Source organism: Streptomyces lacaronensis (genome assembly GCF_047337785.1).
GTDB lineage: Bacteria > Actinomycetota > Actinomycetes > Streptomycetales > Streptomycetaceae > Streptomyces > Streptomyces lycopersici.
In genome coordinates, this window is record NZ_JBLHDK010000003.1 from 6,934,876 (window position 1) to 7,165,561 (window position 230,686).

The following is a 230,686-nucleotide window of genomic DNA, read 5'->3' on the forward strand; positions in this document are numbered from 1 at the left end:
GAGGACGGCGGTGACGGTGTCCTTGCGGCCGTCGGCGGCCGGGCTCACCGGCAGCCGGGTGCCGTCCGCCGTGACCCGTATCTCGTGCGGGTCCACCGGCTCGCTGAATGTGAGGGTGACGCGGGCGGGTGACTGGTGGAGTGAGGCCCCGTCCCGGGGTGTGGAGTCGCGCAACTCGGTGTGGGCGGCGGCGGCCGGGGCGCAGAGCAGGACGGCGAGGAGCGCGAGCAGCACCGCCGGGAGGCCGCGCCGGGCGGTCATGACGTCCCCGGCGAGGACGAGGACGATGTGGCCGAGGGCGCGGGCACACGGCACCCGCCCAGGGGATCGGCCGGCTGATCGGCGGGTTTCTCAGCTGATTTCTCAGCCGGTTTCCCGGCCGATGGACCGGACGGTGCCGCTGGCGATGTCGCCGGTGCCTCGGCACCCTGGCCGGAGAGCAGGTCGAGCACGCCGAACACGGGCGCGCTGACGTGCTTCAGCAGGGGTTCGAAGAGATGCACCGATCCGTCGTTGCACGGTTCGTCGTCCCCCTGCCGGCCGTCGTCCGGAGCGGAGGGAGACGGTGAGGGGGTGGAACCCGGCGGTTCCGTGTGGCCGTTCCCGGCGTGGTGGTCCGTTCCGCCACCGTTCCCCGGGTTCCCGCCGCCGTCGTCCACCGGCAGCGTGACGGCCGGCGGCAGGGCGACGGGATCGCCGCCGCCGGGGTCCGGGGCCACGGGCGCGGCGGGCGGTTCGGCGGGGGGTGTCGGGGAGTCTTCGGGCGGGCCGGGGCTGGGTGGTGCGCTGGTGGCGGGCGGGGCGGGTGGGGTGACGGTCGCTTGGGCGTCGGCGGGGGTGCCGCCGATGCCCGAGGCGTAGCCCAGGACGACCACGACGGCGCCGACGAGCGCACCCGCCACGATCTCGTCACGATGATCCCCGGGCCAGACCGCCCTGGTGAAGAAGGGCATGGAGCCCCCTCCTGGCATGGTCCGTTCAATGGCGAGCCATCAGTGGACAGGAGCGGGGATTCGCCGCGACTACGCGTCAGTTAATCGCTGATTGCCGACCTCTCTTCCGGGAGGACCCCGGCTGTGAGATGGGGTCATAGGCAGCGACACCTCGCATCGTGCCGCGTGGAGGAATACCGGACCGCGTGGAGGGCCTGTGAATGCGAACGGCCGTACGCGTCCGGCCCCGTCCCCGAGCGGCGGAAACCGCGAGGAGAGCGAGGCCGGTAAGAGGGGAGGGGAAGGCGGACTACGGGGAAGGCGGACTACGGAGAAGGCGGACTACGCCATCGGGCGCCCGAGCGCCCGGTACGTCCACCCGGCGTCCCGCCAGACGTCGGGGTCCAGCGCGTTGCGCCCGTCGAGGATGCGGCGCTCGGCGACGACCGCGCCGAGGCTCACCGGGTCCAGCTCGCGGAACTCGCGCCATTCGGTGAGGTGCAGCACCGCATGGGCGCCCTCCGCCGCCGCGGCCGCGGTCGGGGCGTAGGCGAGGGTCGGGAAGAGGGCCCGGGCGTTCTCCATGCCCTTGGGGTCGAAGACCGTCACCTGGGCGCCCTGGAGCTGTATCTGCCCGGCCACGTTGAGCGCGGGGGAGTCCCGGACGTCGTCGGAGTCCGGCTTGAAGGCCGCGCCCAGCACCGCGACCCGCTTGCCCAGGAAGGCGCCGCCGACGGCCTCGCGGGCCAGCTCGACCATATGGCCGCGGCGCCGCATGTTGATCGAGTCGACCTCGCGGAGGAAGGTCAGCGCCTGGTCGGCGCCGAGCTCACCGGCGCGCGCCATGAAGGCCCGGATGTCCTTCGGCAGACAGCCGCCGCCGAAGCCGATCCCGGCCCGCAGGAACTTCTTGCCGATGCGCTCGTCGTAGCCGATGGCCTCGGCGAGCTTGACCACATCGCCGCCCGCGGCCTCGCAGACCTCGGCCATCGCGTTGATGAAGGAGATCTTGGTCGCCAGGAAGGAGTTGGCCGCGACCTTCACCAGCTCGGCGGTCGGGAAGTCGGTCACCACGAAGGGCGAGCCCTCGCCGATGGGCGTCTGGTACACCTCGCGCAGCAGCTTCTCGGCCCGGTCGCCCGCGACGCCGACCACGATCCGGTCCGGGTGCAGGGTGTCCTGGACGGCGAACCCCTCGCGCAGGAACTCCGGGTTCCAGGCGAGCTCCGCGTCCGCCCCCACCGGGGCCAGCTCGGCCAGCCGGGCCGCGAGCAGGTCGGCGCTGCCGACCGGCACCGTGGACTTGCCCACGACCAGCGCGGGGCGGCGCAGATGCGGGGCCAGCGACTCCACCGCGGAGTTCACATAGCTCATGTCACAGGCGTACTCGCCGTGCTTCTGCGGGGTGTTCACACAGATGAAGTGGATGTCGCCGAACTCCCCGGCCTCCTCGTAGGAGGTGGTGAAGCGCAGTCGCCCGCTGGACCCCTCGATCCCCACGGTGTGGCGCCGCAGCAGCTCCTCGAGCCCGGGTTCGTACATCGGCACCCGGCCCTGGGTGAGCATCGCGATCTTCTCGGGCACGACGTCGAGGCCCAGCACCTCGAAGCCCAGCTCCGCCATGGCCGCTGCGTGGGTGGCGCCGAGGTAGCCGGTGCCGATCACGGTGATCTTGAGGGCCATGCCATGCTCCAGAACGGTCGATCGCAGATGCGGTGCCTGAGCATAGTCGGGACCGGGGGACGGGCTCAGCCGACTCTGTCAGGTAACTCACGTATACCTACCGAGGGGTCGCCCCTAGAATTCAGTTACTTAACGGTAGTTAGCGCGCTATGGGGAGTGAGAGGCTTGACGTCCTCGGTGAATGACTTCGACCTGTACCGGCCGTCCGAAGAGCACGACATGCTCCGGGACGCCGTCCGCTCTCTCGCCGAGGCGAAGATAGCCCCTTATGCCGCCGAGGTCGACGAGGAGGCCCGCTTCCCCCAGGAGGCGCTGGACGCCCTGGTCGCGAACGATCTCCACGCGGTGCACGTCCCCGAGTCCTACGGCGGCTCGGGCGCGGACGCGCTGGCCACCGTGATCGTCATCGAGGAGGTCTCCCGGGTCTGCGCCTCCTCCTCCCTGATCCCCGCGGTCAACAAGCTGGGCTCGCTGCCGGTCATCCTCTCCGGCTCCGAGGAGCTGAAGAAGAAGTACCTGGCCCCGCTCGCCAAGGGCGACGCGATGTTCTCGTACTGTCTCTCCGAGCCGGACGCGGGCTCGGACGCGGCCGGGATGAAGACCAAGGCGGTCCGCGACGGCGACTTCTACGTGCTCAACGGCGTCAAGCGCTGGATCACCAACGCCGGGGTCTCCGAGTACTACACGGTGATGGCCGTCACCGACCCCGAGAAGCGCTCCAAGGGCATCTCGGCCTTCGTCGTCGAGAAGTCCGACCCGGGCGTCTCCTTCGGCGCCCCGGAGAAGAAGCTCGGCATCAAGGGCTCCCCGACCCGCGAGGTCTACCTCGACAACGTCCGCATCCCCGCCGACCGCATGATCGGCGCCGAGGGCACCGGCTTCGCCACCGCCATGAAGACCCTCGACCACACCCGGATCACCATCGCCGCCCAGGCCCTCGGCATCGCCCAGGGCGCGCTCGACTACGCCAAGGGGTACGTCCAGGAGCGCAAGCAGTTCGGCAAGCCGATCGGCGACTTCCAGGGCGTCCAGTTCATGCTCGCCGACATGGCGATGAAGCTGGAGGCCGCCCGGCAGCTCACCTACGCGGCGGCGGCCCGGTCCGAGCGGGTGTCCCTCGGCGGCGGCAAGGAGGACCTGACGTTCTTCGGCGCCGCGGCCAAGTGCTATGCCTCCGACGCCGCGATGGAGATCACCACGGACGCCGTCCAGCTGCTCGGCGGCTACGGCTACACCCGTGACTACCCGCTCGAGCGGATGATGCGTGACGCCAAGATCACGCAGATCTACGAGGGCACGAATCAGGTCCAGCGCATCGTGATGGCGCGCAACCTTCCGTAGTCCTCGAAAGACCAAAGACCGCTGCCGGGCCCGTCGGGCCCGGCAGCGGTCTTCTGTGGTGGTCCGGATCAGTTGTTGGAGACGGTGACCTTGTCGTCGTTCTTCAGCTCGCTCATCAGCTGCTTGACCTTGGCCATGTCCCACTGCACCGCGCTGCCCTTGGAGGTGGCCAGGCCGGGGTTGGAGATCGGCATGTTCATCTGCTTGCCGTCGCCGCCGGAGACGCTCTTCATCGCGAAGAACATGTCCTTCACGTCCCACAGGCTCATGTCCTTGTCGACGACCAGGTTGTCCAGGCCGGCGCCCATCGTCGGGTAGAGCTTGAACGGGTTCATGATCGTGCTCGGCGAGGCCGCCTTGTTGGCCAGCGCGGACAGGAACTTCTGCTGGTTCTTGGTGCGGTCCAGGTCGCCGCCCGCGAGGCCGTAGCGCTGCCGGACGAAGGCGAGCGCCTGCTGGCCGTTCAGCGTCTGCTCGCCCTTCTTCAGGTCATTGCCGGACTTCTTGTCCTTCATGTCCTGCGGGATGTCGATCTCGACACCGCCGACCCCGTCCACCAGATTGGCGAAGCCGTCGAAGCCGATCTCCGCGTAGTGGTCGATCTTCAGGCCGGTGTTGTACTCGATCGTGCGGACGAGCAGCCCGGGGCCCTCGGAGGAGTACGACGCGTTCAGCTTGTTCTGGCTCTGCGGGATCCGCCGGCCGCTCTCCGAGCCGGTGAAGGCCGGGATGGTGACCCACGAGTCACGCGGGAGGCTGACCATGGTGTTCCCGTTCTCACCGACATGGAGAAGGATCATGGAGTCGGTGCGGCGGCCGTCGGCCGAGCCGGTGTGCAGCTTCTTCTTGTCCTCGTCGGACATGCCCTCGCGGCTGTCCGAACCGACGATCAGGTAGTTGGTGCCCTTGCCGCCGCCCGGCCGGTCCTCGACCTTGCTCAGGTCCACCTCGTTGCGGAGCTTGGAGTCGGCCCAGATGTAGGTGCCGATGCCGACGGCGAGCAGCAGGACGATCAGGGTGACCAGGCCGATGGTTATCCGGCGCTTCCAGTTCTTCGGCCTCACCGGGCGCGGGCCGGGGCCGCCGGGGCCACCGGGGCCGTGGTCGCCGCCGCCCGGTCCGCCGTTGCCGCGGCCGTAGACCTGACCGGTGTTGTAACCGTCGTCGTAGTCGTCATAGCCCTGGGACGCCTGCTGCCGCGGAACGGTGCCGCGGGGCGAGAGGCCGGGCGGCAGCGGTGGCTCGTCGTACGGCGGTGGACCGCCCGCACCGGGCGCGCCGCGCCTCACCTGTGGCATCGCCCGAGCCCCTTCCGGCTCGGCGCTGCCGCTACCACGTCCGTACCGGCCGCTACCGTCGCCGGACCATCCCTGGGGCCATTCGCTCATGCGATGCAGTGTGCCTGGTCGGGGGGGTCGCATTACAGGGCGGGTGCCGGATCGCGGCAGGGCTGTTGCAGACCTGATAAGAATCTGGTCCGCATAAGGTGGACGACATGACCAAACAGGCCCAGGGTGCGGAACCGGAGCTTCCGGGAAAGCCCACCTCCGCCTCTCGTACCACGCTGTCACACATCATGACCGGCAGTGACACCAATCTCCTCGGCACCGTCCACGGCGGCGTGATCATGAAACTGGTGGACGACGCCGCCGGAGCGGTCGCCGGCCGTCACTCGGAGGGGCCCGCGGTCACCGCGTCGATGGACGAGATGGCCTTCCTCGAACCGGTCAGAGTCGGCGACCTCGTCCATGTGAAGGCCCAGGTCAACTGGACCGGCCGGTCCTCCATGGAGATCGGGGTGCGGGTGCTCGCCGAGCGGTGGAACGAGTCCACGCCCGCCACCCAGGTCGGCAGCGCCTATCTGGTCTTCGCCGCCGTCGACGCCGACGGCAAGCCCCGGCCCGTGCCCCCGGTCATCCCGGAGAGCGAGCGGGACAAGCGGCGTTACCAGGAGGCCGAGATCCGCCGGACCCACCGGCTGGCCCGCCGCCGCGCGATCAAGGAACTCCGCGCCCGGCGCACCGCCGGGCGCGCCGACGACGCCACCGAGGGCGCCGACCGGCCGTGACCCCCGGAGGTCGGCGCCGACCGGCCGTGACCCCCGGGGTCAGAGGGAGCGGATGGCGCCGCCCTCGGGGCAGACGACCTCGTCGCCGGTGACGGCCCCGAACCCGGCGGTGTCGGTCTTCGGCGCCTCGAGCCGCACCGGTCGTACGCCCTTGTAGTCCGCGCCGATCGTGATCTGCATCACCGCGCCCTGCCCGACCACCGGCTTCAGCCGGGCCCCGGGCAGCGCGGCCGCAAGGGAGCGCGCCGAGCGGTCCCAGACGGGGTCGTACGCGATCACCGTGCGCCGGACGTCGGGGGTCGCGGCGTCGGCCGGGGAGCCGGTGGTGGCGAAGCCGGTGGCGTGCAGCGCGCGGTCCGCGCGGCGGGCGAGCCCCGCCGTGTTGGTGCCGTTGAGCACATGCACCCGGATCCGGGCCGGGTCCACGTCGACCGGGGTGGCCCGGACACGCTTCGGGCGGTGGGTGACGAGCGGCCGGTCCTCGCGGAGGGTGGTGAAGAGCCGCTCGGCCTTGGCCTGGTTCCAGCGGAGCGTGGAGCCGGCCCCCTTCACCGGCACACCGGGCAGCACCACCGGGACCGAGGCGAACTCCGAGGACCCGGGGGTGACCCCGCTCATGGCCCGCCCCAGGGCGACCATGTCCTCCGCGCTGAAGCCGTGGTCGGCGCGGACCGAGCCCAGCAGCGCCCCGGCCACCCGGTTGAACCGCACGGGGTTGAGCAGGATGCCCCCGGCGGTGGTCTGGTGGACCACGGCCGCCATGAAGCGCTGCTGCCGCTGGATCCGGCCCAGGTCGGAGGTGCCGTCCACATGCCGGGAGCGGACGTACTGCAGCGCCTGGCCGCCGTTCAGCACATGGGTGCCGGCGGGCAGGTCAAGACCGGTGTGGTCGTCCTTGAGCGGTCGCGCGGTGCAGATCTTCACCCCGCCGAGCACATCGACCGTCTTCATGAAGCTGGTGAAGTCCACCTCGAGGTAGTGGTCGACATGGACGCCGGTCAGATGCTCCACGGTGCGCACGGTCAGCCTCGGCCCGCCCTCGGCGTACGCGGCGTTGAGCTTCCGCGGATGGCTCGGATGGCGCTTGCCGGTGGCGTCGGTGTACGCGGGGATCCTGGCGTACGAGTCGCGGGGCAGGCTGACCGCGCTGACCCGGCGGTGGTCGCCCGACAGATGCATCAGCATGATCGTGTCCGTGCAGCGGCACGGGGCTCCGCCCAGCCGGTACAGCGCCTTCTCCCGAGGCGTGATCTTCTCCCGTCCGTCCGTGCCGACCACGAGGAAGTTGACGCCCCCGCCGGTGCTCTTCGGCCGGTTGTCCAGGCCGCCGAAGGCATCCACCCGGTGGATCCCGGAATCGAGCTCCCTGACCAGCAGATGCCCGATGCCGCTGACCGCCAGCACCAGACAGGCGCCGCCCGTGGCCAGCCGCAGCCCCCAGCGGGGGCGGCGGGCGCGGGGGCGCGACGGGCGCGGCGATCGGGCCGGTGCACTCACTTGAGGGGACCTCCGTGAACTTCGGCGGGCTGGGCGGAACCGCCTCACCGTAGGCCCATACGACGATCGCCTTGACGGCCCCACGCCGCCCGTACGGGGCGCTGCCACCCGGGCGGCGCGTTCCGGCGTCCCCCATTCGCGGTAACGTGGCCCGGAAACCGCAGTCCTTTGGGGCCCCCGCCCCCAGTCTCCTGGGGCCCGGCCCCCGAACCCCGAGGTGCCATGCCCCCGCATCAGCTCCCGGCCGTCTCCGTGATCATGCCGGTGCTCAATGAGGAACGCCATCTGCGCAATGCCGTACGGCACATCCTGGAGCAGGAGTACGACGGTGAGATGGAGGTGGTGATCGCGCTCGGCCCGTCCACGGACCGCACCGACGAGATCGCCGCCGAACTGGTGGCGGAGGACCCCCGGGTGCATACGGTCCCCAACCCCACGGGCCGCACCCCCGCCGCCCTGAACGCGGCGATCAAGGCGTCCCGCCATCCGGTGGTGGTCCGGGTCGACGGCCACGGCATGCTCTCGCCCGACTACATCGCGACCGCCGTACGGCTCCTGGAGGAGACCGGCGCGCAGAACGTCGGCGGGCTCATGCACGCCGAGGGCGAGAACGACTGGGAGAAGGCCGTCGCCGCCGCCATGACCTCCAAGATCGGGGTGGGCAACGCGGCCTTCCACACCGGCGGTGAGGCGGCCCCCGCCGAGACCGTCTATCTGGGCGTCTTCCGGCGCGAGGCGCTCGAGCAGCAGGGCGGGTACAACGAGGAGTTCATCCGAGCCCAGGACTGGGAGCTGAACTTCCGGATCCGCGAGGCCGGCGGGCTGATCTGGTTCTCGCCCGAGCTGAAGGTCTCCTACCGGCCGCGGCCGAGCGTGCGGGCCCTGGCCAAGCAGTACAAGGACTACGGCCGCTGGCGCCATGTCGTGGCCCGCTTCCACCAGGGCTCGATCAATCTGCGGTATCTCGCCCCGCCGACCGCCGTCGTCGCCATCGCGGCGGGCATCGTGCTGGGCGCGATCGTCACCCCGTGGGGTTTCGTGATCCCCGGCGGCTATCTGGCCGCGATCGTCGCGGGCTCGCTCCCGGCGGGCAAGGGGCTTCCGGTGACGGCCCGGCTGCGGATTCCGGTGGCGCTCGCGACCATGCACATGTCGTGGGGCTGGGGCTTTCTGACCAGCCCGCGGGCGCTCGCCAAGAAGGTCATCGCCAGCCGCCGCCCGGCGGTCATGGCCCAGTAGCCGCGCCCGTAGGCCACGTAGGCCACGTAGGCCACGTAGGCCGCGTACGCCGAAGGGGCCGGACCCGCGTCGGGTCCGGCCCCTTCGCATGCCGTGACGGACGTCAGAAGGTGTAGCCCGGGTTGATCTTCATACAGCCCTTCTCCTCGCCGTTGAGCGCGTCCGCGCTCTTGGGCGTCTTGTCGACGTCGTCCGCCGCCGCCTTCGGATAGGCGGTGCCCTCGCGCCAGTCGTTGCCGACCACCAGGGTGATCTCCCGCACCGACGTCGACGACTTCACCGCGGACTTCGGCAGCTTCAGCGACTTGGCCACGGCCAGGGCGTCGCCCTGCCGGGGCTCGTCCGGGTAGAGGACGGTGGTGTCGGCCTGCGAGATGAGCACCGTATTCGCGGTGGCCTTGGCGTAGCCCAGCCGTGCCAGCTCGGAGGTGATGACCGCGGCCCGGCCGGAGACCGGCCCCAGGACGGTGCTGGCGGTGCCGTTCTGCACCACCACCGGGATCTGCTCCTTGGGCGCGGTGGGCGCCGGGGTCGCGTCGGGCTTCTTCTTGTCCTTGCCGTCCAGGCTTATGTCGTTGCGCAGCAGCGAGAAGGTCTGCTCGGCGTCGCCCGGCTTGGGCAGTACGTACCCCCCGCCGCCGCCGTACTCCCAGGGCATGGTGATCATGGTGGTGCGCTTGGTCGGCACCCGCTTGAGGTCATTGCCCAGGTCGTACAGCTTCTTGACGGTGCCGAGGCCGTGGTCGACGGTCAGCGCGTCGGTGGCGGCCTCCGCGAGGTCCATCAGCTTGCCCGGGTCGCTGAGCTTGGTGCCCGACTTCAGCTGGCGGATCATCGACGTCATATACATGTGCTGGGCCTTGGCCCGGCCGATGTCGCTGTTGTCCTCGAAGCCGTAGCGGGTGCGCAGCCACTGGAGGGCCTGGACGCCCTTGACGTTGTGGGTGCCCTTGGTCAGCTTCAGCCCGGAGCCATGGCCCTTGCTGTCATGGGAGTAGACGTTGTTGTCCACGCACACCGGGACGCCGCCGATGGCGTCCGCCATGGAGACCACCCCGGAGAAGTCGATCATCATGAAGTGATCGATGTAGACGCCGGTGAGCTCCTTCCAGGTGGCGACCGTGCAGCCCGGACCGCCGTGCTGGAGCGACTGGTTGATGGCCCCCTCGGTCTTCGGGTACACCGTGCCGTCGTGCGGATCGGTGCACCGGGGGATGGTCACCCGGGTGTCGCGCGGGATGCTGACCACCGACATGTTGCCGCGGTCGGCCGAGACGTGCACCAGCATCTGCACATCGCCCAGCGGCTTGCGGTCCGCGTCCTGCTTGGCGCCGCCCAGCTTGACGTTCTCCGCGGTGTTCCGGCTGTCGGAGCCGATGAGCAGGATGTTGAGGGGGGTCTGTCCGTCGGCGTTGGGCTCGGGCTTGCCGATCTTGCTGTCGCCGAGGTCCAGATCCTCCTTCTTCAGATTGCCGTTCAGGTGTTCGTAGTAGAAGTATCCGGCGCCGGCCGCGCCGAGCACCAGCACGGCCAGCGTCAGGGCGGTCCAGCGCAGGATCCGCACCCCGCGGCTCCGCTTCGGCCGCCCCTGACCGCCTCGTCGGCGCCCCGCGCCGTGCGACGCGGGGTCCTCCCCTTCCGGCGGGCTGTCGTCCTCACCGTGCTCACGTGGTTCGGGAACGGTGGCCCGCCGCCCTCTCTCCCCCCGCACACTGCTCTGCCGCATCGGGCCCTCCCCGCAGTCTCTCGGTCGTCCGGCCCGATGGACGAGGGTGGATCCGCTGGCCGGCGACGGTCACTTGGCGCAGACGTCCTTGTCGTCGGCCTCGACCCTCTGAATGTCCTTCGGCGCCTTCGACGGGGCGGAGATCGGTGTGCCGGCGCCCTTGAAGTCCGCGCCCAGCGTCAGAGTCATCTCCGCCATCGGCTCGGCGTCCTTCGTGCCTTCCTTCATGGCGGAGGCGGGCAGCCCCATGCTGTCGGCAAGCCGACGCGCCTGGTCGGCCTGGTTGGGAGCGTACTCCAGCGTCGTCTTCTTCAGTTCTGACGGAGCGTTTCCGCCGTTGCTGGTACGGGACATCCCCTCGGTGTTCTGCATCCAGTCGACGGTCTCCTGGGCGGCGCCGAACTGCCCGCTGCCGTTGAGCACCTTGACCCGGACGTCGGCGGGATCGGCCTTCGGCCCCTTGAGCCGCGCCGCCTGCTCGTCCTTGGCCGCCTTCTCCTTCTTCTTGACCTCGGTCAGCGAGACATCCTGCCGGACCATGGAGAACAGCGGCTCGGCCTTGGTCTTGTCGAGCAGCACGGTCGCGCCGTCGGTGTTGTCGACGACCGGAACCGTCGCGAAGGTGACGTTCTTGAGATCGACCTTGCTCAGGTTCTTCCCCAGCGAGGCCAGTTTGGAGACGGTGCCGATCCCGGTGTCCACGGTGAGCGCCTTGGTGGCGGTCTGGGCCAGGTCCCACATCTTGCCCGGGCTGGAGAGCGTCCCGCTGGACTTCATCTTGCGCATCAGCGAGCTCAGGAACTGCTGCTGGAGCTTGATCCGGTCCAGGTCGCCGCCGAAGCCGACGGCGTGCCGGGTCCGGACGAACGCCAGGGCCTGCTCGCCCTTGACCGTGTGCCGCCCCTTCTTCAGGTTCAGGTGCGACTTGGGGTCGTTGATGTCCTTGCCGAGGCAGATGTCCACCCCGCCGACCGCCGTGGACATGCTCTTGACCGCGTTGAAGTCGGCCATCATGAAGTGGTCGACCTCCAGCCCGGTGATCTTCTCCACCGTCTGCCAGGTGCAGCCGGGGTCGCGGCCCTCCTGCCCCAGACTGGTGTTGAACCGCACCTCGTCCTCGCCCGGGATCTTCTTCCTCCGGCCGTCTTCCTTCACGGTGCAGTCCGGGATGTCGGTGATCATGTCGCGCGGGAAGCTCAGCACCGTCGCGTTCGACCGGTCCGCGGAGACGTGGAACAGCAGGGTGGTGTCGGCGTGGCCGACGCTACCCGCGTCGCCGTAACCCTCGTTCCCCTTGCCGTCCCGGCGGTCGGTGCCGATCAGCAGGATGTTCATCGGGCCGTCGGAGACCGCGGCGTTGTTCTCGCCGACGTCCACCTTGCTGATGTTGTTGTTCAGGTGCTGATAGACGAAGTACGCCGCGGCCGAACCGCCCACCAGCAGAAAGGCCAGGGTGCCGCTGCCCCAGTAGAGCGCCTTCTTCGTCTTCGACTTCTTCGGCTTCGGCTTGCGACGGCTGACCGGGCCCGTCGGCTTCTCCTTCTCCGCCTCCCGTTTGGCCGCGCGGCGGCGCCCTCTGGGCTCGGAGCCGGTGGTGCCGTCATCGCTCGATGATCTGGAGACCCGTCGCAGCTCCGTGGTGTCGTCCGCCGATGTCTCGGCGGGATTCAGCCGCAGCTCGTAGTTGCCCGTATTCGGGTCGAACACCCACTGATCGGCTGGGTCGAAGTCACCCGCCCCGCCAGGGCCTTGCGCGTCCACGGTCGCCTGTGTCCTCCGTCGGTGCCACGCGGCGCCTCCCCCTCAAGGCGCTCCATCTGTCTTCATGCAGTGCGCGGCCACCTCGTAGAGCGCACCGGATCGCTCACACTATCCGTCCAGATCAGCGTCAAGCGACGCCGGTGACAAATTCCACTTCCCTACAACTGGGCAATCTGCCCAATCCTTATCTGATCCTTCACGAATCACGGGCTGCCCTTATGGTCCTTTTACTCGCAGATGCCGCGCGCCGCGGTCGTCCCCTGGTACCCGGTGAGGTCGGCGGCCTTCGGTCCGCCGCCCGTCGAGGCCGTGACGGCGTGGGACACCGGCACCGGCCGATCCAGCCGCAACTGCCGGAACAACCGGTCGGCATCGGGTTGGACGAGCTCATCGCGGTTCTTGTTGTACGTGTAGGGCTGCCGCGGAATCGTGAGGAAGCGGATCTTGTCCCGGGGGATGTCCCGCACCCCGCGCACCAGAGCGTACAGATCTTTGAGCGAATCCAGGCCCGGATCCGTGGTCAGCGAGGACGTCGCGGCATTGAGCACCGGATACAGCTTCGCGGGATTGAGCAGCACACCATTGCTCTGCACTTTCTTCACAAGCGAGCTCATGAACTCCTGTTGCCGCCCGATGCGCTCCGTGTCGCTGCCGTCGCCGATGCTGTACCGGGCGCGCACATAGCCCAGGGCCTGCTCGCCGTGGAGGACCTGACGGCCCGCGGGCAGCTTCAGATGCGCCTCGGCGTCGTCCACGGGCTCCTTCAGACACATCTCCACCCCGCCGACCGCGTTCACCAGCCGCTTGAAGCCACTGAAGTCCACGATCATGTGGTGGTCGACGCGGATCCCGGTCAGCTTCTCGACGGTGCGGATCGAACAGGCCGCGCCACCGGATTCGAATGCCCAGTTGAACTGGGCGAACCGGGCCTGGGTGCGCTTTCCGTCCGGCCCCTCGCAGGCCGGGATGTCCACCATCAGGTCGCGCGGGATGGAGACGGCGGTGGCGCTCTTCCCACCGGCCTGGAGATGCAGCAGGATCGTGGTGTCCGAGCGCTGGGTGCCGGTGTCCTTGCCGTACTTGCCGTTGCCCTTGCCGCCCCGGTTGTCGGAGCCGATCAGCAGGATGTTCTGCGCGTCCCGCACCACCGACACCGGCCGCTCGGCCTCGTACTTCTTCAGCTCGTTCGCGGTCCGGGTATCGGTGCGGATATTGCCGTCGAGGCGCTCGTAGAACCACCACCCCGCCCCGGCGGCCGACAGCACCAGCAAGGCCACGCCCAGTGCGAGGACGCGCGGCCAGCGGCGCCTGCGTCTCGGTGCGGGCTCAGAGCTGTCGGTCGTCACGTCCGCGTCCTCCCACCCGTCTTCCGCCTGGGGGCGGAGCGGCATCGCATGCCGGGATACCGATTAACGGAACAGACATGCGAAGCCCGTACATGGTTGTACGTATCCGTAGATCATCGCGCGGGGTGGGCGACGCGGCCCGTGGACCCGGCTCTCGGTCCGCCGGACGGGTCAGGGGAGGGGGTGGCCGGGATTTTGGGACGGGCGTGGGTGTGGGTGTTGGGTGTGGGGTGTGGCCTCAGGGTGCGGTGGCGGCGTGGGGTCAGGGTGTGGCCTCAGGGTGTGGTGGCGGTGACGCGCTCGCTCTCCTTGCGTCCGGCCAGCGCCTTCTCGTCCAGCCGGTCCAGATGGCGGCAGAGCACCACCGAACCGCCACTGGCCAGCGGTGCGTACAGCCCGTACGACAGCCCCTCCCAGGTGTCGTACGACAGCCCCGACAGGATCCGCGAACCGGGCCCGAGCCCCCGCCCGGCGGCGTCGGCGGCCGCCCGCTCCACCACCTCGGCGCTCGTCAGCTCCACACCGCCGACGGCCAGCGCGGGCGTATACGGGTCCACGGGGGAGTACGGGGCGAAGCGGTCGCCCTGGCTGGGCACCTCCACGGCGTAGTCCGCGAACCCCTCCGGCAGCTGGGGGAAGCGGCCGCCCAGCGGCTGAAGCGACAGCGCCACCCGCTCCCCGGAGCACTCCCGTGCCTCCTTGAGGCTGTCCGGCCCGCTGACGACGAGGTCGGCGGAGGCCGGGTCGCCCCCGATGTCCACGAGGACCCCGACCGAGGAACAGGCCAGCAGCCACACGGCGGTCTGCCAGTGGGCGGGGAGCAGTAGTGCGCATCTGTCGCCGGGCGCCGCGGCGAGATCGTCCTGGAGGAGATTGGCGGTCTTCGCCACCCAATTGGCGAAGGTGGCCACGGAGAGTTCGACGCGTTCGCCCGTGGCGTCGTCGTAGAAGGTCACGAGCGGGCGGGAGGGATCCGCGTCGAGCGCGGATCCCAGCAGGTCGGCGGGGGTGCGATCGGTGGCGTTCACCCGCGCAAGCCTACGCGCCGAAGTTGCGGCGCGGATGGGGTCGGTGGGGGTCGGGTCGCCGGACCGTCCGCGACGTGTGCGCTCTTCCGAATGGACAGGTTTGTCCCTTTATGTAGACGATTTCAATCATGCGTGCATACCTGGCATCCTCGATCGGCGTCGCGTGCACCGCTGCCCTCGCCCTTCCCCTCGCCCTGCACCCCGGCCCCGCCCATGCCCGTGCCGAGCGGACCGTCGTCGCCGGCTCCACGCAGTCGCTGCCGCTGCGCCCGCCGCACTCGCTCGTGGGCGGCGGGCCGGACCGGGGTGTGGCCGACGGGCGGGGAGACGCCGCGGTCGAGCGGGGCGTCACCGCGTCGGGCGTGCGGCCGTTCTCGCTCGTCGGCATCGTCTGGGACCGGCCCGCCGCTGAGCTCCGCGGCCGGGCGCAGGTGCGCACCCGTGCGGTCGGCGGCGCGTGGTCGCCATGGCGCGAGCTGCTGCCGTACGGGGACGAGGCCCCCGACCCGGATTCGCCCGAACTCCGCGGCGCACGGGCCCACGGCGGCACCGCGCCGCTGTGGGTCGGCGCCTCGGACGCCGTCCAGGCGCGGGTGCGGCCGGCACGGGCGGTGACGGCGGAGGCGGATGCGGGGTCGACTCCGGCGGATGCGGATGCGGATGCGGATGCGGATGCGGAGGCGGGCGCGCGGGCGGGGGACGCGGGGTCTGCGACGGCGGATGCGGGGGTGGCGGACCTGCCGTCCGGGCTGCGGCTGGAGCTGATCGAGCCGGGTGAGCCCACGGCGTCGCCGGGGCCGGGCCGGGCCGCGCTCCGCGCGCTTCCGGGGCATCCGGTGCCGACGGCGGGGGGTGGGGTGTCGGCGAGTGCGAGGCCGGGTGTGAGGCCGGGCGTGAGGCCGGGTGTGAGGCCGACGGTGGTGGGTTCGCCGGGAAGGCCGTCCTGGGGGGCCTCAGGGTCGTCGGGACCGTCCGCGAAACCGTCCTCGCCCCCCACGTCGTCCGCGAAGCCGGCTCCCAGACCCTCCGTATCCGTAACCATTACGCCGCCGCCCAGCGCGCTCGACGCCGGCACCGGCACCGGCACCGGCACCGGCACCGGCGCCGACACCGGTGCCGACATCGACACCGGCGCCGAGGCGGCCAACGCGGGCGCCGCCCGCTACCGCGCGCCGCGGCCCGGCATCGTCACGCGCGCGGGCTGGGGTGCCGACGAGAAGATCCGCGAAACGGGCCATGTCTACAGCAAGACCGTGAAGGTCGCCTTCATCCACCACACCGTGACGGGCAACAACTACAGCTGCTCACAGGCGCCCTCCGTTTTGCGTAGTATCTACCGTTACCACGTGAAGAGCCTGGGATGGCGGGACTACGGCTACAACTTCACCATCGACAAGTGCGGAAAAATCTACGAAGGCCGCTCCGGCGGTGTGACCAAAGCCGTACGCGGGGCGCACACGCTGGGCTTCAACACCAACAGCATGGGCATCGCCGTCCTCGGCACTTTCACCTCCAAGAAGCCCTCGGCCAAGGCCGTGAAGGCCGTCGCCAAGCTCACCGCGTGGAAACTGGGTCTCTTCAAGCGGAATCCGCGCGGTACGACGCATCTGGTGTCGGGCGGCGGCAACAAGTACAAGAAGGGCGCCACCGTGAAGCTCCATGTGATCGCGGGTCACCGCGACGGCTTTGCCACCGAGTGCCCTGGCAAGCGTCTCTACAAGAAGCTCGGTTCGGTGCGGAAGACGGCCGCCCGCCTCCAGGGGCGCTGATCAGGCGCGGTCCGGGGATCTGCATACACTGGCCGCCGACCGGCGAGCCCCAGCAGGAAGCAGAGACGTACGTGACCAATGCGCCAGCAACGCCATCGCCAGAGGCGATCCTCCTGGTCGGCGGCAAGGGAACCCGGTTGCGCCCGATGACGGTGCACACCCCCAAGCCGATGGTCCCGGCGGCCGGCGTTCCGTTTCTGACCCACCAACTCGCCCGCGCCCGCGCCGCCGGGGTCGAGCACATCGTGCTCGCCACGTCCTATCTGGCGGAGGTCTTCGAGCCGTACTTCGGTGACGGCTCCGCGCTCGGCCTGCGTCTGGAGTACGTGACGGAGGAGGAACCGCTCGGCACCGGCGGCGCCATCCGCAACGTCGCCTCCCGGCTGCGCTCGGGCCCCGACGACCCGGTGCTCATCTTCAACGGCGACATCCTCACCGGCCTCGACATCCGCGCCCTCGTCGACAACCACCGCACGACGGGCGCCGATGTCTCCCTGCACCTCACCCGGGTCCCGGACCCACGCGCGTACGGGCTCGTGCCCACGGACGAACGGGGCAGGGTCACCGCCTTCCTGGAGAAGCCGCAGACCCCCGAGGAGATCGTCACCGACCAGATCAACGCGGGCGCGTATGTCTTCAACCGCTCGGTCATCGACACGATCCCCGCCGACCGCCCTGTCTCCGTGGAACGCGAGACCTTCCCCGGTCTGCTCGCGGAGGGCGCCCACCTCCAGGGCATGGTCGACTCCACCTACTGGCTCGACCTGGGCACCCCCCAGGCGTTCGTCCGCGGCTCCGCGGACCTGGTGCTGGGCCGGGCCCCCTCCCCGGCCGTGCCGGGCCGCTGCGGCGACCGCCTCGTCCTGGACAGCGCCTCGGTCGCGGTCGACGCCAAACTGACCGGCGGCACGGTCATCGGCCGCCAGGCCCGGGTGGGCGCGGGCGCGCGCATCGACGGCAGCACGGTGCTGGAGGGCGCCATCGTGGAGGAGGGCGCCCAGGTCCACGACTCCCTCGTCGGCGCCGGCGCCCGAATCGGCGCCCGCACGGTCCTCCAGGGAGCGGTGGTCGGCGACGGCGCCCTCGTCGGCCCCGACAACGAACTACGAGACGGCGTGCGGGTGTGGTGCGGAGCCGACATCCCGGCCGGCGCGGTCCGCTTCTCATCCGACCAGTAACGCCCTGACGGCCAGGGGATGTCCGACGGATCGTGACGCCTGCGGCGGGCTGCTCCCCTCCCCGCCCCTTCCCGCAACTGGGGCCCAGCCCCAGACCCCGGGCCGCCATGCGGCGGAGCCGCATATCGATGCCGCGGGGGGAGGGGAGGGGGAAATATCCGCCGTAAACCCGGTAGCCGCCCCCACCCACCGGGCCACCACCTCAACCGCCTACGACGGAAACCCGGCCCCCGGCAAGACCCCAGCCCGCCCGACGGGAACCTGGCCCCCGACGGGACCCCACCTCTCCGGTCCGGCGTTTGAGGAGCCGCCGAACCCGGGGCGGGAGCCGGGCAACCAGCCTCTCCGGCGCTTGGAAGTGGAAACTCAGCCCCTCCGGCGCTTGAGGAGCGGGGTCCGGTGCGGGGCCCCGCACCCCAGCCCCTCCGGCGTTTGAGGAGCGGGGTCGGGGGCGGAGCCCCGACGGGGGCCGAGGGGGCGGAGCCCCATCGTTTCGGGAAGGGGCGGGGTGGGGGCTCACCGCCGAAGGCGCCCACGGCCCCGCACCCGGCGACGGCGCCCGCGACGGAGCCGGCACCCGGCGACCGCGCCCGCACCCGGCGACCGCGCCCGCACCCGCGACAGCAACCGCGCCCAAGAGCCCGCCGCCCTACATCCCCCGAAAGTCCCGCACCGCCAAGCGAGGCGCCCGCCGAGGCGGCGTCCGCCCGGACAACAAAATCAGCCGCGCCGCCCGATACCGCTGCCCCGCATAAGGCGCCAAAAGCTCCAGCATCGCCTCGTCATCCACCCCCCGCACCCCGGCAAGCGCATACCCGACAATCCCGGGCAAATGCAGATCGCCAACCGTAACCGCATCCGGCATCCCATTACTGCGCTGCAACGTCTCCGCCGCCGTCCAAGGCCCGATACCCGGAATCAACCGCAGCCGGGCCGAGGCAGCGGCAAGGTCCATGGACGCGGCCTCCTCCAGCCGCCGAGCAACCCGCACCGCCCGCAGAATCGTCGAGGAGCGCTTGACGTCCACACCCGCCCGATGCCACTCCCACGACGGGATCAGCGCCCAGCCCCGCGGATCGGGCATGACCCGCATCCGCATCCCCTCCGCCGGGCCGGGCGCGGGCTCGCCATGGCGCTGGAGCAGCAGCCGCCAGGCCCGGTACGCCTCGACGCCGGTGACCTTCTGCTCCAGGATCGAGGGGATCAGGGATTCCAGGACCAGCCCGGTCCGGATGAGCCGGAGGCCGGGGTGACGCCGATGCGTCTCGTGGACGAGTCGATGGCGGGGCACGAACGCCGACGGGTCGTCGTCCGCCCCGAGCAGGGCGGGCAGCCCGTCCAGCAGCCACTCCGCTCCCGGCCCCCAGGCCCGCCCCTCGATCTCCGCGCCCTTGCGCGCGATCCGTAGGGTCCCGGGCCCGGCCGGAGTCCGGCTCGCCCGCCAGAAGGCACCGTCCGCGCCGACCTGGAACGCGGGATCCCCGGGTCCTCGCTGCAGCACACCGAGGTTACGCGCGAGGTCACAGGGGCCCGGGGGACTCCAGACACGTCTCACACACACGCGGCCACCCTACGACCCACCGCCGCCCCACCGGTTCGGCACCCACCACACCACCGACCGCGCACCCCGCCCTACGGTGCCCAGCCACCCCCGGCCAACCCCAAGGCGCACCCCAGCAACCACCCCTGCACCCGCGCTCCCACTCCGCACAACGCGCGCCCCCACCCCCCGCGCGCGCGACCCCACCGCGCAACCGGCCCGCACAACCCCGACCCCAGAGACCCCAACCCAGAGACCCCAACCCGAGAGAGCCCGACCCCACAGAACCAACCCCAGAGAACCGACCCAGACCAACAAACCCCACAGAACCCGACCCCAGACCACCCAACCCCATACACCCCCAACCGCACACACCCACCCCCGCCTACCGCACCACCACGAACCCCTCCACCCCCCGCTCCGGCCGCGCCACCGGCGGCACCGCCGCCTGGCCGACCGCGACCGTGCCCATCGGGTCCCAGTCGTCCGGCAGGCCCAGAACCTCGCGAACCACCGGGCGGCAGAACATCGTGGACGACACCCACGCCGAGCCCAGCCCCTCACCCGCCAGCGCGACCAGCAGGTTCTGCACCCCGGCCCCGGCCGCGACCACGAACATCTCGCGCTCCGCCGTGTTACGCCGAGTATCGGGATACGTGTGGGCGCCGTCGGCGACCAGGCACGGGACCACCAGGTACGGAGCCTTGCGCAGCACATCCCCGCGCCGCACCCGCTTGGCGATGCTCTCCTCCGAGAAGGCGTCCCCGCGCAGATCGGCGATCCAGGCGTCCCGCATCGCGTCCAGCAGCCGCGTCCGCGACTCCTCCGACTCCAGCAGGACGAACCGCCACGGCGTCGTATGGTGCGGCGCAGGCGCTGTGACGGCCGCGGCGACCGCGCGCCGCACCGCCGCGCCGTCCACCGGCTCATCGGTGAACTCCCGCACCGTACGGCGCAGCGTCACCGCCTCCCGTACGGCCTCGGAGGTGCCCAGCCGGAACATGTCGTCCGCGGCGCCGCGCACCAACGCCCGCGCGCCCCCGTCCTCGTCAACATCAACCCCCCGCCGATCGGACCCCTCGGCCCCGTCCGACCCCTCGAACTCCACCACCTGCGGAAGCCCCCGCAATACGGCCACCGGCAGCCCCTCGGCCTTGCCCTTGACCAGGTCACCCGCGGCGGCCAGCTCGTCAGCGGTGGCGACGATGGTCGCGCTCAGCGCGTTCCCGTACGCGTCGACTCCGCCGCGCAGATCGTCCAGGACCCGCACCCCGGCCGCGCCGATGGCGACATCGGTGACCCCGGTCCGCCACGGCCGTCCGAACGTGTCGGTGACGATGACGCCGACCTCCACGCCGAGCACCTCCCGCAGCCCGGCCCGGATCGCCCGCGCCGAGGCGTCGGGGTCCTCGGGGAGCAACAGGACGGTTCCGGAAGGGGTGTTGGAGGCATCGACCCCGGCGGCGGCCATGACCAGACCGTGGCGGGTCTCGACGATCCGCGTACGGCCGCGCCGCGCCACGACCCGTACCGTCTCGGCGTCTATGGCCGCCTCGCGGTCGGCCGCCTCGATGACGCGCCCCTCCGCCTTGCTGACGATCTTGGAGGTGACCAGCAGCACATCGCCGTGCGCGAGCCCCGGCAGACCGTCCGAGGTCGCGGCGTCGGCGATCAGCTTGGCGAGGTTGTCACCGGGCCGCACCTCGGGCATCCCGGGCAGGGCCCACACCTGGTACGACGCATGTTCCGTCATGCCCGCACCTCTTCCGCCAGCGCCAGCGCCTCGGCCGCCATCGCCGCCGTGGCCTTGAGGTCCGCCATCATCAGCGGGATCGCCCGGCAGCGGATCCCGGCGGCCTCGACCTCCTCGACCGCGCCCGCGTCGACGGTGTCGACGAGCCAGCCGTCCAGCAGCCCGGAGCCATAGTGCTTGGCGACCGCGGCGGCGGTGGACTCCACGCCGACGGCGGCGAGCACCTTGTCGGCCATGCCGCGCACGGGCGCGTCGCCCACGATGGGGGACAGGCCCACGACCGGGACCCCGGCGTCGGCGATGGCCTCGCGCACACCGGGCACGGCGAGGATCGTGCCGACGCTGACCACCGGGTTGGACGGCGGGAAGAGGACGACATCGGCGTCGGCGATGGCCTCCAGAACGCCGGGCGCCGGTTTTGCCTGGTCGGCGCCGACGGGCACGACGGCGTGGGCGGGCACGGAGGCGCGCAGCCGCACCCAGTACTCCTGGAAGTGGACGGCCTTACGGCCTTCACCATCAGGGTCGTCGATCAGGACATGGGTCTCGACGCGGTCGTCCGTCATGGGCAGCAGCCGCACCCCCGGCTGCCACCGGGCGCACAGCGCCTCGGTGACGGCGCTCAGTGGATACCCAGCGCCCATCATCTGCGTACGGACTATGTGCGTGGCGAAGTCGCGGTCGCCGAGGCCGAACCACTCGGGCCCCACCCCGTACGCCGCCAGCTCCTCCTTGACGGTGAAGGTCTCGTCGGCCCGGCCCCAGCCCTGCTCCTCGTGGATGCCACCGCCGAGGGTGTACATCACGGTGTCGAGGTCGGGGCAGACCTTGAGGCCGAAGAGGTGGATGTCGTCGCCGGTGTTCCCGATGACGGTGATATCGGCGTCCGGAGCCGCCGACATCAGACCGCGAAGGAAACGGGCGCCGCCGATACCGCCTGCCAGAACCACAATGCGCATGGAGCACAGTCTTGCAGCAGCCCCGGACATCGGGGGCGTTCGGGGCGGCTCAGCCGCCGAGGGCGCCCAGCGCGTCCGCCCCGGCCCCGGCGGGCAACTCGGCGCTCTGGGTGGGGTGCAGCGGCATCTCGGTCAGCCCGGGGGAGTAGATGTGCAGACTGACGGCGGGTTCGAGGGCGTCGTTGACCACGTCGTGCACATAACCGGGCGCGAAGACGCGCTGTGCGCCGGCGCGCAGCGTATGCCGCGCGCCGCGCGTCCCCACCCGCTCGGTGAGCTCGCCCTGGAGCACGGTCAGCACCCCGGAGGAGCGGCCGTGGTCATGGGCCCCGCTGCCCTGTCCGGGTACCCAGCTGAGCAGCCACACCTCATAGCCGGGGCCGGTGCGCAGCCGGTGGTACCAGCGGCTGGTGGCGTCGTACTGGACGAGGGGCGCCCAGCCGTCGCGGTCGGCCGCGATGGTGCGGGCCAGGCCCGCGAAGGCGGAGACGGTGGAGGGGTGCGCGGGTACGGGCGGCAGCAGATGCGGGATGGCGAGCGGGTCACCGGCGATCTGGACGTCGCTGTTCATGCGGTGGGTTCCTCGGACGGGAAGGGCGCGGAGTGAGCGCCGTAAGGACGCGGTGGGGCGGAGGGGCGCGGTAAGGGCGCGAGGTGCGATCTGGACGCGGTGTGCGGTCTCAGTACGAGACGCCGCGTGCGGAACGCGGAGAAAGCTGGAGCTCAGGAGGCATCAACAGCTCGAACAGCGACAGCGAGCCCGCACAGCGCAGCGGAACCCGTGGTCACGGGTCGGCAGGGGCGCGTGGGTCACTGACATGCGACCAAGGAGACCCGGATCGCCGCGCCGCTGTCAACTTCATCTCACGTTTCAGGTCAAGGTTCACCTCATCCGGTCGCTGTGGAGGCAGAAAGGTTTGTGCGCGCGTTGTATTGGTGACACGGCGCATCAACGCGCATCACTCCCGTACCGCCCCGCCCATCCCGCCCACTCCGCACCATCTCCCGCGCGATGCAACGGGACCGGCGCCGATGGCGTCCTCCTCAGTGAGTGAGAGGAGGGGCCTCAGGCGACGGATGGGGAAGGTGTCGCGTTTAGGCTGATTTGAACACTTTCCGCGCAGCCTTGGTTCCGCAGAGTGAATAAGAGGCCCAATAGCAGATCTCGGCTTGACTGGCCCGGATCGGCACACTTGTAATTTCACTCGTGTCGTTCTGCCGCTTCACCAACGGCATCAGGCACGGGGACGCAAAGACAGACGAGGGGCGCACATGACCGAGTTGTTCCAGCAACTGCTGGTCGAAGAGGCGGACGAGGAGCTCGGTTGGCAGGAGCGCGCACTGTGCGCCCAGACCGATCCCGAGTCGTTCTTCCCGGAAAAGGGCGGATCCACCCGTGAGGCGAAGAAGGTCTGCCTCGCCTGCGAGGTTCGTTCCGAGTGCCTCGAGTACGCCCTCGCCAACGACGAGCGCTTCGGCATCTGGGGCGGTCTGTCCGAGCGCGAGCGCCGCCGCCTGAAGAAGGCCGCCGTCTGACCCACGGCGTCTGGGATCCGCCAGATCCGCCGGGCCCGTCGCCAGATCCGCCGGGCCCGTCGCCAGGTCCGCCGGGGCCCGCCGTCAGGCCCGCCGGGCTCGCCGAAAGATCCGCCGGGGCCCGTCGGACCTGGCAGAACCGCATGACCCGCGCTGACATATATCCGCACAGTTCACGGCGGAGTGAGCCACCGCGACCGGTCCGCCCCCGAGCCCATGGCGACGGGAGGCGGACCGGTCGCATACACAGCCGTTAGTGTGGGGCCCCGTCCGAGACGCTCCAACGCCCCCATGGGGCGCGCGCGTCCACCGCAGTCCAGCGAACCGGGGCCCGTACCTCGATGTCCGTGCACAGCCACCCGGCGGCCCAATATCCGGCCGCCACCGCCGCGTTTGCGCCCGCTCAAGAACCGGTTCAGACACCGGCCTATCCGCGTCATGTCGTCACCGCCGTGCTGGTCGCCCACGACGGCGCCCGCTGGCTGCCCGACGCGCTGTCCGGTCTGCTCGGCCAGGAGCGCCCGGTCCAGAGCGTCATCGCGGCCGACACCGGCAGCGCCGACGACTCCGCCCGGCTGCTCACCGAGACCCTCGGCGAGGAGCGGGTGCTGCACATGGCGCGCCGCAGCGGCTTCGGCACGGCCGTCGCCGAAGCGGTCCGTACGGCCCCGGTGCTGGGTCCCGAGGAGCTCACCTACCTCAAGCGCCCCAGCGGCTGGGACCCCGTCAACCGCACCTGGCGCGACGACGCGTACGACATGCCGGAGCTGCCGCACGGCGAGCCCGTCCAGTGGCTGTGGCTGCTGCACGACGACTGCGCCCCCGAGCCCGACGCCCTGGCCGAGCTGCTGCGGGTGGTCGACGCCGAGTTCACCGCCAACCGCGAGCCCGCGATCGTCGGACCCAAGCTGCGCGGCTGGTACGACCGCCGGCAGCTGCTCGAAGTCGGCGTCAGCATCGCCCGCAGCGGCCGCCGCTGGACCGGCCTGGAGCGGCGCGAGCAGGACCAGGGCCAGCACGACCAGGTGCGCCCGGTGCTGTCGGTGTCCAGCGCGGGCATGCTGGTGCGCCGCGATGTGTGGGAGCAGCTGAGCGGTTTCGACCCCTGGCTGCCCCTGATGCGCGACGACGTCGACCTGTGCTGGCGCGCCCAGGCGGCCGGGCACCAGGTGCTGGTGGCCCCGGACGCCGTACTGCGGCACGCGGAGGCGTCCGCGCGCGAGCGGCGGCCCATCGACTGCGTGGGGCGCTCGGTGGCCCACCCGTCACCCGACCACCACCCCCCACGGAGACGCTTCGCGTCGCGCCGTTCGTCGCCGCATCGCGTGGACAAGGCGGGCGCCGTCTACACCCTGCTGGTCAACACCAGGGGCGCGCTGCTGCCCTATGTGATGCTGCGGCTCCTGTTCGGCACGCTGCTGCGCACCCTGGCCTATCTCGTGGGCAAGGTGCCGGGGCAGGCCCTGGACGAGGTCGCCGGTCTCTTCGGCGTGCTGCTGCGGCCGGGGCGGATCCTCGCCGCACGTAAGCGCAGAGGCCGCCCCGCGACGGAGCCGAGCGAGCTGCGGCCGCTCTTCCCGCCGCCCGGCGCGACCGTAAGGGCGACGGTTGAGCAAGTCGCCAGCAATATTGGTGGCCGTTCCGAGCCCGAGCTGTCCTCCGGGGGGCGGCATGGCGCGGTCGAGTCCGGGCCCGGCGGCGACGACGCCGACTTCCTGGAGATCGAGCAGTTCGCCCGGCTCAAGCGGATCGCGCGCAAGCCCGGCCCGATGCTCTTCCTCGTGCTGCTGGTGGTCTCGCTGGTCGCCTGCCGGGATCTGCTCGGCGCCGGCGCGCTCGCGGGCGGGGCCCTGCTGCCCGCGCCCGCCCATGTCTCCGAGCTGTGGTCGAGCTATGTGGACGGCTGGCATCCGGTCGGCACCGGCGGCACGCAGTCCGCGCCGCCGTATCTGGCCGCCCTCGCCTCGCTGGCCACGGTGTTCCTGGGCTCCACGGGCTTCACGCTGACCCTGTTGCTGGTGTGTTCGGTGCCGCTGGCCGGGTTCATCGCCTACTTCGCCTCCCGGCCGCTGGTCGAGTCCCGGCTGCTGCGCGCCTGGGGAAGCGTCGCGTACGCCTTCCTCCCGGCCGCGACCGGGGCGCTCGCGGGCGGGCGGCTGGGCACCGCCGTGCTCGCCGTACTGCTGCCGCTGATGGCCCGGGCGGCAGCCGCCGCGACCGGCTTCACCGGCAACGGGACACGGCTGCCGAGCTGGCGGGCGACGTGGGCGTACGCGCTGCTGCTGACGTTCACCATGGCCTTCACCCCGGTCGTCTGGCCGATGGCGCTCCTCCTGGGCGCCGGTGTGCTCGTGCTGCGCCACCGACAGGGCGGCACCGAGCAGCTCATGGGGTACGGGCTGCGGTTCCTGAGCCTCGTCGTCACCCCGCTCGTCGTGCTCGCCCCCTGGTCGCTGGACCTCGTCACCGACCCGGCCCGCTTCCTCGAGGAGGCCGGGCTGGACCGCGGCGCCGGGTCCGCGTCCGCCCTGGACCTGCTCGCGCTCAGCCCCGGCGGTCCCAACGGCGGCGGCACGCTGCTGCTGCTCGGCTTCGTCCTGGCCGCGCTCGCCGCCCTGATGCGCGGGGAGCGGCAGACCGTGGTGCGCACCGCGTGGGCCGTGGCGCTCACCGGCTTCCTCTTCGCGGCGCTCACGAACGGCTCCGGCTGGGCCGGGCCCGCGACCCTCGTCTACGGCCTGGCGCTGCTGACCGCCGCCGTGGTCGGCGCCGAGGACGCGCGGGAGCGGGTGGCGGCGCAGAGCTTCGGCTGGCGCCAGCCGGTGGCACTACTGATCGCGGTCGCCACGGTCGCCGCGCCGCTGTACGCCGCCGTCACCTGGATGACGGGCGGCGCGGACGGCCCGGTGGGACGGCGCGACCCCTCGCAGGTCCCGGCGTTCGTGGCGGCCGAGAGCGCCACCGAGGACCAGGCCCGCACCCTGGTGCTCGGCGGCGACAGCAGCGCCGCCCACGCCGACTACGCCCTGGTGCGCGGCTCCGGCGCCCGGCTCGGCGACGGCGAACTCGCGGCGGCGGGCGGCTCCGACACCCGGCTCGACGGTGTGGTGGCCAATCTGATCGCGGGCTCCGGCGCCGACCAGACCCGTCAGCTCGGCGGCTACGCGGTGCGCTATGTGTACGTCCAGAAGGGCACGCCGCCCGAGATGGAGCGGGTGCTGAACGCGACCCCGGGCCTCACCCAGCTCAGCCGGCAGCACGGCGGAGTGCTGTGGCGGGTCGACCAGCGGGTCTCGCGGGTCTCCATCGTCCCGGCCGAGTCCTCGGGCCGCCCGGCGGGCGGGACGGCGGCCAAACCGGTGCACGTGGCCTCCGGCCCCGTCGAGGCGCACACCACGGTGCCGGACGGCACGGCCGGGCGGGTGCTGCGGATCGCCGACCGGTCCGCGCCCGACTGGCAGGCCAAGCTCGACGGCAAGCCGCTGAAGCCGACGACGGTCGACGGCTGGGCGCAGGGCTTCGAACTCCCGTCGAGCGGCGGCCGGTTGGACCTCACCTACGACACGCCCATCACGCACACCGCATGGGTGTGGGCGCAGGGGCTGCTCGCGGTCGTGCTGCTGGTGCTCGCGCTGCCGGGCCGCCGCCGGAACGTCGACGACGACATGCCGGACGCGGAGGGCGCGGCCGCCGCCGTCACCGCCGAGGACCTGGCGGGCGACGGCCGCCGGGCGCGGCGGCTGCGGGCCGCCGCGGAGGCGCAGGCCGCGCAGGACGGGGGCGCCAAGGGGCGGCCGGAGACGGACCCGGCCGCCGCGGACGCCATGCCCGGGCAGCCGGGCGAGATCCCCTCGCAGCCGGGTGAGCCGCCCATGCCGGGGCAGCCGCCGATGCCGGGCGAGCCGCCGCTGCGGCCGACCGCCGAGCCGGCCGCCATGGGTGACCCCTACGGCGACAACGCGATGGCGAACGACCCTTACGGCGACCAGACGGCCGCCGGTGACCCGTACGCGGCGGTGCCGCACCAGCAGCAGTACGGGCAGCAGTGGGACGCGCAGACGTACGCCGACGCCGGATACGGCCAGTACCCGGCCGGTCAGTACCAGGGCGAGCAGTACGCGGGGGAGCAGTACCAGGGGGAGGGCTACGCGTCCCAGTACTCCACCGGCCAGTACCCGGCCGGCGACTACCAGGGCGGCTATCAGGACACCGGCTATCCGGCCGGCTACCAGGAGGGCCAGTACCCGGCGGACCCGTACGCGGGCGGCCAGTACGCCGAACCTTACGGCTACGACCAGCAGCAGCCCTATGCCGACGGCGGCTACCCCCCGCAGGGCGACACGACGTACGGCGACGCCGACCCCGAGGACCGCCGCGACGGGAGCGATCAGCAGCGATGAACCGCACCACCCTGTCCCTGATCGGCGCCGCCACGGCGCTGGCCGCCGTCACCGGCGTCGCGGCCCTCACGGGGGGCTCCTCCGACGACGCGGACGCCTCCGCGAAGGCCGCCACCCGGCTGCCCGTTCAGCGCTCGACGCTGCTGTGCCCGACGCCCTCCTCCTCGGACGTGAGCGACACCACCTACACCGCGTACACGCCCAAGCGGGACGGCGCGGACGCCAAGGACGGTGCCGCCGAACTGCTGCCCGCCCAGAACCCCGCTGACGACACGACGGATCCCGGCGGCGACGACGGCGGTAAGGACGACGGCAAGAACGGTAAGGACGGCAAGGACGGCGGGAAGGGCGGCCAGGCGGCCCCGGGCGGCGACAAGCCCGTGCTGCCCCTGAAGGAGCCCGGCAAGCCCGTCACCACCGAGGAGAGCAGCGCGGGCGCGCCCGCGCTCATCGGCACCGCCGACGGCCGCTTCGCGCCCGGCTGGACCGTCCAGCAGACCACCACGATCGACGCGGGCAGCGGGCGCGGCCTCCTGGGCACCGCGTGCACCGCGCCCGACACGGACTTCTGGCTCCCCGGCGTCAGCACCGACCGGAACCGCCAGGACTTCGTCCATCTCACGAACCCGGACGACGCCGCGGCCGAGGTGGACCTGAAGCTCTACGGATCCAGCGGCCGGCTGAAGCCCTCCACCGACGAGGCGATCACGGTCCCGCCCCGCTCCACGGTCCCGGTCCTGCTCTCGACCCTCACCGACCAGCGGACGGCCGGCGCCACGCTCCATGTGACGGCCCGCACCGGCCGGATCGGGGCGGCCGTGCAGGCCGTGGACCAGAAGGCCGGCGGCGACTGGCTCCCCGCCTCCGCCGTGCCCTCGACGAGCGTCGCGATCCCCGGCATCCCCAAGGACGTCACCTCGGCCCGCCTGATCGTCTTCGCGCCCGGGTCCGACGACGCGGACCTCAAGGTGCGGCTGGCCGGGCCGAACAACGCGATCACCCCGGCCGGACATGAGTCGCTGCACGTCAAGAGCGGGATGACGGCCACGATCGACCTCGGCGACGTGACCAAGGGCGAGCCCGGCTCGCTGCTGCTCACCCCCGAGAGCGGCGAGGGCCCGGCCACGCCGGTCGTGGCCGCGCTCCAGGTGACCCGAGGCAGGGGGAGCGACCAGGAGACGGCGTTCATCCCCGCGACCGCCGCGATCGAGCGCAGCGCCACCGCGGCCGACAACCGCACCAAGGGCTCCACGCTCTCCCTGGTGGCGCCGCGCGCGTCCGCCAAGGTGCGCGTCACCGCCTCGGCGGGCGCCGGGGGCGGCAGCCCGGTGAGCAAGACCTACGAGGTCAAGGGCGGCACCACCAAGGCCCTGGAGCCACCGCGCCCGACCTCGGGCAAGGGCCCGTACGCGGTGACGGTCGAACGGCTCTCCGGCGGCCCGGTGCACGCCTCGCGGATGCTGGCACTGCCGGAGGGCGGGGTGCCGATGTTCACGATCCAGTCGCTGCCGGACGACCGGGGCACGGTCGCGGTGCCCGAGGCAGGCCAGGACCTGTCCTTGCTCAACGACGACTAGAGCGGGGCTGGAGCCTCGTCTCTGCCGCGTGGCTGGGGCTCCGCCCCTGGGCCCCGGGGTCTGGGGGCGGAGCCCCAGTTGCGGGAAGGGGCGGGTAGGGGAAAGCGGCCCGCCGCAGGCGTCACGAGCCGCCGGACGCCTCCTGGTCCTGCCCGTACGGCGGGGCCGCCGCTCCCGCCCGTACCGGGGCCTACTCCTGCCCGTACCGCGGGTCCACGGACTCCGGCGCCAGCCCCAGCAGCTCCGCCACCTGCTCGACCACGACCTCGTGCACCAGCAGCGCCCGCTCGTCCCGGTTCTTCGCCCGGATCTCGACCGGGCGGCGGTAGATCACGATCCGGTCCGGCGCGTCCCCGCGGGCCGCGATGAAGCGCCCGAGCGGTACGGACTCGCCGTCCCAGCCGTCCGCCCCGCCGTGCCCGGCCGGGCCACCGCCCGACCCCGGGCCGCCGAGCCCCGACGTGGGCACCTCGAGCACCGTGAAGTCGACCCCGGACAGCTGTGGCCAGCGTCTCTCCAGCCGCTCCGCCGAGTCCTGCACAAGATCGACGAAGGACTCCGCGCGGCTGACCGAGAGCGGCACCTGGGGAGGCGCGATGGGGCCGCGCATACCTCGTCCGTGGCGATCGCGACGACGAGGACGCGGCTCGGACTGGTGCGGGTGTACGGGCCTGGTCATCACTCCGAGGGTAGCCGTCGCCGACCCGCCCTCATGCGCTTACCGGACAGCCGTGCCGGATGTCGCCAAATGAGCATTCCAGCCACGCTTGGGTCCAAAAACGGACGTCTCTTGAATCGCTTCCCTGGCCCAGGATGATCTCTCTCGGTTCGAGTGCTGACCGGATTCGTTGTCGGCGGTTCTGGCCGCGTCGGAGGTCCACGCTGGTCAGCCAGCAAGTTCACGTTTCGGGTGCACGGTGCGAACCAGGACGACACGGCGGAGTGAGCTGGTGGAGAGTCGTCGCGGCCCGCTCAAGAGTGCGGTACCGTCCAACGTCGTGAGCCCTGTACGTCGCTGTTCGCGCACCGCCTGCGGCCGCCCCGCCGTCGCGACGCTGACGTACGTCTACGCGGATTCGACCGCCGTTCTCGGGCCGCTCGCCACCTACGCCGAGCCCCACTGCTACGACCTGTGCTCGGAGCACTCCGAACGGCTGACCGCCCCGCGCGGCTGGGAGGTCGTCCGGCTGGCCGTCGACAGCGGTCCGCCCCGGCCCAGCGGTGACGATCTGGAGGCACTGGCCAACGCGGTCCGCGAGGCCGCCCGCCCGCATGAGCGCGCGGCGGGGGCGGCGGCCGGTTCCGGGGGCTCCGGGGGCGGTCATGGCGGCCGGGAGGGCGATCCGCGTGAGGTCGCGCGCCGCGGCCATCTGCGGGTCCTGCGGTCACCCGAACCCTGATCGGCCTTCGCTCCCACGGTCTCCCGCGATCTTCCTCAGCCGTTCCCGCGATTTCTCGCGACCTTTGCCGCGATCTTCCGCAACCTTCCGCGTTCCGCGGCGTTCCCTGGGATCACTTGCTGACGGAGCATTGACTGTGACTTGGCGCGGACACGACCATGCCTGCACCCCAGGGTCCTCCGTTTCCGCATCACGGATGTGACCTTCCAGGGATGGCCCATGCCGGGAGGCCTGTGTGTTCGTGCAGCAGTTGGACCCCGTCGCCGATTCACTCTCCCTGTCCGCCCTCGTCGCCGCCCTTCCGCTCGTCACCGTCCTCGTCCTGCTCGGCGGGGTGCGGATGCGCGCCCACTACGCGGGCCCCATAGGGCTCGTCGTCGCCGTCCTCGTCGCCTGCCTCCCGTACGGGATGCCCGTCGGCCAGACCGTCTCCAGCGCCGCCCAAGGGGCGCTCTTCGGCCTCTTCCCCATCCTGTGGATCGTCGTCAACGCCCTGTGGGTGTACCGGATGACCGTCCGCACCGACCATTTCGACGTGCTGCGCCGCTCCTTCGGCCGGCTCTCGGACGACCCCCGCGTCCAGGCGCTCGTCATCGCCTTCTGCTTCGGCGCGCTCCTGGAGGCGCTCGCCGGGTTCGGCGCACCCGTGGCGATCTGCTCGGTCATGCTCGTGGCGCTCGGCTTCGACCCGGTGCGCGCCGCCGTCGTCGCGCTCGTCGCCAACACCGCGCCGGTCGCCTTCGGCGCCATGGCCACCCCGGTGGTGACGCTCGCTCAGGTCACCGGGCTGCCGCTGGACTCCGTGGCCTCCGTCGTGGGCCGGCAGACCCCGCTGCTCGCCCTCGTCGTCCCGCTGCTGTTGGTCGTGCTCGTCGACGGGCGGCGCGGGCTGCGCGAGACCTGGGTGCCCGCGCTCGCCTGTGGGGTCGCCTTCGCCATCGCCCAGTTCACCGTCTCCAACTACCTGTCCGTCCAGCTCGCCGACATCGCGGCGGCGCTGGTCGGCGCGGCCGTGCTGATGGCCGTGCCCGCCGCCCGGCGCCCGGCCGAGGAGCCGGTGCGCGCCGCCGTGCTCACGGGCGTACGCAGCGACGACCTGGACCGTGAGGACCCGCGCCGAGAGGTGGTGCGCGCCTACGCCCCGTACGCCCTCATCGTCGCGATCTTCTCCATCGCCCAGATCGGCCCGGTCAAGGATCTCCTGGCCAAGGCCACCCGCGCCTTCGACTGGCCCTTCCTGGACGTCGCCGACCCCGATGGAAAGGCGGTGGGCGCCAATGTCTTCTCGATGCCGCTGATCGCCACTGGCGGCACCCTGGTGCTGGTGGCCGGGGTGGCCACCGCCGCCGTGCTGAAGGTGACCGCGGGCGACGCCCTGCGGGAGTGGGCGGCCACGGTGCGCGAACTACGTCATGCGATCCTTACGGTCACTTCGGTGCTCGCGCTCGCCTATGTCATGAATCTCTCCGGGCAGGCCGCCACCATCGGTCACTTCGTCGCGGCCGCCGGGGCCGGGCTGGCCTTCCTCTCCCCGGTGCTCGGCTGGTTCGGGGTCGCCGTCTCCGGCTCGGACACTTCCGCGAACGCCCTCTTCGGCGCTCTCCAGGTGACCGCCGCCCGTGAGTCAGGGCTCTCGCCGGATCTGCTGGCCGCCGCCAACAGCTCGGGCGGGGTGCTCGGCAAGATGATCTCCCCGCAGAACCTCACCATCGCGTGCGCGGCGGTCGGGCTGAAGGGGCGCGAGGGCGACCTGCTCCGTAAGGTGCTGCCGTGGAGCCTCGCGCTGCTGCTGGTGATGTGTTTGATCGTCGTCGCGCAGTCGTCGTTCCTGCTGGGCTGGATGCTGCCGTGACCCGGGCCGGGGACGGCCCGCGGCAGGCCGCGCAAGTTGGCCGACAGCACGCCGCGCGACGGGGCTCACAGTTCCGGCCCAGGTCCTGCGGGTAGGTTTTGAGGTCCGCAGGGACGTACTCCGCAGGGACGTACGCGGAGACGTCCGTAGAGACATCTCCACCAGGACCTCCAGAAGGGGTTGGCTGTGCCCGACTTGTCGCAGATCGTGAAGGCGTACGACGTGCGCGGTGTGGTCCCGGACCAGTGGGACGAGTCGCTCGCCGAACTCTTCGGCGCCGCCTTCGCCCGGGTGACCGACGCGGACGCGATCGTCGTCGGCCATGACATGCGCCCCTCCTCGCCCGGTCTGGCGCGGGCCTTCGCGCGCGGCGCCGCCTCGCTCGGGGTGGATGTGACCGAGATCGGACTGTGCTCGACCGATCAGCTCTACTTCGCGAGCGGATATCTCAATCTGCCCGGCGCGATGTTCACCGCCAGCCACAACCCCGCGCGGTACAACGGCATCAAGATGTGCCGCGTGGGCGCCGCCCCCATCGGCCAGGACAGCGGCCTCGCCGAGATCCGCGCCCTGGTGGAGGGTTGGGCGGAGGGCGGCGCGCCCGAGCCCGCCGCCGAGGCCGGCACCATCGCCCAGCGGGACGTCCTCGACGACTACGCCGCCCATCTGCGCTCGCTGGTGGACCTGACCGCCATCCGGCCGCTGAAGGTCGTCGTGGACGCGGGCAACGGCATGGGCGGCCACACCGTCCCGACCGTCTTCGAGGGCCTCCCGCTCGAGCTCGACGCCCTCTACTTCGAGCTGGACGGCACCTTCCCCAACCACGAGGCCAACCCGCTCGACCCGAAGAACATCGTCGACCTTCAGGCCCGGGTCCGGGAGACCGGCGCCGACATCGGGCTCGCCTTCGACGGCGACGCCGACCGCTGCTTCGTCGTGGACGGGCGCGGCGAGCCGGTGTCCCCCTCCGCCATCACCGCCCTGGTCGCCTCCCGCGAGCTGGCCAAGCACCCGGGCGGGACGGTCATCCACAACTGCATCACCTCCTGGTCGGTCCCCGAGGTCGTCAAGGAGAACGGCGGCACCCCCGTCCGCACCCGCGTGGGCCACTCCTTCATCAAGGCCGAGATGGCCCGCTCCGGCGCGATCTTCGGCGGCGAGCACTCCGCGCACTACTACTTCCGCGACTTCTGGAACGCCGACACCGGCATGCTGGCCGCCCTGCACGTCCTGGCCGCACTCGGCGGCCAGAAGGGCCCGCTGTCGGACCTGGTCGCCCAGTACGACCGGTACGCGGCCTCCGGCGAGATCAACAGCACCGTCGACGACCAGGCCGGGCGCATGGAGGCCGTCAAGGCGGCGTACGAGCGCCGCGAGGGCGCCGAACTCGACGAACTCGACGGCCTTACGGTCACCACCCCCAACTGGTGGTTCAACCTCCGCCCCTCCAACACCGAGCCGCTCCTCCGCCTGAACGTCGAGGCCCGAGACCAGGAGACGGCGGCCGAGGTCCGCGACGAGGTCCTCGCCATCGTCCGCGCCTAGGGAGTGCCCGACGGATCGTGACGCCTGTGGCGGGCCGTTCCCCTCCCCGCCCCTTCCCCCGGGGCTCCGCCCCAGACCCCGGCGTCCTGACCGGTGGGCTGATCGCGCCGGTGGGCTGATCGCGGCCGACGGCCGGCTCGTCGGCCCCCCCGTTATCTTCTTCGCGGTCCTGCAAGGGGACCGCTGGCCTCCGGGCCCGGCATGACTGTTCCCCCCTGTCGAAGGGATGACCTGGGGGGTGGTGTCACCGGACCCGAGGGGTGCCGTTGGAGACGCTGATGAGAGGTCCGACTACCGCCCGGCCTGGCGCAACGCCAGGCCGCTTGCGGGCGGCAGGTCTGCATAACGTGGATGCGCGCGTACGGCCCCGAAGCCCTGGCCAGCACCGCACGAACCCCGCTTTGGGAGGATGGGTTGGACGACATCGACGACGTGGGCGTCTTCCTCGGCCTGGACGTCGGCAAGAGCGCCCACCACGGGCACGGCCTCACCCCGGCCGGCAAGAAGGTCTTCGACAAGCAGCTGCCCAACAGCGAGCCCAAGCTGCGGGCCGTCTTCGACAAGCTGGCCGCGAAGTTCGGCACCGTGCTGGTGATCGTGGACCAGCCCGCCTCGATCGGAGCCCTGCCCCTGACGGTCGCCCGGGACACCGGCTGCCAGGTCGCCTACCTGCCGGGCCTGTCCATGCGGCGAATCGCCGACCTCTACCCGGGAGAGGCAAAGACCGACGCCAAGGACGCCGCGGTGATCGCGGACGCAGCCCGCACCATGCCGCACACCCTGCGCTCGCTTCAGGTGACCGACGAGATCACCGCCGAACTGACCGTGCTGGTCGGCTTCGACCAGGACCTGGCAGCCGAGGCCACCCGCACCTCCAACCGGATACGCGGCCTGCTCACCCAGTTCCACCCCAGCCTGGAGCGCGTCCTCGGACCCCGCCTGGACCACCATGCTGTGACCTGGCTGCTGGAACGCTACGGATCCCCGTCCGCCCTGCGAAAGGCCGGTCGACGCAGACTGATCGAGGTGATCCGGCCCAAGGCCCCACGCATGGCCCAGCGCCTGATCGACGAAGTCTTCGACGCACTCGACGAGCAGACCGTCACCGTCCCCGGCACGGGCACCCTCGACGTCGTGATCCCCTCGCTGGCCCGCTCGCTCGCCGCCGTTCACGAACAGCGGCAAGCTCTGGAAGCGCAGATTGCGGCCCTCCTGGAGGAGCACCCTCTTTCCCAGGTCCTGACCTCGATGCCGGGGGTCGCGGTCAGGACCGCCGCCACCTTGCTGGTCACCGTCGGCGACGGCACCAGCTTCCCCACCGCCGCCCACCTGGCCTCCTACGCCGGCCTCGCCCCGACAACGAAGTCGTCGGGCACCTCGATCCACGGCGAACACGCGCCCAGAGGCGGCAACCGACAGCTCAAACGGGCCATGTTCCTGTCCGCGTTCGCCGCCCTGCACGATCCCGCCTCCCGTTCCTACTACGACCGGTGCCGGGCCCGAGGAAAGACCCACACACAAGCCCTCCTCCGCCTGGCCCGCCACCGCATCAGCGTGCTGTTCGCCATGCTCCGCGACGGCACCTTCTACGAACCCAGAACCCCCCGCCTCGCTTGACGAAAGACATAGAGGCACCCCCCCCGGGGGTCGGCGGCGGGCGAAGCCCGGGGTTCCCCCGTACCCCGGCTGGGCGACCGGGATGTGCGGCCTCCGCGGCCGGTCCGCGTCCTACGGGGCCCGCAGAAGGTCCGCGGCGCCCCTGCGGAGGTTACGGCCGTCAGCGCGCGGCCCGCGCAGCCGTGCGCGCCCTTGCGGAGGCTCACGGCTCCTGCGGCTGTCCGCGCGGCCCCCGGGGCCGTCGGCGCCCTTACAGAAGCCTCCGCGCCCTTACAGAAGCCTCCGCGTCCTTACGGAGGCCCGCGCGCGGGACCCACACCACATCACCACTACCGGAGCCCCGGGGGCGTCCCCGGGGCTCCGGCGTACACAGGCCGGCCGTCCGTGGGCTCCGGCGTGCACAGGCCGCCCCGTCCGCGGGCTCCGGCGTACACCGGCCGCGCCCCGGCCCCGCCCGGCGGTACGCTGACCTCGCCGGACCGATGTCCGGCTGGACGCATACCCGAAGGGACGACCCCATGCCGCTCGAAGCCGGTCTTCTGGAGATTCTCGCCTGCCCGGCGTGCCACGCCCCGCTGCGCGAGGAGCAGTCCCCGGAGACCCTCGAGCTGGTGTGCACGGGCGAGGGGTGCGGTCTCGCGTACCCCGTGCGGGACGGCATCCCCGTGCTGCTCGTCGACGAGGCGCGCCGCCCGGCCTGACCCGGTGGCCCGCCGGGGCCCCTGCCCCGCGCGGTCCCACGCGTAAGCCCCGCGCGGTCCCACGCGTACCGCCCGCCACGGCGATCGGAGGCCGAAGCACGATGCTCGACGAATCCCTCCTCGACGCCCCCGAGGCCCTCGCCCGCGCGGATACCCGCGGGCTGCTGCGCGGAGCCGCCGAGGCCGGCGCCCGCGTCCGTACCGCCGCCCGGCACGCCACCGAGGCCGGGATAGGCGACCTCAAGCCGGACGGGCGCCCGCGCGCCGTCATGGTCGCGGGCCCGGGGGCGGCCGGAAGCTGCACCGCCGACCTCCTCGGCGCGCTCAGCGGGGGCAACTGCCCGGTCAGCCTGATCGCGCCCACCGGCGTGGCCCCCGCGCCGGGCGCGCTGCGCTGGACGCTGCCCGGCTGGGCGGGCCCGCTGGACCTCCTGGTCGTCGCGACCCCGGACGGCACGGAACCGGGCCTTCCGCGTCTGGTCGAGCAGGCTTACCGCCGCGGCTGCGCCATCGTGTCCGTCGCCCCGGGCCAGTCCCCGCTGGCCGACGCGGTCGCCCAGGCCCGCGGCCTGATGGTGCCGCTGGCCACGGCTCCGAACGGATCGGCCCCGTATGCCACAGGTGGGTACGCCGCCGGCGGGTACGGCACCGACCCGTACCGCGGGGGCCCGCACGCGCCCGGTACGCCCGGCACCGAGGACACCGCTCTCGCCGAGGGCGCCCTGGGCGACGCCCCCGCCCCGTACGGGGCGCCTTCCGCCCCGCAGCCGGTCGAGCCGCCCGGCACCGCCCCCGACGAGATGACCGGTCCCGCGCTGCCCGGCACGCTGTGGGCCCTGCTCACCCCGCTGCTCCTGCTGGTCGACCGGATCGGCCTGGTGTCCGCGCCGCCCACCGCGCTGCACCAGGTGGCCGACCGGCTCGACCAGGTCGCCGAGCGCTGCGGCCCGGCCATCGCCACCTACACCAATCCCGCCAAGACGCTCGCGGCCGAGCTCGCCGGGGCGCTTCCGCTGCTGTGGACCGAGGGCCCGGTGGCGGCCGCGACCGCACGGCGCTTCTCGGGGCTGGTCGCGGCGCTCGCCGGGCGCCCCGCGCTCGTCGCCGAGCTCCCCGGGGCGCTCGCGGCGCATGGCACGCTGCTGACCGGGGCGTTCGCGGGCGGGGCCGACCCGGACGACTTCTTCCGCGACCGGGTGGAGGAGCCCGAGGCGCTCCGCGCCCGGATCGTGCTGCTCCACGAGGAGCCGGTGGGCCCCATCTCGGCCGTGCCGACCGCCCGGGAACTCGCGCTGGCGCACGAGACCGCGTTCAGCGAGCTGGAACCGGCTGAGGGAACCCTCCTGGAGAGCGCCGCGGAACTTCTCGCCATCACGGATTTCGCCGCCGTTTACCTCGCGCTCGCTTCGCCGGATAGAACTTGAGGCCGTCATGGACCTTGAGCGCGACCGTACGACCGTTACGACCGTAAGGCCGTGCTCAAGGCCGTAAGGCACGCACCACCTGCCCCACGTCCCTCACTGCACAGTCAGGAACCGCACCGCATGGACCGCCTCGTCAACACCGTGCGCCCCTACGCCTGGGGCTCCACCACCGCCATCCCTGAGCTGCTGGGCGTCCGGCCGACCGGGGAGCCGCAGGCCGAGATGTGGATGGGGGCGCACCCCGGGGCGCCGTCCCGGGTCGACCGGGGCGCGGGCTCCGTCGCGCTCTCCGAGGTGATCGCCGCGGACCCCGAGGGCGAGCTCGGCGCGGACGCCGTAAGGCTCTTCGGGCCCCGACTGCCGTTCCTGCTGAAGGTGCTGGCCGCCGCCTCGCCGCTGTCGCTCCAGGTCCACCCGGACCTCGCGCAGGCCAAGGAGGGCTTCGCGGACGAGGAGGAGCGCGGCGTCCCGGCCGACGCCCCGCACCGCAACTACAAGGACGCCAACCACAAGCCCGAGCTGATATGCGCGCTCACGCCGTTCAACGGGCTGTGCGGCTTCCGCGACCCGGACGAGGCGGCCGAGCTGCTGGCCGCCCTCGAGGTCGACTCGCTCAAGCCGTACGTCGACATCCTGCACGCCCACCCGGAGTCGCACGCCCTGCGCGAGGTGCTGACCGCAGTCCTTACGGCCGACCCGGAGGCGATGGCGGAGACCGTAAGGCAGACCACTGCCGCCGCCGAGCGGCTCGGCGCGCAGGACGGGCCGTACGCCCCGGCGTACGCGGCGTACGCCTCCATCGCCCGGCACTACCCGGGCGACCCCGGCGCGATCGCCGCGATGCTGCTCAACTTCGTGACCCTCCAGCCGGGCGAGGCCCTCTACCTCGGCGCCGGCGTGCCGCACGCCTATCTCGACGGCCTGGGCGTCGAGATCATGGCCAACTCCGACAATGTGCTGCGCTGCGGGCTGACGCCCAAGCACGTGGACGTCCCCGAGCTGCTGCGCGTCGTCCGCTTCGAGAGCGCCGCCCCCGCCGTGCTGCGCCCCGAGGCGGACTCGTCCGGCGAGGAGCTCTACACCACCCCGATCGACGAGTTCCGGCTCTCCCGCCACGTCCTCGCCGACGGCGCCGCGCCCCGCCCGCTGCCGGCGACCGGCCCGCAGATCCTGCTCTGCGCCTCGGGTGAGGTCTCCCTGCGCGGCGGGGACGGCGAACTCCCGCTGAAGCGCGGGGAGTCGGCCTTCGTACCGGCCGGCGAGGAAGCCGCCCTGAGCGGCGATGGGACTGTGTTCAGGGCCACAGTGACCGCCTGAGGTACGGCCCGCTCGAGGGGCTGGAACAATGGCCCGCCGTGAGGCGGTAAAGCACTGGCAAAGCCGCCATGAGCTGCCATGTAAGCGGAAGGGAAATTCGGCACATATGAGTGCATCAGGCGGAACCAAGGCGATTGTTGCCGCGCTGGGCGCGAACCTGGCTATCGCCGCAGCCAAGTTCGTGGCGTTCGCCTTCAGCGGCTCGTCGTCGATGCTCGCCGAAGGCGTGCACTCGATCGCCGACTCGGGCAACCAGGGGCTGCTGCTCCTCGGCGGGAAGAAGGCCAAGCGCGAGGCCACCCCCGAGCACCCCTTCGGCTACGGCCGCGAGCGCTATATCTACGGCTTCCTCGTCTCCATCGTGCTGTTCACCATCGGTGGTGTCTTCGCGCTGTACGAGGGCTACGAGAAGATCCAGCACCCCCATGAGCTGGAGCACTGGTACTGGCCGGTCGGGGTGCTCGTCTTCGCGATCATCGCCGAGGGCTTCTCCTTCCGTACGGCCATAAAGGAGTCCAACGAGATCCGCGGCAAGCTGAGCTGGTCCCAGTTCGTCCGCCGCGCCAAGGCCCCCGAGCTCCCCGTCGTCCTCCTGGAGGACTTCGGCGCCCTCGTCGGCCTGGTCCTCGCCCTCGGCGGCGTCGGCCTCACCCTGCTGACCGGCGACGGCGTCTGGGACGGCATCGGCACCCTCTGCATCGGCATCCTGCTGGTGCTGATCGCCCTGGTGCTCGCGGCCGAGACCAAGTCGCTGCTGCTGGGCGAGGCGGCCGACGCCACGGAGGTCGCCAAGATCCGCGAAGCCGTCGTGGACGGCGAGACCGTCACCAGCGTGATCCACATGCGCACCCTCCACCTCGGCCCCGAGGAACTCCTGGTCGCCGCCAAGGTCGCGGTCCAGCACGACGACACGGCCGCGGAGGTCGCCCGCGCGATCGACGCCGCGGAGGCCCGTATCCGGGAAGCGGTCCCGATCGCCCGAGTCATCTACCTGGAACCCGACATCCTCCGAACCTCGACATCGGCCTGAGCGAATCCGGCAGAACCACCCCGCCGTCGGCCCTTCGAACCCGAGACCACGGGTTCGAAGGGCCAACACGTATCACCGAGTCTGTGGGCATCTGTTCCGCGGGGCGGAACGGGTGGGCACACCCCGGCCCAGGGCGGAACCGCGAGGCCGGGGCCCTGGGGCTCCGGGGCAGAGCCCCTGAGCCGGTGCCTGGGGGCGGAGCACTCGGCTGGGGGTCCGGGCGGAGCCCCCGGTGGGGGCCCGGGGGCTCCGCCCCCGGTTTCGGGAAGGGGAGAGGTGGAGGAGAGGCCCACCCCCAACCCTCGCCCTACCCGATCTCCCCAAGCACCCCCAAAATCCCCTCCACGTCCGCCGCCCCCAACAACCGCTCCCGAAACTCCTCAGCCATCAACTTCCGCGACAGCAACGCCAGAATCCGCAGATGCTCATCCCCCGCATCCGCCTCCGGCACCGCGATCATGAACACCAGCCGAGCCTTCGTCCCATCCGGCGCACCCCACTCGATCCCCTCAGGGGAACGCGCGAAGCCGACGACCGGAGCGGTCACCGCGTCCGTCTTGGCATGCGGAATCGCGATCTCCTCGCCGAGCCCGGTCGTGCCCTGGTCCTCCCGGGCAAACGCGGCCCGCACCAGCTCTTCCGCATCCGCGACCTTGCCGGTCGCGCCCAGCAGTTCAGCCATCTCACGGATCGCGGCGTCCTTGCCGTCGGCCGCCAACCGCTCCTTCACGGTCCGCTCGGTGAGATACCCGGACAGCACCTGACCCGCAGGAACGGCCTCGGCCTCGCCGACCTCGGCGGCCGCCCCTTGGGAAGCGACCGCCTTACGGGCACCCGCGGCACCACTCGCCTCCCCGGTACGGTCCCCGCCGCCCACCCCGGCAAGGACGGGCTCAGCCGCGACTGACGACGCCCCGGAGGAACCACCCGCGGTGGCACCCGCGGCACCCACACCAACCGCGGCACCGCCCGAATCAACAGCGCTCCCACCCACCGACATCAGCCCAATCGTCACCAATGCCGTCACCGCCGTCCCCACCACCACCGCGACAAAGAACATCGGCACCCCACCAACCGCACCGAGCACCGCCACAATCGGCCCCCCATGCGGCACGTTGTCCTCAACCGACGCCACCCCGGCTATCGCCCCGGCGACCGCGCCACCCACCATGTTCGCCGGAATGACCCGCGCGGGACGCGCCGCCGCGAACGGAATCGCGCCCTCCGTGATGCCGAAGAAGCCCATGAAGAGCGCCGCGAGCCCGGTCTCCCGCTCCTGGTCGTCGAACATCCGGCGGCGCAGCAGCGTGGCCAGCCCCTGGCCCAGCGGCGGCACCGGGATGGCCGCCGCACACGCCCCCATGACCTCGGGGTTCTTGGACACCAGCCCGGCACCGAAAAGGAACGCCGTCTTATTGACCGGACCACCCATATCGAACGCGATCATCAGCCCGAGAATGATGCCGAGCACCGCCGCACTCGTGCCGGTCAGCCCGCCGAGCCAGTCAGTGAGCTGCTCGAAGACCCAGGAGATCGGCTCGCCGAGGACATAGATGAAGAAGAGGCCGAGCGCCGAGGTCGCCACGATCGGGATCACAATGATTGGCATGATCGGCTGGACGAACTTCGGAACCTTGACCCGCTTGATCCACAGCACCAGATAACCGGCCAGGAAGCCGGTGACGATCGCCCCGATGAAGCCGGCGCCCGCCTCACTGTCGTACAGCTCGCCGTGCGCCGCGATCCAGCCGCCCACCATGCCGGGCACCAACGCGGGCCGGTCCGCGATGGCGTAGGCGATATAGCCGGACAGGGCCGGGATCATCAGCTCGAAGCCGATGCTCCCGATGTCGTTGACCGTCTTCCAGAAGGAGTCGTCGGGGATGACGATGCCCTTGGACGTCGTATCACCGCCCAGGGCCAGCGAGACCGCGATCAGCAGACCGCCGACCACCACGAACGGGATCATGTACGAGACACCGTTCATGAGCGCCTTATAGGTGACGCTGCGCCCCTTACTGCCGCCACCACCCCCGGAAGCCGCCGCCCCCGAGGCACCGCGCCCGGCACCGGAGCCGTCGCCCTCGTACACCGGCGCGTCCAGCACCTGCTCGATCAGCCGCTGCGGCCGGTGAATGCCATCGGCGACCCCGACGACAAGCACTCTCTTACCGACGAAACGACTGCGGTCGACGTCCTTGTCGGCGGCGATGATGATGCCGTCGGCCTGGCTGACATCGTTGTCAGACAGTACGTTCTCGGCCCCGATCGAGCCTTGGGTCTCCACCTTCATGCTGTGGCCGAGCGACTCCGCCGCCTGGGCCAGCTTCTCAGCGGCCATATAGGTATGGGCGATGCCCGTGGGGCACGCGGTCACCGCGAGCAATTTGAGCCCCGGTCCGCTGGCCCCCGCACCGTCGGGGGGATCGGCTGGACTGGTCACGTGGTTCTCCTTAACGCGTCGAGCGGGCGCGGGAAGCTGCCAGCGTCCCCGCGCTCGCGGCATCGTGCAATACATCCGGCCGGGATCAAAGCGACGGGCTGAACCCCCGACTCCGGACACGACGCGGCCGTCGGCCCCCGAACGAGGCGACCATCGACGCTCGAAGCAACGCATCCCCCGGTCCCCGAACAGCGCGGCCGTCGACCCCGAAGCAGCACACCCCTCGTCCCCGAACAGCGCGGCCGACGCGCCCCCAGGCAGCGCACCGTTCGCCCCTGGTCATAGCCGTACGGCCGAAGATGACCGATGGGGGCTGGGGTTCGCTCCGCCGATCGGTGTAGATTCGTGACCGAGCCAGACGTCGCTGCTGATGGCGGTCGGGCGGCCCGCACCCCGGGTCGGCCGAGGGAGAGAGGGCCTCCGACGGACTGCGCACTGTGAGGTACAAGGGGACAGGTGTGCCCGCTGTCGCGGGGGCCCTGCCCGACGCCTCGCATGCCCAGCCGAACCACTCTCGCTCGCACACGATCGAGGAGGAGCAGCACTCATGACGACAGCCGTCTCCGGTCAGGACTTCAAGGTCGCGGACCTCTCACTGGCTGCCTTCGGCCGTAAGGAGATCACCCTCGCCGAGCATGAGATGCCCGGCCTGATGGCGATCCGTAAGGAGTACGCCGAGCAGCAGCCGCTGGCCGGTGCCCGTATCACCGGCTCCCTGCACATGACGGTGCAGACCGCCGTGCTGATCGAGACCCTGGTCGCCCTCGGCGCCCAGGTCCGTTGGGCCTCCTGCAACATCTTCTCCACCCAGGACCACGCCGCGGCCGCGGTCGCCGTCGGCTCCGAGGGCACCCCGGAGAACCCGCAGGGCATCCCGGTCTTCGCCTGGAAGGGCGAGACCCTGGAGGAGTACTGGTGGTGCACGGAGCAGGCGCTGACCTGGCCCGGCACCCCCACCGGTGGGCCCAACATGATCCTGGACGACGGTGGCGACGCCACCCTCCTCGTCCACAAGGGCGTCGAGTACGAGAAGGCCGGCGCCGCCCCTGACGTCGCCACCGCCGAGAACGACGAGCACCGCGTCATCCTCGAGCTGCTGAACCGCACCATCGCGGAGAGCCCACAGAAGTGGACGCAGCTGGCCTCCGAGATCCGCGGGGTCACCGAGGAGACGACCACCGGCGTTCACCGCCTCTACGAGATGCAGCGGGACGGCACGCTGCTCTTCCCGGCGATCAACGTGAACGACGCGGTCACCAAGTCCAAGTTCGACAACAAGTACGGCTGCCGCCACTCCCTGGTCGACGGCATCAACCGCGCCACCGACGTACTGATCGGCGGCAAGGTCGCGGTCATCTGCGGCTACGGTGACGTCGGTAAGGGCTGCGCCGAGTCGCTGCGCGGCCAGGGCGCCCGGGTGATCATCACCGAGATCGACCCGATCTGCGCGCTCCAGGCCGCGATGGACGGCTACCAGGTCGCCACCCTGGAAGACGTGGTGGAGACCGCCGACATCTTCATCACCACGACCGGCAACAAGGACATCATCCTGGCCTCCGACATGGCCAAGATGAAGCATCAGGCGATCGTCGGGAACATCGGCCACTTCGACAACGAGATCGACATGGCCGGGCTGGCCGCCCTCCCGGGCATCGTGAAGGACGAGGTCAAGCCGCAGGTCCACACCTGGACCTTCCCCGACGGCAAGAAGATCATCGTGCTCTCCGAGGGCCGTCTGCTGAACCTCGGCAACGCGACCGGTCACCCGTCGTTCGTGATGTCCAACTCCTTCGCGAACCAGACCATCGCCCAGATCGAGCTCTACACCAAGCCGGAGTCGTACCCGACCGACGTCTATGTGCTCCCCAAGCACCTGGACGAAAAGGTCGCCCGCCTCCACCTGGACGCGCTCGGTGCCAAGCTGACCACGCTCCGGCCCGAGCAGGCCTCCTACATCGGCGTCCCGGTGGAGGGCCCGTACAAGTCCGACCACTACCGCTACTGATCGCACCGGCGCCGCCGACCAGACCGTCGGCGGCCGCTGACCCGGCCCCCGCCTCGGCGGGGGCCCCAGGGCCCGTCCGCGCCATCCGGCCGGGCGGGCCCGACGCTCGTCAAGGACCTCACCATGCCCCGCGGCCGCTACTCCCTCCACGACCCGCACGATCACGCCCCCCTGGGCGAGGAGCACTTCCAATGCGCTCCCGGCCCCAGCGGATGGCGCTATGTCGCACAGCGGACGTCACCCTCCGGCGATCACACCGGATCCGTGGACCTCACCCTCGACGAGCTCGGCCGCCCGCTCAGGGTGGAGCTGCACGCGTCCAGCTGGCAGGTCAGGGGCGCCGCTCTGGACGGGGTCACCTGGGTCCGGACGGACCCCACCGGGGAGCACGCGACCGAGGGCAATGTCCGCGCCCACTCCTTCACCGGCGCCTCCCCGGCCTTCCTGGTCGCCGTCTCCCGACTGCTGCGCCTGGAACCGGGCGCCGGGGCAGTCCGCGTACGCCTCGTGGCCTTCACCGATCCGGTCCTGGCGCCCCTCACTCTGGATCAGTCCTGGGCGCTTCTCGACAGAACCGGCCACGCCACCGACACCGGGCCACTCGTTGTGGACGAGTACCAGGTCAGCGAGGTGGACACCGGAGAGGTCCGGACGGTCCACATCGCCGGCGACGTGGTGCTCGCCGCCCCCGGCATTGAGCTGGAGCACCTGGAGAGCCCACCGTCGTCCTTCGCGGCCTGACGGCCACACCCCCTCTGACCTGCGACGTTGAGAAACTTCCGGGAATCTATTGACCCAGGTGGCACCGGAGCGTAGGTTGGAAGGTCGCGGCGAACGGAGTGCACAGGCGCTCCGGCCGGATCGCACAAAGAAATCTTGCCCGGAGTCCTTGACTAAGGTAGCCCGGGGAGGTAGGTTTAAACGGTTGTGGTGAGCAGCGTCTGCTTACCCCTAAAGCGCATCTGAACCGCTCCGTAGGCGGATGGAAATCCAAACGGAGCACCTTTTGACACCCGCAGGCGTCACGCGAAGCCGATTAGGTTCGGCGGATGATCGTCTGCTAAAGTCGAAAACACGCCGAAAGGCAAGGCCCTCCAACGGCCACCGGAAACGGAATTCGGATCGGAAACGACCGGAAATCGGATCTGGTAGGGTTGGAAACACCGAAGGGAAGCGCCCGGAGAAGCCGGTGAAATGGTTTCGAAGGAAGCGTCCGTTCCTTGAGAACTCAACAGCGTGCTAAAAGTCAACGCCAGATATGTTGATACCCCGTCCATTTTGGACGAGGTTCCTTTGAAGAAAAAACACAGCGAGGACGCTGTGAACCATCGGACTATTCCTTCGGTGGTTCCGCTCTCGTGATGTGTTGCCGGGATAGCCCGGAAGCATTCACGGAGAGTTTGATCCTGGCTCAGGACGAACGCTGGCGGCGTGCTTAACACATGCAAGTCGAACGATGAACCGGTTTCGGCCGGGGATTAGTGGCGAACGGGTGAGTAACACGTGGGCAATCTGCCCTGCACTCTGGGACAAGCCCTGGAAACGGGGTCTAATACCGGATATGACTGCCGGCCGCATGGTCTGGTGGTGGAAAGCTCCGGCGGTGCAGGATGAGCCCGCGGCCTATCAGCTTGTTGGTGGGGTGATGGCCTACCAAGGCGACGACGGGTAGCCGGCCTGAGAGGGCGACCGGCCACACTGGGACTGAGACACGGCCCAGACTCCTACGGGAGGCAGCAGTGGGGAATATTGCACAATGGGCGCAAGCCTGATGCAGCGACGCCGCGTGAGGGATGACGGCCTTCGGGTTGTAAACCTCTTTCAGCAGGGAAGAAGCGCAAGTGACGGTACCTGCAGAAGAAGCGCCGGCTAACTACGTGCCAGCAGCCGCGGTAATACGTAGGGCGCAAGCGTTGTCCGGAATTATTGGGCGTAAAGAGCTCGTAGGCGGCTTGTCGCGTCGGATGTGAAAGCCCGGGGCTTAACCCCGGGTCTGCATTCGATACGGGCAGGCTAGAGTTCGGTAGGGGAGATCGGAATTCCTGGTGTAGCGGTGAAATGCGCAGATATCAGGAGGAACACCGGTGGCGAAGGCGGATCTCTGGGCCGATACTGACGCTGAGGAGCGAAAGCGTGGGGAGCGAACAGGATTAGATACCCTGGTAGTCCACGCCGTAAACGTTGGGAACTAGGTGTGGGCGACATTCCACGTTGTCCGTGCCGCAGCTAACGCATTAAGTTCCCCGCCTGGGGAGTACGGCCGCAAGGCTAAAACTCAAAGGAATTGACGGGGGCCCGCACAAGCGGCGGAGCATGTGGCTTAATTCGACGCAACGCGAAGAACCTTACCAAGGCTTGACATACGCCGGAAAACCCTGGAGACAGGGTCCCCCTTGTGGTCGGTGTACAGGTGGTGCATGGCTGTCGTCAGCTCGTGTCGTGAGATGTTGGGTTAAGTCCCGCAACGAGCGCAACCCTTGTTCTGTGTTGCCAGCATGCCTTTCGGGGTGATGGGGACTCACAGGAGACTGCCGGGGTCAACTCGGAGGAAGGTGGGGACGACGTCAAGTCATCATGCCCCTTATGTCTTGGGCTGCACACGTGCTACAATGGCCGGTACAATGAGCTGCGAAGCCGTGAGGTGGAGCGAATCTCAAAAAGCCGGTCTCAGTTCGGATTGGGGTCTGCAACTCGACCCCATGAAGTCGGAGTCGCTAGTAATCGCAGATCAGCATTGCTGCGGTGAATACGTTCCCGGGCCTTGTACACACCGCCCGTCACGTCACGAAAGTCGGTAACACCCGAAGCCGGTGGCCCAACCCTTGTGGAGGGAGCCGTCGAAGGTGGGACTGGCGATTGGGACGAAGTCGTAACAAGGTAGCCGTACCGGAAGGTGCGGCTGGATCACCTCCTTTCTAAGGAGCGCATAGCCGACTGTAGGCAAGTGTCCTGCACGGTTGCTCATGGGTGGAACGTTGACTATTCGGCACACTTGGCCTGCTCTGGTCGCTAGTACTGCTTCGGCGTGGAACGTGATAGGGCGGGGTGAGGGTGTCGGGCACGCTGTTGGGTGTCTGAAGGTACGGGCAGGAATGCTTGTGTCTTCGGCCGGTCCCGGTGTACCGCGCTTTCGGGTGTGGGTGACGGGGTACGGGTCGTTGTTTGAGAACTGCACAGTGGACGCGAGCATCTGTGGCCAAGTTTTTAAGGGCGCACGGTGGATGCCTTGGCACCAGGAACCGATGAAGGACGTGGGAGGCCGCGATAGGCCCCGGGGAGCTGTCAACCGAGCTTTGATCCGGGGGTGTCCGAATGGGGAAACCCGGCAGTCGTCATGGGCTGTCACCCATACCTGAACACATAGGGTATGTGGAGGGAACGCGGGGAAGTGAAACATCTCAGTACCCGCAGGAAGAGAAAACAACCGTGATTCCGGGAGTAGTGGCGAGCGAAACTGGATGAGGCTAAACCGTATGTGTGTGATACCCGGCAGGGGTTGCGCGTACGGGGTTGTGGGTTCGTACTTCAGTCGTCTGCCGGCGGCTGGGTGAGTCAGAAATTGTTGATGTAGGCGAAGGGCATGCGAAAGGCCCGGCGTAGAGGGTAAGACCCCCGTAGCTGAAATGTCAGCAACTTGCTTGTGCGATACCCAAGTAGCACGGGGCCCGAGAAATCCCGTGTGAATCTGGCGGGACCACCCGCTAAGCCTAAATATTCCCTGGTGACCGATAGCGGATAGTACCGTGAGGGAATGGTGAAAAGTACCGCGGGAGCGGAGTGAAATAGTACCTGAAACCGTGTGCCTACAAGCCGTGGGAGCGTCGCCGTGTTCTTTGGAGCACGGTCGTGACTGCGTGCCTTTTGAAGAATGAGCCTGCGAGTTTGCGGTGTGTTGCGAGGTTAACCCGTGTGGGGAAGCCGTAGCGAAAGCGAGTCCGAATAGGGCGGTTTAGTAGCGCGCTCAAGACCCGAAGCGGAGTGATCTAGCCATGGGCAGGTTGAAGCGGAGGTAAGACTTCGTGGAGGACCGAACCCACCAGGGTTGAAAACCTGGGGGATGACCTGTGGTTAGGGGTGAAAGGCCAATCAAACTCCGTGATAGCTGGTTCTCCCCGAAATGCATTTAGGTGCAGCGTCGTGTGTTTCTTGCCGGAGGTAGAGCACTGGATAGGCGATGGGCCCTACCGGGTTACTGACCTTAGCCAAACTCCGAATGCCGGTAAGTGAGAGCGCGGCAGTGAGACTGTGGGGGATAAGCTCCATGGTCGAGAGGGAAACAGCCCAGAGCATCGACTAAGGCCCCTAAGCGTACGCTAAGTGGGAAAGGATGTGGAGTCGCAGAGACAACCAGGAGGTTGGCTTAGAAGCAGCCATCCTTGAAAGAGTGCGTAATAGCTCACTGGTCAAGTGATTCCGCGCCGACAATGTAGCGGGGCTCAAGCGTACCGCCGAAGTCGTGTCATTGCAGCATGTGGTCCAACGGCCGCTGTGATGGGTAGGGGAGCGTCGTGTGCCGGGTGAAGCAGCCGTGTAAGCGAGTTGTGGATGGTTCACGAGTGAGAATGCAGGCATGAGTAGCGATACACACGTGGGAAACGTGTGCGCCGATTGACTAAGGGTTCCTGGGTCAAGCTGATCTGCCCAGGGTAAGTCGGGACCTAAGGCGAGGCCGACAGGCGTAGTCGATGGACAACCGGTTGATATTCCGGTACCCGCTTTGAAGCGTCAACGCTGAATCAGGCGATGCTAAGTCCGTGAAGCCGTCCTGGATCCTTCGGGTGAAGGGGAGTGGTGGAGCCGACGAACCAGACTTGTAGTAGGTGAGTGATGGGGTGACGCAGGAAGGTAGTCCAGCCCGGGCGGTGGTTGTCCCGGGGTAAGGGTGTAGGACGCAAGGTAGGTAAATCCGCCTTGCATGTGTCTGAGACCTGATGCCGAGCCGATTGTGGTGAAGTGGATGATCCTATGCTGTCGAGAAAAGCCTCTAGCGAGTTTCATGGCGGCCCGTACCCTAAACCGACTCAGGTGGTCAGGTAGAGAATACCGAGGCGTTCGGGTGAACTATGGTTAAGGAACTCGGCAAAATGCCCCCGTAACTTCGGGAGAAGGGGGGCCATTGCTGGTGATGGGACTTTGCTCCTTGAGCTGGTGGTGGCCGCAGAGACCAGCGAGAAGCGACTGTTTACTAAAAACACAGGTCCGTGCGAAGCCGTAAGGCGATGTATACGGACTGACGCCTGCCCGGTGCTGGAACGTTAAGGGGACCGGTTAGTGGGGTTTTGGCTCCGCGAAGCTGAGAACTTAAGCGCCAGTAAACGGCGGTGGTAACTATAACCATCCTAAGGTAGCGAAATTCCTTGTCGGGTAAGTTCCGACCTGCACGAATGGCGTAACGACTTCTCGACTGTCTCAACCATAGGCCCGGTGAAATTGCATTACGAGTAAAGATGCTCGTTTCGCGCAGCAGGACGGAAAGACCCCGGGACCTTTACTATAGCTTGATATTGGTGTTCGGTTCGGCTTGTGTAGGATAGGTGGGAGACTGTGAAGCATTGACGCCAGTTAGTGTGGAGTCGTTGTTGAAATACCACTCTGGTCGTGCTGGATGTCTAACCTGGGTCCGTGATCCGGATCAGGGACAGTGTCTGGTGGGTAGTTTAACTGGGGCGGTTGCCTCCTAAAGGGTAACGGAGGCGCCCAAAGGTTCCCTCAGCCTGGTTGGCAATCAGGTGTTGAGTGTAAGTGCACAAGGGAGCTTGACTGTGAGACCGACGGGTCGAGCAGGGACGAAAGTCGGGACTAGTGATCCGGCGGTGGCTTGTGGAAGCGCCGTCGCTCAACGGATAAAAGGTACCCCGGGGATAACAGGCTGATCTTCCCCAAGAGTCCATATCGACGGGATGGTTTGGCACCTCGATGTCGGCTCGTCGCATCCTGGGGCTGGAGTCGGTCCCAAGGGTTGGGCTGTTCGCCCATTAAAGCGGTACGCGAGCTGGGTTTAGAACGTCGTGAGACAGTTCGGTCCCTATCCGCTGTGCGCGTAGGAGTCTTGAGAAGGGCTGTCCCTAGTACGAGAGGACCGGGACGGACGAACCTCTGGTGTGCCAGTTGTTCTGCCAAGGGCATGGCTGGTTGGCTACGTTCGGGAGGGATAACCGCTGAAAGCATCTAAGCGGGAAGCCTGCTTCGAGATGAGGGCTCCCACCCACTTGATGGGTTAAGGCTCCCAGTAGACGACTGGGTTGATAGGCCAGATATGGAAGCCGGGTGACCGGTGGAGTTGACTGGTACTAATAGGCCGAGGGCTTGTCCTCAGGTGCTCGCGTCCACTGTGTTGGTTCTGAAGCAACGAACCGTCCGACCCCCATATGCGTATGGATGTATATGGGTCCGGTTTAGTGTTTCATAGTGTTTCGGTGGTCATTGCGTTAGGGAAACGCCCGGTTACATTCCGAACCCGGAAGCTAAGCCTTTCAGCGCCGATGGTACTGCAGGGGGGACCCTGTGGGAGAGTAGGACGCCGCCGAACAATTTTTAGCCTCGGTCCCGAGCACTCTGTGCTTGGGACCGAGGCATTTTTGCGTTCCCACTCGATCGGATGTTCCACCGGATCGAGTGAAAAGGCATCAACGCTCTGGCGCTGCGTGGCCGACGTCACGCAGAGTAGTCAGTGAGAGCCAGTCAGACAGCCCTCTGACGGCAAGTCAAGGCGCCCAAGAAGCAGCGACCGTATGCGCCGAGCGGGCGGAGGGGGAGGTGATGGCCTGTGAGTATGACGGGCTGTGCGGTGAGGGGGCGTAGGGTGACGCCCCGTTCGTTCCCGCCTGTTGTGGTGCCGTCAGTTCCAGGACGTGGAGCCGACGGTCGGCTGGTCCTCGCCATGACCCTCCGCCGAGCCTCCCGGCATCCCCGCGGCGCGGGCGAGCTCGAGATCGAGGGCCTCGTGCCGGATGCGCTGGTCCATGTAGAGGAGGGCCGTCACGCCCGCGCTGATCGGGAAGGTGATGGTCGAGCTGATCACTCCGCCGACGCCGACCACGATCAGGAAGGTCCAGCCGACAGAGACGGATTCGCCGGACAGCCAGTCCATGGCGTTGTCCCCGCCGATCACCATGGCGGCCAGACTGGTGGGGATCTCGACGATGGCCCCGACGATGAAGACCAGGACGACGGCCAGCAGTTGGATGCCGAAGACGCGCCCCCACGAGCCGCGCACCAGCTTGAAGGAGCGTCGCAGGGCCTTGATGATCCCCTGCTTCTCCAGCATCAGCGCGGGAGCGGCAAGGCTGAAGCGGACCCACAGCCAGGCGGCGACGCATGCCGCGGCGAGCCCGCCCAGAGAGGCCAGCGCGGCGCCCTCGCTCGGCACGCCCGCGACGGCCAGCAGCAGACCCGGCGTCATACCGGCGGCGATGATGGCCGCGGCGATGGTGGGGATCAGCAGGAGCAGCCCGCACAGCTGAAGGAGGTGCGGCCGGGCACCGGCCCATGCCTCCCCGGCGGACACGTTCCGGCCCAGCACAGCCCGTGCGGCGACCACCGTCAGCAGGGCGGTGGTGACGATCGTTCCGAGGACGCCGAGCAGGAGGGTGACTCCACTGTCCCCGAGGGTGTTGCCGACGGCGCGCAGCGCCTGGCCGACGGTGGCGTCCGGATCGTCGAGGACGTTGCTCTCGTTCCCTCGGCCGTCGTTGAACCAGAGTCCCGTGGCGGCCGTGATCAGGCCTTGGGTGACGATCGAGACGATCAGCGAGATTGCGAGGACCGTTCGCCAGTGGGCGCGCATGATGGCCACCGCACCGTCCAGGATCTCGCTGACGCCCAGCGGCCGCAGCGGAATGACACCGGGGCGGGGAGCGGGCGGCTGTCGCCGGCCGGTGCCCCATCCGCCACCCGGCGCGGGAGCTGGCGGCGCCGGTGGTGGCGTGCGGCCTCCCGATGCGGCCCAGCGGCCGGGCGGCGGCTGGCGGCGGGCCCACTGTTCGCCCCATGCTCGCTGCTCCGGGGCGGGCTGGTCGGCGGGCTCGCCCTGCTGCTGAGCGCCGTGGTCCGGTTCGTCGGAAGGGGACGATCCGGGCGGGGCCCAGCCCGGAGAGTCATTCATCGTCGCTCCGTAGGTTGTTCGTTGACCGGCCGCGGCGTCCGCGGCGGGCGGATGTCAGCCATCGTGCCACGGTGCGTTCCACCCCGTACCGGCCAGTGGGGGCGGCCCGACACTTCAATAGTCGGTGGCGCACAAGGCAAACTGGGCGGATGGCTGATCAGCATCCGGTGTCCCCGGAAGGCTCCATACCTCCCATCGCGTTGGCGCTGCGTTGGGAGGAGCCCCCGGAGGGGCCCGTACTGGTACTTCTCGACCAGACCCGGCTGCCCGCCGAAGAGGTCGATCTGGTGTGCACCGATGTGCCGGCGCTGGTGGAGGCGATCCGCTCCCTCGCCGTGCGCGGCGCCCCGCTGCTCGGCCTTGCCGGGGCATACGGGATCGCGCTCGCCGCGGCCCGCGGCTTCGATGTGGACGAGGCCGCCGAATCACTCGCCCATGCCCGTCCCACGGCCGTCAACCTCGCCTATGGCGTCCGCCGTGCCGTCGCCGCGTATCACGCTGCGCTCAGGGATGACGCGGACGACGTGCAGGCTGCCGCGGCGGTTCTTGCCGAGGCCCGTGTTCTGCACCGGGAGGACGCCGAGGCCAGCGAGCGCATGGCGGCCCGTGGTCAGGCGCTCCTCGAAGAGCTGCTGCCTGCCGGAGGTCATCGGATCCTCACCCACTGCAACACCGGCGCCCTGGTCTCCGGAGGCGAGGGGACCGCCCTCGCCGTGGTCAAGGCGGTGCACCGGGCGGGGCAGCTGCGGCGGCTCTGGGTGGACGAGACCCGGCCCCTGCTCCAGGGGGCGCGGTTGACCGCGTACGAGGCGGCACGTGCGGGTATGGCGTACACGCTGCTCGCCGACAACGCGGCAGGCTCGCTCTTCGCGGCCGGTGAGGTGGACGCGGTGCTGATCGGTGCGGACCGGATCGCCGCGGACGGCTCGGTGGCCAACAAGGTGGGCAGCTATCCGCTCGCGGTGCTGGCCCGCTACCACCACGTGCCGTTCGTGGTGGTAGCTCCGACCACCACGGTTGACCCGGCCACTCCCGACGGAGCCGCGATCGAGGTCGAACAGCGTCCTGGACATGAGGTGACAGATATCACAATTCCATATGTCCCCATCGCCGGGCAGGAGGCGGGCACCGGAGTGCCGGTCGCTCCGCTGGGCACACAGGCCCACAATCCGGCCTTCGACGTCACACCACCGGAGTTGGTGACGGCGATCGTCACCGAGGACGGCGTGGTTTCCCCGGTCACCGCGGACGGTATCGCCGAGCTGTGGGCCAGGTCACGATCGGGTAATGGGATGATGTCGATATGAAGGGACGCGTCCTTGTCGTCGACGACGACACCGCACTGGCAGAGATGCTCGGCATCGTGCTGCGCGGCGAAGGCTTTGAACCGTCGTTCGTGTCGGACGGCGACAAGGCTCTTGCCGCCTTCCGCGAGACCAAGCCCGATCTTGTGCTGCTCGATCTGATGCTGCCCGGACGGGATGGCATCGAGGTCTGCCGGCTGATCCGGGCCGAGTCCGGGGTGCCGATCGTCATGCTCACGGCCAAGAGCGACACGGTTGATGTGGTGGTCGGGCTCGAGTCCGGGGCGGATGACTACATCGTCAAGCCGTTCAAGCCGAAGGAACTGGTGGCCCGGATCCGGGCGCGGCTGAGGCGTTCCGAGGAACCGGCGCCGGAGCAGCTGGCCATCGGCGATCTGGTGATCGACGTGGCGGGGCACTCGGTGAAGCGGGACGGCCAGTCGATAGCGCTGACGCCGCTGGAGTTCGATCTTCTGGTGGCGCTGGCCCGTAAGCCGTGGCAGGTGTTCACCCGTGAGGTGCTGCTTGAGCAGGTGTGGGGCTATCGGCATGCCGCCGACACCCGGCTGGTGAATGTGCATGTGCAGCGACTGCGGTCGAAGGTCGAGAAGGACCCGGAGCGGCCGGAGATCGTGGTGACCGTGCGCGGTGTCGGCTACAAGGCCGGGCCCAGCTGAGATGACCGGTGGTACGGCGCCGCAGCCCGGTGGACCGGGCGGCGGGGCTCCGGAGGGTGCCCGGATTGGGCGGCCCGACCCGGCGGGTGAGATACCGCTGCTGCGCAGGCTGTGGAGCGGCGGGCATCTGCTGCCCGACGGGGCGTCCGGAGGGCCGGCCCACCCGGTGATCCGGCTGTTCGGCCGGTGGGTGCGCCGTCCGCTGCTGCCCGCTGCCCGGCTGTGGCGGCGGAACATCCAGCTGCGCGTGGTGGCCACCACGCTGCTGATGTCGCTCGGTGTGGTGCTGCTGCTGGGCCTGGTGGTCATCGGCCAGGTGCGCAACGGTCTGCTGGACGCCAAGCGCCATGCGGCGCAGGGCCAGGCCGTCGGCGGCTTCGAGGTGGCCGAGCAGATGGCCGACCGCAAGAGTGACAACCGTGGCCAGGACGGGGCCGGGGCCGGTGCCCAGGACTCCGGTGCCTGGCTGAACGCGCTGGTGGAGCAGCTCGCCAGCGGCGGTAAGGGCGCCTATTCGGTGGTGGCGCTCAGCTCCGACTCCGGCGAGACGCCCTATGTGGCCAGCCGGGGGCCGCGGGCCTCGGGCGATGTCCAGCCGGACAGTGTGCCCGCCGATCTGCGCCGTCGCGTGGACGAGGGCCGCACCGCGCCGTATGAGCGCTACGGGAAGATCGTGCACGCGGGCTCCGGGGACTCCGAGCCCGCGCTGATCATCGGCAAGCGTCTGGACGACAACAACGGCGACGCCTACCAGCTGTACTACCTCTTCCCGTTCACCCAGGAGGAGAAGTCCCTGAGCCTGGTCAAGGGCACCCTGGCCACGGCCGGGGTGTTCGTGGTGGTGCTGCTCGGGGCCATCGCCTGGGTGGTGGTCCGGCAGGTCGTGACGCCTGTGAGGATGGCGGCGGGGATCTCCGAGCGGCTGGCGGCCGGGCTGCTGCAGGAGCGGATGAAGGTCACCGGGGAGGACGACATCGCCCGCCTGGGCGAGTCGTTCAACAAGATGGCGCAGAACCTCCAGCTCAAGATCCAGCAGCTGGAGGAGCTCTCCCGGATGCAGCGCCGCTTCGTCTCCGATGTCTCCCATGAGCTGCGCACCCCGCTGACGACCGTAAGGATGGCGGCGGACGTCATCTACGAGGCGCGTGAGGACTTCGATCCGATCACCGCGCGCTCGGCCGAGCTGCTGTGGGGCCAGGTCGACCGCTTCGAGTCGCTGCTCAGCGATCTGCTGGAGATCAGCCGGTTCGACGCGGGCGCGGCCGCGCTGGAGGCCGAGCCGATCGATCTGCGCGATGTGGTGCACCGGGTGGTGGACGGGGCCGAGCCGCTCGCCGAGGCCAAGGGCACCCGGATCCTGGTGCTGGGCGCCGAGGCGCCGGTGATCGCCGAGGCGGACCCCCGACGCGTCGAGCGGGTGCTGCGCAATCTGGTGGTCAACGCCGTGGAGCACGGTGAGGGCCGCGATGTGGTCGTACGGCTCGCGACGGCGGGCGGCGCGGTGGCCGTCGCGGTGCGGGACTACGGCGTCGGGCTCAAGCCCGGCGAGGCGACGCGGGTGTTCAACCGCTTCTGGCGGGCCGATCCGGCCCGTGCGCGCACCACCGGCGGCACCGGTCTGGGCCTGTCGATCGCGGTGGAGGACGCGCGGCTGCACGGCGGCTGGCTCCAGGCGTGGGGCGAGCCCGGCGGCGGTTCGCAGTTCCGGCTGACGCTGCCGCGCACCGCGGGCGATGTGCTGCGCGGCTCGCCGATCCCCCTGGAGCCCGAGGACTCCCGGCGCAACCGCCGTCCGAGTGATGCCGCGACCCCTCAGCCCGCGGCGGAGCGGCTTGCGGTGGTGCCCGCGCAGCCGCGGTCCGCGCTGCCCGCCGACGCCGTGGCGCCGTCCGCCGATCCGACGGCCCTGCCGGGCAATGGGGCCCGGGTGGTGCGTGGCACCACGGAGACGCCGTCCGACGGGCCGCGGGGCGGCCAGGAGCCGTCCGCCCGGCCGACGCCATCGAACGAAGGGGAGGGCCGCCCCCGTGGGCGCTGACCGTGCCGACCGTCGCCGTTTCCGCCGCCGTGGGCGCCGCCCGGACGGGCGTGGCCTGAGCGCGCCCGTGCTGCTGGCCTGTGGCGCCCTGCTGCTGTCCGGCTGCGCCTCGATGCCCGACAGCGGCGATGTGCGGCGGGTGGACTCCTCACCGCGCTCCGACGTCGACTCCCAGGTGCGGGTGTACGGGGTGAGCCCGGGCAAGGGCGAGCAGCCCGCGGAGCTGGTCTCCGGCTTCCTGGAGGCCACGACGAGCGACGAGGAGAACTTCGGCACGGCGAAGGAGTACCTGACCAAGAGCGCGGTCAAGCGGTGGCAGCCGTTCGCGGCCACCACTGTGCTGGACCAGGCGCCTGACGTGCGGGTGGAGACGGACCCGGGCGACCGGGACGGCAACGGTAAGACGGTCGTGCTGTCGGGCAAGCGGATCGCCGTCGTGGACGAGACCCACGCCTACAAGCCCGATGAGCAGCCGTACGAGGAGCGCATCCATCTCACGCTGAGCGGTTCGGAGTGGCGGATCGACGGGCCGCCGCGGGGGCTGATCCTCGGCGAGTCCGACTTCCAGCGCATCTACCGCTCGGTCAACAAGTACTACTTCGCCGATCTCGGTCCGGACGCCGAGGATTCGAAGGCCGGGGACAGCGTGCTGGTGGCCGATCCGGTCTATGTGCGGCGCCGTATCGACCCGGTGACCGCGACCGTCAAGGCGCTGCTGGACGGTCCCACGGGGTGGCTGGAGCCTGTGGTGAGCAGCTCCTTCCCGCGTGGTGCGGGGCTCGGCCGCCGGGACGAGCGGCTGTCGCTGGACGACTCGAACGCACTGAAGATCCGGCTGAACGAGCGGGCCGCACAGATCAGCGCGGCGCGCTGCGCCCGGATGGCGGCACAGACGCTGTTCACGGTCCAGGACCTGGGCGAGGGATCGTCCGAGGTCAGCGGGGTGCGGCTGGAGCGGCAGAATGGCTCGGAGCTATGTGCCCTCTCCAGTGACGCGGCGCGGGCCTACGCCCCGGACGGGGTCGAGGGCCATCCGCGGCACCAGTATTTCGTGGACTCCGAACACCGGATGGTCCGGCTGTCCGACGACGAGGACCGGCCACAGCCGGTGCCGGGGCCGTTCGGCGCCGATGACGCGGGTCTGGGCTCGGTGGCGGTCTCCCGCGACGAGCGGGACGCGGCGGGGGTCACCGCCGACGGCTCGGCTCTGTATGTGACCGAGCTCGTGTCGGACGCCAAACGCGGCAAGGTGCGGGTGCGCAGCCGGGGCGGCAGTGTGGAGTACGGTCTGACGGCGCCGAGCTGGGACGGGTTGGGCGGTCTGTGGGTGGCCGACCGGGACCCGCGGCAGCCGAGGCTGCTGCGGCTGCGGGGCGGCACCGGGCCGGCGGACGAGGTGCGGCTGCCGAAGCTGGACGGTGGCCGGATCACGGCGCTGCGGGTGTCCGCGGACGGTTCCAGGATCGCGATGCTGGTCAAGCGGTCGGGCCACACCACGTTGCGGCTCGGCCGGATCGAGCGGCGGGGCACCGCGGACGCCCCGAAGCTGTCGGTGGGGGCGCTGCGGGCCGTCGCGCCGAAGCTGGAGGACGTGGACACCTTCTCCTGGGCGGGTGACAGCCGGCTGGTGGTCGCGGGACGGGAGTCGGACGGGGTGCAGCAGCTGCAATACGTGGAGACGGACGGCTCCCCGTCGAACGTCCCGGAGGTGCCGGGGCCGAACGGGGTGCAGTCGATCGGGGCCTCGGAGGACCAGACCCGGCCGCTGATCGCCGAGACCAGGGAGAACGGCATCGTGCGGCTGCTGCCGAACACCGACTGGAAGACCGTGGACCAGGACGGCTCGGCTCCGGTCTACCCCGGCTAGGTCTGCTCGGCCAGGTCCAGGTCTGCCCTGGTTGGGTCCGCCCCGGCTCCTAGGCCAGGACACCGATCGGGGGTGGCCGGTTGTCCACATGTGCGCGGTTGTCCACAAGGGGTGGCGCGGTGGCCTGACCACCGGGACAGTGGTGTTCATGCGGGGCTGGTGGCAGGAGATCTCTGATCTGGTGCTGCCGGCCGACTGCGCCGGATGCGGTCGGCCGGGAGGCACGCTGTGTGGCCGTTGTCGTGGAGCGCTGCGCGGGTCCGGGGCGCGCCGGGTGGAGCCGAGCCCGATGCCGCCGGGGCTGCCGGTGGTCCATGCGGCGGTGGATTACGTGGACGAGGCGCGGGCGGTGCTGCTCGCGCACAAGGAGCGGGGAGCGCTCCGGCTGGCGCGGCCGCTGGGCGAGGCGCTGGCGAGAGCCGTGCGAGCGGCCTGCCCCGGCGGCGGGCCCGGTGCGGGGCCCCGAGGGCGGGCGGCCGTGGGATCGGGCGCGGTATGCGGAGCGAGACCGGGTACTGGATCCGGGATGAGACCAGGGGCCGGATCGGGTATGGGACCGGGTGCCGGAGCGAGCATGAGACAGGAGGCCGGACCGGGTACGAGACCCGGTGCCGGACCGGGGCTGAGACCTCGCGGAGCGCCGCTGCTGCTGGTGCCGGTGCCGTCGGCCCGGCGCATGGTGGGCGCCCGGGGACATGACCCGGCCCGGCGGATCGCGCTCGCCGCGGCGAGCACGCTGCGTGCCGAAGGGCGCCCGGCGAGGGTCCCGGCTGTGCTGTGCCAGCGGCGCCGGGTGACCGACCAGTCGGGGCTGGACGCGCGGCAGCGGCGGGCGAATGTGGCCGGTGCGCTGGGGGCGGTCCCCGGCGGCGGACGGCTGCTGGCGGCGGGCCCGGTAGTGGTGGTGGACGATCTGATGACCACGGGAGCCTCGCTCGCGGAGGCGGCACGGGCGGTGACGGCGGCCGGAGGGCTGGTCATCGGCGCCGCCGTGGTCGCAGCACCCCTGACGGCCACCAACCGGAACTGATTACGAAGCCGCATCGTTGCAGGTGATAAGCGTGGCAAAGCACCTGATCGGAGGTACGGGCCGGTAGGGGGTGCCGACTTCCGACCGGTCGAGCTATGTTCGGTTGTGAGGAATGGCGGGTGCTATGACTCACTCATCCGGTTGGCGCGTTTTGCCTGCAATCTGGTGAGTCTTGGAACAAACGGGATTGAGATCCTCCCCGTGGGAAGGAGGAGCTGAAAGCGCCAAGCCGGTGGCTCCGGAAGACGCCGGAGCCAAGTGCACAAGGGATGACGCTCCGATACTGACCGGAGCTACCCGGGAACGGAGTTCTGCGTGGACATCGTCGTCAAGGGCCGTAAAACTGAGGTGCCCGAGCGGTTCCGGAAGCACGTGGCCGAGAAGCTGAAGCTGGATAAGATCCAGAAGCTCGACGGCAAGGTGATCAGCCTCGACGTCGAGGTGTCCAAGGAGCACAACCCGCGGCAGTCCGACCGCGCCGACCGAGTGGAGATCACGCTTCGCTCGCGCGGCCCGGTGATCCGGGCGGAGGCCGCCGCGGCCGATCCGTACGCAGCGCTGGACCTGGCGGCCAGCAAGCTGGAGGCACGGATGCGGAAGCAGCACGACAAGCGCCATACGCGCCGTGGCAATGGTCGCATTCCGGCCAGCGACGTGGCCATCACCGTGCCCAACGCGGCGCGCATCAACGGGCATGGGGATATCGCCCCCCAGCGCACGACGGAGACCGTCCCCACCACCCGGATGGGCCCCCTGGAAGTCCAGGGCGAGGGCCCTCTGGTGGTCCGGGAGAAGACGCACGCCGCGGCTCCCATGTCGCTCGACCAGGCTCTCTACGAGATGGAGCTGGTCGGGCACGACTTCTATCTGTTCGTCGACTCCGACACCAATCGGCCCAGCGTCGTCTACCGGCGGCATGGCTATGACTACGGGGTGATCCATCTTCAGCCGGAAGCGTTCGTCGGAGAGGCAGCCGGCGGCGCCGGCGGCGCACTCGGTGGCTGACCGAGAAATTCAGCCGAATCCAGCCTGACACGTAAGTGGTGCCCCGGAGCGCCTGCGCGCCCCCCGGGGCACCTCCGTGCGACCACGGCGGGACCATTCCACCGTCCGGGCATGAAATCATGGCCGGGCGGCCAACCGGTGTACCGAAAGCACCGGTTGACGCCAGACCGAGTGCACCCAGGGTGCGGACCGCAAGGGCCATGGCCTTCAGGGGGAGGAACGATGGCGGACAGCTTCGGGCCCGTGTCCGACGCCGGTGAAGACCATGGCGTCGGTCCGGACGGGGGCGAGCCGCGCGGCGAACCGCGCAAGGAGCCGATTCGGGTCCTCGTCGTGGACGACCACGCGCTCTTCCGGCGTGGATTGGAGATCGTCCTGGCCCAGGAGGAGGACATCCAGGTCGTCGGCGAGGCGGGGGACGGGGCCGAGGCCGTGGACAAGGCGGCGGATCTGCTGCCGGACATCGTCCTGATGGATGTGCGAATGCCCAAGCGCGGGGGGATCGAGGCCTGCACCGCCATCAAGGAGGTGGCACCCAGCGCCAAGATCATCATGCTGACGATCAGTGATGAAGAAGCCGATCTCTACGACGCGATCAAGGCAGGGGCCACGGGCTATCTGCTGAAGGAGATCTCGACCGACGAGGTCTCGACCGCCATCCGGGCGGTGGCGGACGGCCAGTCGCAGATCAGCCCGTCGATGGCGGCCAAGCTGCTGACCGAGTTCAAGTCGATGATCCAGCGCACCGACGAGCGGCGGCTGGTGCCCGCGCCCCGGCTCACCGACCGGGAGCTCGAGGTGCTCAAGCTGGTGGCGACCGGAATGAACAACCGGGATATCGCCAAGGAGCTGTTCATCAGCGAGAACACCGTGAAGAACCACGTGCGCAACATTCTGGAGAAATTGCAGCTGCACTCCAGGATGGAGGCCGTGGTGTACGCGATGCGGGAGAAGATCCTCGAGATCAGGTGAGGGTTCGCCTCGCCCGGAGCCAGGACCCCGGACCTCGGAGCCGGGGCCCCGGACCTCGGGGCCGAAGCCCCGGGTGAGCCGAGGTCGGTTCAGGCGACCGCCGCCGAAACCGCCGCCGTGAGCGGTGCGGCCAGCTCCGGGCGGTCCACGCGCTCGACCCGTACGGCGTCACAGCCCACCCATTCGGCCGCCTCCCGCAGCGCCTGCGCCATGGGGGCCACGGCCTTCGGCGACTCCAGGGACACCTGCCGCGCCACCAGGGTCTTCCCCTCCCGGGCCGGATCGACCCGGCCCAGCAGCCGCCCGCCCGACAGCAGCGGCATGGCGAAGTAGCCGTACACCCGCTTGGGCCTCGGCACATACGCCTCCAGCCGATGGCTGAAGCCGAAGATCCGCTCGGTGCGCGCCCGGTCCCATATCAGCGAGTCGAAGGGCGACAGCAGAGTGGTGCGGTGACGGCCGCGCGGCGGGGTGGCCAGCGCCTCGGGGTCCGCCCAGGCCGGTTTGTCCCAGCCCTCGACCGCCACCGGCACCAGCCCCGAGTCCGCGATCACCGCCGCCACCTGCTCGCCCTTGAGCCGGTGGTAGTCGGCGATGTCCGCCCGCGTGCCCACGCCCAGGGACTGCCCGGCCAGCCGGACCAGCCGGCGCAGACACTCCAGGTCGTCCAGGTCGTCATGGAGCAGGGCGTCCGGCACGGCGCGCTCCGCCAGGTCGTACACCCGCTTCCAGCCGCGCCGCTCGACGCACACCACCTCGCCGAACATCAGCGCCCGCTCGACCGCGATCTTCGCGGCCGACCAGTCCCACCACGGCCCGCCGTTCTTGGCCCCGCCCAGCTTCGTCGCGGTCAGCGGGCCCTCCGCGCGCAACTGCTTCACCACCGTCTCGTACACCCCGTCCGGCAGCTCGTGGTGCCAGTGCGGACGGAGGCGGTAGGCGCGGCGCCGGAAGGCGAAGTGCGGCCACTCCTCGATGGGCAGTACGCAGGCGGCATGCGACCAGTACTCGAAGGCGTGGGTGCCGGTCCAGTACGCCGACTCGACCGTCTTACGGCCGACCGCGCCCAGCCGTGCGTATGGAATCAGCTCATGGGAGCGGGCCAGCACCGAGATCGTGTCCAGCTGCACCGCGCCCAGGTGGCGCAGCACGCCCCGCACCCCGCCACGCCGGTCGGGGGCGCCGAGCAGCCCCTGGGCGCGCAGCGCGATCCGGCGCGCCTCGTCGGCGGAGAGGATGGCCTCGGGCGTGCGGTCCACGGCGGATCCGGTGGCGGCGTTCGTCATGCGCGCCACCGTAGTAGCACCCACTGACAACGCCGCCGGCACCGCCCGCGCCCGCCGGATGCCCCACGCCCGGGCCCCCGGATGCGCCACGCCCGAGCCCCTCGGACCACCGACGCCGCCCTCGGACCACCGACGCCGCCCTCGGACCACCGACGCCGCCCTCAGGCCGCCGACGCCGCCCTCAGGCGACCGACGGCGCCGTGGATGCCCGGCGAGCGGATGCCCGGCCGGACGCCTCCTGCTCCTCCTGGGGCGCGTTGGCCGCCACGGACGCCTTGGCGGGCAGATACGGCGTCGTCGACGGCAGCCCCCAGTCGGAGGGCAGCAACGCGCCCCGCCAGGCGTCCCGCCGGGTCCCCTGGTGGACGATCCGGGCGCGGTCCGTCCCCTCCATCCGGAAACCCACCCCGAGGGCGACCGCCCGCGAACCCTCGTTCCCGGCCTCGCTGCACCACTCCAGGCGCTCCACCCCGAGCCGGGTGAACGCCCACTCGATCACGGCCCGCGCCGCCTCGCCCGTATAGCCGTGCCGCCGCTGCTCGCGCGCCGTCCAGTAGCCGAGCTCGGCCTGGTGCTCGGGGGAGCGCAGATGGGCCAGCCGCACCAGGCCCATGGCACCGACGAGGGCGCCGTCACTCTTGGTGACCACCGCGAAGTCGTAGGTCACGTCGTCACGCCAGTTCTCGGGGCAGATCCGGCCGGTGAAGTCCTCCGCGTGCGCGCGTTCGTAAGGGGACGGCACGCTGGTCCATCGCTGGATGTCCGGGTCCTGGCAGGCGGCGAAGACCGCGTCCGTGTCGGAGGGGCGGAAGGGGCGCAGGACCAGGCGCTCGGTGGTGAGGGTGACAGGCTCCATGCGACCCGAGTCTGCGCCGCCGCCGTCACTCACCGCGAGCGGTTTCGGTGAATTGGAGGGCACCTGGGGGGCCTCTCGGGCGTTGACACGGTGAGGTGACATCCGGTCCTCGTGGTGACGGACCTCCCGGCGTGCCGGGGTCTGTCTTACGATGGCCGTTGCGGCGGGGCCTGCGCCCCTTGACAATGCCGCGCCAGCGCACCCCGACCGTGCCAGGCCCGACCGGCAAGGAGCCAGCCTACGTGTCCGTCCTCAACAAGCTCATGCGTGCAGGCGAAGGAAAGATCCTGCGCAAGCTGCACCGCATCGCGGACCAGGTCAATTCCATCGAAGAGGACTTCCTGTCCCTCTCCGACGCCGAGCTGCGCGCCCTCACCGACGAGTACAAGCAGCGGTACGAAGACGGTGAGTCCCTCGACGACCTGATGCCCGAAGCGTTCGCCACGGTGCGCGAGGCGGCCAAGCGGGTGCTCGGACAGCGTCACTACGACGTCCAGCTGATGGGCGGCGCGGCGCTGCATCTCGGGTATGTCGCCGAGATGAAGACCGGTGAGGGCAAGACCCTGGTCGGCACCCTCCCGGCGTATCTGAACGCGCTGTCGGGCAAGGGCGTCCACCTCATCACCGTCAACGACTACCTGGCGGAGCGCGACTCCGAGTGGATGGGCCGGGTGCACCGGTTCCTCGGCCTGGAGGTCGGCTGCATCCTCGCCAACATGACCCCGGCGCAGCGCCGCGAGCAGTACGCGTGCGACATCACCTACGGCACCAACAACGAGTTCGGCTTCGACTATCTGCGCGACAACATGGCGTGGTCGAAGGACGAGCTGGTCCAGCGCGGCCACAACTACGCGATCGTCGACGAGGTCGACTCGATCCTGGTGGACGAGGCCCGTACGCCGCTGATCATCTCCGGCCCGGCCGACCAGGCCACCAAGTGGTACGCCGACTTCGCCAAGCTGGTCACCCGGCTCACCCGGGGCCAGGCCGCCGAGCCGCAGAAGGGCCAGGAGGAGACCGGGGACTACGAGGTCGACGAGAAGAAGCGGACCGTCGGCATCCATGAGTCCGGGGTCACCAAGGTCGAGGACTGGCTGGGGATCGACAACCTCTACGAGTCGGTCAACACCCCGCTGGTCGGCTACCTCAACAACGCGATCAAGGCCAAGGAGCTCTTCAAGAACGACAAGGACTACGTCGTCATGGACGGCGAAGTCATGATCGTCGACGAGCACACCGGCCGTATCCTCGCGGGCCGCCGCTACAACGAGGGCATGCACCAGGCCATCGAGGCGAAGGAAGGGGTGGAGATCAAGGACGAGAACCAGACGCTCGCCACGATCACCCTCCAGAACTTCTTCCGCCTCTACGACAAGCTCTCCGGCATGACCGGTACGGCGATGACCGAGGCCGCCGAGTTCCACCAGATCTACAAGCTCGGCGTGGTCCCGATCCCGACCCACCGCCCCCTCGCCCGGCTCGACCAGTCCGACCTGATCTACCGCACCGAGGTCGCGAAGTTCGACGCGGTGGTCGAGGACATCGTCGAGAAGCACACCAAGGGCCAGCCGGTCCTGGTCGGCACGACCTCCGTGGAGAAGTCCGAGTACCTCTCCCAGCAGCTCGCCAAGCGCGGGGTGCCGCATGAGGTGCTCAACGCCAAGCAGCACGACCGGGAGGCGACGATCGTCGCCCAGGCCGGCCGTAAGGGCGCCGTGACCGTCGCGACCAACATGGCGGGCCGCGGTACCGACATCAAGCTCGGCGGCAACCCCGACGACCTCGCCGAGGCCGAGCTGCGCCAGCGCGGTCTGGATCCGGTGGAGCACTCCGAGGAGTGGGCCGCCGCGCTGCCCGCCGCCCTGGAGAAGGCGGAGGCCGCGGTCAAGGCCGAGTTCGAGGAGGTCAAGGAGCTCGGCGGGCTGTATGTGCTGGGCACCGAGCGCCATGAGTCGCGCCGGATCGACAACCAGCTGCGCGGCCGCTCCGGCCGTCAGGGCGACCCCGGCGAGTCCCGCTTCTACCTCTCCCTCGGCGACGATCTGATGCGGCTGTTCAAGGCGCAGATGGTCGAGCGCGTCATGGCGATGGCGAACGTCCCGGACGACGTCCCGATCGAGAACAAGATGGTCACGCGGGCCATCGCCTCCGCCCAGTCGCAGGTCGAGCAGCAGAACTTCGAGACCCGTAAGAACGTCCTGAAGTACGACGAGGTCCTCAACCGCCAGCGCGAGGTCATCTACGGCGAGCGCCGCCGTGTCCTGGAGGGCGAGAACCTTCAGGACCAGGTCGGCCACTTCATGAACGACACCATCGAGGCCTATGTGCGGGCGGAGACGGTCGAGGGCTTCGCCGAGGAGTGGGACCTGGACCGGCTGTGGAACGCCTTCAAGCAGCTCTACCCGGTCAGCGTGACCATCGAGGAGCTGGAGGAGGAGGCCGGCGACCGCGCCGGGATCACCGCCGAGTTCATCGAGGAGTCCATCAAGGACGACATCCACCAGCAGTACGAGGCGCGCGAGGAGCAGCTGGGCTCCGAGATCATGCGTGAGCTGGAGCGCCGGGTCGTGCTCTCCGTCCTGGACCGCAAGTGGCGCGAACACCTCTACGAGATGGACTACCTCCAGGAGGGCATCGGGCTGCGCGCGATGGCCCAGAAGGACCCGCTGGTCGAGTACCAGCGTGAGGGCTTCGACATGTTCCAGGCCATGATGGAGGGCATCAAGGAGGAGTCCGTCGGCTATCTGTTCAACCTGGAGGTCCAGGTCGAGCAGCAGGTCGAGGAGGTCCCGGTCGAGGCGTCGGAGGAGCAGGTCGCCCTCGAGAAGGACGTACAGGACGCGGTGCCGGCGGGCGCGCCGTCCGCGGGCTCCTCGGCCCGCCCCGAGATCCGCGCCAAGGGCCTGGAGGCCCCGCAGCGGCCGGACCGGCTGCACTTCTCCGCCCCGACGGTGGACGGAGAGGGCGGCGTCGTCGAGGGCGACTTCCCCAACGGTGAGACGCCCCCGGCGCCGCGGTCGGAGGCCGACGGGTTGACGCGTGCGGAGCGGCGCAAAGCGCAGAAGGGCCGCCGCCGTAAGAAGTAAGTAATCGGGCTGGAGTGAACGGGCCGGGGTGCCGCGCGAGAGCGCGGCACCCCGGCCCGTCGCGTTGCGCCCTGCCGGGCGGGTTGCGCGGAGCGGATCGGCCCTCGGTGTCGGCCCCCGGAGTCCCGGGCCCCATGGGGGTCCGGCGGACCGTGCGGCGGAGCCGCGTATCGATGCCTTCCCCTCCCCGTAACCAGGGGCTCCGCCTGGACCCCGGAGTGCAGGAGGGGCGGAGCCCCGCCGTGCGGCGGGGCCGCATATCGATGCCGCGGGAAGGGGGGAGTGGGGAGCTCCGCCCAGGCCCCGGGGGTCCGGGGGCGAAGCCCCTGGTAGCGGGAAGGGGCGGGGAGGGGGAAGGCCCGCCGGTCACCACACCCCATAGGCGCCCCTGGGCGTCGCGGCCCCGGCCGGGGAGCGACCCGCCGCAGGCGTCGAGATCCGTCGGACGGGCCCTACGCGAGTGGCCCGAGGTCGATCGCGGCGCAGCGCCAGCGGGCGTCGGCGCCGAGCTCGAGCCGGAAGGCGAGCGCTGTGAGCCGGTCTCCGGAGGCGATCCGGGCGAACGCCTCATCACCCCATGCCGGGGCTGGTACTCGCCACAGCGCCGCACCAGGGGCGCTGTGGCCCGCTCTCCGGCGGGGCGCAGCGGCGCGCGCGGGGCGAGCTCGATCAGCTGGTCGTAGGCGGCCGGGAGGGCGTGCCCGAGGAGGGTGTGGACGGGGCGCTGGCCGCTGAGGGTGAGCACCAGCCGGTTGGCGAACCAGTAGCGCGGCAGCCGATCCCGCTCCCGCCACGCCGCGGCGGCCGCGGCGGACCGCGACACGGCCGCGGCGCGGGAAGCGATGGGCGCGCGGTGCGCGGCCGGGGTACGGGAAGCGGTGGGCGCGCGGTGCGCGGTCGGGGTGGGCGGTGTGGTGATGCCCGAGGCGGCCGCCTGGGGCGGTGCGGTCGGGGCCGGTGGGGTGGCGCTGCGTGGTGCCGTCGTCGCGGGCGGTGCGGCCGTCGTGCGTGCTGTCGCGCTGCGCCGTGCAGCCGTCGTGCGGGCCGCCTGGGGCGGCGCGGCCGGGGCAGGTGGTGTGGTGATGCCCGGGGCGGCCGTCGTGTGTGGTGCGGTTGGGGCCGGTGGGGTGGCGCTGCGTGGTGCCGTCGTCGCGGGCGGTGCGGCCGTCGTGCGTGCTGTCGCGCTGCGCCGTGCAGCCGTCGTGCGGGCCGCCTGGGGCGGTGCGGTCGCGGGCGGCGCGGCCGTTGTGCCGGGTGCCGCCGATGCGGGGGCGCCGCGGGGGCGGCGGGGGTCCTTGCGGCCCGGTGGGCCGCTCCGGCCGCGTCGCCGTGCGGCCTCCCCAGCCCCGGCACCCGCCGCCGTGTTCCGATCCGTCGCGCGGACGCCCTCGCCCATCCCTCTCGCCCCGTTCTCTCCGGCCCGGTCGTATACCGGGCGGTAGCTTTCGTCGGAGAGTCTTCTACCGGCGGGTTTTCGGGGTCCGCAACGCGCCTGGCCCGCGGCCGCGGTCGGCGTCGCGGTTCACCTATTCGGGGCATACGGCGGATCGTCGGTCCCGGTCATCGGCTCGAGCGCGGCGCGATCCCGTCTTCGTACGGCCCCGTCGGCACCTGTCCCCCGAAAGGGGACCACCGGCCCTTCGGGGAAGGCTCGGGCGCGGGGAGGGGCGAATCGTATGCTGGGGGGCCTATTGGTCTCTGATGAAAGCGGCAGCCATGCGCGTCTACGTCCCCCTGACCCTCTCCGGTCTCGCCGAGGCGTACAAGGAGGGCCAACTGGGGCCGACGCCGCTGATCGCCTACGCGGTCACCCCGGCGCTGCGCGAGTGGTATGTGTCCGACGACATCGAGGAGCTGGAGTACGCGGCGCTGAGCCGGGCCGCGCAGGCGTCACTGCGGTTGCTCGCCGTCGACCCCCGGGCGGCCCGCCGCCGGGTCGTGGTGGCCGTGGACGTGCCCGACGGGCAGGCGGTCGCCGATCCGGACCGGGGGCTGGACCAGTCCGCGCTGGGTGAGGTGCGGATCAAGGCCGCCATACCGCTCGCGAAGGCCGCCGCCGTGCACCTGGACGCCGAGGATGCCGAGCGGGACATCGCCGCGGCCGCCGACGCGTTGGGCGCGGCGGACCTCGGTGACGACGACGCGCAGTTCACCGTGGACGGCGCCGAGGACCACGAACTGCTCTGGTACGCCACCCAGGAGATCCCCAATCTGATCGGGTGATGCCCGCTGTCGGACCCTCCGGGTACGGTCGTGGGATGGGGAAGAACCACGTGACGCACCTCGTCTGGGACTGGAACGGCACGCTGCTCCACGACATCGACGCCGTGATCTCGGCGACGAACGCCTCGTTCCAGGAGATCGGGCTGCCGCCGATCACTCTCGAGCGCTATCGCGACCTGTACTGCGTCCCGGTGCCCCGCTTCTACGAGCGGCTGATGGGGCGGCTGCCCTCCGACGAGGAGTGGGCGGTCATGGACGAGGCGTTCCACCGGCACTACTGGGCGCTGGCCGAGTCCGCCGGGCTGGCGATCGGCGCCCGGCAGCTGCTCACCGAGTGGCAGGAGGCGGGTCTCACCCAGTCATTGTGTTCACTGGCCCCGCATGAGTATCTGCTCCCCCTGGTGCGGACGCATGGCATCGAGCGCCATTTCGTCCGGGTGGACGGCCGCACCGGGCAGAGCAACACCGGCAAGGCCGAGCAGATGGTGCGCCATATCGCCGCGCTCGAAGGGATGCCGCCGCAGCGGATGGTGGTGATCGGGGACGCCCTGGACGACGCGGTGGCGGCGCGGCACGTGGGGGCGCGGGCCGTTCTCTACACGGGCGGTTCGCACAGCCGGGCCAGCCTGGGGGCGGCGGGGGTGCCGGTCGTGGACACGCTCGAGGAGGCCGTACGGGAGGCCGAGCGCATTGCCGACGAGTGAGACGAGGGAGCCGGGTGAGCCATGTGAACCAGGTGAGCCGGGTGAGATGAGTGCGATGAGCGAGCTGCGTGAGATGGCGAGCCCGGTGAGCTTGGTGAGACGAGTGAGCCCGGTGAGACGCATGCCCCCGGGGCCGCACCGCCCTCACACCACCGGCGCCTTCGACCGCAGCGCCGCCAGGAACTCCCGCATCCACGCCGGATGGTCCGGCCACGCCCGCGACGAGATCAGCGTGCCGTCGACCACGACCTCCGCGTCCTGGTAGTCCGCCCCCGCCGCCTGCATGTCCGGCTCCAGCGCCGGATACGCGGTGACCCGCCGTCCGCTCAGGCCGCCCACGGCCGCCGTCAGCAGCGGGCCGTGGCAGATCTGCGCCACCGGCTTGTCCGCGTCGAAGAACGCCTTGCAGATCTTGCGCAGCTCGGGGTCGTTCCGCAGATACTCCGGGGCCCGGCCGCCCGGGATCACCAGGGCGGTGTACTGCCCGGGGTCCACCTCGGAAAAGGCCAGGTCGGCGGGGATCGTATAGCCCGGCTTCTCGGTGTAGGTGTCGAAGCCCTCCTCGAAGTCATGGACCACCAGGCGCAGCGTCTTGCGGCTCGGGGCCGCGATATGGACCTCGTACCCCTCCTCGCGCAGCCGCTGGTACGGGTAGAGCACCTCCAGCGATTCGGCCGCGTCGCCGGTCACCAGCAGGATCTTCGCAGCCATGCCACGCACCTCCAGGTCCACGCCTACCACCGTGCTTACCACCGTCCAGATCACGGTGCATCCGCGCCCGCGCTTTGCCAAGGGTGCGTGAGCGGCGCATCATCGGCCCGTGCGCGCCTCCCGGTCGCTGTCCATTTCGTCAAACTTCAGGGCCCGGTTTTGTACACGAACGGCTCATGACGACCCCCTGGGGTGGAGCGATAGCCTTACTGCGTGATCAGCGCGATAGTCCGTGAGGGCAACGAGGCCCTCGCTCCGCGCCCGGCGCCCCACCAGGCCCGGGCCCGAGCCGCCGCTGACCCGTGGCGCGTGGGGCCTTGGTCACTTACGGCCGAGTACACCCTGGCCATTTCCCGATCCGGCATACCGTCGTCCACGACCGGATTTTTCGCGTCGCGGCGTCATGCCACCGCCATCGATGTCACGCAACGGCGCGCGACAGGAGCCAGAGGACATGCAGACCAAGCTGGACGAAGCCAAGGCCGAGCTGCTCGAACGGGCCGCCCGGGTCGCTGAGAACAGCCCTGCCGGGGGGCAACCGGTGCAGGGCCCAGGACCGGAGACCCTGACCGCATACCTCCAGCACTACTACCTGCACACACCTCCAGAGGACCTCGCCGACCGCGACCCGGTCGATGTCTTCGGGGCGGCGCTCTCCCACTACCGGCTCGCCGAGGTGCGTCCGCAGGGCACGGCGAACGTCCGGGTGCACACCCCGACCGTCGAGGAGCACGGCTGGACCTGCAGCCACTCCGTGGTCGAGGTGGTCACCGACGACATGCCGTTCCTGGTCGACTCGGTCACCAACGAGCTCACCCGCCAGGGGCGCGGCATCCATGTCGTGATCCACCCGCAGGTGATCGTGCGCCGTGACATCACCGGCAAGCTGATCGAGCTGCTCGACGTCTCCCCGGACGGCCCGTCCCGGAAGAGCCGGAAGAAGCTCCCGCATGACGCGGTCGTGGAGTCCTGGATCCATGTCGAGACCGATCGCGAGACCGACCGCGGCGATCTGAAGCAGATCACCGCCGATCTGGTGCGCGTCCTGTCCGATGTCCGCGAGGCCGTCGAGGACTGGGAGAAGATGCGCGACTCCGCGCTGCGCATCGCCGAGGGCCTGCCGGACGAGCCGAAGGCCGCCGAGGTCCGCGAGGAGGAGGTGGAGGAGGCCCGTGAGCTGCTGCGCTGGCTCGCGGACGACCACTTCACCTTCATCGGCTTCCGCGAGTACGAGCTGACGCAGGTCCCCACCGAGGCCGGTGGCGAGGAGGACGCGCTGACCGCGGTGCCCGGCACCGGCCTCGGCATCCTGCGTTCCGACCCGCAGCACAAGGACACCGACGAGAGCGCCCACGCGGGCCCCGGCACCCCGGTGTCCCAGGCCTTCAACCGGCTGCCGGCCGACGCCCGTGCCAAGGCGCGCGAGCGCAAGCTGCTGGTGCTGACCAAGGCGAACAGCCGCGCCACCGTCCACCGCCCCTCGTACCTCGACTACATCGGCGTGAAGAAGTTCGACGCCGAGGGCAATGTGATCGGCGAGCGCCGCTTCCTGGGGCTGTTCTCGTCCGCCGCGTACACCGAGTCGGTGCGCCGGGTGCCGGTGATCCGCCGCAAGGTCGACGAGGTGCTCGCGGGCGCGGGCTTCGCGGCCAACAGCCACGACGGCCGGGACCTGATGCAGATCCTGGAGACCTACCCGCGCGACGAGCTGTTCCAGACCCCGGTCGACCAGCTCCGCTCGATCGCCACCAGCGTGCTCTACCTCCAGGAGCGCCGCCGGCTGCGGATGTTCCTGCGCCAGGACGAGTACGGGCGCTACTACTCCGCGCTGGTCTACCTTCCGCGCGATCGTTTCACCACCGATGTGCGGCTGCGGCTGACCGACATCCTGCTGGAGGAGCTGAGCGGCCGTCCGCCGGTCGACTTCACCGCCCTGCACACCGAATCGGTGCTCTCGCGGCTGCACTTCGTGGTCCGTGTCCAGCCGGGCACCGAGCTGCCCGACCTCACCGACTCCGATGTGGAGCGGATCGAGAGCCGGCTGATCGAGGCCGCCCGCTCCTGGGCCGACGGCTTCACCGACGCGCTGGTCTCCGAGGTCGGCGAGGAGCGCGCCGCCGAGCTGCTCCGCCGCTACCAGAACGCCTTCCCCGAGGGCTACAAGGCGGACCACACCCCGCGCGGCGCCGTCGCCGACCTCCAGCACCTGGAGCGGCTGAAGGACTGCGGACAGGACTTCGCGCTCAGCCTCTACGAGCCGGTGGGCGCGGCCCACGCCGAGCGCCGCTTCAAGATCTACCGGGCCGGGGCCCAGATCTCGCTGTCCGCGGTGCTCCCGGTGCTCAACACCCTCGGGGTCGAGGTGGTGGACGAGCGCCCGTACGAGCTGCGCTGCTCGGACAAGACCACCGCCTGGATCTACGACTTCGGGCTGCGGCTGCCGCTGCGTGAGGGCGAGGCCCTCGCCGACGACGCCCGTGAGCGCTTCCAGAACGCGTTCGCCGCGGTGTGGACCGGCCAGGCCGAGAGCGACGACTTCAACCAGCTGGTGCTGGGCGCGGGTCTTGACTGGCGGCAGGCGATGGTGCTGCGGGCCTACGCCAAGTACCTGCGGCAGGCCGGTTCCACCTTCAGCCAGTCGTACATGGAGGACACCCTCCGCAACAATGTGCACACCACCCGGCTGCTGGTCTCGCTCTTCGAGGCCCGGATGTCGCCGGAGCGGCAGCGGGCGGGGCTGGAGCTGACCGACGCGCTGCTGGAGGAGCTGGACGCGGCGCTGGACCAGGTGGCCTCGCTGGACGAGGACCGCATCCTGCGCTCCTTCCTCACTCTGATCAAGGCGACGCTGCGGACCAATCACTTCCAGCGGAACGCCCACGACAAGCCCCACGACTACCTGTCGATCAAGCTGGACCCGCAGGCCGTGCCGGATCTGCCCGCGCCCCGCCCGGCGTACGAGATCTGGGTCTACTCGCCGCGGGTCGAGGGTGTGCACCTGCGGTTCGGCAAGGTCGCGCGCGGCGGTCTGCGCTGGTCCGACCGGCGTGAGGACTTCCGCACCGAGATCCTCGGCCTGGTCAAGGCGCAGATGGTGAAGAACACGGTCATCGTGCCGGTGGGTGCCAAGGGCGGCTTCGTCGGCAAGCGGCTGCCGGACCCGTCCGTGGACCGCGACGCCTGGATGGCCGAGGGCATCGCCTGCTACAAGACCTTCATCTCCGGTCTGCTCGACATCACCGACAACCTGGTCGCCGGGCAGGTCGAGCCGCCGAAGGACGTGGTCCGCCACGACGGGGACGACACCTATCTCGTCGTCGCCGCCGACAAGGGCACCGCGACCTTCTCCGACATCGCCAACGACGTGGCGCAGGCGTACGGCTTCTGGCTCGGGGACGCCTTCGCCTCCGGCGGCTCCGCCGGATACGACCACAAGGGCATGGGCATCACCGCCCGTGGTGCCTGGGAGTCGGTCAAGCGCCACTTCCGCGAGCTGGGCCATGACACCCAGTCCCAGGACTTCACGGTCGTGGGCGTCGGCGACATGTCCGGTGACGTGTTCGGCAACGGGATGCTGCTGAGCGAGCACATCCGGCTGGTCGCCGCCTTCGACCACCGGCACATCTTCCTGGACCCCAACCCGGACGCGGCGACCTCCTACGCCGAGCGCCGCCGCCTGTTCGAGCTGCCGCGCTCCTCGTGGGAGGACTACAACGCCGAGCTGCTGTCGGCGGGCGGCGGGATCCACCCCCGTACGGCCAAGGCCATCCCGATCACCCCGCAGGTGCGGGCCGCGCTCGGGATCGAGAAGCGGATCGCCAAGATGACCCCGGCCGATCTGATGAAGACGATCCTCAAGGCCCCGGTGGACCTGCTGTGGAACGGCGGCATCGGCACCTACGTCAAGGCGTCCACCGAATCGAACGGCGATGTCGGCGACAAGGCCAATGACGCGATCCGGGTGGACGGCCAGGATCTGCGGGTCAAGGTCGTCGGCGAGGGCGGCAACCTGGGCCTGACCCAGCTCGGCCGGATCGAGTTCGCCTCCAACGGCGGCCGGATCAACACCGACGCGATCGACAACAGCGCCGGTGTGGACACCTCCGACCACGAGGTGAACATCAAGATCCTGCTCAACGCCCTGGTCACCGAGGGCGACCTCACCCTCAAGCAGCGCAACAAGCTGCTCGCCGAGATGACCGACGAGGTCGGCGCGCTGGTGCTGCGCAACAACTACGCGCAGAACGTGGCGCTGGCCAACTCCATCGCCCAGGCCCACAGCCTGCTCCACGCCCACCAGCGGCTGATGCGCCGCCTGGGCCGCGAGGGACGGCTGGACCGGGCGCTGGAGTTCCTGCCCACCGACCGCCAGATCCGTGAGCGGCTCTCCGCCGGGCGCGGTCTGACCCAGCCCGAGCTGGCCGTGCTGCTGGCCTACGTCAAGATCACGGTGGCCGATGAGCTGATCACCACCGGGCTGCCCGACGACCCGTACCTCCAGCGGCTGCTGCACGCATACTTCCCGCAGGCGCTGCGGCAGCGGTTCCCCGAGCACATCGACGGCCACGCCCTGCGGCGCGAGATCATCACCACGGTGCTGGTCAACGACACCGTCAACACCGCCGGTACGACCTTCCTGCACCGGATGCGGGAGGAGACCGGGGCCTCCACCGAGGAGGTCGTGCGGGCCCAGACCGCGGCCCGCGCGATCTTCGAGCTGAACCAGGTGTGGGACGAGGCCGAGGCGCTGGACACGGTCGTCGACGCCGACATCCAGACCAGGATGCGGCTGCACTCGCGCCGGCTGGTCGAGCGCGGCACCCGCTGGCTGCTGAACAACCGGCCGCAGCCGCTCGAGCTGGCCGAGACGATCGACTTCTTCGGCGAGCGGGTCGGCGCGGTCCGGGCGCAGCTGCCCAAGCTGCTGCGCGGCTCCGACATTGAGTGGTACCAGCGGATCTACGACGATCTGACCGGGGCGCACGTCCCGGAGGATCTGGCCACCAGGGTGGCGGGCTTCTCCTCGGCCTTCCCGACACTGGACATCGTGGCCATCGCGGACCGCACCGGCAAGGACCCGCTGGCGGTCGCCGAGGTCTACTACGACCTGGCCGACCGGCTGCGGATCAGCCAGCTGATGGAACGGATCATCGAGCTGCCGCGCGCGGACCGGTGGCAGTCCATGGCCCGGGTCTCCATCCGCGAGGATCTGTACGCGGCCCAGGCCGCCCTGACCGCCGATGTGCTGTCGGTGGGCAACGGCGGTTCCACGCCCGAGCAGCGCTTCAAGGCGTGGGAGGAGAAGAACGCCGCGATCCTCCAGCGGGCCCGCACCACGCTCGATGAGATTCAGTCGTCGGAGACCTTCGACCTGGCCAATCTGTCGGTCGCGATGCGGACGATGCGGACGCTGCTGCGCACCCACAGCTGACGCGCGGTCGGCATACGGCTGACGCGGTCGGCACACCCCACGGCGCCTCCGGTGGACTTCAGGTCCGCCGGGGGCGTTTGTCACCCGCTTGGGCGCCCCTCCAACGACCGAGCGGGCATACCGGGACGAACCCACCTAGCGTGGGTGGTCAGTGAGTGCTTCGCGCCTCGAACCGCCACCGCGTCCCGAGGAGCCTTATGCCCCGCTTCACCATCGTCATCGCCGCCTATCGCGTCCAGGGTTATCTGAGCGCCTGCCTGGACTCCGTGCTGACGCAGTCGTATCCCGACCTCGAGGTGGTCGCCGTGGACGACCGCTCACCGGACCACTGCGGCGCGATCATCGACGCGTACGCGGCGCGCGACAGCCGGGTCGTGCCCGTGCACCAGCGGATCAACTCCGGTCCTGGCCGGGCCCGTAACGCCGGGGTGGAGCGGGCGAGCGGGGACTATCTGCTCTTCCTGGACGGAGATGACACCCTCGCCCCGGGCACCCTCCAGGGCCTCGCCGACCGGCTCGCCCTCACCCACGACCCGGAGATCCTCTACTTCAACCATGTGCGCACCTACTGGTCGGAGCGCAGGGCGCCCAGCCTCTTCGGGGAACTGCTGGCCTCGGCGGGCACCGATGTCTTCTCCGCCGTCGAACGCCCGGAATTCCTTCGGTTGTTCGCGATGTCGTCCAATCGCGTCTACCACCGGGATTTCTACATCCGCCACGGCTTCGCGTTCAGCGAGGGCATCTACGAGGACGCCCTGCTCTCGTACAAGACGATGCTCACCGCGCGCCGAATAGCCTGTGTGGACCTGGTGGGCCTGGAATACCGGCAGCGGCGGGTCGGGGCCAGTACGGGAAGCCCCGGCGAGAAGCACTTCGTCATCTTCCAGCAGTACGCCCGGCTCTTCGACTTCCTCGACGACCGGCCGCATCTGGAGCCGCTGCGCCCGCTGCTCTTCGAGCGGGCCGTATCGCATTTCCTGTTCTGTCTGGACCGGACGTCCCGGGTGGCTACGGCGGACCGGCCGCGCTTCTTCGCGCGGGCCGCCGAGTGGTACCGCGCCCATCTCCCGGCCGGGTTCACCCCGCCGGTCGAGGGCCGTTGGCGGTTCGAGGCGCTGGCGTCCGGCTCCTTCCTCCGCTACCGCGAGCACGAACTGGCCGTACGGGCGGCCGCCGGGGCCCGCAAGCTGCGCCGGACCGTCCGGCCGCCGCTGGCGGCGCGCGCCAAGCAGGGCCTGTACCGGCTGCACCGGCAGCGGCCCGTTGACCCCCATCTGGCCGTCTACTCCGCGTACTGGGGCCGTGGGGTGCTCTGCAATCCGGGGGCGATCTACGAGAAGGCGCGGGAGCTGGCGCCGGAGATCCACGGGGTGTGGGCGGTCAAGAAGTCGGAGATCGAGAACCTTCCGGAAGGCGTCGACTACGTCGTCACCGGCACCCGCGACTTCTACCGCACGGTGGCCCGCGCGAAATACCTCATCAACAATGTCAACTTCCCCAATGAGGTGGTGAAGCGGCCGGGCACGGTGCATTTGCAGACCTTCCACGGCACCCCACTCAAATGCATGGGCCTGGACCAGCAGCGCTATCCCGCCGCCGCGGGCGGGATGAGCTTCGGCAATCTGCTCAAGCGCATCGACCGCTGGGACTTCGCCCTCTCCTCCAATCCGCACTCCAGCCAGATCTGGGAGCGGGTCTACCCCGCGGGGTACCGGCTGCTGGAGTACGGATATCCGCGCAATGACGTCTTCTTCACCGCGACCGAGGAGGACATCCGGCGGATCCGTGAGGAGTTGGGAATCCCGGCCGGGAACACCGCCCTCCTCTACGCGCCCACCCTCCGCGACTACCAGAAGGGGTTCACCCCCCGGCTGGACCTGGAGCGGCTCAGCCGCGAACTCGGCCCGGAGACCACGCTGTTGGTGCGGGCCCACTACTCCTACCGGCCGGATGACGAGCTGGCCCGGCTCCAGGAGGCCGGGCCGGTGATCGACGTCTCGCGCCACCGGTCGGTGGAGGAGCTGTGCCTGGCGGCCGACGCGCTGATCACCGACTACTCGTCGATGATGTTCGACTACGCCCTGCTGGACCGGCCCGTCGTGATCTACGCCGACGACTGGGACATCTACCGCTCCTCCCGCGGTGTCTACTTCGACCTGCTGTCGGGATCCCCCGGCGAGACCCCGGGAGCCGTCGCCCGCAGCGAGCGGGAGCTGGTCGAGGTCTTCCGTGAGGGCCGCTGGTGCGACGGGGACGCGACCGCGCTGCGGACCGCCTTCCGGGCCCGCTTCTGCCGGTTCGACGACGGCCACGCGGCCGAGCGGGTGGTACGGGCCCTGATGCTGGGCCAGGACATCGCGCTCCCGCTCGCCCCCACGCCACAGCCACGGCCCCTGGCGGACAGCGCCCCGGCCGGGCCCCGCGGCGGCCTCCTCACCGCCGAGTGACCGATCCGCCGCGCGGTCCGGCGGTCCGCCGTGTGTCCCGGGTCCGCCGTGTGTCCCTGACCGGCCATGTGGCCCCGGTCCGCCGTGTGACCCCGACCCCGACCCGTCGAGAGCCCGGAGTCAGGAGGCCGTCATGCCCGCTCTGTCCCGACCTCGTGTCAGTGTGATCATCCCCGCCTACAACGCCCTGCCGGAGCTGACCCGGGCCGTCACCTCCGCGATGGACCAGACCCTGGGGCAGGACCGGGTCGAGATCATCGCGGTGGACGACGGTTCGACCGACGGCACCGGCGAGGAGCTGGAGCGGCTCGCCCGCACCTGCCCCGCGCTCCACGTCATCCACCAGGAGAACTCCGGCTGCGCGGGCGTCCCCCGCAACACCGGACTGGACCACGCCCGGGGCGACTTCGTCTTCTTCCTCGACTCCGACGACTATCTGGGCCCGGACGCGCTGCGCCGCATGCTCGCCATGGCCGACGCCCACGGCACCGACATCGTCCTCGGCAAGATCGCCTCGGTGGGCGGACGGGCCGTGCCCCGGGCCGTCTTCCAGCGCAATCAGCCCCGTACGGACGTCTTCTCCTCCCACGCCTATCTGACCCTGGGCCCGTGGAAGCTGTTCCGCCGCTCCCTCATCGAGCGGCTGCGCTTGCGCTTCCCGCCCTACCGAAACTGCGAGGACAAGCCGTTCACCGCGGCCGCCTACCTCAACGCCTCCGGTATCTCCGTGGTCGCCGACTACGACTGCTACTACGTCCGCTACCGCGAGAACCGCACCAACCTCACCCTCACCGCCTCCGACCTCGCCCACCGCATGGACGGCACCCGGCTGTGCTTCGAGACCGTGGCCCGCTATCTGGAGCCGGGCCCGCGCCGGGACCAGATCATGCGCCGCCATGTGGAGTGGGAGCTGTGCGGTCCGCTGCGCGCCCTGCTGCCCCGCGAGAGCGAAAAGGACGCGCGGGAGCGGTTCTTCCCCGAGTTCCGGCACTGGGCGAGCACCTGGGTGACCGACGCCCTCTTTCCAAGGCTCGACGCCCCCGACCGGCTGCTGATCCATCTGCTGCGCGCCGACCGCTTCGACGATGTGCTGACCGTGGCCCGGAACGCCGGGGCGGACGAGCGGCGCGGCCATCTCGTCGACAAGGGCCGGGTCTACTGGCTGCACCCCTTCTTCCGCGACCACGCCGCCGCCGTCCCCGACATCTGCTTCGACGTGACCGACCGGCTGCCGGTCCGGCACCACCTGGAGGCGGCGAGCTGGCACGGCGGGGTGCTGCGGCTGGCCGGGCACGCGTATGTCGAGGACGTGGACTCCCTCGACCCGGCCACCGAGATCGTGCTGCGCAAGTACCGGGCCGACCGCCCCGAGGTCCGGCTGCCCACCACACCGTGCCCGGCCGCCCATCCGCTGCCGGGCGAGGGGCGGCGGTACGGGATGGCGGGCTTCACCGCCGAGATCGACCCGGCCACCGCGGACGGCGGCGCCCCGCTGGAGCGGGGGCTGTGGAACATCTACCTGGACGTCCGCGCCCAGGGCGTCAGCCGCACGGTGCGGTTCGGCAACCGCCGCGAGGGCGGTGAGGTCACCCATCCCACCCGGCGCCGCGTCACCACCTCCCAGGGTCCGGTGACGGTGGTGCCGTACTTCACCCCGTACGGCAATCTCTCGCTCGACGTCGGCGAGGTGGCCCATCCCCTCGACCCGCCCTGCCAGGTGCTCCGGACCATCTGGCGCACCCGCGACACGCTGCTGGTCGGCGGACGGCTGACCGAGGAGGCGGTGCGGGACGGCGGGGCGCTGCGGCTGCGCGCCGAGACGGGGACGGGCGCGGTGCACGAGGTGCCGGTCCGCACCGAGCAGGGCGGCTCCGCGACCGTCTTCACCGCCCGGCTGCCGATCGGCCGTCTGGGCGCGGGCTGCTGGACGCTGACGCTGATCATGGAAGGGGCCGGGGAGGACGGGCCGCGCCGCACCGCGATCGTGCCGTACTTCGGCCGGCTGGCCGCCACCCGCTGGCTCCGCTTCGGCTGCCGTCCGTACTACGCCAAGCCGGTGGCCCTGGGCCCGGCGCGGGCCCTGGGGCTGGAGGTGGCTCCGATCAAGGTCGTCACGGGGGTGCGGCGGCGGCTGGGAGGGTGAGCGTGGCCAGGTCCGGCTGGGCGGGTGGGGGAACAGCCTGCCGCGGGCAGGCGTCGGTCAGTTCAGCCCCAGCCGGTTGCGTACGGCGGCGAGCAGCCGGACCGGGGCCACCCGCAGCTCCAGGGTCACCTCGCCGCGCCCCATGAGCGGCTTGGCGTAGTACGGCCGGCCGCGCCGCACCCAGCGGGCGCCGGGCAGCCGGGCGGGCGGCGGCACGGGCGCGGCGGGCGCGGCGCGCCCGGGGCCCTGGGCGTCGCCGGGGCCGACGACGGCCAGCGTCACCGTCCACCGGCCGCGGCCCAGGTCCCGCACCGGCAGCCGGGCGGTGAAGGCCCCCGCCGGATGCCCGGCGGCGAATCGCACCGGATGGTCGTGGACCCGTCCGTCGGTGTGCTCGGCGCGCAGCCGCAGCACCCGCCCGCGCGCCGGGGTGCCGGGCGGCAGCAGCCGTCCGGCGACGACGAGGGTGCCCTTGTCCGACGGGTGCCACACGGCCTCCGTCACCTCGCAGGGCGCCCCGCGCGGGGCCGGGCCGATGTCGAGGGAGAGATTGCGGTACGGGCTGGTGAAGTACGGCGTGACCCGGGCGCGCAGCCCGGGCCCGGCGGCCACCACCCGGCGCGCGGTGCCGATGTCGAGCAGGTCGTCATGGCGGTTGCCGAACCGTACGGTGCGGCTGATGCCCTGGGCGCGGACGTCGAGGAAGACGTCCCAGACGCCGGGGCGCAGCGGTGTGCCGCCGTCGGCGGTGGCGATGTCCACGTCCGCCTCGAACCGCGCGGGGTCGTCCTCCGCGGCGTCCACCGGGATCCGCACCTCGTCCCGCGCCTCGCGGCGGCGCAGCACCAGCTCGGCGCGGTCCTCCTCGGGGTCGGCCGCCAGCCCGTCGATCGCCGCCCGGCCGCGCACCCGCAGGGTGCTGCGGCCGTGCCAGCCGGCGCCCGCGAGGTGGTGCCGGACCGGTAGTCGGTCGGTCACGTCGAAGCAGGCGTCGGGGACTTCGGCGTCGGGGTCGCGGAAGAAGGGGTGCAGCCAGTAGACGCTGCCCTTCTCGACCAGATGGCCGCACCGGGCGTCCCGCTCGGCGTTGCGCACGACGGACAGCAGATCCTCGAAGCGGCCGGTGCGCAGCAGATGGACCATCAGCCGCTCGGGCGCGGTGAGGGTGGGGAAGAGCGTGTCGGAGCAGTGGGCCAGCGCCCAGCGGCGCAGCTCGGGCAGGAACCGCTCGCGGACCTCGGTCTCGTCCTCGCGCGGCAGCGCGCGCAGGGCCGGACACAGCTCGCGCCGGATGTGGTGGCGCATCACCGCGTCGCGGCGGGCGCCGGTCCGGGTGTGCCGGGCGGCGGTCTCGAACAGCGGCCGCATGGCCTCGACGCGCTCGGCGAGACCGGGGGCGGCGCGGCCCGGGTCCGGGCCCAGGTGGTAGCAGTCGTAGTCGGCGACGACGGAGATCCCGGAGGCGTTGAGATAGGCGGCCGCGGTGAAGGGCTTGCCCTCGCCGTGGCGGACGTGGGCGGGGAAGCGCAGCCGCAGCCGCTCGATCAGGGAGCGGCGGAACAGCTTGCACGGCTCCAGGCTGGCGTAGGCGTGGGAGCTGTGGACGTCGGTGCGCAGCTGGTTGTGGCGGAAGACCGCCTTGGGAACGCCGCGCCCGTCCGGGGAGACCATCTTGCCCAGGACCACGTCGGTGCCGTTCTGGTCGGCCATCGCGACCATACGGCGCAACGCGTCGGGCGCCAGCCGGGCGTCGGCGTCCAGGAAGAAGACGAAGTCGCCGGTGGCGCGCGCCAGTCCGGTGTTGCGGAGGCCGCCGGCGCCACCGCGGCAGGGGCGGGGGTCGCGGACCACATGGAGCGAGGGGCAGTCGGCGGCGAGCCGGTCCAGCTCCTCCGCGGTGCCGTCGGCCGATCCGTCGTCGACGGCGATGATGTCGAGGCGGCTGAGCCCGAGGGTCTGCTCCATGGCGGAGGTGACGGCCCGGGTGATTCCGGGCATGGCGTCACGGGCGGGGACGATCACGCTGACACGGGGAGGTGGGCCGGGGCGGTGGTTGCGCGGCATGCTGGCTCCGGAAGGTGTGCGGGGGGCTCAGGAGGCGTGGGAGTGGGGGGCTCCTGGGACGGGGCCTGGGGACAGGGCCGGGGATGGAAGCTCATGGTGAGGGCCTGGGGTGAGGTCCGGGTGTGGGAAGTGCTGCTGCCGGGTGACGTGGATGTGGGGTGTCGTGGCACCGCATGCGGTACGTGTGGGGCGTCGTGTTACCGGGTGCCGTACGTATGGGAGGTCGTGTTACCGCGTGCCGTACATGGGGGATGCCGTGCTACCGGGTGATGGACCAGCGTCCGGCGCCGGGCGGCGAGGCCGTGTGGAGGTCGCGCAGCCGGACGACCGCCTCTCCCTTCTCGGCGAGCGCGTCGACGGCGTCGGTGAAGCGCTGGATGGACGGTGGTGTGGCGGGGCCGAGGAGAAACTCCCTCACCTCGCGGCGGGCGGTGCGCAGCTCGTCGAGGGAGGGGTCGAAGAGCGGGCGCAGGAGGTTCTGCATTCCTGATGCCCCCGGACCGAGCGGATAGGCCGCCCTGGCCATGACGTTCTGCCGCCGGAACTCCTCCTCGTCGAGACCCGCCGGGACGGTGAGGGCGTACGGCTTGAGGGTGGCGAGGAAGTCGCCGACCACGTCGGAGGGGTCACCGATCAGCAGATCCGCCTGGTCGAAGCAGGAGTGGAGGGTGGGGGCGTCCCCCTCGATCACCTGGTGGAGCCAGGGTGGTGAGGCCGCCCAGTGGGCCTGGTGCCACTCCCGGCGCAGCCCCTCGGCCTCGGTGAGCAGGGCCGGATCGGGTGCGGCACGATCTCTGGTGAGCATGGCCTCGTCGGCGTCCGCCCGGCGCAGACGGGCGTCGAGCGCGGCCATGCGCTTGGTCAACTCGGCGCGGTGGCGGGCGGCTTCGGCGCGGAGGGCTTCGGTGTGCGGGGTGTCGGTGTGCGGGGCGTCGGTATCCGGGGGCTGGGCGTCGTCGGGCTCTTCGCCGAAGGCGTCCGGGGCCACGGCGTCCCCGCCGAGGGCTTCGGCGGCGAGGGCGTCCGCGCTGACGGCGTCGGCGGTGAAGGCGCCCTTGCCGAGGGCGTTCGCCGCGAGGGCCTCCGTGGCGCGCCGCTCGTTCGCTGCCTGGATCAGGGCGACGATACGGCGGTGGGCGGCGTGGTCCTCGGGGGAGCGGTGGCCGGCGGGCGGATGCGGCCGGTAGAGCAACCGGACCGGGCGTTCGGTCTCCAGCAGGGCCCGTACGATCGGCTCACCCGCCGCCAGGTCACGGGTGGGCGCGTACAGCACGGTGGGCAGGGGCGTGGCCGTGGGCGTCGGCGCGGGGGCATGACCGGCTCCCGCGACGTGCAGGCCGTCGAGCTGGGGGCGGCCGATCTCCACGATGTCGGCCTCCTCGACACCGACCGCGGCCCGCACATAGCGGCGGCGCCCCGCCTCGGCCGCGACCCACACCTGGTCGTAGACCTTGCTGTACGGATCGACGGCGGCGGTCTCGTCGCCGTCGCCGGGGGCCAGGAAGACGTGCTGCATGGTGGGGATCCGCAGGAGGTGGATGTTCCGGCCGGTGTTGGCGGGGTAGAGCGCGACCCGCACCCCGCTCAGGTCCAGCTGCGACAGATGGGCGGCGCTCGGCACGCACAGCACCGGCAGCGGGGTCGGCTCCAGGGCCTCCAGCAGTTCCCGTTCGCGCAGGATGACCAGGGACGGGGTGTGCAGCGCGGCCACGGGCCCCAGCCATCGGGTGACCTGGTCGGCGCGGTCGCGCGGGCCGGAGAAGTAGAGCACCGTGCGGGGGCGGTGACGGATCAGCCAGGCGTCCACCTCGGCCAGCACCTCGGCGGCGCCGGGCAGCCGTCGGGTGGCCCGGACCAGGTACGGAACGAGCGCCACCACCGTGATCAGGGAGGAACCGGCGGCGAGGGTGAGCGCCGCCACCACCCAGCGGGCGTCGCCGGTCGTCAGCGACGCGGTGAGCCCGAGCAGGGCGGACAGCTCGTAGACCAGGATCCGCTGACCGGGCCATTCGGTGAGTCTGCGGGGCGGCCGGTCGCTGATGTCCAGTCGGCGCAGATCGATGTTGCGGGCCGCGACCGCGAGGGCGCGGCGCCGCCGGATGAGGGTGGTGAGCGCGGCGTGCAGGGCCTGACCGGCGAGCAGACACAGCACCAGCGTCATGGCCGCGGCCAGTCCGATGGGCCCGGTGACATGGAGTCGGCCGAGCAGCAGGAGCAGCAGCACGCAGCGGAACTCGAAGCGTGACGTGGCACCCATGTGGAGCCGCCCCAGACGGGTCATCAGCCCCGGCGCGGTGCGGTGCAGCAGCAGCTCGCAGCCGCACCCGGCCAGCCCGGCGGCCGCGAAGACCCCTCCGGCGCCGGTGAGCGCCGCCACCGCCATGGCCACCAGACACCCGGTCAGCGCGGCGAAGGCCACGAGACCGCGGGGGCTTTCGATACCGAGGCGGTTCATGACGCGTGCCCTTCGCGGCGGATGAGTCGTCCTGATTGCACACTGTAGGCGAATAGTCGTATTTATGCCTTTCGTTGTCGTGAGTGAGAGTGAGGCTGGGCGTGAGGAAGCGCGGGATCTCCCAGCAGACGGCGATCGTGCTCCCGACGGCCGTCGTGCTCGGGCTGGGGCTGTGGGGTCTGGACCGGGGCACGATGTGGCGCGATGAGTCCGTGACGTACCAGATGGCCCGGCGGACCCTCCCTCAGATCCGCGACGCGCTCGGCACCGTGGACGCCGTCCACGGGCTCTACTACCTGCTGATGCACCCGGTCCTGGCCCTGTGGCCCGCCGAGGTGGCCATGCGTCTGCCCTCGGTGCTCGCCGCCATGGCCGCCACCGCCCTCGTCGCCGCCCTGGGCTGCCGCCTCGCCCGCCCCCGGGTGGGCCTGTGGGCCGGTCTGCTCTACGCGACCACGCCCGTGGTCACCCACTACGCCCAGGAGGGCCGCTCCTACGCCCTGGTCGCGGCGAGCGCGGCGGGGGCGACGTACCTGCTGGTGGGCGCGGCGTGGCCGGCGCCGGGGACGAGCAGAGCGGGCAGCCGGACGGGCGGTAGGGCTGTCGGCCGAACGGGCGAACGGGCGGGCCGTCCCGCGCGCGGTCCGGCTCGCGCGCCCGGTCCCGCGCCAGGTGTGCCCCCAACGCCCGCCCCCGGGGCGGCGTCGGCCACACGGGTCCGTTCGGCCGTACCGGTCCGCGGCGACGTTCCCCGCCTCGCGCCGGGGCCGGGTCCGGGCGGGCCCGAGGCGCGGGGCCATACGGCGGGGTGGCGCTGGGCGGCGTACGGGGGAGTGGTGGCCGCGACCGGGCTGCTGCACGTGTTCGCGGTGCTCATGCTCGCCGCGCACGCGTTGACCCTGCTCGTCTCGCGCGCCCCGCGCCGGGTGTGGTGGGGCTGGGGGAGCGCGGCGGCCGGGGCGGTGGGGGCGGTGGTGCCGCTGGCGTTGGTGGCCCGGCGGCAGAGCGCGCAGATCGCCTGGATACGCCATCCGACGCCGGGTCGGCTGTGGGCGGTGGCCGAGGAGTTCGCGGGGCCCAGCGCGCTCGTCCTCGCCGTCAACCTGCTGCTGATCGCGATCGCCGTGGTCCGCCCCCGCCGGCGGACGCTGACCGCGGTGGCCCTGCCCCTGATCTGCGTCCCGCCCGTCCTCCTCTTCGCCCTGGCCCTCCACCGTCCCTGCTTCCACGAGCGCTATCTCCTCTTCGCCCTGGCGGGCATCCCGCTACTGGCCGCGGCCGGGGCGGACCGGCTGGCGGAGGCGGTGTCCGGCCGCCACCGCGCCGTGGTCGCCGCGGCCGGGGCACTCGCGGTCGGCTGCGCGTTCGTCTGGCAGCTCCCCCTGCACCAGAGGGAGCGGGAACCGTTGAGCCGTCAGGACGACCTGGCGGCGCTGTCCGCCGCGGTGGGGCGGCTGACCCGGCCGGGTGAGCCCGTGCTGTACGACCCGCCCAAGGAACGGCGGATCGCCATCGCCTATCCGCGCCCCCTCGCCGGGCTGCGCGACATCGCGCTGAGCACCCCCGGCCCGGCCTCCGGCACGCTCTACGGGGTCGACGTCGGCCCCGCCGAGCTGCTGCGACGGCTGAACGGGGCCGGTTCGGCATGGCTGATCGCGGCCGATGAACCGGAGACACGCGGCCCGAAGGCGGCCGTGCTGAGGGGGCACTTCCGGCCGGCGTACTCGCTGTGCCTGCCCGGCATCCGCCTGGAGCGCTATGTGCGGGCGGGGCCCGCGCACTGAACCGATGGTTTTCCGAGGCCTGGCGCGTCTAAGCTCTGCGGATGACCTTGGAATGGGAACAGGTAATCGTTCACTCGGAAGATCCGGTGGCCTTGGGGCAGTGGTGGGCCGAGGCTCTTGGCTGGGTTGTGGTCCACTCCTCCGATGACGAGTTCGAGATCCGCCCGGAGCCGGATCGCGTGCCAGGGTTGGATTTCGTCCGGATTAATGAGAGCAAGAAGGCCAAGAGCCGACTGCATCTCGACTTCAGGCCCGATGACCAGGACGCCGAGGTGGCTCGTCTGGTGGCGCACGGCGCACAGCGAGTTGACATCGGCCAGGGTGATCAGTCGTGGGTCGTATTGGCGGATCCCGAAGGTAACGAGTTCTGCGTCCTGGGCCAGCGCCGTCAGTAAGCGGCCCCCGCGGCGAACCACTCCGCGGTCCGGGGCGGAGCCCCGGCGGGGTGAGGGGGCGGAGCCCCGTCTTTCGGGAAGGGGCGGGGTGGGGAAAGCCACCCCGCGCGAACCCGCCCCCGCCACTCACCTCACCCCCGCAACGACCCGCTCCCCGTAGCCTGCGCACCGGGCGCCCGCCGAGCCGGGACGACGGCGCGCCGCGCCAGAGCCGCGGCGCCCGCCAGCCGCAGCAGCCCCGTGAGCGGGACGCGCGCCGCTCCGCGCGGGCCCGTACGAGGCACCCGCACCGCACCCCGCGGCGAGCGGTACGGCGCGTTCCACCCGTAGGGGAAGGACGCCTTGTCCGTCGTGATGATGTTCGTCGTCTCGTCGCACGCCAGAATCGCGATCAACCACCGCCGCACCACCCGGTGGAAGGCGGGCGTCAGCGGCCGCGGCGCCAGCAGCCAGTCGCGGCACTGACCGCTCACCGCGGACCCGTACGTGGTCTCGTCGTAGCGGTGCCAGGGCGCCTCCGGAGTGATCGGGTGGAGGCCGTAGTCCATGGCGGTCAGCGGCGCCAGGGCGGTGCGCAGCGCGGTGTGGTCCGCGCCGGGGAGCAGTTCGCACACGATCCACGGCCGGTGGCGACGGATCGTGTCGTACGACCCGCGCAACACCGCCGCCTCCGACGTCTCCACGTCGATCTTGATCAGATGCGGGGCGAGACCGCGCTCCCCGGTGAACGCGTCGACCGTCGTGACCGGCACCGTGACCGACTCGGTGTGCCGACGGTGGGCCGGGTTCAGCGAGTTGGAGGACTCCGACTTGAGGGAGAAGTACAGCTCGGCGGTGCCCGGTTCATCGGCCAGCGCGGTCTGCTGCACCTCGAAGCCGAGCCGGTTGCACTCCCGGATCCGGCGGCACAGGGCGGCCGTCTCCGGGGTCGGCTCGAAGGCGATGGCCCGCGGCCCGCGCCCGCCGTCCCCGTACACCGCGCTGATCAGCGCCGAGTAGAGCCCGATGTGCGCGCCGATGTCGTACACCGCGCTGCCCTCGGGCGCCTGCTGGGCCAGGGCCAGCAAGGTGGCCTGGGTGGTCGGCTCGTAGCCCGCGAGCCCGGCGCGCCGCAACTGCCGCTGTACGGCGGTCTGTTTGCGGCTGAGCACATTGAGCGCCCGCGGATACGGCCCGCCCGCATCGAGGACGTCCGGGTTCAGGGGAAGGGTGATGGCGAGGGGCATGGCTGCCGCGTCTCCTGTCGGGTGACGGCCCGCTCCAGCGGGCTGGGGAGGGGGAAGTAGGCGTCGAGGAAGGGGCGGACCAACGCCAGCTGGTCCTCGAGGTCGTGCTCGGAGGAGACCGTGTCGTTGAGGCAGAACGCCTGGCAGTGGCGGGCCCGCAGCAGTCTGGCCAGCCGGGTGCGGATGGTGGGCTGGGCCAGGTCGAAGTAGTCGTAGCGCAGATGGGCGGGGACCGCGCGCCCGGTCAGGAACGCGTAGTAGTGGTGGAGCGAGGACGGTACGGAGATGTCCGACGTCGAGCGCACCCGGCTGGCCATGGTCGCGCGGACCGCGTCCGGGAACTCCTTCTCGATCTCGGCGAGCACGCTGGTGCGCAGGGCGTGCGGGGTGTGCTTCATCTTCTGGGTGACGGCCGGGCCGAACCGCTCCTCCAGCAGCGCCCGGTTGTTCTTGCCCGCCGCCGATACGGGCACGTCGCCGGGGCCCACCGGGGTCAGCGGGATCAGCGCGCGGGAGGGGAAGAACTTGGAGACGCCGTTGGCCAGGAAGAAGTCCTGAGGGGTGACCGGCGAGCCGAGGAAGACGTCGTCGTTGAAGTAGAGGAAGTGCTCGGCGAGTCCGTCGATGTGGTGCAGCCGGGTCTCGATGGCGTGGGAGTTGAAGGTGGGCAGCAGATCGGGGTCGTCGAAGATGTCGTGGTGGTCCACGACGGTGATCCCCGGGTGCGAGACGGCCAGCCAGTCGGGCACCTGACGGTCGGTCACCAGATAGATGTGGCGCACCCAGGGGGCGTACAGGTACAGCGAGCGCAGCGAGTAGCGCAGCTCGTCGCGGTTGGCGTAGCGGGCGGCGTTGGCGGCCTGGGCGTGATAGCCGGTGCCCGCGAGGGCCGCCCGCCGCCGCTGCCACTGCGGATCCGAGCCGTCCACCCAGGTGTAGACGACGTCGATGGGGAAGCGGACCTCGTCCGGCAGCCGGGTCAGGAACTCCGGGCGGGTGCGCACCAGCGGCCCCGGCTGCCAGCCGACGGGCGGGGCGAGCCGGGTGAACAGCTGGTCGGGGGCGCGTACCGGCTCGCCCACGAGCGGTACGGACGCGGTGGTGCGGTTGAAGCGCGGCGCGATCAGCACCCGCTCCTCGCCCTGCCCGCCCGGCTCCCAGAACTCGATGTCGCAGCCGTGCGCCGGGCCGAGGACCAGCCGTCCGCCCGGTCCGGTGTGGAAGCGGGTGAAACGGACCACGGGGGCGGCGGCCAGCCGCCGCCAGGCCCCTCGCGTACTGCCGAGCCGGGGCGGGGCCGCCGGGTGGCCGCGCCGCGGGGGCAGTGAGACGTACCCCGCCTCCTCGGCGCACAGCGCGGCCAGCGCCTTGACCACCTCGGCCCGCTGATCGGCCCGGACGCCCACGGCCGAGCCGACGTTGCTGTAGCAGCGGACCACGAAGTGGTCGATCCGGGCCCGGTCCAGGGCCTCGCACACCAGCCGCAGATTCTCGGCGCGCGCGAACAGCGGGGTGGGGGAGGGGGCCAGGGTCGCCACGAGGGCGCCGCCCCCTCGGTCGGCGATCACCATCCGGCCGGACCCGGCCAGCAGTCCGGCCCGCCGCATCCGCCGCCGCGCCCGGCGCAGCCGCAGCGTGCCGGAGGCGGCCGACAGCCCGCCGAGGCCCCGCATGGCCGCCCGGCGCAGCCCGGGGCCGGTCATGGCGACGACCGCGCGGCGCAGCGGCAGCGGGACCGTACGCCGGTATCCGTGCACCAGCGGCGGCGGGTCGGCGAGCCAGGGGCGGGGGGCGGCGGGCGGTGCGGTGAGGGGCATGTGCGTCCTGGGTCGGGGCGTCGGAACGGGGCGCGTCGAGGCGGGGCGGGGCGCGTCGGACGGGGCGGGGCGCGTCGAGGCGGGGCGGGGTGCGGGGGCTAGTGGGGGCGGCTCCGATGGGGGAGTGAGGCGGCTGGTGAGGCGGCTGGTGGGGTGCACACGGCCCCGGCCCGTGGCGCCGTCCGGGCCTCGACGGGACGGTCGGGACCGTGCGGAATGGCGCGCACGGCGGCGGGGGCGGGACGGCGCTCGGCGAGCGGGATGACGGGCGGCAGCAGTTCGGGGTGCTCGCCGAGGAACACCCGGCGCACCACGCGTTCGGCCGCCCGCCCGTCGTCGTACGGACAGAAGCGGGCCCGGAACGCGGCGCGCAGGGCGGCCGAGCGCGGACCGCACCAGGCGCCCGTGGCGAAGAGGGCGATCAGCTCGTCCTCGGTGTGGGAGACCGGGCCGGGCGGGGCGGCGGTGATGTCGAAGTAGGCGCCGCGGGCGGCGCGATAGGCGTCCCAGTCGTCGGCGTGGATGACGATGGGGCGGTCGAGGTTGGCGTAGTCGAACATGATGGACGAGTAGTCCGTCAGCAGCGCGTCCGCCGCCAGGCACAGCTCCTCCACCCGGCCGTGCCCCGAGACATCGAGTACCCGGCCACCCGCACTCCCCATGGCTCCGTCCGGAGCGTGGAAGTAGTGCGGCCTGACCAGCAGCGTGAACCCGGGTCCCAGCGCGCGGGCCACCCGCTCCGGGTCCAGCCGCGGCACGGGGCGGCGCTGGTAGTCGCGGTGGGTCGGGGCGTACAGCACGGCCACGGTGCCCGCGGGGATGCCGAGCCGGGCGCGCAGCCGGGCCACATCGTCCTCGGTGGCGTGCTGGAAGACGTCGTCGCGCGGCGAGCCGTAGGGGAGTGTGGTGTAGCCGGAGGGGTAGACCCGCTCCCAGACCAGGGTGGTGTGGCGGTTGGCGGAGAGGCTGTAGTCCCAGCGGTCCACCCGCTCCAGCAGCTTGCCGAAGTCCATGCCACGGGCGGCGGCCGGGCGGTCCCGCAGATCCAGGCCCATGTGCTTGAGCGGGGTGCCGTGGTGGGTCTGGAGATGGATCTGCCCGGGGCGCTTGCGCATCCCCGGCGTGAAGTTGACGTTGTTGACGAGGAAGCGGGCGCGGGCCAGCGCCGTCCAGTACGCGGCCGAGCCGGGGTGCAGCCGGCGCACCCCGGGCGGCAGGGTGTGGGCGTACTCGGGGGTGGTGATCCAGGCGGTGCGCACCCCCGGCACCAGCTCGCGCGCCTTCGCCTCGATGGCCGCCGGATGGCAGGCGTAGCCCCTGTGCCAGTACGCGGCGAAGACGGCGAGCCGGGGATCGGGAGGGAGGCACAGCTGCACCCGGTAATGCACCCACAGCGCGGCCGCGCGCAGCCGGGCATACGCGACCGGGGCCATGGCGACGGCACTCCGCCACATCCGGTCGCCACCCCGCAGCAGCTGATACACATGGCCGGCACCCAGCCTGAGCAGCAGACACCGCCACCGGGCGCGCCCGGACGGTGCGGTCGCGCCGTACGGCCGGTAGCGCCGGTGGTGCGCACCCGCCCGGCGGAAGAACTCGGCCCGGGCCCGCACCGGCAGCCGGTCCGGCGCGGCGGCGATCACGCCGAGGTGGTCGACCATCCGCCGGAAGAGCGCCGGGCGCCAGTGGGCCAGTTCGGGCCGGGTGTCGAGAAACCGGAACACCCGGTCGTACTGGTCGAACACATCGAGATGGCCCCGGCTGGTGGTGCGCAGGATCCCGCCGCGCCGCCGCTGCCGGTAGTGGACGCACACCCGGTCCAGGACGGCGATGGACTCCGCGCTGAGCAGCACGGGAAAGGTCCAGGGCGTGTCCTCGTAGAACCCGGCCGGAAAGGCGAACTCCCGCTCACGGACGAAGTCCCGCCGATACGCCTTGTTCCAGGCGACCATCAGCAGCCCCAACAGCTCCGGCCGCTGATCGAGCCGGAAGACTTGCCGGACGCGTCCGGGTTCCCCCTCCCGGAGCAACTCGGCCCGGACGTTCCGTACGACGTCACCCGTCCAGTCCACCCGCGCGTAGTCGAAGACCAGCACCTGCGGCTCGCCGGTCCGCGCCAGCCGGTCGGCGATGGCGCGCAGCGAGCCGGGGGCGAGGGTGTCATCCCCGTCGAGAAAGAGCAGATAGTCCCCGGTGGCCCGCCGGATCCCGGCGTTCCGCGCCCGCCCGAGACCCGCGTTCTCCGCCAGATGCACGGCCCGCACCCGCGGGTCCCGCTCGGCGGCCTCGTCGATGATCGCGTCACAGGCGTCCGGCGAGTGGTCATCGACCGCGATCAGCTCCAGGTCCGTGAAGTCCTGCTCCAGCACGGACCGCAGACAGTCACTCAGATACGGCTGGACCTCGTATGCGGGCACGATGACGCTGAACCGGGGCACGGCGCATCCCATCGGTCGAAGCGGCACGGATGGTTCCTCACACCATCATCTGAACGCCCACCGAATAGGACGACGCCATGGCGAGGCACCCCCGAAAGCCCCCCGTTCAGCCCAACATTCGACCACTCACGACGTTCAGGACATGACTGTCCTGTCGGTTGACTATGCCCCTGAGGGGAACTAGTTTCCTATCAGGAAACTAGTTCTGTCAGAGCATGGCCAAGCACCACCTGGAGGTACCCCATGTCCGAGCGTGTGACCCCGTCCGCCGAGGCCGCCCGCGCGCTGCGCGACATCGATCAGCGCCGCGACCAGGCCCGCGCCTCGGAACAGGAATCCCGCTGGGTCGGCGTCGTGTTCGGCGTCGCGATCTTCGCCGAACTGTCGGCACCCGACTTCTTCGGCGACGGCGTGCGCTCCGGGATCTCCATGGCGGTCGCCGCCCTCGCCGTGGCGTACGTGGTGCTGCTGCGCACCCCCCGCGGCGGCGCCCTCCTGGGCCGGCCCACCCGCCTGCGCAGGGACGAATTCTCCCCGCGTTTCGTACGGCTGGCCCGACTGACGATCCTCGCCGTGATGCTGATCGGCTTCTTCGGCGCGTCCTACCTGCCGCACGAGCCGTTCCCGTACACGGGGACGGTGGTGGGCGCGGTGCTCGGCGCCACTCTCATCCTCTTCGGCCGCAACCTGCAACGAGCCCTGAACTCCCTGGCCCTCCGCGGCACCGGCAAGGACAGTCTGGGCGGTGCCACCTATGGATCCCGCTGACTTCGACACCGCCCTGCTCGACCCGACGCGGCTCTCGATCGTGTCGCTGCTGGTGGGCGTGGAATGGGCCGAATTCGGATGGGTGCGCGAGTCGGTAGGTATGTCGCCCTCCGCGCTTTCCAAGCAGGTCAGCACGCTTGAGACCCGGGGCTACATCGAGGTGAAGAAGGGCTACGTGGGCAAACGCCCCCGAACGTGGCTCGCGCTCACCCCGCCCGGACGGGCCGCGCTCGAAAGACACGTGACGGCGCTGCGCCGCGTCGTCGAGGAGTCCCAGCGGGCCGCGGAGCGGCGCGACACCTGAACGAGTGGGGGCGGCCCCGGCGAGAAGGCTGGGTGTGCCGCGTGTCGGACGTGGCCACCGCGCCACCGGGAGGCTTCAACTCATTCCGGGAGTCCTGCGGTGGCCACCAGCGACGCTGAAAGGAAGCTCAGAGGCTGTCCAGTTTGGTTACAGCCCGACCGGGTTGAGGTAGGTGGCCGGGTGAGTGGCGCCGTCCTGCTTGAGGATCTGGCCGCCGAACGGCCACTTCAGGGTGAAGTGCTCCGTCTCGTTCGGCGGGGTGACCAGGAACTTCGCCGGAACGAACTTCTCCTTCTGCGGTGTGGACGCGGCCACCGGGAGCAGGTTGATGCTGAAGCCCGTCGTATCTCCCGGCTCCAGGACCATCTTTTGGGGCGTCTTCGAGGAGCGTGCCAGCGACCAGGTGCCGTCAGTCCCCTGGGCGCCGATCATGTCGACACCGGCGAAGCCGGACAGGGTGCAGGTGCGCGTGCTCTGGTTGGTGAACCAGATGTACGCCTGGGTTTGCTTCTCGGTCTGATCCATCTCCGGTCTCGCGTCCTCGCCCATGGCGAAACCGGCCTTCAGGTCGGCGGTGTGGCAGCGGGTCGGCGCGGCCTTGGCAGTGGTGGCGGCCGAGGCCGGGATGGCCGTAGCGGCGGTGCCCGCGACGACGAGGGCCGCAAGGGCCACAGCGGTCAGCTTGCTCTTCATGAAGTTTTGGGTTCCCCTTCGGATACGAATCGGCGCGCGAAGTCAGTGCGCGCCTGCGCACCGGAAGATGTGCGACGCCCGGGGGAGGTTCCGTGCGCCGGAGCGCCTATTTCGGACAGCCAGGCGCCCAAGGGTGGCCGTATGACGAGAACTTATCCGGTGGGGGCCGTTGCGGCGTCGTGGGGCGGACACCGCTATGGCCCGCGACCTCGCCGGCGTCCGGTCCGGCGGACCCGGAGTGACGACACCGACCGGTTCCTGACCGACTCAGGGACGGTGGTTGGTCTTCAGCTCGCGTATGAACGCGGCCCAGGACGTCGCCGCGAAGACCAGTACCGGACCGTCGGGGTACTTGCTGTCACGGACGGGAACGACCCTGGCCATGTCGCTCACCTCGACGCAGTCGCCGCCCTCCTGGTTGCTGTAGCTGCTCTTGTGCCAGGCGGCGCCGTTCAGATCGGGACGGGACACTCGCTCCACGGTGGTTGCCCTCCATCACGGATCGGATCATGTCGAGCGACATGAGCGGGGGCAAGGATGCTGCCCGCAGCCGATCGTAGGTCGCCGCGTAGTGCTTCACATCGGTTGACTCCTCGACGAGTTGACCGAAGTCGGCCCCCTCCTTGTAGGAGACTTCGACGCCGTCCGGCAGGGTCAGCATGGTCATGGATCCACCCATCGACTCATGGCCGCCTTGGTCGAACGGCAGAACCTGCACGGTGGTGTGGGGGTCGGTGGCCGCCTCCAGCAAACGGCTCAACTGGGCCCGCATCACGGCGTGGCCGCCGATCGGGCGCTGTAACACCGCCTCGTCCAGGACGACCCATAGCTCGGGCCGGTACGGCGAACAAAGCCGCTCCTGTCGTCCGAGGCGAGCGAGGACGTGCTCCTCCAACTGCTGCTCGCCGCTGAGTAGGGGGTCGAGGCTCAGTACAGCCCGCGCGTAGTCCCTGGTCTGCAACAGACCAGGCACCACATGCGCCGCGTACTGCCTGATGGACACCGCCCGCTCCGAGTACGCCATGAACGCCCGCGACCAGTCCGGGAACGCCTCCCGGTAGACGTACGGCCACATGTCGCCTGCGAGTCGTACGGAAGATCGATCGGACGGAAATGGACAACACCGTGCTGAAGACGACCACGGCGCCGGACCCCGAGCCCGAACTCCGGGAACTCACCCAGCAGTTCCCCGCTACGCCGCGCGGAGCGCGCCTCGCGCGGCGCCTCGCGGTGCGGCGTATGGAGGAGTGGGGTTATCCGCCCGCGTCGGACGCGTCCTGCACGGTGGCCCTGCTGGTGGCGGAGCTGGCCTCGAACGCCGTACGGCACGGGCGCGTACCCGGACGGGATTTTCGTCTCCGTCTGGTCTGCGCGACCGCGACACGGACGATCCGTATCGAGGTCTCGGACGCCCGCGAGGACCGCCTCCCGACGACGCCTCGTGTCCCCGTCGGTAAGACGGTGTGGGCGGAGTGTGGTGCGCCGTGACGTGCGGTGCGCCGTGATGAGAAAAGGGGCGGCCCGGCACCCAGGGGGTGCCAGGCCGCCCGTCGTTCCGGGGGCGTTACTTCACCGCGCCCGCCATCACGCCCGCCACGAACTGGCGCTGGAAGGCGAAGAAGACCGCCAGCGGGATCAGCATCGAGACGAAGGCGCCAGGGCCGAGGATGTCGATGTTGTTGCCGAACTGGCGGACCTGCTGCTGCAGGGCGACCGTGATCGGGGGGTTGCCGCTGTCGGCGAAGATCAGGGCGACCAGCATGTCGTTCCAGACCCAGAGGAACTGGAAGATGCCCAGCGAGGCGATGGCCGGGCCACCGAGGGGCATGACGACGCGCAGGAACAGCCGCAGCTCGCCCGCGCCGTCCAGACGGGCGGCCTCCAGGAGCTCGCGGGGGATCTCCGCGAAGAAGTTGCGGAGGAGGAAGATCGCGAAGGGGAGGCCGAAGGCGGTGTGGAAGAGGACCACGCCGGTGGTGGTCTGGAAGATGCCGATCTCGCCGAAGAGCTTGGCCACCGGGATCAGCGCCACCTGGATCGGGACCACCAGCAGGCCGACCACGATGAGGAACCACACGTCGCGGCCGGGGAAGTCCATCCAGGCGAAGGCGTAACCGGCCAGGGCGCCGATCACGACGACCAGCAGGGTCGCCGGGACGGTGATCGCGAGCGTGGTCCAGAGGGAGTCGGTGATCTGCTGGTTGCCCAGCAGATTGTCGTAGCCGCTGAAGGTGAGTTGTCCGGGGTCGGTGAAGACCTTCCACCAGCCGGAGATGTCCACCTCCGACGGGTCCCGCAGGGAGGACAGCAGCAGTCCGGCGGTAGGCATCAGCCACAGCAGGCCGACCAGGATCAGGACGACCCGCAGGGCCCCGCCGCCGGCGCGGGCGGCGATCCGCGCGACCGGGGACTGCTTCGCCTGTACGACCGTGTCCGCGCTGGTCATCGGCGGCTCTCCCTTCGGATCCGGCGGATGTTGATGAACATGACGGGCAGCACGAGCAACAGCAGCAGCACGGCGATCGCGCTGCCGAGGCCCTGGTTGACGTCGGTGCCGAAGGACGACTGGAAGAGCTGGAGGGCGAGGACGTTGGCGTCGTCCTGGGAGGGGCCGGGCGCGATGATGTAGACGAGGTCGAAGATCTTCATCACGTTGATCATCAGCGTGACGACGACGACCGAGAGCACCGGCGCCAGCATCGGCACCGTGATCCGCCGGAAGACCTGCCACTCATTGGCGCCGTCCATCCGCGCGGCCTCCATCAGCTCGCGCGGCACCCCCGCGAGGCCCGCCGCGATCAGCACCATGGCGAAACCGGCCCAGATCCAGACGTACGCGCCGATGATGGCCGGGGTGACGAGGGACGGGCCGAGCCAGTCCACGCCGTTGTACGGCTCGGAGAAGTTCCAGGAGGGCAACCGCAGCTGGGCGCCCTCGGCCTTGGCGGGGAGGGCGTACGTACCGTCGGCCGCCGTCGTGGTCCTGGCGACCACCTTGCCGTCCTTGACCGCCTCCACCTTGAGGTCGGCCATCGCCTTCTCGCCCTTGTCGATGGCGCCCTCCTTGCCGAGGCCGCCACGGGTGAAGTCGAACCAGACCGTGCCGGTGATCTTCCCCGGCTCGGGCTTGGCGGTCCTGGCGTCCTGTGCGCCGCCGATGTCATCCCGTTTGGCGGCGACGAGCGGCAGCGAGGTGGGGGAGCCCGCGCGGAGGGTGTCCCGCGTGGTGAACGAGCCGTTCGGCGCCTCGGTCAGCCCGGCGGTGGGACGCGGATGGGCGCCGGGGAACGGTGGCGACTCGCTGAAGGAGTCATGCACGCTCACCCACATGGCGTTGGCCACGCCCTTGTCCGGGTCCTGCTCGTAGACCAGCCGGAAGATGATGCCCGCCGCCAGCATCGAGATGGCCATCGGCATGAAGACGACCAGCTTGAAGGCGGTGGCCCAGCGCACCCGCTCGGTGAGCACGGCGAAGATCAGGCCCAGCGCGGTGGAGACGGTCGGGGCCAGGATCAGCCAGATGACGTTGTTCTTGATGGCCGTCTTGGTGGCGTCGTCGGAGAACATCTCCTGGTAGTTGTCCAGGCCGACGAAGCCATTGCCCGAGGCGTCGAAGAAGCTCCGGTAGACGGAGTAGGCGATCGGATAGACGACGAGCGCCCCGAGCAGCACCAGGGCGGGCAGCAGGAACACCGCCGCCAGCCAGGGCCGGGTGCCCATGAGGCTCTTACGCGCACTTGCGCTCGGCCGTTTGGCCGGTGGGGAGGACGATGCCCGGCCAGGTGTGGCCGCGCCGTCCGCTGTCGCGGTCGACATGATGTGGTTCTCCCGGTCGAGTCGTCAGTTCTTGTACGCCTTGGCGGCATCCCGCTCCAGCTGGCGCTGGATGCCTTCGACATTCCTCGGGTTCTTGAGAAAGTCCTGGAGCGCTTTCCACTCGCCCTGCGCCGGCTTGCCGCCGAAGGAGGCGGGAGCCTGGTCGGACATGTCGAACCGGAAGTCATTGCCCGCCGCGATCAGCGCCTGTGCGATCTTGCGCATGGAGGCATTGGGATAGGCGCTGAACTTGACGTTCTTGTTCGCCGAGATGAACCCGCCGGACTGGGCCCAGATGGTCCCGGCGTCCGGTGAGGCGAGGAAGGTGAGCAGCGCCTGCGCCGCCTTGCTGTTCTTCAGCGCCACGCCGACGTCGCCGCCGGTCACCACCGGCGCGTCCGCGCCCACCGCCGGGAACGGGAACACCTTCGCGTCCTGGTCCAGCTCCGCGCCCGCGTCGGCGACGTTGGCGGCGACGAAGTCGGCCTCGAAGACCATGCCCGCGTCCGGCTCCGCCTTGTTGCCGAACGCCTTGGTGACGGAGTCCGGGAACGCGGTCTGGAGCGCGCCGCCCCGGCCGCCCGCGACCAGGCCCTTGGTGCCCCAGAGCTCGGCGAGCGTCTCGAGCGCCTTCTTCACCGATGGATCGGTCCACTTGATCTTGTGCTGGGCGAGCTGGTCGTACTTCTCCGGGCCCGCCTGGGAGAGATAGACGTTCTCGAACCAGTCGGTGAGCGTCCAGCCGTCCTGGCCACCGATCGCGACGGCGTCGGTTCCGGAGTCGGAGATCAGCTGGGCCTGCTTCAGGAATTCCTGCCAGGTCTTGGGCACCTTGGCGCCCGCGTAGTCGAACGCGGAGGTGTTGTACCAGAGCAGGGATTTGTTGCTGGCCTTGAAATACACCCCGTAGGGCTTGCCCTGGTACGAGCCGAGGTCCTGCCAGCCCTTGGCGAAGTTCTTGGTCAACTCGGCCTCGGCGGCGGCGTCGAGCGGTTTGGCCCAGCCCTTCTGGGCGAATTCGCGCATGACGCCGACCTGCCCGACCATCGCGACATCCGGCGGCGCGCCACCCGCGATCTTCGAGCCGACGAAGCCCGCCATGTCGTCACCGCTCGGTACGAAGGAGACCTTGGCGCCGGTGCGCTTCTCGAACTCCTTGAGCACCTTGGTGAAGTTCTCCTGTTCGGTGCCCGTCCAGACCGCCGTGACCTGGAGTTTCTGCCCTTTCAGATTCGGCAGTTTCACGGTGTTGGGCGGCGGGCCGCCGCTGACCGTGTCTCCGTCGTCGCCGCCGCAGCCCGCGGCGGTGAGCATGAGTGCTCCCGCCGCCAGCAGGGCCACCGCGGCTCGTGTCGAACGCTTCGCAGGAAGCGATACGTGCATCCCCGTGTTCCCTCCGATGCCGGCCGCCCCCGTGCGGCCGTGTCCCGTGCTGAGTAGTCCTACGCCCGGTCACCGAACGTGGCAATACTGCGTCCGGCGTTCACTCACGGATCGTGACCGGGCCGTGATGAAGGGTCGGCCGTGAAACGGGGCAGGTGGGACAGACGGGAGGATGGCCGGAACGGATCGAAAACTCGGCCAGGGGTGACGGGAGCGGTCGGGAACGGTCGGGAACGGGCGCGAAACGGGCGGGAATCGGACAGGTATCGGGCGGGGTGTGGGCGTCGGCTAGCGGGGCCGGTCAGATCAGCGCGGGTGCGGTGGGGGCGTCCGCCGACTGCGCGGCGCGCTGTAGCGCACTGGCGAGAAGTGCCAGGTCGGTGGGGCCGTTCCCGAGTTCGCGCAGCGGCCGGCGGGCGGGCGGATCGCCCATCCGCCGCCACTCCAGCGGTACGACGGTGGGCCGCTGGGTCGCGGTGCGCGGTATCCGTCCGGTCACCCGGCCCGCCTGAAACGGCGTTCCGGCGGCGTCGTACGGGCGGAACAGCCGTCCACGGCCCGGTGCCGGGTCGCCGCCCGGGGCGGCTGCGGCGGCCGGGGTGGATGTGACCGAGCGTGTCGATCCGGCGAGGAATGTATCGGGCGTTTCGGGCTCGCCGGGGTGCGTGGGGTGGGTGGCGTGTGCGGGTCCGGCTGGGTGTGCGGGGCCGTTTGTGTGTGCGGGGCCGTTTGTGTGTGTGGGCGTCGCGGTGTTCAGCGGGCGCGCGTCCAGGGCGATCCGCAGTGCGGCCCGCTCGACGGCCGCCGTGTCCGCCGTACGGTCCGGACGGCCGGACGCCACGACCAGATGCACCCCGAGACGGGCGCCGTCACGGGCGATCGCCTCCAGCGCGCGGACGACCGAACCGGACGCCGGACGGCCGGGACTGCCGAGGGCCGGGGCCACCAGCGCGTCGAAGTCATCGACGATCACGACGAGACGGGGGAGGAGCGAGCGAGGACGGGCGGGCGCCGCGCTCGCGGTGCGCTGGGCGCGCAGATTGAGCGTGTGGAGGGTGTCGCTGGGTGGAGGGTCGATATCGCCGGGCGGGCGAGGCGCGACGACGCGGGGCGCACCGGCCGTGCGGGCGGCACCGGGTGTACCGGCCGCACTGGCCGTACCGGACGTACGCGGCGTTCCGTGCGAACCGGTGCCGGGCGCGCCGGATGCACCGGCTGCGCCGGTTGTACCGGTGGCACCGGCTGAACGGGCCGCACCGGGCGTACCGGGCGTACCGGGCGAACGCGGCGTTCCGTGCGAACCGGTGCCGGGCGCGCCGGACGCACCGGCTGCGCCGGTTGTACCGGTGGCACCGGCTGAACGGGCCGCACCGGACATACCGGGCCCACCGGGCGCACCGGACGCACCGGACGAAGCGGCGCCGGGTGCGCTGGGCGCACTGGACGTACCGGCCGCACGGGGCACGCCGATCCCACCCGGGGCCCCTTGCGAACTGGCGCCGGGTGCACCGGATGCACCGGATGCACGGCGTGTACCAGGCCCACCAGCCGTACCCGGCGCGCCAGGGCCGGACGCGCCCATGGTGCCACCCGAGGTGCTGCCCGAGCCGGTGGCGCGGTCGCCGTCGCCGCCGCTCTCATCCTCGCCGGGGTGGTGGGGCCGGGCGTGCCAATCCGTGAAGTCCCGCCGGCCCAGCAGTTCGGCGCGGCGCTTGAGCTCCGAGCTGAGCGCCTGCGCGAACTCCCGCATCCTCACCGGGTCGGTGGCCGACAGATGCGTCGAGACATGCGGCAAATCCGTGCACACCCGCAGCCCCTCGCCCGCTCCGGCGCCGGACCCGGACCCGGCGCCGGACCCGGCGCCATCGACCAGGATCAGCTCGAGCCGGTCCGGACGTTCGGCGGCCGCGAGCGAGGCGGCGAACGAGCGCAGCAGCTCCGTCTTTCCGGTGCCCGCCGCGCCGTCGATCACTGCGTGCGGACCCTCCTCGGCGGCCAGATCGACCGCGAGCGGGCCGCGGGGACCGGCGCCGAGGACGGCCAGCGCCCGGCCGCCCGCCGGGACCTCGTCCGCCGCGGCCGCCCAACGGGCCAGCAGGGACGCGGGCGTGGCCCGCGCGAGCCCCAACTCGTCCAGCAGCCGTGCCGAGTCCGGCAGTGGGACGGTCGGCGGGCCGTCGGAGCCGTCGAACGCGCCGTCGTGTGCGGAGGCGGCCGGGCGCAGGGGCGCGAGCGCCCGCGCGAACCGCTCGGCCCACGCCGCCGACACCGCGTCCACGGTGACGGTCGTGGTGGCGCCGGTCGCGCCGGTCGTGCCCGTGATCCCGTTGACCCCACTCGTACCGGGCGCGGTCCCGTCCCCGTGGACGATCTGGAGCCCCGTGGCCACGTCACCGCTCAGCACGGCCGCCACCCCGCACGCCGCGAAGGCGGCGGACGCGGAGCGCGCGGCCTCATAGCTCATGGGCAGCGGGGAGGTGGGCGACGCGGCGGGCGCCTCGGCCAGACAGAGCAGATGGATTCCGGCCGCGGAACCGCTCACCGCCAGCCGGGCGAGGGTGTCGTGCAGCGCGCCCGGACCGGGGGCGCCGTCCACGACCACAACGGTGTACGGCCCGAAGTGGCGTGCGGCCACAGACCGCGCGGCGGCCGGGGATGCGCTCGCCCAGCCCGGACCCAGCGGCCCGTCCTCCAGCCGTCGGGTCAGCTCCTCCGTACGGGCCGCGGCCTGCTCCACGTCGTACGCGAGCAGCAGCCGGCAGTCCTGCCCGCGCAACGGCTGGACCTGCGGCAGCCAGCCGAGCCACGACCACTCCGCGAGCCGCTCCTCCCCGCTGATCAGCACGATCTCCAGCGCGGCCGGTGAGTGCAGGGCCGCCAGCTGTGCCACGACGGACCGGGCGAGCCCCGCCACCCGCGTCCGCGGGCCCGCGAGCCCCAGCGAACCGCACTGCCGCAGATCGACGGTCACGGGCGCGGCGGGCAGCAGCCCGCCGCCGGCCGTCAGCTGGTCGGCCGAGCCGAGCCGTACGGTGAGCGCGTCCGGATGCCCAGGGGCGCGCTCCCAGAGGCGCGAGCCCGGCCCCAGCGCCGTCATCAGCATGGTGGCCGGATCCGGCCACCGCCGCTGCAACGCCTCCGCCTCCGCGGCCGCCCGCGCCGCCGCGTCCTGGTCCTCCCGCACCCCGCCCCGCTCGGCCGCCTTCCCCCCGGCCAACTGCCGCACCCAGGCCCCTATCCCCCGCCGCCGAGCCTGCGCCCCGGGCGCATCCAGCGCATAGCCCGCGCCATGCGTCTGCTCCCTGGCGTCCGGCTGACTACTGGAGTAGGGGGCGCGCTGCTCGGGAGCGGCGGACGGGCTGCCGTACGGCGTCCCGCCGTGGCCCGCGTCGGCGGAGGGCCCCTGCGGGCCCTTCTGGCCGCGTCCTCGGCCGTACGGCTGACCGCCGCCGCCCGCGCCGGGTCGGCCCTGGTCGGCTCGCGCGGGCTGCCCTGATGGGGCGTGCCCTGCGGCTCCGGCCCCGGGGGCGCGCCCACTGCGTCGGGTGCGGGCGGTGGACGGGTCCTCGTACGGCCGGTCGCCGGGGGACGAGGGGGCCTGCGGGCCCCCGCCGCGCCCGGCCGCGTCGCCGCGCGGCCCGGGGGCCGCACCCGCATGGGGTCCCCAGCTGTCGTCGTCCCGGTGGCCGTAGGAGCTCGGCCCGCCGGGGGTTCCGGTGCCCGCGTCGCCGCGGGGCCCGGTGGCCGTGCCCCAGCCGTCGGCATCCCCGTGGGCGCCGGCCCTCTCGTGGGCTGCGTGAGACTCGTCACCGGGTTGGCCCACCCTCGTCCAGCCCGTGCCGGGGCGGCGGGTGGGAGGGGTCCAGGGTCCCTGGGTGGTGTGGGTGGGGGCGGCCGGTTGGGGGGCGCCGGTCCAGGGAGCCTTGGTGTGGGTGGGGTGGTCACCGGCGGGGGTGACCCGGAGGTGGCCCTCGCCGTCCGCCTGGACGGGGAGGCGGGTGGGGGCCGAGGGCATCGCCGGTGCCGTGGAGGGGACGCGCAGCCGCAGGGCGGACTCGCCGATCCGCAGCAGCGCTCCGGGCTCCAGGGGCACCGGCTGGGGGCCCACGGGGACGCCGTCGGCGGCGGTGCCGTTGGTCGAGCCCAGGTCGGCGATGGTCACCCGGCCGTCCTCGGCCACCGTGACCGCGCAGTGCAGCCGGGAGACATCGGGGTCGTCCAGGGGGACGTCCGCGTCGGCGGAGCGGCCGATGCGGACCTGGCCGCCGTGCAGCAGATGGACGCCGCCCGCGTCGGGCCCCGCGACCACGTCCAGGTGGACCGTGGCGTCGGCGACGGCGGTCTCGGGCAGGCCGGGGTAGCCGGGGTAGTGGTCGGAGTCGGGGTCGGCGGGGCCGTGCAGGGAGAGCACCGCGCCGTCCACCAGCGGCGGCTCGCCGAGCGCACAGCGCTGCGGGTCCAGCCGCTCGCCCCCCGCGTACAGCACCACCGCGCCGCCGCTTCCACCGCCGGCGCCCCCCGCCTCGTGCCCGGCCGCGGCGACCGCGTCGGCCAGTCCACTGGCCACCGCGGCGAGGGCGGTGCCGACGGGCGCGGTGACCAGGACGTCCACCGCGCCCACGAGGGCGTGCGGCCCGGACGCGGGCGCAGGATGGTGGCCGGAACGGCCCGGGTGGGCGCTGCGCGGCCCGAGGACGGTCAGCCGAATCTGCATCGCCGTCAACGGTCCCTTCTGTCCGGGGGGCCGGGCAGGGGTGCCGACCCCCACCACCGCCCCCAGGCCCTTCGGCACGTACAGGTCCGTACGGGGTCGTACGGGTCACGGAGCGTGAGCCTCCCGGCGCTCGGCGCTTCCGTGCTGCCTGCATCCTCGCACCTGCCACCGACACTTCGCCCGCCGCCCGGCGCTACATGATCTTGATTGGTCGGCTAGTCGGCCGAAACTGGCTGATTGCGACCGGAACGGCCGCCCTTGGGCCGTCCTTGAGGCGGCGGAAGCCGCCCGGCCGCGCCCCTCCGCGCCCGATCGCGCCCGTTTGAGCGTCGATTGAGCGGTCAACGAGCGACCCGGACCACCGTTGGCAACCATCCGACCGGATCACACGTCTTCCCCCGCGCCGGACCCTCGTGTGGTGATCGGATAGGGCGCACCGTGCGTCGCCATTACAGTGGGGCGGACGAGCACGACAAGACGAGCACCAGAGCAGACCCACCCAGCAGATCACCCAGCAGACCATCGCAGTCCACCGATGTAAGACCACGATCAGGGAGCGCATGACGTGCGGCCGGTAGGCAGCAAATACCTGCTCGAGGAGCCGCTCGGGCGCGGAGCCACGGGCACCGTCTGGCGAGCCAGCCAGCGGGAGACGGCGGGGGCCGAGGCGGCCGTGGCCGGGCAGCCCGGCGAGACCGTCGCGATCAAGGTCCTCAAGGAGGAGCTCGCGAACGACGCGGATATCGTCATGCGCTTTCTCCGCGAGCGCTCGGTGCTGCTCAGGCTCACCCACCCCAATATCGTCCGCACCCGCGACCTGGTGGTCGAGGGTGATCTGCTGGCCCTGGTCATGGATCTGATCGACGGCCCGGATCTGCACAACTACCTGCGCAGCAACGGCCCGTTCACCCCCGTGGCCGCCTCCCTCCTCACCGCCCAGATCGCCGACGCGCTCGCCGCCAGCCACGCCGACGGCGTGGTGCACCGGGACCTGAAGCCCGCCAACGTGCTGCTCGCGGGCACCGGCGAGGGCCAGGAGATGCACCCGATGCTGACCGACTTCGGCATCGCGCGCCTCGCCGACTCGCCCGGCCTCACCCGCACCCAGGAGTTCGTCGGCACCCCCGCCTATGTGGCGCCGGAGTCCGCCGAGGGCCGTCCGCAGACCTCCGCCGTGGACATCTATGGCGCGGGCATCATGCTCTACGAGCTGGTCACCGGCCGTCCGCCATTCGCCGGCAACACCGCGCTCGAGGTGCTCCACCGCCACCTCAGCGAGGAGCCGCGCCGCCCGTCGACCGTGCCCGAGCCGCTGTGGACCGTCATAGAGCGCTGTCTGCGCAAGCGGCCCGAGGAGCGTCCGAGTGCCGAGAGCCTGGCCCGGGCGCTGCGCGTGGTCGCCGCCGGTGTCGGCGTCCATGCCTCGGCCGCGCAGGCCGAGGCGGCGCTCGGGGTGGCCGCGCTGCTCGCCCCGGACCCGGCGCCCGCCCCGGTCCCGGACACCGCGCCCGCGGGCTCGGCCGACCCGACTCAGGCGCTCCCCACGAACGCCCCGGGCGGCACCCCCTCGTACGACCCCGCCGCGCCCACCAATGTGATGCCCACCACAGGCGCGAACGCCGGGGCCAACGCCGACCCCACCCAGGTGCTGCCGAGCGGTTCCGGACCGGCCGGGGGCGCCGATCCGACGCGCGCCATGCCGCCCGTACCGCCCGGTGGGCCCGGCCAGGACGATCCGCACCCCTGGCAGAACCAGCTGCGCGCGGCCCGCGACCGCAATGAGCAGACGCAGGTCCAGTACCTCGACCCGAGCGAGGACCCGCTGCGCCGCCGCCCCCACCGCGCCGCGCCACAGCAGCAGTACCAGCAGCAGCAATACCAGCAGCAGTACCAGCAGCCACAGCAGCCCCAGCAGCCACAGCAGCCGCCCCAGCGCCGGCGGGGCCGCCAGCAGCCGCCGCCGTACGCCCAGCAGCAGCCGCAGCAGTACGCCCCGGCGCCGCACCACCCCCAGCAGCCCCAGCCGCAGCGCTACGCCCCGCCGCCGCAGCAGCCGGAGCCGCGCCGCGAGCCCCGGCAGCGGAGCTCCAACCCCAACCGGATGAAGATCCCGGGCCTGGGGTGCCTCAAGGGCTGTCTGTTCGTGATCGTGGTCCTGATCATCGGCTCCTGGCTGGTCTGGGAGCTGAGCCCGCTCAAGGACTGGATCGCCGACGGCAAGGGCTACTGGGACGCGGTCTCGGGCTGGGCCAAGGACATCGGCAACTGGATCGAGGACCTCGGCGGCCCCAGCGGCCCCGGCGGCTGATCGGCCCCCTCGGGGCCCCAGCAGCCGATCCGTCCCCATACCTCCGCCTCCGCACCTCCCACTGCGGTGATTTGTCGACATCCGAAGGGTGTTTTCCGCCGCAGAAGTGACAGTTGGCGTTGTCTGGTGCACCCAACGCGCCAGTAGCCGCGTAGCTTTGTCGCCAACGTGCCCCCCTTGTTCGTGAGGATTCGGAGCAGTCTTGTCACGGAAGATCGGCAGTCGGTACACCGCGCATCAGCTCCTGGGGCGCGGCAGCGCCGGCGCGGTGTGGCTGGGCGACGGGCCCGAGGGACCCGTCGCCATCAAGCTCCTGCGTGAGGACCTCTCCTCCGACCAGGAGCTCGTGGAGCGCTTCGTCCAGGAGCGCACCGCACTGCTCGGCCTTGACCACCCCCGGGTGGTCGGGGTGCGCGACCTGGTGGTCGACGGCAATGACCTCGCGCTGGTCATGGACCTGATCCGGGGTACGGATCTGCGTACCCGCCTCGACCGCGAGCGCAGGCTCGCCCCCGAGGCCGCCGTCGCGATCGCGGCGGACGTCGCCGACGCGCTGGCCGCCGCGCACGCCGCCGGGGTCGTCCACCGCGACGTCAAGCCGGAGAACGTGCTGCTGGACATGCGGGGGCCGCTCGGCCCCGGCGGTGCGCACCCCGCCCTGCTCACCGACTTCGGCATCGCCCGGCTGGTCGACGAGCCGACCCCGATCCGTGCCCAGCCCGCCCGCGACCGGGCGTCCTCCCAGGGCCGCTCGCCCAACCCGCGCAGCGTGATCGGCACCCCGGACTATCTCGCCCCCGAGATCGTCGAGGGGCTGCCGCCCCGGGCCAGTGTGGATGTCTACGCCCTGGCGACGGTCCTGTACGAGATGCTGGCGGGCTTCACGCCCTTCGGCGGCGGCCATCCGGGCGCGATCCTGCGCCGCCATGTGACCGAGACCGTGGCGCCGCTGCCCGGGATCCCCGACGAGCTGTGGCAACTGCTCCTCCAGTGCCTGGCCAAGGCGCCCGCCTCCCGGCTGCGCGCCTCCGAGCTGGCGGCCCGGCTGCGCGAGCTGCTGCCCGGCCTGGCCGGATATCCGCCGCTGGACATCGACGAGCCCGATGAGCAACAGGAGGGCGGTGAGCGGGAGGGCGCGGAGGCCGAGACTCCGCGCCGCGGCGTCTCCGTCCCCGCCGCCGGGCCCGCGCCGGGTACGCCCCCGCGGCGGCGTGGCGCGGTGCCGCTGGTCCCGGGCGCCGTGCCGGACTCCAGCCGCGAGACCCACACCAGCATGCGGGTGCCCAGCGCGGACGAACTCGCGGGCGGCGCCCACGGCACCGCGCGCGCCCCCCGGGTACACGGCCAGCGCCGGGCGGGCTCGGCCCGCAACCCCGCGGTCGCGGGCGCGCTGCGCCGCCGCCGGCTGAAGGTGGCCGCGGTCACCCTGGCCGCGCTGGTCGCGGTGGGGCTCGGCGGATGGCTGGCGGCGAGCGGCGACGACGGCGGCGATCCGCCCAAGGGCGGCGAGCACTCCGCCTCCCAGGACCCCGGTACGCCATGACCGGGGACGGCCAGTCTTCCGTAGCGGTTACGCTGGTCCCGTGGCAGTCGTCGATGTATCCGAAGAGCTGAAGTCCCTCTCCTCGACCATGGGGTCGATCGAGGCCGTCCTGGACCTCGACAAGATGAGGGCCGACATCGCCGTGCTCGAGGAGCAGGCGGCGGCCCCGTCCCTGTGGGACGACCCGGAGAACGCGCAGAAGGTCACCAGCAAGCTCTCCTATCTCCAGGGGCAGCTGCGGCGGGCCGAGGAGCTGCGCGGCCGGATCGACGATCTCGAGGTGCTGTTCGAGCTCGCCGCCGACGAGGGCGACGACGACGCGCGTGCCGAGGCCGAGGCCGAGCTGGAGGCCGTGCGCAAGGCCGTCGACGAGATGGAGGTGCGCACCCTCCTGTCCGGCGAGTACGACTCCCGTGAGGCGGTCGTGAACATCCGCGCCGAGGCGGGCGGGGTGGACGCCGCCGACTTCGCCGAGCAGCTCCAGCGGATGTATCTGCGCTGGGCCGAGCGCCACGGCTACAAGACCGAGATCTATGAGACGTCGTACGCGGAGGAGGCGGGCATCAAGTCCACCACCTTCGCCGTGCAGATCCCGTACGCCTACGGGACGCTCTCGGTCGAGCAGGGCACCCACCGCCTGGTGCGGATCTCGCCGTTCGACAACCAGGGCCGCCGCCAGACCTCCTTCGCGGGTGTCGAGGTGCTGCCGGTCGTCGAGCAGACCGACCACATCGAGATCGACGAGTCCGAGCTGCGCGTGGATGTCTACCGCTCCTCCGGCCCCGGCGGCCAGGGTGTCAACACCACCGACTCCGCGGTGCGGTTGACCCACATCCCCACCGGCATCGTCGTCTCGTGTCAGAACGAGCGCTCGCAGATCCAGAACAAGGCCACCGCGATGAACGTCCTCCAGGCCAAGCTGCTCGAGCGGCGCCGCCAGGAGGAGCAGGCCAAGATGGACGCGCTCAAGGGCGACGGCGGCAATTCCTGGGGCAACCAGATGCGTTCGTACGTCCTGCACCCGTACCAGATGGTCAAGGATCTGCGCACCGAATTCGAGGTCGGCAATCCGCAGGCCGTGCTCGACGGTGAGCTGGACGGCTTCCTCGAAGCGGGGATCCGTTGGCGCAAGCAGCAGGAGCAGGGGAAGTAACCTTCCCGCTCGTCGCCCCAACGGGACGCGTGCGCCGCGTTTTTGGTCACAGTCCTGTACCCATGCATGCGGCAAGCGCTTCCATAGCGGACATCTCGCCTGCAATGGCCTTGACGGTGGTTTGAAAACTGGGAAGGCTGACGCGCGGCATGCGTATGACTGGGGCGCGTGTTGCACGGGGGCCGGCGGACCGCCTCACATGGACAGCGGCCCGCGGAGACTGAGAACCCCGAGCCGTTGCCCCGTGCATAGCTGCTCCATTGACGAGTACAGCTACTGGGGGTAGCAGGCAGATGACGAAGAAGACGCGGCTGCGCGTGGCGCGAATAGCGGCCGGCGCGGTGATCGCCGCCGGCGCGTCGCTCACCGCCGCCGGCGCCGCATCGGCCGTCGGTGTTGATGTCGGTATCGGTGGCGTGAACGTTTCCGCGAACGCGGACGAGAAGGGCCTGGACGTCGGCGTCGGCATCGGCAAGGACGACCCGACTGACGAGCCGACGGACGACCCGACCTCGATCCCGACGGAGCCGACGGACGAGCCGACGGTCCCGCCCACGGACGACCCGACTCAGCCGCCGACGGACGAGCCCACTCAGCCGCCCACGGACGAGCCGACCGAGCCGCCGACCGGCGAGCCGACGGATGAGCCGACCGGGCAGCCGACCGACGAGCCCACCGACGGCCCGACCGCCCAGCCGAGCACGCCCGGCCAGGGTGGCGGCGGCGGTGGCGACGACAGCACCTGCACGGTCGACCTCGACAGCACCAACTGCGATGACAACACCGGCACCGACAATGTCGGCTCCAAGCCGGTGGAGCAGGGCAAGGCCAAGGAGCAGCTGGCCGAGACCGGTGCCTCCGAGACCACGTTCCTGCTGGTCGGCGCCGCGACGATGATCGCCGGTGGTATCGGCTTCCGCTTTGTGCCGCGTCTGGTGAACCGCAACAACGTGGCCTGATCGCGCGCGCCTCACGCACGGTAAGGGGCCCGGAACGCTGCAGCGCTCCGGGCCCCTTGTGCGTTTATCGGGCCCCTGGTGCGTTCAGGGGCGCCATATCCGGCGTATCGCCTCGTAGCGCTCCGTTATGCCGTCGCCATCTCATGCGCGAGCACGGCCACCGCGATGAGCGCCACCAGCAGCGCTATCAGCGCGGCCGGGGTCAGCCCGCCGAACATGCCCTCCTGCTGGAGGCGCTCCCTGCTGGCCCGGCAGACCGGGCAGCGGCCCTCGCTGACGGGGCTCGCGCAGTTGGCGCAGACGAGCCTGTCGTACGTCATGCGCTTTCTCCTCCCGCGCGGCGGTGCCGCAGTAGACACGGGGCCAACGCTCAGGGAAATGGGTTGGTTCCCCTTCCACTGTGCCAGCTTCCGTCCGGTTCGGCGCGCCCCGCACGATTCCGTGCCGCATCCGTACCGGTTTCGTGGCCGTTTCAGCCGCCCCGACAGGCGGCTTGTCAACCGTTTGACCCCAATAGTGCAGTGAAGAAACCCACCCACGCCGGACGGCGGACTGCGCGCCCATGCGCGCTTCGCGTATGGTCACGCTCACCGACGGGAGCCGCTTCGGCTGCAGCCCGTACCGCTACCCAGGTCGACCGTGGTGCATCAGTGATCCGATTCGACAACGTATCCAAGACTTACCCCAAGCAGACCCGTCCCGCACTCCGGGATGTCTCGCTCGAGATCGAGAAGGGCGAGTTCGTCTTCCTGGTGGGCTCCTCGGGGTCGGGAAAATCCACTTTCCTCCGGCTGCTGCTCCGCGAGGAGCGCGCCAGCCATGGCGCGGTCCATGTGCTTGGCAAGGATCTTGCGCGGCTGTCCAACTGGAAGGTGCCGCAGATGCGCCGCCAGTTGGGGACCGTCTTCCAGGATTTCCGGCTGCTCCCCAACAAGACGGTCGGAGAGAATGTCGCCTTCGCGCTCGAGGTGATCGGCAAGCCGCGTGGCGCCATTCGGAAAACCGTTCCCGAGGTGCTCGATCTGGTGGGGCTGGGCGGTAAGGACGACCGTATGCCCGGCGAGCTCTCCGGTGGTGAACAGCAGCGGGTGGCCATCGCCCGCGCGTTCGTCAACCGTCCGATGCTGCTGATCGCCGACGAGCCGACGGGAAACCTGGACCCCCAGACCTCCGTCGGCATCATGAAGCTGCTGGACCGGATCAACCGGACCGGCACCACGGTCGTCATGGCCACGCACGACCAGCAGATCGTGGACCAGATGCGCAAGCGCGTGATCGAACTTGAGAAGGGCCGCCTCGTCCGCGACCAGTCCCGCGGCGTCTACGGCTACCAGCACTGAAAGGACGCCATGCGCGCCCAGTTCGTCCTGTCGGAGATCGGCGTCGGTCTCCGCCGCAATCTCACGATGACCTTCGCGGTCATCGTCTCCGTGGCCCTCTCGCTCGCCCTGTTCGGCGGGTCCCTGCTCATGCGCGAGCAGGTGAGCACGATGAAGGGCTACTGGTACGACAAGGTCAACGTCTCGATCTTCCTGTGCAACAAGAACGACAAGGAGACCGCGGCCAACTGCGCCAAGGGCGCGGTCACCGAGGCGCAGAAGCAGGAGATCAGCTCCGAGCTCAAGCGGATGAACATCGTTGAGTCGGTGCAGTTCGAGACCAGTGAGGAGGCGTACAAGCACTACAAGGAGCAGTTCGGTGACTCGCCGCTGGCCTCTTCACTGACCCCGGACCAGATGCAGGAGTCCTTCCGCATCAAGCTGAAGGACCCCGAGCGCTTCGACGTCATCTCCACCGCCTTCGCCGCCCGCCCCGGAGTGCAGGAGGTCCAGGACCAGAAGAGACTGGTCGGCGACCTGTTCAATCTGCTCAACGGCATGAACTTCGCGGCACTCGGCGTGATGACGCTGATGCTGATCGTCGCACTGATGCTGATCGTCAACACGGTGCGGGTGTCGGCGTTCAGCCGCCGCCGGGAGACGGGGATCATGCGGCTGGTCGGCGCGTCCAGCTTCTATATCCAGATGCCGTTCATCATGGAGGCCGCCATCGCGGGGCTGCTGGGCGCGGGCTTCGCCTGTGTACTGCTGGTGAGCGGGCAGTACTTCCTGGTCAACAACTGGCTGGTGGACAAGATCGATGTGATCAACTTCATCGGCTGGGACGCGGTGCTGGCGAAGCTGCCACTGGTGCTCGCGATTGGCCTGCTCATGCCCGCTCTCGCGGCGTTCTTCGCGCTCCGCAAGTACCTCAAGGTGTGACATTCGCCTAGGGCGCCGTACCGGATAACCCCCGGTACGGCGCCTGTTGGTGCCCTACACTCACCGGCATGTCGGGCCCGTGTTTGTTCGTCCATCCCCGCCGCATTCGCCGCGGGGCCGCCCTGACATTGGTCTTCGCCGGCGTGCTCGCCACCGGGGCGGCCGTTGGTTCCTGGGGCGCCGAGCCCGGATCGCGCCAGGACCCGGAAGCCGCCCGGATACCGGCCCGCGCGTATGTCGGCGCGGTCGAGAGCGACCAGGTCAAGGCGGCCGCGGCCCAGGCCCAGGAGGACGGGAAGTCCGGTTCCAAGGCCGCCCGTGAGGTGGTGAGCCGCAGCGGAGACCGGTGGGGCGCGGTCTACAGCGCCCGTGAGTACGAGGGCTACCGCCAGACCCTGGACGGCGCCTACGTCGGCGTCGGGATCTCCGCCCGCCGGGACGCCCAGGGGCGGATCGCGGTGGAGCGCGTCGAGCCCGGCAGCCCCGCCCAGAAGGCCGGGGTCCGGGCCGGTGACCGACTGCGCACGGTCAATCACAGAACCGTGACCGGGCGGCCCGTCACCGAGGTCGTCGCCCTGCTGCGCGGCCCCACCGACGGCTCCCCGGGCACCCGGGTGGAGCTCGGGCTGCGGCGCGGCGGCCATGAATGGACCCAGGAACTCCGCCGGACCCGGCTGACCACGGACCCGGTGACCGTCGACCGGCTCAGCGGCTACGACGACCACAGACCCGGCGCCGTCCGGATCAAGGTCGACTCGTTCACCAAGGGCACCGGCGAGCGGATCCGGCGCGCGGTGCGCTCCATCCACCGGGGCGACGGCGTCCTGCTCGACCTGCGGGGCAACTCCGGCGGGCTGGTCTCCGAAGCCGTCACCGCCGCCTCCTCCTTCCTCGACGGCGGCCTGGTCGCCACCTATGACGTCCGCGGTGACCAGCGAGTTCTCGACGCGCGACCGGGCGGCGACATCGACAGCCCGCTGGTGGTGCTGGTCGACGGCGGCACCATGAGCGCCGCCGAACTGCTCACCGGCGCCCTCCAGGACCGCGGCCGCGCCGTGGTCGTGGGCTCCCGGACCTTCGGCAAGGGCTCGGTCCAGATGCCGAGCGAACTCCCCGACGGCTCGGTCGCCGAGCTCACCGTCGGCCACTACCGGACCCCCGCCGGGCGTAACGTCGACGGCGAGGGCATCGACCCGGACCTGACGGTCAAGGGCGACGACGGCCCCTCGGCGGAGGCACGGGCGCGCACGGTATTGAGTGGCCTCGGGGGCGGGTCCTAGTGCGAGAATGGCCTGACCATGGCTAAAGAGACGGGTCGCAAGCTGATCGCGCAGAACAAGAAGGCGCGGCACGACTATCACATCCTGGACACCTACGAGTGCGGTCTGGTGCTGACCGGAACCGAGGTGAAGTCGCTGCGCCAGGGGCGGGCCTCGCTCGTGGACGGCTTCGCCCAGCTCGACCGCGGCGAGGCATGGCTGCACAACGTGCACATCCCCGAGTACAGCCAGGGCACCTGGACCAACCACTCGGCGCGCCGCCGGCGCAAGCTGCTGCTGCACCGGGCGGAGATCGACAAGCTGACCGGCAAGACCCAGGAGACCGGCCACACCCTGGTGCCGCTGGCCCTGTACTTCAAGGACGGCCGGGCCAAGGTCGAGGTCGCGCTGGCCAAGGGCAAGAAGGAGTACGACAAGCGCCAGACCCTCCGCGAGAAGCAGGACCGCCGCGAGACCGATCGGGCGATCTCGGCGGCCCGCCGCCGCCAGCGCGCCTGAGCTCCCGCCGCCCCAGGGCGCGCCCGGCGTCCGTCCGGTCCGTGCTGACGAGCGGGAATGATGTGGCCTTGTCGCGCGTTGTTCACCTATGATGGCTCTACGCCCCACCGAGGGCGTGGCACCACCTATTGAAAACACCACATGGGGATGATCGGTTTCGACAGCGGCTGTCGAAGCAGGGGAAGCGAGCCGAGGAAGCGGCAATGATCTCGTAAACCATATGTCGCAACCAATAATCGCCAACACCAAGCGCGATTCCTTCGCCCTCGCTGCCTAAGTAGCGACTTTGCGAAGTGTCAGCCCGGGGCTGTTCCCGACCCGGATCCTGGCATCGACTAGGGAACTAAACCACTAGACCCGGTCACGGGGTGTAGTGGGAAATCAAACAGTGACTGAGCCCGTCGGAGACTTGTCCGCGTGATCTCCGGGGCCGAGAAAAGCACAGCGGACTGCGCTCGGAGAAGCCCTGATTCCGCACCGTTGGACGCGGGTTCGATTCCCGCCATCTCCACTCATCCCATGTACGACGAAGGGCCCCGCCACCACGGCGGGGCCCTTCGTCGCGTTTCGGCGCTCAGTCGCGTTTCGGCGCTCATCGGTGTTCAGCCGAGCCGGTGTTCCCAGCGCAGTGCGGGCCGGTCGCCGATCCGGTACGTGTGCGAGCGGGGGGTGACGCGGAGCCGCACGGTGCCGATGTCGGGACATTCGGCGTCCTGCCAGGCGATGAGCGTCCGCTCGATGTCGTCCCACAGTGCCACCGGACCGCCTTGCCGGACGGTCCAGCCGGAGCCGTTCCCGGTGAACGCGGCGAAGGATTCCCGGTCGGCATCGAAGACGTAGAGCTGTCGGCGGCCATCGCTCCGGGTGGCGCGTACGAGCTGGGCGCCGGGCGCGGCGAGCTGGGTGAGAAAGGCGGGCATCCACTTCTCCAGCAGGGTCGGCGGCACCTTCGCTTCGCGCTCGCTGTCGGCGTAGGCGGCGCGCGCCGAGAGGTCCCCGGCGAGCGGTACGGGGGCCTGGGAGCGGGCCTGCATGAACGACGACTCCCCGATGATCCGCCCCTCGGCTGTGCCGTCGTCGTTCACGGCGATCTTGGCGAGGCCGGTGCCGTACGCCCACGAGCCGGGGGAGAGGGTGGCGAGGATGGTGCCGCCCGGCTTGGTCTGGCGTACCCAGGTATGGGGGACGCGGCGTACCGCACAGGTAGCGATCACCCGGTCGTAAGGGGCACGGCGGGGGTGGCCGAGGAGCCCGTCACCGGTCATGGTCCAGGTGGAATATCCAGCGGCCTCCAGGGCGGCGTCCGCACGGGCAGCCACGCCCGGGTCCACCTCGATCGTGGTGACGTTGTCCTCTCCGAGCCGGTGGCACATCAGGGCGGCGGAGTAGCCGGTACCGGTGCCGATCTCCAGCGCGGTGTGACCGTCCTCGACGTCCAGGGCCTGGAGCATGCCGACGACGGTGACGGGCGTGGTGGAGGATGACGTGGGCACGCCGGGAACGGGTCCGGTCGTCCGGTCGGCGGTGAGGTGGCCGTCCAGCTGGGTCACCAGGGACTCGTCGCGGTAGGCGATCTTCGCCCATTCCCCGGGGCTGGTGACGGGCACCCAGCGCCCGCCGTCGGTGGGCAGAAACACGCCTGGCCGGAGGAACAGCTCACGGGGTACGGCTTCGACCGCCGCGCGCCACTGCGGGTGGATCAGGACTCCTGCCTCCTGGAGCCGGTCGGCGAGGGCGCGCCGCTCCGGTGCGGTGTCGGGTGTCATCGGAAGGCATCTCCTTGCGCGAGTAGGTCGGCGAAGGCGGCGGCCATCGGCAGGCCGGTCTTCTCCTCCAGCCACCCCCATTGGCCGTTCGAGTTCAGCTCCAGCCAGTGGGGTTCGCCGTCGCGGTCGAGGGCGAGATCAAAGCTCCCGGAGAGGAGGCCGAAATGGTCGAGGCAGGCGAGGAGTGCTCTCTTCAACCGATCCGGCAGGCCTACCACACGGTACGAGAGGGCGGAGTAGTCCTTGCGCCAGTCCAGCAGGTCGGAGTCGATGCGGACGGCGAACGACCGCCGTCCGACGACCAGCACCCGGAGGTCGGCCACCTTGTCCACACGGGCCTGGAACAGGTGCGGAGCGACGGCCACGCCGTCGTCCACCTCGTCGGCGGTGACCGGCTCGGCCCAGCTCGTCATGCCGACGCCGTCTCGCTCGTACGGGGTCCAGCGCAACGTCTTGGTGATCACCTGCCCGTGCGCGGTGATGAATTCGCGTACCTCGCCGGGGTCGTTGGTCACCAGCGTAGCGGGCACGGTGAGGCCGAGGCGTGCGGCGACGGCGAGTTGGGTGGGTTTGTGGTCGGCTGCCGCGTTGCGGATGGGGTGGTTGACCCATAGCGGACCGTCGAGGGCGTGGAGGACGCCCGCGATTCCGTTGCGGACCTGCGCGGCGGCATAGCGTGCGTCGTCCGCGTCCAGGCGTTCGAAGGTGGGCCAGACGGGGCGGCGCCAGTACACCGCCCGTACGTGTTCCAGGTCGGCGGTCCTCGACGGGGTACGGAGCTGCCCGGCCACCGGAGTGGCGGCCGGGCGCCCGCCGAACCACGCCGAGACCGTCAGCTCCCCGGCCGGGAGGTCCGCGGGGTTGAAGCGGACCACCGGAATATCGCGCTCGTTGAGGTGAGTGATCACCATGTCGGCGGTGATGTCGAGCGGTTCGGTGACCACCAGGACCGGTCTCGTGTCGGCCATCGGGGCTGTCAGTCCTGCTGGGAGTCCTGGTCGGAGCCCGCGTCGTTGCACGAGTCCAGGTTCGTCACGGTCGATGTCGAGGTGGCTGAGCTCGTGCCGTGCCTGCCCATCTAGACCACCAGGCCGTCACGGTTGCGGAACACTCCGGTCTGGGTGTCCGGGTCGATGGTGACGGTGGTGAACGGCATCTCCACCGTCGTGGGGTACGGGCCGAGTGGCCGCAGGCCCCAGGGGCGGACTTTCTCGGGCCGGCTGGGGGCGGTGTATGTGGTCACGGCTTCTCCATTCGGATAGGTGGATGTGGTGTGTCCGCACTCTTCGCTCACGGGTGAGGGACGGCCGCCCGCCGCCGGTCGCGCGTCATGGCAGGTGACCCGGGGTGGCGCACTCTGCCCAGACGCCTTTGCCCCACGGCTTGGGGTCGATGCCCCACCGGCAGGAGACGGCGTCCACCACAGTCATGCCGCGCCCGGACTCGGCCGTTTCGGTCGCCTGGACGACGCGAGGGGCGGTGTGGGACCGGTCGAACGTCGAGATGCGTACCAGGTGATCGCTGGGGCGTTCGACCTTGAGGCGGAAGCAGCCGCGCTGCTCGGGATCGGGGGTGTGGCGGGTGGCGTGCCGGATCGCGTTGGTGGCCAGCTCTGAGGCGATCAAGCGGGCGTCGTCCACCAGGATCTCCAGCCCCCAGGCGCGCAGGGTCGCGGCGACGGACAGCCGCGCGATGCCTACGGACTCCTCGGCACACGGGAGCGACTGGGTGTAGGTCGGATGGCCGGTTCCGGTGGGTGTGAGCGGTGAGGGCTTGCTGGCCATCATCGTGGGCATCTCGTCGGCCTTCTGGTGAGTGGGCCAGGCGGCGTGGAGACCCTGGGGAACGGGCTGCGCGTGTGGACGGCCTGGCGCTGCATGACACCCAGTCAACGCTCGGGAGCGCTCCGTGTTTAGGGCATGTGCAAGCCGCCCTACCCGCATGCACCCGGACCTTTTTGCCTCGCCTTGACCAAGTTCCTTGGTGGTCTGTGCGTGCGTGTCTACCGTGGAAGCATGGGGAACCAAGCCCTCCAAATGGCCCTGGACGATGCTGGATTAACGCAGGAGAAGTTGGCCCAGGCGGTGAACAAGGCCATCGAGCGGATGACCGGAAGACCCGGCCGGATCGGTGACCGGGTGGTGCGGCGGTGGCTGAGCGGACAGACCCGCTGGCCTCACGAACTCCAGCGCCGCGCCCTCACGATGGCACTGGGCCGGGCACCGGCCGAGCTGGGATTCGTTCCCCCGCCGGGCCGTCTCCCCACCGCCACTCCGGAGGACAACGTGAACCGCCGCCAGGCCCTCGCCACGGGAGTCGTGCTGGGAGCGGCCGTAACCGCACCGGCTCCCGCCACGCCTTACCGTGTCGGCATGGGCGACGTACGGGCCCTGCAAGGCCGCTTCGCCAAACTCATCGCCGCCGACCACAAGAAGGGCGGGGACAAGCAGACCGAGGCCGCTGCCCTGGCCCTGGCGGATGAAGCCGTTGCCCTGCGCCAGCGTGGTTCGTGTTCCCAGCGCGTCAGGCACGCCCTGTACGCCACGGCCGCCGCCTGCGTGTCCAGTGCCATGTGGGCCGCCACCGACGGGCGTCGTTTCGACGCGGCCCTACGGCATCACGAGCGGGCGGCCAGCCTTGCCCAGGAGTCCGGCGATCAGACCATCCTGTTCCGCGTCTGGTCCCACAAGGGCAGTCTCTACCGCCACCTGGGCCGACCGGTCGATGCCCTCGATGCCAACGATGTCGCCCGGCGCCTGTCCATCACCCGCCGTGACCCGCTCTTCGCTTCCCTCGGCCACGCCCGGCACGCCGCGATCCTCGGCCTGACGCGGGACAAGGCCGGTGTGGACCGCGCCCTGGGCTGTGCCCGGGAAGCGTTGGTCCGAGCCGATCCGGGCGAGCGACGGCCGCTGTGGCTGACCGCGTTCTACGACGAAGCCGAAGTGCACAGCCTTGCCACCACCGCGTACCTGGCCGCCGGGCGAGGGGCCGAGGCGGAGGCGGAGGCGCATGCCTCCCTCACTCTGTTCCGCCCCCATCTCGTCCGCTCCCGGGCCATCACGACCGCCCGCCTGGCCCGCGCCCAGCTCGGCCAGGGCGAGGCGGAGCGGGCCGTGGCCACCGCTGCCTCCATTGACGTGGAGCACCCCCGGGTACGGTCCATGCTCGACTCGTTCACCCGTGACCTTCGCCGGATCTCGCCCGGACCTGTCTACGACTTGTGGGAGCAGCAGTGGAAGACGGCGTGAGTCTCGTCCGAATCGGGGACGTGGAGTCCGTGTGGGATGACCTGGTGGGAATCTACAAGGAGTGCTGGGCGCACAAGCTCCACCTGCCGCACTACGCCCCGGAGACATTCGGGGAGCGATTGCACCGGCACGCCGCCGAACCGGGTTGGGAGGCCGTGGTGGCGTATGACTCGGGCGAGCCCGTCGGCTATCTCTACGCCAACCGGCTCACCGGAGCGGAGGACCGCTGGTGGCGCCGCACGCGCCCGGAGCCCGAGCCGGGCATCGCGAGCGCTTCGACCGTCGCGGTGAAAGAGATGATGGTTCGCCAGCAGTGGCGGAGGCAGGGGATCGCCCGTGGGCTGCATGACGTCCTGCTGGCCGGGCGGCCCGAGTCGCAAGCTTCGTTGATGGTCAACCCCCTGAACCAGGACGGGAAGGTGCAGGCCCTCTACGTGGCGTGGGGATACCGAGCGGTGGGCACTGCCCAGTCCTCGCCGGAGGCGCCTGTTCTCACGGTGATGGTCAGCCGATGTCCAGGACCGCCTTGCCGTGGAGGCGGCGGTCCAGGAGGGCGGTGACGGCCTCCTCGGCGCGGTCCCAGCCGCCGCGCCAGGTGATCTGGGGGTCCAGGTCGCCCGTCGTGACGCGCTTCGCGAGCCAGCCGAGGTCCGCGCCGATGTCGGGGCGGTCCAGCAGGTAGAAGGTGACGATGGAGCGGTTGTGGCGGCCTTCGTTGCCGTAGAGGGCGCCGAACGGGAAGGTCTCGGGCTGGCCCGTCACATGGCCGACGGATACCAGGGTGCCGTGCGCGGCGAGCTTGTCGTACGCGGCCACCAGCTGCGGTCCGCCGACGTTGTCGACCACTCCGTGCACCGGCTCGTCGATCTCTGCCGGGTCCGTGACCACCTGGTGGGCGCCCAGCGTGCGCAGACCGTCGCCGTGGGCCGCCGGATCGCCGGTGGAGGCGATGACGTACGCGCCGCCGAGCCGGGCGAGCTGGACGGCGTACCGGCCGACCCCGCCGGTGGCGCCCGTGACCAGGATGCGCCGGCCGAGGGTGTCGCCGATCCGGCGCAGTGCGCGCAGGGCGCTGCCGCCCGCGACCGGGATGGTGCTGATGGCGCCGGGGTCGGCACCGGCGGGCGGGACGCCGAGCATTCCGGTGTCCACCGCGCGCAACTCGGCCCAGCCGCCGTCCCCGCCCAGGGTGACGACGGGGGTTCCGGCGGCCGGTCCCGAGCCGTCGGCGGCGGCGCGCTCGACCACTCCGGCGGCGTCCCAGCCCAGCACGGTGCCGTCGGGGGCCTCGGTCCGGTGGGCGACCTCGCCGTAGTTGAGGGAGGTGGCGGTCACCCGGACCAGCGCCTGGTGGGGGACGGGTTCGGGGTCGGCGGCCACGCCGAGGCGGAGGCCGGAGGGGGAGGAGTGGTCAACGAGCAGGGCACGCATGGCGGTTCGCCTTTCCGGTGAATGATGGCGACACCAGTTATGCCACTGAGTGGCAAACGCGTGCAAGTGGCGCCATCGATGACGGCTACACTTTTCGCCGTGACTGCCGCTCCCAACTCCTCACTGCGCGAACGCAAGAAGCGGCGCACCCGTCAGACGCTGATAGACACCGCGCTGGAGCTGTTCACCCGGCGCGGCTTCGGCGGGGTGACGCTGGACGAGCTGTGCGAGGAGGTGGAGGTCTCCAAGCGCACCTTCTTCCGCACCTTCACCAGCAAGGAAGATGTCGCGATGGCCCCCGACCAGGATCTGTGGCGGGCCTTCCTGGAGGAGCTGGAGACCGTGGACCCGGCCGGGCTGCCGGTGGTGGAGCTGGGGCGGGACGCGCTGCTGGCCGCGCTGGCGCGGATGGACGACGAGGGCTGGGCCCGCCGGATGCTGCTCAGCCGGCGGCTGGCCGAGCGGACCCCTTCGATGGGCGCGCACGGCCTCCAGTTCTGCGAGGCCACCACGCAGGAGGCGCTGGCGATCCTGCACCGCCGATTCGGCCTCGGGGCGCCGGGCGACCTCCGGCCGCGGCTGGCCGTGGACATGCTGGTCGCCGCGTTCCACGGGGCGCTGGCGGGCTGGGTGGCGCGGGCGGACGCGGCGCGCGAGGCGGGCCATACCGAGCCCCCCACCGCCGGGGAACTGGCCGACCGCCTCCGCGAGGCCGTCGCCGCCCTCCCCGAAAGCCTCGCCCTGACCACGCCCCGCTGATGCCTGGCGGCCGCGCCCGCCCCTGTTGCCGACTGACGTCCTCTCGAGTCCCGCCGCTGGTTGAGCCGCCCGGCCCGGCTGACGGCCGCCCACCCCGGCCTGGCATGGCCCGGGGCCACCCTTCAGCTGAAGGCGGTCACCAGGCCGAAGCCGAAGAAGAGCGTGCCGCCCAGGGTCAGGCCCGCCGACGGGCCGAGTATGTGGCGGCGCGTCCATACCCGGGCCTTCTGCGACTCGCCCGGGAGGTACATCACCTCCACTCTCCGGCCGGTCGCCAGCCCCAGGCCGACGCCCTGGATCGCGGTCGTGAACTCCACCATGTAGCCCTGGTGGTCGTGGAACCGGATGACCGGCGTCTGGGTCGGGCTCTGGTTCCCGTTCCGGCTTCGGCGGTCCACGACGTTGGCGACCACCAGGCCCTCCGTACGGAACCCTTCGCGGCGCAGCCGTCGCACCAGCTGGGCGTCGCGCCAGGCGAAGACGTAGAGCAACAATCCGACCGCGACGCACAGCAGATCGGCTCCGGGCATGGCCATCGGTGGTTCGCCTCTCGTCGTGTTCGATTTCCCCCGCCCGACACAGGGGACGCGTTGATCCGGAACTTCGGTTGCCACCTTCGGGCGCTCTGTCGCGAAGGGGCGGGGTACGGGATCCTGCCGTGCCATGAGGAGACCTGTGAACCGTCGTGCGCGTGCCTGGAGCTGGCCCCTCGTCATCGGACTCGCCTTCACCCTCACCTGGAGCTCACCGGCCGGTGCGGACACCTCCCGCGCCGGGATCGGTGACGCCCTCGACACCGTCCTCGCGGACCCCCTGCTGAAGGGCGGCGCGGCCGGGGTCGTGGTCGCCGACGCCGACTCCGGCGCCGTTCTGTACCAGCACCGGCCCGATGACCGGCTGATGCCGGCCTCCAACACCAAGCTGTTCACCTCGGCCGCCGCCATGGGGCTGCTCGGCCCCGGCCACCGCTTCCGCACCGATGTGCTGACCGACGGCGCCCGCCGCGGGCACACTCTCCGGGGCGATCTCTACCTTCGCGGCACCGGCGACCCCACGCTGCTCGCCGCGGACTACGACCGCCTGGCGAAGGGCGTCGCCGACGCGGGGATCACCAAGGTCAGCGGGCGGCTGATCGCCGATGACACCCGGTTCGACGCCCAGCGGGTGGGCCGCTCCTGGGCGGCCGACGACGAGTCCTCGTACTACGCGGCGCAGATCTCCGCGCTAACCCTCGCCCCCGACACGGACTACGACGCGGGCAGCGTCATCGTGGAGGTGACCCCGGGCGCGGCGACCGGCGACCGGCCGAAGGTCACCGTCACGCCGCCGAACGCCTACGTACGGATCGACAACCGCGCGACCACCGGAAGCGGCGGCCTCACTCTCGAACGGCGGCACGGCTCCAACACCATCACCGTCAGCGGGGCCCTTCCGGCCGGGGCGGCGACCGCCAAGGAGTGGGTCAGCGTGTGGGAGCCCACCGGCTACGCCACCTCGGTCTTCGCCGACGCCCTCGAACGGCACGGCGTCCGCGTGGCCGGGCCCACCCGCCTGGGCCGGGCCGCTCCGGCGGACGCCCGGACGCTCGCCTCGCACCGCTCCATGCCGCTCAAGGATCTGCTCATCCCCTTCATGAAGCTGTCCAACAACATCCACGCCGAGGCGCTCACCAAGGCCATCGGCTATGCGACGGCCGGGCGCGGCACCTGGGACGCGGGGCTCGCCGCCATCGCCGACTGGCTGAAGAAGCAGGGCGTGGACAGCGGCGCGGTGCGTCAGGTGGACGGCTCGGGGCTGTCCCGGATGGACAACATCGCGGCCGGGCGCCTCACCGAACTGCTGCTGTCGGTGCGCGACGAGCCCTGGTACGCCGACTGGTACGCCTCGCTGCCGGTGGCCTGCGCCCCGGACCGGTTCGTGGGCGGCACCCTGCGTACGCGGATGTGCTCCACCCCGGCGGCCGGGAACGCGCGCGGCAAGACCGGCTCCCTGACCGGCGCCTCCGCGCTCTCCGGCTATGTCACCGACGCGGACGGCAGGGAACTGGTCTACAGCGTCGTCCTCAACAACTACCTCGCCCCGTCCGTGAAGAACCTGGAGGACGCGATCGTGGTGACGCTCGCGAAGTCCGGCGAGGGCCATGCGGAGGCGGTGCGGCCCCGTGCCGTACGGGGTGCCGCGGCCGCCGTGGCCGACGCCGGACGCGAGTGCTCCTGGGTCAAGCCCCACCACTGCTGAGAGGCAGCGGCACCGTCAGCACCGCCGTCCCCGCCGCCGCCTCCGCGGACGGGCCGCCGGCCACCTCCAGCCGCCACGGCGCCGAGGTGCCGGCGGCCTCGGCGCGCAGCACCGCCCCGTCCCGGACGACGGTGAAGGTGGCGGCCGTCGTGCCGTCCGGGCGCGGTACCCGCACCGTGACCGGGTCCGCCGCCGGTTCGTACACCCGCAGTGTGATCCCGTCCGCCCAGTCGGCGTCGGGGCGGTCGTCGGCCGCCCCGAACGGGATCACCGCGCCGGGGCGGGCCAGCAGCGGGACGCTGAGGAAGCCGTGGGTCTCGCGCACCCAGGCCGGGCCGCGCACGGTCCGCCCGCTCGGCACATGGGTCCAGACGCCCTCGGGCACGTAGTACGTCACCTCGCCCTCGTCGTCGAAGACCGGGGCGACCAGCAGATCCCCGCCGAGCATGTACTGCCGCTCGAGACCCGCGCACCCGGGGTCGTCCGGGAACTCCAGGACCATGGCGCGCATCACCGGGACGCCCTCGGTGTGCGCCTGCCGCGCCGCCTCGTACAGATACGGCATCAGCCGCAGCTTCAGCCGGGTGAAGTGGCGCAGCACCTCGACCGACTCCTCGTCGAAGAGCCACGGCACCCGGTAGGAGGACGAGCCGTGCAGCCTGCTGTGCGAGGACAGCAGCCCGAAGGCGATCCACCGTTTGAACAGGGCCGGGTCCGGGGTGCCCTCGAAGCCGCCGATGTCATGGCTCCAGAAGCCGAAGCCGGAGAGACCCAGCGAGAGTCCGCCGCGCAGCGATTCGGCCATCGCCTCGTAGGTGGACTCGCAGTCGCCGCCCCAGTGCACCGGGAACCGCTGGCCGCCCGCCGTGGCCGAGCGCGCGAAGACCACCGCCTCGCCCTCCCCGCGCCGCTCGCTCAGCGCCTCGTGGACGGTGCGGTTGTAGAGGTGGGTGTAGTAGTTGTGCATCCGCTCGGGGTCGGAGCCGTCCGCGTACACCACATCAGTGGGCACCCGCTCGCCGAAGTCGGTCTTGAAGCAGTCCACGCCCATGTCCAGCAGCGCGGTCAGCTTGGCCGCGTACCAGGCGCGGGCGTCGGGGTTGGTGAAGTCCACCAGCGCCATGCCCGGCTGCCACAGGTCCCACTGCCACACCGACCCGTCCGGCCGCTTCAGCAGATGCCCGGCCGCCTTGCCCTCGGCGAAGAGCGGGGAGCGCTGGCCGATGTACGGATTGATCCAGACGGAGATCTTCAGCCCCCGCTCGCGCAGCCGCCGCAGCATGCCCGCGGGGTCGGGGAAGACCCGTGGATCCCAGGTGAAGTCGCACCACTGGTACTCGCGCATCCAGAAGCAGTCGAAGTGGAAGACGGACAGCGGCAGCGCGCGTTCCGCCATGCCGTCGACGAAGCCGCTGACCGTCTCCTCGTCGTAGGAGGTGGTGAAGGAGGTGGACAGCCACAGCCCGAAGGACCACGCGGGCGGCAGCGCGGGGCGGCCGGTGAGCGCGGTGTAGCGGCGCAGGATCTCCTTCGGGGTGGGCCCGTGGATGACGTAGTACGTGAGCTCCTGGTCCTCGGCGCTGAACTGGATCCGGGAGACCGCCTCCGAGCCGACCTCGAAGGAGACCCGGCCGGGGTGGTCCACGAAGACGCCGTAGCCCGCGTCGGTGAGGAGGAACGGGACGTTCTTGTACGCCTGCTCGGTGGCGGTGCCGCCGTCGGCGTTCCAGACGTCGACGGCCTGGCCGTTCCTCACCAGCGGGCCGAAGCGCTCGCCGAGGCCGTATACGGAGGTGCCGACCCGCAGCGCGAGCCGTTCGCGCAGGTGGTGGTGGCCGTCGGCGGTCTCCATGATGCCCATGTCCTTGACGCCGCTGCCGGTGAGCGCGCGCCCGGCGGCCTCGAAGTCCATCCGCCAGGGTCCGGTGCGGGCGAAGCGCACCGAGAGCGCGCCCGAGGTGAGCCGGGCCTCCCCGTCGTCGCAGCTCACCTCGGCGTCGTACTTCTCGCGGGCGATCTCGAACGACGGGCCGCGCTCCACCCCGCCCGCGAAGTGGGTGATCCGGACGGCGATCACATCGGGCATGGGGGCGGTGCAGGTCAGGGTGAGGGCGGGACCCTTGAGCAGATCGCCGCGGTGGCGTACGGGATGGGTGGGGGCGTGGACGGTCAGGGTGCCGGGGGCGGTCTCCACATCGAGCACCCCCTGGGGGTACGCGGCGTGGACGCCCTCGCGCAGTCTCCAGTAGCCGTCGCTGAACTTCATGCGGCCCTCCTCGTCATTTGACCGCGCCCATGGCGATGCCACGGGTCAGGGTCCGCTGGAAGATCAGGAAGAAGCAGAACGCGGGGAGCACCCCCAGCAGGGCGGCCGCGTTGGTCATGGTGGCGTCCATCAGCCGCTGGCCCTGGAGGACGCCGAGCGCCACCGAGACCGTCTGGTTGTCGTTGGAGATCAGCATCACCAGGGGCAGCAGGAACTCGTTCCAGGTCCAGATGAAGAAGAAGACCAGCAGGACTCCGATGGTGGGGCGGCTGACCGGCACCACGACCCGCCACAGCACCTGCCATTTGGTGGCGCCGTCGATCCGGGCCGCCTCGATGACCTCCTTGGGGAAGGCGCCGAGCACGGAGGAGAGCAGATAGGTGCCGAAGGCCGACTGGATCACGGTGAAGACGATGATCACGCTCAGCCGGGTGTCGTAGAGGCCCACCTGCTTGGACAGGTAGTAGACGGGGTAGACCAAGGCCTCCTGCGGCAGCATGTTGGCCAGTACGAAGAAGGCCAGCACCCAGGGGCGGCCCCTGACCCGCCCGATGCCGATCGCATACGCGTTGAGCACCGACAGCAGCGCGGCGAGCACCGCCACCGAGCCGGAGATCAGCGCGGAGTTGAACAGCTTCCGGCCGAAGTCGACCCGTTGCCAGAAGTCCCGCAGGCCGTCGAGGTGGATCCCCTCGGGCAGGCTCAGCGGGCCGTTCGCGGAGTAGTCGGCGGGCGATTTCACGGCGTTGAGGGCCACCACGAGGAACGGCAGCACCATGAGCGCGGCCGCCACGGTCAGCGCGGCCAGTACGGGATAGCGGGCCGGGGCCTGGTGTCGCTTGAGGGCGTTGACCGGCCCCTTGACGGCGTTCACTGGTCCTCCGCCCGGGTTTGCAGGCGCAATGCCACCAGGGCCAGCGCCAGGATGATCACGGTGAGGGTGGTGGAGACCGCGGAGCCGTAGCCCACCTGTGTCTTCTCGAAGAAGGACTGGAAGGAGAAGTACGAGGGGACATTGGTGGCCCCACCCGGCCCGCCCTTGGTGAGCACATACACCGCGCCGAAGACCTTGAGCGCCGCGATGGTGCACCACAGCAGCACGACATAGATCTCCGGGCGGATCTGGGGCAGTGTCACATGCCAGAACCGACGCCACCACGAGGCCCCGTCCAGCTCCGCCGCCTCGTGCAGGGACGGATCGGCGCGCTGCAGCCCGGCCATGAAGACCACCAGCGGAAAGCCGAGCTGGACCCACACCATCACGGCCATCACGCTGTAGAGCGCGAAGTCCGGGTCGCCCAGCCAGTCATGGCGCAGCGAGCCGAGGCCGACGGCGCCCAGCGCCTCGTTGAGCGCGCCGTTCTCCGGGGCGAGGATCCAGCTCCAGACGATTCCGGCCACCGCGATCGGCAGCACCTGGGGCAGATAGAAGCAGGCGCGCAGCACGCTCGCGGTGCGGGTGCCGATGTGTTTGGCGATGTAGTCGAAGAGCGCGGCGGCCAGCACCAGGCCGAGGGCGGTGGGGAGCACCGCCATCGCCACCACCATCGCGAGGCTGTGCCGGAAGGACTCCCAGAAGGCGGAGTCGTCCAGCAGCTCGCGGTAGTTGGCGAGCCCGGCCCACTTCGGGCTGCCCACTCCCTGCCAGTGGGTGAGGCTGATCCCGGTGTTCATCAGGAACGGGACGACGATGACGGCGAGGAAGGCCAGCGCGCCGGGGAGCAGGAACAGGGCGTACGGATATTCGCGGCGCCCGCGTCGGACGCCGTGGCCGTGGGAGCTCATCGGGGGCTCACCCCTTCGGCGCGCCCGCGTCGTACGCCTTCTTCAGCGCGTCCAGATAGGCGTCGGGCCCGGCGCTGCCGGTCATCAGCTTCTGGGTCTCGGAGACGAGGACGTCGTAGAAGCCGGGGACCGGCCAGTCGGGGTAGAAGGCCAGGCCATCGCCGTCGGCATAGGTGGTGAAGTCCTTGATCAGCGCCTTGGACTTGGGGTCGGTGATCGCTGAGGGATCGGCGGCCACGGGCACTCCGCCGTTGTCGCCGAGGGTGTTCTGGATGCCCTTCTTCATCGTGATGTCGATGAAGTCGTAGGCGAGCTCCTTGTTCTTGGCGCCCTTGGGGACGACCCAGAGATTGCCGCCGGAGCCGAGGGTGAGCTTGGAGCCGGGGAAGGGGAACGTGCCCCACTCGTCCTTCATCTCGGACTTGAAGCGGCCGAACCACCAGCTGCCGGAGAAGAACATCGGATACTTCCCCGCGATGAAGGCCGCGCCCGCGTCCTCGGCCTTGGCGCCGCTCGAACTCTTGGCGATATAGCCCTTCTTCACCCAGTCGGCGAAGGTGGTGGCGCCATAGGTCCAGGCGGCGTCGTGGAAGTCCGGCTTGCCCTTGTACTGCTCATAGGCGTCCACCCAGGAGCGGTCGGCCTTGGAGAGGGCGAGCTGGTAGACGTACTGGTGGGCGGGGTATTCGGCGCCCGCGCTGGCCAGCGGGGTGACGCCCTTGGCCTTGAACGCCTTCAGGGCGGCGGTGAACTCGTCGAAGGTGGCCGGGACCTTGATGTGGTGCTTGGTGAAGAGGGTCTTGTTGTAGAAGACCATCGTGTACTCGGCGTAGTTGGGGATCCCGTACCAGTTGCCGGAGCCCATCACGCCCTGGGCGTCGTAGCGGCTGGTGGTGCGCACGCCGGGGCTGAGCGGCTTGTCCCAGCCGCGCTTGGTGACCTCGGGGGTGAGGTCGGTGAGCAGGCCCTGCTTGGAGAGCAGCCCGGTGGTGGCGTTGCCCTTGTTGTACTCCATCAGATCCGGTGCGTCACCCGAGTTGAGGACCATCGAGGCGGTCTTCTGGATCTGTTCGAAGCCCTTCTCCTCGACCTTCACCGTGACGCCCGGATGGCTCTTCTTGAACTCCTCGATGGCCTGCTTCCAGGCGATGCCCATGGCGCTGTTGGGCGCCTCGTAGTGCCACAACTTGAGCGATTTGCCGTCCCCGGCCTCGTCCCCGCTGTCCCCGCAACCCGCTATGACCAGGGATGTTGCGAGCGTGGCCGCAATGAGGGCCACCGTTTGTTTCGTCCGTTTCCGTGCCGTCAACATCCGCTGCCTCCGAGAGGTTGGAAGGAAGGGCGTATGTGCAACGTTCGTCGAAGCGCTTCGATGGGGAGAGGTATACGAGGGGTGATATAGATATGTCAATGCCGTTGACAAAACGGGCGCACCCGGAAGCGCCGGCAGCCTCAGCCCTTGTGGACCTGGCGCACCGTGCGGAGGAAGGCGCCCAGGACGCTCGGGACCGGGCCGCGGCGGTGGGCGAGGTGGAACTCCAGCCCGGCGGCGGCCGGTTCCAGCGGCAGCAGGGTCACCCCCACATGCCGGAAGCGCCGCATCCCCGCCGGTCCGATGCCGATGCCGAGCCCGCAGGCGACCAGCCCCAGCAGGGTGTGCAGATTGTGCGCCTCATGCGCGATCCGCGGCTCGACCCCGGCGGCGCGGCATACGGTCAGCGCCACATCGGCGGCGGCGGGCTCGGCCTGCCGCGAGGAGAGGACCAGCGGCTCGCTGTCCAGCGCCCGTACGGGCACGGCCGCGGCGCTGGTCAGCGGATGGCCGGACGGCACCGCCGCCACCAGGGTCTCCCGGGCCAGCGGCAGGCTGGTCAGCCGCCGCCGGGCGGCCGCGGGCGGCGGGCCGCAGATGACCCCGGCGTCCAGGCTGCCGTCCAGCAGCGCCTCGATCTGCCGGGCGCTGGGGAGTTCCCGCAGCTCCAGCCGGACCTGCGGGCGGCGGGTCCGGAAGGCGGTGAGCACCTCGGGCAGCACGGCGGCCAGCGCGGTGCCGAGGAAGCCGATGGCGAGCGAACCGGTCTCGCCCCGCCCGGCGTCGGCCGCGTCCCGTACGGCGAGGTCGAGATGGTCCAGCACCTGCCGGGCCCGGGCCAGGAACGCCTCACCCGCGGCGGTGGGCCGCACCCCGTGCCCGGTGCGGTCGAAGAGCCGTACGCCCAGCTCGGTCTCCAGCGCCTTGATCTGCTGGGACAGCGGGGGCTGCCGGATGCCCAGCGCGGTGGCGGCGCGGCCGAAGTGGGCGTGCTCGGCGAGGGCGAGCGCGTAGCGGAGATGGCGCAGCTCCATAACGGCCAAGCCTATATCTGATCGCGAATAATCCCTTCACGTCTCATATATCAAAGAGGAAAGCATCATCGGTCCGGTGCTCGACTGGCTCGCATGAGCGAAACGCGAGAACACCGCGAGACGACGATCGAAGGCGTACGGCTGCACTGGGTGCGGGCGGCGGGGCCGGGGACCCCCGTCGTACTGCTCCACGGCTGGCCGCAGACCTGGTACGCCTGGCGCAAGGTGATCCCCGAACTCGCCCGTCACCACGAGGTGTTCGCGGTGGATCTGCCGGGCCTGGGCGACTCGGGCTCCTCCCCGCACGGCCACGGGGTCCGGATCGCCGCCGACCTGCTCGACGCCTGGCGCGCCGAGCTGGGCCTGGACCGGGTCCATGTCGTCGGCCACGACCTGGGCGGCCCCATCGGCTATGCGTGGGCCGCCGCCCATCCCGCCCGGGTCCGCAGCTTCACCCTGCTCGCCGTGCCACTGCACGGCTTCGGGCTGAGCGAACTGATCGCCGCCGCCGGGCTCTGGCACTTCGGCTTCTTCTCGGTGCCCGGCCTCGCGGAGGAGCTGGCGGCGGGCCGGGAGCGGATCCTGCTGGAGCACTTCTACGGGCACGCCCTGGAGACCGGGGCCATCCGCCCCGCCGATGTCGACACCTATCTGCGCACCTACACCCGCCCGGGCCGGCTGGCCAACGGCTTCGCGTACTACCGCAACGCCCCCGCCGACACCGCCGCCCTCACCGAACTCGCCCGCACCCCGCTCCCGATGCCCACCCTGGCCGTCGGCTGCGGCCGGGCCGGCGGCCCGGCCCCCGTCCACAGCCTCGGCCAGGTCGCCCCGGCGACCCGCGGCGCCGTGATCGACGACAGTGGCCACTTCCTCCCCGAGGAACGCCCCGGCCCCCTGCTGTCCCTGCTCGGGCCCTTCCTGGCGGAGGCCGACGCGGCGGAGGGCGGTCCCTGCCGCTTTGGTGCTTCGGGGGTGATCACCAAGCAGTGATCCGCAGTAGCTGGACGCGCTCGTGCCGGGGAACCACCTGGCAGAAGAACATGCCGCCGGGCACAAGAGTGCGCTCCGGCCGGGGGATGAGGGCCCCCGTGGGCGGCTCCATATGACGAATCCGGCCGATGGCGGGGGACCCGCGCCGGTCGGGGGCATCAGCGTCGCGTCGACCGGGAGCCGGGGCCGCTTGGCCGGGGTGTCGGCTCGGCCACGCGGGTGCGGTTCCGGGCCCGCAGTCGTCGGACGAAGGTCGCGAGGGTGGTGAGCGGGGATCGGCGGCGATGGGGCGGGGTGGTGCCGGGGTGGGAGGGGCGGGGCACGACGGGGCGGGAGGCGAGGAAGAGGATCATGCCACTACGGTCCCGGGCCCGGCCGGGGGCGGTCCAACACCTGATCGGGGGCCATTCACGCATCCCCGTTGTCAATGCTGGCCGGGTGAGGGTCGCGGGCCGCGTCGGTCACCATGTGCGGGTGAACCGGGACATCGAACCGCGCCTGCTGCGCGCCTTCACCGCCGTCGCCGACGAGCTGCACTTCACCCGCGCCGCCGCCCGCCTCTACGTCGCCCAGCAGGCCCTCAGCCGCGATATCCGGCGCCTGGAACGCGAGTTGGGCGCGGAGCTGTTCGTCCGTACCACCCGCCAGGTCGCCCTCACGGCCGCGGGCGAACGGCTGCTGCCGTACGCCCGGCGGGTGCTCCAGGCCCAGGACGACCTGGCGGCGGCCTTCAGCGGGGCCGAGCGCCGTCCGCTGCTGGTGGACGTGAGCGCCCCGGTGAGCACCGGAAGCCAGGTGCTGGCGGAGGCGCGGCGCCGCGTCGGCCCCGAGACCGAGCTGGTGGCCCGCTTCCACAGTGGGCTGGCCGGGGCCGCCGCCGAGCTCCTCGCCGGACGCCTGGACGTCTCCTTCGGCCGGGTCCGCGGCCTCGACCCCGCCGTGCTCGCCCGGCTGGACCACCGGCTGATCCGCTACGAGCGCATCGCCGTGGTCCTGCGCGAGGACCACCCGCTGGCCCGGCTCGAGGAGATCCCGCTGTCCGCGCTCGCCGGCGAGACCCTGTACGCGGCGGCGGGCAATGACACCACCACCGAGTGGACGGACCTGGCAGCCCAGCTCTTCACGGGGCGCGGGATCGCGATGGCGGAGCCGTTCCCGGAGATCGACGGGGACGAGGAGTTCATCCGGGTGGTGACCAAGCGCCGCTGGTCGGTGCTGGCCAGCGAGGTGTTCACCCACCTGCCCGGCGCGGTGCTGCGCCCCCTCACCGAGCCCGTTCCGCTCTCACCGGTCTCCATCGTGTGGCGCAGGGGCCTCGCCCACCCCGGCCTGGACGCCCTCCACGCCGCGGCCCGTGCGCTCTCCACCACGTCCGGCTGGCTCCAGCGCCCACCGGGCTCCTGGCTGCCGCGCCCCGAGGCGGACTGAGCGCTCCGCCGGCTGAATCCGGCTGTCGGAGGCGTGGTCTACCGTGGGGATCGTCCTGGCCCCACTGGGTTCGTTGAGCCCCTTCAGCCCAGTGCGAGCCCTGAGCCCCTTCGGCCGAGTACGAGTCGAGTGCGCGTCGAGTGCGAGGAGAATCCGGAGTGACCCCCGAGCAACTGCGGTCGTTCTGCCTCTCCTTCAACGCGGTGGTGGAGGAGTTCCCGTTCTCCCGGCACCCGGAGGTCTCGACCTTCAAGGTGCTCGGCAAGATCTTCGCCCTGACGACGCTGGACGCCCGTCCGCTCACGGTGAATCTGAAGTGCGACCCGGCGGACGCGGGTCGGCTCCGTGAGGGGCATCCGGATCTGATCGTCCCCGGGTGGCACATGAACAAGCGCCACTGGAACACGGTGACGGTCGACGGCGGCCTCCCGGACCGGCTGGTCCGGGAGCTCATCGAGGACTCCTACGACCTGGTGGTCGCGGGGTTGCCGAGAGCCGAGCGGCTACGGCTCGACCGGCCTTGAAGGGTGCCGTGGTCGGTCCCGAGGGTGTGGTGGTCGGCCTTGAGGGTGCCGTGGCACTGGCTCCCACGGGGTTCCGGGACCCCGGGAATCCCCCTCACCGCCACCCGGCCCGCCGGGTGAGAGCAAGGTTTCGTCCACGTCACCTGCCGCCACAGCCCGGAAATCCGCCGTCCCTACCGTCAGTGGCGACACCGAGAACTGTGGAGGCGTGATGACTGCCCCGACCACCACCGCCGCGCGCAAAGGGGGCCGCTGGATCGAGCAGTGGGACCCGGAGGACGAGAGCTTCTGGAGGGAGAAGGGGGAGCGGATCGCCACCCGGAATCTGATCTTCTCCATCGTCTCCGAGCACATAGGGTTCTCCATCTGGAGCCTGTGGTCGGTGATGGTGCTGTTCATGGGGCCGGAGTACGGCGTCGACCCGGCCGGGAAGTTCTTCCTGGTCGCGATGCCCACCCTGGTCGGCGGGGTGCTGCGGGTGCCGTACACCTTCGCGGTCGCGCGGTTCGGCGGGCGCAACTGGACGATCATCAGCGCGGGGCTGCTGCTCGTGCCCTCGATCACCGCCGCCGTGCTGATGGAGCCCGGGACCTCGTACACCACCTTCATGGTGGTCGCGGCGCTCACCGGGGTCGGCGGCGGCAACTTCGCCTCGTCCATGACCAACATCAACTCCTTCTACCCGCTGCGCAGGAAGGGCTGGGCGCTCGGGCTCAACGCGGGCGGCGGCAACATCGGCGTCCCCGTGATCCAGCTGATCGGCCTGCTGGTGATCGGCACCGCCGGGGCGGCCCATCCGCGGCTCGTGCTCGCCGTCTACATCCCGCTGATCGTGGTCGCGGTCGCGCTCTCGGCGTTGTTCATGGACAACCTGGCGCCGGTGCGCAACGACACCGGGGCGGCCAAGGAGGCGGCGCGGGACGCCCACACCTGGATCATGTCGCTGCTCTACATCGGTACCTTCGGCTCGTTCATCGGCTACAGCTTCGCCTTCGGGCTCGTGCTGCAGAACCAGTTCGACCGCACCCCGCTCCAGGCCGCCTCGCTCACCTTCATCGGCCCGCTGCTCGGGTCGCTCATCCGGCCCGTCGGCGGCCGGCTCGCCGACGCCCACGGCGGTGCGAAGATCACGCTGTGGACCTTCGCCGCCATGGCCGCCGCGACCGTCGTGGTCGTCTACGCCTCCGCGCAGAAGTCGCTGTCCGTCTTCCTGGTCGGCTTCATCGCCCTCTTCGTCCTCAGCGGGCTCGGCAACGGCTCCACCTTCAAGATGATCCCCGGCATCTTCCAGGCGAAGGCCGTGGCCCGCGGTCTGACCGGCGAGGATGCCGCGGCCTACGGGCGGCGGCTGTCGGGCGCGGCGATGGGGCTGATCGGAGCGGTCGGCGCGCTCGGCGGGCTCGGGATCAACCTCGCCTTCCGGGAGTCGTTCGCGGGCGCCCACTCCGGTACCCCCGCCTTCGTCTCCTTCCTCGGCTTCTACGCGGTGTGCTCCGCGGTCACCTGGGCCGTATACCTCCGTGGCGCCCGCCGCCCGGCCGCGGTGTCCGCCGCGCAGGCGGGTGCGCATGATCCGCGGTCGGAGCGGCAACCCGCCTACGTGGACGTCTGAGCAGTCCGCACGGGCGTCCCGGCGGCCCGGGGCGTACGGTCGGCCGGGGAAGCTCCTGGCCGACCACTCCGTTACGCCTGGGAAACCTCCGCGAACCGCCACCGACACGGGATGGCGACAGGATGCGGAACCGAAGGCGCCCATATGCGAGTGAATCGGGAGACCGGAAGATCGGGACGAGAGCCATGCACCGAGAACAGACCGGAGCCGCGGGCGAAGAGGTGCCCGTCGGCCCTCTCGCCGGATTCACCGTGGGAGTCACCGCCGCGCGCCGCGCGGATGAGCTCGGCGCCCTGCTGCGGCGCCGCGGCGCGGAGGTGATGCACGCGCCCGCGCTGCGGATCGTGCCACTCGCCGACGACTCCGAACTCCTCGCCGCCACCAAGCAGTTGATCGACAGCGCCCCGGATGTCGTGGTCGCCACCACCGCCATCGGCTTCCGCGGCTGGGTCGAGGCCGCCGACGGCTGGGGCCTGGGCGACGCCCTGCTCGACCGGCTGCGCGAGGTGCGGCTGCTGGCCCGCGGGCCCAAGGTGCGCGGGGCGATCCGCGCCGCCGGACTCACCGAGGAGTGGTACCCGGCCTCCGAGTCGATGGCCGAGGTGCTCGAGCGGCTGCTGGAGGAGGGCATCGAGGGCCACCGCGTCGCCGTCCAGCTGCACGGCGAGCCGCTGCCCGGCTTTGTCGAGTCGCTGCGGGCCGGGGGAGCGGAGGTGGTCGGGGTTCCGGTGTACCGCTGGATGCCACCGGAGGACATCGGGCCGGTGGACCGGCTGCTGGACGCGACGGTGGCCCGCGCCCTGGATGCCGTCACCTTCACGAGCGCGCCCGCCGCCGCGAGCCTGCTGGACCGGGCGGAGCGGCGCGGGATGCGCGAGGAGCTGCTGGACGCGCTCCGCCATGATGTGCTGCCCGCGTGCGTGGGGCCGGTCACCGCGCTGCCGCTGGAGGCCCACGACATTCCCACCTCCCAGCCCGAACGGTTCCGGCTCGGGCCGCTGGTGCAGCTGCTGACCGCGGAACTTCCGGGGCGGGTGCGGCCGTTGCCGGTCGCCGGGCGGCGGCTGGAGATCCGTGGCCACGCGGCGGTCGTGGACGGGGAGCTGCGCACGGTGCCGCCCGCCGGGATGGCGTTGCTGCGGACCCTGGCCCGGCGGCCCGGCTGGGTCGTGGCGCGGTCGGAGCTGCTGCGGTCGTTGCCGGGGGCCGGGCGTGATGAGCATGCGGTGGAGACGGCGATGGCTCGGCTGCGGACGGCTCTTGGCTCGCCGAAGCTGATCCAGACGGTGGTCAAGCGGGGGTACCGGCTGGCGCTCGATCCGTCGGCCGACACGAAGTACGGGGGCGAGTAGCCGTTGTTGTCGGGGCTCTGCCCCGGGCCCTGCTCCTCAAGCGCCGGAGGGGCTGAAACATGGGGTTCCGCCCCTGACCCCGCTCCTCGAACGCCGGAGGGGCTGGAGTTCCGCCGGAGGGGCTGGGGCGCGGGCTCGTGAAGGTTCGCCGGGCGTTTGCCCGGAGCCTGGTCCTGGGGGGTTACGGGTCATACGCGGGGCGGGCACTCTGAAGGGTGACCGGATCGGGCCTTCCCCGAAGGAGTGACGGGAACATGGCGTCGGCGTCGGCCTACGACCTGCGGTTCGACTCGGGGCGGATCTGCCTGGACCTGGTGGCCACGGTCGGCGGCCGGCTCAGCGAGGCGCCCGTCGAGCGGCTCGGCGGGGTGGAACCCCTCAAGGCGTGGCTGCTGGGTGCCGGGCTGGTGCCCGGTGGCACCTCGCTCGAGGCCGTGGACCACCGCTGGCTCATCCGCTTCCGGGCCGCCCGCGACCTGCTGCACCGCATCGTCCACACCGAGGTCGAGGGCCATGCCGCGGCCGCCGATCTGGAGCGGATGAACGCGCTGGCCGCCACCGCCCCGCCCGCCCTGCGCGCCGTACGGACCCCCGACGGCACCCTGGTCCGTGCCCTCGCCGGAAAGGCGGACTGCGGTGCGCTGCTCTCCCAGATCGCCCGGGACGCGGTGCAGTTGCTCACCGACCCGGTGGCGCGCGGCCAGTTGCGGCGCTGTGAGGGGGAGACCTGCTCGCTGGTCTACCTCGACACCTCGCGCGGCCGCCGCAGGCGCTGGTGCTCCAGCGAAGTCTGCGGAAACCGCGAGCGAGTTGCCCGTCACCGCCGCCGGGTAAACCCAAGCATCAGCAAAGCATGAGCGATATTCAGTCATGACCCGGACACCCCCCGGACATGACGCAGGCCCCGGATGGGGGGGCCGGGGCCTGCGGGGCGGATTTGGGGAGGGAGCCCTTCCTGGTAGCCGGCGCCCGCCCGGCGTCGGCCTTACTCGGACTCAAGTACGCACCGCACAGCGGGAGATGTTCAACCCGGGAATGGGATGTACATCACACGGTGGACGATGAACGGCGAGCGTTTCCAGCCCGTACCCCCCTCGACCCGGCGGCTTGCGTACGCAAAGATGCCCTCGTGACCGAGAGGACGACACCGGACGACGCGCTCATGCGCGCGCTCTACGCGGAGCACGCAGGCCCGCTTCTCGCCTTCGTCCTGCGCCTGGTCGCGGGCGACCGGCACCGCGCCGAGGACGTGGTCCAGGAGACCCTCCTGCGCGCCTGGCGCAACGCCGACCAACTGCGGCGCTCCGGAGGATCGGTACGACCCTGGCTGGTGACCGTGGCCCGCCGCATCGTCATCGACGGCCACCGCCAACGCCGCGCACGCCCCCACGAAGTGGACGCGGCGCCGCTCCATGTGATGCCCGCCGCGGACGACATCGACCGCGCATTGCGCCAGATGACCATTTCTGACGCGTTGAATGACCTCACCGACGCACATAGAGCGGCGCTCGTCGAGACATACTTCAAGGGACGGACGGTGAGTGAGGCGGCCGAAGTGCTGGGCGTTCCCGCCGGGACGGTGAGGTCCCGGGTCTTCTACGCGCTGCGCTCCCTGAAGCTCTCGCTCGAGGAACGGGGGGTCACGGCATGATGCCGGCAGCGGACGACCAGCAGCACACCGCGGTCGGCGCCTATGCGCTCGGGGTGCTCGACCCCGCCGACGCGGCGCGCTTCGAGGACCACCTCATCGGGTGTGAGCGGTGCGCCGCCGAGCTCGACGAGCTGATGGGCCTCCCGCCGCTGCTGGCCGAGTTCGCCACCGCCGCCGACGGCACCGCGCTCCCGGATCCGGCGGTGGTCACCGCCCGCCCGGGGCCCGAACTGCTCGACCGGCTGATGGACGACGTCGCGGTGAGTCGCAAAGCCTCCGGCAGACGGCGTCTCTTCCTCGTCGCCGCGGCCGCCGTCCTCATCGTCGGCGGCCCGCTCGCGGGAGCGGCCATCACCGCGGGCTCCGACGACGGCGGGGGCAAGGACCAGGCGGTGGTCTCCTCCTCCAAGCAGGTGTACGACCAGGGCGAGAAGTTCAGCTCGGTCGACCCCGTCACCAAGGTGGACGCCTCCGTCTCGCTCCAGCAGAAGGGGTGGGGCACCTCCGTCGCCCTCAAGCTGGGCAACCTGAAGGGGCCGCGCACCTGTGACCTGGTCGCCATCGGCAAGGACGGCCACGAGGAGACCATCACCACCTGGGCCGTGCCCACCTCGGGCTACGGCGTCAAGGACGGGGACGGCTCCCGCTGGAGCAAGGAGCCGCTCTACGCCCAGGGCGGCGCCGCCATGAACACCGACGACATCGAGCGGTTCGAGGTCCGCACCCTGGACGGCCAGCGCCTGGCCCAGGTCAGGCTCTGAGAAACCCCCTCGCTTCAGGTGTACGGTTAACGGCTGCCCTTAAGAACACAGAAGGGGGCCTGGGTGGCCGCGCAGAACGCCACGCATGACGACCGGACGGCACCGCGGGAGGACCGCGGGGACGGGGTCCGGGACAGCGAGATCCGGATCGAACAGGCGCATCTGGACCGGGTGTACCACCGCCTCGCGGAGAAGATCCACGAGGCGGAGTTCCTCATGGACGACGCCGCCAAGCGCGGTCAGGTGGGCACGCCCGGCGCGCTCGCCGAACGGGACGCCCAGGTCTTCCGGGCCGGGGTCCACCTCAACCGGCTGAACAGCGAGTTCGAGGACTTCCTCTTCGGCCGCATCGATCTGCTGCCGGGCAAGGACGGACGGCGCGGCCCCGACGGCGCCTACACCTCCGTGGAGCCCGCCGACGACGCCATCCGCACCGGCCCGGACGGCGACCGCGCGGAGATCGCCGAAACGTTGCACATCGGCCGCATCGGCGTCCTGGACGCCGACTACGCCCCGCTGGTGATCGACTGGCGGGCGCCCGCCGCCGCGCCCTTCTACCGCTCCACCCCGGTCGCCCCCGGCCGCGTCGTCCGCCGCCGGGTGATCCGCAGCAAGGGCCGCCGGGTGCTCGGCGTCGAGGACGACCTGCTGCGCCCGGAGCTCAGCGCCACCCTCGACGGCGGGGCGCTGCCGGTGGTCGGCGACGGCGCGCTGATGGCCGCGCTCGGCCAGGCCCGCGGCCACACCATGCGCGACATCGTGGCCTCCATCCAGGCCGAGCAGGACCAGGTGATCCGCGCCCCCGCCGCCTCCATCACCGAGGTCGAGGGCGGCCCCGGCACCGGCAAGACGGCGGTCGCGCTGCACCGCGCGGCGTACCTGCTCTACCAGGACCGGCGGCGCTACGCGGGCGGCATCCTCGTGGTCAGCCCCACCCCGCTGCTGGTCGCCTACACCGAGGGCGTACTGCCCTCGCTGGGCGAGGAGGGCCAAGTGGCCATCCGGGCGGTGGGCTCGCTGGTGGAGGGCGCCGAGGCCACCACGTACGACACCCCCGCCGTGGCCCGCGTCAAGGGCTCGTCCCGGATGGTGAAGGTGCTGCGCAAGGCCGCGCGCGGCGCGCTGGAGCTGCCGCGCGGAGCCGCCGCGCCCGCCGGTTCGGCCCCTTCGTCGTCATCGGCTCCGTCCTCGTCGTCCGACGATGGCCAGCTGACGCTGGACGGGGCGCTGGAGGCCCGCGGCGGCAGACCCGGTGCGGCCCCCGGGGCCAGACCCGGCGGCCCGCCCGAGCGGCTGCGCGTGGTCGCCTTCGGCGCCCGGATCGAGCTGGGCGCCGATGAACTGCGCACCATCCGCCAGAATGTGCTGGGCGGCACCGCGCCCGTCAATCTCCTGCGCCCCCGCGCCCGACGGCTGCTCCTGGACGCGCTGTGGACCCGCTCCGGCGCCCCCAGGCGGTACACCGACCCCGAGCTGGCCGCCGAGGCGCGCGAGGGCTTCGACGAGGACATCTCCTCCGAGGACTCCTTCCATGAGTTCCTCGACGCCTGGTGGCCCGAGCTCACCCCCCGCTCCGTCCTCGCCGCCATGGCCGATGAGAAGCGGCTGAACCGCTGGTCACGGCGGGTGCTCAACCCCCGCGAGGTCCGCCAGGTGGCCCGGTCGCTGGCCCGGCTCGGCCCGGACGGGCAGGGCCCGCTGTCGGTCCACGACGTGGCGCTGCTGGACGAGCTGACCAACCTCCTCGGCACCCCCGCCCGCCCCGCGGCCCCCCGCGAGGCCGATCCGCTGGACCATCTCACCGGTCTGGACGAGCTGACCACCTACGCCGACCGGGTCAGCCCCCGCCGCAGCCGTGCCGAGCGGGCCGAGCGGGAGCGCGCCGACTACGCCCATGTGATCGTCGACGAGGCGCAGGACCTCACCCCGATGCAGTGGCGGATGATCGGACGGCGCGGCCGCCACGCCACCTGGACGGTCGTCGGCGACCCGGCTCAGAGCTCCTGGTCCGACCCGGACGAGGCGGGGCGGGCCCGGGACGAGGCGCTCGGCAGCCGTCCGCGCCGCCGCTTCACCCTCACCGTCAACTACCGCAACCCCGCGGAGATCGCCGAACTGGCCACCAAGGTCCTCACCCTCGCCATGCCCGGCACCCCGGCCCCCGAGGCGGTCCGCTCCACGGGCGTGGCGCCGCGCTTCGTACCGGGCGCGGACGGCGACCTCGGCGCGGCCGCGCGCCGCGAGGCGGTCCGGCTGCTGGACGAGGTGGACGGCACCGTCGGCGTCGTCGTCGCGATGAACCGGCGCGCCCAGGCCCGTCAGTGGCTGACGGGCCTGGGCGACCGGGTGGTGGCGCTGGGCAGCCTGGAGGCGAAGGGGCTGGAGTACGACGCGACGGTGGTGGTCTCGCCCGCCGAGATCGCCGACGAGTCCCCGGCGGGGCTCCGGGTGCTGTACGTGGCGCTCACCCGCGCCACCCAGCGGCTGACGGTGGTCTCGGGCGACCGCGACGAGCCGGACGGCAACGCCGTCCCGGACCTGCTGCGGGACTGACCACCACCCCGGCCGGAGGACCCCCGCGCCCGGTGCTCGGAGGGCCTCCAAAATCCACCCCCCGGGAGGGGAATCCCTTCCCGGGCCTGTTTGTTAGCCTTGATGTGGCACCGGCCCGATCCAAGCCCCCGGGCCCAACCTTCGTCGCTTCGAGCGACCACTTGCCGCGAGGCGAGCATGGCGGGTCGGTGCCACCTTTCAACTCTTCCGCAAGAGGTCCGCGCCCGGCGACATCAGCCGCCCAGGACGCGGACCTCTTCCGCTTGGGGGCCCTTGCGGCCCTGCACGATCTGGAATTCGACCCGCTGCTCGTCGACCAGGCTGCGGTAGCCGCTGCCGTCGATCGAGCTGTAGTGGACGAAGACATCCGGTCCGCCGTCCTCCTGGGCGATGAAGCCGTAGCCCTTCTCGGCGTTGAACCACTTCACGGTGCCCTGAGCCATGCCCGCGCTCCTCGTTGTCTCTTCCTCGGCGTCCTTACGACGCTGTAGCGCGCCAGAGCCTAGGGCGGCGGCTGCGGCGGACGGCCCGCCTCGCCAGGCGTTCCCGCGAAGGAGTGGGGCTTTCCACTCGCCTGACCCCACTCTGCTATGTCAGAACAATATGTCCGAAAGTCGGGCCGGGTTACCCCGTACCCAGAGGTAGGTGTAACCATCTGAGGACGTGGCCCGGCATCCCGAGGCCCGGAGAGCATGAACAAGGGAAAGCAGAGGAAGCAGGCCATGGCAACGGCGCCCAGCGTCTCGTACTCGATGACGGTCCGGCTGGAGGTGCCCGCGAGCGGAACCGCGGTCAGCCAGCTGACCACGGCCGTGGAGTCCTCCGGTGGCTCGGTAACGGGCCTCGATGTGACCGCCTCCGGCCACGAGAAGCTCCGTATCGACGTGACCATCGCCGCGACCTCGACCGCGCACGCCCAGGAGATCGTGGAGAAGCTGCGGGGCATCGAGGGTGTCTCGCTCGGCAAGGTCTCCGACCGTACGTTCCTGATGCACCTCGGCGGCAAGATCGAGATGTCGTCGAAACACCCCATCCGCAACCGTGACGACCTCTCCATGGTCTACACCCCGGGCGTGGCCCGGGTCTGCCAGGCCATCGCGGACAACCCCGAGGACGCCCGCCGCCTCACCATCAAGCGCAACAGTGTGGCCGTCGTCACCGACGGTTCCGCGGTGCTCGGCCTCGGCAACATCGGCCCCAAGGCCGCCCTGCCGGTCATGGAGGGCAAGGCGGCCCTCTTCAAGCGGTTCGCGGGCATCGACGCCTGGCCGCTCTGCCTGGACACCCAGGACACCGACGAGATCGTCGCGATCGTGAAGGCCATCGCCCCCGGCTTCGCGGGGATCAACCTGGAGGACATCTCCGCTCCCCGCTGCTTCGAGATCGAGGCGCGGCTGCGCGAGGCCGTGGACATCCCGGTCTTCCACGACGACCAGCACGGCACCGCGATCGTGGTGCTGGCCGCCCTCACCAACGCGCTGCGGGTGGTCGACAAGAAGATCGAGGATGTGAGGGTCGTCATGTCCGGCGCGGGCGCCGCCGGCACGGCCATCCTGCGGCTGCTGATCGCCGCGGGCGTGCGGCACGCGGTGGTGGCCGACATCCACGGTGTGGTGCACGCCGGGCGCCAGGATCTGGTCTCCGCCGACCCGGAGTCCCCGCTGCGCTGGATCGCGGACAACACCAACCCGGAGGGCGTCACGGGCACCCTGCGCGAGGCCGTGCGGGACGCGGACGTGTTCATCGGTGTCTCGGCCCCGAACGTGCTCTCCGGCGACGACGTGGCCGCCATGGCGGACGGCGCGATCGTCTTCGCACTGGCCAATCCGGACCCCGAGGTGGACCCGGCGATCGCCCGCCAGACCGCGGCCGTGGTCGCCACCGGACGCTCGGACTTCCCGAACCAGATCAACAATGTCCTGGTGTTCCCGGGCGTTTTCCGTGGTTTGCTGGACGCGCAGTCGCGTACGGTGAACACCGAGATGATGCTGGCTGCCGCCGGTGCGCTCGCCGACGTCGTCCACGACGACGAGCTCAATGCCAACTACATCATTCCGAGCGTCTTCAACGACAAGGTCGCGGGGGCGGTCGCCGGGGCCGTGCGAGACGCGGCCCGCGCTGTGACCGGTACCACTGCGGTCTAGGCGGGGCACGGCGCGTCGCGCGCTCCGGGGTCCCGGGAGCCGCCATAGGGTGGCGGACAGAAAAACGACCGCCACGGCGCTTTTCGTGTGACTCTCCAGGGCTCCGGATTGGCATTCCCGCCACAGGTGGGGGCAGGATGCGTTCCGGGCGCGAGGGTCTGAACAGCAGACCCGGGTCCGGGGACTGTCCGAGGGCCCTGGCAGCATCGGCTTCGATCTCACGCCTCATTGGCAAGATGAACACGGGAGTACAACATGAACCGCAGTGAGCTGGTGGCCGCTCTGTCCGAGCGCGCCGAGGTGACCCGAAAGGACGCCGACGCCGTGCTGGCCGCCCTCGCCGAGGTGACTGGTGAGGTCGTCGCGAAGGGCGACGAGAAGGTCACCATCCCCGGCTTCCTGACCTTCGAGCGCACCCACCGTGCCGCTCGCACCGCGCGCAACCCGCAGACCGGTGAGCCGATCGAGATCCCGGCCGGCTACAGCGTGAAGGTGTCCGCGGGCTCCAAGCTCAAGGAAGCCGCCAAGGGCAAGTAAGCCCCCGCGAATGAGAGGGGCGGCCACCCCGGGAGGGTGGCCGCCCCTTTGGCGCTCCTACGGGCCCTGAGGCCCGTCCACGAGCCGATACGAGGCCCCCGGAGGCTCTACAACGGCGTTGCCGCCGCCAGGGCGCTCGCTACACGGCGTTGCCGCCGCCCGGGAGCTCCACCTTCGCGCCGAGCTCGACCAATTTCTCCATGAAGTTCTCGTAGCCGCGGTTGATCAGGTCGATGCCGTGGACCCGCGAGGTGCCCTGGGCGGCCAGGGCCGCGATCAGGTAGGAGAAGCCGCCGCGGAGGTCGGGGATGACCAGGTCGGAGCCCTGGAGCTTGGTGGGTCCCGAGACGACCGCGGAGTGCAGGAAGTTGCGCTGGCCGAACCGGCACGCGGAGCCGCCCAGGCATTCGCGGTAGAGCTGGATGTGCGCGCCCATCTGGTTGAGCGCCGAGGTGAAGCCCAGCCGGGACTCGTAGACCGTCTCGTGGACGATGGACAGGCCCGACGCCTGGGTCAGGGCCACCACCAGCGGCTGCTGCCAGTCCGTCTGGAAGCCGGGGTGGACGTCGGTCTCCAGGGCGATCGCGTTGAGCTTGCCGCCCGGGTGCCAGAACCGTATGCCCTCGTCCCCGATGTCGAAGGCGCCGCCGACCTTGCGGTAGGTGTTCAGGAAGGTCATCATCTCGCGCTGGCGGGCGCCGCGCACATAGATGCCGCCCTCGGTGGCCAGCGCCGCGCTCGCCCAGGAGGCGGCCTCCAGGCGGTCCGGGAGGGCGCGGTGGTTGTAGCCGCCGAGCTGGTCGACACCGGTGATCCGGATCGTGCGGTCGGTGTCCATGGAGATGATGGCGCCCATCTTCTGCAGTACGCAGATGAGGTCCTCGATCTCCGGCTCGACCGCCGCGTTGGAGAGTTCCGTCACACCCTCGGCGAGCACCGCCGTCAGCAGCACCTGCTCGGTGGAGCCCACCGACGGGTACGGCAGCCGGATCTTGGTGCCGCGCAGCCGGTGCGGGGCCTCCAGGTACTGGCCGTCCGCCCGCTTCTCGATCGTCGCCCCGAACTGGCGCAGCACATCGAAGTGGAAGTCGATCGGCCGACCGCCGATGTCGCAGCCGCCCAGGCCCGGGATGAAGGCGTGGCCGAGGCGGTGCAGCAGCGGACCGCAGAAGAGGATCGGGATCCGCGAGGAGCCCGCGTGTGCGTCGATGTCGGCGACATTGGCGCTCTCCACATGCGTGGGATCGAGCACCAGCTCACCGGACTCGTCGCCGGGGCGCACCGTCACGCCGTGCAGCTGCAGCAGCCCGCGCACCACCCGCACATCGCGGATGTCGGGGACGTTGCGCAGCCTGCTGGGCGCACTGCCGAGCAGGGCGGCCACCATGGCCTTCGGCACGAGGTTCTTCGCGCCGCGGACACGGATCTCGCCTTCGAGCGGGGTGCCGCCATGGACGAGCAGGACATCGTTCGAGCGGGTCATCTGGTCTCGCGTTCCTGAGACGGGCAAGGGCCAAAAGGCACTAGGGCCAAAGGGCAAGAGTAATAGCCCCGGAGACCGCCTCCGTAAGGCTCTTGCACCCTTTGCGTCATCCCGTAGGCGACACAACACGTTCCGTTTCGATCGAAAGGCCCACAGTCACGTGCGCCGCGTCTGCTGTCTTGCGCCCCGACCTGCTCTCATACGGGACTCGACTTCCACTCCCCCTCCGGCCCGGATATGGGGGATCATGTGGCCATGACCGAGGTGTCCTCGCTCACAGGACGGCTGCTTGTCGCGACACCGGCGCTTGCTGACCCGAACTTCGACCGTGCGGTGGTGCTCCTCCTCGACCATGACGAGGAGGGCTCGCTCGGCGTGGTCCTGAACCGCCCGACCCCGGTGGGGGTGAGCGACATCCTGGAGTCGTGGGCCTCGCTGGCCGGGGAGCCGGGGGTGGTCTTCCAGGGCGGTCCGGTCTCGCTGGACTCGGCGCTGGGCGTGGCCGTCGTACCGGGCGAGTCGGGCCGGCCCTCGGCGCGCAGCGAGGACGGGCCACTCGGTTGGCGCAGAGTGCACGGCGCCATCGGCCTGGTGGACCTGGAGGCGCCGCCGGAGCTGCTGGCGGCGGCCGTGGGCTCGTTGCGCATCTTCGCCGGTTACGCGGGCTGGGGGCCCGGTCAGCTGGAGGACGAGCTCGCCGAGGGCGCGTGGTACGTGGTGGAGTCCGAGCCGGGTGACGTGTCCTCGCCCGCCCCCGAGCGGCTGTGGCGGTCGGTGCTGCGCCGCCAGCGCAGTGAGCTGGCCATGGTCGCCACGTATCCGGACGACCCTTCTCTCAACTAGGCATGAGTACCCTAGGGCTGTATGAGCACTCTTGAGCCCGAGCGCGGGGCAGGCACGGGGACCCTCGTTGAGCCGACACCGCAGGTGTCGCACGGTGACGGCGACCACGAGCGCTATGCCCACTATGTACAGAAAGACAAGATCATGGAGAGTGCCCTCTCCGGATCTCCCGTCGTCGCACTCTGCGGCAAGGTCTGGGTCCCGGGTCGTGACCCGAAGAAGTACCCGGTCTGTCCCATGTGCAAGGAGATCTTCGAGGGCATGGGCGCCGGCGGCGACAAGGGCAAGGACGGCGACGGCAAGAAGTAGCCGGTCCGTCGGCCCTGGGCGCTGACGAACAGCCTCGCGCGGACAGACGGCACGCCCGGCCCGCGATCCCGAGAGGGGTCGCGGGCCGGGCGTGCCGTGCCTCGTGCGCCCTGCCGCGCGCCGGACGGCCCCAGTAGGGTCGGCCCATGAGCGGGCGTACGGAGAACGGGGCGGCGCGGGCCGCCTATCTGGTGTTCGGGGCGCGTGAGGTCGACGAGCCCGAAGCGGAAGGCGCCAGCGCCTACTGCCAGTTCGAGAAGGACTGGGACGCCCAGCTGGAGCGGTGCGGGCGGCTGGCCGCCGAGCGGGGCTACCGGCTCTCCGGCGGCTGCGTGATGTCGGTCGCCCAGCCGACCCTTCCCAGACTCCTGGAGTGGGCGGAGGACCCGGGCGCCGATGTGGTGCTGGTGGCCAGCGACCGTGTTCTGGAGCGGTTCCGGAAGACCTGGCCCGACTGGGACCGGGTGGTCGAGCGCCTGGCGGAAGCGGGTGCGCGGGTGGAGGCCGTGCCGTATGTTGAACCCGCCTATCCGGGCGAGGAGTTGCCGCGCTAGCGCGAAGTTCCTTTTGTCGCGGAGTGCTTCGGCTCGCTTCATCACGAAGTGGTTCAGACCTCTTGTGGGGTCGCTCAAGGTTCCCTAGCCTCACGCCTATTGTGCTGAGCGAAACATGCGTTGCATTACGTGCAACGCCAAATGTTTAAGGGTCCTTATGAAGCCGTCCCATCTCTCTGTTTCGTCCCGGTTGTCCTCCCGTGTCACCGTGCCCGTGGTGGCACTCGCCCTGGCGGGGCTGGCCATGACCGGATGCGCCCCCTCCACCTCCGACAACAGCTCCAAGGAGGACGAGAAGAGCGGCAAGCTGCGTGTCTGGCTCTTCCAGGAGGTCAATAACGCGCCCAAGAAGAAGGTGATCGACGCGGCGGTCGCCGGCTTCGAGAAGGAGCACGACGGAACCGACGTCGAGGTGACCTACATTCCCATCGACACCCGGGCGCAGAAGATCAAGGCGGCTTTCAACGACCCCAAGAGCGCTCCCGACGTCATCGAGTTCGGCAACACCGACACCGCCGGCTATGTCAAGGACGGCGGGCTGCTGGACATCAGCAAGGAGTTCGGCGCCTGGGTCGACTCGACCAATATCGACCCCACCGCGAAGTACTCGCTGACCATCGGCGGCAAGGTCTACGGCGCCCCGCTCTTCGTCGGCGTACGGGCGCTGTACTACCGGACGGACGTCTTCAAGGAGCTCGACCTGGAGCCGCCGGCCACCCAGGACGAGTTGATTGCGACCGCGAAGAAGATCCGCTCGGAGCGGCCGGATCTGTACGGTCTCGCGGTGGGCGGCGCCTACACCTACGGCGCGATGCCCTTCATCTGGGCCAACGGCGGCGACCTCGCCGATGAGAGGGGCAAGTTCGGCTCCAACGAGTACGAGGCGGCCATCGACAGCGCCGACGCCCAGAAGGGCGTGAAGGCATACACCTCGCTCTTCGGCGACGACAACTGCCCGGCCGCCAAGTGCGCCCAGTGGGGCGGCAACGACACCGTCGAGGCGTTCGCCTCGGGCAAGGCGGCCATGGCGATCGGCGGCGACTTCAACCGCCAGGCCATCGAGGCGGGCAAGGCCAAGGGCAAGTACAAGGTCGTGCCGCTGCCGGGCGTGAAGAAGGGCGACATCGCACCGGCTTTCGCGGGCGGGAACAACCTCGGGGTGCTCAAGAGCACCTCGCACCGCACGATCGCCGTGGACCTGCTGAAGACGCTCGCCGGGAAGCAGACCCAGCGTGAGCTCTACGACGCCATGGGCTTCCTGCCCACCTTCACCGATGTGCGCGGCGACATCGCCCACAAGGACGCCTTCGTCAAGCCCTTCGTGAAGACCCTCAACGACAGCGCCAAGTTCGTCCCCGCCTCGCCCGGCTGGGCGGCCATCGACGCGCAACTCGTCCTGCCCACCATGTTCCAGGAGATCGTCAGCGGCCGTAAGAGCGTGCCGGCCGCCACCCAGGACGCCGCGAAGAAGATGGACGAGGCATTCGAGCAGTGAGCGCCGGCACCGCACAGCACGCCCGGCGAGCCCCCGCCAAGGGCCGCCGGTCCCGGCCGGGATCCACCGTCCCGGCCGGGCGCCGATCCGGGAAGGGGTCCCGGCGCGGCGCCTGGACCCCCTGGCTCTATCTCGCCCCGGCGCTCGTCGTCCTGGGCGGGCTGCTCGTCTACCCCATCTATCAGCTCGGTCTGATCTCCTTCCTGGAGTACACCCAGGCGCAGGTCAGCGGGGGTGAACCGACCACCTTCCAGGGGTTCGCCAACTACGCCGAGCTGTTCGGCGACAGCGAGTTCTGGAACGTCGCCGTCGCCACCCTGCTCTTCGCCGCCGTCTGCGTGGTCTCCACCCTCGCGGTCGGCTGTGCGCTGGCGGTGCTGCTGACGCGCGTACGGGCCATTCCGCGGCTGGCGCTGATGCTGGCCGCGCTCGGCGCCTGGGCCACCCCGGCGATCACCGGCTCGACGGTCTGGGTCTTCCTCTTCGACCCCGACTTCGGGCCGGTGAACAAGGTCCTGGTGTGGCTCGGCCTCTCCGGCTTCGAGAACTACTCCTGGACCTACGACCGCTACAGCGCCTTCGCCCTGGTGCTGTTCGAGGTCGTGTGGTGCTCGTTCCCGTTCGTGATGGTCACCGTCTACGCGGGCATCCGGGCCATCCCCGGCGAGGTGCTGGAGGCCGCCGCCCTGGACGGCGCCTCCACCTGGCGGATCTGGCGCACGATCATGGCGCCGATGCTGCGGCCGATCCTCGTCGTGGTGACCATCCAGTCCATCATCTGGGACTTCAAGGTCTTCACACAGATCTATGTGATGACCGACGGCGGCGGGATCGCGCGCCAGAACATGGTGCTCAACGTGTACGCGTACCAGAAGGCGTTCGCGTCCTCGCAGTACAGCCTGGGCTCGGCGATCGGCGTGGTGATGCTGCTGATCCTGCTGGCCGTCACCCTGGTCTATCTGCGGCTGCTGCGACGCCAGGGAGAAGAACTGTGAGCCACTCGCGCGTCTCGCTGCGCATCCGCCGTCCCTGGCGCTTCGCCGCCGAGGTCACCGCCCTCATCGTGGCGGCCGTGGTCGCCTTCCCGCTGTACTGGATGGTGCTCTCGGCCTTCAAGCCGGAGGGGGAGATCCAGTCCACCGAGCCCCGGCCGTGGACGGGGTCCCCGTCGCTGGACTCCTTCCGGCGCGTCTTCGAACAGCAGGATTTCGGGCGCTACTTCCTCAACAGCCTGTTCGTGGCCGGGGTGGTGGTGGTCGCCTCGGCGCTGATCGCCTTCCTGGCGGCCACGGCGGTCGCCCGCTTCAAGTTCCGCTTCCGCACCACCCTGCTGATCATGTTCCTGGTCGCCCAGATGGTGCCGATCGAGGCGCTGACCATCCCCATGTTCTTCCTGATGCGCGATCTGGGGGAGACGGTGCCCGGGGTGGGGCTCAACACCCTGGGCTCGCTGATCCTGCCGCATATCGCCTTCTCGCTGCCGTTCGCCATCTGGATGCTGCGCGGCTTCGTCAAGGCGGTGCCCGAGGCGCTGGAGGAGGCGGCCTATCTGGACGGGGCCAGCCGCTCCCGCTTCCTGTGGCAGATCCTCTTCCCCCTCGTCTTCCCCGGACTCGTGGCGACGAGCGTCTTCTCCTTCATCTCCGCCTGGAACGACTTCCTCTTCGCCAAGTCCTTCATCATCAGCGCGACCGAGAACTCCACCCTTCCGATGGCGCTGCTGGTCTTCTTCAAGGACGAGGGGAACGACTGGGGAGGGATCATGGCGGCGTCCACCGTCATGACCGTCCCCGTGCTGATCTTCTTCGTGCTCGTCCAGCGCCGGCTGGTCTCCGGCTTCGGCGGCGCGGTGAAGGACTGACGGGGACTGAGGGCTGACGAGTGCGGAGGGCTGACGGGTACTGAGGACCGACGAGCACTGACGAGAGCTGACGAGGGGCCGACAGGGGAGCAGATGACTCACGACGCCGCGGGGCTGATCCCCGCGCCCCGCCATGACCAGAGCCGTCCCGGCCGCGCGGGCGCGCGGATCCACCCGCGGCGCACCGCCCTGGCCGCCGGGCCCGGCACGGAGGGGGTGGCGCGGCTGCTGCGCACCACCCTCGGCCAGGCGCTCGGCCTGTCCCTGCCGGACGGTGAGCCCGGCGGCGACGACACCATCAGCCTGCGGATCGACGCCGCGCTTGAGCCCGAGGGCTATCGGCTCACCGTGGCCGACGGCCGGGTGGAGATCGCGGGCGGCACGGCCGCGGGCGTCCACTGGGGCACCCAGACCCTCCGTCAGCTGCTGGGCCCCGACGCCTTCCGCCGCGCCCCGCTCAGGGGCGCGGAGACCGGCTGGGAGCTGGCGGAGCGGACGGTCGAGGACGCGCCGCGGTTCGCCTGGCGCGGGCTGATGCTGGACGTGGCCCGCCACTTCATGCCCAAGGACGGGGTCCTGGCCTATCTGGACCTGCTCGCCGCCCACAAGCTCAATGTGTTCCACTTCCATCTCACCGACGACCAGGGCTGGCGCGTCGAGATCCGCCGCTACCCGAAGCTGACCGAGGTCGGCGCCTGGCGCGAGCGCACCAAGCTGGGCCACCGGGCGTCCCCGCTGTGGGACGAGCGGCCGCACGGCGGCCACTACAGCCAGGACGACATCCGCGAGATCGTCGCCTACGCCGCCGAGCGGCATATCACCGTCGTGCCCGAGATCGACATCCCCGGACACTCGCAGGCCGCCATCGCCGCGTACCCGGAGCTGGGCAACACCGACGTCATCGACACCGCCTCCCTCGGAGTCTGGACCACCTGGGGCATCAACCCGAACGTACTCGCCCCCACCGACAACACGCTCCGCTTCTACGAACACGTCCTGGAAGAGATCCTGGAGCTGTTCCCCGGTGCCTTCGTCCACATCGGCGGCGACGAGTGCCCCAAGGACCAATGGAAGGCGTCCCCGGCCGCCCAGGAGCGCATCCGTGCCCTGGGCCTGGCCGACGAGGACGAACTGCAGAGCTGGTTCATCCGCCACTTCGGCCACTGGCTCGCCGAGCGCGGCCGCCGGCTGATCGGCTGGGACGAGATCCTCGAGGGCGGCGCGCCCGACGCCCCGCTGCCCGAGGGCGCCGCGGTCTCCTCCTGGCGCGGCTACGCGGGCGGGATCGCCGCCGCGCGGGCCGGCCACGACGTCGTCATGTGCCCCGAGCAGCAGGTGTACTTCGACCACCGGCAGGCCCCGGGCGAGGACGAGCCGGTGCCGATCGGCTATGTCCGCACCCTGGAGGACGTCTACCGCTTCGAACCGGTTCCCCCGCAGCTCACCGGAGCCGACGCGGACCGGGTGCTGGGCGCCCAGGCCAATGTCTGGACCGAGGTGATGGAGGACCGCAGGCGGGTGGACTACCAGGCCTTCCCCCGGCTCGCCGCCTTCGCCGAGGTCGTCTGGGCGGCGCTGCCGCCCTCTCCCGAACGGGACTTCGAGGCGTTCCAGGGGCGCATGGAGGCACATTACGCGCGCCTGGACGCGCTCGGCGTGAGCTACCGCCCGCCCGCCGGGCCGCTTCCCTGGCAGCGGCGCCCCGGCCTTCTCGGACGCCCGCGCGAGGGGGCGCCCCCGATCGTGTGAGCCGCCCGTAAGGTGCGCACCGCGCTCCGCCGCCCCTGGGAGTGTAGTCCCACCGGCGCAAGCCCAAATCGCACAAGGGTCCCTGAAACGTGGCAATCCACTCCCGACGGAGACGTCGTAAGAAACCCGTACCATCCCCCAGGTCAGGGACGGATCCACGGATCACGGACCCCCGCGACGGCGGGCTCGCAAGATGTGCCAGAGTTGCCACGTCCGGGCTGTCAGCACGTACCGTACGGCGCAACAGCCGGGACACCGGGGAAGGGGCAGCTGGGTTGACCACGCACGCACCGCAGGCGGCGCACACGGTGACGTTGCCGGGCACGCTCGACGAGGCCGTGGCGGCGCTGGCCGCCATGCCCGCCGCCGTGCCCGTGGCGGGCGGTACCGATCTGATGGCCGCGGTCAACTCCGGCCTGCTGCGGCCCGCCGCGCTCGTCGGCCTCGGCCGGATCAGCGAAATCCGAGGCTGGCGCTATCTGGACGGGCACGCCCTCCTCGGCGCCGGACTCACCCACGCCCGGATGGGCCGCCCCGACTTCGCCGCGCTGATCCCGGCGCTGGCCGCGGCCGCGCGCGCCGCCGGGCCCCCGCAGATCCGCAACGCCGGCACCCTGGGCGGCAACATCGTCACCGCCGCCCCCACCGGCGACGCGCTGCCGGTGCTCGCCGCCCTGGAGGCCACGGTGATCATCGCCGGGCCCGAGGGGTCCCGCCGCGAGATCCCGGTCAGCCATCTGCTCGCCGGAGTCGATCTGCTGCGCCCCGGTGAACTCGTCGGATTCGTCCGGGTTCCGCTGCTGCACGCCCCGCAGACCTTCCTGAAGGCCACCGGGCGCACCGGGCCCGGCCGGTCCACCGCCTCCGTCGCCCTCGTCCTGGACCCCGCGCGGCGCGGGGTGCGCTGTGCCGTCGGCGCGGTCGCGCCGATGCCGCTGCGCCCCTTGGAGGCCGAGCGCTGGGTCGCCTCGCTCATCGACTGGGACGGCGACCGCGGCCATCTGGACCCGCAGGTCACGACCGCTTTCGGCGAGTACGTCGCCGCCGCGTGCATCCCCGATCCGCTGCCCCCGCAGGACGGCAGCGAGCCGGTCCCCCTGCCGCCCGCCGCGATCCACCTGAGGCGTACCGTGGCAGCCCTGGCCCGCCGAGCACTGGGGAGGGCACTCGCGTGAGTGATGAACAGCAGCCGCACCGGCCGGAGCCCGGGAGCGGATGGCAGCCGATGCCGCACGGCCCGGAGTACGACGCCGAGTCGACGGCCTTCGTCCAACTGCCGCCCGACTACGCCCACCCGGACCCGACCGACCCCTCCGGCCGTTGGGACCCGCTCGCGGCGCCCGGCACGGGCTACGCGCCCCCGCCGATGGACACCGGGCACGACGACCCGTCCCAGGGCGGCCACTGGCAGCCGTCCGGCCATGGCCAGGGCGCGCCCCACGACCAGGGCATGACCGGGCACTGGACCACCGCCGAGACCGACGGTGGCTACCTCTATGGCGGCCACCACGAGCCCCAACACGGGTCCGGCCAGTGGCCGATGCCCGCCGAGGACCAGCAGGGTCACCATCCGCCGCACACCGGCCACTGGCCGGCTCCGGCGGCCGAGGAGCCGGTGGACGACTGGCCGGTGCCCGCCCCGTCCGACGACGGCGCCGGCGGGCCCGTGCACACCAGCCAGTGGACCATCCCGGTCGCGGGCGACGACGGTGTGGACGAGACCGGTGAGTACCGCGTCGACGACCACCCCGGCCCGGCCGCCCCTCCGTACGGCGGCCAACACGCGGACGGGCCCCAGGACCCGCAGACGACGGCCCAGTTGCGGATGCCCTTCGCCGGGCAGGCACCGCCCCGGCAGCAGCCCCAACAGCCCCAGCAGCCCCAACAGCCCCAACAGCCCCATCCTGGGCAGCCGCAGCCCGGGCAGCAGCAGGGGCACTCCGGCCAGTGGTCGGTTCCGGCCGCCGACGAGGGCACGGAGGACTCCGGGGAGTACGCGGTCGAGGGCCACCCGGGCCCGGCCGCGTCCGCACCACCGGCCGCGCCCATGCCGCCGCCCGCCCGACGCCGGCTGCGCATGCCCGACCGCGACGAACCGGCCCCGGCCGCGGACCCGGCGTGGCCGGGCCCCTCGGCCGGGGACTCGGGCGAGTTCGCGACCGAGGGGCACCAGGGGCTGCACACCCCGCCCCGCGGCACCCCGCCGCACGGCACGCCCCCGCACGGCACCCCGCCGCACGGCGGCCCCGCGCCCGAGCGGCCCGCCGCCGAAGATCCCGGCCGGCGGCCGGGCGATCCGGCCGCCGGGGACTCCGGTGAGTTCCCGGTCGACGGGCAGCACACCGGGCTGGAGACCCCGCCGCACGGCGGCCCGGCGCCCGGACTGCCCCAGGAGGCGTCCTGGCACGGCGCGTTCGCGGACGACCGGTTGGCGGACGACCGGTTGACGGGCGCCCCATTCGCGGGGGACGCCCATGGGCACGCCCCGCACCCCGGCCCCGAGGACGGCGCGGGCCACACCGACGCCGCCGACGCCGCGCCGGGCGCCGCCGAGGCCCCCGCCGACGCGGTGCGGGACGACGCCGGGCCCGGGTTCACCGATACCGCGGCCGAGCCCGAACCGGCCCCGGCCGAGGGCGAGTTTACGGACGCGCCTGACGCCGCCGGAGCGCCCGCCCCGGCCGGTACTCCGGCCGACGCCCCGGAGGCCGCTGACACCCCCGTCGGGCCCCTTGCCGAGCCCCTCCTCGCCGAGGCGGCCCAGGCCGCGGACGAGAGCCCGAGCCACAGCGAGCATCCGCTCGCCTCGTACGTGCTGCACGTCAACGGCGCCGACCGCCCCGTCACCGACGTCTGGATCGGCGAGTCGCTGCTCTACGTCCTGCGCGAGCGCCTCGGCCTCGCCGGGGCCAAGGACGGCTGCTCCCAGGGCGAGTGCGGGGCCTGCTCGGTCCAGGTCGACGGGCGGCTCGTCGCCTCCTGCCTGGTGCCCGCCGCCACCGCCGCGGGCAGCGAGGTCCGCACCGTCGAGGGCCTCGCCACCGGCGGACAGCCCTCCGACGTCCAGCGCGCGCTCGCCCAGTGCGGGGCCGTGCAGTGCGGCTTCTGCGTGCCCGGACTCGCGATGACCGTGCACGACCTCCTCGAGGGCAACCACGCCCCGACCGACCAGGAGACCCGCCAGGCGATCTCCGGCAACCTCTGCCGCTGCTCCGGCTACCGCGGGGTCCTCGACGCCGTCCGCGAGGTCGTCGCGGGCCGTGAGGCCGCCGCCGAGGCGGAGGCCGAGGCGGACGAGGGACACGACGCCCACCAGGACCCGGCCCGCATCCCGCACCAGACGGGACCGCACGGCATCACGGGCAACGGGAGCGTCAACGGAAGCGGCAGCGGAAGGGCATCGGCATGACCGGAATCGCGGACGGCGCGGGCGCCGTCACCGCCACCCCCGCCGCCGGAACGCCCGTCCAGCCCCCGTCCACCATGGGCCTCGGCGTGTCCCTGCCGCCCACCGACTCGGCCGCCAAGACCTCGGGCACCTTCCCGTACGCGGCCGACCTGTGGGCCGAGGGGCTGCTGTGGGCCGCCGTGCTGCGCGCCCCGCACCCGCACGCCCGCATCGTCTCCATCGACACCAAGCAGGCCGTCGACATGCCCGGCGTACGGGCCGTGGTGACCCACGCCGACGTGCCCGGCGACGCCTCGCACGGCCGCCGGGTCGCCGACCGTCCGGTGTTCGCCAAGGACCTGGTACGCCACCACGGCGAGCCCATCGCCGCGGTCGCCGCCGACCACCCCGACACGGCCCGGCTGGCGGCCGCCGCCATCGCCGTCGAATACGAGGTACTGGAGCCGGTCACCGACCCCGAGCAGGCGTTCTCCGCCGAGCCGCTGCACCCCGACGGCAACCTGGTCCGCCACATCCCGCTGGCCTTCGGCGACCCGGACGTGGTCGGCGAGGTCATCGTCGAGGGGCTGTACCGCATCGGCCGCCAGGACCCGGCGCCCATCGGCGCCGAGGCGGGCCTGGCCGTGCCGCGCCCCGACGGCGGGGTGGAGATCTACACCGCCTCCACCGATCCGCACGCCGACCGCGACCTGGCCGCCGCCTGCTTCGGTCTCGAGCCGGAGCGGGTGAAGGTCGTCGTCACCGGCGTCCCCGGCGCCATGGGCGAGCGCGAGGACCCGGGGATGCAGTTGCCGCTCGGGCTGCTGGCGCTGCGCACCGGCCATCCGGTGAAGCTGGCCGCCACCCGGGAGGAGTCCTTCCTCGGCCACGCCCACCGCCACCCCACCCTGCTGCGCTACCGCCACCACGCGGACTCCCAGGGCAAGCTGGTCAAGGTCGAGGCGCAGATCCTGCTGGACGCGGGCGCCTACGCCGACTCCTCGGCGGACACGCTGGCCGCCGCCGTCTCCTTCGCCTGCGGCCCCTATGTCGTTCCGCACGCCTTCATCGAGGGCTGGGCGGTGCGCACCAACAACCCGCCCTCCGGCCATGTGCGCGGCGAGGGCGCGATGCAGGTGTGCGCCGCGTACGAGGGCCAGATGGACAAGCTGGCGGCCAAGCTGGGCCTTGACCCGGTCGAGCTCCGGATGCGCAATGTGATGGCGACCGGCGATCTGCTGCCCACCGGGCAGACCGTCACCTGTCCGGCCCCGGTCGCCGAGCTGCTGCAGGCCGTAAGGGACGCACCGCTGCCCACCCTCCCCAAGGACGACCCCGAGGAGGAGTGGCTGCTGCCGGGCGGCCTGGAGGGCGCGGGCGATCCGGCCGCGGTGCGGCGCGGGGTCGGCTACGCCCTGGGCATGGTCCACATGCTCGGCGCCGAGGGGCGGGACGAGGTCTCCACCGCCACCGTCAAGGTCACCGGGCCGGTGGCCACCGTCATCTGCGCGGCCGTCGAGACCGGCCAGGGCTTCACCACCCTGGCCCGCCAGATCGTCCAGGACGTCCTCGGTATCGAGGAGGTCCATGTGGCGCCCATCGACACCGACCAGCCCCCGGCCGGGCCCGCCTCGCGCGGCCGCCACACCTGGGTCTCGGGCGGTGCGGTCGAGCGCGCCGCGAAGATGGTCCGCACCCAGCTGCTGCAACCGCTGGCGCACACCTTCGGCATGTCCACCGAGCTGCTCAGCATCGCCGACGGCAAGATCACCTCGTATGACGGGGTGCTCAGCACCACCGTCGAGGAGGCTCTGGAGGGCAAGGAGCTGTGGGCCACCGCGCAGTGCCGCCCGCACCCCACCGAGCCGCTGGACGAGACCGGCCAGGGTGACGCCTTCGTCGGGCTCGCCTACTGCGCGGTGCGCGCCGTGGTGGACGTCGACATCGAGATCGGCGCGGTACGGGTCGTCGACATGACCGTGGCCCAGGACGTGGGCCGGGTCCTCAACCCGCGCCAGCTGAGGACCCGTATCGAGGCGGGCGTCGCCCAGGGCATCGGCGCGGCCCTCACCGAGAACCTGCGCACCTCACGCGGTGTGGTCCGGCACCCGGACCTGACCGGCTACGCCCTGCCGACCGCCCTGGACGTCCCCGACATCCGCATCGTCAAGCTGGTCGAGGAGCGGGACGTGGTGGCCCCCTTCGGCGCCAAGGCGGCCAGCGCGGTGCCGGTGGTCACCACCCCGGCCGCGGTGGCGGCGGCGGTCCGCGCGGCCACCGGCCGTCCGGTCAACCGCCTCCCGATCCGCCCCCAGGCGGCGGTGGTCAACCGGGGCTGAGCGCTCCGCGGGGAAGTGGCGCAAGGCGGGGTCGTTCACGCGCGGAAGAGGCCGGGGGCGGGCCCGCCGCCCGCGCCTCGCCGTCCGCGGCGCGGGATTGTACGGGACGTGTAACAGAGGGATCCCTCCCCGCCCCAACCCCATCCTCATGTTTGCGAAAGCGACACAGGAGACATGGGGAGCGAGGCGGACATGGCACGGCACCGGGTCCTGGGGACGAACAGCCGAGTACTGGTGGCGGCGTTCGGTGTGATGGGGGTGACCGCCCTGGCCGCCGTGTGGACCGCCCAGGCCGGAACCGCCGAGGCGGATCCGGGAGCCTCGGCGACGCGGAAGCCGACGCCGATCGTGGGCCAGACCTCCAAGCCCGACCCCGAACTGCCCGACCCCGTGGTCAACATGGACATGGCCCACGCCTCCGACAAGGGCGCCAAGGGCGTCAACATCACGATCGACGACGGTCCGGACCCGACCTGGACCCCGCAGGTCCTCCAGGTGCTCAAGGCCAACGGCGTCAAGGCCACCTTCTGTATGGTCGGCCCGCAGGCCCAGGCCCATCCGGACCTGGTCAAGGATGTGGTCGCGGACGGGCACCGGCTGTGCGACCACTCCATGTCGCACGACACGGCGATGGACACCAAGTCATCCGCCTACCAGTCCAAGGAGATCCTCGACGCCCAGGGAATGATCACCAAGGCGTCAGGGGGCGTCAAGCCGCTCTACTACCGTGCCCCGGGCGGTGCGTTCACCCCGTACAGCCGTCAGATCGCCGCCTCGCAGGGCATGCGGCCGCTGGGCTGGAACGTGGACGCCAAGGACTTCGAGAAGCCGGGGGTCGAGGCTATGGTCAACACCGTCAAGAACGAGATCTCCAGCGGCCCCACCGTGCTCTTCCATGACGCGGGCGGCGACCGCGGCCAGACGGTCGAGGCGCTGCGCCAGGTCCTGCCGTGGCTGAAGCAGGAGGGATACAGCTTCGGCTTCCCGGTGCGCTGACGCCGCATGCACGGACCCGCGCCGGCGGCACCCCGGTCACCGGCGGGCGCCATCCGCCCGCCGGTGACCGGCGCCGCGGTCAGGCCCGGGACCGACCCGTCAGGGCGGGCTCGCGCTCGGCCTCGCGGGCGGTGAACGGACACTGCCAGTCGGCGGGCTTCGGGCGGCCGGAGTAGCGGCGGGCCTCGGAGAGCTCCTCGTACTCGAGCAGGTTGGGGTTTATATCGCCCTGGAGCTGGATGTCCTGCTTGCGAATCTTCTCGGCCAGCCGGTCCCACATCTTGGCGCCCTTGATGCGGTCGAACTGCTCATGCGAGTTGAAGGCCAGCATCGGGAAGGGCGGACGGCGGCCCCAGCGGCGGTGGGTCTCGTGCAGACCGATGACGAAGAAGGGGTGACCGGCGACGCTGTAGGCGAACTCCCTGGCCTGCGGATCGGACGAACGGCCCTCGGCCCAGCGATAGGACCGGGAGTCCTGTTCGTGGAGCAGCTGGAGCTGTTCCCACAGCAGCTCCTCGAACCGCAGCTCATCCACCCCGCGAGGCCGCTCGAAGGTCGCGATGAAGCTCGTGAACGACCGGTGGCTCCAGTCGGCCGTCGCCACGAAATCCGCGAGATCGAGTGCCATCAGCCGGGCCGAGTCGTCGGATGCCATCAGGTCGTAGTGACGATGGGTGATACCACCCTTGCGCCAGGCGGACCGCCCCGCCAGGCAGGCGAACCGGTCCCCCAGAATGAACCGCTCCACCTCGTCACGCGCGTCCACTGTCATGGCCAGCCTTCCTTCCAACTACGTGCCTCCTCGCTGGGAGCTCATCTCCTTCTCCACATGAAGGCGCCCACCCTGCTCACCTGCGTAGGAGAGCAGGAGAACGAGATGGGGCGCCTGGCTGAATTGTGATCGGCGAAGGGTCCATCGGCGAAATCCGGGTCGGGGCCGCCCCCCGAGGGAGCGGCCCCGACCCGGACCCGGGGCCCCGGCCCGTCAGTTCCGGGCGCGGTCCAGCGCCGCCGCCACCACCGGGCCGATCCGGTCCAGGGACTCCTCCCGCATCATCCGGTAGTGGTGATCGGGGACTCCGTACACCACCAGGGCGCCGTCCACGGAGGAGAGCCAGGCGTCCGCCACATGCAGCGGATCGCGCCGGTAGCCGGGGATCTCCTCCACGGCCCGGAACAGCAGCATGTCGCCCTGGAACCGCTCGGGCGCGAACTTCCGCATCAGCTCCTGGTCGTTGAGCAGGATGTCGAGCAGCGGGAAGCTGGTCTCGCCCTCCAGCAGCCGGGCCGGCAGCCCGGTCTCCCGGCAGAGGTCGGCCACCAGGTCGGCGGTGCCGTCCGCCCCGTCGGGGTGCGCTTCCAGCCAGCCCGGGGCGAAGATGTCGCCGCCGCCGATGTCGTCGAGCAGCACCCCCAGCCACTGGCGCTTGCTGAGCTCGGGCGCCTGGGGCAGCGCCTGGGCGTTGTCGGGGTAGGCGTCGATCACGGCCAGCGTGGCGACCTCCTCGCCCTGGGCCTGGAGCCGGGTGGCCATGGCGTGGGCGATCAGCCCGCCGAAGGACCAGCCGAGCAGATGGTACGGACCGGTCGGCTGGACGGTCCGGATCTGCTCCAGATAGTCGGCGGCCATCTCCTCCACGCTCGCCGGGAGTACGTCCGGTTCGGTGAGACCGCGCGCCTGGAGGGCGTACACCGGCTGGTCCGGGGCGAGATGGCGGAGCAGCCCGGTGTACGACCAGCCGAGACCGCCGCCGGGGTGGACGCAGAACAGCGGCGGGCGCGCCCCCTCGCCGCGCAGCGGCAGCAGGATGTCCAGCGGCTGCCGCTGGTGCGCCTCGGCCGGTCCCGCGGCGTCCAGGCGGGCCACCAGCCGGGCGACGGTCGGCGCCTCGAAGAGGTCGCGCATCGACAGCTCGGTGGCCAGTGCGGCGCGGGCCTGGCTGGCCAGCTTGGAGGCGAGCAGCGAATGGCCGCCGAGCAGGAAGAAGTCGTCGTCGACGGTGACGCCGTCGACGCCCAGGACCTCGCCGAAGAGCGCGCACAGCGTCTCCTCGCGCGGGGTGCGGGGCGCCCGCCCGCCCGTGCCGGCCTCGACGGACGGCGCGGGCAGCGCGGCGCGGTTCAGCTTGCCGTTGGCGTCCAGGGGGAGGGCGTCGAGGACCACGAACGCGCTGGGCACCATGTGCTCGGGCAGCACCTCGCCCAGCGCCTCGCGGACCGCGGCGACGTCCGTCGGGGCGTCCCCGGCGGGCGTCACATAGCCGACCAGCCGCTGGTCGCCGGGCCGGTCGGCGCGGACCGCCGCGGCGGCCTCGGCCACCTGCGGGAGGGCCCGCAGCGCCGCCTCGACCTCGCCCAGCTCGACGCGGAAGCCGCGCAGCTGGACCTGGCCGTCGGTGCGGCCCATGTACTCGACGTCGCCGTCCGGCCGCAGCCGGGCCAGGTCGCCGGTGCGGTACATCCGGGTGCCGGGCGGGCCGTAGGGGTCGGCGACGAAGCGTTCGGCGGTCAGGGCGGGCCGGTTGAGGTAGCCGCGGGCCAGCTGCGCCCCGGACACGTACAGCTCACCGGTGACCCCGGCCGGGCAGGGCTTCAGCGCGGAGTCCAGGACGTACATCCGGGTGTTCCACACCGGCCGGCCGATCGGCACCGGGCCCTCGCCGCCGGGCGCGGAGGGGTGGTGGGCGATCTGGATGGTGGTCTCGGTGGGCCCGTAGAGGTTGTTCAGCGGCACGCCGGGGAACCGCTCGTGGAACCGCTCGGCGGTCTCGCGCGGCAGCGCCTCACCGCCGCTGGATGCGCGCCGCAGGACGCCCGCGCACGCGTCGGCGGCGCCCGGCTCGGCGAGGAACGCCTGGAGCATCGACGGCACGAACTGGAGCGCGGTGATGCCCTCCTCGCGCACCGTGCGCGCCAGGTACGCCGGGTCCTTGTGGCCGCCGGGCTTCGCCACCACCAGGGTGGCGCCGCTGAGCAGCGGAAGGAAGAACTCGCAGACGGAGGCGTCGAACCCGGCCGGGGTCTTCTGGAGCATCCGGTCCCCGGGGGCGAGGCCGTAGGCGTCCTGCATCCACTCCATGCTGTTGGCCACGGCCCGGTGGGGCACCAGGACGCCCTTGGGGCGGCCGGTGGAGCCCGAGGTGTAGATGATGTACGCGGGGTGCTCGGGGTCGATCGCCACCGCCGGGGCGGAGCCGCCCGCGGCGTCGCCGCCCGTGAGGTCCACGACATCCAGCAGCAGCCGCCCCACGCCGTGGCGCGCGGGCAGCGCCCCGGCGCTGTCGGCACGGGTGACCACGAGGGCGGGGCCCGTGTCGTCGAGCATGTACGCCAGCCGCTCGGCCGGGTAGTCCAGGTCCAGGGGCAGATACGCGGCCCCCGTCCTCAACACCGCGATCAGCGCGATGACCAGGTCGGCGGAGCGGGGCAGGGCCACGCCGACGGTGCGCTCGGGCCCGGCGCCGCGCGCGATGAGCACCCGGGCCAGCCGGTTCGCCGCCCGGTCCAGCTCCGCGTAGCTGAGCACGGTGTCATCGCAGACCAGGGCCTGGGTGTCGGGGGTCCGGGCGGCCTGGGCGGCCAGCAGCTCCGGGAGGGTGGCGCCGGAGGTGGGGTGCGCCGTGTCGCCCGGCTCGCCCAGGACCCGGCGACGCTCCTCGGCGGACAGCAGCTCCAGCGAGCCGACGGTGCGCTGCATGTCGGAGGTGTCGGAGAGGGTGCGCAACAGGCCGAGATAGCGCTCCCGGTGGCCGATGAGGGCGTCCTCGGTGTAGAGGTTGGAGTTGGCGTTGAGGTCGATCCGGATACCGGTGCCGTCGGACCGGTCGTACCCCATGATCGAGAGGTCCTCGACGGTGCCGTTGGAGAGGTTGTGCGCCTTGACCCGGTGACCGGCGAAGTGGAAGTCGTAGTCGTACGTCATGATGTTGACGTGTGGGCCGAGCAATCCGTTTCCGCCGTCCGGGAGCCGCAGATCCCGGGCCAGGTCGATACGGCGGTAGCGCTGATGGCGAAGGGCCTGCCTGACTTCCCGTGAGATCTGCCGGACCAGCTCCCGTATTCGCATATCGGCGCGCACCTGGATGCGCAGCGGCACCACATTGGCGAACATCCCGGGAATGGCGCGGGAAGTGGCATCGGTACGGCCGGATACGGGCAGCGTCAGAATGATGTCCGATTTACCGGTCAATCGGTGCAGATACAGCGCGGTCGCCGCAATGATCATAGCGGACCAGTGGGTGGCGTATTTACGCGCGGCGGCCCGCAGCTCGACCGCTTCCGCCTCGGTCAGGTAGGCGGTCTGGCGGAGGACGGTGGAAAGTTCCCTGGTGGGGTGGGTGGAAAGCCGCGCCGGGCGCGGGGAATCACCGAAGTGTTCCAGCCAGTACGCGCGGTCTTTGGCGAAATCCGGTGAGGTTCGGTATTCCGCGTCCTGGTCGAGCATCGCCCGCAGGGAGCCGAAGACCGTTTCCCCCTCGGCCGGGTCGGTCCCCTCGACGAGCGCGGTGTAGACCTCGGCGGTCCGCCGGCCCAGCAGGGCGGCCGAACCGGCGTCCGAGACGATGTGGTGGGTGCCCTGGTACCAGAGGAAGCGCTCGGCCTCCACCTTGATCAGGGCAAAGGAGAACGCCGGGTGGTCGCCCAGCTTGAGCGCCCCCGTGGCCAGGTCGTTCTTCATCCACCGCTCGGCCGCCGCCCAGGGGTCGTCCTCGGCGGTGAGGTCCAGCTTCGGGAGCTCCCAGTCGGTCACCGGGTCGAGGGCCTGCCAGGGCTCCCCGTCCACCTCACCGACCCGGATGTTGTAGGGCTCGGCCTCCGCCACGGCCCTGCGCAGGGCCCGCTCGAATAGCTCGGTGTCTATCGGTCCTTGTATCTCCAGGTACTCACCGACCCGGAAGGTGGTGCTCTCCGGCGGCTCCAGCTGCTCTATGAACCAGATTTCACTCTGGCCGGTCGAGAGCGGCAGACGGGCGGCCGGTACGGCGGGCTGCACATTTCCCCCACTGAGAATGGGACCACGGTCGAAGAATGTGCCCGCCGACCGGGAGTAGTTTTCCGCGCGGTCACAGGCACCACACGTGACCCTATGAGACGGAATTACGCTCAGTGCGGGGGTCAGGAGACCGTTCGGTGGCGAGAGTGTGAAAATCACCGAGCCCTAGGTGTTTACCTGGAGTATCCGCGGTGCCGGAACGGCATGAGCGCGTGCATGAGCATGCGCCCTACGGGCGCAAGTGTCCAGAGCGTGTCGGGAGTTCACCGGGAGGCAACCCGAAGCGCGGGCGCCGAGTGAGGCGCCCGCGCCGGGGTGTGGAGGCCGTGGCGGGAATCGAACCCACGTAACTCGATTTGCAGTCGAGCCCCTCAACCACTCGGGCACACGGCCGATGTCGTGTCGTGTTCTCGACGATAGGACCGGGGCGGGGCGGGCACAACGGAGCGGCGGGGGCTGCCATACGACTGACACACTGCGTTCACGGCCGCCGTTTCACCGCGTGGGGCGCTGCGCCAGGAAGTCCTCGACCACCTGGCGGAAGAGATCCGGCTCGTCGACCCACGGATAGTGGCCCACCCCGGGCAGCGGCCGCGCCCGGCCGTCCGGGAAGGAGTCGGCCACCAGCTCCCCGGCCCGCATCCCGGTCACCGCGTCCCGGTCGCCGGTGATCGCCAGTACCGGGCACGGCACCTCGTGCAGCCGGGCCAGCACCGCGCGCCGCCCCGCCTCGTCGACGCCCTGCCAGAAGCCCGCCCGCGCCACCCGCCCCAGCTGCTCGCCCTCGCTCTCGGCGTGCGCCCGCTGGGGTTCCTCCCAGCGGCCGTACGCCATGGGGGCGGCCTGGAGCAGCAGCCTGCGCATCTCGGCGAGGTCGGTGGTGTCGGGCAGCAGCTGCACCGCCGTGTACGCGTCCTGCCACCAGGGCTCGTCGGCGCGCGATTCGAAGATCTCCCGGGCGTCCTCGGGGAGTTCGCCCTGGAGTCGCGCGCCCGGACTGACCACGATCAGCCGGCTGAGCCGCTCGGGGTGGGCGGCCGCGTACGCCTGGGCGGTGGCGGCGGCCGCGTCATGGGCGAGCAGCGGGAAGCGGACGAGGTCCAGATGGCGGCGGAGCGCCTCGAGATCCTCGGCGAGCCCGGGGAAGGCGTAGCCGATGGGGTCGAAGGCCGGCGGGGAGTCCCCGGTGCCGCGGCTGTCGGGGATGAGGAGGGTGTGATGGGCGTCCAGCCCGCCGAGGTCGCCCAGATACGCGGCGTTCCGCCCCGGCCCGCCCGCCAGGCAGATCAGCGGTGGCCCCGCCGAGCCGTCCCGGGCCTCCAGGACGCGGTAGGCCAGCTCGGTTCCGTCGTACGAGGTGTAGTGCGGCATGGAGTCAGCTTGCCCCAGCTTGGTCATCCTGACCGTGCTTGACGGGGTGTCCTCGCGCACCGGGTGTGGCGCCGGGCGTTATTCTCGTGGTGCCGGGCCGTATGTTTCATGGTGCCGGGCCGTATGTTTCATGGTGCCGGGCGGTGGCGCGGCTCCGGCCCGGCTCAGTGGTCCGGCTCCGATCCGGCTCAGTGGTCCGGCTCCGTGGCGCGGCGGTCCGCGTGACGCAAAAGCACCGGTAGGGGCGATCTTGTGCGGCCCCAAATCCCGCTTATGGTTTCGGTTCCGGGCTCCGTATGATGCGAGTGTGTTCGATTCCCGGCACATCAAGACGTTCCACGAGGTGGTCCGCTCCGGCTCCTACTCCGGGGCCGCCCGTGCCCTCGGCTATACCCAGCCGGCCATCACCCAGCAGATGAAGGCGCTCGAACGGGCCGTGGGCAGTCCGCTGTTCATCCGGGTCGGCCGGGGGATGCGGCTCACCGAGGCGGGGGAGACCCTCGCCCGGCACGCCGACACCATTCTGACCAGCATCTCCACCGCCCAGCAGCAGATGAGCGCCATCACCCGGCTGCGCTCGGGCCGGGTGCGGGTCTGTGCCTTCCCCAGCGCCAACGCGACCCTCATCCCCGAGACCATGGCCCGGCTCGCCGCCGCCCATCCGGGGGTGCGGGTGGAGCTGCTGGAGGGCGAGCCGCCGGATTCGCTGGGGCGGGTGGTGCGCGGGGAGTGCGACATCACCCTCGCGTTCACCTATCCCGGGCTGCGCGAGGAGACCCCCGCAGAGCTGGTGGAGATCCCGCTGCTGGAGGACCAGCTGACGGTGCTGCTGCCGACCGGGCATCCGCTGGCCCGGCGGCGGGCGGTCAAGCTGGCCGAGCTGAGCGAGGAGCGCTGGATCGCCGGATGTCTGCGGTGCCGCGCCAACTTCCTGCACGAATGCGCCGAGCAGGGCTTCGCCCCGGACATCGCCTTCACCACCGACGACAATCTGGTGGTGCAGAGCATGGTCGCGGCCGGGCTCGGCGTGGCGATGATGCCGGGCCTGGTGCTGTCGTTCCTGTGCCACCAGAAAGTCACCGGGCGCGCACTGGACCCCGCGTCGCGCCGCCATGTCTCGGCGTACGTCCTCCGCGAGCACCTGGGGATACCGGCCACCGCGCGGGTGCTGGAGGAGCTGAAGACGGTGGCCGGGAACCGGGTCGGGTGTTGATCCCTCACCCATAGGCGGAACTTGACCCCTCACCCATAAGCGGAACTTGGGGAGGGCTCAACAACCTGTCGTTGGACGTGATGATGCGGGTGGCAGGACGCTGCTGCCATGACCACCCCGACCGCGTATCCGTCCTCCCGTCTTCTCACGGCACGCCTCGGCGCGTTCGTCGGCGACGTCCGCGAGGCCGTCGGCCGGGGTCTGGCGCCCGATGTGACCGCCTATCTGGTGGGCGAGCGGCTCGCGCCCCACCTCGGCTCGGACGATCTGCTCACCTCCGGGCAGCGCGAGGGCGACCCCGACCGCTACCGCCAGCACGTCCTGCACGCCGAGCCCGACGGCAGCTTCTCGATCGTCGCGCTGGTGTGGCTGCCCGGCCAGCGCACGGCGATCCATGACCATGTGTCCTGGTGTGTGACCGGCGTCCACGAGGGCGAGGAGCACGAGCGGCGCTACCGCCTCGTCCCGGACGGGCCGGGCTCGCGGCTGATCGCGGTGGAGGACGTGGTCAACCCGCGCGGCGCGGTGTGCGGATTCGCGCCGCCCGGAGATATCCACAGGGTGTGGAACGCCTGCGGGACGAAGGCGATCTCGATCCATGTCTACGGGGCGGACATCGCCCGCCTGGGCAGCAGCGTCCGGCGGGTCTACGACCTCCCGACGACGGACGACCACCTCCCGGTGGCGGACGGCCGTCTTCCGATGGCGGACGGCCAGTGACGCTGACCGCCGCGCCCGGCCGGGCGCGACAGGCCGCCGGATGGCGCCCGCCCGCCCCGGCCTACGGGCTCGGGCTGGCCGCGGCCGGGGTCGGGGCCGCCTGGGGCGTCCACCGGCTGCTCCCCGCCGTCCCCCTGCTGACCGCCGCCGTGGTGCTGGGCATCGTCGCCGCGCATCTGCCGGGGGCGCGCGGCCTGGTCCGGGGCGTCTGCCGGGCCGGGCTCTCGCTCGCCGGGAAGCGGCTGATGCGCCTGGGCATCGTGCTGCTCGGCCTCAAGCTCAGCCTGAACGATGTGCTGGGCCTGGGCTGGGCCACCGTGGCGATGGTCCTGGGCGTGGTCGCCGCCACCTTCTGCGGCACCTGGTGGCTCGGCCGCCGGATGGGGCTGAGCGGCGACCAGCCGCTGCTGGTCGCCACCGGCTACTCGATCTGCGGTGCGTCCGCGATCGGCGCGGTGAGCGAGGTGTCGGACAGCGACGAGCGCGATGTGGCCACCTCCGTGGCGCTGGTGACGCTGTGCGGCACGCTCGCCATCGCCGTCCTGCCGCTGCTCCAGCACCCCTTGGGGCTCGGCGACGAGGCGTTCGGCCGGTGGGTGGGGGCCAGCGTGCACGACGTGGGTCAGGTGGTGGCCACCGCGCAGACCGCGGGGCCGTCCGCGCTGGGCGACGCGGTGCTGGTCAAGCTGGTGCGGGTGGCCCTGCTCGCGCCGCTGGTCGCGGTGCTCGCGACGGCCGTACGGGCGCGGGGGCGCGCCAATAAGGCGGCGGGCGAGGAGGCGGAGCGGCGGCGGCCGCCGCTGGTGCCGCTCTTCGTCCTCGGCTTCCTCGCGATGACGGCCCTGCGCAGCACGGACGTCCTGTCCACCGCCGTGCTGGACAGCGCCGCCACGGCCCAGGAACTCCTCCTCGCCGCCGCGCTCTTCGGCCTCGGCAGCGCCGTTCACCTCCCCTCCCTCACCCGCACCGGCGCCCGGGTCGCCGCGCTGGGGCTGTGCGCGTGGGTGGTGATCGCGGGCGCGTCGTACGGGGGCGTCCTGCTCACCACGTAGGGCCCGACGGACCGTAGGGCCCGACGGGCCTGGGGCGACGGCCAGGGGTGTCCTAGGCCCAGCGGCCGAGCGCGGCTCCGTCCCGCGACAGGTGTGACGCCCCGGAACGCCACTTACCCTGACGCCATGACCCCTCGCGACCCCCTCGACGGCGGTGCCGCCGACGCCGCCGTCACGGACAGCCACCCCGGTCCGGCGGCCGGAGACCTCGGTCCGGCGGCCGCCGGTGACCTGGACCTGACGGACGACGGCGACACCGGCGGCACCGTACTGGGGAGGCGCTACCGCGCCCTCACCCTCGGCATCGTCACGGTCGTCTCCCTCATCGCCTTCGAGGCGAGCGCGGTCAACACCGCGATGCCGGTCGCGGCCCGCGCGCTGGACGGGGTCGAGCTCTATGCGTACGCCTTCTCCGCCTACTTCACCGCGAGCCTGTTCGCGATGGCCCTGTCGGGGGAGTGGTGCGACCGCAAGGGCCCGTCGGCGCCGCTGTTCGCCGGGATCGCGGCGTTCGCCGCCGGGCTGCTGGTGGCCGGTTCGGCACAGCGGATGTGGATGTTCGTGGGCGGGCGCGCGGTGCAGGGCATAGGCGGCGGGCTGGTGATCGTCGCGCTGTACGTGGTGGTGGGCCGCGCCTATCCGCGGCGGCTCCAGCCCGCCGTGCTGGCGTCCTTCTCCGCCGCCTGGGTGCTGCCCGCCATCGTCGGCCCGCTCGCCGCCGGGACCGTCACCGAACACGCCGGCTGGCGCTGGGTGTTCCTCGCCATCCCGGTGCTGGTGCTGCCGCCGCTCGCGGTGATGCTCCCCGCGCTGCGCGCGCTGCCCCCGAGCGAGCTCTCCGCGGGCATGAACCGCCGCCGCATCCTGCTCGCGCTCGCCGTCGCGGTCGGCGCCGGACTGCTCCAGTACGCGGGCCAGGACCTCAACTGGCTCTCCCTCGTCCCGGCCGCCGCCGGGCTCGCCCTGCTCGTCCCCTGCGTACTGCGGCTGCTGCCCAAGGGCACCTTCCGCGCCGCCCGCGGCCTGCCGTCGGTGATCCTGCTGCGCGGGGTGGCGGCCGGGTCCTTCCTGGGCGCGGAGAGCTTCGTCCCGCTGATGCTGGTGACCCAGCGCGGCCTGTCCGCGACCGCCGCCGGGCTCTGCCTCACCGGCGGCGGCCTCACCTGGGCCCTGGGCTCCTACACCCAGAGCCGCCCCCGCCTGGAGCCGCACCGCGAACGGCTGATGGGCCTCGGCATGTTCCTCATGGCCGTCTCCATCGCCATGGTGCTCCTGGCCCTCACCGACTCCGTACCCGCCTGGATCGTGGCCGTGGCCTGGGTGATCGGCGGCTACGGAATGGGGCTGGCCATCTCCAGCGGGAGCGTGCTGCTGCTGAAGCTCTCCCGTCCGGAGGACGCGGGCAGCAACTCCGCCTCCCTCCAGGTCTCCGACGCCCTCGGCAACATCACTCTGGTCGGCGTCAGCGGTGTCCTCTTCGTCACCTTCGGCGGTGGCGAGATCGCCCCCACCGGCACCGCGGCCACCCACCAGCCGGCCGCCTTCGGGGCGGTCTATGTGGCGATGACCGCGGTGGCGCTGGCGGGCGTCTGGGTGACGACGCGGTTGCGGCCCGAAGTCGATGAGCGCCGTGCGCCGGGGATCGGGATGTGAGCCTGATCCCACCCTCGGGTGGGATCCGCACGTACCCCGGAGTGGGAAGGACGGCACCGGTAGGCTGACGCGGTTCCCGATCGACCCCGCCGAGCCAGCCCGACGGAGACCGTGAGTACTACTGCCGCCTCCACCAGCCATCACCTCTCGCCCGCCTTTCCCGGCCGGGCGCCTTGGGGTACCGCGAGCAAGCTGCGCGCCTGGCAGCAGGGCGCGTTGGACAAGTACATCCAGGAGCAGCCGCGGGACTTCCTCGCGGTGGCGACCCCCGGCGCCGGTAAGACCACCTTCGCCCTGACCCTCGCCTCCTGGCTGCTGCACCACCATGTCGTCCAGCAGGTGACGGTCGTCGCGCCGACCGAGCACCTGAAGAAGCAGTGGGCGGAGGCCGCCGCGCGGATCGGCATCAAGCTGGACCCGGAGTACAGCGCGGGCCCGCTGAGCCGGGAGTACCACGGCATCGCCATCACCTACGCGGGCGTCGGCGTCCGGCCCATGCTGCACCGCAACCGGATCGAGCAGCGCAAGACGCTCGTCATCCTCGACGAGATCCACCACGCCGGCGACTCCCGCTCCTGGGGCGAGGCGTGTCTGGAGGCGTTCGAGCCTGCCACCCGGCGGCTGGCCCTCACCGGCACCCCGTTCCGGTCCGACACCAACCCCATCCCCTTCGTCACCTACGAAGAGGGCGACGACGGCATCCGGCGCTCCTCCGCCGACTACACCTACGGCTACGGCAATGCCCTGGGGGACGGCGTCGTGCGCCCCGTCATCTTCCTCTCCTACAGCGGCAACATGCGCTGGCGCACCAAGGCGGGCGACGAGATCGAGGCGCGGCTCGGCGAGCCGATGACCAAGGACGCCGTCTCCCAGGCGTGGCGCACCGCGCTCGACCCGCGCGGCGACTGGATGCCGAACGTGCTGCGCGCCGCCGACCAGCGGCTGTCCGAGGTCCGTAAGGGCATCCCCGACGCGGGGGCGCTCGTCATCGCCTCCGACCAGGACTCGGCCCGCGCCTACGCCAAGCTGATCCGCGAGATCACCGGCACCAAGGCGACGCTCGTGCTCTCCGACGAGGCGGCGGCGTCCCAGCGGATCGAGGACTTCAGCCACTCCGACGACCGCTGGATGGTCGCGGTCCGCATGGTGTCCGAGGGCGTGGACGTGCCCCGGCTGGCGGTAGGGGTGTACGCGACCACCATCTCGACGCCGCTCTTCTTCGCCCAGGCCGTCGGCCGCTTCGTACGGTCGCGGCGGCGCGGCGAGACCGCGTCCGTCTTCCTCCCCACCATCCCGAACCTGCTCGGCTTCGCCAATGAGATGGAGGTCGAGCGCGACCACGTCCTGGACAAGCCGAAGAAGGACGGCGAGGAGGAGAACCCGTACGCGGAGGAGGAGAAGCTCCTCGAGGAGGCCGAGAAACAGCAGGACGAGGACACCGGCGAACAGGACCAACTGCCCTTCGAGGCACTGGAGTCGGACGCGGTCTTCGACCGGGTGCTGTACGACGGCGCCGAGTTCGGCATGCAGGCGCATCCGGGCAGCGAGGAGGAGCAGGACTACCTCGGCATCCCGGGGCTCCTCGAACCGGACCAGGTGCAGATGCTGCTCCAGAAGCGCCAGGCCAAGCAGATCGCGCACAGCCGCAAGAAGCCGGACACGGAGGCGGATCTGCTGGAGCTTCCGGCTGAGCGGCGGCCGGTGGTCACCCACAAGGAGCTGCTGGAGCTGCGCAAGGAGCTCAACTCGCTGGTCGGGGCGTATGTCCACCAGAGCGGAAAGCCGCATGGTGTGATCCACACCGAACTGCGCCGGGTGTGCGGCGGGCCGCCGAGCGCGGAGGCGACGGCGGGGCAGATTCGCGAGCGGATCAAGAAGGTCCGGGAGTGGGCGACGCGCATGCGCTGACGCGCGGCCCTTCCCACAACTGGGGCGGGGTCCCAGTTGTGGGAAGGGGCGGGGAGGGGAGTAGCCCGCTGCAGGCGGGCTGCCCTACGCAACCCCCTTTCGAAAAATTTCATGAACCGGTCGCAGACTCCCCTCATGTATCCGGGCAAACCCGGGCGATTTAGGGTTCTCTCGTGCCGCGTCCTCTGGCAGCTCCGCTCGTATTCTGGACAAACCCTTCCGCAAAGCGGACCAGCTCGCTAGCGTTCGGGCACGCACACGCCCCGTGGCAACGCCGCCGCGGAGCGCAGCCGGTGCGTGACCACCGCGACCGGCGGCCTCTTCGCGCGCCGTCGTCGGGACCGGCGGGGCACCGCACGAAGAGCCGCCACTCATCACCGAGGAGGGGGCGTCGTGACCGCGGAGACCTCTCAGACGCTCGACCGGGGACTGCGCGTCCTCAAACTGCTCGCCGACACCGACCACGGGCTGACCGTGACCGAGCTGTCCAACAAGCTCGGCGTCAACCGCACCGTGGTCTACCGGCTGCTGGCCACCCTCGAGCAGCACTCCCTGGTCCGCCGGGACATCGGCGGGCGGGCGCGCGTCGGGCTCGGGGTGCTCCAGCTCGGCCGCCAGGTGCATCCGCTCGTACGGGAGGCGGCGCTGCCCGCGCTGCGCTCCCTCGCCGAGGACGTCGGCGCGACCGCCCACCTCACCCTGGTCGACGGCACCGAGGCACTCGCCGTCGCGGTCGTCGAGCCGACCTGGACCGACTACCACGTGGCCTACCGGCCCGGATTCCGGCATCCGCTCGACCGGGGCGCCGCCGGGCGCGCGATCCTCGCCGCCCGCGCCGGCCGCCCCGACGACCCCGGATACGCCCTCACCCACGGCGAACTGGAGGCGGGCGCGAGCGGCGCGGCCGCCCCGCTCATCGGGGTGACGGGGATAGAGGGCAGCGTCGGGGTCGTGATGCTCTGCGACTCGGTTCCGGAGCGGGTCGGCCCCCGGGTGGTCGACGCGGCCCGAGAGGTCTCGGACGCCTTGAAGTGAGGGCGGGCCGCCGCGCGGCGGCCTGGCGGAAGCGCTGGGCCCGCGCCCGGCGCGACCGGGGAGCATGTCCCTGAACCCGCTGGACCCGCTGGACCCGCTGGACCCGCTGGACCCGCTGGACCCGCCCGCCCGCGCCCGGCGGCCGGGCACCACGGTCGGGTTCGCGCCGCCCCCGAGCGGCCTGCTTCCCGGCGGTCAACTAGATTCGCACCATGCCTGCCGTCTCCACCCGCGCCCGCACCCTCGCGCTCTGCTCCGCGCCCGTGCTCGCCCTGCTCGCGGTGGCCGCGTTCGCGCCGCTGCCGTTCACCGTCGCCCAGCCCGGCTCGACCGTGAACGTCCTGGGCTCAGACCGGGGCAAGCAGGTGATCAGCGTCTCGGGGACCGGCACCCGCAAGACCGCCGGGCAGCTGCGGATGACGACGATCCTGGCGACCGGCCCGGACGCCACCGTGCGGGTGAAGGACGTGGTCAGCGGCTGGTTCGCCACCGACCGCGCCGTCATGCCGCATGACTCGGTCTACGTCGGCGGCACCACCAAGGAGATCGAGCGGCACAACGCCGAGGAGATGGAGGAGTCCCAGTCCTCGGCCACCAGCGCCGCACTCGGCTATCTCCACCGCTCCCCGCGCGACGTCAAGGTCACCCTGCGCCTCGCCGACGTCGGCGGTCCGAGCGCCGGGCTGCTCTTCTCCCTCGGCATCGTCGACAAGCTGGACGGCGACGGCCGCGGCGGCGACCTCACCGGCGGCCGGACGATCGCGGGCACCGGCACCATCGACGCCAAGGGCAAGGTCGGGGCCGTGGGCGGGGTCCCGCTGAAGACCCAGGCCGCCAAGCGGGACGGCGCCACGGTCTTCCTGGTGCCGAAGGCCGAGTGTGCCGACGCCACGGCCGAACTGCCCAAGGGGCTGCGGCTGATCCCCGTCACCACCCTCAAGGGTGCGGTGACGGCTCTGCGGGCGCTGCGGTCGGGCGGCGCGGTCCCGCACTGCTGAGCGGCGCCGCCGCCCCCTCCTCCACCGTCATCGCCGCCTCCTCCTCCACCGTCATCGCCGCCCCCTCGTCCATTCCGCGCCAGGCCGGGAAGACCAGCGGGCTGAGCGTGGCCAGGAAGTAGACACCGCCCGTCAGCAGGAAGGCGGCGGTCAGCCCCACCCCCTCCACCAGGCACCCGGCCGCGAGCCCGCCGAGCGGCATCACCACCCACACCCCCGCGGTGAGCGCCCCCGAGACCCGGCTGCGCAGCTCGTCGGGGACGGCCTCGTACGTCACCGTGGTCAGGATCGGGTTGAGCATCCCCGCCGCGACCCCGCTGATCGCCATCGTCACGGCGAGCGGGGACACCCCGGGCACGAACGCGGCGATCAGGAACCTCGGCAGCCCGCACACCAGGAAGCTCACCGCGAACACGGTCCGGCGCGGAAAGCGGTCGCCCACCGCCCCGTACAGCAGCGCCCCCACCAGCGCCCCGCCGCCGAACAGCGCCGTGAGCAGCCCCAGTTGCACGGACCCGCCCAGGTGCCGCTCGGCGTGGACCGGCAGCAGTACCGAGGACAGGCCCTGGTCGAGGCCGTTGGTGACCATGACCATCAGCACGATGGCCAGCAGCAGCCGGTGGCGCAGCAGGAAGCGGTACCCCTCGCCCAGCTCGGCGCGGTAGGCGCGGGCGGACACCGGGACGACGGGCTTGCGCGGCGCGGCGGCGGGCAGTCCGCGCAGCCCCGCCATGATCAGCACCGCGGACGCCGCGAACGTCGCCGCGTCCAGCAGCAGTACGGACGGCGGGCCGAGCAGCGCGATCAGCAGCCCGCCGAGCGCGGCGCCCAGCATCCTGGCCCCGCGCGAGGCCCCGTCGTAGAAGCTGGCGGCGCGGCTGAGGGTGGTGCCCGCCCGTTCGGCCAGCGCGGGGACGAGTACCTGGCGGGCGGTCTCGCCCGGCGCGTGGAGCAGTCCGCAGAACGCCATCAGCGCGCACAGCTGCCAGAACCGCAGCAGCCCGGCGAAGTGCAGCACCGGAATCGTGGCGACGGCCACCCCGCACAGCGAGTCGGAGGCGATGGAGACCCGCCGACGGCCGATCCGGTCGATGACCGGCCCGCCGATGACGGCGGAGAGGACCACCGGCAGGGTCGCGCAGAAGGACACGAACCCGGCCTTGGCCGCGCTGCCCGTGGTCTCCAGGACGAACCACGGTACGGCGATCAGGGTGAGGGAATTGCCCGCTATGGAGACGGTGTTGGCGGCGAGGACGAGTAAGAGTGGTCTTCGGTCGTCCCCGCTGTTCCCCCGGCGCTCTCTGTCTCCTGTGTCGTCGGCCATGTCAGTGGTCGAACCGGGCGGTCAGACCGGATCGCGGCAGCCGCGGCGTGGCCAGCCGCAGCCCGACCTCCACCAGCGTCCAGCCGACCCGGGCGCGCAGCACCCGGGCGCGGGCGGGGCGGGAGCGGCGGTGGGGCGGGGACGCCGCGCGGGCCTCGTCACGCAGCCGCTCGGCGCGTATGTGGTGCAGCCACAGATGGATCTCGTCGCCGTACATGTGTGGGTTCCCCCCAGGGATCGGTCAGTCCTCGTCGCGCGGGAAGGCGTGCAGATGGACGCGGTACGGGGCGGAGCCCTCGGTGTCCCGGTCCACCTCCTTCTCGCGGTAGCTCTCGATCAGTTCGTGCACCTTGTCGCGCATTTCGCGGGCGAGTTCGGGGGTGAGACGAAGGTGGAAGTCGCTCATGTCCGAGGCTGCCACCCACTTCTCCGACCAGCCGTGCAGAGTGCCCAGCCAGGTGGACATCTGCTCCGTGTGCTGGGTGGCCACCTCGTGCAGCACGGTGTTCACCGCCCCCCGTACGGCCGGGTCGGGGTGGGCCAGGAACTTGTCGGCGTTCCAGCGCGTACCCCTGTGCGCCGCCTTCCACCACCGCTCCCGCCCCTTGCCCCGCGCCGGGTCGTCCTCGACGAAGCCATAGGTGGCCAGCTGACGCAGATGGTAGCTCGTGGCGCCGCTGGACTCCCCCAATCTGTCGGCCAGTTGGGACGCGGTGGCCGGTCCGTACTCGCGCAGCGCACCGAGCAGGCGCATCCGCAGTGGATGCGCGAGCCCGCGCAGGGTGCGTGGGTCGAGCACCCGTACTTCGTCGGACGCGGGCTGTTCGTTCTCTGCCATGCGCCGCAGCCTAAGCATGCAAAGACTTAGTTGCAACACTTTCTTTGCAACGGAGTCTTTGGATCCGATTCAGTCCCGAGCCGCCTGCCGCACCAGCGGAATGATCCGCAGCGGCACCGGGTTCTCCATCACGATCGCCGTCGAGGCCCGGACGATCCCCCCGAACCCCACCACCAGGTCGATCACCCGCTGGAGGTCGGCGTTGGAGCGGGCCACCAGTCGGCACAGCATGTCCCCGTGGCCCGTGGTGGTGTGCAGTTCCAGCACCTCCGGAACGGTCGCCAGATGGGCCCGTACGTCCGGCCCCTGCCCCTGCTCGATCTCCAGTGTCGCGAAGGCGGTGACCGGGTAGCCGAGTGCCGCCGGGTCCACCTCGGGGCCGAAGCCCCGGATCACCCCCTGCGCCCGCAGCCGGTCCAGCCTCGCCTGCGCCGTGCCTCGGGCGACACCGAGGCGGCGTGACGCCTCCAGTACCCCTATCCGTGGCTCCTCGGCGAGCAGCTCGATCAGGCGGGCGTCGAGCCCGTCGATTCCCATGCGGTCCCCCTCCAGGTCCCGGGCTTCTCTCCAGGTGTCCTCTGTGACGGTAGTCACCCTGTACAGGATGCGCTGCCAAACGCGGCTGCGGCTATACACACTGATCAGCGATTTCGCGGAGTGTTGCGCACCTTGAGTCACCGAGGGACGCTTCGAAGTATGACTGAGACGACAGAGATGCTGCAGCAGGGGGACGCACGGCACGCCGACCCGTTCCCCGTGAAGGGGATGGACGCGGTCGTCTTCGCCGTCGGCAACGCCAAGCAGGCCGCGCACTACTACGCCACCGCCTTCGGCATGAAGCTCGTCGCCTACTCCGGCCCGGAGAACGGCAGCCGGGAGACGGCCAGTTACGTCCTCGTCTCGGGCAGCGCCCGCTTCGTGTTCACCTCCGTCATCAAACCGGTGAGCGCCTGGGGCCGCTTCCTGTCCGGGCATGTCGCGGAGCACGGCGACGGGGTGATCGACCTCGCGGTCGAGGTGCCGGACGCGCGCGCCGCGTACGCGTACGCCATCGAGCACGGCGCCACCGGGATCGAGGAGCCGCACGAGGTCAAGGACGAGCACGGCACGGTGGTCATGGCCTCGATCCGCACCTACGGCGACACCCGCCACACCCTCGTCGAGCGCACCGGCTACTTCGGCCCGTACCTCCCCGGCTACGCCGAGGCCGAGCCGATCGTCGCCCCGCCGGCGCGCCGTAACTTCCAGGCCATCGACCACTGCGTGGGCAATGTCGAGCTCGGCCGGATGGACGAGTGGGTCGGGTTCTACAACAACGTCATGGGCTTCACCAACATGAAGGAGTTCGTGGGCGACGACATCGCCACCGAGTACTCCGCGCTGATGTCGAAGGTCGTGGCCGACGGCACCCGCAAGGTGAAGTTCCCGCTCAACGAGCCCGCGGTCGGCAAGAAGAAGTCCCAGATCGACGAGTATCTGGAGTTCTACGGCGGCCCCGGCGTCCAGCACATCGCGCTCGCCACCAACGACATCGTCGCCACCGTGCAGGCGATGCGCGCGGCCGGCGTGAGCTTCCTGGACGCGCCGGACTCGTACTACGACACCCTGGGGGAGTGGGTCGGCGACACCCGCGTCCCGCTGGAGACTCTCCGTGAGCTGAAGATCCTCGCCGACCGGGACGAGGACGGCTATCTGCTCCAGATCTTCACCAAGCCGGTCCAGGACCGGCCGACCGTCTTCTTCGAACTGATCGAGCGGCATGGCTCGATGGGCTTCGGCAAGGGCAACTTCAAGGCGCTGTTCGAGGCGATCGAGCGCGAGCAGGCCAAGCGCGGCAACCTCTGACCTCTGACCGCACTCCCGTGCCCCTGCGCCGCTGGTGCCAGAAAAAGCGAACACCTGAATGGGAGCGCTTTCTCACCGTCTACACTCACGGCGATCTGTTCACTCCAACACGGCGTGATCACATGGGAGTTGTTGAGTATCAATGCACACGGAAAAGTACACTGCGGGCCGTTTGACCAGGCGTAGGTTCACCCTCGGCGGGGGAGTCGCCGCGGCCGGCGCGCTCGGTGCCTTCGCCGCCCGCGCGGGGGCCACCACCGTGGCGGGCGGCCGGTTCGACCTGTCGGTGCCCTCCACCCAGCTGATCCGCGAGAAGACCCCGCACAACTCCACCGTGCTGCAGTCCTTCGCGTTCGACGACGTGGGCGGGCACGTCTACACGATCCAGCTGATGGAGGGCGGGATCCGGCTCAGCGGGGAGTCCGCCCCCGTCTCCGGCGCCGACCGCGCCGCCCACGGCGATCTGTGCGTCACCAAGCTGTCCCTGGCCGGGGCGGAGCTGGGCTCGATGTACCTCAAGGGGTTCGGGCACGGCGTCGCCATGGGCTGTGAGCCGGTCGGCTCCACGGCCTATCTGTGGACCGAGTCGGACGCCAACCCCGACTCCGGCTACGGCCGCGCCATCAGCCGCTTCAAGTTCGCCGATGGCACCGTGCTGTCGTCCGGTTCGTCCTCGCTGGTCAAGCACCGCCCGGTGGCGGGCTCCACCAGCAATCAGCCCGCCGTCGACATGCTCAACCGCCGGCTGCTGCTGCGCTACCGCCTCGACGGCGAGGTCCGCTACCGGCTGATGAGCCTGTCCGGGGTCAGCGCGGGTGACTACACCGCGGTGTACGACGACATACCCCAGACCGGTGTCGAGGACGGCGAGGTCTTCCAGGGCTTCACGGTCCTCGGCGACTACGTGTACCAGCTGACCGGCACTGCCTACACCGGCGAGGACGGCGCCAACCCGCCCTCCGGCCACGGCAACACCTACGTCTCCTGCGTCGATCTGCGCACCGGCGAGCTCGTCCAGCGCGCCCGCACCGAGGCCGCCTACTCGCTGAGCTACCGCGAGCCCGAGGGGATGGCCGTCCAGCTGTCCAGCCCCCGCCGGCTGTGCATGGGCTTCGCCTCGGGCGCCGCCGGGGACCGTAAGGTCAGCGTCTACTACAAGGCGCAGTAGGGTCCGTACCGTACGGCCCTGCTCGCGGGCCTCCTCAAGGGGCTGCTCAAGGCGCTCCTCAAGGCCCTCCTCGTGGTCATCCGTCCGCTGCAGCGATCTTCCCCGGGCGCTTCCCGGGTGCGAGTCTGGAGATATGACGGACCTCATCGAGCTGCTGCGGGAGGGCCTCCCCGAGGAGGCGGTGCTCGCCGACCCCGATGTGACCGGGGCCTACGCCAATGACATGGCGAGCTTCTGCGAGGCGGGCGCGCCCGCCGTGGTCGTTCTCCCGCGCACGGTGGAGCAGGTGCGGCACGTGTGCCGAACCGCCACCGCGCTGCGCGTCCCGATCGTGCCCCAGGGCGCGCGCACCGGGCTGTCGGGCGCGGCCAACGCGTCCGACGGCTGCGTCGTGCTGTCCCTGGTCAAGATGGACCGGATCCTGGAGATCAACCCGGTGGACCGGATCGCGGTCGTCGAACCGGGCGTGATCAACGCGACCCTGTCCCGCGCGGTCATGGAGAAGGGCCTCTACTATCCGCCGGACCCCTCCAGCTGGGAGCAGTGCACGATCGGCGGCAACATCGGCACCGCGTCCGGCGGGCTGTGCTGTGTGAAGTACGGCGTCACCGCCGAATACGTCCTCGGGCTCGATGTGGTCCTCGCCGACGGCCGGCTGCTGAAGACCGGCCGCCGCACCGCCAAGGGCGTCGCGGGCTACGACCTGACCCGGCTCTTCGTCGGCTCCGAGGGCAGCCTCGGCATCGTCGTCCGCGCGGTCCTCGCCCTCAAGCCCGCCCCGCTCGAACAGCTCGTGCTCGCCGCCGAGTTCCCCTCCACCGCGTCCGCCTGCGACGCCATCTGCCGGATCATGGAGCGCGGCCACGCCCCCTCGCTGCTGGAGCTGATGGACCGTACGAGCGTCCGCGCGGTCAACGCGATGGGGAACATGGGGCTCCCGGAGTCCACCGAGGCCCTGCTGATGGCGGCCTTCGACACCCCGGACCCGGCCCCCGACCTCGCCGCCGTGGCCGAGCTGTGCACGGCGGCCGGTGCCACGGAGGTGGTCCCGGCCGAGGACGCCGCCGAGTCCGACATGCTGCTCCAGGCCCGCCGGATGACGCTTCCGGCGCTGGAGGCGGTCAAGGGCGTCACCATGATCGACGACGTCTGTGTGCCCCGCTCCCGGCTCGCCGAGATGATCGACGGCACGGCAGCCATCGCCGAGAAGCACGCCCTCACGATCGGTGTCGTGGCCCACGCCGGGGACGGCAACACCCATCCGACGGTGTGCTTCGACCCCGCCGACCCCGATGAGTCCCGCCGCGCCCGGGAGTCGTTCGACGAGATCATGGCGCTGGGCCTCGAGCTCGGCGGGACCATCACCGGGGAGCACGGCGTCGGCGTCCTCAAGCGGGAGTGGCTGGCGCGTGAACTCGGCCCGGTGGGGGTGGAGCTGCAGCGCGGTATCAAGCAGGTCTTCGACCCGCTGGGCCTGCTCAACCCCGGCAAGCTGTTCTGAGGGCCTGGCTCATGGTGAGGCCGCCCGGACCCGGGGGTGGTCCGGACGGCCTCGGTCTCAGCGGCTGATCACGCCTGAGTGGCCGATCACGCCTTGAGCGAGGCGATGTCGATCACGAAGCGGTAGCGCACATCGCTGCTCACGACGCGGTCGTAGGCCTCGTTGATCCGCTCGCCGTCGATCAGCTCGATCTCCGCGCCGAGCCCGTGCTCGGCGCAGAAGTCGAGCATCTCCTGGGTCTGCCGGATGCCGCCGATCTTGGATCCGGCCATCGACTTCCGGCCCATGATCAGCGAGAACTGGTTGAACGCGCTGGGGTTCTCCGGCGCGCCCACGTGCACCAGCGTGCCGTCCAGCTTCAGCAGCGACAGATAGCCGTCCAGCGGGAGGTTCGCCGAGGTCGTGTTGACGATCAGGTCGAAGGTGCCCGCCAGCTCGGTGAAGGTGGACTCGTCGCCGGTGGCGTAGAAGTGGTCGGCGCCCAGCCGCAATCCGTCGTCCTTCTTGCGGAGCGTCTGGCTCAGCACCGTCACCTCGGCGCCCATCGCATGGGCGATCTTCACGCCCATGTGGCCGAGGCCGCCGAGGCCCACGATGGCGACCTTCTTGCCGGGACCGGCGTTCCAGTGGGCCAGCGGGGAGTAGAGGGTGATCCCGGCGCACAGCAGCGGGGCGGCCACGTCCAGCGAGATCCCCTCGGGGATGCGCAGTACGTAGTTCTCGTCCACCACGATATGGGTGCTGTAGCCGCCGTAGGTGGGGGCGCCGTCGTACTCGTTGCCGTTGTACGTGGGCACCTCGCCCTTGAGGCAGTACTGCTCCTCGCCCGCGAGGCAGTTCTCGCACTCGCGGCAGGAGTCGACGAAGCAGCCCACGCCGACCCGGTCGCCGATGGCGTACTTGGTCACGGCGGAGCCGACCTCGGCGACCACACCGGCGATCTCATGGCCGGGCACCATCGGGAAGAGGGCGGTGCCCCACTCCTCGCGGGCCTGGTGGATGTCGGAGTGGCAGATACCGGCGTAGGCGATCTCGATCAGCACGTCGTGCTCGCGCAGGGCGCGGCGCTCGACGGTGGTCCTTTCCAGCGGGGCCTTCGGAGCGGGGGCTGCGTAGGCGGTGACGCTGGTGGTCATAGACGTGTCTCCCTGTGACGAACGAACTAGGAAAAAGGGGATGGGTGAAGGGAAGGCGGAGGTAAGGAGGGGGAAGGGGGCAGGGTGTGCGGGGGAAGGGGAGGGGTGTGCGGTGGAAAGGGGTGGGATCAGGGGGAGACGTCGGAGGACGGTCCCCCCGGAGGACGCGCTTCGGACGAGGGCGCGGAAGGATCGGCCGAGGGAGTCGCGGTCCAGCTCGCCAGCAGCCGCAGGGCCGCCTCGGAGGGGGAGCCGGGCTCGACCGTGTAGATGCACAGGGCCTGGTCGGGATCGCCGGGCACGGTCACGTTCTCGTAGGCCAGCGTCATGTCCCCGACCACCGGATGGTGGTAGAGCTTGACGCCGTGGGTCTTCTCCCGCACGTTGTGGTCGGCCCACCAGGTGCGGAACTCAGGGCTCTTGATGGTGAGCTCGCCCACGAGCTCGGTCAGCCGGGGATCGTCGGGATGGCGCCCGGCCTCCAGCCGGAGGGACGCCACCATCTCCGCCGCGACCGTCTCCCACTCCGGCCACAGCGAACGGGCCGCCTCGTCGAGGAACATGAAACGGGCCATGTTCCGCTCGTGGTACGGGAGCGCCTCGAAGTCGATGATCAGCGCGCGGGCCAGCTGGTTGGAGGCCAGGACATCGCCCCTGCGCCCGAGGACGAAGGCCGGTGAGACCCCGTCCAGCATGCGCAGCAGCGCGTGCACCCCGGGCCGCACCCGCTGGGGGCGGGGCGGCCGGCGGCGCACCGTGCGCCGGGGGCGTGGCCGGGTCAGCTCGAAGAGGTACGCACGTTCGGTTTCGTTGAGCTGGAGGGCGCGGGCCACGGCGTCCAGCACCGTCTCCGACACATTGAGGTGACGGCCCTGTTCCAGACGCGTGTAGTAGTCCGTGCTCACGCCTGCCAGCTGCGCCAGCTCCTCGCGGCGCAGCCCCGGCACCCGACGGGGGCTGTCGTTGCTCACGCTCACGCCCGCGTCGCCGGGGCTCAGCCGTGCCCTGCGGCTCCGCAGGAACTCACTGAGCTCGGTGTTGCGGTCCATGGGTTCCAGTATTGGCAATGGAAAAGGCATCTGAGCGTGCCAAAGTAGGTCTGCTGAACCTAGGCCGGGCGGGGCCATGCGGGCCGCCGCCGCTCGTACGGCTTCGTGGCGCTCGCACGGGAGAGTGGTGGCGGGAGCGGTGGGCTGGTGCCGGTGGGCCGGTCTGATAGACCTTGACCGCGCGCTCCGGGTTGCACTGCGGCTCCTGTACGGCAAACTGCTTACGCCCCACCCCCTCACCGCGAGGCACCGCAAAGGCGCAGCGCAGTACAGCACGGCCGAGCAGATATGGGACATCGGAGATCATGAGCGCCCCTACCTCAGGATCCGCGGACGGCAGCTCCATTCCTGGTTTTTATCCTGATCCGTCCATCCCTGGCTACATCCGTTACTGGAACGGCGCCGCCTGGGTGCCCGGCACCAGCCGTCCCGCCCCGGCCGAGGGCGAGGCCATGCCCGCGCCGCCGCCCGGGGTCACCCACACCCAGGTGATCAGCCCGCCGCCGGACGAGACGGGCCCGATGTTCCTGGACGAGGACCCGGTGCCGCGGGCCGCCGAGGAGACCGGCAGCGCGCTGCCCGAGCTGCGCCGGAGCGCCGAGATGGACGTCCGGGGCGCGGGCGGGCCGCCCGAGGCGGCGGGCGGTGGCATGGGGGCCCAGCCGGTGCCGCCCGGCGGGGTCCCGGCGTCCGTGGACTGGAACGATCCCCAGCGGCTGCACGGCACCCGCCCCGACGCCGGTACGGCCTGGCAGGCGGACGCCGCCCAGCAGGGCGGATTCGGCGGTGAGCAGGACCGCCGGATCTCCTGGGGAGCGGAGCCGGACGCCTCCGGCGACCCCCAGGCCGGTGCCGGGCAGTCTGGTGGCGGACAAGCCGGTGGCGGGCAGTGGCCCGGCGTGCCCGACCCGCGGCGCCCGGGCCCGGGTGAGGACGCCGGGCGCGATGACGGCACGCTGACCATGCGCGCGGGCGGGAGCGGACGTACGACGGACCGCTCGACGCAGGCCCTGCCGCCCGTCCGCCGGGCCCCGGAGCTGCCCCCGGCGGACGAGGGCGGGACCCCGGCCCCGGCGGGCGACGGGACGATGACGTTCCGCACGGTGGGGCGCGGCGGCGGAGCGGCACCCACGACCGGCCAGGGCCAGGGCCAGGGGCAGGACCAGAACCGGGGCCAGGGCCGGGGCCAGGCGGCCGGCCGGGACGACGGGACGATGGCGATCCGGGCGATCGGCCGCGGCGGCGCACGCAAGGGCGCCGAGGCCGCGCCCCCGGCCCAGCCCCCGCACCAGCCCCAGCGGCCCTCGCAGACACAGCAGCCCCAGCGGCCCCCGCAGCCGCATCAGCCCCAACAGCCCTTCGGCGGTATCCCCGCCCAGGGCGGTGGCCCGGCCTGGCAGCCGCAGGGGCAGTTCGCCCAGCAGCCCGGCCCGCCGCAGGCCGCGCCGCACACTCCCCAGGCGGCCCCCCAGGCGGCCCCGCACGGCGCGGCCCCGCACGGCGCGGGGCCGGGCGCGCCCGAGGGCGTCATCCCCTGGAAGCCGCCTGTCGACAACCCCTTCCTCCTGGCCGCCCAGGCCGAGGGGCGGCCCGCCTCGCTCGGCCGCCGCCTCGCCGCCCGGCTGATCGACTCGGTCGTGCTGCTCGGCGTCGTCGGCGCCGTCGCGTTCCCGCTGTGGAGCAAGGCGAGCGACCACATCGACGAGAAGGTCGAGGCGGCCAAGCAGAGCGGCGAGACCGTCACGGTCTACTTCCTGGACGGCACCACCAGTGGCTATCTGGGCATCGTCCTCGGTCTGCTGCTCGTCCTCGGCGTCGTCCTGGAGACGCTGCCGACCGCCAAGTGGGGCCGCACGCTCGGCAAGAGGCTGTGCGGGGTGCGGGTGCTGGACATCGAGGAGCACGACACCCCGTCCTTCGGCGCCGCGCTGCGCCGCTGGCTGGTCTACTCGGTGCTGGGGCTGCTCGTCATCGGCGTGCTGAACGTGCTGTGGTGCCTGTTCGACCGCCCGTGGCGGCAGTGCTGGCACGACAAGGCGGCCCGCACCTTCGTCGCGTCGGCCGACTGAGGCGTCGGCCGACTGAGGCGTCGGCCGACCGGGCCGCCCGCCGCCGAACCGGACATCCGCCCCGGCTGCGGCGGATGGACGATCCCGATCGCCCGAACGGGGCGCGCCGGATGCGGCCGTCCCGGCTCCGGGGTCGACTCGGGCCATGAGCACCGATCAGCCGCCGCCCGGGCCCGATGAGCCCCGGGACCGGGACAGCAGCGATCCGTTCGCGAAACAACCGCGTGCGAACGGCTCCCCGCATGGGGACCACGGGGACTACGGGGAGCACACCGCGGGGCCCGAGCCGTACGCCGGGACGCCCCCGCTCGCGCACCTCGGCCGCCGTCTGATCGCCCGGATCATCGACGCGCTGCTCATCGGCATCCCGGTCGGGCTCGTCGTGACCGCGATCGCGGGGAGCTATGACCCGATCGAGGGCAGTGCGCGTTCGACCACCGTCACGCTGGTCTACGTCCTGGTCTACTTCCTCTACGAGGGGCTGATGCTGACCCGGGACGGCCAGACCGTCGGCAAGAAGGCGATGAACATCCGGGTCGCCATGCTGGAGAACGGCCGGCCGCCGACCGGCCAAGCGGGCTGGCTGCGCGCCGGGGTGTACGCCCTGCCCGAGATCGTGCCCTGCTGCGGCTTCCTCTTCTGGCTGATCAATGTGTTGTGGTGCACCTGGGACCGGCCATACCGGCAGTGCCTGCACGACAAGGCGGCCAAGACGCTGGTGGTCTCGGCCGTGCGCTGAGCGCTCCGCTGGACGTGCCCTGCCCTGCCGTCGGTCGTCCGCGGCGCCGTCGTGGCCGGTCGCGCCCGCGCGGCGGAGCCGCATATCGACACAGCCCCGCGCCTCTTCGGGGCGCACCGGACCGCAGCCGACTTCCGCCGATCCGCTCAGCGCCCGAGGAGCCACCCGGAGGCCCCGGAGGAGCCACCCGGAGACCCCCGAGGAGCCACCCTGAGCTTCCGGAGGAGCCACCCTGAGCTTCCGGTCCCCCGGGAGCGCTGATGTAATCGGGGGCATGGCCCCCGACCCGCTGTCCTCGCCCCCGCCTGTGATCCCCCCAGGGATGCCCCCGCTGGCCACCCCTGGTCAGCGCTTCACCGCCCGGCTCATCGACATCGTCATCCTCGGCGCGATCTGGACGGTGGCGCTCACGGCGACCGGCGCGCTCCAGTACACGATGGACCACCCGGGCGAGCAGGACATCGGCAAGGTGACCCTCGCGCTCATCATCACGATGGCGCTCTACTTCGGCTACGAGGGCGTCATGCTGGCCCGCAGCGGACAGACGCTCGGCAAGAAGGCACTGCGCATCCGGGTGGCGATGCTGTCCGACGGGAATGTGCCGGCCGGTCAGGGCTGGGTCCGCGCGGCGGTCTACGTCCTGCCGGGGATGCTCATCCCGCTGCTGGTCGGCACGGTCTTCTGGCTGGTCAACTCGGCCTCACTGCTGTGGGACAAGCCGTTCCAGCGCTGTCTGCACGACAAGGCCGCGCGGACCGTCGTGGTGTCAGCCGTGCAGTGAGTGGGTCAGCCGTGCAGTGAGTCGGCGTGCGCCCGGGTGTGCGCCCGCGCCGGGTCGGCCGGTCCGGATCCCGCCACGGGGCGGCTGGTGCGGACGGTGCGGCCGGGGCGGGACGCCCGGGCCACCGGCACGGTGACGGCGACGAGGAGCCCGAGAACCAGCCCGACCACGGTCACCACCGCCACCCCGAGCCCCGATCGGGTCTGGGAGAGCAGCAGCATGGCGAAGGTCGAGAGAACGACGGTGGCCGAACCATAGGCAAGCTGTGCAGGAGTCGGACGCGGCATGGCGGGATCCGTCCTCGGGGGCGATATGCAGGGGGCATGAGTCAGGCTGAAGTGCACCGTCAGTCCTGACTCTACGGTCCTGCATGCCCGTGGGGAACGGAAGTAAGCGTGACCTCACCCACGACGCCGTTGCACAGGGGGCGCACGGAATCATCGGGTGTGCCAACCGGCGTGCATGGCACGCCCGTTGCTGTCCGTTAAACGGAACGTCGGGATCGCAGAACGTACTTGTCTCGTCAGCCCAAGTCAAGGTCTGTCTTTTCGCCTGCCACTCCGGTCAAATGTCCGGCACTGGTGTGGAAAGGGGAGGACTGAGCGAGTGAACAGCCAACGGAGGGCGGCCAGATCGGCCGCCATAGCCACAGTGGTGGCCGCGCTCGGAGCGGCGGCACTATCGACCGGCATGGCCCAGGCGGACGCACCGTCTACGCGTGTCGAGCGCCATGATCCGGCGCCCGCGAAGACGGATGTCCAGCACGACCTCGAAGGTCCCTACAGCAAGCAGCGGGAAGCGCAGCGCCAGGAGGCGCTGCGTCAGGTCATCTCCGGCGACACCAAGGCGACCACGCGCGGGGCGTCCAAGGTCGTGAAGCTCGGCAAGGGCAAGTACGTCGAGCTGGCCCGGGAGAAGACCGACAAGATCTTCACCATCCTGGTCGAGTTCGGCGACAAGGTGGACGACACCACCACGTACGACCCGGACGGGGACGGCCCCAAGCCGCCGGTGAAGAAGTACGGCGGCGACCCGGGCCCGGCGCACAACACCATAGGCCGGCCGGACCGCGCCGACGACAACAGCACGGCCTGGCAGAAGGACTACAACCGCCAGCACTTCCAGGACCTCTACTTCTCCAAGGACAAGAAGAAGGAGTCCCTGAAGAAGTACTACGAGAAGCAGTCCTCGGGCCGCTACTCGGTGGACGGCGAGGTCTCCGACTGGGTCAAGGTCGGCTGGAACGAGGCCCGCTACGGCTCCAACTACTGCGGCGACACCAACTGCGCCAACGCCTGGGACCTGATCCGCGACGGCGTCAACCAGTGGGCCAAGGACCAGAAGGCGGCCGGCCGCACCGACGCGCAGATCAAGGCGGACCTGGCCAAGTACGACCAGTGGGACCGCTACGACTACGACGCCGACGGCAACTTCAACGAGCCCGACGGCTACATCGACCACTTCCAGATCGTCCACGCCGGTGAGGACGAGTCCGCGGGCGGCGGGGTCCAGGGCGAGAACGCCATCTGGGCGCACCGCTGGTACGCGTACGGCACCGACGCGGGCAAGACCGGCCCCGGCGAGAACAAGTCGGGCGGTACGCAGATCGGCGACACCGGCATCTGGGTCGGCGACTACACCATGCAGCCGGAGAACGGCGGCCTCGGCGTCTTCGCTCATGAGTACGGCCATGACCTGGGCCTGCCGGACGAGTACGACACCACCGGCAAGGGGGAGTCGTCCGTCGCCTACTGGTCGCTGATGTCCGCGGGATCCTGGCTCGGCACCGGTAAGGACGCCATCGGCGATCTGCCCGGCGACATGAACGCCTGGGACAAGCTCCAGCTGGGCTGGCTGAACTACGCCTCGGCCAAGGCCGGTAAGAAGTCCACCCACACCCTCGGGGTGGCCGAGTACAACACCAAGAACAAGCAGGCGCTGGTGGTCGAGCTGCCCGCCAAGGCCGTCACCACCGAGGTGGTCGCCCCCGCCGAGGGCTCCAAGCAGTGGTGGAGCGGAATGGGTGACGACCTCAAGAACACCCTGACCCGGTCCGTGGACCTCACGGGTAAGTCCAAGGCCGGCCTGGACCTCCAGGGCTGGTGGGACATCGAGGAGAACTACGACTACCTCTACGCCGAGGTCTCCACGGACGGCGGCGCCAACTGGACGCCCGTCGACGGCACCGCGGACGGCAAGGCCATCCCGCGCGACGCCGGTGACAAGCCCGCGCTGACCGGCACCTCCGGCGCGTACAAGAAGCTCTCCTTCCCGCTGGACGCCTACGCGGGCAAGAAGATCGACCTGCGCTTCCGCTACCAGACCGACGGCGGTGTGGCGCAGAAGGGCTTCGCGGCCGACGCGATCACCCTGACCGCGGACGGCGCCCCGGTCTTCAGCGACGGCGCCGAGGGCGACGACAACGGCTGGACCGCTAACGGCTTCTCGCGCATCGGCGGCTCCTTCACCAAGGACTACCCGCAGTACTACCTGGCCGAGAACCGCCAGTACGTGTCGTACGACACCACCCTCAAGACCGGGCCGTACAACTTCGGGTGGGCCTCCAGTCGCCCCAACTGGGTCGAGCACTTCCCGTACCAGAACGGGCTGCTGATCTGGCAGTGGGACACCTCGCAGCCGGACAACAACGTCGGCGTCCACCCGGGCAGCGGTCTGATCCTGCCGGTCGACGCGCACCCCGCGGCCGAGAAGTGGGCGGACGGCGCGCTGATGCGCAACCGGATCCAGGCGTACGACTCGCCCTTCAGCCGGCTCCCCTCGGACGGCTTCACGCTGCACAACGACGGCAAGGCCGCCAAGGTGAAGCCGAAGCCGGGCATCCCGGTCTTCGACGACCACAAGGGTACGTACTGGGACAAGAACAACCCGACCGGCAGTGTGGAGACTGCTGACACCAATACCCGGATCAAGATCCTCAAGGAGCTCCCGGGTGGCTCGACGATGACCGTCCAGGTCGGACCGTCCGCCTCCTAGATCCACACCAGTCTGCGTTTTCGCAGGTCAGAGCGGTAGCGGCCGTCGCCCCCTAGCGGGCGACGGCCGTTCACGTTTAGATGCCCCTTAGACCTTCTTGTTGACACGACGTCTCACGGGGGACATGACCGCAATGGCCGACGGAGGATTTACCAAGCTGCCGGGCGGCAGTGTGGTGGTGGCACTGACGCTGCCGCGCCCGCTGGGCGAGGGCGGCGTCCGCGTACTGGTACACGCCGCGAACCGCCAGCGAGCCCTGACCAGGCTCCGCAATCTCGGGCTTCGCGCTGTCTATCTGCGCGGCAACACCGCGCCGCCGACACCCGACGAGGTGACGGCGGTGCTCCACCATCCCGACGGGGTGGTCTGGCGCACCGCGCCGGACCACGGAGGGGAGCTCTGGCACCCCATGGCCGCCCTCCTCAGACCACCGGCCCCGGCCTCGTAGGGGTGTCCGAGGGATCTTGACGCCCGCGGCGGGCTGTTCCCCTCCCCGGGGCCGGGGAGGCCGGCCGGTCGAGGTCCGGCCGGCCTTCCCGCCGGGGGCCGTCGGGAAGGGGGCTGGGAGGCGCTGTGAGCGCCTCCGGCGCCCTCAGACGACCGGCTTGCCGCTGAGCTCGACCCCGGCCGTCCGCAGCTCCCCCAGGGCGCGCTCGGTCGTGCCCGGGGAGACGCCCGCGGTCAGGTCCAGCAGGACATGCGTCGCGAACCCCTCGCGGCGCGCGTCCAGCGCTGTGGCCCGCACGCAGTGGTCGGTGGCGATGCCCACCACGTCCACCTCGGTCACCTCCCGCTCGCGCAGCCACTGGGCGAGCGGGGTGCCGTTCTCGTCGGCGCCCTCGAAACCGCTGTACGCCCCCGTGTACGCGCCCTTGTCGAAGACCGCGTCGATCGCGCCGGAGGCGACGGCGGGCGCGAAGTTCGGGTGGAATCCGACGCCCTCGGTGCCCGCGACACAGTGCACCGGCCAGGTGTGCTCGTAGTCCGGGTTCTCCGAGAAGTGATCGCCCGGATCGATGTGGTGATCACGGGTGGCGACCACATGCCGGTAACCGGGCGTGGCCTCCCCGATCAGATCGGTGATCGCGGCGGCGACGTCCGCGCCCCCCGTCACCGCGAGGCTTCCGCCCTCGCAGAAGTCGTTCTGGACGTCGACGACGATCAGTGCCCGGTGCATGTCACCGAGGGTAGACACTCCACGTCGATTGCGGCAGTGGGCGTGGCCCGTGTTCCCGTTCATGACCCGCTCGCCTCAGGCCCGCGCGTACTCGGTGGGCAGGACCGGCTCCCCGCGCGAGAGCTGGGTGGCCGACAGCGGCAGCCCGGCCCGCGCCGCGATATGCCGGTCCCGCGCCGCGTCCAGCGGCTCGCGGGCCACTATCTCGCCCCCGCGCACCAGCTCCACCAGCAGTTGATGGTTCACCAGCTCCTCGGGGACCTCGCCGGTGCCGATCACCTCGGCCTCGGCCACACCGTGCTCGTCCACCCGCCGCGCGGCCCATTTGCGGCCACCCACCGAGGTCTTGGCGCCCATGGACTTCTTGGCCACCGGCAGCAGCGGCGCGTCCGCGTCGTCCGAAACCGCCCGCGCCACCAGCTTGTAGACCATCGAGCTGGTCGGGTGGCCGCTGCCGGTGACCAGCTGGGTGCCGACCCCGTACGCGTCCACGGGGGCCGCGGCCAGCGAGGCGATCGCGTACTCGTCGAGGTCGCTGGTCACCACGATCTTGGTGTTCTTGGCGCCCAGCTCGTCCAGCTGCTGGCGCACCCGGTGGGCGAGCAGCAGCAGATCACCGGAGTCGATCCTTACGGCGCCCAGGTCCTTGCCGGCCACCTCCACGGCGGCGCGCACCGCCTCGGCGACGTCATAGGTGTCCACGAGCAGGGTGGTGTCGCTGCCGTGCGCCTGGACCTGTGCCGTGAAGGCGTCCCGCTCGCTGTCGTGCAGCAGGGTGAAGGCGTGGGCGCTGGTGCCCACGGTGGGGATGTTGTAGCGGAATCCGGCCGCGAGGTCGGAGGTGGTGGTGAAGCCGCCGACGTAGGCGGCGCGGGCGGCGGCCACGGCGGCCAGCTCATGGGTGCGGCGGGCGCCCATCTCGATGAGCGGCCGGTCGCCGGCGGCGGTGGACATCCGGGACGCGGCGGCGGCCACCGCGGAGTCGTGGTTGAGGATGGAGAGGATGACCGTCTCCAGCAGCACCGCCTCGGCGAAGGTGCCCTCCACCCGGATGATCGGCGAGCCGGGGAAGTAGACCTCGCCCTCGGGGTAGCCCCAGATGTCGCCGCGGAAGCGGTAGTCGGCGAGCCAGCCGAGCGTGGGCTCGTCCACGATCCGCTGCTGGGCGAGGAAGTCCAGCACGTCGGCGTCGAAGCGGAAGTTCTCGACGGCGTCCAGCACCCGGCCGGTGCCCGCCACGACGCCGTAGCGCCGACCCTCGGGGAGGCGCCTGGTGAAGACCTCGAAGACCGAGCGGCGGTCGGCGGTGCCCGCCCGCAGCGCGGCCTGAAGCATGGTGAGTTCGTACCGGTCGGTGAAGAGTGCGGTCGACGGCACGTCCACCGGCAGTCCCAAGTCCGCAGTGTCCATGGTTGACGATGCTACCTCCCGTACTCGTCAGAGTGACGAGATATGGGTGCCGGTTTAGGCGACGGCCCGTGCCGGGTGGCAGCATGGGACGTGTGAGTGTCGCGCCCGTGGAGATCGAACGTCCCGAATCCCGTGAAGCACCCTCGTCGGTGCCGGAACCCGACGTTCCCTGGGTGACGGTGGTCCACAACGACCCCGTCAATCTCATGAGCTATGTGACCTACGTCTTCCAGAGCTACTTCGGCTACTCCAAGGACAAGGCCAACCGTTTGATGCTCGACGTCCACCACAAGGGCCGCGCGATCGTCTCGAGCGGCACCCGCGAGGAGATGGAGCGCGACGTGCAGGCGATGCACGGCTACGGCCTGTGGGCGACCCTCCAGCAGGAGCGCTGATGTCGGGACGTTTCGAGCCGTTGCCGGGCGGTGGCGCCGCCATCGCCCTGGACGAGGTGGAGATCTCCATCCTGCGCAGCCTGGCCATGCAGCTCGCCGAGCTGATCGGCCCGGGGGACCAGCCCGCCGGGGATGAGGACCCCCTGGCCGCGCTCTTCGCGGAGGGCCCCAGCAAGCCGCCGGAGGATCCGGCGCTCGCCCGGCTCTTCCCGGACGCCTACTCCCCGCCGGACCGGGAGCTCGGGGCGCGGGAGGAGAAGGAGGCGCGGGAGGCGTCCGCGGAGTTCCGCCGCTTCACCGAGAACGACCTGCGGGCGCGCAAGCGCGACGACGCCCTGACGGTGGTGCGCGACCTGGGCGCGCTGGGTTCCGGCTCCTCGGGCGGGGCCCCGGGGGTGCTGGAGCTGGCGCCGGAGAAGTCCGGGCAGTGGCTGGGCGCGCTCAACGACCTGCGGCTGGCCATCGGCACCCGGCTGGAGGTCACCGACGAGGACGACGGCGGTGAGCTGCTGGGGCTGCCGGACTCCGATCCGCGCAAGCCGATGGTGATGGCGTACTTCTGGCTCGGCGGGCTCCAGGAGACCCTGATCGAGACCCTCATGCCGGAATGATTCCCTCCGGTAATTACTGAGTGTTCGTTTAGAGGATGCTCAACTCCGGATAACGATCGCATCACTGCGATCGTTAACTTTGTTGCACGGCATAACCTTTGTCCGCTTCTTCCTGTGGTGTGCACCACAGCCGGCGCAGTGGATCAGCGTGACGGTCGTGGTAAATCTTCACGATCGCAGCCAGCCGCCACAGGGAGAAAGGCGCAGCAATATGACCTCAGCGGCTCCTGAAGAGGGCTATGAGCGCGGCCTGGGCAGTCGCCAGGTCCAGATGATCGCTATCGGCGGCGCCATCGGCGTCGGCCTGTTCATGGGTGCCGGGGCGAACATCGCCAAGGCCGGCCCGAGCATCATCCTGATGTACGCCCTCGCGGGTGTGGTCGTCTTCTTTATCATGAGAGCGCTCGGTGAGCTGCTCCTCTACCGGCGGTCCACGGGCTCCTTCGCGGAATACATCCGGGAGTTCCTGGGCCCGTTCTTCGGCTATGTGACCGGCTGGACCTATTGGCTGCTGTGGGTGGTGACCGGCATGGCCGAGCTCACGGCCGCCGCCATCTACATCAACTTCTGGTTCCCCTCGATCCCGCAGTGGGTCAGCGCCCTGGTCTTCCTGGTGGTGCTCTTCGGGGTCAACCTGATCTCGGTCAAGGTCTTCGGTGAGGTCGAGTTCTGGTTCTCGATGGTCAAGGTCACCGCGATCATCGGCATGATCGTGATCGGCCTCGGTGTGCTCACCCTCGGTTTCTCCGACGCGGGTGACACCGCCGCCGCCTCGAACCTCTGGTCCCATGGCGGGTTCTTCCCCAACGGCATCGGCGACAGCCTGATGACCCTCCAGGGCGTGATGTTCGCCTACATCGCCGTCGAGCTCGTCGGCGTCACCGCGAGCGAGTCCGAGGACCCGGAGAAGACCCTGCCCAAGGCGATCAACACGCTGCCGTGGCGCATCATCATCTTCTACGTCGGCGCCCTGACGGTGCTGCTCGCCGTCGTCAAGTGGACCGAGTTCTCGGCCGGCGAGAGCCCCTTCGTACACGGCTTCTCCAAGATCGGCATCCCCCTCGCCGCCGGTATCGTCAACTTTGTCGTCCTGACCGCGGCCCTGTCCTCCTGTAACTCCGGCATGTACTCCACCGGCCGGATGCTGCGCGACCTGGCGACCAGCGGTGAGGGGCCGAGGATCTTCGCCCGGCTCAACCTCCGCAAGTCCCCGGCCATCGGCATCACCTTCTCCGTCCTCTTCATGGCTATCGGCGTGCTCCTCAACTACGTCGTCCCCGAGAAGGCGTTCACCTACGTCACCTCGGTGTCCACGGCCTGCGGCATCTGGACCTGGCTGATGATCCTGTTCGCCCACATCCGGTACCGCCGCGCGTTCCGCGCCGGCCGGCTGCCCGCCTCGTCCTTCCCGGCTCCCGGCGGCTCGGTCTTCAGCTGGGTGGCGGTGGTCTTCCTGCTGTTCGTGACCTGTCTGGTCGCCTACGACAAGGACGGCCGGGTCTCCCTGTACGTCGGCGCCGGGTGGGCCGTCTGCCTGGTGATCGGCTGGTACGTCCTCAAGGCCCGCGGCGGGGCTCAGCCGCTCGACCAGAGTGACGCGGCGGAGCCGGAGTACGCGCGCAGGTAATCCGTATCGCCTATCGGGCGCAGCATCTCAGCAGGCGGGCTCCGGACCTCTGTCCGGAGCCCGCCTCCTATTGTGTGGCCATGCTGACCATCACCCAGGCGCTCCATGACAAGATCGTCGCGCACGCCCGCGCCGACCACCCCGACGAGGCATGCGGCGTGATCGCGGGACCGGCCGGAAGCGGCCGCCCCGAGCGGTTCATCCCGATGCTGAACGCGGCCCGTTCCCCCACCTTCTACGAGTTCGACTCGGGTGACCTGCTCAAGCTCTACCGCGAGATGGACGACCGGGACGAGGAGCCGGTGGTCATCTACCACTCGCACACCGCCACCGAGGCGTACCCCTCCCGTACCGATATCTCCTACGCCAACGAGCCCGGCGCCCACTACGTCCTGGTCTCCACGGCCGAATGCGGCAATGACGAGGGGCCCGTCCAGTTCCGGTCCTTCCGGATCGTGGACGGCGAGGTCACCGAGGAAGAGGTGGAGATCGTTCCGGGTGGCTGAATCGGCCTATTGTCTCGTATCGCGGTCGCTACCCGTCCGTATCGCGGGATCGCCTACCGGAGTCCGGTTCGGGAATCGATACGATGAGTCCATGGTTTTCGATGACGTGAGCGAGAAGACGCCGGGCATGCTGCTCGTGGCGCGGCTCCACGTCGACCTGTGCCGGCTCGCCAGCGCGATGTGTCCGCGCCGCGCCGTGGTCGCCTGAGCGCGCGCCCGAGACGCCCGACGCCCTTCGACGACGCCTTCCCGGCCGCTCCCGGTCCGGGAGCCCACCCCGCCCTCCGACAGGAGCCCAGACATGGCCATCGAGGTCCGCATCCCGACCATCCTCCGCACCTACACCGACGGCCAGAAGGCGGTCGAGGGCAGCGGGGCCACGCTCGCCGAGCTCTTCGCCGACCTGGAGAGCCGGCACTCCGGTATCCAGGAGCGCCTGGTCGACGGCGGCGAGCTGCGCCGCTTCGTCAACGTCTATCTGAACGACGAGGACGTCCGCTTCCTCGACGGCATCTCCACCAAGGTCTCGGACGGCGACAATGTGACGATCCTCCCTGCCGTCGCCGGTGGAATGCTCTGATGCGGTACGACAGTCCCCTGGCCGCGGTCGGCAATACGCCGCTCGTCGGGCTGCCGCGGCTCTCACCCTCCTCCGACGTACGGATCTGGGCCAAGCTGGAGGACCGCAACCCCACCGGCTCGGTCAAGGACCGCCCCGCGCTCCATATGATCGAACAGGCCGAGAAGGACGGCCGGTTGACCCCCGGCTGCACCATCCTCGAGCCCACCTCCGGCAACACCGGCATCTCCCTCGCGATGGCGGCCAAGCTCAAGGGCTACCGCATCGTCTGCGTGATGCCGGAGAACACCAGCCAGGAGCGGCGCCAGCTGCTCGCCATGTGGGGCGCGGAGATCATCTCCTCGCCCGCCGCCGGCGGCTCCAACACCGCCGTCCGGGTGGCCAAGGAGCTGGCGGAGCAGCACCCGGACTGGGTGATGCTGTACCAGTACGGAAACCCGGACAACGCCGGTGCCCACTACGCCACCACCGGCCCCGAGATCCTGGCCGACCTGCCCTCCATCACCCACTTCGTCGCCGGTCTGGGTACCACCGGCACCCTGATGGGCGTCGGCCGCTTCCTGCGCGAGAACAAGCCGGACGTCCAGATCGTCGCCGCCGAACCGCGCTACGACGACGTCGTCTACGGACTCCGCAACCTCGACGAGGGCTTCGTCCCCGAGCTGTACGACGAGTCCGTCCTGACCACCCGCTTCTCCGTCGGCTCCGAGGACGCGGTGTCCCGCACCCGGGAACTCCTCGCCCAGGAGGGCATCTTCGCGGGCGTCTCGACCGGGGCCGCGCTGCACGCGGCCCTCGGTGTCGCCCGTAAGGCGGTCACGGCCGGGCAGAGCGCCGATGTGGTCTTCATCGTCGCCGACGGCGGCTGGAAGTACCTCTCCACCGGTGTCTACACGGCGGCCACCACCGAGGAGGCGATCGAGACGCTGCACGGCCAGCTCTGGGCGTAGGGGCCGGATCGGCCGGCGGGGGGCATGGCCGGGCGGCACCCGGCTCCGTCCTGGTGATTCCGCCCACAACGCGGCCCCGTGGAGGAGCTGCCTGGGCTTTTGCGCCTTACGCTCGTGGGCACCGCATGACCCCCCGCACCCGCCCATGGCCCTCGGCATGGGGACCCCTCAAGGAGGTTCCTGCTTCATGAAGCTCACCGTCGTCGGTTGCTCAGGGTCGTTCCCGTCCGCGGAATCGGCCTGCTCGAGCTACCTCCTCGAGGCCGACGGCTTCCGGCTGCTCCTCGACATGGGCAATGGCGCCCTTGGCGAGCTGCAGCGCCACTGCGGTCTCTACGACCTCGACGCCGTGCTGCTGTCCCATCTCCACCCCGATCACTTCATCGACATGTGCGGATACTTCGTCGCGCGCTACTACCGGCACGACGGTGGCCGCGCCGAGGCGATCCCCGTCTACGGCCCCGAGGACACCGAGCGGCGGCTGGTCCAGGCGTACGACGACGTGCCCGACGAGAAGTCGATGCGCGAGGTCTTCGACTTCCGCACGCTCACGCCCGGCAGCTTCGAGATCGGCCCCTTCACCATCCGCGCCGAGCGCGTCTGCCATCCGGTGGAGGCGTACGGCTTCCGGATCGAGTGCGGCGGCCGCTCGCTGGTCTACTCGGGCGACACGGGCCCCTGTGAGGCCCTGGTGGACCTGGCCCGGGGCGGCGACCTCTTCCTGTGCGAGGCGGCCTTCACGCACGGCAAGGAGGACATCCCGGGGCTGCATCTCAACGGCCGCGAGGCGGGCGAGCACGCGCTGCGGGCGGGCGTCGGGGCCCTGGTGCTCACCCATGTGCCGCCGTGGACGGACCCCCAGATCAACCAGCGCGACGCCCAGGCGGTCTTCGGCGGCCCGGTGGAGCTGGCCAAGGCGGGCGCGGTCTACGAGGTGTAGGTACGCGGTCCCCGTACGCGCGAAGGCCCCGGAACCGGCTCGGTTCCGGGGCCTTCGCGCGGGGCGCGGGCCGACGGTCTACGCCTTGGTGAGGTCCTCGACCTCTTCCTCGGGCTCACGGCCCGGGGTGGGCAGATCGAACTTGGTGATCGCGAAGCGGAAGACCACGTAGTAGACCACCGCGAAGACCAGCCCCACCGGGATGATCAGCAGTGGTTTGGTGGCATGGCTCCAGTTCAGCGCGTAGTCGATGAACCCCGCGGAGAAGTTGAAGCCCGCGTGCACGCCCAGGGCCCAGGTGATCGCCATCGAGAGGGCGGTCAGCACCGCGTGGATCACATAGAGCAGCGGGGCGATGAACATGAACGAGAACTCGATCGGCTCGGTCACACCCGTGACGAACGAGGTCAGCGCCAGGGAGACCATCATGCCGAGCACGGCCTTGCGGCGCTCGGGGCGGGCGGTGTGCGCCATGGCCAGGGCGGCGGCCGGCAGGCCGAACATCATGATCGGGAAGAAGCCGGACATGAACATGCCCGCGCTCGGGTCGCCGGCCAGGAAGCGGCTGAGGTCGCCGTGCACGGTCTCACCGGCCGCGTTGGTGAAGTCGCCGAGCTGGAACCAGGCCACGGTGTTCACGAACTGGTGCATGCCGATCGGGATCAGGGCGCGGTTGACGGCGCCGAAGAGGGCCGATCCCGCGGAGCCGAGCCCGGTCATCCACTCGCCGAAGTTGCTGATGCCGTCGCCGATGGGCTCCCAGACCAGGCCGAAGAAGACGCCCACCGCGATACCGGTGAAGGCCATGATGATCGGCACCAGTCGGCGGCCGTTGAAGAAGCCGAGCCAGTCCACCAGCCGGGTGCGGTGGAACCGCTGCCACAGCACCGCGGTGAGCAGCCCCATGATGATGCCGCCGAGCACCCCGGGGTCGTTGAACTTGGCCGGTATGTCCTCGCCCTTCTGGATCACCGCGTCGGCGACCGGGAACGCCTCCAGCACCTTGCTGTAGACCAGGAACCCGACCACGGCGGCCAGCGCGGTGGAGCCGTCCGACTTCTTGGCGAACCCGATGGCCACGCCGACGCAGAACAGCAGCGGAAGGGCGCCGGTGAGCGCGCCACCGGCGTTGTTGAACACGGCGGCGACCTTGTCCCAGCCCAGTCCGTCGGCGCCGAACACATCGGGCTGTCCGAGCCGGACCATGATTCCGGCGGCGGGCAGGACCGCGATCGGCAGCTGAAGGCTGCGGCCGACCTTCTGGAGTCCCTGGAACAGGCCGGCACCCCGCTTCTGGGCGGGCGCCGCCTTGGCGGTGGCCGTACTCATCGGATTCCTCCTGGTGAGGCGGGCTCTCGGGGGAAGGGACGGCCCGCTTTATGGTCTAAACCACATGTGGTGTAGACCTGTTGTAGCACGGAGGGATCCGATGAAGGAATCTATCGTTCCAAGTGACGTGTAACGTCTTCGCCCGCATAATGGTGTAGACCACTTGCCACATGGCGAACGGACGACAGGGAGCGAACATGGCCAGCAAGGCTGAGAAGATCGTCGAGGGGCTCGGCGGCATCGACAACATCGTCGAGGTCGAGGGCTGCATCACTCGGCTCCGTACCGAGGTCAAGGACGTCTCCCTGGTCGACGAGGCGCTGCTGAAGGCCGCGGGCGCCCATGGCGTGGTGAAGATGGGCAGCGCGATCCAGGTGGTCATCGGCACCGACGCGGACCCCGTCGCCGCCGAGATCGAAGACCTGATGTGAGCCACTGAGCCCGTCGCGCCGTCCCCGGGAGACGGCCCCGCCGCGGACGCGGACCGGGGCCCTTCGCGATGCCGATAGGCTCATCCCATGTCTCGTATCGACGGCCGCACCCCCGACCAGCTCCGCCCCGTGACCATCGAGCGCGGTTGGAGCAAGCATGCCGAGGGCTCGGTCCTCGTCTCCTTCGGAGATACGCGGGTCCTGTGCACCGCGAGCGTCACCGAGGGCGTGCCGCGCTGGCGCAAGGGCAGCGGCGAGGGCTGGGTCACCGCGGAGTACGCGATGCTGCCGCGCTCCACCAACACCCGGGGCGACCGCGAGTCCGTCCGCGGCAAGATCGGCGGCCGTACGCATGAGATCTCCCGACTCATCGGCCGCTCGCTGCGCGCCGTCATCGACTACAAGGCGCTCGGCGAGAACACCATCGTCCTGGACTGCGATGTCCTCCAGGCCGACGGCGGCACCCGCACCGCCGCCATCACCGGCGCCTATGTGGCCCTGGCCGACGCCATCGGCTGGGCCCGGGGGAAGAAGCTGATCAAGGCCACCCGGCAGCCGCTGACCGGCACCGTCTCCGCCGTCAGCGTCGGCATCGTCGGCGGCGTCCCCCTGCTCGACCTCGCTTACGAGGAGGACGTGCGCGCCGAGACCGACATGAACGTGGTCTGTACCGGTGACGGACGCTTCGTCGAGGTGCAGGGCACCGCCGAGGGCGAGCCCTTCGCCCGCGAGGAGCTGAACGGGCTGCTGGACCTCGCCGTGGCGGGCTGTGACGCCCTGTCCGGAATCCAGCGCGCGGCACTGGCCGAGGAGAACTGACGGCGGCATCGGGCAACCACCGCACGGCGCCTGGCGTTTAGTCAGATACCAGCAGCTTTCCCGGGGAAGGACCCATTCCATGGCGCCGCGCCACCGTCACCGCCGTACCACCGCCATCACCGCCCTCGCCGCCGTCGCGCTCGCCGTGCCGGTCACCGTGGGCTGCGGCGCGGTGGAGAAGGCCCTGGACTGCGCCCAGCTCGCGGTCGAGATATCCAACGACGTGGACAACCTCCAGGACGCCGTGACCGGCGCCGCCGTCGACCCGCAGCAGGCCGACAAGATCCTGGACTCGCTCGAGGCGGACATCGACAAGGTCGGCGACCGCACCGACAACGCGGACGTCGGCAAGGCCATCGACGACCTCCAGAAGGCCGTGGACAACGTCCAGAAGTCCGTCGACAGCGGCAAGGACCCCGATCTGACCCCGGTCAAGGACGCGGCGGGCGAGCTGACCAACGTCTGCTCGCCCTGACCGCCCTCCGATCGGCACGGATCACCCACCCTCGATAATCGAGAGCTATGCAGCAACGCACTGAGGGACACCCTCCGCACCCCCGCCGTCTCATCCTCGCCACCCGCAACGCCTACAAGATCACCGAGCTGCGCTCGATCCTGGGCGAGACCGGCCTCGACGTCGAACTCGTCGGCGCCGACGCCTATCCGGAGGTCCCGGACGTCAAGGAGACCGGCGTGACCTTCGCGGAGAACGCCCTCCTCAAGGCCCACGCCCTGGCCCGGGCCACCGGCCACCCCGCCATCGCCGACGACTCCGGGCTGTGCGTGGACGTCCTCGGCGGCGCCCCAGGCATCTTCTCGGCCCGCTGGTCGGGGCGGCACGGCGACGACCGCGCCAACCTCGAGCTGCTGCTGGCCCAGCTCGCCGACGTCCCCGACGAACACCGCGGCGCCCACTTCGCGTGCGCCGCCGCCCTCGCCCTCCCCGACGGCACCGAGCGCGTGGTCTCCGGCCGGCTCACCGGCACCCTCCGCCACGAGCCCGTGGGCGGCGGGGGGTTCGGCTACGACCCGATCCTCCAGCCCCACGGCGAGACCCGCACCTGCGCCGAGCTGACCCCCGACGAGAAGAACGCCATCAGCCACCGCGGCAAGGCGTTCCGCGCCATCGCCCCGGTCGTCCGCGATCTCCTGGGGTGAGCGGCCCCGTAGGACGCCGCAGGCTCGGCCCGCGCTGAGGCGGGCCGGGCCCGCGTATGCGTGGCGTGCGGCCGGAGGGACTCGAACCCTCACGGGTGTTACCCCACTGGGACCTAAACCCAGCATGACTGCCAATTCCATCACGGCCGCTCGGCACGGTCATGGTATCGCCTGGTGAACGAGGGCCGGGGCCGGAGCCCCGGGTCCGTCACAGCCCCAGGTCTTTGATGATCTTGGCGACGTGGCCGGTGGCCTTCACGTTGTACAGGGCGCGCTCGACCCTGCCCTGCTCGTCCACGATGACGGTGGACCGGATCACGCCCGTCACCGTCTTGCCGTAGAGCTTCTTCTCACCGTAGGCGCCGTACGCCTCCAGGGTCTCCTTGGAGGGGTCGGCGAGCAGGGTGACCTTCAGGCCCTCCTGGGCGCGGAACTTGGCCAGCTTCTCCGGCTTGTCGGGGGAGATGCCGATGACGTCGTAGCCGTGGCCGGAGAGGTACTCGAGGTTGTCGGTGAAGTCGCAGGCCTGCTTGGTGCAGCCGGGGGTGAGGGCCGCCGGGTAGAAGTAGACGATCACCTTTCGGCCGGTGTGGTCGGCGAGCGAGACCTGCTTGCCGTCCGCGTCGGGGAGGGTGAAGGCGGGGGCGGTGTCGCCGGGCTGGAGTCGCTCGCTCATGGTCTGGTGCTCCTCGTGACATCGGGGGTACACACCCGACATTAGCCAGCTTCCCGTCCGGGGGTGCCGTGGGGCGGTGAGGAGGGCGAGCTGACAGACTGTCCACCACGAATCATCGAGACTGACGACGGAGGCAGCGCGGTGTCGGATGCCAGGACCCCTGCGCAGATCGAGGCGGACATCGCCCGCAGGCGGCAGGAGCTCGCCGTGACGCTCGACGAGATCGGGGTGCGGGTGCACCCGAAGACGATCATCGGGGACGCGAAGGCGAAGGCGGCGTCGGCCGTGGACCGGACCGCCGGGCGGGCCTATGTGTCCGTCAACCGAGTGGTGACGGGCGTGCGCGGCCAGCTGGTGTCGGAGGAGGGCGGACCCCGCATGGAGCGGATCGTCCCGGCCGCGCTCCTCGTGGCCGGGCTGGTCGGCCTGCTCGCGCTCTCGGCCAGGTCCTCCCGGTCCGCCAAGGCGTCCCGGTCCTCGTGGTGCGCCAAGCGGCGCCGGTGAGGGGGCGGGGCGGCGGGCTCCGGCCCTGAGGCGTCATCCCGCCCTCCGGCCAGGTACGGTCATGGCGTGAGTGCGAACACGACCCATGACAAGCTGCCCATCCGGATGCTGCACGACCGCGTGCTGGTCCGCACCGACATCCCGGAGGGCGAGCGCCGCTCGTCCGGCGGAATCGTCATCCCCGCCACCGCGGCGGTCGGCCGGCGGTTGGCCTGGGCCGAGGTGGTCGCGGTCGGGCAGAACGTCCGGACCGTGGAGCCCGGTGACCGGGTGCTCTACGACCCGGAGGACCGGGCCGAGGTCGAGGTCCGCGGGGTCGCCTACGTACTGATGCGGGAGCGCGATCTGCACGCGGTTGCCGCGGAGCGGCTGGAGGGCGCGGACGACTCGACGGGGCTTTACCTGTAGGACCGCCCAGGGGTGCGCCCGCCGGGTCTTGACGCCTGCGGCGGGCCACGCGGCGGAGCCGCATATCGATGCTTCCCCCTCCCCGCCCCTTTCCACAACTGGGGCTGCGCCCCAGACCCCGGGGTTCAGGGGCGGAGCCCCTGGTATCGGGAAGGGGCGGGGAGGGGATCGGCCCGCCGCAGGCGCCAGCGCTCCGCTGGAAGTGCCCCGACCTGCCGTCGGTCGTCTGCGGCGCCACTGTGGCTGGTCGCGCAGTTCCCCGCGCCCCTTTAGGGCGCCCCTCAGCCGCCCACCGGGCCTCCCGGGTCGCCAGGATCGCCCGGTCCACCCGGGTCGCCGGGGCCGCCCGGGCCGGGCTCGGTCGTCGGACCGCCGGTGGGGAAGTCCGTCGGCGGGGTGGGGATCGTCGGCTCGTCCGTCGGCAGGGTCGGCGGGGTGTAGGTCGGCGTCGTGGGGACCGAGGTGTCCGGCGGTGCGCCGGTCGGGGGACTGGTGACCACCGGCGGCGGGGAGTTCGGAGGCTGCTGGGTCTCGGAGCCGTCGGGGGCGCCCGCGCCGTCCTCCGGCCGCAGATCGAACTCGGCCGGTTCCTTGCCGTCAAGCGCCCCCGCCGTGTACTGCGCCCAGATCTCGGCGGGGTAGCCGCCGCCGTTGATCCGCTCCAGGCCCGTCGCCCCGTACAGCGACTTCTGCACGCCCGTATTGGAGTCCTGGCCCATCACCGCGACCACGGTCGCCAGATCCGGGGTGTAGCCCGCGAACCAGGCGGCCTTGTCCTCCTCCGCGGTGCCGGTCTTGCCCGCCGCCGGGCGCTCGGCGGCCTGGGCGGCGGTGCCGGTGCCACCGTCGACCACGCTCTGCAGTATCGAGGTGGTGGTGTCGGCGGCCCCGCGCGGGATGGCCTGGCGGCTCTCCCGCGCCGGAAGCTTGATCCGCGCACCGTCCTTGGTGACCTCCTCGACCAGGCTGTACCGGCCGTGCTCTCCGTGGTTGGCGAGGGTCGCGTACGCCTCGGTCATGTCCAGCACGCTCGCGGTGGCCGGGCCGAGCGCGATCGAGGGGGAGGCGTGCAGATCGGGGGTGCTCTTGGGGATGCCCAGGTCGATGGCGGTCTGCTTGACCTTGGCGGGGCCGACGTCCTCGGCCATCTGCGCGTACACCGAGTTCACCGAGTTGTCGGTGGCCGTGGTGACGTCGATGTCGCCGTAGTCCACGTCGTCCTCGTTGGCGGGGGCGTAGCCGGTGGGCCCGTCGGAGCCGATGACCTCGCGCTTGTTGTCGCCGTTGTAGAGGGTGTCCGGGGTGATCGTCTGGCCGTCCTGGGTGGTGGCCCCGTAGCGCACCGCCGAGGTGAAGACGAATGGCTTGAAGGTGGATCCCACCTGGTAGTCACGGCGGGTCGCGTTGTTGACGAACTGCTTGGTGTAGTCGATCCCGCCGTAGAGGGCGACCACCTTCCCGGTCTTGGGGTCGATCGAGGCGCCGCCCGCGCGGACGTAGGCGTCGACCTTGCGGTCCTTGCTGAGCTTGCTCATCAGCCGGTCGCGCACGGCCTCCGTGAAGGCGTCCTGCTTGTCCCTGTCGATCGTGGTGGTGATGCGGTAGCCGCCGCGCGCCAGGGTCTGCTCGTCGATGATCCCGTTGCTGGTGAGGTAGTCCTCGACGGCCTCGATGAGATAGCCGCGCTGGCCGGACATGCCGGAGGGGGCCTTGGCCTCGGAGGGCCCGGGGAAGGTCATCTTCTGCCGCTCGGCCCTGGTCAGCCAGTGCTTCTTCACCATGCCGTCGAGCACGTAGTTCCAGCGGGCCATGGCCCCGCCCTTGTTCTGCGGATGGGCGACGATGTCGTAGGAGCTGGGGGCGTTCAGCAGGGTGGCGAGATACGCGCCCTGGGCGGTGTTGAGCTCGCCGATGTCCTTGCCGTAGTACGCCTGGGCGGCGGCCTGGATCCCGTAGGCGTTGCGCCCGAAGTAGCTGGTGTTGAGGTAGCCCTCCAGGATCTTGTCCTTGCTCACCTCGCGGTCCAGCTTGATCGCGATGAAGAACTCCTTGGCCTTGCGGGAGACCGTCTGCTCCTGGTCCAGGTAGTAGTTCTTCACATACTGCTGGGTGATGGTGGAGCCGGACTGCTTGCCCTTGCCGGTGGCGGTGTTCCAGGCGGCCCGGATCATCGCCTGGGGGTCGATGGCCGACTCCGAGTAGAAGTCCCGGTCCTCGGCCGCCAGCACCGCGCGCTGGATCCGCTTGGGCACCTGGCTCAGCTGCACGCTCTCCCGGTTGACCGTGCCCTCGCGGGCCAGCTGGGAGCCGTCGGAGTAGAGGAAGACATTGCTCTGGGCGATGGCGGCCTTGTTGGCCGGGGGGATGTCGACGAGCAGATAGCCGGTGACGAGCCCGCCCGCGATCAGCAGGACGATCAGCAGGAAGCCCCCGAGGACCATGCGCCAGGTGGGCAGCAGACGGCGCCATCCGGTGCGCTGGGGACGCCCCTTTCTGCCCTTGGCCGGTTTGCCCGCGGGGAGGCCGTCCGAACGGTGCGGCGTGTCGTGGTTGCCATCGTCGGTGCCGGGCCGGTCACCCGTTCCGGCCGCGCCACCATCGATCAACTGGGGCTCGTCGCTCATGTCTCCTGAGACTCCTCGGCCGCCGTCGAAGGTTGCGCGGCGGCGGGATCGTGCACGGTCGGGCGATTCGCGTCGTACGCCCGATAAAACACTGTCGCATCATCCGTTCCGGGCCGAAGACGAGGCGCGCACCTGTGACTGGTCTGTGACCGGTCGAATGGATGATTCCGCTCACACCATCCGGTGAATAATGCCTGGCCGTCTCTCCCGTCACCCCACTAGGCTCCGGATTTTGGCGCCGTTCGGGGAGGTGCGGTCGGGGCCGGTCGGCCGGGCCGGTCGGGCGGTGCGGTCGGGGAGGGAGGCACGGGCGGATGCGGCTGTACGCGGCCGTCGCGGTCAGCGGCTTCAAACGCTACGCGACGTATCGAGTCGCCACGGTGGCCGGGGTCTTCACCAACACGGTTTTCGGCTTCATCCTCGCCTACACCTATACCGCGCTGTGGGACGAGCGGCCGCACCTCGGCGGCTACGACCTCGCCCAGGCGCTGACCTTCGTCTGGCTCGGGCAGGCGCTGCTGGCGGCCGTGGCGCTGATGGGCGGCGGCTTCCAGGAGGAGTTCCAGGAGCGCATCCGCTCCGGGGACATCGCCGTGGACCTCTACCGCCCCGTCGACCTCCAGATGTGGTGGCTGGCCACCGAGCTCGGCCGGGCGCTGTTCCAGCTGCTGGGGCGCGGTGTGGTGCCGATGGCCGTCGGGGCGCTGGCGTTCGAACTCCGGCTGCCCGCCTCGCCCTTGACCTGGCTGTGGTTCATGCTCGCCGTGGCGCTCGCGGTGTGCGTCAGCTTCGCGCTGCGCTATCTCGTGTCGCTCGCCTCGTTCTGGCTGCTCGACGGGACGGGGCTGTCCATGCTGAGCGGGCTGCTGTGCCTGTTCTTCTCCGGGATGACCCTGCCGCTCAACGTCTTCCCCGGGCAGCTGGGCGAGATCGCCCGCGCGCTGCCCTGGGCGGCGATACTCCAAGTGCCCGCGGATGTCTTCCTGGAGGAGCGCCGGGGCTCGGGGCTGCTGGGGGCGTTCGCCTTCCAGACGGGGTGGGCGGTGGCGCTGCTGGCGGCCGGGCGGGCGCTTCAATCGGTGGCGACCCGGAAGGTGGTGGTCCAGGGTGGCTGAGTCCGCCGTGTCCAACGGGCTGCGGGCCTACGGCCTGATCGTCGGGATGTGGGTGCGCTCCACGATGGCGTACCGCACCTCGTTCCTGATCATGACGCTGGGGAACTTCCTCGCGACCGGGCTGGACTTCGTCACGATCGCGCTGATGTTCACCCACATCGGTGAGCTGGGCGGCTTCACCCTGGACGAGGTCGCGTTCCTCTACGGCACCACCAGCGTCGCCTTCGGCCTCGCCGATCTCGTGCTGGGCACCATGGGCCGGCTGGGCCAGCGGGTGCGCGACGGCACGATGGACACCCTGCTGGTGCGGCCGGTGCCGATACTCGCCCAGGTGGCCGCCGACCGCTTCGCGCTGCGCCGGCTGGGTCGGATCACCCAGGGGGCGGTGGTGCTCGGCTGGTCGCTGGCCAGGCTGGACATCGACTGGACGGTGGACCGGGCGCTGCTGATGCCGGTGATGCTGCTGAGCGGGGGCGCCATCTTCGGGGCGCTGTTCGTGCTCGGCGGCGCCTTCCAGTTCTGGGCCAAGGACGCCTCCGAGGTCCAGAGCGCCTTCACCTTCGGCGGGACCACGCTGCTGGAGTACCCGCCGACGGTCTTCGGCAAGGAGCTGCTGCGGGGCGTCACCTTCGTCGTCCCGCTGGCCTTCGTCAACTGGCTCCCGGCCCTGCACATCCTGGGCCGGCCCGATCCGCTGGGGCTCCCGGCCTGGATCGGCTTCGCGGCGCCGCTGGTCGCGGGCGGCTGCTGTGCGGTGGCGGGGCTGGCGTGGCGGGCGGGGCTGCGGGCGTATCAGAGCACGGGGAGCTGAGGGGAATGGTCGTGGGGAATGGCATGGGGAGTGCCGTGGACGATCTGATCGAGCTCGACGGCGTCGAGAAGGTGTTCCAGGTGCGGCGCAAGGCCGGGCTGCTGCGCCGTGAGCGCCGCGAGGTGCGCGCCGTGGACGGCATCAGCTTCCGGGTGCCGCGCGGCGAGATGGTGGGCTACATCGGCCCGAACGGCGCCGGGAAGTCCACCACCATCAAGATGCTGACCGGGATCCTGGTGCCCAGCGGCGGACGGCTCAGGGTCGCCGGAATCGACCCCTCCAGGGACCGGACGAGGCTCGCGCGCCGCATCGGGGTGGTGTTCGGGCAGCGCACCACCCTGTGGTGGGACCTGCCGCTGCGCGACTCGTACGCGCTGGTGCGGCGGATGTACCGGATCCCCGACGACCGCTACCGGCACAACCTGGACCGCTGTGTGGAACTGCTCAACCTCGGCGCGCTGTTGGACGTGCCGGTGCGTCAGCTCTCGCTCGGCCAGCGGATGCGCGGCGATATCGCGGCCGCCCTGCTGCACGACCCGGAGGTGCTCTATCTCGACGAGCCGACCATCGGGCTCGATGTGGTCAGCAAGGCGAAGGTGCGGGAGTTCCTGCGCGATGTGAACGCCGAGCAGGGCACGACGGTGCTGCTCACCACCCACGATCTGACCGATATCGAGCTGCTGTGCAAGCGGGTGATGGTCATCGACCACGGGCGGCTGGTCTACGACGGCGGGCTGGACGGGCTGCACGCGGTGGGGGAGAGCGAACGCACCCTCGTGGTCGACCTGGAGCGGGAGATGCCGCCCATCGAGGTCCCCGGCGCCCGGACGGTGCGGGTCGAGGGGCCCCGGCAGTGGCTGGCCTTCCCGGCGACCAGCAGCGCGGCGCCGATCGTCGCGGCGGTCGCCGACGGCTGTCCGCTGGTGGACCTCTCGGTGCGCGAGCCCGAGATCGAGGACGTCATCGCGAGGATGCTGCACGGGGCGGAGGACCGGGCGGGGCGGGCTTAGGCCGGGCGGGCCTGGGCCGGGCGGGGGCAGCGCGGTGTGCGTGAGGGCAAGGGCGCGGTGTGCGAGCGGCAAGGGCGCGGTGTGCGAGAACGACGGGGCACGGTGTGCGAGAACGACGGAGGCACGGTGTGTGAGAGGAGCCAGGGCCGGTGCCCGCCATTAGTCTGTCCGTATGACGAGCGCTGGTTCTTCCCAGGGGGCGAGCCCCGACCTCCCGGACCCGGCCGGGATGCGGGCATCGGACGCCGAGCGTGAGCGGATCGCCGAGGTCCTCCGTGAGGCGGTCGCCGAAGGCCGCCTGGACATGGAGGAGTTCGAGGAGCGGCTGAGCGCGGCTTACGCGGCGCGCACCCATGGCCAGCTGGAGCCACTGGTACGGGACCTCCCGGTGCCCGGCAGCGTCGCTCCGGCTCCGCCGTCCCCCGCCGACCGCACCGGCTGGGCCGAGCGGATCGGCGGCACCCCGACCTCGAAGTGGGCCGTGGCGATCATGGGCGGCTTCCAGCGCAAGGGGACCTGGACCGTCCCGCGTGCCTTCACCGCCTTCACCATCATGGGCGGCGGTGAGATCGATCTGCGGGAGGCCCGGTTCGAGGGCCGCGAAGTGGTGATCCGCTGCTTCGCCCTCATGGGTGGGATAGAGATCATCGTCCCGCCGGACCTGGAAACGCATGTCAGTGGCATCGGGCTCATGGGCGGTTTCGACCACACCGGGTCCGCCGACGGGGATCCCACCGGCCCTCGGGTGACCGTGACCGGCCTCGCGCTCTTCGGCGGGGTCAGCGTCGAGCGCAGGCTCCGCAAGGAGGAGCACAAGCGCATGAAGGAGGAGCGCCGTCGGCTGAAGGCCGAGCGCCGGGAGGAACTGCGCGCCGAGCGCCGGGAACTGCGGGGCGCATCGCGCGATGAGCGGCGCGAGGAGCGGGAGGAGCGCCGGCTGTCCCTGGAGAAGGAACGCCGCGAGGACTAGGGCCCTTCTGAAGGACCCTAGGCGGCGACGGGGCTGAGCGCCGGTATGCGGCTCCGCCGCGTGGTTCGCCGGGGTCTCTAGAGCTCGGCCGCCGTGCGGCCCCGCAGGTGGTCCAGGTTCAGCGCCCGCGCCATCGCGCGGTAGCCGTCGTCGCTGGGGTGCAGATGGTCGCCCGAGTCGAACATCGGGCGCAGCCGCAGCGGGCTGATCGGGTCGCGCAGCGCCTTGTCGAAGTCCACGACCTCGTCGAAGACCCTCCCGGCGCGGATCCGCGCGTTGACCTGCTCGCGCACGGCGTCCAGCTGGGGGGTGTAGCCGCGGTGCCCGTAGAAGGGCGTCAGGGTGGCTCCGATGACCCGCAGGCCGCGCGCGTGGGCCTGCTCGGTCAGCCGCTTCAGGCCCCACACGATCCGGTTGGGGTCGGTCTGATGGGGGATGCGGAGTATGTCATTGACACCCAGCTCGATGATCACGGCCTTGACGCCCGTACGGGACAGCACGTCGCGGTCGAAGCGGGACAGTCCGCTGGGGTTGTTGGGCGGGTACTCTGTGCCGTCGCTCAGCACGCGGTTGCCGCTGATGCCCTGGTTGAGCACGCCGAAGCGGGGCGCCCCGGGCTCGCTGCGCAGCCGCTCGGAGAGGAAGTCGGTCCACCGGTGGTTGGCCCCGGCGGTGGAGGTGATGCCGTCGGTGATCGAGTCGCCCAGCACCGCGACGGCGCCCTCGGCCTGCTTGGACCACACGTCCACACCGGTCAGATAGCGCCAGTACGGGCTCTGCTGGGTGTAGGCGGAGCCCGCCGTGTCCTCCGTACGGTCGCCACGCGCCATGTACGACGTCTGGCGGGCGTGCGGATGGTAGGTCACGGACCCGGCCGCCTGCGGGGTGTAGGTGGTGACCAGCAGATCGGCCGCGTCCGGGACGGCGAGCCGCACCGGGTCGCTGGCGGCGGCCTTACCGGGCGGGATCGTCACCCAGGTGCGGTTGTTGAAGGTGAGACGGCGCATGGTGCCGGCGGCCGCGGTGGGGTTGCTGGGCGCGGCGGCCAGCGCCACCGACGCATGCGTGATCGTCAGCGGACGGCTGCTGTAGAAGTTCGAGAGCTGGATCCGGGTGCTGGTGCCGCCGATGCTGGTGTGCACCACGTTCCGTATCGACATGCCCGAGAGGCCGCCGCGCAGCGTCCTCGGCTCGGCGGCAGCGGCCGAGGTGGACCAGGTGCCCACCCAGGCACCGGCCGAGGCCGGGGCGGCCGAGCCGCGGGCTCCCTGCGCACGGGGGTCCGCATCGCCCTTGTCACCACCGAGCCCGATGAATATCGCGGTGGAGACGAGGATCACCACAGCCGCCAGCGCAGCGAGCACGGCATACCCCGTGCGTCTGGGCATTGGGGGCACGCTCATGGGCGGGTTGTCTCCTCGGGCAGACGGAGCCCGAGGCTCCGGAAGTGGACGGGAACGGCGGGTGGTATCCGGCAATGCCGATGCGGTCCGGTCGGTCTCCCATGATCCCATGGTGGGACCCGGCTCCGCCCGTCGGCCTGCCCCCAATGTGCTGGGTCGCTCCCCCAGACAGACGACGGGAACTCACCGTTCGTTCCACACATGGGCGACTGAGACCGGAAAGAGACAATGCATGGGGAGACGGGTCGACCAGGTGGAGCGTATGCAGCGAAGAACGACTGGTGAGACGGCGACCCCGCCGTCTCGGGGCGCGGCTGTGCCCTTCGTCACCGACAGCCCCCTCGACGTGGAGCGGCGGCGCGGGGTGCGCCGGATGAAGGCGTTCGCCACCGGACTGCTGCTCGGCGTCGCACTGGTGTACGCGCTCGCCACCTGGGCGCGGTCCTCGGGTATCGACGGCTGGCCCGGCTATGTGGCCGCGGCCGCCGAGGCGGGCATGGTGGGCGCCCTGGCCGACTGGTTCGCGGTCACCGCGCTCTTCCGGCGGCCCATGGGGCTGCCCATTCCCCATACGGCGATCATCCCCACCAAGAAGGACCAGCTCGGGGCCAGCCTCGGTGAGTTCGTCGGGGAGAACTTCCTCTCCGGCGACGTCGTACGGATGCGGCTGCGCGCGGTCGGGATCGGCAGCCGGCTCGGCACCTGGCTCGCCGAGCCCGAGCACGCCGACCGGGTGACCGCGGAGCTGGCCACCGCGCTGCGCGGCGCGCTCACGGTGCTGCGCGACTCCGATGTGCAGGCGGTGGTGGGCGAGGCGATCACCCGCCGGGCCGACAGCCAGGAGATCGCGCCGGGCCTGGGCAAGCTGCTGGAACGGGTGGTCGCGGACGGCGGCCACCGCCGGGCCGTGGACCTGGTGTGTCTGCGCGCCCACGACTGGCTGGTGGAGCACAACGACTCGGTGATGCAGGCGGTGACCGGCGGCGCCCCCGGCTGGACGCCGAGGTTCGTGGACCGCAAGGTCGGCGAGCGCGTCTACAAGGAACTGCTGCGCTTCGTGACCGAGATGCGGGACATGCCCGACCATCCGGCGCGCGGCGCCCTGGACCGCTTCCTCACCGACTTCGCCGGGGATCTGCAGTCCGACACCGACACCCGGCTGCGGGTGGAGCGGGTGAAGAGCGAGGTGCTGGGGCGCGGCGACGTCCAGGACCTCATCGCCTCGGCCTGGGCCTCGGTGCGGGCGATGATCGTCGCGGCGGCGGAGGACGAGCGCAGCGAGCTGCGGCAGCGGGCGCGGGCGGCGATTCTGTCGCTGGGCAGGCGGACGATGACGGACCGACGGCTGCGGGACAAGATCGACGGGTGGCTGGAGGACGCCGCCGTCTATGTCGTGACGACGTATCGGGACGAGATCACCTCGCTGATCAGCGAGACGGTGGCGAGCTGGGACGCGGACCACACCTCCCGGAAGATCGAGGCGCACATCGGCCGGGATCTGCAGTTCATCCGGATCAACGGCACGGTGGTGGGTGCCCTGGCCGGGCTGGTGATCTATACGGTCTCGCGGGCGCTGGGCGCATAGTTGGCGGGTCGCGGGTCGCGGGTCGCGGGTCGCGGGTGGCGGGTGGCGGGCGGTTGGCTCGCGGCGCTGGGCGAATAGCGCACGGGCGGCGGGCAGTTGGACCTTGACGCCCGGCGGATTGCCGTGTCGCGGCTCTGGAAGGTGTGCGCGGCCTGGCCTATGGTGCGCGCGTGCGACGTCGTGGAGGGCGTGCCGTGCTCGCCCGGGGGCTGTGGACGGCCGGTGAGCTCACCGTCACCCTCGGGGTCGTGGTGCTGCTCTTCGTCGTCCACCAACTGTGGTGGACCAACCGGCAGGCGAGGGCGGGCGCACGGCACGAGGTATCGGTGCTGGAGCGGCGGTGGGAGGACGGGGCGGCGGAGTCCGCGACGCCGACGCCGGGGGCGACGGGATCCTCCGATTCCGCTCAGGGGGACGAACGTGACCGCGATCGTGACCGCGACCGCGACCGTGACCGGTCGACCGGGAGCGGCGCCGGGGGCCGGGGGCCGCGCCGGGACCAGGCGTACGCGGTGCTCAGGATCCCGCGTATCGGCCTTACGGTGCCCATCGCCGAGGGCATCGGCCGCGCGGCGGTGCTCAACAAGGGCTATGTGGGCCACTATCCGCGCACCGCCCAGCCGGGCCAGGCGGGCAACGTCGCCCTCGCGGGCCACCGCAACACCCACGGCGAGCCCTTCCGGCAACTGGACGAGGTGCGCCCCGGCGACACGGTGCGCATCGACACCGCCGACGCCCGCTATACGTACGTGATCGAGCGGACCCTGCCGCGCACCTCGCCCGCCGACGGCACGGTGATCGCGCGGGTGCCGTACAGCTCCGCCCACCCCCGCTACCGCTACACCGAGCCGGGCTACTACCTCACGCTGACGACCTGTACCCCCGAATTCACCTCCCGCTACCGCCTGGTGGTCTGGGCCCGGCTCCGGGCGGCCGCTCCCCGGGATGTCGGCGGGGGCCGCTAGGGGGTGTTCGGTGGTCGTGACGCCTGAGGCGGGCTGTTCCCCTCCCCGCCCCTTCCCGAAACCGGGGTTGCGCCCCAGACCCCGAAACCGGGGTTCCGCCCAGATCCCGGACCGGGGCTGCGCCCCAGACTCCGGACCGGGGTTCCGCCCAGATCCCGGACCGGGGCTGCGCCCCAGACCCCGGACCGGGGTTCCGCCCAGATCCCGCGCCGGGGTTCCGCCCCAGATCCCCGGGGTCCAGGGGCGGAGCCCCTGGTAACGGGAAGGGGCGGGGAGGGGAAGTATCAATATGCGGCTCCGCCGCGAAGCCGGCGATCTGCTTAAACTGGCAACGCCAGGAGGGGAGACCGGCCGGGAGAGCGGGAGAGGGGGACGTCACGGTGTCGCGCCGACTTGAAGCGCTGCGGGCGCGTCTGGGCGTCTGCCTGTTCCTGCTGGCCGGGGTTCTGCTGGCGCAGAGCGGGGTGGTCAGCGCCGTCGCCCTCGCCGCCACCGTCGCGACCACGACCGCCGTCGCCGCCGCGCTGGCCCTGTGCGCGATCCTCGCCTCCCGTGGCCGGATGCCCGTCCCCGCCGGGCGGATTCGCACCGCGATACGGGACCGGGAGCGCCGTACGGCGTTCCTGCCGCAGCGGGATCCCGATGCGGCCGGACGCCCGAGGCCCCGAGCGCCGGGCCGTCGCCTGCCGACGGCCGCGTAGGCGCACTCTCGCTGTACGGCGTTCCTCCAGCCTCTCCGGCGTCCGAGGAGCGGGGTCCGGGGCGGAGCCCCGGAAGGTCCAGGATCCGTAGTGCCGCGCCACGCGGCTCGTCACGCCGATGTCTTCCTCACTCCGGCACGACGAGACCCGCGGAGGGCTCCCATGTCCCTTTTCTCTTCCCTCGGCTCCCTGTTGACCACCATGGCGGACGGCCTCGATCCGCTCTTCGGCGCGTCCGCGGCGGCGGCCGCCATCGTCCTGTTCACGCTGTGCGTCCGCGCCGCCCTGCATCCCCTCGCCCGGGCCGCGGTGCGCGGCGAGAAGGCACGGGCCGCGCTCGCGCCGAAGATCACCGAGCTGGGCCGCAAGCACCGGGACGACCCGGAGCGGATGCGGCGCGCCATGGCGGAGCTCCAGACGAAGGAGGGCGCGTCACCGCTGGCGGGGTGTCTGCCGACGCTCGCGCAGCTTCCGGTCTTCTTCGTCATGTACCACGTGTTCTCCACCGGCAGCGGCGCCGGAGACCTCCTCGACCACACGCTCGCCGGGGCCCCGCTCGGCGCCCGCTGGGGCGGGGTGCTCAGCGGTGGGCCGGGGCTGGTCTACCTCGGGCTCTTCGCGCTGATCGCGGCGGTGGCCACCTGGACGTATCTCCGCGCCCGTAAGGCGACCGTCCCCGGGGCGCCCGGAGTGGCACGGGCGCTGCCGCTGCTGTCGTTCGGCACCCTCGTCACCGCCGCCGTGGTCCCGCTGGCGGCGGCGCTCTACCTGGCGACCAGCACGACCTGGACGGCGGTGGAGCGGGCCCTGCTGCACCGCTGACGGCGGTACCGGCGGCGGTCACCCTTGAGACCGATGTCCCAGTCCGTGAACGAGGTCTTGCGGGCTGGACGCCCCTGAAGGGAGGATCAATCGGCCGGTAGGCGCCTCGCACCGGCCTGTGACCTCGGGAGTCTTGGGATGAAACTGCTGCGAGTCGGACCGGCGGGCGCGGAACGCCCCGCGCTGCTCGATCAGAACGGCACCCTGCGCGATCTGTCCGCCCTGGTCCCGGACATCGACGGCGCCCTCCTCGCCGATGAGGCCGCCCTCGCGCGGGTGCGCGCGGCGGCGGCCGCCGAGGGGGACGACGCGCTGCCCGCGATCGAGGACGGCGGGGTGCGGATCGGCCCGCCGCTCGGCCGTATCGGCAAGATCGTGTGCATCGGGCTGAACTACCACGACCACGCCACCGAAACCGGCGCGAGCATCCCCGAAGAGCCCATCGTCTTCATGAAGGCCCCGGACACGGTCGTCGGCCCCGATGACACGGTCCTCGTCCCGCGCGGCAGCGTGAAGACCGACTGGGAGGTCGAACTCGCCATCGTCATCGGCCGCACCGCCCGCTACCTCGACTCCGACGAGGCCGCCCTCGCCGCGGTCGCGGGCTATGCGGTGGCCCACGACGTCTCCGAGCGCGCCTTCCAGATCGAGCGCGGCGGCCAGTGGGACAAGGGCAAGAACTGCGAGACGTTCAACCCCCTGGGCCCCTGGCTGGTCACCGCCGACGAGGTCCCCGACCCGCAGGCCCTGGGCCTGCGCCTCTGGGTCAACGGCGAGCTCCAGCAGAACGGCAACACGGCGGACCAGATCTTCGGCGTGGCCCAGGTGGTCCGCTACCTCAGCCAGTTCATGACGCTCTACCCCGGTGATGTCATCAACACCGGCACCCCGGCGGGCGTGGCCATGGGCCGCCCCGAGCCCAAGCCGTATCTGCGCGCCGGCGATGTCGTCGAGCTCGAGATCGACGGGCTGGGCCGCCAGCGCCAGGAGTTCAAGGACGCGTAGCGGACGTCGGACGAGGGGCGACCCGGACGGGAGGGTCGCCCTCAGCCCTGGAGTCCGCGGGCCGCGATCAGGCTTTGATGACGTCGACGGAGGGGCCGCAGAGCAGAGTCAGGTCTTCGGGGTCCGAAGTGAGGAGGGTCACCGGCCCGGGGACGGCGTGCGCGACGGAGGCGAGGACCGCGTCGATCGCGTACTTGTGGCCGTGCAGGCGATGCGTGCGGAGCAGCAGTGCTGCCCTGTCGGCGACCTCTCTGGTGACGTCATGGACATCGATGCGGGAGAGGACCCACCTGACGCGGGCAGGGTGAACACGGTCGTAGTCGGCCTCCAAGAGGGTCATCGCGGTGGTGGCCACCCGCACGCCTTCCTCCGCCGCCGCTTGGACGAAGGCCGCGATGGCGCGGTCCTTGAGATAGATTTTGGACAGCCCCTCGCAGTCCAGCAGGAGTGTGCCGGGCATCAGGCGGCGTTCTCGCCCGCTTGGCGGTGATCGTGGCGCAGGAGAGCACGGGCCGCCTCGACTTCGGCGCGAGTCAGTTCCTCGTTGTCGGTTTCGAAGTCGGTGACGATCTCGCGGAGCTTGTCCATCGCGATCCGCTGCTCCAAGGCCTCGGCGACATAGGCGGAGAAGCCGCCGGGGCCGACATGGGACCGCACGGTCTCGGCAAGGTCTTCGGGCAGGCTGATCGAGTACTTTTTGCTACCGCTCATAGTCCGGATGCTACCAGCGGTGGCAAGGCTAGCTCCTCGCTTACGCCAGGGCCTCGATCCGGACGGTACGGCGCTCCGCGGCCGCCACCCGGGCCGCCTCCAGCACATGCAGGGTGGCCGCGGCCTCGGCGGCGGTGACCGGGGGCGGGGTGCCGTCGCGGAGGGCTGCGGCGACGGCGGCGTAGTACGCGGGGTAGTCGCCCCGGAGGGTCTCCACGGGGACGCCGCCGCCGGTCGTCGGGGACTCTCCCGCGCCCAGCCGGCCCCAGTCGCCCTCCGGTTCGGCGCCCCATTCGACGGACGGGCCGCCGGGGCGCAGCCCCTCGCGCAGGGCGGCCTCCTGCGGGTCGAGGCCGTACTTCACATAGCCCGACTCGCTGCCCAGCACCCGGAACCGCGGGCCGAGCTGGGCGGTGGTCGCGCTCATCCACAGATGGGAGCGGACCCCACTGGTGTGGGTGAGGGCGATGAAGGTGTCGTCGTCGGTCTGCGCCCCGGGGCGGCGCACATCGACCTCGGCGTAGACGGACTCGACCGGGCCGAAGAGGGTGAGCGCCTGGTCGACGAGATGGCTGCCCAGGTCGTACAGCAGCCCGCCGACCTCGGCTGGGTCGCCGGACTCCCGCCAGCCGCCCTTGAGCTGCGGCCGCCACCGCTCGAAGCGGGACTCGAAGCGCCGCACCTCGCCCAGCGCGCCCTCGGCGAGCAGCTTGCGGAGGGTGCGGAAGTCGTTGTCCCAGCGGCGGTTCTGGAAGACGGTCAGCAGCAGCCCGCGGGCCTCGGCGAGCGCGGCCAACTCCTCGGCCTCGGCGGCGGTCGCGGCCAGCGGCTTGTCCACGACGGTCGGCAGCCCGGCCTCGAGGGCGGCGCGGGCGAGCGGGACATGGGTGCGGTTCGGGGAGGCGATGACGATCAGGTCCAGCTCATCCGTCCGGGCCCACAGCTCGTCGGCGGAGTCCACGAGACGGACGTCGGGGAACTCGGCGCGCGCCTGCCGCTGCCGCTCCGGGCTGGAGGTGACGATGGTGTCGAGGACCAGTCCCTCGGTGGCCGCGATCAGGGGGGCGTGGAAGACGGATCCGGCCAGCCCGTAGCCGATCAGTCCCACTCGGGTGGTGCTGCTGTCATCGGTGGCATCCATGAAAGCCACTTTGGCAACAGTGTTGCCAAAGTGCAAGCGGTGGCCACAATGGAGGGGTGAACAGCACGATGTCCGGAGCGGCCGGGCCCGGAGCCAATCTGACCGCCCTGCGCAGCCACAACGCGGCACTCGTCCTGCGACTGCTGCGGGACGCGGGCGAGGACGGCGTCAGCCGGCCGGAGCTGGCCCGGCGCACCGGCCTCACCCCCCAGGCCGTCAGCAAGATCACGGCTCGGCTGAGGGCGGAGGGGCTGCTGGCGGAGGCCGGTCAGCGTGCCTCGACCGGCGGCAAACCGCCCACCGCGCTCCGCCTGGTCCCGGACGCCCGCCATGCGATCGGGCTCCAGCTCGACCGCGACGAGGTGACGGCGGTCCTGGTCGACCTCGCGGGCACCTCGGTCGCCGCCCGCTCGGCCCCTTTCGACTTCGGCGCGCCCGCGGATGAGGCGCTCGCGGCGGCCACGGCCGAGGTCAGGGCGCTCCTCGCGGACGCGGCGGCGAGCGGCGTGGCGGGCGGAACGGCGAGCGGCGTGGCGGGCGGAACGGCGGGCGGCGGTGTGGGCTTGGCGGCGGGCGGCGGCCTGCTCGGTATCGGTGTCGCCGCCCCCGGACCGCTCGACCACGGCTCCGGCGTGCTGCACCGCGTCACCGGCTTCCCCCAGTGGGACGGCTTCCCGCTGCGCGACGCGCTCGCCGAGCGGCTCGCCCTCCCCGTCGTCCTCGACAAGGACACCAACGCCGCGGCGCTCGGGCTGGTGACCGCCGGGACCGCCGAGTCGGCCGCCTATCTCCACCTGGGCACCGGCCTGGGGGCCGGTCTGGTGCTCGGCGGGGATGTCTACCGGGGGGCGCGGACCGACGCGGGGGAGTTCGGGCACCAGGTCATACAGCTCGACGGGCCGCCCTGCGACTGTGGCAACAACGGCTGTCTGGAGGCGCTGTGCCTCGCCGCCGTCGCGCGTGGCGACCGTACGGACGCGGCGCGGCTGCTCGGCATCGGCGCGACCAACCTCGTACGGCTCCTCGACATCGACCGGGTGCTCCTGGGCGGCCGGATGGTGCTGGCCGACCCGGAGCCGTACGTTCGCGGGGTGGCCACGATGATCGCCGAGGACTCCGCCCGCGCCAGCCGCCCCCCGGTCTCCGTGGACGTCGTGGAGCGGGGCGAGCGGGCCGTCGTCGAGGGCGCCGCCCGGCTGGTGCTCGCACCGCTGTTCGCACTGGGCTGATCGAGGGGGATCCTGACCGCCAGTCGGGGGCAATCCTGGCCCGGTGCGGTGTGTCGGCGTGCGGACGCGGAATGTAGCGGAGTGCTCGGGGAAAACCGCAGCACAGCAGAGGTCACTCATGCGCTTGCCCACCGCACTGTCCCTACGAGCTGTCCTTCCGGCGGCCGCGCTCGCGTTCGCCCCGGCCCTCTACGGGGTCCCGGCGTACGCCGCCGAGGCCGAGCCCGCCGCCTGCGGGGACCGGAACGCCTCCGACTTTCCGATCGAAGCCCATCTGCGCGGCGGGCCGGACCAGTACGCCCTGGGCGGCGGCTGGCGCGGCTGGCACCTCGAACTGCGCAACGCCACGGACACCGGCTGCCGCGCCATCCACCCCATCGCCGTCCTGGTCGACCAGGCGCATCAACTGCGGCCCCGCCATATCGGCTTCGAGTTCCTGGACCCCTCCGCGGACGGCGGCGCCACCTGGCGGACCGTCTCCTTCCAGACCACGGACGAGGACGAGAACATCGGGGTCTTCGAAGACCACTTCAAGGGCTTCACCGTGCCCGCGCACAAGACCGTCGACGTCCAGGTGCGCACGCGCTTCACCGCGGACGCGCCCGAGGGGCCGGTGACGGCCAACGCGATCGCCGTACAGCGGCGCGCGGACGACGGCGACTGGGTGGGGCAGTCGAACGACTATGTCTTCCGCATCGGCGGAACGGCGACGGGTACGGGGGTCGGTACGAGTACGGGTTCGGATACGAATGCCGGTGCTACGGGCACCGGTGTCGGTACCGGAACCACGGACCCGGACGCCGGAACGCGTACGAGGGCGGCCACGCGCTCCGGCGGGCTTACGGAGACCGGGACGGACACCGAGCCGGATACCGGTGTCGGCGCCGGAGCCGCCACCGACGGGGACACCGGGACACCGCCCGCTCCGGAACCGACCACCCGTTCCAAGCGCCCCACGGCCACGCCGAGCCGAACGTCCGAGGAGACCGCCTCGGCCGCGCCGAGCCGGAAGCCGAGCGCCACCAGAAGCCCCGGCGCAACCCATAAGGAGAGCAGCCCCGCGGTGCCGCCCCGTGCCGACAGCGACGTTGATGCCGACACGGAGGAATCCTCCGAGTCGGGCGCGGATGTCGATACGGACATGGACGCCGACCTCGGGGCGGACACGGACCCGGACCCGGGCTCGGACTCAAGCGCGGACGCCGATGCGGGTACCGACACCGAGACGGGTACTGATACTGACACCGAGACGGGTACCGACACCGAGACGGGTACCGACACCGGGACCGGCACCGGTACCGACCTCGACGAGGGCCTGGACACCGAAACCGACCTCGGTACGGAGACCGACCCCGGCACCGACGTGGGTACCGACCTCGGCACCGACACCGGGCCGGGCACGGAGACCGACGACCCCGGCGCCGAAACCGACCCCGGACGTGAGCCCCAGACCGAGCCCAGCACCGGTACCGGCACCGGCGGTGGCGACCGTCACGAGGAGGACGGCGGCCACGAGCGCGAGCACGAGCGGATCCCCGAACTCGCCGCGACGGGCCGTCACACCGCCCTGCTCGCGGGGCTCGGCGTCATCAGCGCCGCGCTCGTGACCTGTGGAACCGTCCTCGTGGTGAAGTCCCGGCGCACGGGGGTCTGAAGCCCCGGCGCCCGGACGCCCTCACGTCCGGCGTCGCAGGTACGAACTACTGGCCCCGGGGCCCCTCGCCCCGGCGGCGCAGTTCGTCGTCGACCTTGTCCGAGCCGGACTGGATCTGCTCCGAGTGCTTGCCGCCGGTCTTCTTGTCCGCGGTCTCGGACCCCTTACGAGCGCCCTTCCGAGCCTTGTCCGGGTTCTTGCTGATCGCGCCCTTGAGCTTGTCCATCATGCCCATCGCGGCCTCCTTACGGTCCGGCCTCACGGTCCGGCCTCACGGTCCGGCTCGTTTCACGGAGGGGCGGATTCCGCCCCTTCCCCAGGATCAGACACCTGTGCGGATCTGTCGCGCTGGGACGGCGCGCGAACGGACGGCGAAACGGACGGCGAAACGGACGGCGAACGGATCGTGCTCCGGAACACAGGGCGGACTCCCCAGCGCTTTCCCCGGTTAGGCTGAGGTCGTCGCAGAAGCCGATTCCGAGCGGAGAGCAACCAGTGGCAGAGCGCAAGCCGATCGAGTCATGGCTCACCGACATGGACGGTGTACTGATGCACGAGGGCATACCGGTGCCCGGTGCCGACGCCTTCATCAAGCGGCTGCGCGAGTCCGACACCCCCTTCCTGGTGCTCACCAACAACTCCATCTACACCCCGCGCGACCTCCACGCCCGGCTGTCCCGTATCGGGCTGGACGTGCCGGTGGCCAACATCTGGACGTCGGCGCTTGCGAGCGCCCAGTTCCTGGACGAGCAGCGCCCCGGCGGCACCGCGTATGTCATCGGCGAGGCGGGGCTGACCACCGCGCTGCACGACATCGGCTACGTCCTTACGGATGTCGAGCCGGACTATGTGGTGCTCGGCGAGACCCGTACGTACAGCTTCGAGGCGCTCACCAAGGCCATCCGGCTGATCAACGACGGTGCGCGGTTCATCGCCACCAACCCCGATGAGATCGGCCCCTCCGCGGAGGGCGCGCTGCCCGCCACCGGCTCCGTGGCCGCGCTGATCACCAAGGCCACCGGTCAGGAGCCCTACTTCGTCGGCAAGCCCAACCCGCTGATGATGCGGTCCGGGCTGAACGCGATCGGCGCCCACTCCGAGTCCAGCGCGATGATCGGCGACCGGATGGACACGGATGTGCGGGCCGGGCTCGAGGCCGGTATGGAGACCTTCCTGGTGCTCACCGGGGTGACCAAGGCGGGAGAGGTGGACCGGTACCCGTACCGCCCGTCCACGGTCGTCGAGTCCATCGCGGACCTCGTGGAGCGCGTCGCATGACCCGCCGGTGAGCGCCGGTATGACCCGCCGGTGAGCCCTGTGCCCCGGATGGCGCAGTAGGCGCCCGCAGCGGATGCGGAGCCCTGCCGGGCGCGTGAGCCTCTTGGTATCGGGAGGTTTCACCATGCGCATTGTCGCACTCACTCTCTGTAGCGCAGCGTGCGCCGCCGTCGCGGCGGTGACGGCCGCGGCTCCGGCCCTCGCCGAGCAGCGCCACTCCGCCACCACCACGATCCGGATCAGTCCGCGGGCCCTCGCCCCCGGCGCCGAGGTCGAGGTCTGGGCCTTCGGCTGCCCGGACCGGCTGGCCACCGCCTCGTCACCGGTGTTCGTGGACGACGCGGAGCTGACGCCCGAGGGGGACGCGCTCTTCAGCGAGGCGACGATCCGCTCGACGGCGGCCAAGGGGGCGCACCGGGTGACCCTGGACTGCGCGGACGGCGGCCTCGTACGCGAGGACGGAACGGGCGCGGACGGCGTGGGCGGGGAAGGGCAGGGCGGCGCGGGCGGGGTCGCCCTCGCCGTGGAGCGCCCGCCCTCGCCCGTCGCCCCCGTCCACGCCGGCGGGGGCGGCACCGCGCCGGACGAGGCGCGACGACGCGACGACATCGGCGCCGCGGAGGCGTACGGCCTGGTGCTCTCCGGGGGTACGGCCGTGGCCGTCGGCGGCCTCGCGGTCCACCGCCGCCGCCATCCCTCCCGCGCCGCGAGCTGATCCCCATGGATCTGGATACCGAGATGGACGGAAACATGGACGGCATCGGGAATCGCTTCTCCGGCCTCGGGCGGCCGGCCATCGGACTCGCCTGGGCGGCGCTGCTGCTGGGCCTGTGGATGTGGGGCCGGGACACGACGGAGGGTACGGGTGGTCCGGCGCCGATGACCGGGGACGTGGCCGCGGTCGGGCGGCCGTCCTCCCATCCGCTGCCCCCGGCGCACGCGCCGCTGGCCTCCGCCCGGCCCAAGCGGGTCGTGATCGAGGCGGCGGGAGTCCGCGCCCCGATCGTCGCCAGCGGCCTGGACCGCGACGGGGCCGTGAAACCCCCGCCCTTCAGCCGCCCCGGCACGGTCGGCTGGTACCGCGCCGGCCCCGAGCCGGGCTCCCCGGGCGCCGCCCTGCTGGTCGGCCACCTGGACACGAAGAGCAAACCGGCGGTCTTCCATGAGCTGGGCGGCCTCGAGCGGGGGGAGCGGGTGCGGGTCGCGCGATCGGACGGGACGACGGCGGAGTTCACGGTCGAGGACGTCGAGGTGGTGCCGGAGAAGCACTTCGACGCGCGACGGGTGTACGGGTCGCGGTCCCATGACCGCGCGGAGCTTCGGCTGATCACGTGCGGGGGCACGTACGACCGCTCGACCCGGACGTACTCGGCGAACGTCGTCGTCTCGGCCTACCTGACCGGCGCGACGGGCTCTCCGGACAAAGTGTCGGCAGGCAGCCGCGATGCGCCGCACTAGTCGGTGCGACGGGTGGGCGCCTGCGGCGGGCAAAGCCCCACCCCGCCCCTTTCCGAAACCAAGGAGCTCCGCCCCCCGCACCCCCCACCCGGGGCTCCGCCCCAGACCCCGCTCGCGGCTGCGCCCCTCCGTCGCCGGGGCGCTCTTGTCGTGCGTCGTGGTCTCCGGGTGTTTCGGGTCCTCGGAGGGGGACAGTGACCATGCCTCGCTCGCCGGGCAGCCGAAGCAGCGGCCGAAGGTCACGATCCCCTATTGGGTGAATCCGGACGGCAGCGCGGCGCGCCAGGTCGCGGCGTATCGGAAGAAGGGTGAGGACGGCGAGGCCAGGCTGATGGAGAAGATCGCGGAGCAGCCCGTCGCGGAGTGGCTGGGAGTGGACGACCCGGAGGGGCGGGCGCGGGGGTTCACCGCGGCCGCGGATCAGGTGAACCGGGACGCGCTGCTGGTCTTCTACAACATCCCGCACCGCGACTGCGGGCAGTACTCCAAGGGCGGCGCGGCCGATGGCGACGCCTATCGCACCTGGCTGGACAGGACGGTCCGGGGGATCGGCGACCGCCGGGCGACGGTCATCCTGGAGCCCGACGCGCTGCCGCACGTGGTGGACGGCTGTACGCCCGAGAAGTTCCATGAGGAGCGGTACGACCTACTGACCGGCGCCGTGGACAAGCTCAAGGGGCTGCCGCGCACCAAGGTCTATCTGGACGCCGGAAACCCCCACTGGATCAAGGACCCGCGCCGGATGGTCGAGCCGCTGAGGCGGGCCGGTATCCGTAAGGCCGACGGCTTCGCGCTGAACACCTCGAACTACCAGACGACCCAGGAGAACCGGGCGTACGGCAAGCGGCTGTCCGCGCTGATCGGCGGCAAGCCCTTCGTGATCGACACCAGCCGTAACGGCAATGGCCCGGCCCCGGGGGAGAACGACCCGCAGGCGTGGTGCAATCCGAAGGGCCGGGCGCTGGGCGAGCGGCCGACCGTCGATACCGGGGACAAGCGGATCGACGCCTACCTGTGGATCAAGCGTCCGGGCGAGTCGGACGGCACCTGCAAGGGCGGTCCCACCGCGGGTCGGTGGTGGCCCCGGTACGCGCTCGATCTCGCCCGTAACGCCGACCGTGGAAGTAGTTAGCCGTCACTTCTTCTTCGGGGCGGGCACCTTCACCCACGCCGCCTTCGACGGCGTCCCCTGGTCGTCCACCGCGTTGAGCATGTACCACCCCGGCGGCACCATGGACGAGTTCTTCGGCAGGGTCACCGTCACCGCGTCCTTCGTCCGGGTGAAGTCCAGTGCGATCGACCGCTGCTCGACATTGGTCACATGGGTGAAGGAGCCGGGCCGGATCAGCCGCATCTTGGTGATCGCCGATGCGTGCGCGGTCCGGTAGGTGGTCTTCCCGCCGAGCCTGACCGTCCTGGGCGCGGTGTCGGCGAGCTTCGGGCGGGAGTCGCGGAAGAGATACGGCGGGGTGTAGAGGTCGATCTGCTGCTGGAACTCACCCGGCGTGGTGTTGGCCTTGTCGGCGAAGAGCGAGTCCGAGCCGAAGGTCATGACCCGGCCGTCCGGCAGGAGCAGCGCCCCCGAGTGGTAGTTGCGCCCCACCAGCGGATCGGCCACCGCGCGCGCGGTGTCGCTCCTCGGGTCGTAGAGCTCGGCCTTCAGCAGATTGGTGGCGCCGCGGCCCCGGTAGTCGCCCGAGCCGTTCGTGGTCAGAACGGTGTCATCGGGCAGGATCACACTGCTCGGATAGCGCACCTTCGCATACAGTTCCGGGCCATCGCGGAACCGCGGCTTATCGGCGTGCAGATCGACGATCCGGGTCTTCGCCGTGGACTTGGGGTCCTCGCCGACCCCGCCCCCGCCCTGCACCATGTACCGCTGGTCCTGCGCGGGCGGCAGCAGTACGGACATCGACGTCTCCAGGGCGTCGGAGTCGCTGATCCCCGGGACCACATCGAACCGATTGGTCTTCAGGTCCCAGATGCCGGGCGTGCGGCCCTTGTCGTCCGGGCCGTATCCGGCGTTCGAGCCGGTGTAGAAGATCCGGCCCTTGTCGGTCAGGAACAGCGCGGGGTAGGTCGGGAAGAAGCGCTTCTTGGGCAGGTACTTCCACTTCTTGGTCTTGGGGTCGTAGATCTCGTTCTTCCCCGGCACCACCTGGCCGATCTCGTCCAGCCCGGAGACCGCGAGCACCTTGCCGTCCTGGAGGGCGGTGAGGGTCGGGTACCAGCGGGCCTCGTTCATCGGATCGACCGGGACATACCGCTCGGCCTCCGGGTCGAACTCATACGCCTGCCTGATGCCCTGGAAGTCCTTCTTGTCGAACGACAGCTTCTGCGCGATCCCGTAGAAGTTCCGCTTGTCCTTTCCCTTCAGCCCGGAGATCCGGTAATTGTCCTCGGTGCCGGTCTGGTACTTCTTTCCCTTGCGCAGCGCCTCCACATAGACCCGCGCGGTGCTCGCGGTGACGGTGACCTTCCCCTTGCGATTCTTGCTCTTCTTCGCGCGCGGAACGAGGATCGGGTCCTTGGACTCGAAGGTCTTGCCGTTCTTCTTCCCCGTGAAGCGGGTCCCGGCGGGGAGGGTTTTCGGCTTGTCGGGGCTCTCGTTGTGGACGAACATCAGTCCGCCCGCCTTCTCGACATCGCCCCTGAGCTTCTCATAGCGCTGGGTACCGCCCGCCACCAGCAGCTTTCCGTCCGGGAGCTGGCTGTGCCCGGAGCAGAAGAGGTCCTTGGGGGTGGGAACGTTGGTGAAGGTGTTCTTCTCCGGGTCCCATAGGACGCTGCGGAATGATTTGGCGGCGAAGTTCTTGGCGTTGTTCCCGGAGCCGGCCACCAGCAGTACCTTGCCGGTGTGCAGCAGGGCGGCGTGGATCGTATTGATCCGGTATTCCTCCGGGACATCGACCACATCCCAGTGGCCGTTCTCCGCCTTGTACTCCGGTTGGTTGATTTTGTACGTGTGGTACTTGTCCGAGCTGAAACGGTAGAGGGCCGGGCCGTTCATCCCGGCCAGCACGAAGACGGCCGCCGCACCGATCCCGAAGCGGCGGGTGCGGCGACTCGGTCGGTACTTCACTTCTTATCGTCCCCCAAGGGCGGGCATAAAACGGTCATCGTCGGACGACTGTGGCCGAAGTGGAACGAAGAGGCGAGCGACCCGCCGAAGACTAAATTCGGACAATTGTTCCAAGGGTGAATGCGTGGCTCCGGTGCGGCATTCGGGCTCGGGGGCTGGCACCCTGCTTCAGATGCGATCGCCGTGTTGATCTGTGGTGGTGGGCCAAGGGGGCTGGCGTGATAGCTGGGCACACCGTGGGCGATGCGTTCGCCGATCCCACTCCCGCGCTGCGGTTCGCTGATGGTGACCGGTCGCCTGGAGTGCCGCGTCACGTGGCGTGTGTGATGGACGGCAACGGACGGTGGGCGGCCCAGCGGTCGCTGCCGCGTACGTCAGGTCATCGGGCGGCGGAGGCGACCGTCATCGACGTCATCGAGGCGGCCCGCGCCGCGGGCGTGGAATGGCTGAGCCTGTACGCCTTCTCCACCGAGAACTGGAGCCGGCCGAGTGCCGAGGTCGACTATCTGATGCGGCTGGTGCGCGGGGTGGTGCGCAAGCACGCGCCGCTGCTGCACGCGCGGGGCATCCGCTGCCGTTTCCTCGGGGTGAGCGACCCGAGGATCCCCCGGGCGCTGGCACGCGACTTCGCCGACCTGATGACACTGACCGGCGACAACCGGGGTATGACCTTGACCGTCGCGTTCGATCACGGCGGGCGCGGGGACATCGTCGAGGCCGCGCGGTCACTGATCCGCGCGGGTGTGGCGGCCGAGGCGGTGGACGAGCGGAGCTTCGCCGCCCATCTGCCCTTCCCCGACACACCCGACGTGGATCTGGTCATCCGGACCTCGGGGGAACAGCGCATCTCCAACTTCATGCTCTGGCAGGTCGCCTACGCGGAATGGGTCTTCCCGACCGTGCTGTGGCCCGACTTCCGCGCGCCGCACTTCCTCGAATGCCTGCACACCTACCGGCAACGTGATCGCCGCTTCGGTGGCGTGCTGCCCGAGCAGAACGGAGACTCCCGATAGTGACCATGGCAGATGGCGGACACCCCGACAGCGCCCGGGACGGTGCGACCGAGTTCGACGGCGGTGCGTCACGGCCGAGCGCGGCGAACGGACACGAGCCGTTGTTCGGCGCGGGCTCGCAGTTCCGGGAATTCTTCGACGATCCGCGCTGGGCGCTGGCCATCGTCCGGGCGACTGTTCTGGAGGCCGCGCACCCGCAGGTCGGCGCCGCGCTGATCGACAACTCCACCTTCGTCGCCCACCCGTGGCGACGGCTGCGCAACACCCTCCGCAGCTTGCAGCGCATGTTCGGGGACGACGAAGAGGTACGGCTCCGGGAGGCGGCACGGCTGAACCGCCTCCACGCACGGTTCAACGGAACCGACCCGCGGGGCCGCCCCTACAACGCGATGGACCCCGCTGTACGGGCCTGGGTGATGGCGACCCTGTTCGAGTCCACCGTGACCATGTGCCGACTGGGCGGACAGCCTCTTGAGCAGCACGCCATGGAGCGGCTGTACGCCGAATTCCAGGCGTACCTGGCCACCATGGGAGACGAGGCCGGTCACCTGCCGCCCACCCTCTCCGAGTTCTGGCTCTACTACGACCACGTGGTGGCCCAGGAGCTGGAGAACACCGAGGCGATGCGGATCATCCTCTACAAGCTGTTCGACCATCTGCCCGCTCCGGCCCTGCTGGGCGGGCTGCCCACGCTGTGGGCCACCGGCCGGGCCGTCGTCGGCCCGCTCATCGGGGCGATCACCGTCGCCTCGCTCCCGGAGCCCTTCCGCCGGCGTGCCGGGCTGCCCGAGATGCCCGGTGCCCAGACCCTGATGCAGGGGGCCTATCTGGTCGTCGGTCTGACCCGGTTCCTGCCGAACGGCTGGGTCCGAGCTGACGCCGTCGCCGACCTGCTGGCTCTCTCACCCGACAGTGACGATCCGCGAGCTCGGGCGGTCACCGCCCTGCACGACAAGATGAGGCGGGCGGGTGCCCTGATCCGGCTCATCACGCCGCTCCCTCCGCAACCGGAACCCGTCTCCCGCACCGGCACCGAACGCAGTGCGGAGGAGTTCTTCCGCGAGGTACTCGACCAGACCGGCGACGGGTATCTGGACTGGCCGGACCTCGCCGCCATGGCCCGCGAACTGTCCACCCGCCTCGATCTGGAGGAGCCCGAGGAAACGAGGCTCTACAACGCCTACGCCGACTGGTGGCGTGAACTCCAGACGGCACTGGACACCGACGGTGACGGCCGCGTCAGCGCCCGCGAGTACGCCACCGCCGTTCCCTCCCTGGCCGGACCCGCACTGATCAAGGCCGCCGAGGTCCTCTTCGACGCCACGGACAAGGACGGCGACCAGCGCATCGACGCAGACGAATACCGGACGCTGTTCCAGACCGCGTTCCACCGCGACACTGTCGGCACCGACCGTACCTACACGCGCGGCGCCTTCATCCGGGACTTCCTGGCCTTCATGTCCGGCCGCCGACGGTCGACAGCCTACGACCCGCTGCTCGCCCAGGCGTGAGCCGCTCAGTCGCGATGCGCCGACCGCAGCCGGATGCGGATGTTCCCGAAGTGGTCGCGGATCGCCTCTTCGGCCCGTAGGGCGTCCCCCGAGCGCACCGACTCCAGGATCTCCCGGTGCTGTTTGCAGGTGACCCTCGGATCGGTGGGCACGTCCACGAGGTCGGTCCGCACCCGGTGGAAGGCGTCCCAGAACGCCTCCAGCACCTCGCTCAGCAGGGTGTTGTCCAGGCTCCCGTAGAGCGCGGCGTGAAACGCCCGGTCGGTCTCGGCGCGCACCGAGCCCTCCGCCGCCTCCGCCTCCATCCGCCGCACGACCGCGTCCAGCTCGTCGAGATCCGCCTCCGGGATCCGCCCGGCCAGCCGCGCGATCAGTCCCGTCTCCACGGCCTCGCGCAGTTCGAGGAGTTCGAGGAGGCTGTCCTCGCCTCGGTAGTGCCCGGCGACGGTGCGGAAGATCAGCCCCTCGATCATCGGCGCCATCGACATCGGCCCGACGTACGTCCCGAAGCCGTGCCGGATCTCCACGATCCCCATCGCCTGCAGCGCCTTGAGCGCCTCGCGTACGGAGTTACGGCTGACGCCGAGCAGCTCCATCAGCTCGGTCTCGGTGGGCAGCGGGGCGCCCGAGGGGAGCCGCTGGTCGATGATCAGCCGCTTGATGCGTTCCTGTATGTGCGCCGCCACCGCCACCTCCGATCCGAACAGCTTAGCGGCGGCGGCATGAGCAGGTCAGATGTGGGCGATGAAGGCGGCCCAGGCTTCGGGGGAGACGCTGAGCCGACCCCCCTGGGGGGTTTTGGAGTCGCGGATGTGGACGGCTTCGGGGCGTATCGCGACCTCGACGCAGTTGCCGCCTCCGCCCCCGCTGTAGCTGCTCTTGAACCACTTCAGGCCCGTGGTGCTGCTGCTCATAGCGCTCCTCGCATCCGCTCCAGCAGGCTCGTGGTGTCCTGAGGGCTCAGAGCCTGTGAGCGCAGTTTGCCATAGCGCTGAAGCATCGCACTGACGGCTTTTGGCTCGGTGATCAGGACGCTGCTGTCATGTGCTTCGACGTAGCCGACCCACCGGTGGTCCGCCGTTTCCGCGAGGCACATCGGTCCTTCGAAGCCGGAGTGGTCCTCCTGCCGCAGCGGCATGATCTGGATCTCCACGTTCCGGCGGCGCCGCTGCTCAAGCAGATGATCGAGGAGCGCCTTGGTCACCTCCAGGCCGCCGAAGTGCCGCTCCAGCAGCGCCTGTTCAATGGTGAAGCAGAACGAGGTGTTCGGCCGCTCCTTGAGCAGGCGTTGCCTGGCCAGGCGCGCGACGACCTGTTGCTCGTACTGCTCCTCCGAGATGTGCGGGAGGTAACGGTCGAAGACCGCGCGGATGTAGGGCTCGGGCTGGAGCAGACCCGGGATGACCGCGCACTCGTACGTGAGGAGGGACGCCGCCTCCTCCTCGATCCCCGCCCACCGTAAGAACCACGACGCGAGGCCGACCTTCCGGGTCAACGTGCGGTATGCCGCGCCCAGAACCCGCGCGGCCGGGGCGCCCAGGACCTCCTCCGTGCGCGGGATGAGTTCCTTCGGCGGGAAGCGCCTGCCCTGTTCCATCTTCGCGACGTATGTCGCCGAGTACCGGACCCGTGGGGCGAACTGCTCCTGGGTCAGCCCCGCCTCGTCCCGTAGCGCCTTCAGCACCGCGCCAAAGGTCTTGAGGCTCTCCGACGATTCCGGTTCGCTGTCTTTTGTCATCCTCATATCGTCACGGGCGGTGACCGGCCCGGTCCAGCTGGTGAACTGGTACAAGCGAAACTGGGTGGGTGTCGTGCCTGGCAGAGACCGCCGCTCGGCCGGGACGCTTCCGCCATGACCGCACCACA

186 protein-coding genes, 2 tRNA genes, 3 rRNA genes, 1 other RNA gene and 1 pseudogene (2 of these 193 running past the window's edge) are annotated in these 230,686 nt (G+C 71.1%); 122 read left to right on the plus strand and 71 right to left on the minus strand.

The window, feature by feature from the left end; all coding sequences use genetic code 11:
• The 3 genes from ACMTAK_RS30195 to ACMTAK_RS30205 all read right to left on the minus strand — a co-directional run.
• On the minus strand, positions 1 to 315 hold the 5' end (the start) of the coding sequence (locus ACMTAK_RS30195) for a copper resistance CopC/CopD family protein (protein ID WP_413809096.1). 1,098 nt of this gene lie to the left of the window's left edge; 315 of the gene's 1,413 nt are visible here — the first part of the coding sequence; the start codon lies at positions 313 to 315; its stop codon lies beyond the left edge, outside the window.
• Entirely contained in the window at positions 258 to 953 is a 696-nt protein-coding gene (locus ACMTAK_RS30200) for a hypothetical protein (RefSeq protein ID WP_413809097.1), read from the minus strand. Before ACMTAK_RS30200 ends, ACMTAK_RS30195 begins: the two co-directional genes overlap by 58 nt.
• Before the next feature lie 321 nt (positions 954 to 1,274).
• On the minus strand, positions 1,275 to 2,615 hold the full coding sequence (locus tag ACMTAK_RS30205) for a UDP-glucose dehydrogenase family protein (protein WP_413809098.1): 1,341 nt from the start codon (positions 2,613 to 2,615) through the stop codon (positions 1,275 to 1,277).
• A gap of 165 nt (positions 2,616 to 2,780) precedes the next feature.
• On the opposite strand from ACMTAK_RS30205, the gene ACMTAK_RS30210 reads away from it, so the two are divergent.
• Positions 2,781 to 3,956: an acyl-CoA dehydrogenase gene (locus tag ACMTAK_RS30210; protein ID WP_413809099.1), complete on the plus strand. Its 1,176-nt coding sequence runs from the start codon at positions 2,781 to 2,783 to the stop codon at positions 3,954 to 3,956.
• A 68-nt stretch (positions 3,957 to 4,024) separates the two neighbouring features.
• Here ACMTAK_RS30210 and ACMTAK_RS30215 read toward each other — a convergent pair whose 3' ends face one another.
• Complete coding sequence (locus ACMTAK_RS30215) at positions 4,025 to 5,344, minus strand: LCP family protein (protein WP_413809100.1); 1,320 nt, start codon at positions 5,342 to 5,344, stop codon at positions 4,025 to 4,027.
• Between the two features lie 107 nt (positions 5,345 to 5,451).
• Between ACMTAK_RS30215 and ACMTAK_RS30220 the strand changes: the two genes are divergently transcribed.
• The gene (locus ACMTAK_RS30220; protein ID WP_413809101.1) at positions 5,452 to 6,024 is read left to right on the plus strand and encodes an acyl-CoA thioesterase; all 573 of its coding nucleotides are present in this window, start codon (positions 5,452 to 5,454) and stop codon (positions 6,022 to 6,024) included.
• Between the two features lie 39 nt (positions 6,025 to 6,063).
• Here ACMTAK_RS30220 and ACMTAK_RS30225 read toward each other — a convergent pair whose 3' ends face one another.
• Positions 6,064 to 7,521 (minus strand): LCP family protein, encoded by a 1,458-nt coding sequence (locus ACMTAK_RS30225; RefSeq protein WP_413809102.1) that lies wholly within the window; start codon positions 7,519 to 7,521, stop codon positions 6,064 to 6,066.
• Between the two features lie 222 nt (positions 7,522 to 7,743).
• Between ACMTAK_RS30225 and ACMTAK_RS30230 the strand changes: the two genes are divergently transcribed.
• Positions 7,744 to 8,760, plus strand: coding sequence for a glycosyltransferase family 2 protein (locus tag ACMTAK_RS30230; RefSeq protein ID WP_413809103.1), 1,017 nt, complete (start codon positions 7,744 to 7,746; stop codon positions 8,758 to 8,760).
• Between the two features lie 103 nt (positions 8,761 to 8,863).
• Here the strand turns inward: ACMTAK_RS30230 and ACMTAK_RS30235 are convergent, their stop codons facing one another.
• From ACMTAK_RS30235 to ACMTAK_RS30250, 4 genes are all read right to left on the minus strand, one after another.
• Positions 8,864 to 10,486, minus strand: coding sequence for an LCP family protein (locus ACMTAK_RS30235; RefSeq protein ID WP_413809104.1), 1,623 nt, complete (start codon positions 10,484 to 10,486; stop codon positions 8,864 to 8,866).
• A 69-nt stretch (positions 10,487 to 10,555) separates the two neighbouring features.
• Positions 10,556 to 12,247 carry an LCP family protein gene (locus ACMTAK_RS30240; protein WP_413809105.1) on the minus strand — a complete coding sequence of 564 codons (1,692 nt, stop codon included), beginning with the start codon at positions 12,245 to 12,247 and terminating at the stop codon, positions 10,556 to 10,558.
• A 227-nt stretch (positions 12,248 to 12,474) separates the two neighbouring features.
• Positions 12,475 to 13,593: an LCP family protein gene (locus tag ACMTAK_RS30245; RefSeq protein WP_413809106.1), complete on the minus strand. Its 1,119-nt coding sequence runs from the start codon at positions 13,591 to 13,593 to the stop codon at positions 12,475 to 12,477.
• 275 nt (positions 13,594 to 13,868) lie between these two features.
• Positions 13,869 to 14,621 carry a TIGR03089 family protein gene (locus ACMTAK_RS30250; RefSeq protein ID WP_413809107.1) on the minus strand — a complete coding sequence of 251 codons (753 nt, stop codon included), beginning with the start codon at positions 14,619 to 14,621 and terminating at the stop codon, positions 13,869 to 13,871.
• Between the two features lie 128 nt (positions 14,622 to 14,749).
• On the opposite strand from ACMTAK_RS30250, the gene ACMTAK_RS30255 reads away from it, so the two are divergent.
• Both ACMTAK_RS30255 and manB read left to right on the plus strand, forming a co-directional pair.
• Positions 14,750 to 16,390 carry an N-acetylmuramoyl-L-alanine amidase gene (locus ACMTAK_RS30255; RefSeq protein ID WP_413809108.1) on the plus strand — a complete coding sequence of 547 codons (1,641 nt, stop codon included), beginning with the start codon at positions 14,750 to 14,752 and terminating at the stop codon, positions 16,388 to 16,390.
• Between the two features lie 71 nt (positions 16,391 to 16,461).
• Positions 16,462 to 17,568: a mannose-1-phosphate guanylyltransferase gene (gene manB, locus ACMTAK_RS30260; protein ID WP_413809109.1), complete on the plus strand. Its 1,107-nt coding sequence runs from the start codon at positions 16,462 to 16,464 to the stop codon at positions 17,566 to 17,568.
• A 649-nt stretch (positions 17,569 to 18,217) separates the two neighbouring features.
• On the opposite strand, the gene ACMTAK_RS30265 is transcribed toward manB, so the two are convergent.
• The 4 genes from ACMTAK_RS30265 to ACMTAK_RS30280 all read right to left on the minus strand — a co-directional run bounded on the left by ACMTAK_RS30265 (position 18,218) and on the right by ACMTAK_RS30280 (position 22,391).
• The gene (locus ACMTAK_RS30265; protein ID WP_413809110.1) at positions 18,218 to 19,129 is read right to left on the minus strand and encodes a DNA-3-methyladenine glycosylase family protein; all 912 of its coding nucleotides are present in this window, start codon (positions 19,127 to 19,129) and stop codon (positions 18,218 to 18,220) included.
• A gap of 364 nt (positions 19,130 to 19,493) precedes the next feature.
• Positions 19,494 to 20,861 carry a coenzyme F420-0:L-glutamate ligase gene (locus tag ACMTAK_RS30270; RefSeq protein ID WP_413809111.1) on the minus strand — a complete coding sequence of 456 codons (1,368 nt, stop codon included), beginning with the start codon at positions 20,859 to 20,861 and terminating at the stop codon, positions 19,494 to 19,496.
• Positions 20,858 to 21,820: a 2-phospho-L-lactate transferase gene (gene cofD / locus ACMTAK_RS30275; RefSeq protein WP_413809112.1), complete on the minus strand. Its 963-nt coding sequence runs from the start codon at positions 21,818 to 21,820 to the stop codon at positions 20,858 to 20,860. Before cofD ends, ACMTAK_RS30270 begins: the two co-directional genes overlap by 4 nt.
• A 49-nt stretch (positions 21,821 to 21,869) precedes the next feature.
• Positions 21,870 to 22,391 (minus strand): cysteine dioxygenase, encoded by a 522-nt coding sequence (locus ACMTAK_RS30280; protein WP_413809113.1) that lies wholly within the window; start codon positions 22,389 to 22,391, stop codon positions 21,870 to 21,872.
• Between the two features lie 701 nt (positions 22,392 to 23,092).
• Here ACMTAK_RS30280 and ACMTAK_RS30285 point away from each other — a divergent pair.
• From ACMTAK_RS30285 to ACMTAK_RS30295, 3 genes are all read left to right on the plus strand, one after another.
• Positions 23,093 to 23,356 carry a WhiB family transcriptional regulator gene (locus ACMTAK_RS30285; protein WP_004952403.1) on the plus strand — a complete coding sequence of 88 codons (264 nt, stop codon included), beginning with the start codon at positions 23,093 to 23,095 and terminating at the stop codon, positions 23,354 to 23,356.
• A 341-nt stretch (positions 23,357 to 23,697) separates the two neighbouring features.
• On the plus strand, positions 23,698 to 27,756 hold the full coding sequence (locus tag ACMTAK_RS30290; protein ID WP_413809114.1) for a glycosyltransferase family 2 protein: 4,059 nt from the start codon (positions 23,698 to 23,700) through the stop codon (positions 27,754 to 27,756).
• Positions 27,753 to 29,333, plus strand: a complete 1,581-nt coding sequence (locus tag ACMTAK_RS30295; RefSeq protein ID WP_413809115.1) for a DUF5719 family protein — start codon at positions 27,753 to 27,755, stop codon at positions 29,331 to 29,333. The genes ACMTAK_RS30290 and ACMTAK_RS30295 overlap by 4 nt, the downstream gene beginning before the upstream one ends.
• A gap of 190 nt (positions 29,334 to 29,523) precedes the next feature.
• Here the strand turns inward: ACMTAK_RS30295 and ACMTAK_RS30300 are convergent, their stop codons facing one another.
• Positions 29,524 to 29,943, minus strand: a complete 420-nt coding sequence (locus tag ACMTAK_RS30300) for a metallopeptidase family protein (protein WP_413809116.1) — start codon at positions 29,941 to 29,943, stop codon at positions 29,524 to 29,526.
• A 340-nt stretch (positions 29,944 to 30,283) separates the two neighbouring features.
• Between ACMTAK_RS30300 and ACMTAK_RS30305 the strand changes: the two genes are divergently transcribed.
• The 8 genes from ACMTAK_RS30305 to ACMTAK_RS30340 all read left to right on the plus strand — a co-directional run bounded on the left by ACMTAK_RS30305 (position 30,284) and on the right by ACMTAK_RS30340 (position 40,219).
• A complete protein-coding gene (locus ACMTAK_RS30305; protein ID WP_020870815.1) occupies positions 30,284 to 30,733 on the plus strand; it encodes a DUF3499 domain-containing protein in 450 nt (149 codons plus the stop codon).
• A 235-nt stretch (positions 30,734 to 30,968) separates the two neighbouring features.
• Positions 30,969 to 32,585 (plus strand): L-lactate permease, encoded by a 1,617-nt coding sequence (locus tag ACMTAK_RS30310; RefSeq protein ID WP_413809117.1) that lies wholly within the window; start codon positions 30,969 to 30,971, stop codon positions 32,583 to 32,585.
• A gap of 186 nt (positions 32,586 to 32,771) precedes the next feature.
• Positions 32,772 to 34,130 carry a phosphomannomutase/phosphoglucomutase gene (locus tag ACMTAK_RS30315; RefSeq protein WP_413809118.1) on the plus strand — a complete coding sequence of 453 codons (1,359 nt, stop codon included), beginning with the start codon at positions 32,772 to 32,774 and terminating at the stop codon, positions 34,128 to 34,130.
• A gap of 414 nt (positions 34,131 to 34,544) precedes the next feature.
• On the plus strand, positions 34,545 to 35,747 hold the full coding sequence (locus tag ACMTAK_RS30320; protein ID WP_413807255.1) for an IS110 family RNA-guided transposase: 1,203 nt from the start codon (positions 34,545 to 34,547) through the stop codon (positions 35,745 to 35,747).
• 518 nt (positions 35,748 to 36,265) lie between these two features.
• Positions 36,266 to 36,448: a Trm112 family protein gene (locus tag ACMTAK_RS30325; protein ID WP_037954286.1), complete on the plus strand. Its 183-nt coding sequence runs from the start codon at positions 36,266 to 36,268 to the stop codon at positions 36,446 to 36,448.
• Positions 36,449 to 36,549: 101 nt separating this feature from the next.
• Positions 36,550 to 37,872 carry an SIS domain-containing protein gene (locus ACMTAK_RS30330; RefSeq protein WP_413809119.1) on the plus strand — a complete coding sequence of 441 codons (1,323 nt, stop codon included), beginning with the start codon at positions 36,550 to 36,552 and terminating at the stop codon, positions 37,870 to 37,872.
• Positions 37,873 to 37,992: 120 nt separating this feature from the next.
• Positions 37,993 to 39,189, plus strand: a complete 1,197-nt coding sequence (gene manA / locus ACMTAK_RS30335) for a mannose-6-phosphate isomerase, class I (protein ID WP_413809120.1) — start codon at positions 37,993 to 37,995, stop codon at positions 39,187 to 39,189.
• 106 nt (positions 39,190 to 39,295) lie between these two features.
• A complete protein-coding gene (locus ACMTAK_RS30340; protein WP_413809121.1) occupies positions 39,296 to 40,219 on the plus strand; it encodes a cation diffusion facilitator family transporter in 924 nt (307 codons plus the stop codon).
• Between the two features lie 307 nt (positions 40,220 to 40,526).
• Here ACMTAK_RS30340 and ACMTAK_RS30345 read toward each other — a convergent pair whose 3' ends face one another.
• Positions 40,527 to 42,662, minus strand: a complete 2,136-nt coding sequence (locus tag ACMTAK_RS30345) for a fructose-specific PTS transporter subunit EIIC (protein ID WP_413809122.1) — start codon at positions 42,660 to 42,662, stop codon at positions 40,527 to 40,529.
• A gap of 547 nt (positions 42,663 to 43,209) precedes the next feature.
• Between ACMTAK_RS30345 and ahcY the strand changes: the two genes are divergently transcribed.
• From ahcY to rrf, 5 genes are all read left to right on the plus strand, one after another.
• Entirely contained in the window at positions 43,210 to 44,667 is a 1,458-nt protein-coding gene (gene ahcY / locus ACMTAK_RS30350; protein ID WP_413809123.1) for an adenosylhomocysteinase, read from the plus strand.
• 123 nt (positions 44,668 to 44,790) lie between these two features.
• The gene (locus tag ACMTAK_RS30355) at positions 44,791 to 45,408 is read left to right on the plus strand and encodes a hypothetical protein (protein ID WP_413809124.1); all 618 of its coding nucleotides are present in this window, start codon (positions 44,791 to 44,793) and stop codon (positions 45,406 to 45,408) included.
• Between the two features lie 647 nt (positions 45,409 to 46,055).
• Positions 46,056 to 47,582: ribosomal RNA gene (locus ACMTAK_RS30360) — 16S ribosomal RNA — on the plus strand.
• Between the two features lie 279 nt (positions 47,583 to 47,861).
• Positions 47,862 to 50,981 (plus strand): 23S ribosomal RNA (locus tag ACMTAK_RS30365).
• 98 nt (positions 50,982 to 51,079) lie between these two features.
• Positions 51,080 to 51,196 (plus strand): 5S ribosomal RNA (rrf, locus tag ACMTAK_RS30370).
• Together the 16S, 23S and 5S rRNA genes form the textbook arrangement of a ribosomal RNA operon.
• Before the next feature lie 309 nt (positions 51,197 to 51,505).
• Here the strand turns inward: rrf and ACMTAK_RS30375 are convergent.
• On the minus strand, positions 51,506 to 52,771 hold the full coding sequence (locus ACMTAK_RS30375; RefSeq protein WP_413809125.1) for a hypothetical protein: 1,266 nt from the start codon (positions 52,769 to 52,771) through the stop codon (positions 51,506 to 51,508).
• Between the two features lie 149 nt (positions 52,772 to 52,920).
• Here ACMTAK_RS30375 and mtnA point away from each other — a divergent pair, with 149 nt between their 5' ends.
• From mtnA to ACMTAK_RS30410, 7 genes are all read left to right on the plus strand, one after another.
• Positions 52,921 to 54,078: an S-methyl-5-thioribose-1-phosphate isomerase gene (gene mtnA, locus ACMTAK_RS30380; RefSeq protein ID WP_413809126.1), complete on the plus strand. Its 1,158-nt coding sequence runs from the start codon at positions 52,921 to 52,923 to the stop codon at positions 54,076 to 54,078.
• Positions 54,075 to 54,752 carry a two-component system response regulator MtrA gene (mtrA, locus tag ACMTAK_RS30385; protein WP_014061181.1) on the plus strand — a complete coding sequence of 226 codons (678 nt, stop codon included), beginning with the start codon at positions 54,075 to 54,077 and terminating at the stop codon, positions 54,750 to 54,752. The genes mtnA and mtrA overlap by 4 nt, the downstream gene beginning before the upstream one ends.
• A 1-nt stretch (position 54,753) precedes the next feature.
• Positions 54,754 to 56,790, plus strand: a complete 2,037-nt coding sequence (gene mtrB, locus ACMTAK_RS30390; protein WP_413809127.1) for an MtrAB system histidine kinase MtrB — start codon at positions 54,754 to 54,756, stop codon at positions 56,788 to 56,790.
• The gene (locus tag ACMTAK_RS30395) at positions 56,780 to 58,657 is read left to right on the plus strand and encodes an LpqB family beta-propeller domain-containing protein (protein WP_413809128.1); all 1,878 of its coding nucleotides are present in this window, start codon (positions 56,780 to 56,782) and stop codon (positions 58,655 to 58,657) included. Before mtrB ends, ACMTAK_RS30395 begins: the two co-directional genes overlap by 11 nt.
• A gap of 148 nt (positions 58,658 to 58,805) precedes the next feature.
• On the plus strand, positions 58,806 to 59,687 hold the full coding sequence (locus tag ACMTAK_RS30400) for a ComF family protein (protein ID WP_413813038.1): 882 nt from the start codon (positions 58,806 to 58,808) through the stop codon (positions 59,685 to 59,687).
• A 315-nt stretch (positions 59,688 to 60,002) separates the two neighbouring features.
• Entirely contained in the window at positions 60,003 to 60,692 is a 690-nt protein-coding gene (gene hpf / locus ACMTAK_RS30405; RefSeq protein WP_020870848.1) for a ribosome hibernation-promoting factor, HPF/YfiA family, read from the plus strand.
• Between the two features lie 222 nt (positions 60,693 to 60,914).
• Positions 60,915 to 61,664: a response regulator gene (locus ACMTAK_RS30410; protein ID WP_014061176.1), complete on the plus strand. Its 750-nt coding sequence runs from the start codon at positions 60,915 to 60,917 to the stop codon at positions 61,662 to 61,664.
• An 89-nt stretch (positions 61,665 to 61,753) separates the two neighbouring features.
• Here the strand turns inward: ACMTAK_RS30410 and ACMTAK_RS30415 are convergent, their stop codons facing one another.
• Together ACMTAK_RS30415 and ACMTAK_RS30420 are read right to left on the minus strand one after the other, a co-directional pair.
• Positions 61,754 to 62,950 carry a winged helix-turn-helix domain-containing protein gene (locus tag ACMTAK_RS30415; RefSeq protein ID WP_413809129.1) on the minus strand — a complete coding sequence of 399 codons (1,197 nt, stop codon included), beginning with the start codon at positions 62,948 to 62,950 and terminating at the stop codon, positions 61,754 to 61,756.
• A 181-nt stretch (positions 62,951 to 63,131) separates the two neighbouring features.
• Positions 63,132 to 63,806 carry a GNAT family N-acetyltransferase gene (locus ACMTAK_RS30420; RefSeq protein ID WP_413809130.1) on the minus strand — a complete coding sequence of 225 codons (675 nt, stop codon included), beginning with the start codon at positions 63,804 to 63,806 and terminating at the stop codon, positions 63,132 to 63,134.
• A 242-nt stretch (positions 63,807 to 64,048) separates the two neighbouring features.
• On the opposite strand from ACMTAK_RS30420, the gene secA reads away from it, so the two are divergent.
• The 4 genes from secA to ACMTAK_RS30440 all read left to right on the plus strand — a co-directional run bounded on the left by secA (position 64,049) and on the right by ACMTAK_RS30440 (position 69,819).
• Positions 64,049 to 66,892 (plus strand): preprotein translocase subunit SecA, encoded by a 2,844-nt coding sequence (gene secA, locus ACMTAK_RS30425; RefSeq protein ID WP_413809131.1) that lies wholly within the window; start codon positions 64,049 to 64,051, stop codon positions 66,890 to 66,892.
• A gap of 842 nt (positions 66,893 to 67,734) precedes the next feature.
• A complete protein-coding gene (locus ACMTAK_RS30430) occupies positions 67,735 to 68,334 on the plus strand; it encodes a hypothetical protein (protein ID WP_413809132.1) in 600 nt (199 codons plus the stop codon).
• A 274-nt stretch (positions 68,335 to 68,608) separates the two neighbouring features.
• Positions 68,609 to 69,115, plus strand: a complete 507-nt coding sequence (locus ACMTAK_RS30435; protein ID WP_413813039.1) for a DUF6912 family protein — start codon at positions 68,609 to 68,611, stop codon at positions 69,113 to 69,115.
• A gap of 35 nt (positions 69,116 to 69,150) precedes the next feature.
• Complete coding sequence (locus ACMTAK_RS30440; protein ID WP_413809133.1) at positions 69,151 to 69,819, plus strand: HAD family hydrolase; 669 nt, start codon at positions 69,151 to 69,153, stop codon at positions 69,817 to 69,819.
• A 144-nt stretch (positions 69,820 to 69,963) separates the two neighbouring features.
• On the opposite strand, the gene ACMTAK_RS30445 is transcribed toward ACMTAK_RS30440, so the two are convergent.
• Entirely contained in the window at positions 69,964 to 70,530 is a 567-nt protein-coding gene (locus ACMTAK_RS30445; RefSeq protein ID WP_044581853.1) for a DJ-1/PfpI family protein, read from the minus strand.
• A 454-nt stretch (positions 70,531 to 70,984) separates the two neighbouring features.
• Between ACMTAK_RS30445 and ACMTAK_RS30450 the strand changes: the two genes are divergently transcribed.
• From ACMTAK_RS30450 to ACMTAK_RS30460, 3 genes are all read left to right on the plus strand, one after another.
• The gene (locus ACMTAK_RS30450) at positions 70,985 to 75,961 is read left to right on the plus strand and encodes an NAD-glutamate dehydrogenase (protein ID WP_413809134.1); all 4,977 of its coding nucleotides are present in this window, start codon (positions 70,985 to 70,987) and stop codon (positions 75,959 to 75,961) included.
• Between the two features lie 197 nt (positions 75,962 to 76,158).
• Positions 76,159 to 78,408, plus strand: a complete 2,250-nt coding sequence (locus ACMTAK_RS30455) for a bifunctional glycosyltransferase/CDP-glycerol:glycerophosphate glycerophosphotransferase (protein WP_413809135.1) — start codon at positions 76,159 to 76,161, stop codon at positions 78,406 to 78,408.
• A gap of 133 nt (positions 78,409 to 78,541) precedes the next feature.
• On the plus strand, positions 78,542 to 80,551 hold the full coding sequence (locus tag ACMTAK_RS30460; RefSeq protein ID WP_413809136.1) for a glycosyltransferase family 2 protein: 2,010 nt from the start codon (positions 78,542 to 78,544) through the stop codon (positions 80,549 to 80,551).
• 57 nt (positions 80,552 to 80,608) lie between these two features.
• On the opposite strand, the gene ACMTAK_RS30465 is transcribed toward ACMTAK_RS30460, so the two are convergent.
• Positions 80,609 to 82,615: a glycosyltransferase gene (locus ACMTAK_RS30465; protein WP_413809137.1), complete on the minus strand. Its 2,007-nt coding sequence runs from the start codon at positions 82,613 to 82,615 to the stop codon at positions 80,609 to 80,611.
• A 259-nt stretch (positions 82,616 to 82,874) separates the two neighbouring features.
• Positions 82,875 to 85,070 carry a hypothetical protein gene (locus ACMTAK_RS30470; RefSeq protein WP_413809138.1) on the minus strand — a complete coding sequence of 732 codons (2,196 nt, stop codon included), beginning with the start codon at positions 85,068 to 85,070 and terminating at the stop codon, positions 82,875 to 82,877.
• 194 nt (positions 85,071 to 85,264) lie between these two features.
• On the opposite strand from ACMTAK_RS30470, the gene ACMTAK_RS30475 reads away from it, so the two are divergent.
• The gene (locus ACMTAK_RS30475; RefSeq protein ID WP_413813040.1) at positions 85,265 to 86,854 is read left to right on the plus strand and encodes a hypothetical protein; all 1,590 of its coding nucleotides are present in this window, start codon (positions 85,265 to 85,267) and stop codon (positions 86,852 to 86,854) included.
• Between the two features lie 41 nt (positions 86,855 to 86,895).
• Positions 86,896 to 87,249, plus strand: a complete 354-nt coding sequence (locus tag ACMTAK_RS30480; RefSeq protein WP_413809139.1) for a VOC family protein — start codon at positions 86,896 to 86,898, stop codon at positions 87,247 to 87,249.
• Positions 87,250 to 87,380: 131 nt separating this feature from the next.
• Here the strand turns inward: ACMTAK_RS30480 and ACMTAK_RS30485 are convergent, their stop codons facing one another.
• From ACMTAK_RS30485 to ACMTAK_RS30495, 3 genes are all read right to left on the minus strand, one after another.
• A complete protein-coding gene (locus tag ACMTAK_RS30485) occupies positions 87,381 to 88,475 on the minus strand; it encodes an FkbM family methyltransferase (protein ID WP_413809140.1) in 1,095 nt (364 codons plus the stop codon).
• The gene (locus ACMTAK_RS30490; RefSeq protein WP_413809141.1) at positions 88,448 to 90,292 is read right to left on the minus strand and encodes a stealth family protein; all 1,845 of its coding nucleotides are present in this window, start codon (positions 90,290 to 90,292) and stop codon (positions 88,448 to 88,450) included. The genes ACMTAK_RS30485 and ACMTAK_RS30490 overlap by 28 nt, the downstream gene beginning before the upstream one ends.
• 98 nt (positions 90,293 to 90,390) lie before the next feature.
• Positions 90,391 to 92,730 (minus strand): bifunctional glycosyltransferase/CDP-glycerol:glycerophosphate glycerophosphotransferase, encoded by a 2,340-nt coding sequence (locus ACMTAK_RS30495; protein ID WP_413813041.1) that lies wholly within the window; start codon positions 92,728 to 92,730, stop codon positions 90,391 to 90,393.
• 243 nt (positions 92,731 to 92,973) lie between these two features.
• Between ACMTAK_RS30495 and ACMTAK_RS30500 the strand changes: the two genes are divergently transcribed.
• Complete coding sequence (locus ACMTAK_RS30500) at positions 92,974 to 93,498, plus strand: hypothetical protein (RefSeq protein ID WP_413809142.1); 525 nt, start codon at positions 92,974 to 92,976, stop codon at positions 93,496 to 93,498.
• Positions 93,485 to 93,802 carry a winged helix-turn-helix domain-containing protein gene (locus tag ACMTAK_RS30505; RefSeq protein ID WP_413809143.1) on the plus strand — a complete coding sequence of 106 codons (318 nt, stop codon included), beginning with the start codon at positions 93,485 to 93,487 and terminating at the stop codon, positions 93,800 to 93,802. Before ACMTAK_RS30500 ends, ACMTAK_RS30505 begins: the two co-directional genes overlap by 14 nt.
• A 147-nt stretch (positions 93,803 to 93,949) precedes the next feature.
• Here the strand turns inward: ACMTAK_RS30505 and ACMTAK_RS30510 are convergent, their stop codons facing one another.
• From ACMTAK_RS30510 to ACMTAK_RS30520, 3 genes and pseudogenes are all read right to left on the minus strand, one after another.
• Positions 93,950 to 94,495 carry a DUF4232 domain-containing protein gene (locus ACMTAK_RS30510; protein WP_413809144.1) on the minus strand — a complete coding sequence of 182 codons (546 nt, stop codon included), beginning with the start codon at positions 94,493 to 94,495 and terminating at the stop codon, positions 93,950 to 93,952.
• 267 nt (positions 94,496 to 94,762) lie between these two features.
• Positions 94,763 to 94,975 carry a DUF397 domain-containing protein gene (locus ACMTAK_RS30515; RefSeq protein WP_413809145.1) on the minus strand — a complete coding sequence of 71 codons (213 nt, stop codon included), beginning with the start codon at positions 94,973 to 94,975 and terminating at the stop codon, positions 94,763 to 94,765.
• A gap of 82 nt (positions 94,976 to 95,057) precedes the next feature.
• Positions 95,058 to 95,570: pseudogene (locus ACMTAK_RS30520) on the minus strand (DUF5753 domain-containing protein); the annotation flags it as partial.
• A 38-nt stretch (positions 95,571 to 95,608) separates the two neighbouring features.
• Here ACMTAK_RS30520 and ACMTAK_RS30525 point away from each other — a divergent pair.
• Positions 95,609 to 95,983 (plus strand): ATP-binding protein, encoded by a 375-nt coding sequence (locus tag ACMTAK_RS30525; RefSeq protein WP_413809146.1) that lies wholly within the window; start codon positions 95,609 to 95,611, stop codon positions 95,981 to 95,983.
• 76 nt (positions 95,984 to 96,059) lie between these two features.
• On the opposite strand, the gene ACMTAK_RS30530 is transcribed toward ACMTAK_RS30525, so the two are convergent.
• The 4 genes from ACMTAK_RS30530 to ACMTAK_RS30545 form a co-directional block, all read right to left on the minus strand.
• Positions 96,060 to 96,941, minus strand: a complete 882-nt coding sequence (locus ACMTAK_RS30530; protein WP_413809147.1) for a carbohydrate ABC transporter permease — start codon at positions 96,939 to 96,941, stop codon at positions 96,060 to 96,062.
• Positions 96,938 to 98,311 carry a carbohydrate ABC transporter permease gene (locus ACMTAK_RS30535; RefSeq protein WP_413809148.1) on the minus strand — a complete coding sequence of 458 codons (1,374 nt, stop codon included), beginning with the start codon at positions 98,309 to 98,311 and terminating at the stop codon, positions 96,938 to 96,940. Before ACMTAK_RS30535 ends, ACMTAK_RS30530 begins: the two co-directional genes overlap by 4 nt.
• Positions 98,312 to 98,335: 24 nt before the next feature.
• A complete protein-coding gene (locus ACMTAK_RS30540) occupies positions 98,336 to 99,694 on the minus strand; it encodes an ABC transporter substrate-binding protein (RefSeq protein WP_413809149.1) in 1,359 nt (452 codons plus the stop codon).
• 301 nt (positions 99,695 to 99,995) lie between these two features.
• Entirely contained in the window at positions 99,996 to 104,408 is a 4,413-nt protein-coding gene (locus tag ACMTAK_RS30545) for an FHA domain-containing protein (protein ID WP_413809150.1), read from the minus strand.
• A 565-nt stretch (positions 104,409 to 104,973) separates the two neighbouring features.
• On the opposite strand from ACMTAK_RS30545, the gene ACMTAK_RS30550 reads away from it, so the two are divergent.
• From ACMTAK_RS30550 to ACMTAK_RS30565, 4 genes are all read left to right on the plus strand, one after another.
• Positions 104,974 to 106,716, plus strand: a complete 1,743-nt coding sequence (locus ACMTAK_RS30550; protein WP_413809151.1) for a serine/threonine-protein kinase — start codon at positions 104,974 to 104,976, stop codon at positions 106,714 to 106,716.
• A gap of 202 nt (positions 106,717 to 106,918) precedes the next feature.
• Entirely contained in the window at positions 106,919 to 108,259 is a 1,341-nt protein-coding gene (locus ACMTAK_RS30555; protein ID WP_413809152.1) for a serine/threonine-protein kinase, read from the plus strand.
• Between the two features lie 40 nt (positions 108,260 to 108,299).
• Positions 108,300 to 109,412 carry a peptide chain release factor 2 gene (gene prfB / locus ACMTAK_RS30560; protein ID WP_413809153.1) on the plus strand — a complete coding sequence of 371 codons (1,113 nt, stop codon included), beginning with the start codon at positions 108,300 to 108,302 and terminating at the stop codon, positions 109,410 to 109,412.
• Positions 109,413 to 109,705: 293 nt separating this feature from the next.
• Positions 109,706 to 110,371, plus strand: coding sequence for a hypothetical protein (locus ACMTAK_RS30565; protein ID WP_413809154.1), 666 nt, complete (start codon positions 109,706 to 109,708; stop codon positions 110,369 to 110,371).
• A gap of 125 nt (positions 110,372 to 110,496) precedes the next feature.
• On the opposite strand, the gene ACMTAK_RS30570 is transcribed toward ACMTAK_RS30565, so the two are convergent.
• On the minus strand, positions 110,497 to 110,691 hold the full coding sequence (locus ACMTAK_RS30570; RefSeq protein WP_020870883.1) for a hypothetical protein: 195 nt from the start codon (positions 110,689 to 110,691) through the stop codon (positions 110,497 to 110,499).
• 330 nt (positions 110,692 to 111,021) lie between these two features.
• Between ACMTAK_RS30570 and ftsE the strand changes: the two genes are divergently transcribed.
• From ftsE to ssrA, 5 genes are all read left to right on the plus strand, one after another.
• On the plus strand, positions 111,022 to 111,711 hold the full coding sequence (gene ftsE, locus ACMTAK_RS30575; protein ID WP_009717451.1) for a cell division ATP-binding protein FtsE: 690 nt from the start codon (positions 111,022 to 111,024) through the stop codon (positions 111,709 to 111,711).
• A 9-nt stretch (positions 111,712 to 111,720) separates the two neighbouring features.
• Complete coding sequence (gene ftsX, locus ACMTAK_RS30580) at positions 111,721 to 112,632, plus strand: permease-like cell division protein FtsX (RefSeq protein ID WP_262706203.1); 912 nt, start codon at positions 111,721 to 111,723, stop codon at positions 112,630 to 112,632.
• A gap of 68 nt (positions 112,633 to 112,700) precedes the next feature.
• Positions 112,701 to 113,912 carry a S41 family peptidase gene (locus tag ACMTAK_RS30585; RefSeq protein WP_413809155.1) on the plus strand — a complete coding sequence of 404 codons (1,212 nt, stop codon included), beginning with the start codon at positions 112,701 to 112,703 and terminating at the stop codon, positions 113,910 to 113,912.
• An 18-nt stretch (positions 113,913 to 113,930) separates the two neighbouring features.
• Positions 113,931 to 114,410: an SsrA-binding protein SmpB gene (smpB, locus tag ACMTAK_RS30590; RefSeq protein ID WP_413809156.1), complete on the plus strand. Its 480-nt coding sequence runs from the start codon at positions 113,931 to 113,933 to the stop codon at positions 114,408 to 114,410.
• 143 nt (positions 114,411 to 114,553) lie between these two features.
• Positions 114,554 to 114,924, plus strand: a transfer-messenger RNA (tmRNA) gene (gene ssrA, locus ACMTAK_RS30595).
• An 88-nt stretch (positions 114,925 to 115,012) separates the two neighbouring features.
• Here the strand turns inward: ssrA and tgmC are convergent.
• The 4 genes from tgmC to ACMTAK_RS30615 form a co-directional block, all read right to left on the minus strand.
• Positions 115,013 to 116,176: an ATP-grasp peptide maturase system methyltransferase gene (gene tgmC, locus ACMTAK_RS30600; RefSeq protein ID WP_413809157.1), complete on the minus strand. Its 1,164-nt coding sequence runs from the start codon at positions 116,174 to 116,176 to the stop codon at positions 115,013 to 115,015.
• On the minus strand, positions 116,173 to 117,144 hold the full coding sequence (gene tgmB / locus ACMTAK_RS30605) for an ATP-grasp ribosomal peptide maturase (protein WP_413809158.1): 972 nt from the start codon (positions 117,142 to 117,144) through the stop codon (positions 116,173 to 116,175). Before tgmB ends, tgmC begins: the two co-directional genes overlap by 4 nt.
• A gap of 110 nt (positions 117,145 to 117,254) precedes the next feature.
• Complete coding sequence (gene tgmA, locus ACMTAK_RS30610; RefSeq protein WP_413809159.1) at positions 117,255 to 117,419, minus strand: putative ATP-grasp-modified RiPP; 165 nt, start codon at positions 117,417 to 117,419, stop codon at positions 117,255 to 117,257.
• A gap of 85 nt (positions 117,420 to 117,504) precedes the next feature.
• Positions 117,505 to 117,972 carry an ATP-binding protein gene (locus tag ACMTAK_RS30615; protein WP_413809160.1) on the minus strand — a complete coding sequence of 156 codons (468 nt, stop codon included), beginning with the start codon at positions 117,970 to 117,972 and terminating at the stop codon, positions 117,505 to 117,507.
• 219 nt (positions 117,973 to 118,191) lie between these two features.
• Between ACMTAK_RS30615 and ACMTAK_RS30620 the strand changes: the two genes are divergently transcribed.
• Both ACMTAK_RS30620 and ACMTAK_RS30625 read left to right on the plus strand, forming a co-directional pair.
• Positions 118,192 to 119,427, plus strand: coding sequence for an XRE family transcriptional regulator (locus ACMTAK_RS30620; RefSeq protein ID WP_413809161.1), 1,236 nt, complete (start codon positions 118,192 to 118,194; stop codon positions 119,425 to 119,427).
• A complete protein-coding gene (locus ACMTAK_RS30625; RefSeq protein ID WP_413809162.1) occupies positions 119,424 to 119,987 on the plus strand; it encodes a GNAT family N-acetyltransferase in 564 nt (187 codons plus the stop codon). Before ACMTAK_RS30620 ends, ACMTAK_RS30625 begins: the two co-directional genes overlap by 4 nt.
• Here ACMTAK_RS30625 and ACMTAK_RS30630 read toward each other — a convergent pair.
• Entirely contained in the window at positions 119,932 to 120,858 is a 927-nt protein-coding gene (locus ACMTAK_RS30630) for a zinc-binding dehydrogenase (RefSeq protein ID WP_413809163.1), read from the minus strand. The genes ACMTAK_RS30625 and ACMTAK_RS30630 overlap by 56 nt on opposite strands.
• 99 nt (positions 120,859 to 120,957) lie before the next feature.
• Here ACMTAK_RS30630 and ACMTAK_RS30635 point away from each other — a divergent pair, with 99 nt between their 5' ends.
• Positions 120,958 to 121,617, plus strand: a complete 660-nt coding sequence (locus ACMTAK_RS30635) for a TetR/AcrR family transcriptional regulator (protein WP_413809164.1) — start codon at positions 120,958 to 120,960, stop codon at positions 121,615 to 121,617.
• 122 nt (positions 121,618 to 121,739) lie between these two features.
• Here ACMTAK_RS30635 and ACMTAK_RS30640 read toward each other — a convergent pair whose 3' ends face one another.
• The gene (locus ACMTAK_RS30640; RefSeq protein ID WP_413809165.1) at positions 121,740 to 122,153 is read right to left on the minus strand and encodes a DUF3592 domain-containing protein; all 414 of its coding nucleotides are present in this window, start codon (positions 122,151 to 122,153) and stop codon (positions 121,740 to 121,742) included.
• A 127-nt stretch (positions 122,154 to 122,280) separates the two neighbouring features.
• Between ACMTAK_RS30640 and dacB the strand changes: the two genes are divergently transcribed.
• The gene (gene dacB / locus ACMTAK_RS30645) at positions 122,281 to 123,855 is read left to right on the plus strand and encodes a D-alanyl-D-alanine carboxypeptidase/D-alanyl-D-alanine endopeptidase (protein WP_413809166.1); all 1,575 of its coding nucleotides are present in this window, start codon (positions 122,281 to 122,283) and stop codon (positions 123,853 to 123,855) included.
• Here the strand turns inward: dacB and yicI are convergent.
• The 5 genes from yicI to ACMTAK_RS30670 all read right to left on the minus strand — a co-directional run bounded on the left by yicI (position 123,836) and on the right by ACMTAK_RS30670 (position 130,252).
• Positions 123,836 to 126,121 carry an alpha-xylosidase gene (gene yicI / locus ACMTAK_RS30650; RefSeq protein WP_413809167.1) on the minus strand — a complete coding sequence of 762 codons (2,286 nt, stop codon included), beginning with the start codon at positions 126,119 to 126,121 and terminating at the stop codon, positions 123,836 to 123,838. The two genes, dacB and yicI, sit on opposite strands and share 20 nt — an antisense overlap.
• Positions 126,122 to 126,134: 13 nt before the next feature.
• On the minus strand, positions 126,135 to 126,899 hold the full coding sequence (locus tag ACMTAK_RS30655) for a carbohydrate ABC transporter permease (RefSeq protein WP_121825177.1): 765 nt from the start codon (positions 126,897 to 126,899) through the stop codon (positions 126,135 to 126,137).
• A 92-nt stretch (positions 126,900 to 126,991) separates the two neighbouring features.
• Positions 126,992 to 127,906: a carbohydrate ABC transporter permease gene (locus ACMTAK_RS30660; protein WP_413809168.1), complete on the minus strand. Its 915-nt coding sequence runs from the start codon at positions 127,904 to 127,906 to the stop codon at positions 126,992 to 126,994.
• 7 nt (positions 127,907 to 127,913) lie between these two features.
• Positions 127,914 to 129,218, minus strand: coding sequence for an ABC transporter substrate-binding protein (locus ACMTAK_RS30665; protein ID WP_413809169.1), 1,305 nt, complete (start codon positions 129,216 to 129,218; stop codon positions 127,914 to 127,916).
• 140 nt (positions 129,219 to 129,358) lie between these two features.
• A complete protein-coding gene (locus ACMTAK_RS30670) occupies positions 129,359 to 130,252 on the minus strand; it encodes a LysR family transcriptional regulator (RefSeq protein WP_413809170.1) in 894 nt (297 codons plus the stop codon).
• 93 nt (positions 130,253 to 130,345) lie between these two features.
• On the opposite strand from ACMTAK_RS30670, the gene ACMTAK_RS30675 reads away from it, so the two are divergent.
• The 9 genes from ACMTAK_RS30675 to ACMTAK_RS30715 all read left to right on the plus strand — a co-directional run bounded on the left by ACMTAK_RS30675 (position 130,346) and on the right by ACMTAK_RS30715 (position 141,126).
• Positions 130,346 to 131,245 carry an alpha/beta fold hydrolase gene (locus tag ACMTAK_RS30675; RefSeq protein ID WP_413809171.1) on the plus strand — a complete coding sequence of 300 codons (900 nt, stop codon included), beginning with the start codon at positions 130,346 to 130,348 and terminating at the stop codon, positions 131,243 to 131,245.
• A 474-nt stretch (positions 131,246 to 131,719) separates the two neighbouring features.
• Entirely contained in the window at positions 131,720 to 132,673 is a 954-nt protein-coding gene (locus tag ACMTAK_RS30680) for a LysR family transcriptional regulator (protein WP_413809172.1), read from the plus strand.
• A 158-nt stretch (positions 132,674 to 132,831) separates the two neighbouring features.
• Complete coding sequence (locus tag ACMTAK_RS30685; protein WP_413809173.1) at positions 132,832 to 133,197, plus strand: MmcQ/YjbR family DNA-binding protein; 366 nt, start codon at positions 132,832 to 132,834, stop codon at positions 133,195 to 133,197.
• Positions 133,198 to 133,408: 211 nt separating this feature from the next.
• A complete protein-coding gene (locus tag ACMTAK_RS30690; protein ID WP_413809174.1) occupies positions 133,409 to 134,809 on the plus strand; it encodes a nitrate/nitrite transporter in 1,401 nt (466 codons plus the stop codon).
• A gap of 185 nt (positions 134,810 to 134,994) precedes the next feature.
• On the plus strand, positions 134,995 to 136,161 hold the full coding sequence (locus ACMTAK_RS30695; RefSeq protein ID WP_413809175.1) for a uroporphyrinogen-III synthase: 1,167 nt from the start codon (positions 134,995 to 134,997) through the stop codon (positions 136,159 to 136,161).
• Between the two features lie 254 nt (positions 136,162 to 136,415).
• Complete coding sequence (locus ACMTAK_RS30700; RefSeq protein ID WP_413809176.1) at positions 136,416 to 137,018, plus strand: CGNR zinc finger domain-containing protein; 603 nt, start codon at positions 136,416 to 136,418, stop codon at positions 137,016 to 137,018.
• Positions 137,019 to 137,290: 272 nt separating this feature from the next.
• On the plus strand, positions 137,291 to 137,812 hold the full coding sequence (locus ACMTAK_RS30705; protein WP_020870913.1) for a sigma-70 family RNA polymerase sigma factor: 522 nt from the start codon (positions 137,291 to 137,293) through the stop codon (positions 137,810 to 137,812).
• Positions 137,809 to 138,573 (plus strand): anti-sigma factor family protein, encoded by a 765-nt coding sequence (locus tag ACMTAK_RS30710; protein WP_413809177.1) that lies wholly within the window; start codon positions 137,809 to 137,811, stop codon positions 138,571 to 138,573. The genes ACMTAK_RS30705 and ACMTAK_RS30710 overlap by 4 nt, the downstream gene beginning before the upstream one ends.
• A gap of 63 nt (positions 138,574 to 138,636) precedes the next feature.
• On the plus strand, positions 138,637 to 141,126 hold the full coding sequence (locus tag ACMTAK_RS30715; protein WP_413809178.1) for a HelD family protein: 2,490 nt from the start codon (positions 138,637 to 138,639) through the stop codon (positions 141,124 to 141,126).
• Positions 141,127 to 141,359: 233 nt separating this feature from the next.
• Here the strand turns inward: ACMTAK_RS30715 and ACMTAK_RS30720 are convergent, their stop codons facing one another.
• Positions 141,360 to 141,569, minus strand: a complete 210-nt coding sequence (locus ACMTAK_RS30720) for a cold-shock protein (RefSeq protein ID WP_020870916.1) — start codon at positions 141,567 to 141,569, stop codon at positions 141,360 to 141,362.
• 279 nt (positions 141,570 to 141,848) lie between these two features.
• Between ACMTAK_RS30720 and ACMTAK_RS30725 the strand changes: the two genes are divergently transcribed.
• Complete coding sequence (locus ACMTAK_RS30725) at positions 141,849 to 143,270, plus strand: NAD-dependent malic enzyme (protein ID WP_413809179.1); 1,422 nt, start codon at positions 141,849 to 141,851, stop codon at positions 143,268 to 143,270.
• Positions 143,271 to 143,525: 255 nt separating this feature from the next.
• Positions 143,526 to 143,807: an HU family DNA-binding protein gene (locus tag ACMTAK_RS30730; protein WP_009717479.1), complete on the plus strand. Its 282-nt coding sequence runs from the start codon at positions 143,526 to 143,528 to the stop codon at positions 143,805 to 143,807.
• A 139-nt stretch (positions 143,808 to 143,946) separates the two neighbouring features.
• Here the strand turns inward: ACMTAK_RS30730 and murA are convergent, their stop codons facing one another.
• Positions 143,947 to 145,290: a UDP-N-acetylglucosamine 1-carboxyvinyltransferase gene (gene murA, locus ACMTAK_RS30735; protein WP_020870918.1), complete on the minus strand. Its 1,344-nt coding sequence runs from the start codon at positions 145,288 to 145,290 to the stop codon at positions 143,947 to 143,949.
• A 255-nt stretch (positions 145,291 to 145,545) separates the two neighbouring features.
• Between murA and ACMTAK_RS30740 the strand changes: the two genes are divergently transcribed.
• From ACMTAK_RS30740 to ACMTAK_RS30790, 11 genes are all read left to right on the plus strand, one after another.
• Positions 145,546 to 146,133: a YqgE/AlgH family protein gene (locus ACMTAK_RS30740; RefSeq protein ID WP_413809180.1), complete on the plus strand. Its 588-nt coding sequence runs from the start codon at positions 145,546 to 145,548 to the stop codon at positions 146,131 to 146,133.
• A gap of 21 nt (positions 146,134 to 146,154) precedes the next feature.
• The gene (locus ACMTAK_RS30745; RefSeq protein ID WP_075200572.1) at positions 146,155 to 146,442 is read left to right on the plus strand and encodes a DUF3039 domain-containing protein; all 288 of its coding nucleotides are present in this window, start codon (positions 146,155 to 146,157) and stop codon (positions 146,440 to 146,442) included.
• A 146-nt stretch (positions 146,443 to 146,588) separates the two neighbouring features.
• On the plus strand, positions 146,589 to 146,996 hold the full coding sequence (locus tag ACMTAK_RS30750) for a recombinase family protein (protein ID WP_413101512.1): 408 nt from the start codon (positions 146,589 to 146,591) through the stop codon (positions 146,994 to 146,996).
• 157 nt (positions 146,997 to 147,153) lie between these two features.
• Entirely contained in the window at positions 147,154 to 148,491 is a 1,338-nt protein-coding gene (locus tag ACMTAK_RS30755) for an extracellular solute-binding protein (protein ID WP_413809181.1), read from the plus strand.
• Complete coding sequence (locus ACMTAK_RS30760) at positions 148,488 to 149,486, plus strand: carbohydrate ABC transporter permease (protein WP_413809182.1); 999 nt, start codon at positions 148,488 to 148,490, stop codon at positions 149,484 to 149,486. The genes ACMTAK_RS30755 and ACMTAK_RS30760 overlap by 4 nt, the downstream gene beginning before the upstream one ends.
• Positions 149,483 to 150,352, plus strand: coding sequence for a carbohydrate ABC transporter permease (locus tag ACMTAK_RS30765; protein WP_413809183.1), 870 nt, complete (start codon positions 149,483 to 149,485; stop codon positions 150,350 to 150,352). Before ACMTAK_RS30760 ends, ACMTAK_RS30765 begins: the two co-directional genes overlap by 4 nt.
• A gap of 93 nt (positions 150,353 to 150,445) precedes the next feature.
• Entirely contained in the window at positions 150,446 to 152,101 is a 1,656-nt protein-coding gene (locus ACMTAK_RS30770; RefSeq protein WP_413809184.1) for a beta-N-acetylhexosaminidase, read from the plus strand.
• 275 nt (positions 152,102 to 152,376) lie between these two features.
• The gene (locus tag ACMTAK_RS30775) at positions 152,377 to 153,276 is read left to right on the plus strand and encodes an FAD binding domain-containing protein (RefSeq protein WP_044574530.1); all 900 of its coding nucleotides are present in this window, start codon (positions 152,377 to 152,379) and stop codon (positions 153,274 to 153,276) included.
• A complete protein-coding gene (locus ACMTAK_RS30780) occupies positions 153,273 to 155,510 on the plus strand; it encodes a (2Fe-2S)-binding protein (protein ID WP_413809185.1) in 2,238 nt (745 codons plus the stop codon). Before ACMTAK_RS30775 ends, ACMTAK_RS30780 begins: the two co-directional genes overlap by 4 nt.
• Entirely contained in the window at positions 155,507 to 157,828 is a 2,322-nt protein-coding gene (locus ACMTAK_RS30785; RefSeq protein WP_413809186.1) for a xanthine dehydrogenase family protein molybdopterin-binding subunit, read from the plus strand. Before ACMTAK_RS30780 ends, ACMTAK_RS30785 begins: the two co-directional genes overlap by 4 nt.
• Before the next feature lie 192 nt (positions 157,829 to 158,020).
• Positions 158,021 to 158,824, plus strand: coding sequence for a polysaccharide deacetylase family protein (locus tag ACMTAK_RS30790; protein ID WP_413813042.1), 804 nt, complete (start codon positions 158,021 to 158,023; stop codon positions 158,822 to 158,824).
• 79 nt (positions 158,825 to 158,903) lie between these two features.
• Here the strand turns inward: ACMTAK_RS30790 and gntA are convergent, their stop codons facing one another.
• The 4 genes from gntA to ACMTAK_RS30810 form a co-directional block, all read right to left on the minus strand.
• Positions 158,904 to 159,596, minus strand: a complete 693-nt coding sequence (gntA, locus tag ACMTAK_RS30795) for a guanitoxin biosynthesis heme-dependent pre-guanitoxin N-hydroxylase GntA (protein ID WP_413809187.1) — start codon at positions 159,594 to 159,596, stop codon at positions 158,904 to 158,906.
• A 213-nt stretch (positions 159,597 to 159,809) separates the two neighbouring features.
• On the minus strand, positions 159,810 to 163,817 hold the full coding sequence (locus tag ACMTAK_RS30800; protein ID WP_413809188.1) for an amino acid adenylation domain-containing protein: 4,008 nt from the start codon (positions 163,815 to 163,817) through the stop codon (positions 159,810 to 159,812).
• Between the two features lie 318 nt (positions 163,818 to 164,135).
• Positions 164,136 to 164,210: transfer RNA gene (locus ACMTAK_RS30805), tRNA-Cys, on the minus strand.
• 102 nt (positions 164,211 to 164,312) lie between these two features.
• Positions 164,313 to 165,188 (minus strand): alpha/beta fold hydrolase, encoded by an 876-nt coding sequence (locus tag ACMTAK_RS30810; RefSeq protein ID WP_413809189.1) that lies wholly within the window; start codon positions 165,186 to 165,188, stop codon positions 164,313 to 164,315.
• 307 nt (positions 165,189 to 165,495) lie between these two features.
• Here ACMTAK_RS30810 and ACMTAK_RS30815 point away from each other — a divergent pair, with 307 nt between their 5' ends.
• The 7 genes from ACMTAK_RS30815 to ACMTAK_RS30845 all read left to right on the plus strand — a co-directional run bounded on the left by ACMTAK_RS30815 (position 165,496) and on the right by ACMTAK_RS30845 (position 173,767).
• Positions 165,496 to 166,401: a LysR family transcriptional regulator gene (locus ACMTAK_RS30815; protein WP_086885610.1), complete on the plus strand. Its 906-nt coding sequence runs from the start codon at positions 165,496 to 165,498 to the stop codon at positions 166,399 to 166,401.
• A 108-nt stretch (positions 166,402 to 166,509) separates the two neighbouring features.
• Positions 166,510 to 167,121 (plus strand): cysteine dioxygenase family protein, encoded by a 612-nt coding sequence (locus ACMTAK_RS30820; RefSeq protein WP_413809190.1) that lies wholly within the window; start codon positions 166,510 to 166,512, stop codon positions 167,119 to 167,121.
• Positions 167,118 to 168,173 (plus strand): YeiH family protein, encoded by a 1,056-nt coding sequence (locus tag ACMTAK_RS30825; protein WP_413809191.1) that lies wholly within the window; start codon positions 167,118 to 167,120, stop codon positions 168,171 to 168,173. Before ACMTAK_RS30820 ends, ACMTAK_RS30825 begins: the two co-directional genes overlap by 4 nt.
• Before the next feature lie 126 nt (positions 168,174 to 168,299).
• Entirely contained in the window at positions 168,300 to 169,826 is a 1,527-nt protein-coding gene (locus ACMTAK_RS30830) for an MFS transporter (RefSeq protein WP_413809192.1), read from the plus strand.
• A gap of 111 nt (positions 169,827 to 169,937) precedes the next feature.
• The gene (locus ACMTAK_RS30835; RefSeq protein WP_413809193.1) at positions 169,938 to 171,734 is read left to right on the plus strand and encodes a DEAD/DEAH box helicase; all 1,797 of its coding nucleotides are present in this window, start codon (positions 169,938 to 169,940) and stop codon (positions 171,732 to 171,734) included.
• A 393-nt stretch (positions 171,735 to 172,127) separates the two neighbouring features.
• Complete coding sequence (locus ACMTAK_RS30840) at positions 172,128 to 172,769, plus strand: IclR family transcriptional regulator (RefSeq protein ID WP_413809194.1); 642 nt, start codon at positions 172,128 to 172,130, stop codon at positions 172,767 to 172,769.
• A gap of 212 nt (positions 172,770 to 172,981) precedes the next feature.
• On the plus strand, positions 172,982 to 173,767 hold the full coding sequence (locus ACMTAK_RS30845) for a S16 family serine protease (protein WP_413809195.1): 786 nt from the start codon (positions 172,982 to 172,984) through the stop codon (positions 173,765 to 173,767).
• Here the strand turns inward: ACMTAK_RS30845 and ACMTAK_RS30850 are convergent.
• The 4 genes from ACMTAK_RS30850 to ACMTAK_RS30865 form a co-directional block, all read right to left on the minus strand.
• A complete protein-coding gene (locus tag ACMTAK_RS30850) occupies positions 173,706 to 175,091 on the minus strand; it encodes an MFS transporter (RefSeq protein ID WP_413809196.1) in 1,386 nt (461 codons plus the stop codon). The genes ACMTAK_RS30845 and ACMTAK_RS30850 overlap by 62 nt on opposite strands.
• 1 nt (position 175,092) lies before the next feature.
• Positions 175,093 to 175,308 (minus strand): hypothetical protein, encoded by a 216-nt coding sequence (locus tag ACMTAK_RS30855; RefSeq protein ID WP_413809197.1) that lies wholly within the window; start codon positions 175,306 to 175,308, stop codon positions 175,093 to 175,095.
• Positions 175,309 to 175,332: 24 nt separating this feature from the next.
• Positions 175,333 to 175,929 carry an ArsR/SmtB family transcription factor gene (locus tag ACMTAK_RS30860; RefSeq protein WP_413809198.1) on the minus strand — a complete coding sequence of 199 codons (597 nt, stop codon included), beginning with the start codon at positions 175,927 to 175,929 and terminating at the stop codon, positions 175,333 to 175,335.
• 69 nt (positions 175,930 to 175,998) lie between these two features.
• Positions 175,999 to 176,466 (minus strand): Lrp/AsnC family transcriptional regulator, encoded by a 468-nt coding sequence (locus tag ACMTAK_RS30865; protein WP_020870947.1) that lies wholly within the window; start codon positions 176,464 to 176,466, stop codon positions 175,999 to 176,001.
• Positions 176,467 to 176,625: 159 nt separating this feature from the next.
• Between ACMTAK_RS30865 and hppD the strand changes: the two genes are divergently transcribed.
• The 3 genes from hppD to ACMTAK_RS30880 all read left to right on the plus strand — a co-directional run bounded on the left by hppD (position 176,626) and on the right by ACMTAK_RS30880 (position 180,443).
• Complete coding sequence (hppD, locus tag ACMTAK_RS30870; RefSeq protein WP_413809199.1) at positions 176,626 to 177,774, plus strand: 4-hydroxyphenylpyruvate dioxygenase; 1,149 nt, start codon at positions 176,626 to 176,628, stop codon at positions 177,772 to 177,774.
• Between the two features lie 172 nt (positions 177,775 to 177,946).
• Entirely contained in the window at positions 177,947 to 178,942 is a 996-nt protein-coding gene (locus tag ACMTAK_RS30875; protein WP_413809200.1) for a phage baseplate protein, read from the plus strand.
• A 133-nt stretch (positions 178,943 to 179,075) separates the two neighbouring features.
• A complete protein-coding gene (locus ACMTAK_RS30880) occupies positions 179,076 to 180,443 on the plus strand; it encodes an FAD-binding oxidoreductase (protein ID WP_413809201.1) in 1,368 nt (455 codons plus the stop codon).
• 86 nt (positions 180,444 to 180,529) lie between these two features.
• Here ACMTAK_RS30880 and ACMTAK_RS30885 read toward each other — a convergent pair whose 3' ends face one another.
• Together ACMTAK_RS30885 and ACMTAK_RS30890 are read right to left on the minus strand one after the other, a co-directional pair.
• Positions 180,530 to 181,579 carry an NAD(P)-dependent alcohol dehydrogenase gene (locus tag ACMTAK_RS30885; RefSeq protein ID WP_413809202.1) on the minus strand — a complete coding sequence of 350 codons (1,050 nt, stop codon included), beginning with the start codon at positions 181,577 to 181,579 and terminating at the stop codon, positions 180,530 to 180,532.
• Positions 181,580 to 181,707: 128 nt separating this feature from the next.
• A complete protein-coding gene (locus ACMTAK_RS30890; protein WP_413809203.1) occupies positions 181,708 to 182,628 on the minus strand; it encodes a helix-turn-helix transcriptional regulator in 921 nt (306 codons plus the stop codon).
• 305 nt (positions 182,629 to 182,933) lie between these two features.
• Here ACMTAK_RS30890 and ACMTAK_RS30895 point away from each other — a divergent pair, with 305 nt between their 5' ends.
• The 3 genes from ACMTAK_RS30895 to ACMTAK_RS30905 all read left to right on the plus strand — a co-directional run bounded on the left by ACMTAK_RS30895 (position 182,934) and on the right by ACMTAK_RS30905 (position 186,217).
• On the plus strand, positions 182,934 to 184,697 hold the full coding sequence (locus ACMTAK_RS30895) for an RDD family protein (protein WP_413809204.1): 1,764 nt from the start codon (positions 182,934 to 182,936) through the stop codon (positions 184,695 to 184,697).
• A gap of 145 nt (positions 184,698 to 184,842) precedes the next feature.
• On the plus strand, positions 184,843 to 185,436 hold the full coding sequence (locus tag ACMTAK_RS30900) for an RDD family protein (RefSeq protein WP_413809205.1): 594 nt from the start codon (positions 184,843 to 184,845) through the stop codon (positions 185,434 to 185,436).
• A gap of 274 nt (positions 185,437 to 185,710) precedes the next feature.
• Positions 185,711 to 186,217 carry an RDD family protein gene (locus tag ACMTAK_RS30905; protein ID WP_413809206.1) on the plus strand — a complete coding sequence of 169 codons (507 nt, stop codon included), beginning with the start codon at positions 185,711 to 185,713 and terminating at the stop codon, positions 186,215 to 186,217.
• Positions 186,218 to 186,222: 5 nt separating this feature from the next.
• Here ACMTAK_RS30905 and ACMTAK_RS30910 read toward each other — a convergent pair whose 3' ends face one another.
• Positions 186,223 to 186,504 carry a hypothetical protein gene (locus ACMTAK_RS30910; RefSeq protein ID WP_413809207.1) on the minus strand — a complete coding sequence of 94 codons (282 nt, stop codon included), beginning with the start codon at positions 186,502 to 186,504 and terminating at the stop codon, positions 186,223 to 186,225.
• A gap of 319 nt (positions 186,505 to 186,823) precedes the next feature.
• On the opposite strand from ACMTAK_RS30910, the gene ACMTAK_RS30915 reads away from it, so the two are divergent.
• Together ACMTAK_RS30915 and ACMTAK_RS30920 are read left to right on the plus strand one after the other, a co-directional pair.
• Positions 186,824 to 189,211 (plus strand): immune inhibitor A domain-containing protein, encoded by a 2,388-nt coding sequence (locus tag ACMTAK_RS30915; RefSeq protein ID WP_413809208.1) that lies wholly within the window; start codon positions 186,824 to 186,826, stop codon positions 189,209 to 189,211.
• Between the two features lie 133 nt (positions 189,212 to 189,344).
• A complete protein-coding gene (locus ACMTAK_RS30920; RefSeq protein ID WP_413813043.1) occupies positions 189,345 to 189,659 on the plus strand; it encodes a hypothetical protein in 315 nt (104 codons plus the stop codon).
• Between the two features lie 144 nt (positions 189,660 to 189,803).
• Here ACMTAK_RS30920 and pncA read toward each other — a convergent pair whose 3' ends face one another.
• Both pncA and ACMTAK_RS30930 read right to left on the minus strand, forming a co-directional pair.
• A complete protein-coding gene (gene pncA / locus ACMTAK_RS30925) occupies positions 189,804 to 190,388 on the minus strand; it encodes a pyrazinamidase PncA (RefSeq protein ID WP_413809209.1) in 585 nt (194 codons plus the stop codon).
• Between the two features lie 75 nt (positions 190,389 to 190,463).
• The gene (locus ACMTAK_RS30930; RefSeq protein WP_413809210.1) at positions 190,464 to 191,798 is read right to left on the minus strand and encodes a nicotinate phosphoribosyltransferase; all 1,335 of its coding nucleotides are present in this window, start codon (positions 191,796 to 191,798) and stop codon (positions 190,464 to 190,466) included.
• A gap of 83 nt (positions 191,799 to 191,881) precedes the next feature.
• Here ACMTAK_RS30930 and clpS point away from each other — a divergent pair, with 83 nt between their 5' ends.
• The 8 genes from clpS (at position 191,882) to ACMTAK_RS30970 (ending at position 197,407) form a co-directional block, all read left to right on the plus strand.
• The gene (gene clpS / locus ACMTAK_RS30935; RefSeq protein ID WP_037962133.1) at positions 191,882 to 192,193 is read left to right on the plus strand and encodes an ATP-dependent Clp protease adapter ClpS; all 312 of its coding nucleotides are present in this window, start codon (positions 191,882 to 191,884) and stop codon (positions 192,191 to 192,193) included.
• A complete protein-coding gene (locus ACMTAK_RS30940) occupies positions 192,193 to 192,804 on the plus strand; it encodes a DUF2017 domain-containing protein (protein ID WP_413809211.1) in 612 nt (203 codons plus the stop codon). The genes clpS and ACMTAK_RS30940 overlap by 1 nt, the downstream gene beginning before the upstream one ends.
• Positions 192,805 to 193,015: 211 nt before the next feature.
• Positions 193,016 to 194,431 (plus strand): amino acid permease, encoded by a 1,416-nt coding sequence (locus tag ACMTAK_RS30945; protein WP_413809212.1) that lies wholly within the window; start codon positions 193,016 to 193,018, stop codon positions 194,429 to 194,431.
• A gap of 80 nt (positions 194,432 to 194,511) precedes the next feature.
• Entirely contained in the window at positions 194,512 to 194,937 is a 426-nt protein-coding gene (locus tag ACMTAK_RS30950; protein WP_059144467.1) for a M67 family metallopeptidase, read from the plus strand.
• A 91-nt stretch (positions 194,938 to 195,028) separates the two neighbouring features.
• Complete coding sequence (locus ACMTAK_RS30955; RefSeq protein WP_413809213.1) at positions 195,029 to 195,145, plus strand: putative leader peptide; 117 nt, start codon at positions 195,029 to 195,031, stop codon at positions 195,143 to 195,145.
• Positions 195,146 to 195,238: 93 nt separating this feature from the next.
• The gene (locus ACMTAK_RS30960; protein WP_413809214.1) at positions 195,239 to 195,517 is read left to right on the plus strand and encodes a MoaD/ThiS family protein; all 279 of its coding nucleotides are present in this window, start codon (positions 195,239 to 195,241) and stop codon (positions 195,515 to 195,517) included.
• Positions 195,517 to 196,467 (plus strand): PLP-dependent cysteine synthase family protein, encoded by a 951-nt coding sequence (locus ACMTAK_RS30965; RefSeq protein ID WP_413809215.1) that lies wholly within the window; start codon positions 195,517 to 195,519, stop codon positions 196,465 to 196,467. The genes ACMTAK_RS30960 and ACMTAK_RS30965 overlap by 1 nt, the downstream gene beginning before the upstream one ends.
• A 187-nt stretch (positions 196,468 to 196,654) precedes the next feature.
• Entirely contained in the window at positions 196,655 to 197,407 is a 753-nt protein-coding gene (locus ACMTAK_RS30970; protein ID WP_413809216.1) for an MBL fold metallo-hydrolase, read from the plus strand.
• A 78-nt stretch (positions 197,408 to 197,485) separates the two neighbouring features.
• On the opposite strand, the gene ACMTAK_RS30975 is transcribed toward ACMTAK_RS30970, so the two are convergent.
• Positions 197,486 to 198,736, minus strand: coding sequence for a PTS transporter subunit EIIC (locus tag ACMTAK_RS30975; protein ID WP_210947853.1), 1,251 nt, complete (start codon positions 198,734 to 198,736; stop codon positions 197,486 to 197,488).
• A 197-nt stretch (positions 198,737 to 198,933) separates the two neighbouring features.
• Between ACMTAK_RS30975 and ACMTAK_RS30980 the strand changes: the two genes are divergently transcribed.
• The 4 genes from ACMTAK_RS30980 (at position 198,934) to rdgB (ending at position 201,144) form a co-directional block, all read left to right on the plus strand.
• Complete coding sequence (locus ACMTAK_RS30980) at positions 198,934 to 199,167, plus strand: glucose PTS transporter subunit EIIB (RefSeq protein ID WP_069863737.1); 234 nt, start codon at positions 198,934 to 198,936, stop codon at positions 199,165 to 199,167.
• Between the two features lie 87 nt (positions 199,168 to 199,254).
• Positions 199,255 to 199,986, plus strand: coding sequence for a ribonuclease PH (gene rph / locus ACMTAK_RS30985; RefSeq protein WP_413809217.1), 732 nt, complete (start codon positions 199,255 to 199,257; stop codon positions 199,984 to 199,986).
• Positions 199,987 to 200,065: 79 nt separating this feature from the next.
• Positions 200,066 to 200,461, plus strand: a complete 396-nt coding sequence (locus ACMTAK_RS30990; RefSeq protein ID WP_413809218.1) for a hypothetical protein — start codon at positions 200,066 to 200,068, stop codon at positions 200,459 to 200,461.
• 47 nt (positions 200,462 to 200,508) lie between these two features.
• Positions 200,509 to 201,144: an RdgB/HAM1 family non-canonical purine NTP pyrophosphatase gene (gene rdgB / locus ACMTAK_RS30995; RefSeq protein ID WP_413809219.1), complete on the plus strand. Its 636-nt coding sequence runs from the start codon at positions 200,509 to 200,511 to the stop codon at positions 201,142 to 201,144.
• 66 nt (positions 201,145 to 201,210) lie between these two features.
• Here rdgB and ACMTAK_RS31000 read toward each other — a convergent pair.
• A tRNA-Leu gene (locus ACMTAK_RS31000) sits at positions 201,211 to 201,294 on the minus strand.
• Positions 201,295 to 201,352: 58 nt separating this feature from the next.
• On the minus strand, positions 201,353 to 201,820 hold the full coding sequence (bcp, locus tag ACMTAK_RS31005; protein WP_413809220.1) for a thioredoxin-dependent thiol peroxidase: 468 nt from the start codon (positions 201,818 to 201,820) through the stop codon (positions 201,353 to 201,355).
• Positions 201,821 to 201,961: 141 nt separating this feature from the next.
• Between bcp and ACMTAK_RS31010 the strand changes: the two genes are divergently transcribed.
• Together ACMTAK_RS31010 and ACMTAK_RS31015 are read left to right on the plus strand one after the other, a co-directional pair.
• Entirely contained in the window at positions 201,962 to 202,324 is a 363-nt protein-coding gene (locus ACMTAK_RS31010; protein WP_210947848.1) for a DUF3618 domain-containing protein, read from the plus strand.
• A gap of 105 nt (positions 202,325 to 202,429) precedes the next feature.
• Positions 202,430 to 202,732, plus strand: coding sequence for a GroES family chaperonin (locus ACMTAK_RS31015; protein ID WP_044581870.1), 303 nt, complete (start codon positions 202,430 to 202,432; stop codon positions 202,730 to 202,732).
• A 281-nt stretch (positions 202,733 to 203,013) separates the two neighbouring features.
• On the opposite strand, the gene ACMTAK_RS31020 is transcribed toward ACMTAK_RS31015, so the two are convergent.
• Positions 203,014 to 205,356, minus strand: a complete 2,343-nt coding sequence (locus ACMTAK_RS31020) for a transglycosylase domain-containing protein (protein WP_413809221.1) — start codon at positions 205,354 to 205,356, stop codon at positions 203,014 to 203,016.
• A gap of 314 nt (positions 205,357 to 205,670) precedes the next feature.
• On the opposite strand from ACMTAK_RS31020, the gene ACMTAK_RS31025 reads away from it, so the two are divergent.
• From ACMTAK_RS31025 to ACMTAK_RS31040, 4 genes are all read left to right on the plus strand, one after another.
• Positions 205,671 to 206,471, plus strand: coding sequence for an ABC transporter permease (locus ACMTAK_RS31025; RefSeq protein WP_413809222.1), 801 nt, complete (start codon positions 205,671 to 205,673; stop codon positions 206,469 to 206,471).
• Positions 206,472 to 206,517: 46 nt separating this feature from the next.
• A complete protein-coding gene (locus ACMTAK_RS31030; RefSeq protein ID WP_413813044.1) occupies positions 206,518 to 207,282 on the plus strand; it encodes an ABC transporter permease in 765 nt (254 codons plus the stop codon).
• Between the two features lie 5 nt (positions 207,283 to 207,287).
• Complete coding sequence (locus tag ACMTAK_RS31035) at positions 207,288 to 208,292, plus strand: ABC transporter ATP-binding protein (RefSeq protein ID WP_413809223.1); 1,005 nt, start codon at positions 207,288 to 207,290, stop codon at positions 208,290 to 208,292.
• A gap of 172 nt (positions 208,293 to 208,464) precedes the next feature.
• Entirely contained in the window at positions 208,465 to 209,262 is a 798-nt protein-coding gene (locus ACMTAK_RS31040; protein ID WP_413809224.1) for a DUF1707 SHOCT-like domain-containing protein, read from the plus strand.
• Between the two features lie 77 nt (positions 209,263 to 209,339).
• Here ACMTAK_RS31040 and ACMTAK_RS31045 read toward each other — a convergent pair whose 3' ends face one another.
• Positions 209,340 to 210,665 (minus strand): SGNH/GDSL hydrolase family protein, encoded by a 1,326-nt coding sequence (locus ACMTAK_RS31045; protein ID WP_413809225.1) that lies wholly within the window; start codon positions 210,663 to 210,665, stop codon positions 209,340 to 209,342.
• A gap of 262 nt (positions 210,666 to 210,927) precedes the next feature.
• Here ACMTAK_RS31045 and ACMTAK_RS31050 point away from each other — a divergent pair, with 262 nt between their 5' ends.
• The 5 genes from ACMTAK_RS31050 (at position 210,928) to ACMTAK_RS31070 (ending at position 215,743) form a co-directional block, all read left to right on the plus strand.
• Positions 210,928 to 212,250, plus strand: a complete 1,323-nt coding sequence (locus ACMTAK_RS31050; RefSeq protein ID WP_413809226.1) for a DUF445 domain-containing protein — start codon at positions 210,928 to 210,930, stop codon at positions 212,248 to 212,250.
• Between the two features lie 170 nt (positions 212,251 to 212,420).
• Positions 212,421 to 213,215 carry a class E sortase gene (locus ACMTAK_RS31055; protein WP_413809227.1) on the plus strand — a complete coding sequence of 265 codons (795 nt, stop codon included), beginning with the start codon at positions 212,421 to 212,423 and terminating at the stop codon, positions 213,213 to 213,215.
• Between the two features lie 380 nt (positions 213,216 to 213,595).
• Positions 213,596 to 213,916 (plus strand): DUF6412 domain-containing protein, encoded by a 321-nt coding sequence (locus ACMTAK_RS31060; protein WP_413809228.1) that lies wholly within the window; start codon positions 213,596 to 213,598, stop codon positions 213,914 to 213,916.
• A 162-nt stretch (positions 213,917 to 214,078) separates the two neighbouring features.
• Positions 214,079 to 214,738 carry a YidC/Oxa1 family membrane protein insertase gene (locus ACMTAK_RS31065; RefSeq protein WP_413809229.1) on the plus strand — a complete coding sequence of 220 codons (660 nt, stop codon included), beginning with the start codon at positions 214,079 to 214,081 and terminating at the stop codon, positions 214,736 to 214,738.
• A gap of 138 nt (positions 214,739 to 214,876) precedes the next feature.
• Complete coding sequence (locus tag ACMTAK_RS31070) at positions 214,877 to 215,743, plus strand: fumarylacetoacetate hydrolase family protein (protein WP_413809230.1); 867 nt, start codon at positions 214,877 to 214,879, stop codon at positions 215,741 to 215,743.
• A 67-nt stretch (positions 215,744 to 215,810) separates the two neighbouring features.
• On the opposite strand, the gene ACMTAK_RS31075 is transcribed toward ACMTAK_RS31070, so the two are convergent.
• From ACMTAK_RS31075 to ACMTAK_RS31085, 3 genes are read right to left on the minus strand one after another with little or no spacing between them, the layout of a single operon-like run.
• Positions 215,811 to 216,203, minus strand: coding sequence for a DNA-binding protein (locus ACMTAK_RS31075; RefSeq protein ID WP_413809231.1), 393 nt, complete (start codon positions 216,201 to 216,203; stop codon positions 215,811 to 215,813).
• The gene (locus ACMTAK_RS31080; RefSeq protein ID WP_413809232.1) at positions 216,203 to 216,454 is read right to left on the minus strand and encodes a hypothetical protein; all 252 of its coding nucleotides are present in this window, start codon (positions 216,452 to 216,454) and stop codon (positions 216,203 to 216,205) included. The genes ACMTAK_RS31075 and ACMTAK_RS31080 overlap by 1 nt, the downstream gene beginning before the upstream one ends.
• A 40-nt stretch (positions 216,455 to 216,494) precedes the next feature.
• On the minus strand, positions 216,495 to 217,595 hold the full coding sequence (locus ACMTAK_RS31085) for a Gfo/Idh/MocA family protein (protein ID WP_413809233.1): 1,101 nt from the start codon (positions 217,593 to 217,595) through the stop codon (positions 216,495 to 216,497).
• Between the two features lie 68 nt (positions 217,596 to 217,663).
• Here ACMTAK_RS31085 and ACMTAK_RS31090 point away from each other — a divergent pair, with 68 nt between their 5' ends.
• Entirely contained in the window at positions 217,664 to 218,824 is a 1,161-nt protein-coding gene (locus ACMTAK_RS31090) for an ROK family transcriptional regulator (protein ID WP_413813045.1), read from the plus strand.
• A 118-nt stretch (positions 218,825 to 218,942) separates the two neighbouring features.
• A complete protein-coding gene (locus ACMTAK_RS31095) occupies positions 218,943 to 220,478 on the plus strand; it encodes a hypothetical protein (protein WP_413809234.1) in 1,536 nt (511 codons plus the stop codon).
• Positions 220,479 to 220,524: 46 nt separating this feature from the next.
• Here the strand turns inward: ACMTAK_RS31095 and ACMTAK_RS31100 are convergent, their stop codons facing one another.
• Positions 220,525 to 220,713 carry an antitoxin gene (locus ACMTAK_RS31100; RefSeq protein ID WP_044574629.1) on the minus strand — a complete coding sequence of 63 codons (189 nt, stop codon included), beginning with the start codon at positions 220,711 to 220,713 and terminating at the stop codon, positions 220,525 to 220,527.
• A 260-nt stretch (positions 220,714 to 220,973) separates the two neighbouring features.
• Between ACMTAK_RS31100 and ACMTAK_RS31105 the strand changes: the two genes are divergently transcribed.
• The 4 genes from ACMTAK_RS31105 (at position 220,974) to ACMTAK_RS31120 (ending at position 224,346) form a co-directional block, all read left to right on the plus strand.
• Positions 220,974 to 221,756, plus strand: a complete 783-nt coding sequence (locus ACMTAK_RS31105; RefSeq protein ID WP_413809235.1) for an HAD-IIA family hydrolase — start codon at positions 220,974 to 220,976, stop codon at positions 221,754 to 221,756.
• Positions 221,757 to 221,880: 124 nt separating this feature from the next.
• On the plus strand, positions 221,881 to 222,471 hold the full coding sequence (locus tag ACMTAK_RS31110; protein ID WP_413809236.1) for a hypothetical protein: 591 nt from the start codon (positions 221,881 to 221,883) through the stop codon (positions 222,469 to 222,471).
• A 5-nt stretch (positions 222,472 to 222,476) separates the two neighbouring features.
• Positions 222,477 to 223,214, plus strand: a complete 738-nt coding sequence (locus tag ACMTAK_RS31115) for a class F sortase (protein ID WP_413809237.1) — start codon at positions 222,477 to 222,479, stop codon at positions 223,212 to 223,214.
• 157 nt (positions 223,215 to 223,371) lie between these two features.
• Complete coding sequence (locus tag ACMTAK_RS31120) at positions 223,372 to 224,346, plus strand: glycoside hydrolase family 6 protein (RefSeq protein WP_413809238.1); 975 nt, start codon at positions 223,372 to 223,374, stop codon at positions 224,344 to 224,346.
• A 3-nt stretch (positions 224,347 to 224,349) separates the two neighbouring features.
• Here the strand turns inward: ACMTAK_RS31120 and glxA are convergent, their stop codons facing one another.
• On the minus strand, positions 224,350 to 226,296 hold the full coding sequence (glxA, locus tag ACMTAK_RS31125; protein WP_413809239.1) for a radical copper oxidase GlxA: 1,947 nt from the start codon (positions 226,294 to 226,296) through the stop codon (positions 224,350 to 224,352).
• A gap of 269 nt (positions 226,297 to 226,565) precedes the next feature.
• Between glxA and uppS the strand changes: the two genes are divergently transcribed.
• Both uppS and ACMTAK_RS31135 read left to right on the plus strand, forming a co-directional pair.
• A complete protein-coding gene (gene uppS, locus ACMTAK_RS31130; RefSeq protein ID WP_413813046.1) occupies positions 226,566 to 227,309 on the plus strand; it encodes a polyprenyl diphosphate synthase in 744 nt (247 codons plus the stop codon).
• Between the two features lie 5 nt (positions 227,310 to 227,314).
• The gene (locus tag ACMTAK_RS31135) at positions 227,315 to 228,820 is read left to right on the plus strand and encodes an oxygenase MpaB family protein (RefSeq protein WP_413813047.1); all 1,506 of its coding nucleotides are present in this window, start codon (positions 227,315 to 227,317) and stop codon (positions 228,818 to 228,820) included.
• Between the two features lie 5 nt (positions 228,821 to 228,825).
• On the opposite strand, the gene ACMTAK_RS31140 is transcribed toward ACMTAK_RS31135, so the two are convergent.
• The 3 genes from ACMTAK_RS31140 to ACMTAK_RS31150 are packed head-to-tail and all read right to left on the minus strand — an operon-like array spanning position 228,826 to position 230,558.
• Positions 228,826 to 229,506 carry a FadR/GntR family transcriptional regulator gene (locus ACMTAK_RS31140; RefSeq protein ID WP_413809240.1) on the minus strand — a complete coding sequence of 227 codons (681 nt, stop codon included), beginning with the start codon at positions 229,504 to 229,506 and terminating at the stop codon, positions 228,826 to 228,828.
• 45 nt (positions 229,507 to 229,551) lie between these two features.
• Positions 229,552 to 229,734, minus strand: a complete 183-nt coding sequence (locus tag ACMTAK_RS31145; RefSeq protein WP_413809241.1) for a DUF397 domain-containing protein — start codon at positions 229,732 to 229,734, stop codon at positions 229,552 to 229,554.
• On the minus strand, positions 229,731 to 230,558 hold the full coding sequence (locus ACMTAK_RS31150) for a helix-turn-helix domain-containing protein (RefSeq protein WP_413809242.1): 828 nt from the start codon (positions 230,556 to 230,558) through the stop codon (positions 229,731 to 229,733). Before ACMTAK_RS31150 ends, ACMTAK_RS31145 begins: the two co-directional genes overlap by 4 nt.
• Positions 230,559 to 230,672: 114 nt before the next feature.
• Here ACMTAK_RS31150 and ACMTAK_RS31155 point away from each other — a divergent pair, with 114 nt between their 5' ends.
• Positions 230,673 to 230,686: the start of an ATP-binding protein gene (locus ACMTAK_RS31155; RefSeq protein WP_413809243.1), read on the plus strand. Its footprint extends 421 nt past the window's final position; the window shows 14 of its 435 coding nt (coding positions 1-14); the start codon lies at positions 230,673 to 230,675; the stop codon falls past the right edge of the window.

Coding starts and splice junctions, on each gene's coding strand:
- ACMTAK_RS30510 (WP_413809144.1), bottom strand. CDS start 94,495: ATGAAGAGCAAGCTGACCGCTGTGGCCCTTGCGGCCCTCGTCGTCGCG.
- yicI (WP_413809167.1), bottom strand. CDS start 126,121: ATGAAGTTCAGCGACGGCTACTGGAGACTGCGCGAGGGCGTCCACGCC.
- ACMTAK_RS31045 (WP_413809225.1), bottom strand. CDS start 210,665: ATGAGCGTGCCCCCAATGCCCAGACGCACGGGGTATGCCGTGCTCGCT.
- ACMTAK_RS30940 (WP_413809211.1), top strand. CDS start 192,193: ATGTCGGGACGTTTCGAGCCGTTGCCGGGCGGTGGCGCCGCCATCGCC.
- tgmB (WP_413809158.1), bottom strand. CDS start 117,144: ATGGCCGACACGAGACCGGTCCTGGTGGTCACCGAACCGCTCGACATC.
- ACMTAK_RS30400 (WP_413813038.1), top strand. CDS start 58,806: ATGCGGGGCTGGTGGCAGGAGATCTCTGATCTGGTGCTGCCGGCCGAC.
- ACMTAK_RS30785 (WP_413809186.1), top strand. CDS start 155,507: ATGACCGGAATCGCGGACGGCGCGGGCGCCGTCACCGCCACCCCCGCC.
- ACMTAK_RS30475 (WP_413813040.1), top strand. CDS start 85,265: ATGTGGCGCGATGAGTCCGTGACGTACCAGATGGCCCGGCGGACCCTC.
- ACMTAK_RS30965 (WP_413809215.1), top strand. CDS start 195,517: ATGCGGTACGACAGTCCCCTGGCCGCGGTCGGCAATACGCCGCTCGTC.
- ACMTAK_RS30330 (WP_413809119.1), top strand. CDS start 36,550: ATGCTCGACGAATCCCTCCTCGACGCCCCCGAGGCCCTCGCCCGCGCG.
- ACMTAK_RS30500 (WP_413809142.1), top strand. CDS start 92,974: ATGTCCGAGCGTGTGACCCCGTCCGCCGAGGCCGCCCGCGCGCTGCGC.
- ACMTAK_RS30255 (WP_413809108.1), top strand. CDS start 14,750: ATGCGTGCATACCTGGCATCCTCGATCGGCGTCGCGTGCACCGCTGCC.
- hppD (WP_413809199.1), top strand. CDS start 176,626: ATGACTGAGACGACAGAGATGCTGCAGCAGGGGGACGCACGGCACGCC.
- ACMTAK_RS30415 (WP_413809129.1), bottom strand. CDS start 62,950: ATGACGAACGCCGCCACCGGATCCGCCGTGGACCGCACGCCCGAGGCC.
- ACMTAK_RS30930 (WP_413809210.1), bottom strand. CDS start 191,798: ATGGACACTGCGGACTTGGGACTGCCGGTGGACGTGCCGTCGACCGCA.
- ACMTAK_RS30435 (WP_413813039.1), top strand. CDS start 68,609: ATGCGCGTCTACGTCCCCCTGACCCTCTCCGGTCTCGCCGAGGCGTAC.
- ACMTAK_RS31065 (WP_413809229.1), top strand. CDS start 214,079: ATGTCCCTTTTCTCTTCCCTCGGCTCCCTGTTGACCACCATGGCGGAC.
- ACMTAK_RS30910 (WP_413809207.1), bottom strand. CDS start 186,504: ATGCCGCGTCCGACTCCTGCACAGCTTGCCTATGGTTCGGCCACCGTC.
- ACMTAK_RS30485 (WP_413809140.1), bottom strand. CDS start 88,475: ATGCCCCTCGCCATCACCCTTCCCCTGAACCCGGACGTCCTCGATGCG.
- ACMTAK_RS31020 (WP_413809221.1), bottom strand. CDS start 205,356: ATGAGCGACGAGCCCCAGTTGATCGATGGTGGCGCGGCCGGAACGGGT.
- ACMTAK_RS30860 (WP_413809198.1), bottom strand. CDS start 175,929: ATGGCAGAGAACGAACAGCCCGCGTCCGACGAAGTACGGGTGCTCGAC.
- ACMTAK_RS31085 (WP_413809233.1), bottom strand. CDS start 217,595: ATGGATGCCACCGATGACAGCAGCACCACCCGAGTGGGACTGATCGGC.
- ACMTAK_RS30205 (WP_413809098.1), bottom strand. CDS start 2,615: ATGGCCCTCAAGATCACCGTGATCGGCACCGGCTACCTCGGCGCCACC.
- ACMTAK_RS30820 (WP_413809190.1), top strand. CDS start 166,510: ATGACCACCCCGACCGCGTATCCGTCCTCCCGTCTTCTCACGGCACGC.
- ACMTAK_RS30960 (WP_413809214.1), top strand. CDS start 195,239: ATGGCCATCGAGGTCCGCATCCCGACCATCCTCCGCACCTACACCGAC.
- ACMTAK_RS31095 (WP_413809234.1), top strand. CDS start 218,943: ATGCGCTTGCCCACCGCACTGTCCCTACGAGCTGTCCTTCCGGCGGCC.
- ACMTAK_RS30530 (WP_413809147.1), bottom strand. CDS start 96,941: ATGACCAGCGCGGACACGGTCGTACAGGCGAAGCAGTCCCCGGTCGCG.
- ACMTAK_RS30885 (WP_413809202.1), bottom strand. CDS start 181,579: ATGACCACCAGCGTCACCGCCTACGCAGCCCCCGCTCCGAAGGCCCCG.
- ACMTAK_RS30545 (WP_413809150.1), bottom strand. CDS start 104,408: ATGCAGATTCGGCTGACCGTCCTCGGGCCGCGCAGCGCCCACCCGGGC.
- ACMTAK_RS30430 (WP_413809132.1), top strand. CDS start 67,735: ATGGGCGCGCGGTGCGCGGCCGGGGTACGGGAAGCGGTGGGCGCGCGG.
- ACMTAK_RS30570 (WP_020870883.1), bottom strand. CDS start 110,691: ATGACGTACGACAGGCTCGTCTGCGCCAACTGCGCGAGCCCCGTCAGC.
- ACMTAK_RS31075 (WP_413809231.1), bottom strand. CDS start 216,203: ATGCCCGGCACACTCCTGCTGGACTGCGAGGGGCTGTCCAAAATCTAT.
- ACMTAK_RS30950 (WP_059144467.1), top strand. CDS start 194,512: ATGCTGACCATCACCCAGGCGCTCCATGACAAGATCGTCGCGCACGCC.
- manA (WP_413809120.1), top strand. CDS start 37,993: ATGGACCGCCTCGTCAACACCGTGCGCCCCTACGCCTGGGGCTCCACC.
- ACMTAK_RS31025 (WP_413809222.1), top strand. CDS start 205,671: ATGCGGCTGTACGCGGCCGTCGCGGTCAGCGGCTTCAAACGCTACGCG.
- ftsX (WP_262706203.1), top strand. CDS start 111,721: ATGCGCGCCCAGTTCGTCCTGTCGGAGATCGGCGTCGGTCTCCGCCGC.
- ACMTAK_RS30675 (WP_413809171.1), top strand. CDS start 130,346: ATGAGCGAAACGCGAGAACACCGCGAGACGACGATCGAAGGCGTACGG.
- ACMTAK_RS31135 (WP_413813047.1), top strand. CDS start 227,315: ATGGCAGATGGCGGACACCCCGACAGCGCCCGGGACGGTGCGACCGAG.
- ACMTAK_RS31090 (WP_413813045.1), top strand. CDS start 217,664: ATGTCCGGAGCGGCCGGGCCCGGAGCCAATCTGACCGCCCTGCGCAGC.
- ACMTAK_RS30230 (WP_413809103.1), top strand. CDS start 7,744: ATGCCCCCGCATCAGCTCCCGGCCGTCTCCGTGATCATGCCGGTGCTC.
- ACMTAK_RS30470 (WP_413809138.1), bottom strand. CDS start 85,070: ATGAACCGCCTCGGTATCGAAAGCCCCCGCGGTCTCGTGGCCTTCGCC.
- ACMTAK_RS31100 (WP_044574629.1), bottom strand. CDS start 220,713: ATGGGCATGATGGACAAGCTCAAGGGCGCGATCAGCAAGAACCCGGAC.
- ACMTAK_RS30410 (WP_014061176.1), top strand. CDS start 60,915: ATGGCGGACAGCTTCGGGCCCGTGTCCGACGCCGGTGAAGACCATGGC.
- ACMTAK_RS31110 (WP_413809236.1), top strand. CDS start 221,881: ATGCGCATTGTCGCACTCACTCTCTGTAGCGCAGCGTGCGCCGCCGTC.
- ACMTAK_RS31040 (WP_413809224.1), top strand. CDS start 208,465: ATGACGAGCGCTGGTTCTTCCCAGGGGGCGAGCCCCGACCTCCCGGAC.
- ACMTAK_RS30700 (WP_413809176.1), top strand. CDS start 136,416: ATGGCGTCGGCGTCGGCCTACGACCTGCGGTTCGACTCGGGGCGGATC.
- ACMTAK_RS30695 (WP_413809175.1), top strand. CDS start 134,995: ATGCACCGAGAACAGACCGGAGCCGCGGGCGAAGAGGTGCCCGTCGGC.
- ACMTAK_RS30710 (WP_413809177.1), top strand. CDS start 137,809: ATGATGCCGGCAGCGGACGACCAGCAGCACACCGCGGTCGGCGCCTAT.
- mtrB (WP_413809127.1), top strand. CDS start 54,754: ATGACCGGTGGTACGGCGCCGCAGCCCGGTGGACCGGGCGGCGGGGCT.
- ACMTAK_RS30220 (WP_413809101.1), top strand. CDS start 5,452: ATGACCAAACAGGCCCAGGGTGCGGAACCGGAGCTTCCGGGAAAGCCC.
- ACMTAK_RS30865 (WP_020870947.1), bottom strand. CDS start 176,466: ATGGGAATCGACGGGCTCGACGCCCGCCTGATCGAGCTGCTCGCCGAG.
- ACMTAK_RS30300 (WP_413809116.1), bottom strand. CDS start 29,943: ATGCGCGGCCCCATCGCGCCTCCCCAGGTGCCGCTCTCGGTCAGCCGC.
- ACMTAK_RS30615 (WP_413809160.1), bottom strand. CDS start 117,972: ATGCCCACGATGATGGCCAGCAAGCCCTCACCGCTCACACCCACCGGA.
- ACMTAK_RS30355 (WP_413809124.1), top strand. CDS start 44,791: ATGCCCCGCGGCCGCTACTCCCTCCACGACCCGCACGATCACGCCCCC.
- ACMTAK_RS30750 (WP_413101512.1), top strand. CDS start 146,589: ATGAGCGGGCGTACGGAGAACGGGGCGGCGCGGGCCGCCTATCTGGTG.
- ACMTAK_RS31035 (WP_413809223.1), top strand. CDS start 207,288: ATGGTCGTGGGGAATGGCATGGGGAGTGCCGTGGACGATCTGATCGAG.
- ACMTAK_RS30285 (WP_004952403.1), top strand. CDS start 23,093: ATGACCGAGTTGTTCCAGCAACTGCTGGTCGAAGAGGCGGACGAGGAG.
- cofD (WP_413809112.1), bottom strand. CDS start 21,820: ATGCGCATTGTGGTTCTGGCAGGCGGTATCGGCGGCGCCCGTTTCCTT.
- ACMTAK_RS31080 (WP_413809232.1), bottom strand. CDS start 216,454: ATGAGCGGTAGCAAAAAGTACTCGATCAGCCTGCCCGAAGACCTTGCC.
- ACMTAK_RS31015 (WP_044581870.1), top strand. CDS start 202,430: ATGCTGCACGACCGCGTGCTGGTCCGCACCGACATCCCGGAGGGCGAG.
- ACMTAK_RS30890 (WP_413809203.1), bottom strand. CDS start 182,628: ATGGACCGCAACACCGAGCTCAGTGAGTTCCTGCGGAGCCGCAGGGCA.
- ACMTAK_RS30945 (WP_413809212.1), top strand. CDS start 193,016: ATGACCTCAGCGGCTCCTGAAGAGGGCTATGAGCGCGGCCTGGGCAGT.
- mtrA (WP_014061181.1), top strand. CDS start 54,075: ATGAAGGGACGCGTCCTTGTCGTCGACGACGACACCGCACTGGCAGAG.
- rdgB (WP_413809219.1), top strand. CDS start 200,509: ATGCAGCAACGCACTGAGGGACACCCTCCGCACCCCCGCCGTCTCATC.
- ACMTAK_RS30480 (WP_413809139.1), top strand. CDS start 86,896: ATGACCTTGGAATGGGAACAGGTAATCGTTCACTCGGAAGATCCGGTG.
- ACMTAK_RS30525 (WP_413809146.1), top strand. CDS start 95,609: ATGGACAACACCGTGCTGAAGACGACCACGGCGCCGGACCCCGAGCCC.
- ACMTAK_RS30855 (WP_413809197.1), bottom strand. CDS start 175,308: ATGTACGGCGACGAGATCCATCTGTGGCTGCACCACATACGCGCCGAG.
- ACMTAK_RS30445 (WP_044581853.1), bottom strand. CDS start 70,530: ATGGCTGCGAAGATCCTGCTGGTGACCGGCGACGCGGCCGAATCGCTG.
- ACMTAK_RS30900 (WP_413809205.1), top strand. CDS start 184,843: ATGAGCACCGATCAGCCGCCGCCCGGGCCCGATGAGCCCCGGGACCGG.
- ACMTAK_RS30655 (WP_121825177.1), bottom strand. CDS start 126,899: ATGGTGCTGCCGTTCCTCGTGGTGGCCCTCAACGCCGTGAAATCGCCC.
- ACMTAK_RS30465 (WP_413809137.1), bottom strand. CDS start 82,615: ATGCCGCGCAACCACCGCCCCGGCCCACCTCCCCGTGTCAGCGTGATC.
- ACMTAK_RS30540 (WP_413809149.1), bottom strand. CDS start 99,694: ATGCACGTATCGCTTCCTGCGAAGCGTTCGACACGAGCCGCGGTGGCC.
- clpS (WP_037962133.1), top strand. CDS start 191,882: ATGGGACGTGTGAGTGTCGCGCCCGTGGAGATCGAACGTCCCGAATCC.
- ACMTAK_RS30290 (WP_413809114.1), top strand. CDS start 23,698: ATGTCCGTGCACAGCCACCCGGCGGCCCAATATCCGGCCGCCACCGCC.
- ACMTAK_RS30770 (WP_413809184.1), top strand. CDS start 150,446: ATGACTCACGACGCCGCGGGGCTGATCCCCGCGCCCCGCCATGACCAG.
- ACMTAK_RS30630 (WP_413809163.1), bottom strand. CDS start 120,858: ATGCGTGCCCTGCTCGTTGACCACTCCTCCCCCTCCGGCCTCCGCCTC.
- ACMTAK_RS30280 (WP_413809113.1), bottom strand. CDS start 22,391: ATGAACAGCGACGTCCAGATCGCCGGTGACCCGCTCGCCATCCCGCAT.
- ACMTAK_RS31150 (WP_413809242.1), bottom strand. CDS start 230,558: ATGACAAAAGACAGCGAACCGGAATCGTCGGAGAGCCTCAAGACCTTT.
- ACMTAK_RS30295 (WP_413809115.1), top strand. CDS start 27,753: ATGAACCGCACCACCCTGTCCCTGATCGGCGCCGCCACGGCGCTGGCC.
- ACMTAK_RS30690 (WP_413809174.1), top strand. CDS start 133,409: ATGACTGCCCCGACCACCACCGCCGCGCGCAAAGGGGGCCGCTGGATC.
- ACMTAK_RS30975 (WP_210947853.1), bottom strand. CDS start 198,736: ATGAGTACGGCCACCGCCAAGGCGGCGCCCGCCCAGAAGCGGGGTGCC.
- ACMTAK_RS30490 (WP_413809141.1), bottom strand. CDS start 90,292: ATGCCCCTCACCGCACCGCCCGCCGCCCCCCGCCCCTGGCTCGCCGAC.
- ACMTAK_RS30880 (WP_413809201.1), top strand. CDS start 179,076: ATGACGGACCTCATCGAGCTGCTGCGGGAGGGCCTCCCCGAGGAGGCG.
- mtnA (WP_413809126.1), top strand. CDS start 52,921: ATGGCTGATCAGCATCCGGTGTCCCCGGAAGGCTCCATACCTCCCATC.
- ahcY (WP_413809123.1), top strand. CDS start 43,210: ATGACGACAGCCGTCTCCGGTCAGGACTTCAAGGTCGCGGACCTCTCA.
- ACMTAK_RS30725 (WP_413809179.1), top strand. CDS start 141,849: ATGGCAACGGCGCCCAGCGTCTCGTACTCGATGACGGTCCGGCTGGAG.
- gntA (WP_413809187.1), bottom strand. CDS start 159,596: ATGACAGTGGACGCGCGTGACGAGGTGGAGCGGTTCATTCTGGGGGAC.
- ACMTAK_RS30440 (WP_413809133.1), top strand. CDS start 69,151: ATGGGGAAGAACCACGTGACGCACCTCGTCTGGGACTGGAACGGCACG.
- ACMTAK_RS30745 (WP_075200572.1), top strand. CDS start 146,155: ATGAGCACTCTTGAGCCCGAGCGCGGGGCAGGCACGGGGACCCTCGTT.
- ACMTAK_RS31030 (WP_413813044.1), top strand. CDS start 206,518: ATGTGGGTGCGCTCCACGATGGCGTACCGCACCTCGTTCCTGATCATG.
- ACMTAK_RS30455 (WP_413809135.1), top strand. CDS start 76,159: ATGCCCCGCTTCACCATCGTCATCGCCGCCTATCGCGTCCAGGGTTAT.
- ACMTAK_RS30325 (WP_037954286.1), top strand. CDS start 36,266: ATGCCGCTCGAAGCCGGTCTTCTGGAGATTCTCGCCTGCCCGGCGTGC.
- ACMTAK_RS30790 (WP_413813042.1), top strand. CDS start 158,021: ATGGCACGGCACCGGGTCCTGGGGACGAACAGCCGAGTACTGGTGGCG.
- ACMTAK_RS31050 (WP_413809226.1), top strand. CDS start 210,928: ATGCAGCGAAGAACGACTGGTGAGACGGCGACCCCGCCGTCTCGGGGC.
- ACMTAK_RS30845 (WP_413809195.1), top strand. CDS start 172,982: ATGCCTGCCGTCTCCACCCGCGCCCGCACCCTCGCGCTCTGCTCCGCG.
- ACMTAK_RS30730 (WP_009717479.1), top strand. CDS start 143,526: ATGAACCGCAGTGAGCTGGTGGCCGCTCTGTCCGAGCGCGCCGAGGTG.
- ACMTAK_RS30955 (WP_413809213.1), top strand. CDS start 195,029: ATGGTTTTCGATGACGTGAGCGAGAAGACGCCGGGCATGCTGCTCGTG.
- ACMTAK_RS30200 (WP_413809097.1), bottom strand. CDS start 953: ATGCCCTTCTTCACCAGGGCGGTCTGGCCCGGGGATCATCGTGACGAG.
- ACMTAK_RS30830 (WP_413809192.1), top strand. CDS start 168,300: ATGACCCCTCGCGACCCCCTCGACGGCGGTGCCGCCGACGCCGCCGTC.
- ACMTAK_RS30970 (WP_413809216.1), top strand. CDS start 196,655: ATGAAGCTCACCGTCGTCGGTTGCTCAGGGTCGTTCCCGTCCGCGGAA.
- ACMTAK_RS30620 (WP_413809161.1), top strand. CDS start 118,192: ATGGGGAACCAAGCCCTCCAAATGGCCCTGGACGATGCTGGATTAACG.
- ACMTAK_RS30270 (WP_413809111.1), bottom strand. CDS start 20,861: ATGACGGAACATGCGTCGTACCAGGTGTGGGCCCTGCCCGGGATGCCC.
- rph (WP_413809217.1), top strand. CDS start 199,255: ATGTCTCGTATCGACGGCCGCACCCCCGACCAGCTCCGCCCCGTGACC.
- ACMTAK_RS30665 (WP_413809169.1), bottom strand. CDS start 129,218: ATGTTGACGGCACGGAAACGGACGAAACAAACGGTGGCCCTCATTGCG.
- ACMTAK_RS30215 (WP_413809100.1), bottom strand. CDS start 5,344: ATGAGCGAATGGCCCCAGGGATGGTCCGGCGACGGTAGCGGCCGGTAC.
- ACMTAK_RS30640 (WP_413809165.1), bottom strand. CDS start 122,153: ATGGCCATGCCCGGAGCCGATCTGCTGTGCGTCGCGGTCGGATTGTTG.
- ACMTAK_RS30585 (WP_413809155.1), top strand. CDS start 112,701: ATGTCGGGCCCGTGTTTGTTCGTCCATCCCCGCCGCATTCGCCGCGGG.
- ACMTAK_RS30375 (WP_413809125.1), bottom strand. CDS start 52,771: ATGAATGACTCTCCGGGCTGGGCCCCGCCCGGATCGTCCCCTTCCGAC.
- bcp (WP_413809220.1), bottom strand. CDS start 201,820: ATGAGCGAGCGACTCCAGCCCGGCGACACCGCCCCCGCCTTCACCCTC.
- tgmC (WP_413809157.1), bottom strand. CDS start 116,176: ATGACACCCGACACCGCACCGGAGCGGCGCGCCCTCGCCGACCGGCTC.
- ACMTAK_RS30810 (WP_413809189.1), bottom strand. CDS start 165,188: ATGCCGCACTACACCTCGTACGACGGAACCGAGCTGGCCTACCGCGTC.
- ACMTAK_RS30450 (WP_413809134.1), top strand. CDS start 70,985: ATGCAGACCAAGCTGGACGAAGCCAAGGCCGAGCTGCTCGAACGGGCC.
- ACMTAK_RS30340 (WP_413809121.1), top strand. CDS start 39,296: ATGAGTGCATCAGGCGGAACCAAGGCGATTGTTGCCGCGCTGGGCGCG.
- ACMTAK_RS31070 (WP_413809230.1), top strand. CDS start 214,877: ATGAAACTGCTGCGAGTCGGACCGGCGGGCGCGGAACGCCCCGCGCTG.
- ACMTAK_RS30535 (WP_413809148.1), bottom strand. CDS start 98,311: ATGTCGACCGCGACAGCGGACGGCGCGGCCACACCTGGCCGGGCATCG.
- ACMTAK_RS30980 (WP_069863737.1), top strand. CDS start 198,934: ATGGCCAGCAAGGCTGAGAAGATCGTCGAGGGGCTCGGCGGCATCGAC.
- dacB (WP_413809166.1), top strand. CDS start 122,281: ATGAGGAGACCTGTGAACCGTCGTGCGCGTGCCTGGAGCTGGCCCCTC.
- ACMTAK_RS30660 (WP_413809168.1), bottom strand. CDS start 127,906: ATGAGCTCCCACGGCCACGGCGTCCGACGCGGGCGCCGCGAATATCCG.
- ACMTAK_RS30740 (WP_413809180.1), top strand. CDS start 145,546: ATGACCGAGGTGTCCTCGCTCACAGGACGGCTGCTTGTCGCGACACCG.
- ACMTAK_RS30670 (WP_413809170.1), bottom strand. CDS start 130,252: ATGGAGCTGCGCCATCTCCGCTACGCGCTCGCCCTCGCCGAGCACGCC.
- ACMTAK_RS30235 (WP_413809104.1), bottom strand. CDS start 10,486: ATGCGGCAGAGCAGTGTGCGGGGGGAGAGAGGGCGGCGGGCCACCGTT.
- ACMTAK_RS30895 (WP_413809204.1), top strand. CDS start 182,934: ATGAGCGCCCCTACCTCAGGATCCGCGGACGGCAGCTCCATTCCTGGT.
- ACMTAK_RS30920 (WP_413813043.1), top strand. CDS start 189,345: ATGGCCGACGGAGGATTTACCAAGCTGCCGGGCGGCAGTGTGGTGGTG.
- ACMTAK_RS30420 (WP_413809130.1), bottom strand. CDS start 63,806: ATGGAGCCTGTCACCCTCACCACCGAGCGCCTGGTCCTGCGCCCCTTC.
- ACMTAK_RS30460 (WP_413809136.1), top strand. CDS start 78,542: ATGCCCGCTCTGTCCCGACCTCGTGTCAGTGTGATCATCCCCGCCTAC.
- ACMTAK_RS30720 (WP_020870916.1), bottom strand. CDS start 141,569: ATGGCTCAGGGCACCGTGAAGTGGTTCAACGCCGAGAAGGGCTACGGC.
- smpB (WP_413809156.1), top strand. CDS start 113,931: ATGGCTAAAGAGACGGGTCGCAAGCTGATCGCGCAGAACAAGAAGGCG.
- ACMTAK_RS30505 (WP_413809143.1), top strand. CDS start 93,485: ATGGATCCCGCTGACTTCGACACCGCCCTGCTCGACCCGACGCGGCTC.
- ACMTAK_RS30565 (WP_413809154.1), top strand. CDS start 109,706: ATGACGAAGAAGACGCGGCTGCGCGTGGCGCGAATAGCGGCCGGCGCG.
- ACMTAK_RS30905 (WP_413809206.1), top strand. CDS start 185,711: ATGGCCCCCGACCCGCTGTCCTCGCCCCCGCCTGTGATCCCCCCAGGG.
- ACMTAK_RS30850 (WP_413809196.1), bottom strand. CDS start 175,091: ATGGCCGACGACACAGGAGACAGAGAGCGCCGGGGGAACAGCGGGGAC.
- ACMTAK_RS30990 (WP_413809218.1), top strand. CDS start 200,066: ATGGCGCCGCGCCACCGTCACCGCCGTACCACCGCCATCACCGCCCTC.
- ACMTAK_RS30755 (WP_413809181.1), top strand. CDS start 147,154: ATGAAGCCGTCCCATCTCTCTGTTTCGTCCCGGTTGTCCTCCCGTGTC.
- ACMTAK_RS31145 (WP_413809241.1), bottom strand. CDS start 229,734: ATGAGCAGCAGCACCACGGGCCTGAAGTGGTTCAAGAGCAGCTACAGC.
- murA (WP_020870918.1), bottom strand. CDS start 145,290: ATGACCCGCTCGAACGATGTCCTGCTCGTCCATGGCGGCACCCCGCTC.
- ACMTAK_RS31115 (WP_413809237.1), top strand. CDS start 222,477: ATGGATCTGGATACCGAGATGGACGGAAACATGGACGGCATCGGGAAT.
- pncA (WP_413809209.1), bottom strand. CDS start 190,388: ATGCACCGGGCACTGATCGTCGTCGACGTCCAGAACGACTTCTGCGAG.